The sequence below is a fragment of the Allorhizobium undicola ORS 992 = ATCC 700741 genome (assembly GCF_000621665.1).
GTDB classification, from domain to species: Bacteria; Pseudomonadota; Alphaproteobacteria; order Rhizobiales; family Rhizobiaceae; genus Allorhizobium; species Allorhizobium undicola.
The window spans coordinates 1-162,034 of sequence record NZ_JHXQ01000008.1 but is presented as its reverse complement, the minus strand read 5'-3'; the positions used below and the strand labels follow the sequence as shown (position 1 = coordinate 162,034).

Here is a 162,034-nt window from a genome sequence, read left to right as displayed (position 1 = left end):
GCCGGAGGTGACGGCATAGCTATAGGGCGATGTGCCGCTGCTGGCCGCAACCGTCTGGCTGTAGGACGTGCCCACCGTTGCCCCCGTCAAAGCCCCAGCCGTGGGGCTGAAGGTAATGGTCGGGGTGACATAGGTGTAGGCGCTGGTTAGCGTGCCGGACCCGGAGGAGGTTGTCACGGAGACGTTCTTTGCACCTGCGGTGCCAGCCGGTGTTACCGCAGTGATTTGCGTTGCGGAGTTGACCGTGTAGCTGGTGGCGGCTTGACCGCCGATCGTCACAGCCGTCGCGCCGGTAAAATCCGTTCCCGTAATGGTGAGCGTCGTGCCTCCGGCTGTCGTGCCCGATGTGGGCGATACCGCAGTCACGGTGGGTAAGGAGGCCGATGTTGAAGCGGCGCAGGTGGCGCTGAATGTCAGGGTATTGTAATCCGACGCTGCGGCACTGTTACCCTGGGTGACATCGAGAATGATATGGAGGTCATTGACCGATGCCGACGCGGTGAAGCTGTCGCTTATGCTTTTATTGCCATCCAGATTGCTTTCATCAACAAGCATGTCATTATCGTTATTGCTATAGATAACCACGGCCGAAGAAGACCCTTCATTTGCCGTTCCGGTTGTCGAGAATGTCCACGTGACGACCTCTCCCGCGCTGAGCCCTTGGTATTGATACTCCTCATGTGCCGTATTTGTCAGGTTAAGCGCCGAGCCGAGGTCGGAATTGATAAGCGCACAGGTGTCTGACAGGGCGGCTTGGGCGGCCTGAGGGGCGGAAAAAAGGCCCATCATGGTCAGAGAAAGCGCAATACCTGCCCGGCGCAACACAGCGGCGGATCTTTTCCTGGATGATGCTGGAGAACTTTCCCAAAAGGTGGAGACATAATTTTCTCCGCCCGGCGCCTTGGAGCATAATCCGGCCGGAGTGAAACGAGGATCGACAAGATCATGCTTCGAAAAGAAAATCCTGGAGCGCCGATCTGATTTGATCAGATCAAAAAATGCGCTAACGTGAGAAGCCTTGTTGCCAAACATCCTGCTGAACTGCATTCCCGGTATTGCCCCTGATCGCTGCAAGGCGGCGGCGCGCGGGTGCTTATCCAACACCCACAGAACTCCACCCCTAAAGCGGGCACTGCCCACGAAGCGCCCGTTAATCGAGCATTATTCCAGTATCGATTGAATGGCAATATTCTCATGTTCCGATAGTCTGCACTACTCAAGGTTTTCCCCCGCGTGTGACCAAAACACCTCGCCTTGATGCACCACACGACGAAAAAGGCGGAGCCTGAGCAACATTATATCGTAGAAACAATATCTTGATTTGAAACGCGCCACATCATCATACGATGATCCGCATTTGCAACAGCAGACGGCATCACCGTTGCCAGCAAAAAATTGTCGAAACTGGCCTTGCGAACACCTCTTTTGATTGTAATATTACTAATTACTACTCAATAATTGCAACTCGAGCCTGCCGCATCAACCTGACGGGTTGCGAATGTCCGGTGCGCCTGTTTTCCAAATGGAGGAGTTTTGGATGGATGCTTTTCTCGCGACAATTTTGCCGGTCGGTTTCAATTTTGCACCCGAAGGCTGGCAAATGTGCTGGGGCCAGCAATTGGCGATCAGTCAATATACAGCCGTTTTCTCCTTGATTTCAAATATATACGGGGGAAACACCACAACCGCCTTCAATCTTCCCGATCTGCGCGGCACCATGCCCGTCGGATATGGGCAGAGGCCGACCTCCCCTGTCGTTTACGGCATTGGCGCCAAGGGCGGCCAGGATTCGGTGACGTTGACCCAAAGCCAGATGCCCGCACACACGCATGGAGCCGACTTTACCCCCACGGGTCATGCAACCATCAACATACCGGGACAGACAGGAACACAAACTGCAACTTTGAAGGCAAGCCCGGCGCCGGGAACGGCGCAGGTTCCTGCAACCGGAATGAGCCTTGCAGCAGGCGGCAGCGCCGCAACGAAAATCTATGGCGCTCCTTCAAGCACTCCCGTCACTCTGGATGGCAGCAGCGTCTCGATCTCCGGGAATGCCCCCACGCCGGCGCAGACGATTACCACCAATGCAATCACCGGCGGAGCGGTGACAATTCAGCAGGCCGGCGGCAATGCCGCCATCGATACGAGGCCGCCCTTCCTCGCCATCAATTTTATTTTCTGCGTTCAGGGCCTTTATCCGGTGCGGTCATGAGTATCGCGGTTCTCGATGCAGACCGTTTCAGGCCTTTCGTCGGGGCGTCATTCACGCTGACCAATGAAAGCGGCAGCAGCAGGGTCAGGCTTGACAGGATTGTCGAACATCCAGCCAGCACCATGCCGGGGTCGGCAAGAACGGCGTTCAGCCTGTTCTTCAGCGCGCCGGAACGTGAGACATGCCGGATCGAAAGCGGACATTTTACAATCGAACATGCCGATCTCAAGGCGATTGCAGGGGTTTATATCGAGCGGGTCCTTGGCTCTCGGCCCGATGAAATCCGCCTTGAAGCGGCTTTCAACTGAGACTGGACAAACGGCGATGAGCGGATTTACCGGCTCTTTCATGCTGGGCGCAGGCTTGAACCTGCGGCTCGCCAGCCAAAACGATCAGGAGCTGATCTTCCAGCTCTTCATGGAAAGCCGTCCGTGGCTGGCATGGGCGGATGCCAGCTCGGATTTCATTCGCGATCTCTATGAACAGCAGTTCCGGGCGATGCGGGCTGGCGTTGAAAGCGTCTATCCGGATCATCTCGACTTCATCATCGAGAATTGCGGCACAGCGGCAGGCCGGATCATCGTGGATCTCGGATATGCGGACTGGCGAATATCCGAAATCCAGGTTCTCAAGAAGGCGCGCGGGATAGGAATAGGGTCAAACGTCATCAAAGGCCTTCAGGCAGCGGCGGCAAGAGGCAATATGCCCTTGACGCTCTCTACGCCCATATTCGGCTCCACCAGCTTTCCGCTCTACCAGCGGCTGGGATTTCAGGTGATTCGCGAACAGATGCCGATGCTTCACCTCGCCTGGTTTCCACCCGGCCATCCGGCGGCCCTTCTCTCGAACCCGGCGCCACAATATGGATGAACAGGCTCCGTCACAGGCCCTGTCGATGTTGCAACATTGTGCATCGGATTGACGTCACCCTTCGAACGACCGGAGAAACTTTTTCAGCAATTCATCCAGCCGCGCCCGCTCTTCCGGCAAAAGCGGATCCGCCAGCCGGGCCAGATTGTCATTATGGGCATTCACAGCCCTATCGGCGACGGCAAGCCCCTTTTGCGTCAAGGCAATCAGCAGGCTGCGGCGGTCTTCGGGGTTGGCGACACGTGCCACCAGACCCTGTTTTTCAAGCTGATCGATGCGGTTGGTCATCGTGCCGGACGTGACCATCATCGTCGCCAGCAAGGCGGACGGCGACAGACGATAAGGCGCACCCGCCCGGCGCAACGTCGCGAGAACGTCGAAACTGGAACTATTGACCCCGCAGGATGTCAGGACTGTTTCGATCTCGCGGGCGACATGGCTGCCGACACGCCCAAGCCTGCCGAACAGGCCCATGGCCGCGACATCGAGTTCCGGGCGTTCCCTTCCCCATTGGGCAAGAATGCGATCTATGGCATCTTCGCCGTCTGCATCCATCGTGACATGTCCCGTCTTCACTCCGGCCGCACGGGACCGGGGCTATAAAGCATGTCGCGCAAAATTGTGCAGCGGTTTTGCGATAACGACATGCAACAAAACAATGAGGTAAAGCGTCGGGAGCGAATCTGAAAGATCGCGAGACGCTTTAGCTGTAATACGGACGCTTTCCGGCCCGCAGCGGAGAGAGGTGTTCAGGCCCATTCGCCCTTGCGCATGACGGGCACGCGCGCGCCATCAGCGCCGATGCCGTCGATATCCACCTGATCGGAGCCGATCATCCAGTCGATATGGATCATGCTGGAATTGCCGCCCTGCGCCTTGATCTGGTCGGCACTCAGCGAGGCCCCGTCGAGGAAGCACTTGGAATAGCACTGGCCAAGCGCGATATGGCAGGAGGCGTTTTCATCGAAGAGGGTATTGTAAAACAGAATACCGGATGCCGAAATGGGCGAGGAATGCGGCACCAGCGCCACCTCGCCAAGGCGTCTTGCACCTTCATCCGTGTCCAGCACCTTGTTCAAGACCTCCTCGCCCTTCGAAGCACGCGCCTCGACGATACGCCCCGCTTCGAAGCGAACCTGAATATTATCGATCAGCGTGCCCTGATGCGACAGCGGCTTGGTGGAGGAAACCGTGCCCTCCACCTTCAGCGCGTGCGGCGTGGTGAAGACCTCTTCGGTGGGAATATTCGGATTGCAGGTAATGCCGTTCTTGGCGGTGGACGCCCCGCCATGCCATTCGTGGCCATCGGCAAGGCCCACTGTCAGGTCAGTGCCGGGACCTGTAAAATGCAGGGCGGCGAAGCGCTGTCCATTCAGCCAGGCAGAACGCTTGGCGAGTTCCGCGTTGTGGCTGGCCCAGGCGGCAACAGGATCGTCGCGATCGACGCGGGAGGCCGCAAAAATAGCATCCGCCAGCTTGCGCACAGCTTCCTCCACCGGCAGATCCGGGAAGACCAGCCGCGCCCAGGAAGGATTGGGATAGGAGCAGATGTTCCAGTTGATGTCGAAATTCGAAATCGGCTCCAGCGCGGGCTTGTAAGCGAAGGAATTGGCCTTGTTGGCGCGCGCCACCCTGGCGGGATCCTGGCCGGACAGAAGCATGGGATTGTCGCCTGAAATCGCCAGACGCGCCGCACCTCCGGCATAGGCCTTGGCCATGCCCTCGTAAAGCCAGCCGGAGGCGCGATCGAAACTCACATCCGGACCATGGGCATAACGCGCAAGCGTCGTCTCCTCGTCGGAATAAAAGGTGGTCACAAGACCCGCCCCGGCCTGATAGGCATGTCTGGTGATGAGGCGCACCAGCGGCAAGGCCAGAACCGGCGCGGTGATCACCAGCTCCTGATTGCCCGAAAGACCGAGGCCGACCTTCACAGCAACTTCGGCCAGCTTGTCGAGCTTTACCGGATCGATGGCGGCGGAGAAATCAGGCAGGGTCATCGACAAAATCCTCTTTTCAGAATCACTACTGACACATGGGTACAAAAAGCGGCGGCATCAAGCCACAATGGCGGCCGCAACAGCGTTCAGGGCCTCGCGTGCGGCAAGCGGCGAAAGCCTTATCTGCAATCCCCGCTGGCCGCCATTCATATAGACATAATCCTCATCCATCGCAGAAAGCTCGATCACCGTCGGCACCGGCTTTTTCTGACCGAAGGGGCTGATGCCACCCACCACGAAGCCGGTCAGCTTCTCCGCCGCGGCAGGCTTCATCATCTCGGCGTGCTTGCCGCCAAGGGCAGCGGCCAGTTTTTTCATGCTGACCTCGCGATCCGACGGCAGCACGACGCAGACCGGCTTGCCATCGAGTTCGGCCATCAGGGTCTTCAGCACGCGATGCGGCGGCTCGCCAATGGCCTGTGCCGCCTGCAAGCCGATGCGTTCGGCATTGGGGTCGTAATCATAGGTAACGGTGGTGAAGGCCACGCCCAGCTTGTCCAGCATCTGCGTGGCGCGGGTGGATCTGGACATGGCTCAACCCTTGAAAAAGGCGGCATAGCTCTCTGGCTTGAAGCCCACGAGAACCTTGCCGTCGCGCACCAGAACCGGACGTTTGATCATGGAAGGCTGCGCTTCCATCAATTGCAGCGCCCTTGCGGCGTCCACGCCTGCCCGCTCTTGTTCGGGCAGCTTCTTGAAGGTCGTTCCGGCGCGGTTCAGCAAAACCTCCCAGCCAACCTTGGCCTGCCAATCCTCAAGGCTGGCGCGATCGATGCCCTTGGCCTTGTAATCGTGAAAGTCATGCGCAATGCCCTGCTCATCCAGCCAGAGGCGGGCCTTCTTCATCGTGTCGCAATTCTTGATGCCGTAAATCACCGTGGTCATCGCCATCTCCCTGATCGCTCCCGATGCTCTACCAAAAACACCAGCGCACGCAAGGCATCTTGCCGCAGCGGGTTCAGGCGAGATCGGCAATGCGCCAGTAAAGCTGTTCCGGCTGGGAAAGATCGACCATGGCGGCGATTGCCGGAGGCCCGGAAACAGGCGTTCCCATGGCCGCAATCTCCAGCCGGGTGATCTGCTCCCCGCTTGCCGCCTGTTCCAGCGCCACGGTGGAGAGGAAGGCATTGTCCTGTGCGATTTCGTCGCCTTCTTCGGACCGTTCATCCTCAGCGTCGCGGTCTGCCGCCTCGTCATCGTCCCGTCCGCCATGGCGGGAACGACCACGGCCCTTCTCCTCATCCGAAAGCGATTCGACCGCTTCAATGCCGTCCTCGCTCTCCTCGAAGCCGAATTCCTCCTGCATCGAAAGATAGCTGACCACCGGCAATGGCACCGCCTGCGGCAAGGTTGCGGGCATCATATGGGCCATGCCCTGCATCAAGGCCTGCGACAGCATGGTGGATGCGGCTGCCTGGGTGGCGTTGCGCGGCGATGCGTCAACACGCCCTTCCGCCTGCGCGGGCGAAGACGCCGACCGCGACAGTTCCGCGCCCGCAGCGTCGCGCGCAACCGCGCTCTCTGCAAAAAGCTCGCCCAAGCGGGCCGCTTGCGATGAAGGGCCCGATGGCGTGGCCTCGTCCCGCTGGCCCGCGCTGAAGAGCATTTGCCGCAGCAGCGCCTCATCCCCTTCTTCCGTCACCGCCATCACCAGCGCCGAGGGCTGGTGAGCGGCCTCTGTCCAACCCTTCATCGCAAAAATGCCGGTAAAATCAGCGTTCTCTTCCTGTGCCCTTGCCGCTTCCGTTTGCCGCATGGCTTCGGCAAGCCGGCGGGCGGCATCGGGCGAAAGCTCCTGTTGCAGGAAGGTCTGAAGCGCGCGGGCATCGCCGGATCGTGGCTGCGCGGCAGATGTCTGGCCTTGCCCCGCTTCACCGTCAACGCTTGCGGCCAGAACCGTCGGAGCGTTGAGCGGCACGCTGCCCGACCCAGACGAGGCCGACGAGACGGACTGCGCAAGCTGATGGGTATAAAGTCCCGCTTCGTCCTGGAAACTGCTTGCCGCAGGATCGGCGGACCTTGCAACCTGCTGTGCAAAGAGGGGCGCTTTTTCACCTTGGGCCGTCTGCGCCAGCGGCAGGGCATTCGCCCCATCGCTCATGCCAGCGGAAACAGCCTTTACGGGAAGCGCTTGCGTGGTTTCCGCTTCGCCGACGGTTGCGGCTGCGGCCAGCGATTGCGGAAGCGCTGCGCCAGCGCCTCGCTCCAATGTCTCTTCCATGGGGGCGGCAAGGAGCGCCGTGGCGCCAGCGGATGGGCCTTGTAAAGCGACATCGCCCTCCCAGCTTGTGCCGATGGTTTGCACGGCAGGAGCAGCAGGTGGCGTTGTAACCCCGGTTCTGGCGGCTTCCAGTCCATCTCCGGCGCGTTGGGCGGTGGCCGCCATTGCCTCAGTTGCGAGGGCGGGCTGACTTGCAACAGAGCCCTGGGCGCCTTGCTGCCCTTCAGCAGCAACCGGTTGACTGACAGTGAGCGTGGTTTGCTGCGGCTGCGAGGCCTCATTCTGGCTATAAGAAGAGACCGCCGAAAGCGCATTCAGATCCTGCTGGTTGGCGCGGCGAATTTCCATATAGGCCGTCAGCAATGCAGCTTCCGGGCCGCTTGACTCGGAAAGGGCGTTCAACAGCGTCTGGAGTTGCAGCCCCTTGAACAGATCGGACAATTGCGATTGCAGAGCCTGCTGTTGTCCCTCGCTCATCCGGCTCAAGGCCGTGACGAAACGCTGAACAAGCGATGCGTCGCCCTCCCCCGGCTGTCTTTCGATCCCGATGGCGGCCCCGATGAGGGTGACAATAGCCACCAGATCCGCCTGCAACGAATCCCGCCCGCTCATCAACATGTTGATCCGGCCCGCTATGGCGGCACTTGCATCCTCATCGACACGGATATTCGGCTCGACTGCCCCCGCCATTCCGGCGCTTGCGGCCGAAGCGTCGAGGGAGGCATCCTGAAAACCGGCCAGGGAACGGGAAAAAGCTTGTACGGGAGGCAGCATTGGCAACCCCTTCATCACGGCAGCTTACGGGCAGAGGGCATTTCAACCGCTCATGCGGCCGCTGACACCGAGATGCACATGTGTTTCACATCTCGTCTTGAACCGGAAGCGGCATGATGGAACGGGAATTTGCTGGTGCATCACCGGGAACCGAAAGGGTCTTAACCTCACCCCGATGCTGAACGCAACCCGTCATCTGCGAATCGCTGCCTTCCCGCCAGTCTTGCCGAGTATAGTTAATAAAAAGTTAACATAGCCGGTATGCGCTTAACAAAAAACCGCCGGGCGTTGCCACCCGGCGGTCTTCCATTCACAGATCAGGCGAATTATTCGCCCGAACGGTTCTTCAGGGCTGCACCCAGAATGTCGCCGAGCGAGGCGCCAGAGTCGGACGAACCGAACTGGGCAACGGCTTCCTTCTCTTCTGCGATCTCGAGAGCCTTGATCGACAGCATGACCTTGCGGTCCTTCTTGGAGAAGTTGACGACGCGGGCGTCGAAGACCTGACCGACGGCAAAACGCTCAGGGCGCTGTTCGTCGCGGTCGCGGGCCAGATCGGCACGGCGGATGAAGGAGGTGATGTCTTCGTGAGCAACGAGCTTCACTTCGACGCCGCCATCGTTCACACCGATGACTTCGCAAGAAACGACAGCGTTCTTGCGAAGATCGCCGGACTGGGCAGCTTCACCGACGGTGTCGCGGCCGAGCTGCTTGATGCCGAGCGAGATGCGCTCCTTCTCGACGTCAACGTCCAGAACGACAGCCTTGACGACATCGCCCTTGTTGAACTCTTCGATGACCTGCTCGCCCGGACGGTTCCAGTCGAGATCCGACAGGTGAACCATGCCGTCAACATCGCCTTCGAGGCCAATGAACAGGCCGAATTCGGTCTTGTTCTTGACTTCGCCTTCAACTTCGGTGCCAGCCGGATGGCTGTAGGCAAAGGCCTGCCACGGGTTTTCGAGGGTCTGCTTCAGGCCAAGCGAGATACGACGCTTGGACGGATCGACTTCGAGAACGACCACGTCAACTTCCTGGCTCGTGGACAGGATCTTGCCGGGGTGAACGTTCTTCTTCGTCCAGGACATTTCGGAGATGTGGATGAGGCCTTCGATGCCCGGCTCCAGCTCAACGAATGCACCGTAGTCGGTGATGTTGGTGACGGTACCGGAGATCTTCTTGCCAACCGGATACTTGGCGGCAATGCCGTCCCACGGATCGGACTCGAGCTGCTTCATGCCGAGCGAGATGCGGTGGGTTTCCTGGTTGATGCGGATGATCTGAACCTTGACCTGCTGGCCAATGGACAGGATTTCCGACGGATGATTGACGCGGCGCCATGCCATGTCGGTCACGTGCAGCAGGCCGTCAATGCCGCCGAGGTCAACGAACGCACCGTAATCGGTGATGTTCTTGACGACGCCGTCAACAACCTGGCCTTCTTCGAGGTTCTGAACGATTTCAGAACGCTGCTCGGCGCGGGACTCTTCCAGAACCGTACGGCGCGAAACCACGATGTTGCCGCGACGCTTGTCCATCTTGAGGATTTCGAAGGGCTGCGGGTTGTGCATCAGCGGCGTGACGTCGCGGATCGGACGAATGTCCACCTGCGAACGCGGCAGGAAGGCAACGGCGCCGTCGAGATCGACCGTGAAGCCACCCTTGACCTGGTTGAAGATAACGCCTTCAACGCGCTCGCCAGCTTCGAACTTGGCTTCGAGCTTGATCCAGCTTTCTTCGCGGCGGGCCTTCTCGCGCGACAGAACGGCTTCGCCGAGGGCGTTTTCGATACGCTCGACGTAAACTTCGACTTCGTCGCCAACCTTGAGCGAGCCGTCCTTGGCGCGGGCGCCGAATTCCTTCAGCGGAACGCGGCCTTCGACCTTGAGGCCGACGTCAACAATTGCGACGTCCTTCTCGATGGCCGTGATGATGCCCTTGGCAACATAGCCTTCTGCCAGGTCGGACTTGGCAAAGGACTCTTCGAGCAGGGCAGCAAAATCGTCCCGCGTGGGAGTAGAAACAGACATGAAATCTCCTGAAACACGCTCCCTCAGGGAGCGCCATCGCGCCGGTGGGTTAGAGTTGACAATGCCGATCGGGCTGCCCGCCCTACAAAAAGGGCATTCCGGCGCAAGGACAGGGGATCGGCAGGTTCGGAACCGGAAGACCGGGACCGAGAGCAGTTCATATGGTTTTCAAAGCCGCATCGATCAAGGATCGCGCAGCCTGAAACGCCGCCTCTATACTCATTTCCGAGGTATCTAGCAAGTGCGCGTCTTCAGCAGGCTTCAGGGGGCTGTCCGCCCTGCCCATGTCACGCTCATCGCGGCGTTTCACGTCGTCGAACACGACCGCATAATCGGCGCTGCCGCCCCGTTGCAGGATTTCGTCGAAGCGGCGGCGGGCGCGTACCTCTGGAGAGGCCGTCACATAGAGTTTGACGGGCGCATCGGGGCAGACGACGGTGCCGATGTCGCGGCCATCCAGCACGGTTCCCGGCCGCTTCCCGGCAAAACGCCGCTGCGCCACCACAAGCGCCCGGCGAACGGCAGGCATGGCGGCGACCCTTGAGGCGGCATCGCCGATCTCATGGCTGGAAAGCACCTCGCGGTCGAGCCCGGAAAGATCGAGCGCAAGCGCCACCTTCTCGGCCAGGGCTTCATCGTCGAGCGGCAGGCCCTGCTTTAGAAGCGCATGAGCGGTGGCGCGATAGGTCAGGCCGGTATCGAGGTGATGAAAACCGTATTCCGCGGCAATCCTGCGCGAAAGCGTTCCTTTTCCGGCTGCGGCAGGCCCGTCGATCGCAATCGTAAAGCTCTTTTTGCCCTCTTTCACCACGGCCTGCTCCCTGTTTGCCTCCGGCATTGCTCATCCGGCTTGCGCTTTCAGGCCCGCCCCTATCATAGTGTCACGGTCAGGTCATCCCCGCACAGGCGCTGAAAGCCCAGTTTGCCTTTGACAGCGCCCTGCATTGCGATTAAGGGACCGACTACAGTTGGACCGGCCGCAAAGGCCGGATCGTTGGCACATGCCCATTTATCTTCACGCATTCAAGAGGCTTTGACAGTGGCGAAGGCAGAACTTGGAACAAAACGCACTTGCCCCGACACCGGCAAGAAATTCTACGACCTGAACAAGGACCCGATCGTCTCCCCCTACACGAACAAGTCCTGGCCGCTTTCCTATTTCGAGGAAACCTCGGCAGCATCGGTCATGGAGAAGGCTGAGGAGGACGATGTCGCCGAAGTCGATACCGAAAACACCGACATCGAGCTGGTCTCGCTCGAAGACGCCGATGACGGCGCCGCTGGCGACGACATTCCCGACATGGGCGACGACGACGTGGAAATCGGCGACGATGACGACGACACCTTCCTGGAAGCCGACGAAGACGACGGCGACGACGACATGTCCGGCATCATCGGCGTGACGGGCGACGAAGACGAAGTCTGAACCTGAGACCAGCCCAATCCAAAAGCCGTGGCACCCCGTGCCACGGCTTTTCTTTTTGCTGGTAAATCAACACTTTGGCGCGCGATTGACAAAATAATTTCATCATGCCGCTTTTTTCTCTTGTCATCCCGCCAAGGCCGCAGTAATAAGCCGCCACACCAACGGAAGCACTGCTTCACACGGTGCCCGGGCCGAAAAAATCGGCACCCTTATGGGGCTATAGCTCAGCTGGGAGAGCGCTTGCATGGCATGCAAGAGGTCAGCGGTTCGATCCCGCTTAGCTCCACCAATTTTCCCTGATGGTTATTTTGAGTTCTTTTGCTTCATCTGTTTTCCTGTGCTTGGCTTTGATCCGCACGACATTGATGAGGCCTTGAGGCATGTTCGTTTTATCCAAGCTCTTCTGGTTGCTGGCGCAGCCGCTGTCGCTGGCTTTCGTTCTTGGCGTATCTGCCCTGCTGGCGGGCCTGTTTCGGCTGGCGCGGGTTCAGGGGCTGGCGGGTGGCCTTGGTTGTCTCGTGCTGTTTGTCACGCTTTACACCACAGCGGGGCCGGTGGCGTTGCAGGTGCTGGAGGCTCGTTTTCCCAAACCCTCACAGGATCCTGCCAATCCGGCCTGCGCGATCGTGCTGGGCGGTGCATTCGATACGGACGTCACCACCACGCGCGGCGGCATTGAGCTTAATCAGGCCGCGGACCGTTTCGTGGAGGCGCTGCGGCTTGCGCGCGCCTTTCCGGGCATGAAAATTCTTGTGTCCGGCGGCGATGGTTCCCTCAGCGGCCAGCGTGAGGGCGATGCCGTGGTATCGCGACGCTTTTTTGAAAGTTTCGGCATAGGGGCCGATCGGCTGATCGAGGAAGCGGCTTCCCGCAACACCTTCGAGAATATTCGCAACAGCAAAAGCCTGCTGGAGCAAGCGGGCCTTCGCGACTGCCTGCTGATTACCTCGGCCTTTCACATGCCGCGCGCCATGGGGTTGATGCGCAAGGCTGGGTTGGCGGTCACGGCCTGGCCGACGGATTATCGCACGAGCGGCACGCAAGCGCTCAGACTGGACTTCACGCAGCCCACCCTCAATGCGCAGCAGACCTCTACTGCCCTACGTGAATGGCTTGGTCTGCTCGGATATTATTTCGGCGGCAGGATCTCTGCGCTTTTTCCCGCGCCCTGACTACTTTTTGGAGATGGTAACGAAGGTGACACCGCGCACGCGCACGGTCATCTCGCAGGGCGCCGAATCGGTGCGGTCGCAGAAGCGGGGATGCATTTTCAGCACGAAAACCATATTGCCGAAGCGCTTGATGAAATCATAGCCGTAGATGCGGGCCGTGGCGATCAGCAGGTAGCCGCCTTCCTTCACCTGCACATAGAAGTTATAGGGGCAGCCATCGGCATCGCAATCGGGGCCACGCTGACCGTCGCAATCCAGGGCACCTTCATTGACGACGGCATCGATAATGCCGTCATTGTTGATGTCGATCCGGTTGATGAAGTCGGCGTTGAACTGGGCAATGGTGCAGCGTTTGCGAAAATGATCCTTTTCATAGATTTCCGGATCGCTGACGAGCTGCTGCTGGGCAAAGGCAACGGGCGCCGAGAAGGCAAGCATCAGGGCACAAAGCAGGGAAAGGATCGGCTTCACGGGCTGCATCCACGGTAAATAAACGGATAATCCCTTATAGTGCCGATCCGTTGCAGCTTTCTTACTTCACAACGCAAACAGGCGCGGAAACTCATGTCGCTTCTTCTCTATCTCGATTATGCCGGCGTGGCGCTTTTTGCCGCAACAGGAGCGCTCGCAGCGTCCCGCAAGCAGCTCGACCTCATCGGTTTTCTGTTTTTCGCCATTATCACGGGAACGGGCGGCGGCACGGTGCGCGACATCATTCTGGGACGCCTGCCGGTGTTTTGGGTTCTCAATCCCGGCTATATCGTCGTCTGCTGCGTCATGGGTGTCGTGGTGTTCTTCACCGCGCATCTGGTGGAATCGCGCTACAGATTGCTGATCTGGCTGGATGCCGTCGGGCTTGCCGCCTATTGCGTCATGGGAGCGGCCAAGGGTTTGGCGGCCACGGGCTCTGCCACCATTGCCATCGTCACCGGAACCATGACCGCAACCCTTGGCGGCGTGCTGCGCGACCTCATCGCCAACGAACCTTCCGTCCTGCTGCGGCCGGAAGTCTACATCACCGCAGCGCTGATTGGCGCCAGCATTTTTACCGCCGCCACCCTTCTCGGCGCGCCGCTTTATTGGGCCTCAGCGGGAGGAGCGCTTGCCGCCTTTGCCGTTCGCGGCGGCGCGCTCTATTTCGGCTGGACCTTCCCGACCTACAGGCACAAGCCCGGGCGGCATCCGGACGACGTGCTGTAGAGCGTTTCATTGTTTTGTCGCATGTCGTTTATCGCAAAACCGTTTCACACTTTTGCGCGACATGCTGTAGGCCCGACGGCCAAGACTTACTTCTTGGCCCACAGCACCTTGAAGCGGGCATTGCGGCAGGTTTCGCCGTGCTGGCGGAAATGCGTGGCCAGTACCGTCTCATAGGGAAGACCGCGATTGGCCACCAGCAGCAGTTCGCCGCCCTGGCTCAAGGCCGCCGCAGCGGTCTTGATCATCGCCTCGCCGATGGAGGGCTCGGCGGCATGTCCTTCATGGAAGGGCGGGTTCATGACGATCAGGTCGTATTTTTCCTTCGGCGCCTCCGCCGTCAGATCCTGCCAGAAGAACCTCGCCGTCAGATCCGGGCAGTTGCGGGCGACGTTGATCTTCGCCTGCTCAAGCGCCTCGTAATTGGCCTCGAAAAGATCGATGCGGTTGGTGCGCGGCGCCTTTTCCTTCAGCATCACCGAGAGATAGCCCCAGCCAGCGCCGAAATCGGCTGCATTGCCATCGAAACCCTGCGGCAGGCGGCTTGCCAGAAGCTCGGAGCCGGGATCGACATGCGCGTGGGAAAACTGACCGGCAAAGGTTTCGAACCTGTCTTCGATCATCACCGGCCTGGACGCAAGCGCAGCGATGGCAGACGCGGTTTCTTCCGGTACGGCAAACCACACGGCCACGCCGTGATATTTCGGCATGGACTCCGGCTGAAGTCCCAGACGGTCAAGCTGCTTGCGCAGCGACTGGATGCCATCTTCCTTGGAGCCGGCGATTACCACCATGCCGCCGGTTCTGACGCGCTTCAGCGCCTCGGCGATGCGGGTTTCGTTCAGGCCCTTGTGCTTGGTGGCCAGAATCAGCGCGGCGTCGTACTCATCGCCTTCCACCACGGCAAGCGGCGCATGACGGGCATTTTCGAGGCGCCGGAAATCCGGTCGGAAGCCCTGAACCAGAACCAGATCCGCTCCGAAGCCTTCCGGCGTCACAAAGCCCGCTTCCGCGCCAAGAAACAGGATACGCTCTCCCGCCTGCGGCAAGGCGATGGTTTCGGTCACATAGGGATGAAACAGGGTCTTCAGCGTTTCACGGCTCATGGTCTTGATCTTTCTCGAGCATTGTCCGCGGGAAATTGCGCGGCACTTTTCTCTGGACGATGCGTAAATGCAAAGGCGATATAAAAAAGGCGCGGAATGACTTCCGCGCCCTGTCGCGAGACGAAACGCAGCTTATTCAGCGGCAGCTTCGCCTTCCTGCTTCTTTTCCAGCTCCTTGCCGGTTGCCTGATCGACAACCTTCATGGAGAGGCGAACCTTGCCGCGCTCGTCGAAGCCCATGAGCTTGACCCAGACCTTGTCGCCTTCCTTGACCACATCGGTGGTCTTGGCAACGCGCTCGGAGGCAAGCTGGGAAATGTGGACGAGGCCGTCACGCGAACCGAAGAAGTTGACGAAAGCGCCGAAGTCGGCAGTCTTCACCACGGTGCCTTCGTAGATCGCGCCGACTTCCGGCTCTGCCACGATGGAGTGGATCCACTTGCGGGCGGCTTCGATTTCCTTGCCGGACGAAGAGGCGATCTTCACGGTGCCGTCGTCTTCGATGTTGATCTTGGCGCCGGTCTTTTCGACGATTTCGCGAATGACCTTGCCGCCGGAGCCGATGACTTCCCGGATCTTATCGACCGGGATGTTCATGACTTCGATGCGCGGTGCAAATTCGCCGAGCTGCGAGCGGCTCTCGGTGATGGCCTTGGACATTTCGCCGAGAATATGCTTGCGCCCACCCTGCGCCTGGCTGAGCGCGACCTTCATGATCTCCTCGGTGATACCGGCGATCTTGATGTCCATCTGAAGCGAGGTGATGCCTGCATCCGTTCCGGCAACCTTGAAGTCCATGTCGCCGAGATGGTCTTCGTCACCGAGAATGTCGGAGAGAACCGCAAAACGCTCACCCTCGAGGATCAGACCCATGGCGATACCGGCAACCGGCTTGGCCAGCGGCACACCGGCATCCATCAGCGCCAGCGAGGTGCCGCAGACTGTAGCCATGGAGGACGAACCGTTGGACTCGGTGATTTCCGACACGACGCGCAGCGTGTAGGGGAACTGTTCGGCCGTCGGCAGCATCGGGTGGATGGCGCGCCATGCCAGCTTGCCATGGCCGATTTCACGGCGGCCCGGAGAGCCCATGCGGCCCGTCTCACCGACCGAGTAGGGCGGGAAGTTGTAGTGCAGCATGAAGTTTTCCTTGTACATGCCCGTCAAGGAATCGACATACTGCTCGTCTTCGCCGGTGCCGAGCGTGGCAACCACGATGGCCTGGGTTTCGCCGCGGGTGAAGAGAGCCGAACCGTGCGTGCGCGGCAGAAGGCCAACTTCGGCAACGATCGGGCGAACCGTTTCCAGATCACGGCCGTCGATGCGGCTCTTGGTGTCGAGAATGTTCCAGCGAACGATCTTGGCCTGGAGGTGCTTGAACACCGCGCCAACAACCTCTGCCGTATACTTCGCCTCGCCTTCTGCGGGCAGGAAATGTGCCTTGACCTTGGCCTTGACGGCATCGACGGCGGCGTAGCGATCAGCCTTCTGGGTGATCTTGTAGGCAGCGCGCAGTTCGGTTTCGGCGATCTTCAGCATTTCGGCTTCGAGTTCGGAATGATCTTCCGGCTCGAATTCGCGTGGCTCCTTGGCAGCAACTTCCGCCAGCTTGATGATGGCGTCGATGACCGGCTGGAAGCCCTTGTGACCGAACATCACGGCGCCGAGCATCACGTCTTCATTGAGTTCCTTGGCTTCGGACTCAACCATCAGAACGGCATCGGTGGTGCCGGCAACGACGAGGTCGAGGCTGGATTCGTCCATTTCGTCGAGATGCGGGTTCAGCACATATTCGCCGTTGATATAGCCAACGCGCGCGCCGCCGATCGGGCCCATGAAGGGAATGCCCGAAAGCGTCAGCGCAGCAGAGGTGGCCACCATGGACAGAATGTCCGGATTGTTTTCCAGATCATGCTGGATGACAGTGACGACAACCTGCGTGTCGTTCTTGTAGCCTTCCGGGAAGAGCGGGCGGATCGGGCGATCGATCAGGCGGGAAACGAGGGTTTCGTTTTCGCTCGGACGGCCTTCACGCTTGAAATAACCGCCCGGAATCTTGCCGGCGGCATAGGTCTTCTCCTGGTAATTGACGGTCAGCGGGAAGAAATCCTGGCCGGGCTTGGGCTCCTTGGCGGAAACCACGGTGGCGAGAACGACGGTTTCGCCATAGGTGGCGATGACGGCGCCGTCTGCCTGACGGGCAACCTTGCCGGTTTCCAGCTTGAGCGGGCGGCCTGCCCACTCGATTTCGACGCTATGCGTATCGAACATGTCTTGTTCCTTTATGGACAGCACCTCCGCGCCCGGCGACGGGCGAAGCGCAAGATGCTGATCCTGATGCTGACACATCACGGGCAAGACAGCAGGAGACTTCCTCAACGGACGCTTGGCCGGAAGTCTCCGACAATCCTGCCCCATGACAGGTCATCGGTTTCATTCGGCAGATCCGGCCCATCCGGCCTGCCGGGATGTTTGCGCCCTCCGGCGAAAACAGGGTCCGGACCGAACCTGGCCCGGAAAGCCGACCGGCGGACCTTCCCTTCGGAAAGTCCGCCGGAAGGAAATTAGCGGCGAATGCCCAGACGGCCGATCAGCGTGGTGTAACGGCCTTCGTCCTTCTTCTTCAGATAGTCGAGAAGCGAACGGCGGCTGGAAACCAGCGTCAGCAGGCCACGGCGGGAATGGTTATCCTTCTTGTGGCCCTTGAAGTGTTCCGTCAGGTTGTTGATCCGCTCGGTCAGAATGGCAACCTGAACTTCCGGCGAACCCGTGTCGCCCTGCTTGGTTGCATATTCCTGGATGAGGGCGGCCTTACGCTCTGCGGTGATCGACATCGGATGATCCTTTCTATCGAATGGAGAAATGGGACGCCGCAAGCCGGGATGTCGTCCAGCATCGGCCATGAAAGCACCAAAATACCTTGAATGCTGGCGCTGCTATACAGGATTGCCGAATGGAAGGGAAGCCGATTCTGCCGTGCGGGCCGCGGGGATGTGCAAGCATTAAGATTGATATGGCGAAGAACAATTTGCCCGTATAGTTTGTCTCGAGACAAAGACGACAGGGACCGGGAACCAGGCATTGCGCATTCTGCTGGCTGAAGACGACGAAAACATCGGCGCGCACGTGGCCGCGACCCTCAAGGAGGACGGTTATCAGGTGACTGTCCTCACGGATGGTCCCGCCGTGTGGGAGGCTGGCGAAGAGGAAGGCTACGACGCCATCATTCTCGATCTCGGCCTGCCGGGGCTCGATGGCCTTTCCATTCTGCGCCGCTGGCGCAAGGAGAATATCGATACGCCCGTTCTCGTTCTCACCGCACGCGGCTCCTGGATGGAGCGGGTGGACGGTTTCGACGCCGGCGCCGATGATTACCTTCCCAAGCCGTTTCGCGCCGAGGAATTGCTGGCAAGGCTGCGCGCGCTTCTCAGACGCGCGGGAAAACGCGGCGAGGCCCCGCGCCAGGCCGGGCGCTTTCAGGTGGACGAAGCCGGTTTCCGCGTGACATTCGACGGCCAGCCGCTGGAGGTGAGCCCATCCGAATTCCGGCTGATCCAGCTTCTGGTGGAAAACCGCGGCCGCGTGCTTTCTCCTTATGAAATTGCCTCCTATGTTCAGGGGCGCGATGACGACGCCTCCAAGAATGCCGTGGAGGCCATGATCGCCCGCATTCGCAAGAAGACGTGCAGCGACGCCATCGAGACACGGCGCGGTTTCGGCTACCGCCTTTCCGATTGAAGCGATTTCGCCGGTAAACCGGCATGGGAGTGTTCATGGCGCGACTGACCGATCTCAGGCTGATGCTGTCTTCCCTGAGATTGCGCCTTGCCGTCGGCTCGGTCATCGCCATTGCCCTTGCGCTGCTGGTTCTCTGGCTCTCCACCGGCTATCTGTTCATCGATTACGTGGAGCAGCAATACCGCACCGAAATGACCCGAATCGCCGATGCCATCGCGGCAAGGCTGAAAGTTCGCGAAAACAGGCTGGAGCTGGTCTCCTGGCCCTCGGATCCAAGCTTTGCCTCGCCCAGCGGTGGCCGTTACTGGCAGGTGATGACGCCGGACGGGCGCGTCTTTCGCTCCCGCTCCCTGTGGGATGTGGAAGTGCCCGCCGACCTGCCCGTCATTCCGCCGCTTGGTTTTGCCCGCACCGACGGCCCGGATGGCAAGGCGCTGCTGTTTCTTCAGTCAAGCATGGAGGTCAGCGAAGATGGCAGGACCTACCCCGTCACCATTCTCAGCGGCTTTCCCGAAGAGGAACTGCTTCTGGCGCTCGACCAGCATCGCGACCGGTCGCAACTCGTGATGGCGGTGGCGGCCATCCTGCTGTTCGGTTCGGCCCTGCTGCAAACGGGCGTCGGCCTCAGCCCGCTCTCCCGCTTGCGTGACCAGGTGGCACGGGTGCGGGGCGGAACGGTGCAGCACCTCAACGAGAATGTGCCTTCGGAAGTGCGACCGCTGGTCAAGGAGATTAATCTTCTCCTTGCCGAGCGGGAAGCCGCCCTTGAAAAGGCCCGCGCCCGCGCAAGCGATCTGGCGCACGGACTGAAGACACCGCTGACCGTCTTGTCGCAACTCGTGCCCAACCTGCCCGCCTCCGACCGGCGAACGGCCTTCGAGCAGATTGATCTCATCCGCCAGCGCGCCGACCGGCAATTGCAGGCAGCCCGGCTGGGCGTGGAGCAGATGCAGACCACCGATGCCGATCAGCTGATCCGAAAGCTCGTCGGCGTCCTCGATCCCGTCGCCCAGAGCCGCAACATCTCCTGGAGCGTTACGGTGGAGGAGGCGCTGACGGTGGAGGCCGACCCCGCCGATCTGGCGGAAGCCATTGGCAACCTGCTGGACAATGCCGTGAAATGGGCAAAGGCTGAAATTGCCGTCAAAGCCGCAGGGCGTGACGGCTGCGCCATCATCACCATCGCCGATGACGGACCGGGCGTCGATCCCGCCAACCGGGAAAAGGTTTTGCGCCGCGGCGAGCATCTGGGTTCGGAGCAGGCGGGCTCGGGCCTCGGGCTTGCCATCTGCTCCGATATCGTCACCGCCTATGGCGGCAGCATCGGCCTGTCGAAGGCCAGCCTCGGCGGGCTGGCCGTGACGCTGGAGCTGCCGCGTCAGGGCGGGCGGCGCATCCCGCCCCACCCCGTTTGAAGCCACCGCAAGATTCCCGCCCTTGCCACGGCTTTGCCCGTTGCACTTTTCTGCCTTCGCGGTTATAAGCGCGCGTCCGAACGGTCCGGCAGGGCATGCCGTGGCCGTTTCTATGCTTGAGGCTGATCTCGTCAATTGGCCTCGATACAAGAATAATGGAGTAGCAAAATGCCCAAGATGAAGACGAAGTCTGCCGCCAAGAAGCGGTTCAAGGTTACGGCAACCGGCAAGGTTGTCGCAGCTGCCGCCGGCAAGCGCCATGGCATGATCAAGCGGTCCAACAAGTTCATCCGCGATGCACGCGGCACGATGATCCTCGCCGAAGCTGACGGCAAGAAGGTCATCAAGAACTACCTGCCGAACGGTCTCTGAGACCTGAAGCCCCTCGGATCATTTTAAGGAGATCATGACATGTCTCGCGTAAAACGCGGCGTTGCCGCTCACGCCAAGCACAAGAAGGTTCTGAAGCAGGCCAAGGGTTTCTACGGCCGCCGCAAGAACACCATCCGCGCTGCCAAGGCTGCGGTTGACCGCTCCAAGCAGTACGCCTATCGCGACCGCAAGGTAAACAAGCGCAACTTCCGCGCCCTCTGGATCCAGCGTATCAATGCTGCCGTCCGCGAATTCGGCCTGACCTATGGCCGCTTCATCGATGGCCTGAACAAGGCTGGCATCGAAGTGGACCGCAAGGTTCTGTCCGACATGGCCATCCATGAGCCGGCGGCCTTCGCAAAGCTGGTTGACGCTTCCAAGAAGGCTCTCGAATACCTCAAGGAAGCCGGTACGGCCAACGAGTTTGAAAGCGCGGTTAACTAACCAGCGCTTCCCAGACTGAATTTGGTATTGGGAAACCCGCGCTGGCAGGGCTGGCGCGGGTTTTTCTTTGACAATCATGCGGTGCGGCTACTGCATAATTCCTGAAATCGGAATCGATTTAAGGTCAGAATTATGCAGCAGCTTTAAAGTGTTACAGCGTCCTTTGTGCGTTTGATAAAACGCACGGCGCTGTAAGGTTCGCCGACATTTAGGCAGGAAAACGGAAGATGTCCGATCTCGACAGTTTGAAAACCACGCTTCTGGCCGATATTGCCGCCGCAGGCGACGAGGCCTCTATCGAAGCGGTGCGCGTGGCCGCCATGGGCAAGAAGGGCTCGGTTTCCGAGCTGTTGAAAACGCTGGGCGCCATGAGCCCGGAAGAGCGCCAGACGCGGGGCGCAGCCATCAATGCGCTCAAAAACGAGATCACCGAGGCGCTGAATACCAGGAAGACGGCGCTCAAGGATGCCGCCATCAACGCCCGCCTTGCGGCGGAAACACTGGACGTATCGCTGCCGGTGCGCTCCTCTCCTGCCGAGCGTGGCCGCATTCACCCCATCAGCCAGATCATTGACGAGATCACCGCGATCTTTGCCGATATGGGTTTTTCCATTGCCGAAGGCCCGGATATCGAAACCGACTATTATAACTTCACGGCGCTGAATTTCCCGGAAGGACACCCGGCACGGGAAATGCACGATACCTTCTTCCTGCAACCTGACGAAAACGGCGAGCGCAAGGTGCTGCGCACCCACACCTCGCCGGTACAGGTGCGCACCATGGAAGCGCAAAAGCCGCCGATCCGCATCGTCATTCCCGGCAAAACCTATCGCCAGGACTCCGATGCCACGCACTCGCCGATGTTCCATCAGGTCGAGGGCCTCGTGATCGACAAGACCGCCAATGTCGGCCATATGCGCTGGATTCTGGAAGAATTCTGCAAGGCCTTCTTCGAGGTCGATAACGTCACCATGCGCTTCCGCCCGTCCTTCTTCCCCTTCACGGAGCCGAGCTTCGAGGTGGATATCCAATGCGACCGCTCCTCCGGCCCGATCGTCAAGTTCGGCGAAGGCAAGGACTGGATGGAAATCCTCGGCTGCGGCATGGTCCACCCCAACGTGCTGCGCGCCGGCGGGCTCGATCCCGATGAATATCAGGGCTTTGCCTGGGGCATGGGCCTCGACCGCATCGCCATGCTGAAATACGGCATGCCGGACCTGCGCGACTTCTTCAACGCCGATGTGCGCTGGATGAGCCATTACGGCTTCCGCCCGCTGGACGTACCGACGCTGTTCGGCGGTCTGAGCGTTTGATTTATTTGTGGCCACAAATAAATATATGTGGTATGCATGGATCTGGAATGGGACGAGGAAAAACGTCAGCGAAATCTGAAGCAGCGTGGATTGGATTTCGCTGACGTTGCGTGGTTCGAACCGGAAAGTGTGATTACGCTTCGGGATGAGAGAGCGGATTACGGTGAGCCGCGCTTCAACTCCTATGGCTTACTGCGTGGTGTGCCATGCTGCTTTTGCTGGACACCCAGAAACGGACGCATTCGGATTATTTCGCTGAGGAAAATCAATGACCGCGAAAGAAAAATCTACGAAGAACGCAGGAAAGCGACGGAATGATCTTCCCACGCTTGAGGACGTGGACAAGGGCTTGATCTCGTTGGACGATTACGAGATTGCCCATGGCGAAGACGGTGCCGAACTGACCGAAGCCGCAGCAAAGAACGCCGTATTTGTGTCGGACGTCCCCGAATTGAAAGCCATGTTTGAACGCGCCCGTGGCCAGCGGGGCCAGCAGAAAGCCCCGGTGAAAGAACGCATCGGCCTTCGGCTCGACCACGACATTGTCGAGCATTTTCGCAAGATGGGCCCGGGCTGGCAAAGCCGGATCAATGATGTGCTGGCGGGGTATGTGAAGGCGGATGGGAAGTGACCATTGCTGAATTGACGCCGTGGATGCCTTTGGTCGTAGCATGTCTGACTGCACTTGCTGCGTTTACAGGATACGCATGGAACAAGAAAATTGACCGAAAACATGCTTTGATAGAAACACGGCGAACTGCATATCGGAATTACCTCAGTGCCTTTATGGCAATGTCTGATAGCCCAGAAAGGGTAGAAGAGATCCTCCGTAGCTTCTATCAAAGTGAAGTTGAGCTTCTTGTCGTTGGATCAGATGCCGTAATACAGAAGATAGGAAAGCTCTCCAGCTTTTATGCTGCCACTAATTCAGATCGCTGGAATCGCGATGCATCCGAGGTTCGGCGGCTAGTAGCGGAGATTTGTAAAGCCATGCGTGCGGATTGCTTTGAAGCATCCCGTTTGTCGATCGATGAAATCCAGGCACTCGTGCCGATAGCGTAATATGAGAATAGCACGATGAAATTCACACTCTCCTGGCTGAAGGATCATCTGGAAACAGATGCGACTCTAGACGAAATCTGCGAGCGCTTGACCGCCATCGGCCTTGAGGTCGAGGATGTCGATGACCGTGCGGCCTATAAGCCCTTCACTATCGCGAAAATCCTGACGGCCGAAAAGCACCCGGAAGCGGACCGTTTGAAGGTTCTGAGCGTCGATGCTGGCGATGGCAAACCAGTCCAGATCGTCTGCGGCGCGCCGAATGCGCGTGCGGGGCTGGTCGGGGCGCTTGCCCGGCCCGGCACCTATGTTCCGGGCATCGATGTGACGCTTTCGGTCGGTAAGATCCGGGGCGTTGAGAGCCATGGCATGATGTGCTCTGAAAAAGAGCTGAACATCTCCGAGGATCATAACGGCATCATCGACCTGCCGGAGGATGCGCCGGTCGGGACATCGTTTGCCTCCTATATCGGCCTGGATGACCCGGTCATCGAGATCAACCTGACGCCGAACCGCCCGGATTGCACCAGCATTTACGGCATTGCCCGCGATCTTGCCGCCTCCGGTCTCGGCAAGCTGAAAGCGCCGAAGGCGCCGTCCTTCGCCGTGGAAGGCGAGACAGCGCAGGATGTCCGCATCGAGCTGGACGATGCCCGCCTCTGCCCCGGCTTTGCCTACCGTCTCGTGCGCGGCGTGAAGAATGGGCCCAGCCCGAAATGGATGCAGCAGCGGCTGAAATCCATCGGCCTGCGCCCGATTTCGGTGCTTGTGGATGTGACCAATTACATGACCTTCGATCAGGGCCGCCCGATGCATGTCTTCGATGCGGACAAGGTGAAGGGCACGCTCACCGTGCGCCGCGCAACGCAAGGCGAAGAAATTCTGGCGCTCGATACCCGCACCTACAAGCTCAGCCCCAATACGGTGGTGATTGCCGATGACAATGGCGTCGAATCCATCGGGGGCATCATGGGCGGCGAGCATTCCGGCTGCGATGAAAACACCGTCAACGTGCTGGTGGAATCGGCGCTGTGGGACCCGATCAACATTGCCAAAAGCGGCCGCAGCCTCGGCATCATCACCGATGCGCGCTACCGTTTCGAGCGTGGCGTGGACCCGGAATACATGATTCCCGGACTGGACCGCACCACGCAACTGATCGTCGAAATGTGCGGCGGCACCGCGGCGGCTTCCAGGGTGGTGGGCTATAAGGGCCATGAGAAGAAGCTTGTCAGCTTCCCCTTCTCGGAAGTGAAGCGCCTGACCGGCCTCACCGTCTCCAATGCGGAAGCCCGCGCCATCCTGACCGGCCTCGGCTTCGAGGTTGAGGGCGATGGCGAGGTGGTGACTGTTGCCGTTCCCTCCTGGCGGCCGGACGTGGATGGCAAGGCCGATCTCGTGGAAGAGGTCATGCGCATTCACGGCGTGGACAAGATCAAGCCCGAGCCGCTGCCGCCAACCGGTAGTGTCAATGGCCGCATCCTCACCACCTTGCAAATCCGCACCCGCACCGCACGCCGTGCGCTGGCCTCGCGCGGAATGCTGGAGGCCGTCACCTGGTCCTTCATTCCGGAAGATCAGGCGAAGCTGTTCGGCGGCGGCAGCGCGGCACTCAAGCTTGCTAACCCGATTGCCGCCGATATGTCGGACATGCGCCCATCGCTATTGCCGGGCCTGCTGGCCGCTGCCCAGCGTAATGCCGATCGTGGTTTTGGCGATGTGGCGATCTTCGAGGTGTCCGGCACCTATGAGGGCGACACGCCGGAAGGCCAGCGTCGCGTGGCAGGCGGCATTCGCCGCGGCACGGCTTCGGTGGCCGGGTCTGGCCGCATGTGGTCCAACACCGCCAAGGGCGGCGGCAAGCCTGTGGATGTCTACGACGCCAAGGCCGATGCGCTTGCCGTGCTGGAGGCCTGCGGATTGCCGATGGCCAATGTGCAGATCGAACAGGGTGGACCGGACTGGTATCATCCCGGTCGTTCCGGCACGATCAAGATGGGGCCGAAGGTGGTGCTGGGTCATTTCGGAGAATTCCATCCCAAGACGCTTTCGGCGCTGGATGTTTCAGGCGCACTTTGCGGCTTCGAGATCTATCTCGATGCCATGCAGGAGCCGAAGAAGAAGGCCACCCGCACCAAGCCGGCGCTGGAACTTTCGCCCTTCCAGATGGTGAAGCGCGACTTTGCTTTCGTCGTCGATAGCAAGGTGGAGGCAGGCAGTCTGATCAAGGCCGCCAGCAGCGCCGACCGCAAGCTGATTACCGGCGTGAATGTCTTCGACGTGTTCGAGGGCGCAAGCCTTGGCGAGGGCAAGAAGTCCATCGCCATCGAAGTGCTGATCCAGCCGGTAGACAAAACCCTGACGGACGAGGATTTCGATGCGCTGACGAAAAAGATCGTCGGCAATGTCGAGAAAACCACAGGCGGCGCTCTGAGAGCCTGACGCCGTTTCGCCGTCGAAGAGGCGGCGAGATATTCTTGAAAGCGGGGCCATTGCAAATGGTCCCGCTTTTTCCCTGCATCCGTCAGAGCGCTTTATTTTACGTATTTGCGGACAGAAAACCGGTATCCCCTTTTTTCGGGACAAGGGTCCGTCGGCACATTATTCAAAGGCTCGAAAATGCCAAAGCATCCTCGCCTGGATGCGGTCAGGCTGCCTTGCGAGACCGGAAGGCCGCCACGACAAGCAGGCAATTGATAAGGCCGACATTGTAACCTGCCAGCGCCAGAAGAAGATCGATGATCGCGACCGACCCGACACTGAAAACAGCGGCGGCCGAGAATGAGGCCACCAGCAAAAGCGACACCGTGATGAGTGCCATAAGGCTTCTGGTTGCGCCCGTGGCAACGCCAATCATCATCGCTATCAGAAAGGTCATCGGCTTGATCCGCTCTACGCAACACTATTCAACACTCTTAGCGGAAGAGTCTTAACGAACATTGTCGGCGGGAAGTGTTGTGAGAGTAGAACTACAGCGCCGTGCGTTTTATCAAACGCACAAAGGACGCTGTAAAACTTTAAATCTGCTGCATAATTTTCACCTTAAATCGATTCCGATTTAAGGAATTATGCAGTAGAGCATTTCCAGCAAAAGTGTTGTCGGTTTTGCGTCCGGAAATGCGCCGAAACAAGACGTTAGAGCAATGCAGGTGAACTCGTGTTCACCGGAATTGCTTTAAAACCTTGGTCGTAGACGTTGCTTCACGCTGTCCAGTCAATTTTCGTGCAGCATCCATGACCTTTCAGGCCATTTCGGCCACGAACATGCGATAAAGCCCGTTATCGTCCGGGTTGAAGACGGTGGAGGCTTCGGCAGTGCCGCGATTGGCGGCGTCCCCCGCAAGGGCGTCCAGCCAGTTTGCAGGCGGATAGGATGCGGCTTGTTCTTCGTCCATTGCTTGCGGCAGAGTCTCTGCAAAGGGTTCACGCATTTCAATGCGCGGACGGGAGAAAAAGGAGCCGATGAGCTGGCCGTCGTCATGGGCGGCACCGAGGCGGAGAGTACGCTCGGCTGCATTGGCACCGATTGGGGATGTAGGCATGTCTGAACTCACGCTGAAATCCGTCATGGTTACTCTTTATCCTGCGGATCAACATTGCGCAGGCACATCGTTTCCGTTCGCAAAGGCATATAAAAGACACAGCAATACCACTCCAGACCGTGCAAAGCGGCCGGGGATACATGCTGAGCAAGTCTATGCCGTTGATTACAAATCGAAATTCACATTTTCGACTGACGTCCCTCAACAGATGTCAGGCAATTTCGCAGGGCACACCTTCCGCTGTCATTGCGGAAAAAAGCGCCCTTTCGCTCCGTGAGGCTAGGCTCAAATCTTTAATAAAGGCCTTCCAAAATTACTTCCAACCGAGGAAATTCGGCAAGTATCAACCTTAACGATGCCCCATCACGAAGGTCAGCCGCAACATGGCGCGGCCCGACGGGTAGCTTCACGGCAGGAGGCGCGATCCGGCCATCGGTTGATGCCTGTTTGCGGCGATCGCAACTGCCTGCCATGGTTGGCGCGGCCTGCTTTTCAGCCGTAGAGCCGATGCCTCTGGCGTGCGCGGGCGCGTACCTCATCAAAGCTCCATTCCTTCAAAAGGCGGCCATTTTCCCAGACGGGCTGAAGAAAATTTTGACGGCCACCCAATTCTTCCCGGCGAATGGCGACCAACTCAGCCTCCTCCTCCACCACCGCCTGACGTCCCGCGCGGGGCAGTTTTTCATGCATGTTTACGGGACGCCGCGACATGTCGCGCCAACTGCCGTCACCATCCTGAATCGCGCTGCCCTTCATGGTGAAGGAATAGGTGTCGCGGCTTACCTTCTGCAATTGCGATGCCCCGATGCCGAAGGAAATGTTTTCGGCGGAAAAGCCCATGCCCTCCAATCGCCCCAGGATCATGGTAATGTCACGCAGGGAAACGCCATCGGCCTGAAGGACGCGAACCTTGTCGTCCAGCACCTTGTAACCCTTGCCGTTGAGCCTTGTCCCGAAATGATAGGCAAGCTGCGAAACGGCCTGAACGGGCGTATCGATGGGGTCGCCGCTATCGGGCCGCACGATCAGCAGGCCGGGCTTGGCGCGCACGCGCGGCTGCAACAGCTTGCCCCACAGTTCCGAAAGGGCGTGGTGAATGTCGTAACTGTCCGAAACGACGGAATAGGCCGGATAATCGCCAAACTGATCGATCATATGGGCAAAGGATTGCGCCTCGCGCTCCTGTCCCCAGGCAATCATGGTGGTATGTTCGGAAGCGGGCATGGAAAAACCCGCCATCTTCGCCCCGTAATAGCGCCGCGCGCACATGACCGCCGCCAGCGTATCGGTGTTTTCAAACAGCAGAAGATTGGCCGCCCCGCCAATACCGGCCTGTTCGAGGCTGGTGGCGCCCCGCGCGCCATATTCGGCAAGCCGCGTTGGCATGAGTTCTTCGGGATCGTCGCAGCTCTTTTCCAGAAAAGGCATCAAAGTGCGCTTCACATGGCGAAGTGCGCTTGCCACCGTGGACGGATACCAGACCGCCCGCAATAGCGCGGTTTCCACATAGCCCGGCAGCCAAAAGCAGGCGGGATCGGTGTTTACCACCTGCACCAGCGGCAGGCCGCGCCGCACCACCATGCCCTCCGGCAGGGCTTCGATGCTGAGCGGCAGGAAGCCGCCATGCTTGCTGAGAATATGCTGCCATCCGGCCTTGTCGAAAGGTTGGCCATGCAGCGCCGCCACCTCCTCCGCCTCGTCAATATCGGCTGCCGTCACCGGCTGGCTCAGATAATCCTTCAGAAAGATCTGCAAGCCGAAAAACACGATTTCCGGCATCACGGAGGTTCCGCGCGTGGTGATATAGGCGCTGACGGCCTGCACGCCTGGCGGATATTGCAGAAAATGCCCCAGCTTGTAACTGTCGGTGTTGAGAATGGGATTGACTCGGCTCATGCTGGCTCACCGGCTGTTTGAGGCAATACCGGCACCGCGCCGGTCTGGAATGATTTGAACTCTCAAGGCCATAGGATAACATAAATCCTTAAATCCGGATTTATTTCGCCAGAGCTTCCCGGATCGGCAAAGCGCGCGGCAGAACGAAAAGCCGGGTTCCGTGCTTCCTGTCCATGCTCTATTGCCCTGTCTTGACCGCATAGAGTTTTAATCCCTCGGCCGATGGCAGGGGCTGGAGGTAGTCGGGCACATTCCCCTTCGTCAGTTGCGCATAGAGCCCGTCGGGCTTGAGGGCAGCCAGATCCTCTGTCAGAACGGATGTGTGACAGAAGGCGATGATCCCCACGTCAGCGCCCCGCAACAACGCTCTGGCATCGTCGGGCGTCGAAAGGCCGATATAGAGTTCGGTGAGCATTCCGCGCTGGTTGCGATGATAGGGCGCGGCCAGCACCCTGTGAGGGGTGAAGCGGAGGATCGGCGAGCCGCCATCTATATCGGCAACCACCGTCGTTGGCGCAAGTGCGGCCAGCGGTGCCAGCGCTTCGCGGCTGAAACAGCTTTCGCGGGAGGCGGCGGGGCTGGCATTTTCGGCGGCCCGGAAGCTTTGCAATGTGGGCCAGCCATTGCTCCACAGGCTGCCCATCATGGCCCAGCCTGCCGAAGGGGCTGTCAGCGTCGCCAGCACGAAGGCAAGTGCCGGTCCCGGCCTTTGCGGAGCCAGCCGGTGACGTTGGCGCAGATCGGCAATCAGCATACCGAGCGGCAAAATGGCGAGAAGGTTGGAAAACATCGTGCCGCGCACCTGAACCAGGGCCACGGCAAAACTGGCAAGCACCAGAAGCCCCATCGTGGCCTGCCGCTCCCGGTCCCCGCCCCGCCAAAGGTTGAACGCTGTGGCGCAAAGGGCCAGCAGACCGGAGGCATAAAAGGCCGCCAGCGCTTCGGGCTCGCTTTGGGCAACCACCCAGAACGAGCGGGCCTCGCCCACCTTGTCCAGCCACAGCTTCACCAGCATGGGATCAAGCTCTGCCAGCGGATTGCCGAGGCATTGCGGCGCAATCAGCTTCGCAGCAGCGGCACAGGCAAGCCCGATCAATGCCAGCACGGCAAGCCGCAGGCCGCGCGACAGGCCGCTTGTGGCAAGAACGCCAAGAAAAAGCAGGCCCGCCCCCAGCGTGGCCAGACCATAAAAGCCGAAGGACAAGGCATCGCAGGTCACGGTCATGTAGCGCTCTGCCGGGATGGTGCCGATAAAGACTGCCGTAACGCCAAGGCTGAGCGCCAGCGAAAATGCCATGGCCTGCCCCTGCATTGCCCGTCCCGCCAGCGCCCATTGCAGCGCCACCAGCGCGCAGACAACGGCAACAAGGGGCGTTGTTTCCGCACCGATGCCCAGCGCCAGTGCCGCCGCCACGCCCGCCACGCCATAGGCCATCCAGCCCGGCCTCGTCACCACTACGGCTGCCATGATCGCCACCAGACCGATCTGTGCATTGTGATGGTCGATTGCCCCCGGCAGGAAACGGTTGGAGCTGACAAGGTAGAGCAAGGTCAATAGCAGCATGACATGGCTCGTCACCCGCCCGCCCAGCCGCTCTCCGGCATAGGCGAAGGTCGCCAGCACCGGCAGGGTCAAAAGCAGGGGCCAGAGGGCAAGCGCCACGGCTTCTGCCTGCTCACCGCGAAAGAACAGGCCGCAAAGCCGGATCAGCGTGGCAATCGGCCAGTCGATCAGCCGCGACCAATGCATCAGGATCCCCGGCGGCAGCCCAAGCCTATATTGCATGAGGTCGAACCAGCCCTGCCCGGCAAGATAATCGCGCACCTCCACAAGCCGCATGGCGTCGTCATTGTCGCCGCCCACATAGTCCCGTTGCGAAGGCAGGGTCACGAGGCAGATAAGCCCGATGGTCAGCAGGGCGTAAACCAAGACCCGCCGGGTCAGGCTTGAAAACAGGGGGCGAGGAGCGTGGCTGGTCATCGCGGCATCCGGAAAGGGAGCGGCGCGGAGGCGCCCCTTTCATGGCAGGGGTTTCAACGGATTTCTCAAGCTTGAGGCAAAAAGCCGCAAACGCCGAAACCTAGCCTTAACTTTCTCTAGAAATAGTAAAGCGTGGCTGCCGGCGTGGCAGCCTCTCCTCTTTGTGTATCGAGTAAAACCATGAGTGATAGTGCCGGTCATCGCGTTGCGGTGCTGCTTCCCTGCTATAACGAAGCGGCAACGATTGCCGGCGTGGTGCGCGGCTTTCGCGAGGCGCTGCCGGACGCCACGATTTACGTCTACGACAACAACTCCACCGACGGTACCGCCCTTCAGGCCATGCTGGCAGGGGCACAGGTGCAGCGGGAAAGACGCCAGGGCAAGGGGCATGTGGTGCGCCGCATGTTTGCCGATGTCGATGCCGACATCTACATCATGGCCGATGGCGACGGAACCTATGCCCCCGAAGATGCCGAGGAGCTGATCCGCACCCTGCTGAGCGAGCGCGCCGACATGGTGGTGGGCACGCGCCGCGGCGTGCACCACGATGCCGGGCGAAACGGCCACGCCTTCGGCAACCGGCTGTTCAACGCGCTTTACCGCTTTCTCTTCGGCACCGGCTTTACCGATATTTTCTCCGGCTACCGCGCCTTTTCGCGCCGTTTCGCCAAGAGTTTTCCCGCCGTTTCTCCCGGCTTCGAGATCGAGACGGAAATGTCGGTTCATGCTGCCCGGCTGAAGCTGCCGGTGGCGGAGCTGGAACTGCATTACGGACGCAGGCCGGAAGGTTCGGTTTCAAAACTTTCCACCTTTCGTGACGGCGCCAGAATTCTCTGGATGTTCGCGATGCTGGCCAAGGAAACGCGGCCCTTTGCCGTGTTCGGGGTTTTTGCAAGCCTCATGCTGGCGGCAAGCCTGGGCTTCATGACCCCGGTGCTGCTGGAATATTTCCAGACCGGCCTCGTAAGCCGGCTACCGACCTGGATTTTCTCCCTGGCCCTGTTGATGATTGGACTGCTGCTTTTGACCGCCGGGCTCATTCTGGATTCCCTTGCCCGCGCAAGGGCGGAACATTTGCGGCTGCATTACATGAACCTGCCGCTTGGCCCCGCCGAAGTTCAGCCCCGCAAGGCGGCGAGCGCCAGACCCGGACATGCGGATGCAGCATGAAAAAGCTCATCCGTTTTGCCCTCGTGGGGAGCCTCGGCTTTGCCGTGGATGCGGCGGGGCTCTTGCTTCTTCTGGCGCTGACACCCCTTGGCCCCTTGAGCGCCCGCGCCATTGCCATGGCCGTGGCTATGCTCGTTACCTGGCAATGCAACCGGCTTTTCACGTTCGGCGCCTCGCGCCGCTCCATGCTGGTTGAAGGTTTCCGCTATGGCTCGGTCGGATTGGTTTCGGCCGTGGTCAATTATGCCGTTTACTGCGGATTGCTTCTGACCATGCCATTGCTGAAACCGCTGGCGGCGCTGGTGCTGGCCTCGATGGCCGCCATGGCCTTCAGCTTTTTCGGCTATTCGCGCTTCGTGTTCCGCAGGTAAAGGCAGGAAGCAAGCCGTTTCGCGTCATACCGCCTCCCAGCGGTCATGCCCGGCGGCACGGAAAATGGCATCCATGAAGCGCTGGTTGGCCCTGGAATTCTCCAGCGTCACGATTTCCACCGCCTCGCCTGCGGCTGCCCGCGCAAAGGCCTCCACCTCCAGACGGTATTGGCGGCTGTCCTGAAAACGGAAAATCCGGGATTCCGTGTGAGCCCGGTTGCTCCATTCCACCTCCTCCGCACCCCAGCGATCGGCGTTGAAAGGTGACTTCACCTCGATAAAGCCCTCCGTTCCATGAAACACCATGGATTGCCGGTTGGCCATCTGGGTGGAGACGTAAAAGCTCAATTCGAACGCGCCGAAATCGGCCTTGACGCTGGAATAAATATCCGTGCCGAAATCCGGGTCCCGTTCCACGACGGCCTGCACGCGCTCCGGTTCCATGCCGGTGACGAAGCGGGTGGTCATGGTGGGATAAACGCCGATGTCCGGCAGGACGCCGCCGCCGAGTTCGGGAATATTGCGCATATTGGCCGGATCGCGGTTGAAATAGGCAAAACTGCCCTGCACATGCCGCAGCCTCCCGATTGCGCCTTCGGCGACGAGCGCCCGGACCTTTTGCCAGACAGGCGTATATGTGACCATGTAGGCTTCCGACACCAGAACGCCATTCCGGTCACGCGCCTCCATCACCGCATCGATTGCGTCGGCGCGCAGCGCCAGCGGCTTTTCGCACAACACATGCTTGCCCGCATCCGCCGCCTTGATCGCCCACTCCACATGCTGGGCCGTGGGCAGGGGAATGTAAACGGCGTCGATCAGGTCGGAGGCCAGCAATTCCTCGTAGGAGCCAAAGGCATGGGGCACGGAAAACCGATCCGCCAAGGCCCGCGCCTTTGCCGCATCCCGGCTGGCAATGGCCGTGACGACGGCATGTTCGGCATCCTGAATGGCGGGAATAACCAGCTCGCGCCCGATTCGCGCCGTTGAAAGAATTCCAAATCGAAGCATATCTTACCTCTTGTCCGCGTGGCAGGGCGGATCGGTTTTCGAGGCCGAGCGGTCCCGCGACAGAAGACCCGGAGTCATTTTCCCTGACGTCCGGCATAGGCCTTCAAGATGGCGCCCGCGGTCATCAGATCCAGATGCGCGCCGCCGCCATTCTTGAAAACCGTTATATCATCCGGGCCCGTCCGGCCATTGGCGCCGGCTTCCAGATCGTAGAGATCGCCCAGAATATCCTCTCGCCGCAAGATGCCTTCGGCCAGCGGGGTCTTCAATTCGCCGATATGGTCCAGCGTGGTTTCCCGGCAATCGACGAAGATCCGCGCCTTCAGCAGCACTTCGTCATCGGCCTCGCGCATGTCGGGGCGGAAGGCGCCGATCAGGTCCACATGGGTTCCGGGCCGCAACCATTCCCCTTTCAGAATCGGGCTGTGGGACATGGTGGCGCTGGAAACAATGTCGGCCTCGGCCACCGCCTGCGGCAAATCCTGCACGCAGTCGGCGCGAATGCCATCCGTGGCCAGCCGGTCCACGAGTTTTTGCGCATTGGCGGCGGTCCGGTTCCAGATCATCACGCGGTCAATGCCGGGAAAAAGGGCGCTATAGGCAAGCGCCAGCGAATAGGACACCTCGCCTGCCCCGAGAATGAGCAGCTTGCGGCTGTCGGGACGCGCGAGTTTCAGCGCCCCCAACAGCGAATCAGCGGCGGTCTTCCATTTCGTCACCAGCTGGCTATCGATCAGCGCGGCGGGCGTGCCGGTCACAGCATCGAAAACGATCATCAAGCCCTGCACCGTGGGCAGGCCCTGCGCCGGATTTGCGGACATGACCGTCACCGTCTTCAACCCGATGCCGAGCCCGTCGATCCAGGCGGCGCGATTGAGCAGCGTATCGGCCTCGCGCGTCAGAAAAAGATCGCCGATACGCGCCCGCGCCTGCCGGTGGCCCAGGGAAATCGCCTCGACCACCTGCTGCCAGGACAAGTGGGCTTCAACATCGCATTCCTGAATAAAAGGCAAACCGGCCATGAGCAACATCATCCATCCTGAAGGGCGAAGCGAACCTGCCGCGCCGTGCGCATCATGTCCCAGCCCGCGACAACAGCCAAGGGCCAGTCGTGCCGGAGAGATACAACCTGAAATTTATTTCGCGAAAATTATTTATCGATGACGCAATTTGGCATTGCATCATATCAGAATATAAGCTACCGATAATGCCGTCCTGCAACGGACACATAATGAATCCTACAAGTATATTACGGATAATTTTTGCACAACGTGTGTAAATATCCGTATAGTTTTCCTTCCAGAATTAAAACTATTGATTCCCGCAGACAAAGTCAGAGGAATTGAACATCATGGAGATGCGAATCCGAAGATAAATTCATACCATCACCTCTCCCGAAGATGATGGTTCTATGAATTATTTTTGACGCAGCAAAATCTCTTCGGACCCTCGGAGAGATCGAAACAGTCAGAACATTTCCAGGTTGCAATTGCATCCTGCCTGATTATCCCGATTCGAAACCAGATTCCCGCTCGCTCTCATCACGAATGACATGCGAGAGGCCGACCTTTGCCAATCCGGGCCGGGTTGCTCCCGGCTCCCCTCATCAATATCCGGAGTTCCATCCATGTCCGACAGCAACCTGGCCCCGACGGGTCCGGCGACCGGCACCGCTGTGCCGCAACTTGCTCCCAATCATGCGACCGGCCAGACCGATCTGGTCTCATTGGCGCGCTATATGACAATGTTGATGCTGCGCAATGTCACCAGCGACGGCTACGTCATCGAAGATCCTGTCTCGCCGGGACAGTTTTCCCGTCCCGGCTGCGTCTTGGCGGCACCCTCCTACCCCGCCAATACGCCCGGCGTGGATCAGGATTACGTTTTCAACTGGGTGCGCGACGGGGCAATTACCGCCATCGAGATCGCTCTTGCCGATCTCCCGGCCTATCCGGGCGGGGCAGTGCCCACGCTTGCCGATTACGTAAGCTTTGCGGCCCTCTGTCAAAAAAACGCCGAGGCTTCGAACGATGTGACGCTGGGCCATGCCTGCTTCACCATTGGCGGGGCGGTGCGGCCGTGGTCTGAGCAGAATGACGGCCCCGCCATTCAGTCCATTGCGCTGATGACCCTGTTCAGCCAGCTCGATCAGCCGACACAGGCACTGGCCCGCCAGGTGATCGAGACGAACCTCTCCTACCTGCTCGACGTCTACCAGAACAAGACCACCAATCTCTGGGAGGAATATGCGGGCTATTCCTTCTTTGCCCGCGCCGTACAACTGCGTTTTTTCAAGGAAATTTCCACCAACAGTCTGGGGATTGCCGTGCCCGCTGGCGTGGCGGATGCCATTTCCTGGCTCACGCAGGCGCTGGAGCAGCACTGGAACGGCGAACTTTACGTCAGCGTTCTCGATGCCCCGGTCCAGCCGGGCTACGATGCCAATATCGATATTGTCTCGTCGGTCTGCTACGGCGCCGTCGATCCCATGGATACGCGGCTTCTGGCAACGGCTGCCATTTTGCGCCGCCAATGGGCCGATCCGGCTTCGCCAAGCTACTACCCCATCAACGGAGCCGATAAGGAAAAGGGGTACGGCCCGCTTTTCGGCCGCTATCCCGGCGATCATTATGACGGCGATGTCGCAGCCCCCGTGGAGGGCGGCCACCCCTGGGCGCTTTGCACCGCAAATTACGCGGAATTCCAGTATCGCCTCGCAACCGCCATCGAAGCGGCCGGAAAACTTCCCTATGACGATCTTTCCGCGCCCTTCTTCGCCGCGCTCGGGCTTGGCGCATCCAGCGACGTTGTCACGGCGGCAGCAGCCTTGCGGGCCTCGTCCGATGCCATGCTGCGCGCCGTGATCTATCACAGCGACCATTATGAGCTGAGCGAACAGTTCGACGGCGCGAGCGGCTATGAGAAAAGCGTCAGCAATCTCACCTGGAGCTATGCGGCTTTCCTTTCCGCCGTGCGAGCCCGCGGTACGGCAAGCCCCGCAGCGTCCGCCGCAAGCGCAAAGCGCACCGCCGCCCGCAAGGCCTGAAACACCCGCACCCTTCCCCTTTTTCCGCCTGCCGGGCGCACCAGCGCCGCAGGCCCATGGAGGTTCATTGTGCTTTTTCCCCACGAATCGGCGCTGAAGGCCGATGCCCACAAGGCTGCCGCAGCCAGGGATTACGACGTCGTTATTGTCGGCACCGGCATTTCCGGCGCCATCATCGCCCGCGAGGCGGTGGAGGCGGGCAAGCGTGTTCTGGTTCTCGAAGCCGGAAGCGGCGCCAACCGCAGCCTTGCCGGCTATGACGATCTTCTCACCAATTTCTACGCCGCCGCCAGCAAGGACAACCAGTCGCCCTTCCCGATCAATGCCAATGCCGCCATGCCCCGCAGCCCGCTGCTACGCAAGCTGGCGCCGGGCGAAACCGACAGTTCCACCTATATCGTCCAGTCCGGCCCCTATGTGAGCGACACCACCTATACCCGCATTTTCGGCGGCACCACCATGCATTGGGAGGCCAAGACGCCGCGAATGCTGGAATCGGATTTCGACACCAGAACCCGCTTCGGACAGGGACTGGACTGGCCCCTGACCCTTGCCGATTTGCAGGAAGACTATGAGCGCGCCGAGCGGGAAATCGGCGTTTCAGCCGATGTCGAGGACCAGCAATATCTCAACCAGACCTTCCCGGAAGGCTATGTCTTTCCCATGCGCGGCCTGCCGCTCTCCTATCTCGACCAGCAGGTTGACAAGGGCATTGCCGGCTCGAGCGTGGAGCTGGACGGAGCCTCCTATCCGCTGAAGGTGCGGCCCTATCCGCAGGGACGCAACGGCATTCCCAACCCCGCCTATGATGACGGCAAGGGCTTTCGCCCGGTGGGTGCGGTGGATACGCATCAGGTGGAGGAAGGCGGGCGCTGCCAGGGCAACACCAATTGCGTGCCGCTCTGTCCCGTGCAGGCCCGCTATCATTCCGGCAAGACCTTAGCCAAGGCCTTTCAGGTCAATGCGCGGCCCGGCGGCCACGGTCATATCGAGCTTCTGTCGCAGGCGGTGGCGTCTAAGGTCAATATCGATCCCAACAGCGGCAAGGTCGCCTCGCTGGAGGTGAAGATCTACAAAAGCCCCGGCTCGCCCGAACATGAAACCGTCACGGTGCGCGGCAAGGTCTTTGTTCTGGCGGCAGGCGCCATCGAAACCGCAAGGCTGATGCTGGCCTCCGGCCTGCGCAGCACCAGCGGTCTGATGGGCCGCAACCTCATGGACCACGCCTATCTGCTGAACTGGGCGCTGATGCCTGAGATTTGCGGCACCATGCGCGGCACAAGCTCCACCGGCGGCATCGTCGATCTGCGCGACGGCTCCTTCCGCCGCAATCAGGCCGCCTTCGCCATCGACATCCACAATGACGGCTGGGGCTGGGCCACCGGCGCACCGACCTCCGACCTTCTGGAGCTGGTGGACGACAAAAACCTGCACGGCCCGGCGCTGCGGCGCGGCGTGATCGACCGTGTGTCCCGGCAATTGCTGCTGGCCTTCATGATCGAGGTGATGCCGGAGGAAAGCAACCGCATCACCGTGGAGCCGAACTACACCGATCCGCTTGGCAATATGCGCCCGATCCTGTCCTTCACCGTGCCGGATTACACCATGCGCGGCGCAGCTTACGGGCGGCAATTCGCCCGCACCGTGTTCCAGCGGCTGGGCGCGGAGGATTACACCACTTACGACCCCGCCGATTTCGGCTATGTCGCCTATGAGGGCCAGGGCTATGCCATTCGCGGCGGCAACCATCTGGCAGGCACGCATATCATGGGCACGTCGAAGAGCAATTCGGTCGTGGACCGCAACCAGCGGAGCTGGGATCACGAGAACCTCTACCTCGTGGGCGGCGGCAGTATGCCGACCATCGGCACCGCCAATGTGACGCTGACGCTTGCCGCACTCTGCTACCGCACCAGCCGCGACATTCTGCGCAGCCTGCACTGACGGCGGCATCTCCCAAATTCCATTTCACGGAGCATCACCATGCCATCCTACAAGATTGAGAGCCTGCACGACCTGCGGGACATGCTGCAACGGGCCATGCAGCTCGAACATGCCACCATACCGCCCTATCTGACGGCGCTTTACTCGATCAAGCCGGGCACAAATGCCGATGCGGTGCAGATCCTGCGCGTCATCGCGGTGGAGGAAATGCTGCATCTGACGCTGGCGGCCAACATCCTGAACGCAGTTGGCGGAAAACCCGATCTGACACAGCCCGGCTTTGTGCCAACCTATCCGAGCGCCCTGCCGGATGGGGAAACGGATTTCCTCGTTTCCATCCAGCCCTTCAGCCGGGAAGCGGTGGAAAGCTTTCTCAAGATCGAGCGGCCCGCCCGCCGGCCGCATCACCTGATCGGCAAGGGGCTGATCCGGCGCAAGACGGAACCTGGCAAACAGCGGCTTGCCACGCCGCCCGGCCAGCCGGACCTGCATTTCTACAGCATCGGCGAATTCTATACCGTGATTTCCGAGGGCATCCGCTTTCTGGAGGAAGAGGCCCGCAAGGCAAAGACCACGATCTTTACCGGCGATCCCGCCCTGCAAATCACGCCGGAATATTATTATTCCGGCGGCGGCAACCTCATCGCCGTGACGGATCTGGACAGCGCGCTTGAGGCCATCGACCTGATTATCGAACAGGGTGAAGGCGATGGCGGCGGCATCTATGACGATGACGAGCATGAGCTGGCCCATTACTATCGCTTTCAGGAACTGTTTCTGGGCCGCTACTACCGCAAGGGCGACCGCCCCGGTCATCCCAGCGGTCCGCATTTGCAGGTGGACTGGCAGGGCGCCTATCCCATGCAGCCCAATGTGAAGCTGGCCGACATTCAGCAGGGAAGCGAGCTTTACGATGCAACGCGCGCTTTCAACGACCGTTACGGCGCGTTTCTGGCCCTTTTGACGCGGGCCTATAATGGCGAGCCGCAATTGCTGACGGATGCCGCCGTGCCGCTGATGTTCGAATTCCGCAACATCATGCAGGAGCTGATCCGCAATCCCCTGCCGGGAAAACCGGGGCGCAATGGCGGGCCGACCTATGAAATCGGAACGGCGAGCCAAAAGACCGCGCCAAGCCCGAAGGAGGCCGTGGCATGAGTGCCCGTTTCGAACTCTTCCTTTCCCTTTCGGCCGAACTCACCGCCTTTACCCGCTTCGATCTCCTCGGAACCGGGCTTGCGGAGCTTTATTTCGCCACGCTGGAAAAGGTCGTGGGGCAGACAATCACCGACCGTCTGCTCGGTGCCTTTGAAGGCCTGCCGCCATCCCCGGCGCAGGAGCGGGTCCGGGCCCTGCGTCTCGCCATTCTCGGCGACGAGCTTCTGGGCGATGTGGCGCGCGCGCTGATCAAGCTCTGGTATTCCGGCACCTGGTTCCAGCTTCCCACCGATTGGAGCGAACGCTTTGGCCCCCACCCGAACGACACGACCTTCGTGGTGTCTCCCGAAGCCTATGTGGAAGGCCTGTTGTGGAAGGCCATCGGCGCCCATCCGGCGGGCGCCAAGGCGCCCGGCTACGGCTCATGGAAACTTCCGCCGTCAATACCGCCCATTCCGGCGTGAGCGCTGCCGCGCTTTGCTTTGGAAGGCCCGCCGACGGGAAGCCGCCCTGCGGCTTTCTCCAGAAATGCTCCAGCCACTCTTCCTTTTGAAACGGATTCTGTCATGACCTCACATCTTTCCCGCCTCACCCCCGACAAGGTCTGGATCGGCGTCATTCCGACGCTGTGGTGGAACGACGACTTCATCAATATCGATATCGGCATTCCCTATGAGCAGGCGCTCAGCGAAATGGCGCTGGCCGGCTATGTCGGCTGCGGTGTCGGCCACAAATACCCCACCGATCCTGCCGTGCTGCGTCCGCAGCTCGAACTGCGCAACCTGCGCATTTCCGAGCCCTGGGTCAGCACCTATTTCACCATCAAGGCCATGAAGCAGCAGACGCTGGCCAATGTGGACAAGCAGCTCGATTTTCTGGAAGCCATGGAAGGCGGCAGCGACGACCCGCGCCGCGCCGATCTGGTGGTGTCGGAATTCGGCGGTGCGGTCAATCCGCTGCCCGTGGCGCTTTTTCCCAATTGCCCGGAATTTTCCGGGGAGCAGTGGAAACATCTTATCGAAGGTCTGCATCTGGCCGGGGAAAAGGCCAAGGCCCGCAATCGCCGCCTTTGCTATCACCCGCATCTGGGCACCGGCGTCATGAAGACCGAGGCCATCCACCGGCTGATGGACGAAACCGATCCCACGCTCGTGCACATGCTGCTGGATACGGCCCATCAGGCGGCGGCAGGCGTCGATCCGCTGGCGCTTGCCAAGGCCTATGCGCCCCGCATCAAGCATGTTCACCTGAAGGACATTCGCGCCGATGTGGTGAAAACCATCCATGAGAAGGGCCTGTCCTTCCAGCAGGGCATTGAGGCAGGCATTTTTACCGTTCCCGGCAATGGCTCGATCAGCACCTTCCCGCAAATCCTCGATACGCTGGCGGCAGCGGACTTTGCAGGCTGGATCTGCGTCGAGGCCGAACAGGATCCGGCCAAGGCCGATCCGCTGGAATACGCGCTGATGGGCCGCGCTTACATACGCCAGCTCCTTGGCTGGTAGGCCCTGCACCCTTTTTCCGCACAATCCACCCTCAAGACGCTGGCCCGGCCAGCGGGAGTGACGATCATGCCTCATTCCGGCACGCGAAAGATCTATTTCAGCTTCTTCATGTTCACGGCGGACCTGCGCCCCACCGACAGCGCCTATACCGCCATTCTGGTAAGCCATCTCAAGGCCCTGACGGCCATGGGCTATCATGGCTTCGACGCTCACATCGCACCGGGCGATCCGGGCGGCGATCTTCAGGCGCAAGTGGAAAGTTACCGGCGGCTGCGCCACGCCTTCGATGCGGCGGGCTTTGCCGAAATTCCCTTCACAACCAATGTCGGCACCACCCGCACTTTCGATCCGACCTCGCCTTATGCCGAACAGCGCCATCAGGCGCTGCGCTATCTGAAATCGCGGGTGGACATTACCTCGATCCTCGGCGGCGAAAACACCATCATGTCCGGCCCCTTCCTCTATCCCTACGGCGTCTTTCCCACCACCGACGACGGGCAGGGAATCTGGAGCGACGCGCTTCACGCCTGGATGCAGCCACGCTATGCGGCGGCGCGCGACATTTTTCGCGAACTGGCCGACTATGCCGCCACAAAGAAGGTGAAGCTGGCCATCGAGCCGGTGAAAAACTGGGAGACCCCCGGCCCGACCATGGTGTCTGAGGCGCTCGACTTTCTGGACGGGGCGCAAGCTGGCGCCTGCGGCGTAACCATCGACAGTGCGCAGGTGGTGATGGAAAGTCAGGGCCCGGCGGTATTCCGGCAGAATGTGGCGCGCGCCGTCGCGCAGAACCGGCTCCATTACTTCCACGTTTCCGCACCCGACCGCGGCGCGATCGCCGATTGCTGGATCCCCTGGGACATCATGCTGGGCGAGATCGAGCCGGTTTATTCCGGCCCATATCTGGTGGAGGTGTTCAATGCCATCGAACCCTTCGAAAGCTCCATGCGCATGACCCGGCGGCGCTTCTGGCGTCCGGGCGAGGATGCGCCGGTGGCAGGCGTCGAAAGTGCCTATCAGGTGGCCGAGGCAGCGCTGAAAACGCTTCGCCGCGAACTGGACGCCCATGCCTCAAAGGCCCGCCAGCGCGCCTGACGTCAGGCAGAGCCTGCCATCAGACCTGTCCAACGCCTCTTCACGTTTCAGGAGACCCCCATGGTTTTGCAATTACCGCCGCCCATCGTTACCGTCCGGCATCTGGACAAGGTGCGGATTCACACCTTCATCTCGGCCTATACCGAAGACAATATCGCCAATGCCACGCATATCATCGAAAGCGAAAAGGAACTGGTGCTGATCGACGGGCAATTCCTCGTTCCCTATGCCGAACAGTTTCGCGCCTATGCCAACGGATTGAAAAAGCCCATCAACCGCCTCTACCTTTCCCATCGCCATCCCGATCACTGGTTCGGTCTTTACGCAGCCTTTGCCAATGTGCCGGTCTATGCTCTTCAGGAAACCATCGATTTCCTGAAAACCGATGGCCAGACTTCCCTTCAGGACCACTGGAAAATGGGCAACCTGGCGCCGAACGACGTTCTGATCCCCCAACACGCCGTGGAGGCTGGCACGACGGAGGTCATCGACGGCGTGACCTATGTGTTCGACAAGATAGTCGATACGGAAATCGACTATCTCCTGACCATTCGCCTGCCGGACCAGCGCGTCTTCATCGCGCAGGACCTCATCTATAGCGGCACGCATCTTTACCTCACCAAATACATGAACCACTGGATCGATATTCTGGGCAGGATGCTGGCTTCGGAAGACGAGTTGTTTCTGCCCGGCCACGGCCTGCCTGCCGACAAGGACGAGGTGGCCCGCAACATCCAGTATCTGACCATTGCCATGGAAGCGGTGGAACGCGGCCTGACCAACGATGCCTTCCAGCGCTTCATGATGGAAAGCTTTCCCGAACGCAAATGCGCGGGGATTTTCAAAATCTATATGCCCCGCCTCTTCGACAATGCCAGCGAGTTCTGAGCCTCTGCCGCTCGCTTTCCTCCCAACCCGACGTGACGAGCCTGCGCCGCAAGACCGGCAGCAGCCATGAAAGGACCATGCCATGACCGATAGCTATACCGTTGGCCGCTACCTTGTGGACCGGCTGAAGCAGCTTGGCCTCAAGCACCTGTTTTCCATTGCCGGAGACTATTCGATCGACTGGGTCACGAATTACGTTGCCCCCGGCGGCATTCAGGTTATGCAAGAAGTCAACGAGCTGAACGCCGGCTATGCCGCGGACGGATATGCGCGCATCAACCGCATCGGCGCACTTTGCACCACCTATTCCGCAGGCGCGCTTTCGGCCACCAATGCCATTGCGGGCGCTTTTGTGGAGCGCGTTCCCGTCGTGCTGGTCAATGGCGCGCCGAGCATTCAGCGCACGCTGAATTTCGAGCAGACGGGCTATAGCTCGCACCACTTCATCAGCAGCAAGCAGACCGACCTTCAAGTCTTTCAGTATATCACCGCAGCAGCCGTGCGCATCGACAGCCCGCATATGGCGCCCATGCTGATCGATTATGCCCTGACCCAATGCATCAGCGCGCGCCAGCCGGTCTACATCGAATTGCTGGAAGACATGGTGGACATGCCCTGTGCCGCCCCCGTGGGCCTGCTTTCACCCGCGCCCTGCCTTTCCAATGCCGCCAGCCTGCAACAGGCCATAGACACGATCGGCCAGAGATTGCAGTGCGCCCAGCATCCGTTGATCTGGCTTGGACCGGAAATCGACCGCTACGGCCTGCATGACAAGGCAACAGCCCTGCTGCACCAGCTCAAGCTTCCCTTTGTTACCGAATTGATGAGCAAATCCGTCCTGCCGGAAAGCGATGGCCAGTTCGTCGGGGTTTTCGATGGGCAATCCTCCTCCGCACAGGTGCAAAAGCAGATGAGGGACGCCGATTTCGTGCTGGCGCTCGGGGTCTGGCTCACCGACATCAACGATCTTGGCTGGGCGCTCGATGAAAACAACACCGCCTTCGCCTCATGGCAGACGCTGAAATTCGGCACGAACTTCGATACCGAAGTGGCGTTGAGCGACCTCATCGATGGCCTGCTGGCAGCACAGCTCATGCCGAAAATCCCGGATTTCACCCCAGCCGCCCCGCTGCCATCGCCAGCGGCCAGCGACGCCGACAAAGTGACCTATCAGGGCTTTTATCAGAGCATTCAAAACCATATCGACGAAAATACACTGGTGGGCGCCGATGCCAGCCTCAATTATTTCGGCGGCATGGCGCTCAAGGTCAGCGCGCCGTCCGGCTTCATCATCCAGTCCTCTTATTCCTCCATCGGCTATATGACCGCCGCCGCCACCGGCGTTTGCCTCGCCAAGGCTGAAAACCAGCGTCTCATGGTGTTTTCCGGCGATGGCGGCTTCCAGATGACCGCACAGGCGCTGTCCACCCAGACCCGCTTCGGCCTCGACCCCATCATCTTCATCATCGACAATGGCATTTACGGCGTGGAACAATGGCTGGCCGATGCATCCGTGTTCAATACGAAGAAGCCGGTCTTCGATGCCTGCGTGCTGCATCGCTGGAACTACAGCAAGCTTGCCGACGTCTTCGGTTGCAAAGGCTGGAAGGTGGAAACCTATGGCGAGCTGAAACAGGCCGTGGAGGAGGCAAAAGCCAATCGCGGCGCTCCATCGATCATTCAGGTCGTGGTGGACCGCTATTCCATTCCAGACAATGCCGCCTGGAAGGAGTGAGGCCTGCGGCAAGGCAACCTTAACCCTTTATCGGAGCCTTGTCCGACATGGCTTACAGGAAAGGCGACAGACATCGCCTTTCGGGTCCTGCCCATCTTTCAAAACAGGTAAAGTCGGCCAGAATGATCAAAACCCAAAATGCAAAAAAGCCCGGCAATGCCGGGCTTTTTTTGATGTTCCACAAACCTTGTGCAAGGTTCGGAAACCGGAATTTGGTGCCCAGAAGAGGACTCGAACCTCCACGTCTTGCGACACAGGTACCTGAAACCTGCGCGTCTACCAATTCCGCCATCTGGGCGACGAGGAGCCGTTTAAAGGGCCTCCCCATTTCTGTCAACTCGGTTTTTGAAGCTTTCGTGTCAAAGCGTGCCGAGAACCCTCGAAAAAGCCCGGATTTGCCGGGTATGTTGATGCATGAATGAAGTTAAAATATAACATATTCAGGTGCTTGGCGGTAAATTGAAAAATTGCGCCCGCGAGCCTCAAAACGGCGATTTCAAAGGCGCTAAAACCAGAGCCTTGTTTTTTTTCGGGGGATGACGGAAAAGGCAGGATCGATTCAGGAACCTTTTATCGAGGATTTCCGTTGCTTGCGCATTTTCGAGGAGGCCAGGATGTTTGCAATTCGTAATGCCCTTCTGGGATTGGCCATGACGGCGTCGGTTATCGTGCCGGATGTTGCGCTGGCCGCCATGCCCTTCAGCCCTGCCACGGCCCAGCCGCTGGCAGGCCAGAACGGGGATACCGCGCCCGTCACCGATATTCGCTATGTCTGCGATGCCTATGGCTGCTATGACCGCCCGGACTTTCCGCCGCCACGCGCCTACAGGCCGCCGCCGCCGCCGGATTATTACCGCCCGGCCCCGCCGCCGCCCGGTTATTATCGTCCGGCGCCCCCGCCTCCCGGTCGCGGCTGGCGCCGCCACGTGGAATGGTGCCTGGACCGCTATCGCTCCTATAACCCGGATACCAACCGCTACATCGATGCATATGGGCGTCCGCGCATTTGCCGTTCCCCCTTCGACTGACAGGATCTCAAGGCCCGCCACCAGCGGGCCTTTCAGCTTTCAGGTTTTCCAGCGCGATCCACATGGCCGAGATCGCGCTCCGGATCGATGACGTCGCGAACACGCTGCTTCAACTCCTTGGGTCCGGGAAAGCCCCCATCGCGCTTGCGTTCCCAGATGAGGTCGCCATTCAACCGGATTTCGAAATTTCCCCCGGTTCCGGGAACAAGGCCAACCTCCCCAAGGCTCTCGCCAAAGGTCTGCAACAATTCCTGGGCCATCCAGCCCGCCCGCAAAAGCCAGTTGCACTGTGTGCAATAAACAATCGTGATTTTGGGCTTGTCGCTCATCAGGTGCTTCCTTTCTCAGGTCTGGGATCGTCACGGCATTCATTGAGGCTAGAGCATTTTCAGGAAAAGTGGAAACCGGTTTTCCGTCCGGAAATGCGTAAAAACAAACAGTTAGAGCCTTTCACCGTTTCCGTGAAACAGTGAAAGGCTCTAGTTTGCGCTTTTCGATCTGATTGAATCAGATCACCTCACTGTTTTCGTGACTCAACGAACCGATCTACCGTCTTGTAAAAGATTGTGGTCGAGCAGAAGCGTCCATCGGGAAACAGGGCGTCATCCGGCACCACTCCGGCACGATGCCAGCCCCAGTGGTCATAAAGAGCCTCGGCGGGCTCGCCGGTGGCCGTGTCCAGCACCAGCAGGCGTTTGCCTGCCTGCATGGCCGCCGCTTCCACCGCAGCCATCAATCGGCCCGCCACGCCCTTTCCGCGTGCGGCCCCGTGGACCAGCAGTTTCTTGACATCGGCCCGATGCGGCTGGTTGGGCGGCGTGGACAGGCCGAGTTGCACCGTGCCGACGACCTCATCCCGCAGCCTCGCCACAAGCAGGATGCTCTCGCCGCAGGCCACGGCCCGCTGCACCGTCCGCCAGTAAGCCCCTGCCTCCTCCAGGGTGAAGGGCTGCATGAAGCCGACCGATGCCCCGCCCGTGACGCAATCATGCAGGATCGCGGCAAGCGCCGGCAAATGGCTCTCCAATTCTTCTGCGCCGAGCGTCATGATTTCAATGTCATGTTGCATTGCCAACTCCACCAAGATCGATCACCACTGCATAGCGCGCCACCTGCGCACCGGGATTATGAAAGCGCCGAACATCGGCGACATTCATGTAAAGACAATCTCCGGCCTCCAGGCGAAACAGGTCGTCTGCCACCTGCAACTCCATGCAGCCCTCGAACAGCCAGAGATATTGCCATTGTCCGCGGCCGGGATTGGGCGGCGGGAAGGATACGGTCGCACCGGGCGGAAACTCCACTTCCACAAGGTCCATGCGGGCGCGGCAGTGGCCGGGCGAGACAGCACGGCGCAGATAGCCGCTTTCAGGATCGCGCCACACCGGCTGCTCGGCGCGCCGCGTCAAGGGCGGGGCCTCTCCGGTATCGGCAAAGAACACAGACAGAGACTGGCCGAGTGCCGAGCAAAGGCGTGCCAGCAGCGCGGCCGTCGGGCTTGCCTCGCCCCGCTCGATCCGGGAAATCATCGCGCGACTGACGCCTGACTGTTCAGCCAGCGCCTCCAGCGTCAGCCGCCTGGCCTTTCGCAGCCGCTTCAGCCGAAGGGCGATGTCATGATCAAGCGAATTTTCCATTATAAGATCATTTCATTGATCCTATCGTGGAGTCAAGGCTCCGGAAAGTCACCTTCGCTCAAGGCAAAAGCGCTTTTATCAACAACGCTCTTGAAACTTGCCCCACTCACGGCCTTTTTCCCGTGGCAAGAGAAAGTGTGATTCGCGCCGCCGGTTCGTGGCGCCAGAACCCCAAGGAGACAGACGTGATCGAAATCAGAAAACCGCAAATCGAGGAAATGCGGCCGAAGATTACCGTGATCGGGGTGGGCGGCGGCGGCGGCAATGCCGTCAACAACATGATTACGCAGGGCCTTGAAGGCGTGGACTTCATTGCCGCCAATACCGATGCACAGGCGCTGACCATGTCCAAGGCGCCGCGCCTCATTCAGCTTGGCGCGGAGATGACGCAGGGCCTAGGCGCCGGCTCCATTCCCGAAACCGGCCGCATGGCGGCAGAGGAAAGCCTGCACGAGGTGATGGATCATCTTGCGGGCACCCATATGTGCTTCGTCACCGCGGGCATGGGCGGCGGCACCGGCACGGGTGCGGCCCCCGTTATTGCGCGGGCGGCGCGCGAAGCGGGCATTCTGACGGTTGGCGTTGTCACCAAGCCTTTCAGCTTCGAGGGCCGCCGCCGGATGATGTCGGCGGAAGAGGGCATTGAAAAGCTGCGCGAGGCCGCCGATACGGTTATCGTCATTCCCAACCAGAACCTTTTCCGCATTGCCGATGCCAAGACGACCTTCTCCGACGCTTTCGTCATCGCTGACAAGGTGCTGTTCTCGGGCGTGTCCTGCATCACCGACCTGATCGTCAAGGAAGGCCTCATCAATCTCGATTTCGCCGACGTGAAATCGGTGATGAAGGGCATGGGCCGCGCCATGATGGGAACGGGCGAAGCCACCGGCGACGGCCGCGCCATGAAGGCGGCGGAAGCAGCCATCGCCAACCCGCTCCTGGACGAAGTTTCCATGCGCGGCGCCCGCGGTGTGCTGATCTCCATTTCCGGCGGCATGGACATGACGCTCTTCGAAGTGGACGAGGCTGCGACGCGCATTCGCGATGAAGTCTATGATGAAGCCGACATTGTGGTGGGCGCCATCTTCGACCAGGAACTCGACGGCACTTTCCGCGTCTCGGTCGTCGCCACGGGATTGGGTGAAAACCCGCAAGGGTGATCTTGAGCGAAGCCGCAAGAAATCTCCGAACGGCACGAACACCACGTGCCGTTTTTGCTTTGCAGAGACATGCGTAAGGCAGATATGCAGGGCTCTGCCGCATTTCAGCACGGAAAGAATCGCCTCAGGGACGACACCTTTTCAAACCCGCAAAAAATATCTGATTTCCCGGCAATGAGCGGGGTAGGCGGTCAGTTCCGCTTTTCACGCAGGCGGATCACCACGTCCACATGGGCGATTTCCATGCCTTCCGGCGGCTCCGGCAGGTTGCCGATGGAGATATTGTTGACCGGAATGTCCAGCACCTCGTTCTTGCCTTCCACGAAGAAATGATGGTGGTCGGAGACGTTGGTGTCGAAATAGGTGCGCGAACCTTCCACCGCCAGAACGCGGATCATGCCCGCTTCCGTGAACTGATGAAGGGTATTGTAGACCGTGGCGAGAGAGACTGGAAAATCAGCCTCGAGCGCTTCTTCGTGCAGCTCTTCAACCGTAAGGTGCCGGTCTCCCTTGGCAAAGAGCAGGCTGGCAAGCGCAATTCTCTGCCGTGTCGGGCGAAGACCCGAACGTCTGAGCTTGTCTTCCACATCCCTGCCGGCTTGCGCCATCATTTGCCACGATCTCCGTGCTTACTCTTGAAAACCTGATACCACACAACCGATATATCTGTTGCGCAATCGAGTTTCAATAGGCCCCGAGGGCATATGACCTAGAGAAAGCCTCTGGATTTGATGTTTGAGACCATTTTGCCTCTGGTGATGGCGGTATGGTTCCTGTAATGCGACGAACAGCGCGTGGCGAAAGTGGCGCGCCCGCATTCAGCGGGTGCAGACAGGTTTAAGACTGTCGGCTTCTCTTTGCCGCGATATTGATTTAAGTCTCCTTTACCCACGAGCCTGATGGGGAGAATTGAAAGTTCGATGAGCCAAAGACAGTCCAGCTACAACTACGAGGAAATCCTCACCTGCGCACGCGGCGAGATGTTCGGGCAAGGCAATGCCCAGCTGCCCATGCCGCCCATGCTGATGTTCGATCGCATCACCGAGATTTCCGAAACCGGCGGCCCGCATGACAAGGGCTTCATTCGCGCCGAATTCGACATCAAGCCGGACCTGTGGTTCTTTCCCTGCCACTTCCTCGGCGATCCCGTCATGCCGGGCTGCCTTGGTCTCGACGCCATGTGGCAGCTGACGGGCTTTTTCCTCGGCTGGCTGGGTGAGCCCGGCAAGGGCCGCGCCATCTCCACCGGTGAGGTGAAGTTTACCGGCATGGTCACGCCCTCCACCAAGCTTGTCGAATATGGCATCGATTTCAAGCGCGTCATGCGCGGCCGTCTGGTGCTGGGCATTGCCGATGGCTGGATGAAGGCGGATGGCGAAGTTATTTACAAGGCAAGCGATCTGCGCGTCGGGCTTTTCCAGCAAAAGCCAGAGTAAAACGCTTATTCCAGGTCAGAACAAAGGTCGATTACTATGAGACGGGTTGTCGTAACAGGTCTTGGCATCGTGTCCTCCATTGGCAGCGACGCGGCTGAAGTCACTGAATCGCTGCGTCATGCCAAATCCGGCATCACCGCGTCGCCGGATTTCGCCGAACACGGCTTCAAATGCCAGGTCTGGGGCCGGCCCTCGCTCGACCCGACGGAACTGGTCGATCGCCGCGCCATGCGTTTCCTTTCCGAAGGCGGCGCCTGGAACCACGTGGCCATGAAGCAGGCCATCGCCGATGCCGGACTTGAAGAGAAGGATTATGCCGCCAACGAGCGTGTCGGCATCATCATGGGATCGGGCGGTGCTTCCACAAAGCAGATCGTCGAGGCCGCCGACATCGTGCGCCAGAACAATAGCCCGAAGCGCATTGGCCCCTTTGCCGTACCGAAGGCCATGTCGTCCACGGCGTCCGCCACGCTGGCCACCTGGTTCAAGCTGCACGGCGTCAACTATTCCATCTCGTCGGCCTGCTCCACCTCTGCCCATTGCATCGGCAATGCCGTGGAAATGATCCAGTGGGGCAAGCAGGACATGATGTTTGCAGGCGGTCACGAGGATCTCGACTGGACCATGTCCGACCTCTTCGACGCCATGGGCGCGATGAGCACCAAGTATAACGACACGCCCTCTTCGGCGTCGCGCGCCTATGATGTAAATCGCGACGGCTTCGTGATTGCCGGTGGCGCAGGGGTTCTGGTTCTGGAAGAGCTGGAACATGCCAAGGCGCGCGGGGCGAAAATCTATGCCGAAGTCGTCGGCTATGGCGCGACGTCCGACGGCTATGACATGGTTGCCCCGTCCGGCGAAGGTGCCATCCGCTGTATGCGCCAGGCGCTTTCGACCGTAAAGGGCGACGTGGACTACATCAACACGCATGGCACATCGACGCCCGTTGGCGATAGCAAGGAAATCGGCGCGATCCGCGCGGTTTTCGGCGACAGGATCCCGCATATCCAGTCTACCAAGTCGCTCACGGGTCACTCGCTCGGTGCGGCCGGCGTGCAGGAATCGATCTACGGTCTGCTGATGATGCAGGCGGGCTTTATCGGTGAAAGCGCGCATATCACGGAACTCGATCCCGAATTCGAGGGCGTTCCGGTCGTGCGCAGCCGCATCGACAATGCCAGGATCGATACCGTCCTGTCCAATTCCTTCGGCTTTGGCGGTACGAACGCCACGCTGGTTTTCCAGCGCTACAACGGATAAAATTCCATGGTCGTTTCCATGCAAGGAAAGCGCGGCCTCATCATGGGGGTCGCGAACAATCACTCCATCGCCTGGGGAATTTCAAAGGCCCTTGCCGATGCGGGCGCTGAACTCGCCTTCACCTATCAGGGCGAAGCGCTGGGCAAGCGGGTAAAGCCGCTTGCGGCCGAGGTCGGGTCTGATTTCGTGGTGCCCTGTGACGTCGAGGATCTGGCTTCGGTAGACGCTACCTTTGCTGCGATCAAGGAGCGGTGGGGCTCTCTGGATTTCGTGGTCCACGCCATTGGCTTTTCCGACAAGAACGAGCTGAAGGGCCTTTATGCCGAGACCACGCGGGACAATTTCACCCGTACCATGGTCATTTCCTGCTTCTCGTTCACGGAAATCACCAAGCGCGCGGCAGAGCTGATGAATGACGGCGGCTCGGTGCTGACGCTGACCTATGGCGGCTCCATGCGGGTCATTCCGAATTACAACGTCATGGGTGTCGCCAAGGCTGCGCTCGAATCCTCCATGCGCTATCTCGCAGCCGATTACGGTCCGCGCGGTATCCGGGTCAATGCGATTTCGGCTGGACCGGTGCGGACGCTGGCGGGAGCCGGAATTTCCGATGCCCGCGCCATCTTCACCTGGAACCAGAAGAACGCACCGCTGCGTCGCACGCCGACCATCAGCGACATTGGCGGCTCCGCGCTCTATCTGCTGTCCGACCTTTCGGCAGGCGTGACGGGCGAGGTGCATTACGTCGATGGCGGCTACAACATCACCTCGCTGCCGACGCTCGAGGTCTTGCTGAATTCGGATGCGGACTGACCTCTTCTCGCCCTGAGTGACTCGAACCGTGCCGCGTGGTTTAAGAGCGCATTTCGATCTGATTGAATCAGATCAGCGCTCTAAAACTTTCTTTTTGAAGTATAATCTTGCCGATCCTCGTTTCACTCCGGTCGGATTATGCTCTGGAAATCGCGCGGCATTTCAAGTTTTGTATTGTGGGTTTGAAGCTTTGTCCGCTCTCCGGAAACACGGATGCACGATCGCTGTCCTCCAACAGAATGCGCATCCGTGTTTCACGGGCCAACTGAAGCTTTCACAGACAAGTTAGCGAAACTATTCCGCCACGCAATCCCGGAAAAAGTCCGGGTCTACTGCATAATTTCTGACAGCGTCGTGTGCTTGATAGAATCACGCAAAAGCATGTTCAGTAAACGTGGAGACCGGTTTTTGGTCAGGAATTGCGTAAAAGCAAACGCGATGCGTATCCACCGGACATGTCTGTCTTTACAGGCGGCGGGCTGTGAAGAGTGAAGCTTACTCTCTGTGCTTACTCCGATCGTTCAGACTTTCCCGATAGCGGTTTGCAATTTCTCATCACATGGGATGTATAAGCCGGTAAACCCGCTTTGAATTCCCGGAAAGGATGGCAGATGGACCGCGCTCATGACCCCAGCCAGCTCGAAATGGTGGTGTTGATGACACCTGACATGGCGAATTTCTCCGGGAAGGTTCATGGCGGCGCGCTGTTGAACATATTGGACCGCGTGGCCTATTCCTGCGCCTCCCGATTTTCGCAGCATTACGCCGTAACGCTTTCCGTCGATCAGGTGATGTTCCGGCAGCCGATCCATGTGGGTGAACTTGTCACCTTCCGCGCCAGCGTCAACCATGCCGGACGGACGTCAATGGAAATTGGCATTCGCGTCGAGGCGGAAGATATTCGCACCGGCGCAAGGCGCCACACCAATAGCTGTTATTTCACCATGGTGGCGGTGGATGAGGCGGGCAAGCCCATCGCCGTTCCGGAATTGATTCTGGACACCGCCGCCAAGCAGCGACGCGCCCAGGCAGCGCAGGCAAGACGCGCATTGCGTCAGGAGATCGAAGCGCGCCATGCCGAACTCAAGAGCCCGAGCGCGGCAGACTGAGATCTGCTGCATAATTCCTTAAATCGGAATCGATTTAAGGTGAAAATTATGCAGCAGATTTAAAGTGTTACAGCGTCCTTTGTGCGTTTGATAAAACGCACGGCGCTGTAGAGCAATCGAGGGGCTTTCAGAGCCTGTCCGGTGAAGTGCTTCACGGGACAGGCTCCAAGCTTTTAGGTTCCCGCATTTCCGAACGTGGATCACGCTGACTGGATCGTCATCGCGGCGGATTATACCAAGGCTCGAAGATGCGAACGCATCCTCACCTTGAAGGAATGAATATCTCACCTGCCGCAGAGGCTTGAGTTATTCGAAGGGGGATTACCAGGGGTTATTTTCAATGACCCTTGGTGTTATTCGTCGTTCATCTTCAATGCGGCGATGAAGGCTTCCTGCGGGATCTCCACCTTGCCGAATTGACGCATCCGCTTCTTGCCTTCCTTCTGCTTGTCCAGCAGCTTGCGCTTGCGGGTGGCGTCACCGCCATAGCACTTGGCGGTCACGTCCTTGCGCAGGGCGCGCACGGTTTCGCGCGCAATGACCTTGCCGCCGATGGCCGCCTGGATCGGGATCTGGAACATGTGCGGCGGAATCAGTTCCTTCAGCTTTTCGCACATGCCACGGCCACGGCGGTCGGCTGCGGAGCGGTGAACAAGCATGGACAGCGCATCCACCGGATCGCCGTTGACGAGGATCGACATCTTGACGAGATCGCCCTCGCGGTAATCCATGATGTTGTAGTCGAAGGAGGCATAGCCCTTGGAAATCGACTTCAGGCGGTCATAAAAGTCGAAGACCACCTCGTTGAGCGGCAGCTCATAGGTAATCATCGCGCGATTGCCGACATAGGTCAGTTCCGTCTGGATGCCGCGGCGGTCCTGGCAGAGCTTGAGAATGCCACCGAGATATTCATCCGGCGTCATGATCGTGGCCTTGATCCAGGGCTCGCGGATTTCCTCGATCTTCACCACGTCGGGCATGTCGGCGGGGTTGTGCAGTTCTTTTTCCGTGCCGTCGGTGAGGGTCATCTGATAGACGACGGAGGGCGCGGTGGCGACGAGATCGAGATTGAACTCCCGCTCCAGCCGCTCCTGAATGATTTCCAGATGCAGAAGACCAAGGAAGCCGCAACGGAAGCCGAAGCCGAGCGCGGCAGACGATTCCATCTCGAAGGAGAAGCTGGCGTCGTTGAGGCGCAGCTTGCCCATGGCGGCGCGCAAATCCTCGAAATCGGCGGCATCGACGGGGAACAGGCCGCAGAACACCACGGGCTGGGCAGGCTTGAAGCCGGGCAGCGCCTTTTCCGTCGGGCGCTTGTCATCGGTAATGGTATCGCCGACGCGCGTATCGGCCACTTCCTTGATGGAGGCGGTGATGAAACCGATTTCGCCGGGGCCCAGGCTATCGACATTGACCATTTTCGGCGTGAGAATGCCGACGCGCTCCACACCGTAACGGGCGCCGGTGCCCATCATGCGGATCTGCTGGCCCTTGGACAGCACGCCGTCGATGACGCGCACCAGAACCATGACGCCGAGATAGGTATCGTACCAGCTATCGACGAGAAGGGCCTTCAAGGGGGCTTTCTCATCGCCGGTCTTCGGAGCGGGCAACTTCTGCACGATGGCTTCCAGCACATCCGGGATGCCGAGGCCGGTCTTGGCCGAAATCAGCACCGCGTCCGAGGCATCGATGCCGATGACCTCTTCGATCTGCTCCTTGATCCGGTCCGGTTCGGCGGCGGGCAAATCCACCTTGTTGAGGACCGTCACCAACTCGTGATTGTTGTCGATAGCCTGATAGACATTAGCCAGCGTCTGCGCTTCCACGCCCTGCGAGGCATCCACCACCAGAAGCGAGCCTTCGCAAGCTGAAAGCGAGCGCGACACTTCATAGGCAAAGTCAACATGGCCGGGCGTATCGATGAGGTTCAGCACATAAGTGTCGCCATCATTGGCCTTATAGTGCAGACGCACGGTCTGGGCCTTGATGGTGATGCCGCGCTCGCGCTCGATATCCATGCTATCAAGCACCTGCTCGCTCATCTCACGCTCGGCCAGGCCGCCGCATGTCTGAATCAGGCGATCGGCCAGCGTCGATTTCCCGTGGTCGATATGGGCCACGATGGAAAAATTGCGGATATGGTCAAGCGGCGTGCGATTTTGTGTGCTCATGATTGGGCATATAGAGCATTTCCAGGAAAAGTGTGAAGCGGTTTTCCGTAGGAAAGCGAAAAAAGAAAGCCCGCATTTCCAGGAAAAGTGTGAAGCGGTTTTCCGTGGGAAAGCGAAAAAGGAAAGCCCGCATTTGCGGGCAAACCGTGCAAATATCATTCCGTCTGAAAAGCCGTCAGACGCAAGACAATTGGCTTACCGGCCCACATCGTCACGAGGGTTGATGCCGGGGATCCATTCGCCGGTCACATTGGGCGTGGCCGTGCCGCTGAAGGTCACGCCGTCCTCGGTGGTGCAGCTATAGACGGTGCGCGGCATACCGGAGCCGAGATAGTGAAAATCCCGCGTACCCCTGCCTTGCATAAGCTGTGTCTCGCTGCTGCAATTATAGCTGGATCGCAGCTTTTGCCGGTTGACCTCATCCTGCGAGCGCACGCCCGGCAAGTCCTGATAGGGCGTGGAGGGCACGGCCCAGCTTTTTACCTTCGGTGTGGCGGCGTCCGTTGCGCTTGCGGCAAGCGGCATTCCGGCACCAAGCAGCAGAACGGTCAGGGTCAGGATTGTTTTTTGCATCGTCAATCTCCTCACTCCCATATGGGGATTGAAAAGGTGAAGCGGAAGGGCAGGGCTTATGCGAAAGGCGACACTATGATGCCCGAAGCCTGCGATAGCCGGTCGGCTGATCGTAAAGCCAGCCTATGCGGCTAACGGCGTCTTCAAAACCCTCGCGGGCGACCGTCATGGTGTGGCCATTGGCATGAAGAATGGTGTCCTCATCTTCCATGATCGCCACATGACCCTTCCAGAATACAAGGTCTCCCCGGCAAAGAGCCTCGCGGGCGATGGGCTCTCCGAGGCTCGCATATTGCATGTCGGTGTCGCGTGGCGCGTGTTTGCCGGTCATCAGCAGACAAAGCTGGACGAGGCCGGAACAATCGATGCCAAAGCCGGAACGCCCGCCCCAGAGATAAGGCGTTTCCAGAAACCGTGCGGCAAGCGCCACGAAATCGGTTTCCACCGGCTGGTCCACTGGCTGGCAATGGGCGGCAATGACGAATGAGCCATCGGATAGCGCAAAATAGCGCGTGCCGCGCGTTTCTGCCTCGCCGACCACGGCAAAACGGCTGCCCATGGAGATTGCAGTGGAATTGGGAAAGCGAAGATCCGGCCCGGTATAAAGAAAACTGCGCGGCACGGCGAGAATATGGGTGGGGGCGCTTTCCGCCGCCAGTGGGGCCGCCGCCAGTGGGGCCGCCGAAATTGTGGCCTCCGGCACATAGCCGACATAGCCGTCCGATGCTGCCTTGACCCAGGCCCAGCCATCGGCGCGGTCAAGCACCGTCACAGCCTCCCCCATCAGGATTTCGGTATCGATCCCGGCATCGCGGTCTGGCCGGCGGCGCAGGGGTGTTACGGGCGCAGCCATCCGCGCCGCCGTTCCCGCCGTGAATTGCTTGGCCTCGACCAGACCCTCAAGGGCACATTCGGCAAGGTCCGGGCGAAAGGCATTCAGCCGCCGGTCTAGGGTTATCGTCATCTCAGCCTCTCATCATCCGGGCCTGCTGGATAATCAGATCGCCCAGCTTTTCAAGATATAATGCACCGGCAACCGTGCGCTTGACCAGTACATTGCGGCGATCCAGATCGTCACGAACCCGGTCCACCAGCCCCATCTCGCCCATGGTGTTGAGGGCGCGGGTAATGACCGGCTTGGTGACGTTCAGCGTGCCCGCAAGGCCGCGCACCGTATGCGGTGGTGGCACGAGGTAAACATGCAGCAGAATAGCGAGCTGGCGCAGCGTCAGGTCGCGTGCATCGTCCTTGACCTGCAACAGCGTCACATGGTGCCATAGCCCAAGTGCTGCCGTAGGGGTGGGATCAAGAGGCATGATCTGACCGGATCATCGCAACGCTTTCGTCGTTTCGTATCCGTTTCATAGTGACCCACGCAAGGCCGCGGCGCAAGGGTTTTGCGCAGCAGCAAGCAAGCGGCAATATCAAGGGTTATTGAACATGACCCTTGGTATAAGAGGCCCGCATCATCAACCGGCGCGCTCGGCCTCGACGGTAATGCTCACATCGATCAGCTTCGACACCCATTCGGCGGCGGGGTCGGAGAACATGCCCAGATTGAGCGCCTCTCGCGAAAGCTGGAGCCTGCCTTCCATATGCGCCTTCCCACCGGTCATGCGCAAACTGAACGGCAGCAGCACCGGCACGGGCTTGTTCTTCACGCTCAGCGTTCCCTCGGCCTCATAGCGGTCCTGACCGAGGGAGCGAATGGCAGTGGTGGTGAAGACCGCATCCGGGAAGCGGGCGGAATTGAACCATTCGCCATTTTTGAGAGAACCTTCCTGCGTCGGATCGCCCGTCCTGGCCGAGAGGGTCTTCACCGTCACCGTAGCGCCGGAGGCATCGAGGCGGGCGGGGTCGAAATGGATTTCAGCGCTCCAGTCGTCGAAGCGGCCGGTAAAGGCCTTGCCTGCATGAGTGCCGCTGAAACCGATGCTGGATTGCGCCTTGACCACGGTCCAGAGCGGAGCGGTCGCCGAAGCATGAGAGGCAGAAACCGGCGTTGCCGGTGCATTGACGGGAGCGTCCGTGGTGGCAGGCGCCAATGCTTCGCTTTCAAGCAGCGACAGGGGGCCGGGACGATTGCTCAGGCCGCCGGCAAGCCCCAGACAGAGAATGGCGGCGAAACCGGCAATGACCGCAGGGCGGCCGTGCTGACCAGCGCTGCTGGCTATCATTTTTTGCCGCAGCAATGGCAGCATCTGCGCCAGCACACCGTCGCGCTCGATGAAATGATGCTTGAGCGCGGCACCGGCATGAAGACAGATCAGCACCGTCCCGCCATAGGCCATCCAGGCATGGGCGCCCATGGCGCCAAAGGCCACGGCGCGATTGCCCTCAAGGCCGGGCAGGTGCGGAATGGTGAAGAGGCCAAACCAGGATGTGGCGACCTCCAGAGGCTTGTCGGTGGCAATTGCCCAGCCTGAGGAGACATAAAGCCAGCCCGTCAGCGGCAAGGCCAGCATGAAGGCATAAAAGGCCATATGCGTGGCATGGGCCAGAAAGCGTTCCCATGGTTTCATGCCGTCGGGCATGGGCGGTGGACGGTGGGTAAGCCGCCACAGGATGCGCAGCAGTGTCAGCGCCAGAATTGCGAAGCCGATGGATTTGTGCAGCTGGAAAAGCTGGTAGGCAAGCTGCTGGCTTTCAGGGCGGGAAATGGCCCGGACCATCCACCATCCCATCGGGATCATGGAAACGATCAGGAGCGCAATGGTCCAGTGCAGGGCAATGGCCACCAGGCTGTAGCGGGTGGCGCGGTCCGGACGGGAAAGTGCGGGGCGATGCTGCATGTTCATGATCGGGCCTTCCGGGGCAGCGTTTCAGGTGGGGGCATTGCGGCAGGAACGACTGCGCGCCCCCGAAACGGGAGTGCTTCGGGGGCGCGCGCTCAAGCCGCCGCATTTTTCAAGGGAGTAGAAAATGCAACTGCATTCGCAATGAAGAAGAAGAGCGGAAGAAATTGCCGCCGCTTCCCTTTTCGAGTGGCTCGGTCAGGATATTACTTGGCCTGCGGATCCTGAATGAATTCACCGTCGAAGCGGATCGTGACATCCTTTCCGACAAAGCCCACCGGCTGACCGAAGGTGGTCCGGTCGAAGGTTCCTTCGGCTGCGAAGGCCACGGCCGGCACGCCGGCGAAGGGGTGGCTGTCCAGCGCGCCTTCCAGCTTTGCCTTCAGTGTGACGGGCTTGGTGACACCCAGAAAGGTCAGGTCGCCCGTGACATCGGCGGTGTTGTCGCCGGTGCGCTTCACGGACGTGGAGGTGAAGGTGATCTTGGGAAATTTGTCGCTATTCAGCATTTTTTCGTTGCGGCTGATTTCCTCGGGCCAGCTGGCATAGGGCGAATTGGCATGGCTGCCCTTGTAGTCAGCCGGATAAGGCACATCGACGGAGGTCGGATCGATGCTGACCTCGATCTTCGAGCTTTCAATGCGGGCGGGGTCGAGCTTCAAGGTGGCCTCGACCTTGCCGAAGCGGGCCGTGTAATTCGATATGCCATTATGCCGGACCGACCACAAAAGGGCGGTATGCGTCGGATCCAGCTTGTAAACGCCTGCGGCGGCCTTGGCATCCTCGGCCATGGCGGCAGAAGGTAATGTCAATCCGCAAACGCCAACAAGGGCGGCGCAGGAGAGGACAATATTTCGAATATTACGCATAAATATATCGCTCCAATTGCTGTTGCTCGAAATAGATTGGAAATGAAAAGCTCACTGTAAACTGAAGAAAAATTGAACGGGAACCCCTCGCGGCGTCGAAGGTGAAACGATTGATAATTATAACATTTATAGTGGTCTTGAAATTGACGCGCGCAAAAGGAGAATGGTCAGAATTTCTATTATTCAATGTCTTCTCATCTACCCTGCATTATAAGGGTTTTGCGCCATGCTCCGGCAACCGGAGCCGTATGCGAAGCCGGCTATAGTCCCGGAGGCGGTTGCAAGCCGGATGCTGCGCCGCACCGCGGAGAGACCACTGTCAATAATCAGAGAACAGACTGTCAAAGCCGGTTTCGAAGCCGCACCCCTTGGAAATGCCGTTCTGCCCCACCAAGGAAAAAGGCGGCTCCAGACATTTGGAACCGCCTCTCATTTTCATCGGCTGACGCAGCACGGGCATTTTCGAACGGAAAACCGGCAACCACTTTTCCTGGAAATGCATTTCCTTCACGCATTTCCGGACGGAAAACCGGCGGCCACTTTTCCTGAAAATGCATTTCCTTCACGCATTTCCGGACGGAAAACCGGCGGCCACTTTTCCTGAAAATGCTTTTACCCCAAATTCGAAATATGCCGGTAAAGGGCGCGGATGGCCTGGGCCTCGCCACCGACCGGGGCGTGCGGACGCTCCTGCGATGACCAGCCGAAAATATCGAAATGCGCCCAGTTGGTGGTATTGGTCACGAAGCGCTTGAGGAACAGCGCTGCCGTGATCGCCCCCGCCATGCCGCCGGATGGGGCGTTGGTGAGGTCGGCAATCTGGGTTTTCAGCATTTTTTCATAGCCAGCGAACAAAGGCAGCCGCCAGACCGGGTCGTCGGTTTCAAGGCTTGCCTCGGAAATCTCGTAGGCCAGTTCGTCGTCATTGCTGAAGAAGGCGGGCAGATCCGGGCCAAGCGCCACGCGCGCCGCCCCGGTCAATGTGGCCATGTCGATGAGGAGGTCCGGCTGGTCTTCGTCGGCATAGGTCAGGGCATCGGCCAGAATCAGGCGTCCCTCCGCATCGGTATTGTCGATCTGCACCGTCAGCCCCTTGCGGCTGGGGTAAATGTCACCGGGACGGAAAGCATTGCCAGCGATGGAATTCTCCACCGTGGGGATGATGACCCGCAGATCCACCTTCAGCTTGGCGTCCATGATCATCAGCGCAAGCCCCATGACATTGGCGGCGCCCCCCATGTCCTTTTTCATCAGCGCCATGGAGGAAGATGGCTTGATGTCCAGTCCGCCGGTATCGAAGCACACGCCCTTGCCGACCAGCGTTACCTTTTTATGGCCTTTCTTGCCCCAGCGCAGCTCCATCAGGCGCGGCGCCTGGCTGCTGGCGCGGCCAACCGTATGCACGAGCGGGAAATTATGGGTCAACAGGTTTTCGCCCGTTATGACCGAGACCTCTGCCTTGTAGTGGTCGGCCAGCGCCCGGAAGGCCTTTTCCAGATTGTCCGGTCCCATGTCGTTGGTCGGGGTGTTGATGAGGTCGCGGGCCAGAAAAACCCCGGCCAGTTGCCGCTTCATCTCGTTTGCATCGGCATCAGCGGGAATGAGCAGGCGAGGCATGTCGCCCTTGTCGCTCTTGTAACGGTCGAACCGATAACTTCCCAGACCAAAGCCCAGGATGAGACGGTTGGCCGTCAGCGGCGCCGTCTCAATGTGCCAGTCGCCCGCGGGCAGGCTGCGGGCAAGCTTGCCCGTCAGGAAGGGATTTTCCGCCGGATGCGCGCCAAGCCCGAAAAGCGCACCGCCAAGATGGCCGTCGCTGGTGGGGATGAGCAGCATCGATCCGGTTTCGGCCTTGTATCCCGCCTTGCGCGCCCAATCCAGCGCGACGGGATCGATGGTGGCCGTTTCGATATGGGCAGGCGTTACGGCAAAGATAGGCAGGCTCTTGCCGCCCTTGGTGAAAAAGGGAGAGGATCTCTGGAAATATTCATACTGCGCCATGATCGTCTTTTGTCCTGACCTCGGAAGTCCGGCAGATGCCGGTTGTGGAAAGTGTTTGAGCGCACTTTACCTTCTGTTCCTGAAGGAAGTCCAAACCGTGGAGCAGGCGTGCTGAAATAGATCGTTAACGATCCGTTAGGGTTAACAGAATATTGCTGAGTCATACGGATTGCGCGCGCAATCCCGGCGATTCGGGGATCGGCATGGCAGGCATTTCTTTTCTCGGGCATTCAGGGCCTAATTCGACCGCTTTGCGACTGTGGCCGGGAGCATGGCTCAAGAAGAGCCCCCTCGAGCGCCGGTTTCATTCAACGGGATCGAAAGGCGCTCAGCGGTGCGGTGCCGCGTTGCGACCGTCCCGGACCACGGGGCATCGCCTGCTTGGCGCTGCCTTGCTGGCGGCAGCCGCGCTTACGCTTGCCGGCTGCAATACCACCGCCCGCACCGACCGCATGGCCACCGGCTCCATTCCCTCGGCAGGCACACGGCCGCTGGAGCAGATGAGTGCTGCCGAGCTTTCCGCCAGCATGGAAAGCATGGGCCGCGCCTATGAGAAAAGCCCGAAAAATCCCGCCATCGGCATGGCCTATGCCAATGTGCTGCAAATGAACGGTCGAAGCAGTCAGGCACTGGCGGTCATGCAGCAGATCGCCATTGCCAATCCCACCGACCGGCAGGTCCTTGCCGCCTATGGCAAGGCCCAGGCCGCAGCCGGGCAGCTCGATCAGGCCCTCACCACCATTACACGGGCGCAAACGCCCGACCGGCCGGACTGGAAACTCTATTCCGCGCAGGGCGCCGTGCTGGACCAGATGGGCCGCAGCGGCGAGGCCCGCGCCGCCTACCAGCAGGCGCTGCAATTGCAGCCTAACGAGCCTTCCGTCCTGTCCAATCTCGGCATGTCCTATGTGCTGACGGGCGACCTGAAGACGGCTGAAACCTATCTGCGCAGCGCCCTTGCGCAACCTGCTGCCGAAAGCCGCGTACGGCAGAATCTGGCGCTGGTGGTGGGCCTTCAGGGCCGGTATGACGAGGCCGAACGCATTGCCGCACAAGAGCTTTCGCCGCAGCAGGCCGCCGCAAACCTCGCCTATCTGCGCGCCATGATGGGCCAGCAGAATAGCTGGAAGCAATTGGCCGCCCGCGACAGCGCCAAGCCTGCCGCCAATTGATAGCGGAGGTCCGGACACTCATGTCGCTGGCGCTGTTTGCGATTTTTCCCCTCTGCCTCGTGGTGGCGGCTTTCACCGATCTTGCCGGGATGAAAATTCCCAACACCATTCCCGCCATCGTGCTGGCGGGCTTCTTCGCAGCCGCTCTTTATCAGGGGCTCGGACTTTCGCAGATCGGCCTTGCGCTCGCCGCGGGCCTTGCCGTGCTGGCCGGGTGTTTTCTCCTGTTCATTCTCAATGCCATGGGCGGCGGAGATGCGAAGCTGCTTGCCGCGGCCGCCCCCTGGTTTGGCTTTGGCGCGGGTCTTTTCGCCTTTCTGATAAATGTTGCGCTGTGCGGCGGCGTGCTGACGCTGCTTCTTCTCGTGCTGCGCAGCCAGAAGGCGCGTATTGCTGCATCCGGCCTGCGCCTGCCGCATTCGCTGCTGCATGAAAACAAGGTTCCCTATGGCATTGCCATCGCCGCCGCCGGGCTTTTAAGCCTGCGACACATCAGCGTGATCGACGCGCTTCCGGTGTGAACATACAGCGCCGTGCGTTTTAACAAACGCACAAAGGACGCTGTAACACTCCGAATCTGCCGCATAATTTTCACCTTAAATCGATTCCGATGTAAGGAATTATGCAGTAGCACGTTCAGGCCTACGCGAAGAGCAAGGCCCGCGCACCATGCCGGTCTTCGGCTTTTACGAATCTTGTGCCATCTCAAGGAATCCATTCTCAGGCAAGGCTGCGAGCTTTCGCCGGAATTTCAGCATGTTAGTCTTTGTTAACCAAACTCGTAAGCGCCACGTTAACTATAATTACACCAATTTCTGTTCTTCTTCGCGGACGAATCCTGTTCATCCGGGGAAGAAGAATGAAACCCGCGCGAGTCCTTGTTCTCGTCGTTGCCGTGGCTGCTGCCGGTCTTGCCGGTCTTCTGGCCACGAGTATGCGCACGCCTTCGCAGGTCGTGGTGCAGCAAAGCGAGCCCGTGGTGGAAAAAGCCCCATCGGTCAAGGTTCTGGTGGCGGGCTCAAGCCTGCCGGTGGGCTCAAGACTCAATGAAAAGACCGTGCGCTGGATGGAATGGCCCAAGAGCGATCTTGTCCAGGGCCTGATTACCGAACCCGACCGCCCCGATGCGATCAAGGAGCTTGACGGCGCCATCGTCAGAATGCCGATTTTCGAAGGCGAGCCGCTGCGGCTTGAGAAGATCGCCGATTCTTCCAGCCGTATTCTTTCCGCTCTTCTGCCTTCGGGCAAGCGGGCGGTTTCGACCGAAATCACCGTGGCCACAGGTGCGGGCGGCTTCATCCTGCCCAATGACCGGGTGGATGTCATCATGGTGCGCAAGGGCGGCAACAGCAGCGATATTCACCAGACCGACACGATCCTCGCCAATATCCGCGTGCTGGCAATCGACCAGCAGATCGAGGAAAAGAACGACGGGACCAAGACGGTGCTTGGCACCACTGCCACGCTGGAACTCACCCCCGAACAGGCCAAGGTGCTGGCTGCGGCCCAGCAGGTGGCGGAACGTCTTTCGCTGGCGCTGAGATCGGTGGCGGACGCCCAGGAACAGGATACCCGCGCCGCCGAACACCTGCTGTCCGGCGAGGTGGGTGGCGCTCAGGTCCAGGTTATCAAGGCCGGTCAGATCGTCAAAGCCTCCGGAGAAAGCAAGCAATGAAAACGGAGCCTGCCATGCCCGCGCCCCAATCCGCCAGCCAGTCTGCCACCGGCCGCCATCCTGCCGGGATCGGACGGACCGTGGCGCGCCTGCTCTTGTCGGTCTGCCTTGCCGCCGCCGGGATTCCCGGTGCAAATCCCGCCTTTTCGCCGGAAGCGGGCCGGGCCGAGGCCGCCAGCGAAAGCCTTATCCGCATCAGCCAAAGCGGGCCGGGCGCCCGCCGCTCCGTCAAGCTCGGCCTCAACAAGGCCGTGGTGGTAGACCTGCCGCAGGACGCCCACGACATTCTGGTGGCCGATCCCGAAATTGCCGATGGCGTTACCCGTACATCGCGCCGGATCTATCTCTTCGGCAAGAAGGTGGGGCAGACGAATATTTTCATCTTCGGCGAAGATGGCCGCGAGATCGTCAGCCTCGACCTTCAGATCGAACGCGACATCGAAGGCTTGCAGGACAATCTCAAGCGTTTCATTCCCGATAGCGACATCAAGGTGGAAATCATCTCGGATAACGTGGTGCTGAGCGGCACCGTGCGCACCCCGCAGGATTCCTCCCGCGCCGTCAGCCTTGCCAAGGCCTTCCTGCAAGGCGGTGAAGCCACCACGCGCGGCGAAACCGCCACCAGTTCCAGCAGCGGCGACGGTGCCGTCGCCATCTATGCCGAAACCCGCCAGACCTCGCAGATCGTCAACATGCTGACCATCGAGGGCGAGGATCAGGTGACGCTGAAGGTCACTGTGGCCGAAGTCAGCCGTCAGGTGCTGAAACAGCTTGGCTTTTCCGCCTCCGCCAGCGATGGCACAAGCGGTATTTCCTACGCCAACCCTTCCAATCTCGGCAATGCCGTGGATGTGGGCGGCACGGCGGCGATTTCCAAATCCTTCGGCAATTTCGGCATTTCCGCCTATGTCAACGCCATGGAACAGGCGGGCGTGATGCGCACGCTGGCCGAACCGAGCCTGACGGCCATTTCCGGCGAACAGGCAAAATTCTATGTCGGAGGCGAATACCGGCTGGCGGCTGGCCAGGAAATATCCACGGACAGCACCACCGGCGAAACCACCGTGAACCGCACCACCTCCACGGTGGATTACGGCATCCAGCTCAATTTCCGCCCTGTGGTCCTTTCGCCGGGCCGCATCAGCCTTGCCATTGAAACCGATGTCTCGGAGCCGACCTATGAGGGGTCCGTCGTCACCGGCAATACCAAGGCCTCCATTCCCGGCCAGACCTATATGTCGATCCGCAAGCGCGAAGCCTCCACGACGGTAGAGCTTCCCTCCGGCGGGTCCATCGTGATTGCCGGTCTGGTGCAGGACAATGTTCGCCAGGCCATGTCCGGCCTGCCGGGGATTTCGAAAATCCCGATCTTCGGCACGCTGTTCCGCAGCAAGGACTTCGTGCGCAACGAGACCGAACTGGTCATCATCGCCACGCCCTATCTGGTGCGCCCGGTGGCGCGCAACCAGCTTGCCAAGCCGGATGACAATTTCAGCCCGACGAATGACGGCGCCCTTTATTTTCTCAACCGCGTCAACAAGGTCTACGGCCGCAAGGATACCCCTGCCACGGGGGCCTATCACGGCACGGTCGGCTTTATCTACAAGTGAGGCCCGCGATGCGTATTCTGCCGCTTCCTGAACAGCTCTTCAAAACCGCCGCCCTTGCCGGCCTTGCCGGGCTGACATTTGCCCTTGCCGGCTGCGCCAACCGCGACACCATGGCAACCGGCTCGATTTCGGATGATTACCGTGCCCGCCACCCCATCGTGGTGACGGATGTGGAGCATAATCTCGACCTGCCGGTGGCGCCGGGCGAATCGAAGCTCACCATCGGCATGGCCGACACGCTGACCGGCTTTGCCCAGGATTACCGCAACGCCTCCACCGGCTATGTACAGATGATGCTGCCGCGCGGCGCGCCAAACACCCAGGCCGCAGCCACGCTTGCGCGTCAGATCCGCAGCCATCTGGCTGCCAAGGGCGTGCCCTCGCCCAAGATCATCGAACGTTATTATCAGGCAGGCCCCTCGGGCGATGCCGCCCCCATCCGGCTGAGCTATACCGCCACGACAGCCGTTGCAGGCCCGTGCGGGCAATGGCCGGAAGATCTGTCCAACGACACGAGCGACAACCGCAACTGGCATAATTTCGGCTGCTCCAGCCAGGCCAATCTGGCCGCGCAGGTGGCAAGCCCCACCGACCTCATCCGCCCGCGCGGCATGACCCCCATCGATGCCGAGCGCCGCTCGACGGTAATCAGCGATTATCGCTCCGGCACGGATACCTCCACCACCAGTTCGTCCAGTTCGAGCGATTGAGGAGGGTGTCATGAGTACTGTTTCCTACGATATTCCCGGTGGAGACGAGCCGCTGTCTGGGACCGAAGACAAGGTCACGCCCGGCGACCTCGACCATTTCCGTCCGCTTCCTCGCATTTCGATCCACGCCTTCTGCATCAGCGACAGCCTGCTGGCGGTGATGGACGATTGCAGCCACGACCGGCGCATGACCAAGGCCAGCCTGCGCATCACGCAAGGGGGGGTCTCGGCAGCCATCAACATGTTTGCCGCCGCGCCGACGCCCAATCTCATCATTCTGGAAACGGACGCGCGCCCGCAGGAGCTTCTGGTCGAGCTTCAGCCTTTGGCGGAAGTCTGCGATCCCTCCACGCGGGTGGTGATTATCGGGCGTTACAACGATATTGCCCTTTATCGCGAACTGATCCGCAACGGGATTTCGGAATATATCGTCGCGCCCGTCTCGATGGTCGAGGTCATTTCGGCCATTGCCGGTATTTTCGTGGATCCCGACGCCGAGCCGCTTGGCCGCTCCATCGCCTTCATCGGCGCCAAGGGCGGGGCGGGTTCCTCGACCATCGCCCACAATGCCGCCTTTTCCATCGCCAGCCTGTTTTCCTCGCAGACCATTCTGGCCGATCTGGATCTGCCTTACGGCACCGCCAATATCGATTTCGATCAGGATCCGGCCCAGGGCATCGCCGAGGCGGTGTTTGCGCCGGAGCGTCTGGACGAGGTGTTTCTCGACCGCCTGCTGACCTCGTGCTCGCAGAACCTTTCACTGCTGGCCGCCCCCTCCATTCTGGATCGCGCCTATGATTTCGAGCGCGGCGCCTTCCTGCCGGTGCTGGAAGTGCTGCAACGGTCTGCCCCTGTGACCGTGCTGGATGTGCCGCATGGCTGGGGCGACTGGACACGCGCCCTGCTGGCCGAGGTGGATGAGATCGTGCTGACGGCGGTTCCCGATCTTGCCAATCTGCGCAACGTCAAGAACCTGCTGGATGCCTTGAAGAAGCTGCGGCCCAACGACAAGCCGCCGCATCTCATTCTCAATCAGGTCGGAATGCCGAAACGGCCGGAAATCACGCCCGCCGATTTTCTGGAGCCGCTGGAGATGACGCCGCTGGCGATCATACCCTTCGACGCGCAGCTTTTCGGCAATGCCGCCAATAGCGGCCGGATGATTGCCGAAATCGATGGCAAGGGGCCTGCGGCGGAAAGCTTCTCGCAGATTGCCCATGCCATCACGGGCCGCACGTCTATCAGGAAGAACAGAAAGAACGGACTGGACAGGCTGCTTGGCCTGCTGGGCCGGGGGTGAGGACAGGCGATGTTCGGTAAACGCGGCGGCGATGCATCAGGAAAGGGTAGCGGACAGGCCACCCCGCCGCAGGCGCGTGGTATGCCGACGGTCCAGCCCGTTCTGGCGGAGGCCGGGGTTGATGGCGCCCGCAGCGCGCCCGCCTTCGTGCCGCAGGCCTCTCCCATGGGCCAGCCAGGCGCGGCCGAGCCCGCCCGCCGCCGCACCACCCGCACCGAAGAATATTACGATACGAAAAGCCAGGTCTTTTCGGCGCTGATCGACACTATCGATCTTTCCCAGCTTGCCAAGCTCGACCAGGAAAGCGCGCGCGAGGAAATTCGCGATATCGTCAACGACATCATCTCCATCAAGAATTTCGCGATGTCGATTTCCGAGCAGGAGGAACTGCTCGACGACATCTGCAACGACGTTCTGGGCTACGGCCCGCTGGAGCCGCTTCTGGCGCGTGACGACATTGCCGACATCATGGTCAACGGTTCAGGCCAGACCTTCATCGAAGTCGGCGGCAAGACGATCGAATCCGACATCCGTTTTCGCGACAACGCACAGCTCCTGTCCATCTGCCAGCGCATCGTCGGGCAGGTCGGCCGCCGCGTCGATGAATCGAGCCCCATTTGCGACGCCCGCCTGCCGGACGGCTCGCGCGTCAACGTCATCGCCCCGCCGCTGTCCATCGACGGCCCGGCGCTGACCATCCGCAAATTCAAGAAGGACAAGCTGACCCTCGAGCAACTCGTGCGCTTCGGGGCCATCACGCCCGAAGGCGCGCAGGTGCTGCAAATCATTGGCCGCGTGCGTTGCAATGTGGTGATTTCCGGCGGCACCGGCTCGGGCAAGACCACGCTTCTCAACTGCCTGACGCGCTATATCGATACCGACGAGCGCATCATCACCTGCGAGGATACGGCCGAGCTGCAATTGCAGCAGCCGCATGTGGTGCGCCTTGAAACCCGCCCGCCGAATATCGAAGGCGAGGGCGAAATCACCATGCGCGACCTCGTCAAGAACTGCCTGCGTATGCGCCCTGAACGCATCATCGTCGGCGAAGTGCGCGGACCGGAGGTTTTCGACCTGTTGCAGGCGATGAATACCGGCCATGACGGCTCCATGGGCACGATCCACGCCAACAGCCCGCGTGAATGCCTGAACCGCATGGAATCGATGATCGCCATGGGCGGCTATACGCTGCCGGCCAAGACGGTGCGGGAAATCATCGCCGGATCGGTGGATGTCATCGTGCAGGCCGCCCGCCTGCGCGACGGTTCGCGCCGCATCACCCACATTACCGAAGTGGTGGGCATGGAAGGCGACGTCATCATCACGCAGGATCTCGTACGCTACGAAATCGAGGGCGAGGATCTGACCGGCCGCATTATCGGGCGGCATATGTCCACGGGCATCGGCAAGCCGCAATTCTGGGATCGCGCCCGCTATTACAACGAGGAAAGACGGCTGGCGGCAGCGCTCGATGCCATGGAACAGCAAGGCGGGGGGCTCTGATGGATCTGAGAGTGGTTGCCGTCGTCGCGCTTGCCGCCATCGCTGCGGCATCGGTGGCTTATGTCTTTCTCTTCGGGCGGATAGAGACCGAGAAGAAGGCCACCTCGCGGCTCACCCGCATCAAATCCGCCGATGCCGATAGCGGGGCGGCCAAAGCCTCGCGCGACCGTGTTCAGGAAATGTCCAAGCGCCGCAAATCGGTGCAGGACACGCTCAAGGATATGGAGCGCAAGCAGAGCGAGAAATCGAAGAAGACCAGCAGCCAGACCCTCAGGCAAAGGCTGGGCCAGACCGGCTTCAACATCACCATGGGCCGTTTTGTGGCGGTCAGTGCGGGATTGGGCGCCATGGTGCTGTTTCTGACTTTTCTGACCGGTATGGCGCCGCTTCCTTCCTTCGGGCTGGCCTTTGCGGCGGGGGCGGGCCTGCCGCGCTGGATCGTCGGCTTTCTGATCAAGCGCCGCCAGAACAAGTTTCTCAACGAATTTCCCAATGCGCTCGACGTGATGGTGCGCTCCATCAAATCCGGCCTGCCGCTCAACGATGCATTGCGCCTCATTGCCAATGATTCGCAAGAGCCGGTGAGAGGCGAGTTTCGCCGGGTGGTGGATTCGCAGCAGCTTGGCATCAGCGTGCCGGAGGCCTGCGCCCGCATGGTCAACACCATGCCGCTTCAGGAAGTCAGCTTCTTCGCCATCGTCATCGCCATCCAGTCGCAGGCGGGCGGCAACCTCTCGGAAGCCCTCTCCAATCTTTCGAAGGTCTTGCGTGACCGGCGCAAGATGAAGGCAAAGGTGAGCGCGCTTTCCATGGAAGCCAAGGCTTCAGCCGTGATCATCGGCTCGCTGCCCTTCGTGGTGGCCTTTCTGGTCTACCTGACCTCGCCCGATTACATCATGGTGCTGTTCCACGATCCGCGCGGCCATCTCATTCTCGGTGTCTCCGGCTTCTGGATGTCGATCGGCATCTTCATCATGCGCAACATGATCAACTTCGACATCTGAGGCTCAGACATGGACCTGGCAACCCGCCTCACCAATCCCGACCTGTTGATCGGCCTTCTTGTCGGGCTTGCGGTTTTCGCGACGCTTTATACCATTCTCATGCCGTTGCTCGAACGCAAGGATCTCGGCAAGCGGATGAAGGCGGTATCGACGGAGCGCGACATGATCCGTGCCCGCGAGCGCGCGCGCCTGAATGCGGAAACCAGCCGTGGCAGCCTGAAGAACAAGAACAACCAGTCCGCCAGCCGCATCGTGGAGCGCTTCAACCTGAAGCAGGCCCTGGTGGACGACAAGACGCAGGACAGGTTGAAGGCGGCGGGCCTGCGGTCGCAAAATGCGCTCAACATATTTCTGGCGGCGCGCTTTATCCTGCCTTTCATTTTTCTGGCACTGGCAACGATCTGGATCTTCGTACTGGGCAATCTTCAGAACAAGCCTTTCGGCATCCGTCTGCTCGCTGCCATCGTGGCAGGTTATATCGGCTTCTACCTGCCGAATATCTATGTCTCCAACCGCGTGCAGAAGCGCCAGCATTCCATTCGCCGCGCCTGGCCGGATGCGCTGGACCTGATGCTGATCTGCGTGGAATCCGGCATGTCCATGGAAGCGGCCATGCGCCGCGTGGCTGACGAAATGGGCGCGCAATCGCCGGAACTGGCCGAGGAAATGGTGCTGACCACCGCCGAGCTTTCCTTCTTGCAGGATCGCCGCGTGGCCTATGAAAATCTGGGCAACCGCACCCAGCTCGATATCGTAAGGTCTGTGTGCCAGGCGCTCATTCAGGCGGAACGCTACGGTACGCCGATCGGTCAGGCCCTGCGGGTGCTGGCGCAGGAAGGCCGCGACGAGCGGATGAATGCCGCCGAGAAAAAGGCCGCCGCCCTGCCGCCAAAGCTGACCGTGCCGATGATCCTGTTTTTCCTGCCCGTGCTGGTGGCGGTTATCCTGGGGCCGGCGGGCATTCGTGTCTCGGACCGGTTTTAGAGCATAATCCGACCGTAGTGAAACGAGGATCGATAAGATTACGCTTCAAAAATAATATGTTAGAGCGATTTTCAGGAAAAGTGGAAACCGGTTTTCCGTTCGAAAATGCGTAAAACAGTAAGAGCATTTCCAGGAAAAGTGGGGACCGGTTTTCCGTCCGGAAATGCGTAAAACAGTAAGAGCATTTCCAGGAAAAGTGGGGACCGGTTTTCCGTCCGGAAATGCGTAAAACAGTAAGAGAAATGAGGCAGAAAAGAAGAAAGCCGCCCTGGGAGGCGGCTTTCTTCGCGAAGCGTCGCAACGCAGATTACTTGGTGTTGTTGGACACCTTGGTGGCGATATTGCCGAAGGCGGTATTCAGGTTGGTGCCGAGGGTCTGGGCACCCGTGATGAGGGCCACGGAAATCAGCGCGGCGATCAGGCCGTATTCGATTGCCGTTGCACCGGATTCGTTCTTGAAGAAACGTGCGAAAAGCTTGGTCATTTTCTATCCTGCTCCTAAGGTTGATCAGTGTCCGTCAACTGTTCCCGTTGCTCGGCTTGACTGCAAGCTACAGGGCCGCAGATTGCCATCGGCTTAATATTTCCCCTTAATAAATGATGAATGGCCCAGGAGTTTTTCCATGGTAAATGCTTTGAATGCGCAGTAATTAAAATGCCAGATACACGTTTCACGCCGGAAATTCTGAACTTTTCTTAACGTTCTGTTTTAGGTCGTGCGAATTATTTAACGCTTTTTGCCCTCTTTGCGCCATAATCCTGCCGCGTCCTGAGACAGTTCTTTAAATAATCATTCACCAATTTCGTCCATCATTCGAATGTTTCGATGAAGGAAGTTCACCCGTTATGGCGATGCTTGACCTGTTCCGTTTCGGCTCGGCCGTTACCGCGCTCATTCTGGGCCTTGCATCGGGCGCCCATGCCGATGACGGCCTGCTGCGCGTTTTCATGAATCAGGCTCGCGTGCTGAAGCTCGATCGCCCCGTCAGCAAGGTCATTATCGGCAATGACAAGGTTGCCGACGCCACGGTCGCCGATTCCAGAACCATCGTGCTGACAGGGCGCAGCTTCGGCACCACCAATCTCATTCTGCTGGATGAAAGCGGTCACGCCATTGTCGATGAGCGAATTCTCGTGTCCATCGACGAGGGCAACACCGTGCGCATGTACAAGCAGACCTCCCGCACCGTGCTGTCCTGCACGCCCAATTGCGAACAGCACGCAACGGCGGGAACGGAAGCCTCCTCTTCCGCCTCGTCCACGACAGCGGGTCAGTAAGCGCCTTGCACATGGCATTGTGTCTGACCTTGCCTGCGACCTGTCGCGAGATTGTTCAAAACACCGCAAACAGCGAAACGAAAATTAAACAGATCGAGCCTTAGTGTCGGATCATTGTTTCAATGATTGCGTTTCCCATGACCAGCCCTTACCTGCAAAACAGGGCCAGCGGCCCTTCAGAAGTGCTCGAAAGTGCCCCTCATGCATCCAGGGGGTCATGCGGGCCGCAGACGCGACTGGCCGAGCGGAAGACCCGCTCCCGCTTTTCCTGGAATTATCTTTCACGAAGGTTGCGTCTGTTCAGGCGGTCGAGAGATGGGGCGGCGGCCATCGAGTTTGCCATTCTGGCCATTCCCTATCTGATGATCGTTTTCGCGATTCTCGAAACCTTCGTCGCCTTCATCGCCGAACAGGTCGTGTATGCGGCGGTGGACAAGCTGGGCCGCGAGATCCGCACCGGCAACATCACCTATAACCTCAGCCGCAGCACCGACCAGACCGCCGCAGGCTTCCGGCAGCTGGTATGCGATGAAATTTCCATTCTGCTGAGCTGCAACGCCACCGAGGTTTCAACGCCGACCCGTCTTTGGATCGACGTGCGCAGTTTTTCCGCCTTCAGCGCCATTCCCACCACCATATCCACCTCGTCCGGCAGTCTCGACACGTCCTCCTTCGCCTTCACGCCGGGCGGCGCCAGCACCATCAATATGGTGCGCTTCTATTACTACTGGCCCGTCACGGTTGATCTGGTGCGGCCCTACATTTCCAACATCAAGCTGCCCGGCACGACCACCACATCCGATTACCTGATCATTGCAACGACGGCTTTTCAGAACGAGGATTACCCGTGAGCTTTCATAGGTTCAAAACCCGGAGGAGCAAATTCGGCGGATCTTTCCGCCTGCTGCGGCTTTTCTGGCAGGACCGGCGCGGCATGGGCGCGGTGGAATTCGCCATTCTGGTGCCTTTGCTGCTGGTTCTTTATCTTTCCGCCTTCGAACTCACCATGGCGCTCAGCGTGTCCAAGCGCACGACGGTCAGCGCGGGTGCAATTGCCGATATGGTGGCGCGTCAATCCACGGTCACGAAGTCCTACCTCGCCACATCGGCGGATTTGCTGGGCGCGCTCTTCGTTCCCTACAAAACCACGGGCTATTCCATAAAGCTCACTGGCATCACACTGGATTCGAACGCAAAGGCCACCGTGGCCTGGTCATGGGCGCAGGACGGAAGCCGTCCCTACACGGTCGGCAACACCGTGACCATGCCCAGCGGTCTTGCCGTGGCAAGTTCCTTCTTCGTCCATGCGGAAGTGACTGTCCCGCACGAGCTTGTCACCTATCTGCCCGGTCTTGCCGGTTCGACCACCACCACGATTTCAATCAGCGACGATTATTACTACCGCCAGCGCCAGAATGACTCCATAACCTGTTCAGATTGCTGAGTGGATTGGACAGAAGTGCGCGACATCGAAGCCGGCATCCGGACAGGATCTGCCACCGCGATCCTGCCATGTGGTTTGCCAAGCCTTTCCTGAAGGGCTATTCATCCTGATTAAACCGGACGACGTGTGTTTCGGTATCGACTGGACATGGATCGGACATGGCGCGCGCATTTCTCTTCGTTCTCGACTCCTTCGGCGTAGGCGGCGCACCGGATGCGGCCATTTATGGTGACGAAGGGGCCGATACGCTCGGTCATATTGCCGAATTCTGCGCCGCAGGTGCTGCCGACAGGCCCGGCCTGCGGCAGGGGCCGCTGAACCTGCCCAATATGTCGGCGCTTGGCCTCTTGGAAATCGCCCGCATGGCAAATGGCGCCTATCCCGCCGGAATGCCGCTGCCGCAAAAGCTGTTCGGCCTTTATGGTACGGCAACGGAGAAATCGCGCGGCAAGGACACGCCCTCCGGTCACTGGGAAATTGCTGGCGTGCCGGTTTCCTTCGATTGGGGCTATTTTCCCAGGGAGGGCGAGGCTTTCCCCGCGCAACTGATCGAGACCATGCTGGCAAGAACCGGCCTTCCCGGCATTCTCGGCAATTGCCATGCCTCCGGCACCGAAATTATCGACCGGCTGGGCGAGGATCATATCCGCACCGGCAAACCAATTTGCTACACCTCTTCCGATTCCGTTTTTCAAGTGGCTGCCCATGAAACCCATTTTGGTCTCGGCAGGCTTTACGCGCTTTGTGAAATTCTGCGGGAGCTGCTCGATCCCCTCAATATCGGCCGGGTCATTGCGCGGCCCTTCACGGGGGAGAGGCCGGGGGGCTTCCAGCGCACCGGCAATCGCCGTGATTACGCCGTGCCGCCACCAGAGCCTACGCTGCTGGACCGGCTCAAAAGCGCTGGCCGTGGCATCCATGCCGTCGGCAAGATCGGCGATATTTTCGCCCATCAGGGCACGACACGCGAATTGAAGGCCAGCGGCAATGCCGCATTGATGGCAACCACCCTTGCCGCCATGGCAGATGTGGCAGAGGGCGATCTGCTCTTCACCAACTTCGTTGACTTCGACATGGAATATGGCCATCGCCGCGATGTGGCAGGCTATGCCGCGGCGCTGGAGCGCTTCGACATGTTCCTGCCGGATGTCTATCGCAGGCTTGCGCCCGACGATCTGGTCATTCTCACTGCCGACCACGGCTGCGACCCCACCTGGCGCGGCACGGACCACACGCGCGAGCGCGTGCCGGTCATGGCCTTCGGCCCATCTATTGGCTCCCGCACCATCGGCATTCGCGAGACCTTTGCCGATATTGGCGAAACCATCGCCGCTCATCTCGGCATCGAACCTGGCCGTCACGGCAGGAGTTTTCTGTGACCCGTCATCTGCCAAAGGCTGAACTGCATTGCCATATCGAAGGTGCGGCGCCACCTGCCCTCACCGCCCGTCAGGCGGCACGCTACGGGCTTTCAACAGAAGGCTTCATCAGGGATGGCGCCTATGTCTGGGAAGACTTCACCAGTTTCATCCGGGCCTATGATTTCGTGGCGTCGGTCTTCCGCACAGAGGAGGATTATGCCGCACTGGCCCACGCCTATCTGAGCGAACTTGCAGGCATGAACACCCTTTATGCCGAACTCTTCGTATCTCCCGACCATGGCGAGGCGGTGGGGCTTTCGGCAGAGGCCTATATCGACGGACTGGCCGCGGGCATGATGGCGGCAAAGGAAGAAACCGGCATCGAATCGCGCATGGTCATCATCGGCGAGCGCCATTTGGGGCCGGAAAACGTTCTGGCCCGCGCCCGCTGGCTGGAGCGCTTTCATCATCCGCTGGTTACGGGCTTCAACATGGCGGGCGACGAGCGCATGAACCGCGTGGAGGATTATGCGCCTGCCTTCGAGATCGCCCGCGGCGCGGGCTATGGCATCACCATTCATGCCGGTGAGCTTTGCGGCACATTCAGCGTGGCCGATGCGCTGGATCATGTGCAGCCAAGCCGCATTGGCCACGGAGTGCGCGCCGTGGAGGATGAGGATCTGCTGCGCCGTCTGGCGCAAGAGGGCGTGGTTCTGGAGGTCTGCCCGGCCTCCAATATCGCCCTCAAGGTGTTTCCCGATTACGAAAGCCACGCCCTGCCCGCCCTTGTGAAGGCAGGCGTCAAGGTCTGCATCAATTCCGACGATCCGCCATTCTTCCACACCTCGCTGGCCAAGGATTACGCCTTGGCTGCCGCCATGGGCTTCGACGATGCCGCCATCAATCGCATGACCGAGACGGCACTCGAAGCTGCTTTCGTGGACGAGGATAGCCGTAGCGCGTTGCTGGCACGGTTCAAAACGCTTTGCGAGGCCACCAGAGCGTCCGGCCCACGCGAAGATCCATGAAAAAAGTGGAACGTTTCGCTTGCCGTCAGGGTGGTTTCAGTGAAAGAAACGCCATGAAGCAAAACAAGAAGAGAAGGCTATCATGAACGGCGTTACAGTCATCGATCATCCGCTCGTGCAGCACAAGCTTACCATCATGCGCCGCAAGGAGACCTCCACGGCCAGCTTCCGGCGTTTGCTGCGGGAAATTTCCACCCTGCTCTGTTACGAAGTCACACGCGATCTCGAACTGACGATGGAAACCATCGAAACGCCGCTCACCGAAATGCAGGCCCCCGTGCTTGAGGGAAAGAAACTGGTATTCGCGTCCATCCTGCGCGCAGGTAACGGACTTTTGGAAGGAATGCTGGATCTGGTGCCTTCGGCGCGCGTTTCGCATGTCGGCGTCTACCGCGATCACGACACGTTGCAGGCGGTGGAATATTACTTCAAAGCACCCGAAAGCCTCGACGAACGCCTGGTGATCGTTGTCGATCCCATGCTTGCCACCGGCAACTCCTCCATTGCCGCCGTGGACAAGCTGAAGGAGCGCGGCGCCCGCAATATCCGCTTCGTCTGCCTGCTGGCCGCACCGGAAGGCGTGAAAAACTTCGTGGAAGCGCATCCGGATGTGCAGGTCTACACCGCCTCGCTGGATAGCCACCTGAACGAGAAGGGCTATATCGTGCCGGGCCTTGGCGATGCGGGCGACCGCATGTACGGCACCAAGTAATACCAGGGCGCGAAGATGCCGACGCATTCCCGCCTACAGCGCCGTGCGTTTTAACAAACGCACAAAGGACGCTGTAACACGTTAAATCTGCTGCATAATTTTCACCTTAAATCAATTCCGATTTAAGGAATTATGCAGTAGAAAAAATTGCAAATATCGCAAAATCTTCAATGGCCTGAGATATTCGAAAACAAATCTCGGGAGTCATTTTCAATGACTCTCGATGAATGCTGGGCCAGTTTGAAGGGGCGCACGAGAAAGACGGGGCTGACGGATGTTGATGCGCGTTGCGATCTTTGCAAGTCTCGCTGTCGTGGCGGCCACGCAGGTTCCGCAGCTGATCGAGACCCCGGACAGGTCCGCCAGCCCGCCGCCACCGCAAACGCTCTCCGTTGCGCCTGCCGCCCCCACGCCGTCCGCCGGCTACGGGCAGGCGGTCATCGATGCGGACGAGCGCGGACACTTCGTCGCGAACTTCCGGCTGAATGGCAAGACCGTGGAGGCGATGGTGGATACCGGCGCCTCGAGCGTGGCAATCAATGAAAGCACGGCGAGGCGTCTGGGCTTCACCGCCGCCACGCTTGATTTCAAATATCGGGTTAATACGGCAAATGGCCAGACCGATGCCGCAGCAGTCACCCTTGATCGCGTGGAACTTGGCAGTCTGAGGGTGACAGATGTCAAGGCCCTCGTTCTACGGGACAATGCCCTGTCCGGCACGCTGATCGGCATGAGTTTTCTTGGCAAACTGGGCAGCTACAAGGCAGAAGGCGGGCGGCTGAAACTCGCTCAGAAATAAGGCCACGGCAGCCCCCCCATCTCCTTACAGCGCCGTGCGTTTTATCGCACGGCGCTGTAACACTTTAAATCTGCTGCATAATTTTCACCTTAAATCGATTCCGATTTAAGGAATTATGCAGTAACGGCAACAGGCGGAAAACAATGCTGTATCGGGGGCGTCAAGCGCTCCGCTTCCCCTCTCCTCATCAGGCCTGCCAGTTGGCCAGCTTGGCAAGTCCGGCCGCAAGCAGGCCTGCTGCCTTCTGTTCACCCTTTGCTTCCACATAGCAGCGCATTTCCGGCGCATTCCCCGATGGGCGGAAATGGATGATGCTGTCATCGTCGAGCCTTATCCGCAGGCCATCGAGATCGCTCTTGTCACGGATGGCGCCCAGCGGAGCGAGAAAGGCGGCGAGTTGGCTATCACCCGCCCTGAGATGAGCCATGAGGCTGGCGCTGCGCTCCAGCGCGTAATGCTCAAGCCGGTCGGAAAGCGCAATCGGCAGATCCATGCCCGCCGCCATCTCCGAAAGGCTGGCGCCCACGCCCGCCGCGAGCCCCAGCGCCGCGAGAATGGGCAGAACACAGTCACGGGTCGGCAGTGCGGCAAGCCGGATATTGGCGAGGGTGAAATCGGAGGCCAGCATCACCCCGCCATTCGCTTCGAACCCCATGACCCGCTGCCGTCCTTGGGCAAGAGCCTCCTGCATGGCGGCGATGACAAAGGGCGAGCCCACCCGCGTGCGCACCACCGGCACGCCGATTGCAGCCTCAATGCCCGAATTCGACGTAACCGGCGTTGCAATGACCTCGGCCTTGAGAAATTGCGCTGTCAGCAGCCCCAGAAGATCCCCCCGCAACGGCTGGCCCTTCTCGTCGGCCACCAGCGGCCTATCGGCATCGCCATCCGTTGACACGATGGCAAACAGCTTTTCAGCCGCCGCCCACCCCGCCAGACTGGCGCGCGTTTGCGCCGAGACCGCTTCGGTATCGACGGGAATGAAGTGTTCGGAGCGACCGAGGGGCACGACTTGCGCACCAAAACCCTCCAGAATGTCCACCAGCAGGTCACGAGCCACGCTGCTGTGCTGGTAAAGGCCAATGCAAAGCCCGTTGAGGATATTGCCGGGCAACAGCTGGCGATAACGGTCCAGAAACAGACGTTCCACCTGCATCTGCCGGTTCTCGCCGCTGGCCCGCGCCACCAGCCCTGCCTGTTCATCCTGCGCCAGTTCGGTGACGAGCGCCACGATTGCCGCCTCGTCCTGCTTGTCGATTTCACCGTCGGGGCGGTAAAACTTGATGCCATTGCGATCGGCGGGGATATGCGAGCCGGTAATCATGATGGAAGCGGCGCTGATGCTTTGGCCATAAAAGGCAAGGGCCGGCGTTGGCACCGCCCCGCAATCGACAGGACGAAAGCCCGCCCTTTGCGCCGCGGCCATGGCCGTTGCCGCAATTTCCGGGCTGGAAGGCCTGAAATCCTGCCCCACAAGCAAAAGATCGCCCGGAGCGGCACATCCTTTCTGCACCAGCATTCTCAAAAAAGCCGTGACATGCAGCGCAGAAACGCTGCCGACCAGTTCCGTGGAAAGGCCACGCAGGCCACTTGTTCCGAATTTTGCCGCCACGCACCTACCCTTGACCTTTGCCGTGCCGGCCCAGTCGCCTGACACGAATATCCCACAAAGACGTGCGCCAGAAACGGCGCAGGCAATGGCCTGTGAGACGGCGGATATTTCCCATAATGCGAAGGAGATGGAAAGACGGCAAAGGCCGAAATGTAAAAGAGCCCGACGCGGGAGGAGGTGCGTCGGGCTCTTGAACTTGATCGGCAATTGGGAGGAGGAGGAGTGTTGCCGATCCTATCCAAGCGACACTGGGAGGAGGAGTGCGTCGCTTCGATGATTTGTAATATAAACGATTTGACGCTTGTGAATAGCGCCATTACCGCATCGCAGCAATGCAATCCCTGCATATCATGGGGGTAAAGCCCCCCTTTCCTGCGGCAGTCTGCCGCAGTTATCGCAACTGGAGAGACAGGCTGACCTTTTTTGCTCCTATTATGATTAATCCTTATGCAGGTTTTGACTTTTGACATGCGAAGTCGTGATAGTTGCCACGGGGTGATTTGGAACGGGAAAAGACAGATGCGGCCGAATATTTTGCTGGTGACTGCCGATCAATGGCGGGGAGATTGCCTTTCGGCGGCTGGCCACGGACTGGTGAAGACACCCAATATCGATAGTCTTGCGCAAGAGGGGGTCTTGTTCCGCCGTCATTATGCCGGTGCCGCCCCTTGCTCTCCGGCGCGCGCCTCGATCTATACGGGGCTTTACCAGATGAACCATCGCGTTTGCCGCAATGGTTCGCCGCTCGATGCGCGCTTCGATACGATTGCGCTTGCGGCACGTCGGGCCGGTTACGATCCCACGCTGTTCGGCTACACCGATGTTTCGCCCGATCCTCGCCGCCACGACCCGCAGGATCCGCACCTCAAGAGCTATGAGGGCGTGTTGCCAGGCTTCACAACCGGGCAATTGCTGCTGGAAGACGACCGGCAATGGCTAAGCTGGCTCCAGGAAAGGCGCGGCGGCACGCGGCCTTCGCGCGACATTCACTTCACCGGCTCACGTCCCGGCCAAACCGCGCCCGCCTATACGGCAGATGAAACACCAACGGCCTTTCTGGTGGACCGCTTTCTTTCATGGCGGCAGGAGCAGACGGCCCCTTGGTTTGCGCATATTTCCTTCCTGCGACCGCATCCGCCTTTTTCCGTGCCCGAGCCGTTCAACCGGCTCTATGATCCTGCGGCCACCGCAAGGCCCCTGCGCCATGCAACGCTGGAAGAGGAAATGGCGGTGCATCCGCTGCTGGCGCTTTTCCTGCCGCTTCTGCCGCAATCGGCCTTCCTGCATGGCGCGGAGGGGAAGGTAAAGGATTGGAACGAAGCCGACATCGCCCTGCTGCGCGCCACCTATTACGGCATGATCTCGGAAGTGGATGCGCAGTTCGGCCGCATCCTGCAAGCCCTGAAGGCGGCGGGCGACTGGGATGATACAGTGATTATTTTCACTTCCGACCATGCGGAAATGCTGGGCGATCACTGGATGTTCGGCAAGGGCGGGTTCCACGACGGATCCTATCACATTCCGCTGGTCATCCGCGATCCCGCAGAGCGGGGCGGGAAGACCGTCGATGCCTTCACCTCTGCCGCAGATCTCATGCCGACGCTGATCGAGCGCATGGGGGTGAGCGCCCGCAATCATCAGGACGGACGCTCGCTCCGGCCGTTTCTGGCGGGCCGCGCACCACAGGGCTGGCGGGATCATGCCTTCTTCGAATTCGATTTCCGCGACGTCGTATCAAACCGCATCGAAGAGGCGATGGGCCTGCAATCGGCACAATGCAATATGGCCGTTATCCGCGACCATGACTTCAAATATGTGCATTTTCCCGCACTGCCGCCCCTGCTTTTCGATCTTGCCGCAGATCCCGGCGAGTTGACCAATGTGGCTGAGGATCCGGCCTATCTTGCCATACGCCTGCGCTATGCCGAAAAGCTGCTGGCCCTTCGCGCCGAGCATCTCGACCAGACGCTGGCCTTTAGCGAATTGACACCCGAAGGCCCGCTCAGCCGCCCCCGGCACGAGAGATGAAAAGAGTTGCCGCAGGCGGCATAAGAGCATAATCGGAGGAAAACCCGGCTGACCGGAAGCCGCGGCCCACCTGATATTCGGAGTGACACCATGCCGCCCATCATCCGCACCCATGAGGGAGACATCAGCGCCGAAGACGCGGCGCGTTACACTGGCGCCATTGCCATCGATACGGAAACGCTGGGGCTGGTGCCGCGCCGGGACCGGCTCTGCGTGGTGCAGCTTTCGCCAGGCGATGGGTCCGCCGATGTCATTCGCATCGCCGCAGGGCAGAGGCAAGCGCCCAATCTCATTGCCATGTTATCCGACCCGGCGCGGGAGAAGATTTTCCACTATGGCCGTTTCGACATTGCCGTGCTGTTTCACACCTTTGGCGTGGTGACGAACCCGGTTTTCTGTACCAAGATCGCTTCAAGGCTTTCCCGCACCTATACCGACCGGCACGGGTTGAAGGACAATCTCAAGGAAATGCTGGAAGTGGATATTTCCAAGGCGCAGCAATCCTCCGATTGGGCAGCGGAAACGCTGTCGCAGGCGCAGCTCGAATATGCCGCTTCCGATGTGCTGCATCTCCATGCCCTGCGTGACAAGCTCACCCAACGCCTGCTGCGCGATGGCCGCATGGACCACGCCCGTGCCTGCTTCGAATTCCTGCCGACGCGCGCCCGCCTCGATCTTCTCGGCTGGGAAGAGACCGATATTTTCGCCCATAGCTGATCCGGCTTTGCGTCCGGCTACAGCCTGGTTTAAAACCCGCGCATGAGCAATTTTTTCAGCGATTCCGCTTCGCCGTCCAATCTGTCGGAATTTACCGTCTCCGAGCTTTCGGGGTCGATCAAGCGCACCATCGAAACCGCCTTCGACCATGTGCGGGTGCGCGGCGAAATATCCGGCTATCGCGGCCCGCATTCCTCGGGCCATGCCTATTTCGCCCTGAAGGACGACAAGGCCCGGATCGATGCCGTGGTATGGAAAGGCTCCTTTTCCAAGCTCAAATACCGGCCGGAAGAGGGCATGGAAGTGATTGCCACCGGCCGCATCACCACCTTTCCCGGCTCATCGAAATACCAGATCGTCATCGAGCAGATGGAGCCGGCCGGTGCGGGCGCGCTCATGGCCATGCTGGAGGAGCGCAAGCGCCGGTTTGCGGCGGAGGGCCTGTTCGATCCCGCCGCCAAGCAGTTGCTGCCCTTCATGCCGAAGGTAATCGGCGTGGTGACATCGCCGACCGGCGCCGTCATTCGCGATATTCTGCACCGCATTTCCGATCGTTTTCCCGTGCATGTGCTGGTCTGGCCGGTCAAGGTGCAGGGGGAAGGGTCCGGCGACGACGTGGCCAATGCCATTCGCGGCTTCAATGCCCTGCCCCTGGCGGGCAATATTCCACGTCCGGACGTGCTGATCGTCGCCCGTGGCGGCGGCAGCCTCGAAGACCTGTGGAGTTTCAACGACGAGGCCGTGGTACGCGCCGCCGCCGAAAGCGACATTCCGCTGATCTCCGCCGTCGGCCATGAAACGGACTGGACGCTGATCGATTACGCCGCCGATATGCGCGCACCCACGCCCACCGGGGCTGCCGAAATGGCCGTGCCGGTCAAGGCCGAGTTGCAGGCGCAGGTGGCGGGCCTGTCTGCCCGCCTGCAAGGCGCCATCAGCCGCCAGATGGACAATCGCCGTCAGGGCTTGCGCGCCCTGACACGGGCACTCCCTTCGCTGGACCAGCTTCTTGCCCTGCCGCGCCGCCGGTTCGACGAGGCCGCCGCAGGTCTCGGTCGTGGCCTTGAAATGAACACCATGGCCAAGCGCCGCCACTTCGAGCGGGCAGCAGCGCGGCTTTCACCGGATATGCTGGCAAGACGCCTGATGGAGCGCCGCCAGCGCATCGGCGAACGTATGATGCTCGCCGAACGGATCGTGGAGCGGTTGCTGGAGCGGCAAAAAGCCCGTCTTGGCCGTTTCGATGCAAGCCTCACCGCCATTCCCGCCCGCCTCAAGGGCCAGACCGAACGCGCCCGCGACAGGCTGGAAAGCCTCGGTCGCCGCGCCGACGGCGCTGTTGTCAGCGACCTGCGCCGCGCCCGCGCCGCCATTGCCGCACAGGACCGCGTGCTGCAATCGCTTTCCTACATGAATGTTCTCAAACGCGGCTATGCCGTGATCCGCGACGGGCAGGACCGTCCCGTTTCACGGGCCGAAGGTCTGGGCACAGGCGAGGCAATTGCCATCCAGTTCGCCGATGGCCGCGTGCAGGCCGTCACCGGCGACACCGCCACGACCGCGCCGGCAAAGCCCTCGCCAAAGGCCGCAGCCCGCAAGACAGAGCAGGACCCCGACAATCAGGGACGGCTGTTTTAAGACGTGCGTAAAAACAAATAGTTAGAGCGGTTCAATGTTTCCGTGAAACAATGAACCGCTCTAGCCAGGCGCATCCCGTGCCGGATCGTAAAAAAGCGCCAGTGTCAGGCTGCGGGCAATGCGTTCTGCTGTCGCCATGAACCAGGCCTTCGCCTCGTTTGAGAGTTCGAGGTCGTCAAGTGTCTCGGCAAAAAGCCCGAGCCATTGCGGGAAAAGCTCCGGGCTCATTCCCTCGACACCCATATGCGCCTGCACCGGCTTACCGCCATAGGCGCCAGTCTTGAAGGCGATGGCAGACCAGAAGCTCTTCATTTTTGCCAGATGCGCGTCCCAGCCACCTGCGGCGGCGGTGGCATTGAAATCTGCGGCATCCGGGTGTTGGGAATGTAATCGCTGCGCAAAGACCGGTCCCAGAGCGGCATGACCAGCAATGCGAGCGTAAAACTCATCCACCAGCCGTGAAATGATCCCGGCATCGATACCAAGGGCCTGCATCTCCTGGCGTGCCCTTTCCTGAATCGCCTCAGTATGGGCGGCGCGTGCAATCAGTCTTTCATCAGGCATGGCAGTTTCCAGAGGTGTTTTCGCTTCCGAGTTGATGGTCATTATTCTCTTTCGGGCATTGAGCGTTTTTGCGCGACAAAAGCGCAACCCTGTTTGCGTCCATTAATGAAACTCTACTGCATAATTCCTTAAATCGGAATCGATTTAAGGTGAGAATTATGCAGCATTTTTAAAGTGTTACAGCGTCCTTTGTGCGTTTGAGAAAACGCACGGCGCTGTAGCATGATTCCGGAGCGGGCGCTTTGAAATCGCAGCTCCGGATGACCGCGCGGACCGTGGCCCTTCACCGCAGATCGGCTTTCTTGCCTGCGGCCACATCTTGCCAGGAATGAGAAAAAGGCATATTATTAGAATAATTCTAAACTGGAGCAGCTTCAATGGTTTCTCTTTTTGCCCTTCCTGCCCGGCGCAGGCTTGACAGCCTGAATGAGCAGGAAATTCTGGCGCTTGCCATTTCGAGCGAGGAGGACGATGCCCGGATTTATGCCAGCTATGCTGCACGTCTCAAATCGGACTTTCCCCATTCCGCCAGCCTGTTTGCCGATATGGCGCAAGTGGAACAGGCCCACCGCAACATGCTGATAGACATGCACAGGCAACGCTTTGGCGACACCATACCCTTGATCCGCCGCGAACATGTGCGCGGCTTTCTGCCCCGAAAACCTTTATGGCTTAGCCAGACACTGTCACTGGAGGACCTTCGTGCGGAGGCGGCCAGCATGGAAAAAAGTGCCGCCGAATTTTATCTTCAGGCGCAAAAGCTGGTGACAGATGCCGCCACGCGGCGCCTGCTGGGCGATCTTGCGCTTGCCGAACAGGGGCATGAAGATGTGGTGAAGCAATTGACCGAAAAGCATCTTTCCTCGCAAGAGCGGGAGGAGGAGGACGCAACCGCCCGGCGGCAGTTCATTCTGACCTATGTTCAACCCGGTCTTGCCGGGTTGATGGACGGATCCGTTTCAACGCTTGCGCCAATTTTTGCTGCCGCCTTTGCCACCGGTGACACCTGGCAAACCTTTCTGGTTGGGCTCTCGGCCTCGGTGGGAGCTGGCATTTCCATGGGCTTTACCGAAGCCTCGCATGATGACGGCAAGATTTCAGGGAGAGGCTCCCCCCTCAAGCGTGGCCTCGCCTGTGGCATCATGACCACGCTGGGTGGTCTGGGTCACGCCCTGCCCTATCTCATTCCGCATTTCTGGACAGCAACGGTCACGGCGGCAATCATTGTCTTTGTGGAATTGTGGGCCATCGCCTTCATCCAGAACCGCTTCATGGAAACGCCGTTCTTCCGCGCCGTCTTGCAGGTGGTGCTGGGCGGCTCACTGGTCCTGGCGGCAGGCATTCTCATCGGAAGTGGCTGAGCATTTCCAGACGCAAAACCGGATAGATTCTTGCTGGAAATGCTCTACCGCAGAGCCGCGACCGGAAGATCCTTGCCATTCTCGATCGTGACCCAACGGCCCGTATCGAAGCTCGCCTGACGCTTCAGATAGGTATAGGGCGTATCGGTCCAGAGCTTGACCTCGTCATTGAGGTTATCAAGTATGAAATCGCCTTCTGCACTGCGCAGGGTCAGCACGGCGTGCCCCTCGCCATCCGGCTTGCGCACCACGGTGATCAGCAGGTCGGAAACATTGAACCCGGCTTCGATCAGGCGCTTGCGCTTCAACAGCACAAAATCTTCGCAATCGCCTGCATCCACCGGATAATCCCACCACTCCTCGCGGCCATAGACTTCCATATCCGTCATGGGGGTGATTGCCTTGTTGACGGCAGCGTTCACATCGCGAACCACGTCCCAGCCATGCGCCGTGACCTGCATGGCCGGCGCGGGGCGGCTGCGGATTTGGCATTCGGCCCTGTAACGCTGACAGAATTCATAATGCCCGATGGGCTGGGACGTGACCGCGCCTGTCACCATGGACGCAGAAGAACGCGGCGCATCGACGGCGCCAGCCTTGGCAGCGAACACAATGGGGAGCGTCAGAAACAATGCCGACGCAAGCAACCTGATGGTCATGACCCGTCCCTTAAATTCTTAACAAAACGTTAAGATCCCAGGCGACAAGAGTCAATTACAGGCTGGTATCACGACAAGCGATTCGCCGTTTATGGTTAAAATCCGTTAGTAATTGTGGAATGACTGCCGCAATATGGCACAGTCGCGCCCGGCGAATGCCAACTAAACGCCATAGAGCGGCTCAATGTTTAACAGAAACATTGAGCCGCATTACAGCGCCGTGCGTTTTATCAAACGCACAAAGGACGCTGTAACGCTTTAAATTTGCTGCATAATTTTCACCTTAAATCGATTCCGATTTAAGGAATTATGCAGTAAATATTTGTTTTTGCTCATTTCCAGACGGAAAACCAGCGCGGCACTGTTCTCGGGACAATGCTTTGGGCAAGCAATATCCTGCCAAAATGAAAACCGGTTTCCCCAAAATGGCGAGAAACGTGCCTTACGACGCAGAACTGCTGCAAGCGCCGAAACTTCGCTTGCAGCCTTTTCAAAGGCGAAGGTTCGCGCCCTGCGAAACCTCAGTTGAAGACACGCTTGGGGCGGAACTCACCTTCGCCAACCTCACCGATGGCAACCAGCCGTCCGGCGGCAAAGGCGACGGCCTCCGGCTCGCTCACCGGGGCATCCCTGCCACGCAGGATGATGGGATTGCCCATGCGAAGCCGGTGGGCCTGATCCTCACTGATGCGGATTTGCGGCAAGGAGGAAAGCGCCTCGCCCGTATCGACCAGAAACACATCAAGCGCAGCCAAGCGCTCATCGCGATCCTCGATCTTTTCCAGCTCCACCAGCTCTTCCAGCGGCACCATCATATCTTCGGCAAAGGGGGCCACGAAGGAGCGGCGCAGGTCGGAAATATGGCCGTAGCAGCCCAGCTCCCGGCCAAAATCGCGCGCCAGCGAGCGGACATAGGTGCCCTTGCCGCACTCCACCTCAAAGAAAGCACGATCTTCTTCGGCCTTGAGCAGGGTAAGTCGGTGAATCTCGACCTCGCGGGATGGAATCTCCACCGTCTCGCCATCGCGGGCAAGATCATAGGCGCGCTCTCCAGCAATCTTGATGGCGGAGAATTGCGGCGGAATCTGCTGTATAATGCCGGTATAGGCAGGCAGAAGCGCTCGGATCGCCTCTTCCCCCGGACGGTTGGCGGAGGTTTGCGTCACCTCGCCTTCGAGATCGTCGGTCGAGCGTTCTTCGCCCCAGGTCACGGTAAATTCATAGATCTTGCGGCCATCCATCACGTAAGGCACGGTCTTGGTGGCATCGCCCAATGCAATAGGCAACATGCCGGAGGCCAACGGATCGAGCGTTCCGGCGTGACCGGCTTTCTGCGCATTGAACAGCCACTTGATCTTGCCAACAGCTTCCGTGGAGCCGAAATCCACCGGCTTGTCGAGGATCAGCCAGCCGGAAATCGGGCGGCCCTTGGGTTTTCTCGGTTTGGACATGGGGCTTAGTCTTCCTGGCTATCGTCAGTGGCAAGATCGCGGGCGACTTCCGGCGAACGGAGAAGTTCGTCGATCTTCTTGTAATTGTCGAAGCTGGTATCGTCGCGGAAGCGGACTTCCGGCATATATTTCATCTGCCGCAGATGCCCGGCCAGGCGGCCACGAATAAATTTCGCGTGGCGGTTCAGCGCTGCAATCACCACGTCGTGATCTTTCATGCCAAGCGGCGTCACATAGGCAGTGGCAATCTTCAGATCCGGCGACATCCGCACTTCACTGATGGAAATCACGGTTTTTTCGATGAGGTCGTCCCGCACCTCGCCCCTTTGCAGGATCTGGGTAACAGCGGCGCGGACCTGTTCGCCAACGCGCAACATGCGCTGCGAAGGCGCAGAGGAAGTAGCTTTGCTCATATCTCGTCTCGTTCAAGGCCTCTGGCAGGCGAGTGTCATACCGCTCAACCCTGCAAGGCGGATGGGAATCGGACCCAGGAAGGCAGATTTGCCCTCGTCCACATAAACGAAAACCGCCGCTTTCGCGGCGATTTTCCCTGTTTCTGCACAACCGATCAGAGCGTGCGGGTAACGTGTTCGACGCGGAAGCACTCGATGGTGTCGCCAGCGCGAATGTCTTCGTAGTTTTCGAAGGCCATGCCGCATTCCTGACCGACCGGCACTTCCGAGACTTCGTCCTTGAAGCGCTTGAGCGTCTTGAGCTTGCCTTCGTGGATAACCACGTTGTCGCGCACCAGACGCACGCCAGCGCCTCTTTCGACCTTGCCTTCGATGACGCGGCAACCGGCCACCTTGCCGACCTTCGTGATGTTGAACACCTCGAGGATCTCGGCATTGCCGAGGAAGGTCTCGCGGCGCTCCGGCGACAGCAGGCCCGACATCGCTGCCTTCACGTCATCCACCAGATCGTAGATGATGTTGTAGTAGCGGATCTCGATACCTTCGCGTTCAGCCAGCGTACGGGCCTGGGCATTGGCGCGAACGTTGAAGCCGATGATGGCGGCATTCGAGGCTTCGGCCAGCGAAATATCCGATTCCGTCACGCCACCCACGCCGGAGTGAACGATCCGGGCGCGCACTTCGTCGGTGCCAAGCTTTTCCAGCGCCCCGGCAATGGCTTCGATGGAGCCCTGCACGTCGCCCTTGATGACCAGCGGGAACTCCTTCATGCCGGAGGTCTGGAGCTGGCTCATCATCTGTTCCAGCGAACCGCGCGAACCGGATTGGCGGGCGGCTGCCTTGTCACGGGCCAGACGCTGGCGATATTCGGAAATTTCGCGGGCGCGGGCTTCGTTTTCGACGACGGCGAACTTGTCACCGGCAGCCGGCGTACCGGAGAGGCCCAGCACTTCGACCGGCATGGCCGGACCAGCTTCCTTGACGTGTTCGCCCTTGTCGTTGACCAGCGCGCGCACACGTCCCCACTGGTCGCCAGCCACGATGATCTGGCCGGGGCGCAGCGTACCCTTCTGGATCAGCACGGTGGCAACCGCACCGCGACCACGGTCGAGCTGAGCTTCGATGACCGAGCCTTCCGCCGTACGGTTCGGGTTGGCCTTGAGGTCGAGAACTTCGGCCTGCAACAGAATGGCTTCGAGCAGCTTGTCGAGGTTCAGGCCGTTCTTGGCCGAAACTTCCACGTCCAGCGTTTCACCGCCCATGGATTCCACGAAAACTTCGTGCTGGAGAAGCGCCGTGCGCACACGCTGCGGATCGGCCGTGGGCTTGTCGATCTTGTTGATCGCCACGATGATCGGCACACCTGCCGCCTTGGCATGGTTGATGGATTCGATGGTCTGCGGCATGACGCTGTCGTCGGCGGCCACGACCAGAATGGCAATATCCGTTACCTGCGCACCACGGGCACGCATGGCGGTAAAGGCTGCGTGGCCGGGCGTGTCGATGAAGGTGATCTTCTGACCGCTCTGCTCAACCTGATAGGCGCCGATATGCTGGGTAATGCCGCCGGCTTCGCCAGCCACGACATTGGCCTTGCGGATGGCGTCGAGCAGCGAGGTCTTGCCGTGGTCTACGTGACCCATGATGGTGACGACCGGCGGACGCGGCAGGAGTTCGCCAGCCTCGTCGGCAACGTCGAAGATGCCGTCTTCAACGTCGGATTCCGATACGCGCTTGACGGTGTGGCCGAATTCCGTGGCAATGATTTCCGCCAGATCGGCGTCGATCACGTCGCCGGGCTTCATCATCTGGCCTTCCTTCATCAGGTACTTGATGACATCCACGGCGCGTTCGGACATGCGCTGCGACAGTTCCTGAATGGTGATGGTTTCCGGCAGGACGACTTCGCGGGAAATCTTTTCGCGGGTTTCCTGCATCTGGCTGCGGCGGAATTTTTCCTGGCGGCGGCGCATGGAGGCGAGCGAACGGCCGCGTGCGGTGCCGTCATCGTCCACGGCAGCGCTCGTCACGGTCAGCTTGCCGCGGCGACGGTCATCCTCGCCCTTGGTGCGGGCGGGAACCTTCGCGGGTTCCGGACGCACAACCTTGCCACGCGCGGGGCTGCCACGGTTGGCGCCACGATCGTCTTCGTCTTCGTCTGCCCTGCGGCCGCGGGCAAAGCCCGGTGCGGCCGGAGCAGGAGCCGGGGCTGCCGGCGCCGGACGGGCCGGAGCGGAATTTGCCGGACGGGCAGAGGGTGCCGGACGCCCGGCAGGTGCGGCAGTGCGCACCGGAGCGGCGGCAGCCGGTTCGGCAGGCGCGACTGGCTGCGGCGCGGCAGCTTCCGCCACGGCGCGGGCCTTTTCCTCTTCTGCGGCACGGCGTGCCTCTTCTTCGGCCTGGCGCTGACGCTCAGCCGCTTCAGCGGCGCGGCGCACCTCTTCCTCGGCGCGGCGCTTGGCGTCCTCGACCTCGCGGGCCTGGGCTTCCATCAGCGCGCGGCGGCGGGCTTCCATTTCGCCAGCGGAGAGATCGTGCAGCACGGCACCGCGCGGACGATCATTGTTGCGATCGTTATTGCGGTTCTGCCCGTAGGAGGGCTGCTGGCGCGAAGGCTGGCCCGAATGGCGATGCTGGTTGTTGTTATGATTGCCGGAAGGCTGCTGCGGGGCGCGCGCAGGCTGCTGCGGGGCGCGCGCAGGCTGCTGCGGCGCCGGGCGGGGTGCCGGCGGCTGCACGGGCGCAGGTGCGGCGGCAACGGGCTGCGGAGCAGCCGGCTGTTCCGGCGCACGCGGAGCTGCGGGCGTGATCGGCGGGCGCTCGTCTTCGGGACGGGCCGGGCGACGCTTGCGCGTCTCGACCACAACGGCCTTCGTTCGACCGCGACCCATATCCTGGCGCACGGTACCCTGGTTCACTCCCGTCGGCTTGAGCGTGAGTGTCTTCTTGCCCGTTACGCTGAGTGTCTTGTCGTCTTTGCTGTCGGTCATTCCGTTCCCGTTCCTTCGAGCGGGGCCGGATGAAAGCATCAGACCGCGCCGTTCACATACTGTCTCAAACCACGATGGCCGGCCTGCGCCGGTGCCCGCGTCATTGCTGCGTGCGACCAGCGCCGCCCTGAGGGCGAGGCATCTGGCCACGATAGGTTTCGAGCAAAGTTGCGCGTTTCACTACACCCTCACCGGCCTGCCCTGCAAGCGCGCAAGCATGGATAAACGCATTCTCGCTCATCAACTCGTCCATTTCACCTTCGGAAAAGGGCCGAAGCGCCGGAATCTCGGCCTCCGTTTCCATTCCAAGGTGCCAGGCCTTGCGGGCCTGGTCCAATTTCCTGACGCCATCGGCAGCGGCCTGGGCCGCATGAAACACCATCAGCGCCTCGCCCGAACGAATGGCGATGTCCACCTTGGCGGATCCGGTGACGAACTGCCCGGCCTTGCGCGCCAGATGCATCATTCCGGCAAGCTGCTCAACCAGCAGCCTGTCCACCAGGGCACCAAGCTCCCCGTCGGGCTTCACCCCCGCCTTGAGGGCGCGGGCAAAAAGATTCTTGGCCACCGCCTTGTCCACGGCCTGGCGCGACAAGGACACCCAGCAGCCTCGTCCCGGCAATTGCCGCTTGAGGTCGGGAACGACGGACCCATCGGGACCCGCCACGAAGCGGATCAACGTTTCCGGCGTGCCCTCCTCGCGGGTGACGATGCAGGTACGATCACTCTGACCACCCTTGCCCTTTTCCCGCGGGGGACGTTCGGCAGCTTCAGCCGGTGAGGGCGAAGCGGAATCGGAAGGCTGTTGCGAGGCCATCACGCCTCGTCAGCCTCACCGGCCTCCTCCTGCTCGCCTTCTTCGGTCTCGGCGGTCGCCAGATCCTCTTCGGTGATCCAGCCAGCCAGCAGGCGGGCCTGAACGACCATCTGCTCGGCATCCGCCCGTGAAACGTCAAACTTCGAGAACAGGCCTTCGAACTTCTTGGTTTCGCCGTTCTTACGCTCGCTCCAGCCAACCAGATCGTCGGCGGCGCAACCGGCAAAGTCCTCGACCGTCTTGATGCCGTCTTCACCCAGCGCAACCAGCATCCGCGAATTCAGGCCTTCGATCTGGCGCAGGTCGTCGGACACGCCGAGCGTCTTGCGCTTGGCATCCATTTCCGCCTCGATCTTGTCCAGATAATCGCGGGCACGGTTCTGGATTTCCTCGGCCGTGTCGGAATCGAAACCGTCGATAGAGGCGATTTCGTCGAGATCGACATAGGCCAGCTCTTCCACCTGGGCAAAGCCCTCGGAAGCCAGCACCTGACCGACCATTTCGTCCACGTCGAGAGCATCCATGAACAGGTTGGTGCGCTCGTTGAATTCCTTCTGACGGCGCTCGGATTCCTCCTGCTCCGTCATGATGTCGATGTCCCAGCCGGTGAGCTGCGAGGCGAGGCGAACGTTCTGGCCGCGGCGGCCGATGGCCAGCGAAAGCTGCTCGTCCGGAACGACCACTTCGATGCGCTCCGCATCTTCATCGAGAACGACCTTGGCCACTTCGGCGGGCTGGAGGGCGTTGACGATGAAGGATGCCGGATCAGCCGACCACGGAATGATGTCGATTTTTTCGCCCTGAAGCTCCGCCACGACGGCCTGAACGCGGGAGCCGCGCATACCGACGCAGGCACCGACCGGATCGATCGAGCTGTCATTGGAGATCACGGCGATCTTGGCGCGGGAACCCGGATCGCGGGCTACGGACTTGATCTGGATGATGCCGTCATAGATTTCCGGCACTTCCATGGTGAAGAGCTTCACCATGAACTGCGGATGGGTACGCGACAGGAAAATCTGCGGACCGCGCTGCTCGCGGCGCACGTCGTAAACGAAGGCGCGCACGCGGTCGCCGTAGCGCATGGTTTCGCGCGGGATCATCTCGTCGCGGCGGATAATGCCTTCGCCACGGCCGAGATCGACGATGACATTGCCATATTCGACGCGCTTGACCGTGCCGTTGATGATTTCGCCGACGCGATCCTTGAATTCATCGAACTGCCGGTCGCGCTCGGCCTCGCGCACCTTCTGCACGATGACCTGCTTGGCGGACTGGGCGGCAATGCGGCCAAAATCCATGGGTGGCAGCGGATCGGCGATGAAATCGCCGAGCTTGGCGTCAACATTGCGGTCACGAGCCAGTTCCAGCGCGATCTGGGTGGAATAATCCTCGACCTTCTCGACAACTTCCAGCAGGCGCTGGAGGCGGATTTCACCGGTCTTGGAATTGATGTCGGCGCGGATATTCGTCTCTGTGCCGTAACGCGAACGGGCGGCCTTCTGGATCGCATCCGCCATGGCGGCAAGCACGATCTCGCGGTCGATGACCTTTTCGCGCGCGACCGCATCCGCGATCTGCAACAGCTCAAGCCGGTTAGCACTGACTGCCATTGTCTTACTGTCTCCGTCTTCCTGCCACGGGAACCCTCCCGGCTGGCGCGTTTTCGGTTGTCTGAGAAGTCCGGCAGACGCCTGACCTCAATCCCTCTTGCTTATTCTTCGTCGTCGCCGTCTTCGGCGTCGTTCTGGTTGGCGGCCTCGGCCTTGGCCAGCTTGTCGGCGCGCAGGGCATCGCGAATAAGGTCATCCGTCAGGATCAGCTTTGCCTCGGCAAGGGCGCTGAACGGCACGCTCACGCGCAACTCCTCGCCATAGCCCACCTGGTCACGCTCCAGCGTGAAGCCATCCTGCGAAACCTCGACGAGCTTGCCGCGGAAGCGCTTGCGACCATCGAGCAGGACCGACGTTTCACACTTCAGGAGATGCCCGTTCCAGCGCTGGAAATCGGACTTGCGCACCATGGGCCGATCGATCCCCGGCGACGACACTTCCAGATGATACGCCTTATCGACGGGATCTTCCACATCCAGAACGGGAGAAACAGCCATGGAAACCGTCTCGCAGTCTTCCACGGTCATGGTTCCATCGGCGCGCTCGGCCATGATCTGCATGGTCAGGCCGTTCTGGTTCATCATGCGCACGCGCACCAACTTGTAGCCAAGATCGGTCATCACCGGCTCGATGATCTCGGCAATGCGGCGGTCAAGGCCGGTTTCCGTGATCAGGCGTGGTTCTGAAAGGGCTTCGGCGAGCAAATCTTCGGACAAAACTGTCCTCCCGGGTGTCAGCAAGCAAGCAACCGCCAAATAAAAAAGAGCGGGTCCTTGCGGCCCACTCTTCATCTGACGATCAAGAATTTGAGCCGTACATACGCCCTTTGCCGCGCAAATGCAAGCTTTTTGGCATGAAGGGAAATTCGCCGTCACGTCAGCCTTTCGTCCGTCACCATGCACGTAAAACGCCACAATCTTCTGTTTTGGCTGTTCTTCATGGTGGCAGGGCCTTTGACCCGCCCTATACTGATGGTCTCTCCTTCGAATCACATCACCGGATCTCCCGTGCCCGAGAAAAAATCGCCGCTGGCGCCCTTCAAGAACCAGGTTTTCCTGACGATCTGGTGCGCCAGCATCGCCTCCAATTTCGGCGGGCTCATCCAGGATGTCGGCGCGGCATGGATGATGACCTCGATTTCCACCTCCAAGGATATGGTTGCGCTGGTGCAGGCATCGAACACCGCGCCCATCATGCTGTTTTCGCTGGTGGCGGGCGCCATGGCCGACAGTTTCGACCGGCGCAAGCTCATGCTCACCGCGCAGATCTTTCTGCTCCTGGTGTCGGCGCTCCTTTCCGTCTTCACCTATCTGGGGCTGCTCACGCCGTGGTCGCTTCTGGCGTTCACCTTTCTCATCGGCTGCGGCACGGCCATGAACAGCCCCTCCTGGCAGGCTTCGGTCGGCGATATTGTCTCGCGGGAGGACCTTCCCTCGGCCGTTTCGCTCAACAGCATGGGCTTCAACATCACCCGCAGCGTCGGGCCTGCCATTGGCGGCATCATCGTGGCGCTGGCGGGGGCGGCCATGGCCTTCCTCGTCAACGCCTTCAGCTATCTTGCCATGATCTACGCGCTGTTCCGGTGGAAACCGGCTTACCCGAAGGCCGCATTGCCGCGCGAAAACCTTGGCACCGCCATTGCCGCTGGCCTGCGCTACATGTCCATGTCGCCCAATCTGATGAAGGTTCTGTTTCGCGGCTTCTTCTTCGGTTTTTCGGCAACGGCGATCCTGTCGCTTCTTCCCCTCATTGCCCGCGATCATCTGGGCGGCGGGCCACTGGTCTATGGCGGTCTGCTGGGTGCCTTCGGGGTCGGTGCGATCGGTGGGGCGCTTTCCAATGCCCGTATTCGCGAGAAACTGTCCAGCGAAGATATTGTGCGCTGCTCCTTCGCGGGTTTTGCCTTTGCCTCGGCGGTGACAGGCATCAGCCATCATTTCTGGCTCACCGCGCCGGCGCTGGCGCTGGCGGGAATGTGCTGGGTTCTGTCGCTGTCGTTGTTCAACACGGTCGTGCAGCTCTCCACGCCGCGCTGGGTGGTGGGCCGCGCCCTTTCACTTTACCAGACCGCCACCTTTGGCGGCATGGCGGGCGGCAGCTGGGTATGGGGTCTGGTTGCTGAGAACAGTTCTTCCGGCCATGCGCTTGCCATGTCAGGTCTGGTCATGGTTCTGGGCGTGGGCATCGGCTTTCTTCTGCCCATGCCAGCCTTCGCCACGCTCGATCTCAACCCCTTGAACCGCTTCAACGAACCGCCGCTCAGCCTTGAAATCCGCCCCCGCAGCGGTCCTATCGTGGTGCAGATCGATTTCGAGATCGACGATCGCGACGTACCGGAGTTTTTGCGGGTCATGGTGGAAAGACGGCGTATCCGCATTCGCGACGGCGCGCAGAACTGGGCGCTGATGCGCGATCTGGAAAACCCGGACTTCTGGACGGAAACGTATCATACCCCGACCTGGGTCGATTACGTGCGCCACAACCACCGCCGCACAAGAGCCGACGCCGAAATCACCGACCGCCTGCTGGAACTGCACAAGGGCACAAACCCGCCCCGCGTGCACCGCATGATCGAACGCCAGACAATTCCGCCCGCCGACGACGTGTTTCACAAACCGCATATCGACCATCATTGAAACAATGGGCGGCGTAGGGCTATTTTCCGAGCCTTGCCTTCAGGCTCTCATCCGGAAAGCAGGTGGGGGCGAGACCGTTTTTCGCCTGCCATTCCCCCAGTGAGCGGCGGGTCTTGAAGCCTGCGAGACCGTCGGCCTTGCCGATGTCGTAGCCCTGAGCCTCAAGGCTTTTCTGCATGGCCAGCACGTCCGAGCGCAGCATGTGACCGACATTGCCCCAGGCAGATACGAAAGCCCCGCCCGTGCCTGCGATGCGGTCGGCAAGATTGCCGATGAACAGCGCATAAAGGTCGGAATTGTTATATTCCTTCAGCACATAGAAGTTCGGCGTTACCAGAAATTCCGGGCCGTGGCGGCCCGCTGGCACAAGCATCATGGCGGAAGCGGAAAGCTCGTCCTTCGGAAATGGCTTGTTCGAGATGCGGGTAATGCCGCTGGCAGCCCATGCCGAAAGCGGCCGGGCGCGGTCCGGCCCTTCCTGCGCGCAGGAAAGCTTTTCCGGTATCGTCACCTCGAAACCCCAGTCGCGCCCGCGCTGCCAGCCTTTTTCGGCAAGGAAGCGCGCCATGGAGGCGAGGCTGTCGGGCACGGAGGTCCAGATGTCGCGGTGGCCGTCGCCGTCGAAATCCACCGCATATTTCAGAAAGCTCGATGGCATGAATTGGGGCTGGCCAAGGGCGCCGGCACTCGAACCGGCCATGGAGCTTGCGGCAATATCGCCGCCATCGATAATATGCAGCGCGTCGATCAATTCGCGCGTGAACAGCTCCTTGCGCGTGGACATGAAAGCGCTGGTAGCCAGAACATCGATTGCCGGATAGGGAAGTTTCGCCTTGCCATAGCCGGTTTCCCGCGCCCAGATGGCCAGAAGAATGGGCCCCGGCACGCCATAGGTCGCCTCGATTTTCCTGAGTGTTGCGGCATGTTGGACGGCCAGCGCGCGGCCGCTGGCCGCCAGCGCCGAAAGCCGCGCCTCGTTGAAATAGGGACCGGGCGAGGAAAACTCGGCCTGCGTTTGCGGCCGTTCCCGAACCGGCGGAAAACCAGGCGGCGCAAGATCGGGCAGTGACCAGACAAGCCTTGCCTGTGCCATGACGGTCTTGAAGGTTGCCGCCGAAATGCCGGCCTTTTCGGCCTGCGGCCAAAGGGCGGTGTTCACCCAGTTTCTGAACTGCCCTTCAACCTCGGCTCGCGACGGCTCGGCCCGCGCCTGCGGCAGGGATATGAGGAGGCCGAAAAGCAGGGCCGTTGCCAATCGGATCAATGTGCCAGACATGGTCTCTTTCGTCATCGGCGAGGCCTCCTATGGTTTTTCAGATGGTGGTGCGGGCGCGCAAGGCTGCCGACAACGTGCCCTCGTCCAGATAATCCAGCTCCCCCCCCACCGGCACGCCATGGGCCAGACGGGTAATTTTCACCTCCAGACCGGCAAGGTGATCGGTGATATAATGCGCCGTGGTCTGGCCTTCCACCGTGGCATTGACCGCCAGAATGACTTCACGAATGCCGCCACGCGCCACGCGGTCGATAAGGCCTTTGATATTGAGGTCATCCGGCCCCACCCCGTTCAGCGGCGACAAAACGCCCCCAAGCACATGATAGGCCGTATTCATGGCCGCGGCCCGCTCCAGCGCCCAGAGGTCGGAAACGTCCTCGACCACGATGATGACAGCGTGATCGCGGCGCTCATCCGTGCAAACGGTGCAAGGGTCGGCCGTGTCGATATTGCCGCAACAGGAGCAAATCTTGACCTTCTGATGCGCTTCGGCCATGGCGGTCGCCAGGGGGCCCATCAATTGGTCACGTTTCTTGATTAGGTGCAGTGCAGCGCGCCGGGCCGAGCGCGGTCCCAGACCCGGCACCTTGGCGAGAAGTTGAATGAGTTTTTCGATTTCGTGACCGGTGACTCGTTTTGCCATGCGCGCTTCTACCCCAAATCGGGGAAGGACGGAATCTCAGCAAGGAGCGGAATTCATGAAAATTCTCAGCATCGCGATTGGACAGCCCCGCGCTGTCCCTGGGAGATCCAGATTGACCGGCTTTTTCAAGCAGGAGGTGTCGGGTGAGATCGCAATCGACCAGAACGGCTTGCCCGGAGACGCCGTATTGAACCAAAAATACCATGGTGGAGTGGATCAGGCCATCTGCCTTGAGGGCGAAATCAGCCTCGATTGGTGGCGCCAGGAGTTGGACATGCCGCTGCCCCCCGGAAGCTTCGGAGAAAATCTCGTGATCGGTGGGCTCGACAACAGCCTGCTGGCCATTGGAGACCGGCTGGTGGTCAATGGTATTGCGCTGGAAATCACGGCACCGCGCGAGCCCTGCTCGACTTTCGCCGCCGCGCTCGGGCAACCGCATCTCGTCAGCCGATACCGGCGGGCAGCACGCCCCGGCGCCTATGCCCGCGTGCTGGGAGGGGGAACGGTGCGGCAGGGCGATGAGGTCAGCTTCATTCCCTTTCCCGGCGAGCGCAGAACGCTTGCAAGCCTCATGCAGACAGAAACCAGGTCATTGAGTGAAGCCGAAATCGAAACACTGCTGTTGCTGCCCCTTGCCGCGCGCCTGCGCAACTCCCTTGAGACGAGGAAGGCCGCACTCGACTGAGATCAAGGCCCGAAGATGCGAACGCATCCACTCCTTGAAAAGGGGCAGGACGGCTTTCTCCTGCCTTTTCGTCAAAGGGAACAAAAGAACGATTTTTTGATTATCCGATACCAACTTCTTGCCGCGTTTGACGCGCTTAAGTGCGGTGTGATCCAGCGAGGGAGGAAGGTCCGAGACCGTTTGCCCGGACTGCAAAGGTAACAAGAAAGAGGCCATTCTGCCGCTGGCAGATCTGCGCTTTGGAAATACAGGGAGAGGGCATCGCCTCACCAGGAAAGATGGGAAGCGCCACTGCCCTGCTCAACCGATGATAAGGAGTATTCAATGTCATCATTCGCCCGATGGACTGCCGTAGCCCTGGCTGCTGCCGCGGCTCTGCCTTTTGCCACCAGTGCCGCCAATGCAGGCAGCGTGCAGGTCGGTATGCTGACGTGTGAGATGAGCCCGGGCATCAGTGCCGTCGTCGGCTCAAGCCGCGATTTGAGCTGCGAATTCAAGCCGACAAGCTCCGCCCCGGCGGAAGTCTATCAGGGTCGCCTCAACAAATTCGGCATCGATCTTGGCTATGTGCAGGGTGGCAAGCTGGCATGGGCCGTCTATGCGCCAAGCAGGCTGATGGAAGGTGCGCTGGAAGGCAATTATGGCGGCACCAGCGCCAATGCAGCCCTTGGCTTCGGCGGCGCGGTCAACGTGCTGGCCGGCGGCTTCAAGGACTCCGTTGCCTTGCAGCCCATTGCCCTGGAAAGCACGCTGGGCATTAATCTTGGCGCCACGATTGCATCCATGAATCTGAGCTATGTCCCGCCATCCACGCCAAAATCGCTGGATAATGGCCCGCCGCTCAAGCATCATCACAAGCCGCACCAATATTGATACAACAAAATGGCCGGGATCTCTCCCGGCCATTTTGTTTCTATTCAACATAGTATTTATTGTATTGCTTACGGAATTTTTCCGAACCGCCGAAGTCGCTATAGCGCGTCAGCATCTGCATGTCGGTCTTGTTCAGCAGCACACCCAGAACCTTGTTGGAAATGTGAGGTTCGGCATCCAGCAGGTCGGCCACGAGCTTGGTGGGCGTCTTGCCCCATTCCACCACGAAGACGAAACCGTCGGCCAGCGGCGCAAACGCCTTGGCATCGACCACAGGCCCGAGCGGCGCCAGATCCACCACCACATAATCGAAAGACTGCTTGGCAGCCTCGATCAGCGAAACCATGCCGGGCGAGGCAATCAGCTCGTTCGTATGCGCCAGCGACCGGGCCGCAGCACCGGGCACAATGGGCAAAATGGCCAGCTTGGTTTCCTGATCCACCTTGATGCATTCCTGCCACGGCGTTTCGCCAAGCACGGCCTGCACCAGACCGACGCGCGGCGCGGGCTGCAATTGACGGCTGAGGCTGGGGTTACGCAAGTCGGCGTCGATCAGCAAAGTCCGCTTGCCGCTTGAGGCAAGCAGAACGGCGAAATTCGCCGCCACCGTGGATTTTCCCTCTCCCGGCAGAGCCGAAAGCACGCCAATGACCCGGCTGCTCTTGCCTTGCAGAATAATATCGGCCGCAAGCTTGGTGTTGCGCAACGTCTCGGCAAAGGCCGAACGCGGCGCCTCCATGACGGTTCTCATCATCCGGTCAAGTCCCGGTCCCTGTGGAGCAGGGGCGGCGGGGCGCTTCTGCTTGTTGAAGAAGCCGCGCTTGAGCGGGGTCTTGGTCTTTGGCCCCATGCGCGGCAGATAGCCGAGCGATTTCTGGCCAAGCACGGTCCTGACATCGCTTTCCAGACGGAAGAAACGTTCCAGCATTTCCTGAAGGAAAGCCAGACCGGCACCGGCCATCAGGCCAAGGACCGCCGACAGCGCCAGCACCATGGTTTTCTTCGGGCTGGAGGGCTGGGTCGGCACACCCGCTTCGGAAATGACACGAGCCTTGGCGATCGGCAGCGACTGGCTTTGGCTTGCCACTTCGAAGCGGTTCAGGAAGGACTCGTAAAGCCCCTTGAGTGCCGTTGCCTTCTGCTCAAGCTCGCGCAGATGCACGAGAGAGCGGTTGGCCTCGGAATTCTTGCCGGTCAACCTGTCGATACTGTCGGTCAGCGATTTTTCGCGCGAGCGGGCGACATCGAATTCGTTGCGGAAGCTCGACGTCAACTGTTGCAGTTCCTGATAGATCTGGTCGCCGATGCGCTCTTTTTCGGCCTTCAGCGCCACCGCCTGCGGATGCGTGGCTCCGAAACTTGCCGTCACATCCTGCTCGCGCTTTTCGACCGTCAGATATTTGGTTCTGAGGTCCTGAAGAACGGGATTGCCGCCAGCCTGTACCGAAACCACGGCATTCTTCACCGCATTCTGCGGCCCCTGATCGGTAATCGACTTGTATTGCTGGTAGCGGGCCGAGGCGCTGGCGCTATCGGCCTGCGCAACGATCAACTGCTTGTTGAGATCGCTGAGCTGCTGTTCCGACATCAACTCGCCGCCCATCTGCGTCAGACCGTTCTCGGCCTTGTAATGCTCGGCTTCGAGAGCGGCCTGCTGGGCGCGCTTTGCCAGATCGTCAAGACGGCCCTGCAACCAGAGGCTGGCGCGTTCGCTGGCGTCGAAATTGGCATTGAGCTGATCGGTGAGGAAAGCATCGGCATAGGCGCGCGTGACCTGCGCGGAAAGTTGCGGATCGGGCGACTTGAAAGAAACCATAATCACGGAGCTGCGCAGCACGCGCTCGACATCAACCGCCTGCTGCAAGCGGGCGGCTGCCAGTTTGCGACGCGCATTGCGGATCTGCTCTTCCGTCAATTGGGGCGCACTGGAAAAGATCGACTTCAGCGACGAGACGAACCCCTTTGCGAGCGCCAGAGGCGATTGTGGCGGATCGACGATAAGATCGTTATCGGCAAGCTTGGCGTCATCCACCACCCGCAGCGCCATGCTGTTGGATTTCAGAATTTCCACCGCGCTGGCGATCTGCGTATCGGCTTCCTGGCGCAGTTGCACGCCAGCCTTTTCATCTTCGGCGTAACGCGACAGGTCGTTATCCAGCAGGATCTGCGTGGCCGATGTGTAAAAAGGCGTTGCGAAGACCAGATAGCTGATGCCCAGCATGATAAACAGGGCAACCGAAAGCGTCACGATGCGGATACGGCGCGCCGCAGCCGCAAAGAGTTTGTCGAGATCGATGAAGGAGTCAGAATCGGACTGCTCCCGGTGCAAAACAGCTTTCAAGGGCAAGCTTCTTTCATTCATGACGGCAGCTCTTCGGTTCCGTGAAACAAGAGGGCCTGATCGGATGGGACGGCATGGAGCCGCGCAGCGCTCGCAGGCGCAAGGCAAGCAAATTTCGCCCTGCCCCTCGTCTTGCCATGTCTGGTCCGTTCTTCCATACGCCTCGTCCTGTTTCTACGGATACCCTCGATAAAGCCGGCATGAGCGGCGACATCGGGGTCCGTGGTGAGATTGCGGCCCCATCAAAACGCGGCAGCAAATGAAAAAGTCTATAATCAAGCCCGCCTTCCCGCCACCCACATTTCAGGGAGGAAGGAACGGCAGCAAGGCCCGATACCGGGCCTTGCGATCCTCTGGCTCAGGCAGCCCGGCTTGCCGTATCGTGCTTGCGGATCAGGTCCGCGACGGAAGCGTAGACAGCCTCTCCCAGATCGGCACGGACCAGCGCAAAAGCCACATTGGCCTCGATGAAGCCGAGCTTGGAGCCGCAATCGAAGGTGCGGCCCTCATAAGGATGGGCATGGAAGGGCTGGCGGCCCGAAAGGGTCAGCATGGCATCCGTCAGCTGGATCTCGTTGCCCGCGCCGCGCGGCTGGGTGGCGAGAATGTCGAAAATCTCCGGCTGGAGGATGTAACGGCCATTGAGGTAGAAATTGGAAGGCGCCTCGGCGGGCTTGGGCTTTTCCACCATGCCGGTCACGGCAAAGCCGTGCGCGACATTTTCGCCCCGCGCCACGATGCCGTAGCTCGAAACCTCTTCCGGCTCACATTGCTCGACACCCAGAACATTGCCGCCTGCTGCCGTATAGAGATCAATCAACCCGGCAACACAACCGCGCGCGCCGTAGCACAGCATGTCCGGCAAGAGGAGGGCGAAGGGCTCATCGCCAATGAGGTCGCGGGCGCACCACACCGCATGGCCAAGGCCCAACGGTGCCTGCTGGCGCGTGAAGCTCACGGAACCGGCCGGCGGCAGAAGCTCCCGCAATTCGTCGGCCATCCGAGTCTTGCCAGCCCGTTCCAGCGAGGCCAGCAGTTCCGGCGTGTCGTCGAAATGGTCTTCGATGGAATGCTTGTTCCGGCTGGTGACGAAGACGATATGCTCGATACCCGCCTGACGGGCTTCATCCACCGCATATTGCACCACGGGGCGATCCACGACGGTCAGCATTTCCTTGGGCATGGCCTTTGTGGCGGGCAGGAAGCGGGTGCCGTTGCCTGCAACGGGAATAACGGCTTTCCTGACGGGCTTGCGAAGATCCATGTCATTATCCTTCTCGATGAAAATTGGCCTCTGAACTTTTCACGTCTTGCAGGCCCGCAGAAAAACCCGGCGAGCGGGCTTCTCCGGCTGAGCCTGACCCGGATGCAACCACCGGAAGGTCCGGGAACTTTTTCCTCCGGCGCAGGCGGGCGGCAAGCCTTTGCAGGCGCGCCGCAATCGGCATTTTCAGGTGGCGAAGGGCCGCAGGCCGGGACAAAGCCGCCCGCAATGCGCCCGAAGGCGAGCGCGCCTTCAGCGCGTCGATGAGCGCAATGAAGGCAAGCGCTTCCTTGAGGCTTGCGGTACGGCGGCGCTGCGCCCTTTCTGCCGCACCAGACAGGCGATAACGCGCGATAAAGCCGCGATCGGCCTCCAGCATGGCCTCGACATGGTGGCCTTGCAGCACCCGTGAAATAGAGCCCTGACGGATGAGGTAGACATAGCCCGGCTCCGGCTCCACCGCGCATTTTCCGCCTTCGGCCAATGCGCGGGCGAGCAGCAGGTAGTCCTCGCCGATCTTCAGCTTTTCATCGAAGCTCAATCCCTTTTCCAGCAGGAAGCTGCGGGAAAAAACCGGCTTGAGATAGCCAAAATTGTGCCGGGAGGCAAAAAGCACGTTGGAGGCGATAAAGCCTGCCAGATCAAGCTCCGGCATGGCGTGAAGCATGGCGCGGTCGAACATCACCCGCCTTGGCTGCTCCGGCTCCAGCACTTCGAGATTATCGACGACGATTTCGGCAGCGACCGCTTCCCCGCGGGCAATCATCCGGAAAAGGCGGTCGGGGCTTATGGTGTCATCGGCATCCACCATGGCCAGCCATTTGCCGCTTGCCGCAGCGATTGCCGCATTGCGGGCGCCACCGGGACCGCGATTTGACGCAAGAGCAACGAGCCTCACGCGCTGATCGGGGTTTGCCGCCACGATTTCGCGTGTCCGGTCCTGCGAGCAATCGTCTGCAACGATGACTTCAAGACTGACATTGCGCGAGGCCAGCACGCTTTCAAGCGTTTCAGCAATCGTGTCCTCGGCGTTATAGGCGGCGATGATGACGGAAACATCGATCATGACGCGGCGGCTCCCAGCGTGCCATATTGATCGATCTCACGAAAGCCGAGAAGGCCCGACATGGCTCCCACATGCAGCAGGCCGCGCAGGACGAAGCGGTTGCGCCGGATTGGAGCAAAGGCGCCAGCAGCCGCCCCCGCAAAACAGACGCCAGCCTTGGCAAGCGCAAGAAAAAATGCGCCGAACCTGCCCGCCATTCCCCTGCCCTCGGCCAAAAGCCGCCCATGGGTCTGGCCCATGCGATAGCGGCGCTTGGCAAGCCAGGCAAAGCTGGCGCGCTGCGGCGTGACCGGCTCCTCCAGCCAGGCATTTTCGGCATAGGCAATCATCCCGCCCTGCCGGTGGATGTGGGTGAAGAACTCCGTATCCTCCCCACCCGTCTTGCCGAGCGCCAGATTGAAGCGGCGGCCGATCAGGCGCGAGGATTTCAGGTCGAGCAAGACGTTACACGTATAGCCGGTGATGATTTCACCGCGCACGAACACCGGAAAAGTTGAATGAAAGTCGCCTTGCTGCATCCAGCCGGGAGCGGCATCGCCATAGGTGGCGCGAACCGGCCCCAGAACGGCGTCCGCGTCGGTCTTTCGCGCCACGGCGAAAAGTTCGCTCAGCCAGGTCTGCGTTGCAATTTCATCGTCATCGATAAAGGCGAGATAATCGGCATCGCTGGCATCGAGAACCGCATTGCGGGCAATGGAGATATTGCCCGCCGGGCAATGAACATAGCGCAAGCCGCAGGCAAGGCGTGGCCGAAGCCGATCCACCAGCGCCGCGGCGGTGGGGGTTTCGTCATTATCCGCCACGATGATTCGCAACGATACGCCCTCGGGCGCATCCACGCCGGTCAACGACAGAAGCGTTGCCTCCAGCGCCGGACGGCGAAAGGTGCAAATCCCAATGTCGATCCTCAGCGGGGCAGAGGTCACGATGCCACCTCCTGACCGGGGCCAAGCGGAAGCGTCCGACGGCGGTTGCCGCCCAGAACCTCCCGCCAGAAGCCTGCCGACCACGCAAAATGCATGATCATGGCTGAAATGGCCGCCAGAAGACCGAGAGACTCGCCCTGGCGCACCGTCATCCATGCACCGTAGCCAAGGCAGGCGGCCATCCAGATCAGAAGCGGCACCACCGCCAGCCAGTGAATGGCGGCAAGCAGAGCCAGCACGGCAACCGGCGCAACGGAGAGCGGTATCAACTGGCGCAGGCTTGGACGTGAGCGATGCTTGAGGAAATTCTGGGCACGGCCCCGGCCATAGCCGTAATATTGCCGGAACAGCGGACCCGCACTGGAGCGGGGATAATAGATCATGCTGGTATCGGCCGTCATCCACACGCGAAACCCGGAGAGGTGCAGACGATAATCGAATTCGGCATCCTCGTTGTGGCGAAAGGCCTCGTCATAGCCGCCCACCGCCCGGAAGGCGGAAATACGCATGAGCGCGTGGTGGCCGTGATCGGTCCAATGGCTTTCGGCACCGGTCCGGTGCTTGGAGCCGCCATTGCCGAGCTTGGAGTTCTGGGCGAGCGCGGTGGCCTTCTGGAACATGCCGAAGCCGACCGTCTGCATTCCAACCACCACGGAGTCTGCGCCGGTCCGCAGGGCTTCCGCCACCAGGGCCTGGCAATAATCCTCTGGATAGGTGCCATGCGCATCAATGCGGATCATATAATCGTAATCGCCGCCAAAGCGCGCTACCGCCAGATTGACCGCCGCACTCTGGATGCGCTTGGGATTGTCCAGCAGCTTGACGCGGGAATTGTCCAGCAGAATGCGCGCCATGATGTCCTTGGTGGCATCGGTGCTGCCGCCATCGGCAACCACGATTTCCGCGTCGAGGTCTTCGAGCGCGCGGGACAGATTGGCAATAACGCCCTCGATGTGCTTTTCCTCGTTGAGGCAGGGAATGACGATCAGGCAGCGCACGGATTTCAGGTTTTCAGCCATCTTGGGCATCCACTTCAAGTGAGGAGCGGTAAGGGGTCATGCTGCCTTGCAGGCCTGCCGCAGGCGTGGGCAGGCCCTGGGCCAGATTACGCAATCGCTGAACCAGCGCCTCGCAATCGCGCCGGCCAGCCGTGAAATCCTCCGGCTTTGCAGCCGCAAGCGCCGCAAGGGCTGCGTCATAGGCCGGGCCGGTCATGGCATCGAAAAGCTGCACCAGCGCATCCGGATCGGCACGTTCCAGCGCAAAGCCCAGTCCCTTGCCACCCAAGGTCCGGGCTGTCTGCGTGCCGGCAAAGGCAATGGGCACCGCGCCATGGCGGCAGCTTTCATACAGGCGGTTTGGCAGGAGCCAGCTCGAATTCTGGCCTTCCTCGTAAAAATCGATAGCCCAGGCAAAATGCGCCTGCCCGTAGATCCTCTCCAGATCCTCGGGATTTTTGTAAGCCCCGTGAAAGTGCATGTAGGGTTCGGCAGCAATGCGGGCATCGAAATCCGGCAGCACCGCATAGGAGGGACGGCCACGCAAATCCACCTGTACCCGACCCTGCATGGCGCGGGAAAAGGCCGCCAGAAGCTCCAGCGATTTGGCGCAGCGCAAGGCGCCGAACCAGCCGATCCGCCAGGGTTCGTCCGGCGCCGGACGCCGTTGCGGCGGCGGCGCAACCTGTCTGTCGGACAGGTCGAGAACCTTGTTTTCCATCAGCATGACAGGAAGATCGACCGAGGAGAGGGGCTTGAAGTAATGCTCGACGAAAGCAGGCGAACTGGTCATCAGCAAACGCGCATCCCGCGCCAGCCAGCCTTCCAGGCCGCGAAGCATACGCCCTGCCGCATTCTGCTTGAGAAGCAGCCGGTGGATGTCGAGACACTCATAGACAATGGGCACGGGCGGGCCAAAAAGCGCCGAGGCCCGCCGCGCCACGGCAAGCATTTCCAGATTGCGGGCGAGAATCACATCTGGACGCGGCAGGAGACCGAGGGTTCTGCCAGCGCCCGCCACGGCCTTGACCACGGCAGCGATCCGTTGTGCGAAGCGTCCATCGGCAGTCGTGCCCAGCTCGATCGGCATGACGCCTTCAACCGCCGCCAGATCGTTACTGTCACGCCTGAAACCGGCGAGCATCACCTCCGCTCCCCCGGCCACAAGCATCAGAACGCGCCGGCGGATGGCCGGATCGGCAAGATCATGCGCCAGATAAAGCACACGAAGGCTCATGAATTCCCTCTCTCTTACTTATCCCCGTGGCCGGAACGTCCCTTGTTCCGGGTCTCTCATCCCTATGGCGGGAACGTCCCTTGTTCCGGTGGGGGCCAGGCCAGCGCTCAGTTCAATTTACAGGCTACCGATTCCGGAAACTGGCACTTGTCGCCCTCCGCCGTGAAAGCAACGCGATCCACCCGCATGGTTTGCGGGCCGTCATAGTGAAAGCGGCCCATCCAGTCGTTCAGCTTTTCCGTGCCCCAGAGACTGAAAAAAATCTTCTGCGGGTTTTGCGGCAGTTTTGCCGGGTCCGTCACGTCATTCACCAGTGCGCCGTTTACGTAAAAGCGCAGCCTGTCCTTTTGCCATACAAAGGCATAGTCATTGAATTTCGTCTGGGCTCCGCCCGGCACATCGGCCATCTTTTCGTTGCCGCCCTTGGCGGAAACATATTGATTGACCTGGACTTCGTTGAGATTCTTGCCAAGCACTTCAAAGTCGATCTCGTCATGGGGCTTTTTGTCCCGCGGACCGATGAAGGTGAAAAAGGCTGAATTCAAGCCGGATCCCTGGGCAGATTGCACCCGCGCCTCATAGGTGCCGTATCCGAAGGTTTTGCGGGTTTGCAGCTCCGCGCACGCATATTCGCGGTCCTTGATCAGCCGTTGATCGAACACCATCTCCAATTCGCCATTGGAAGCCTTCAGGTTTCGCTTGGACCAAATGCAGTTCTGATGGTCGCCATTGCTCCAGCCATCCGAAATATACCAGCGTTTGAGGTCCAGCCCATCGAAATTATCGACGAAAGAGCCGCCGGTTTCTCCTTCGCGTGGCGGCTTTGCCTCCTGCGCGATGGCAGCGGAGACAAAGGAAAGGCTGGCCACGACAAGACCGGCAGCAACAAGGGGGATGGCGATCTGCAATGATTTCATCGTCTGTCTCCCTGGACTTTTGCAGCGTCGGATACGGAGCACGGCAAAGCTCTCAGCCGCCGCATATGTTCCGTTTCTTACCTTCACCTTATGGGAATGTGCCTCGAAAAATATGGCAGTGCAGCAAAAAAATTTACGTTTTGTTTGCCTATTTGCCCGGACGCTGCGCGACCGCACGCCCCACAGCTCCCGAACATTCCAAGGAATTTGAACCTTTTCAATCGGTTATATTCATTGCAAAATCCCTATGGGTTGTTTTAACCATGAGATGATTTTCCGTGGACCCTTGCCTTTTGCTCGGGCCATAAGCCGCATTCCATGCGGCTCCCATCTCACACTCTGCCATTTTTGGGCTGCCGCCCGGCCGTTGACAACCGGCCATGATCGGCGTCGCAACCAGCCTCAGGCCTGGTCGCCCTCGGCCCTGGCTGGCAAAAGAAAGCGCAAAGCATTGGCAGGCGCCGTAGCCGCCTGGCGCTTTTGCCCCATTAGCGCCTCCTGTTTGTCGCGCAGAATGCCGCCGACAATGGCCGGAAGGGCTTGCGGCTTGCCAAGTGCATAGAAAAGGGCGGAGAAAGGCCCGCTATTGTTCTTGAGATCGAGAAAATGGCGCAATTCATAGCGCCCGCGGATATGCTGCTCATGCTGTTGCAGCAGCGCCGTCTGCCGCTCGTCCAATCCACCGGATCGCAGGATCGCCTGATCGGCCTCGTAAAGCCGCCGAAGGTCTTCCGTCCTGTGCTGACCGCTGAGCGAATCATGCCGCACGACGGCACCGTAACCGCAGCTGTGAATGATCTTGTAGCGAGCACCTGCCACCAGCGCACGAACATAGAGGTCGTAATCCTCACCAAGGCGCAGGGCTTCATGGTATCGCAACCCGTGACGGAGCAGGAAATCGCGCCGCATGACAGGCTTCAGAAAGCCGATTTCACCGCGCTCAGCACCCCGCCGGGAAATATTGCCTTCGATAAAGGCCGCAAGTTCCAGCATTCGTGCATCGCGGCGGAAGCGGCCCACGCCCGAATGCACTTCGCCGATATTCTGCTCTTTCACGAAAACGATATTGTCGGCGATGAAGTCCCATCCATCTTCGGCCAACATCTGTGAAAAGCGCCCCGGCAGGAAAAAATCATCGGCATCGAGAATGGCAAGAAGTGGCGCCGTCGATGCCTCAATGGCGTGATTGCGGGCGGCTGCGGGCCCTTGATTCACATCGAAGCGCAAGATCTGCAATCGTCCGCTGCCATCGTCGGCCGCCAGCGCTTCCGCTCCTGTTCCGTCCGTCGAACCGTCATCCACCACGACCACTTCGGCCGTTTCGGGCTCGGCCAGCGCCGAGCGAACGGCGCGCCCGATGGTGGCCGAAGCATTCTTGGCGGCAATGATGACACATACCTTGGAGTTAATGGCCGAGGCGTTAATGGCCGTCGATTGATTGGCGTTGGAAAAATCGGACATCACGGTCTCCGTGCTGCAACGAGCGGCCAGAGTGACCGCCAGCTTTCATGCGTGGAGAGGGCGCAACCTTCAGAGGGCGAACCAAAAGCAACGCCAAAAGTTACGGATCACCACGCACACATAAGCGAGCAGGAACGCATCCCACTCGCCGCTCAGGCCCGGAGTGTGTCTGAAAACCTTTCATTAGGAAAGGGCAGAAGATCAATGATTGCGAAGCGCACCCTGCGAATGCTTCGGCAAAGCGGTGACGCCGAGGCTTTCGCTGCGGGCATCTTCCCGCCGCTGACCGGCGGACTGAGCGGCACGTTCCCTCGCTTCTTTCGCGACCAGCAGGACAACTGCGCAAAAATAACCAAGCTGAAGAATGACCGCACACAAAATCGTCTGGACCACCGTCGATCCTACAGACCCGGTCAGACAGTAGATACAGGTTGCGAATAGTATCAACACCCCACACATACTGAAAAAGACTTTAGGCGCCTTCATCATATCAGCCTCCTCCCGGATGACGATTGTATCGAGCATGTCCGTCGCCTTCTCCCCAGAGGCTGCAACCAATATATGGTGCAATGCCCGAGCTTTCAATCTTTACCGCGGGACGATCTGCGCGCCGCTGCCGTGACCTGTCTTATAACGGGTAAGACTTTCGGCTCCGTTACGCCAATAGGCGGGATTTTCTCTGGCGAATTAAGAAATTCCTAAGCAATTCCATTGCTTGAGACCCCAGGCCGATTCCCGGCGGACTTCTGGCTTTCTCGAATGAAATCGATTTAATTCGGCGCCGAAAATGGCTCGAAGTCTCACTTTTGCCTTACCGGAACGCTGAGGATTTTAGTTAATCCGATCACGAATTGTTACAATATCAGCACATATTAATAAACACATATGCAGTGCAGTATAATGTTGCGATGCAATATCCCCTGTCTAAGGCTTCCAGAGTTTTACGGATATTTTGCCAAATTGGGGCATTTCTGTGTTAGCTATGTTGTGCAGCTCTAAATCTCGAATAGAAAAGATTCCTGACTTGGGAAGGTTCGCAACCTCTACACAAATATACCCAAATATGGAGGGAATCGCTTTCGCGTTAACCGGAATATATACTTAGGATATATTAACGATAAAACATATCTCAAAAACGCTATCATTCCAATCGACGGAAGGTTTTGCGCAGGGTGACTTGCTAAGGACGCAATCTCACCACACACTATGCGCAACAAAGCAGGTGTCCGCTCCGGACCCGAGCAATCGCCCACGTAAATGGAGTCACCTCTATGAAGTCCGCGACCAGATCGGCGAGCACGCCGTTGTTCACATCGATTTCGGCTGACGCACAGCCGGTCGGCGGCATCTCGAAGAGAAGCCTCGACATTTTCATTGCCTCCGTTGCGCTGCTCCTGTTCAGCCCCCTCTTCCTGCTGATCGCAGCGCTGGTGAAGTTTACCGATGGCGGTTCCGTTTTCTACGGCCATCGCCGGGTGGGCCATAACGGCCAGCAGTTTCGCTGCCTGAAGTTCCGCACCATGGTGCCCAATGGCGACAAGGTCTTGCAGGAACATCTCCGCAACAATCCGGAAGCCTATGAGGAATGGCGCGCCACGCGCAAGCTCCAGAACGATCCGCGCGTCACCGTTGTCGGCTCGGTTCTGCGCAAGCTCAGCCTTGACGAACTTCCCCAGCTCTTCAACATTCTGCGCGGCGAGATGAGCATTGTCGGCCCGCGCCCCGTCGTGGAAGACGAGCTGGAAATGTATGACGCCGCCGCACATTACTATCTCCAGACCCGCCCCGGCCTCACCGGCCTCTGGCAGGTCAGTGGCCGCAACGACGTATCCTACGATACCCGCATCGCCATGGACACGCAGTATGTGAAGACATGGTCGCTGTTTCAGGATATGCTGATCATCATCAAGACCGTTCCGGCTGTGTGCTTGTCTCGCGGCAGCTATTGAGCAATGGTCGATTGACGGATCCCTTCTGGCAGGCGGCGCTTTTCCCACCGGAAGCGCCGCGGGACGCCCCGCAGAACGCATTTGTCCGTCTTGCGAAGATATTGTGCCTGAAGGCCCGTTGCGGCCTTTTCGAGTATCATGACAGGAGTAGCCATGAAGGCTGACCGTAACGCCTTTAAACCCTCCATGTCCACCGCCCGCAGCCGCCTCTTGCCGGCAGCGCTTCTGGTCGTCATGGGGCTGCAATGGCCAGCTGGCGCCCAGGCCGACGAATACCATCTCGGCGTCATGGACAAGCTGAAGGTGCGCGTGGCTGAATGGCAAACCGCCGAAGGCACCGTGCGTGACTGGGTTGCCATCAGCGGTGATTACGCCATCGGCACATCAGGAACCGTGTCCCTGCCATTCCTCGGCGAACTTCCCGCCTCCGGCCGCACCACTGCCGAGGTTTCCGAAGACATCGGCAAGCGGCTTCAGCAATTGTTCGGCCTGAGAGACCGCCCGTCAGCCTCGGTCGAAATTTCCGAATACCGTCCCGTCTTCATGACCGGCTCGGTCCAGAATCCTGGACAGTTTCCCTTCGCGCCCGGCATGACCGTGCTGAAGGCCGTTAGTGTTGCCGGCGGATTGCGGCGCATCGATGCGGGCCAGCGTTTCGCGCGGGATTTTCTTCAGGCCCAGGGTGACGGCGCCGTCCTCGTGGCGGATCGAAACCGCCTCCTCGTGAAGCGCGCCCGCATTCTCTCCGAAATGCAGGGCAAGGCCAGCCTCGAAGTGCCTGACGAGTTGAAAAACATTCCCGACCTGAAATCGATCGTCGAGTCCGAACAGGCGCTGATGAACTCACGCGGCACGAAGCTGCGGGTGCAATTGTCATCGCTATCCGACCTGAAGACCCTGCTGAAAAACGAGATCGATGCGCTCGCCAAAAAGGCGGAAACGCAAAATCGCCAGCTTGGCCTCGTGCAGGAAGATCGGGAAAAGGTCAACAATCTGAGCGAACAGGGCCTTGCCCTCAGCTCACGGCGGCTGGCCGTCGAGCAGCAGGTTTCCGATCTTGAAACCCGGCTTCTCGACATCGATACGTCCAGCCTGAAGGCCAAGCAGGATCTGAACCAGGCAACCCAGGACGAAACGACAACCCGCAGCGACTGGGATGCGCAGCTTGCCCAGGATCTGCAATCCACCGAAGCCGAACTGGACGAAATTGCCCTGAAACTTTCCACCAGCCGCAGCCTGATGGCGGAAGCATTGCTGCAATCCACCGAAAGCGCGGCGGCCAAGGGAAATGGCGATCAGTCCAACGTGGTCTATTCCATCGTGCGCGAAAAGGACGGCAAGCCGGTGGAAATGCCCGCCGAGGAAAACGCCCGCGTCCTGCCGGGAGATGTCATCAAGGTCACGGTGAAGCTCGACCAGCCCGCCATGCGCTGAGGCTGTGATGCGCATTCCCAAGGCGATCATTCTCGATAGCAACCGAAACGAACCCTATGCCATGGTGGCGACAGGGCTCTCCCTGTTCGTCTTCGCCTATTCCTCTATTTTCGGCCAGGTCAGTATTCTTGCCTATTACGGGCTTTGGTTCCTGCCGGTTCTGGTGAATTATCGCAAGGCGCTGGGAGATTACCGGCGATTTCTCTGGATCTACGCCTTTGCCGTGCTCGCTTTTCTATCGACCTTCTGGTCGGCAGCGCCCGGCACGTCGCTGCGCGCCTCCTTGCAATATCTCAGCCACATTTTCTGTGCGCTCGTTGCGGTGCGGGTGGTAGGGTTGCGCAGCTTCACACGCGGCACGATTTTCGGTACCGGGCTGGTGCTGCTTTATTCGCTTGCCTTCGGGCGCTACCAGTCCGATGCGCTGGACGGTTCCTTCAGCTTCGTGGGCGCCTTCGAATCGAAAAACCAGCTGGGTTTCTATGCCTCGCTCAGCTTTTATTTCGCTTTCGCTGCCGTCGTGATCCAGGCAGAGCGCAATCCGCTGCTCCTGTCTTGTTATGCCGTGATTTCCGCCATTGCGGGATATTGTCTGATTGCCTCGCAATCCGCGACGTCGGTGCTGACCGTGATCGTGATCATCATGGCGTCCCTCATCATGAAGGCGGTTTCCTGGCTCACGCCGCGCCATAGAACCGTGCTGTTCACCGCAGGCGCCATTTTCGGCACGGTAGCCGTTCTCGCCTTCATCTATGGGGGCGGCTTCGCGCTCATTCTCGGCGCTTTCGGCAAGGACACCACGCTGACAGGCCGAACCTATCTCTGGGGTCAGGGAATCGAAGCCATCAAGCTCAATCCCCTTCTCGGGACCGGCTATCAGGCCTATTGGGTGCAGGGATTTGCCGAGGCGGAACGGCTTTGGTTCGAATTCTACATCGCCACCCGCACCGGCTTCCATTTCCACAATACCTATATTGAGACAACCGTCGAGTTGGGTTTGACAGGCCTTCTGCTGCTCTGCCTCCTGATGCTGAACGCCCTGATCAGCACGCTACGGCAGATGCTGACCAATGCCCGCGATCCGGAAGCTGCGACACTTTTCGGGCTGACGCTGATGCTGCTGATCCGCTCCTTCGTGGAAATCGATACGCTCAATCCCTATCAGGTCGGCTCTTTCCTCCTGTATTTCGTCGTAGGACGCATGGCCTTGCGCCGCAGCGTCTCAAAAAGGCGGCGCAGCCCGCGAAACGATGATGCCTCAGACCACGCCGACACCGCATCTCCTGTCGCCATCAGGGGCAGCAGCACGGGTTGACGGCCCCAACACCATAAAAACCGGAAAGCCGGGGACCACTTTTCGGTCCGATGCTTTTTCCACGCATCGGATTAACCGAAAACCGGAGGCCACTTTTCGGTCCGATGCTTTTTCCACGCATCGGATTAACCGAAAACCGGAGGCCACTTTTCGGTCCGATGCTTTTTCCACGCATCGGATTAACCGAAAACCGGAGGCCACTTTTCGGTCCGATGCTGTATTCAAAGCATACCGCGCAGCGCCGCCTCAAGGCGGGCCAGGTCTTCCGCGCGGGACAGGCGGTGATCGCCGTCGCGGATCAGCGTCAACACCACATCGTCGGCAGGCAAGTGCTCCATCAGCGTCAGCGCGTGCTGGTAGGGCACATCCGGGTCCGCCATGCCTTGCAGGATATGCACGGGGCACCCGGTCTCGATCATGCCGTTCAGCACGCGATTGAGGCGGCCATCCTCGATGAGTGCGCGCGTGAAGATATTGGGCTGCGGACTATAGTCGGACATCTCCTCGAAAAAGCCCTTCTCTTCGAGATCACGCCTCTCCTTCTCGCCCAGATGCGGCTCTATCAGCGCGCTGGTGAAATCCGGCGCGGGAGCAATCAGAACGAGCCCCGCGACATCCACCGGATTCTGCCGTCTGGAAAGCTCCTGAAGCGCACGCAAGGCGATCCATCCCCCCATGGAAGACCCCACGAGCACAACCCGCCGGGGGCCGAAATGATCGATCACCGCCAGCGCCTCTTCCAGCCAGCGGGAAATGGTGCCATCCGTGAAGGCACCGCCAGACTGGCCGTGGCCGGAATAATCGAACCGGATGGCGGCGGCGCCCGTCTCGTCCGCAACGCGGTCCATTTCCAGCGCCTTGGTTCCACTCATGTCGGAACGGTAGCCACCAAGCCAGACGAATGCCGGCAAAGCCTCATTACGAGGCGCTCTGTAAAGCGCTGCAATGTCGCGCTCGAACCCCGAATGGCCCACCGTAACGCGCAAAGGGCGCAGCATCCTGTCAGACACCTGTGTCTCTTCTGTCATAACGCCTCCAAAAACAGCCAGCGCGCCATAAAACGGAATTGCAAGGGCGCAACGGCTGGTGATTTTCTCAATACTACATGCTAGAGTGCGCGCCGCAATGAAAGGGCCAGACAGGAATTTAACCGCTTCCCGGTAAGAGCCTGTTGGAGTAGAGTGGACCAGAAATGCAGGCTTGCGCATTCGCCGCAGGCCTCCTGGGCTATTCGGGTCCGTTCGATGCCCGCTGATTTTTCACACAAAGTCTGAAACGACTGAGGAGAATACGACCATTCGCAGACCGTTCAAAGCCGATGCCCCCGTCAAGGATGGGCCGCGCGCCAACCGGGAAATTCGCGTTCCCCGCGTCCAGTTGATCAACGAAGAAGGCCAGAATCTCGGCGTCTTGCAGACCGATCAGGCCCTTCGCATGGCAGAAGAGGCAGGGCTGGATCTCGTGGAGATCTCGCCGAATGCAGAACCGCCCGTCTGCAAGATCCTGGATCTTGGCAAGCTGAAATACGCCAACCAGAAAAAGGCGGCTGAAGCGCGCAAGAAGCAGAAGATCGTCGAAGTCAAAGAAATAAAGATGCGCCCGAACATCGACACCCACGACTATGAGGTGAAGATGAAGGCCATGAACCGTTTCTTCGAGGAAGGCGACAAGGTAAAGGTCACGCTGAAATTCCGGGGCCGCGAGATGGCCCACCAGGAACTGGGCATGAAGCTCTTGTTGCAGGTCAAGGAAGACACGCTCAGCATCGCCAAGGTGGAAGCCGAGCCCAAGCTCGAAGGCCGCCAGATGATGATGGTGCTGGCGCCGAAGTGACGGCCTTGCGCCCGGCGGACCGGTGAAGCTTGCGGCAGACGGCCAGGCCCGATGCGCCATAGCTCCCCCTACCCGCACAGGCCAGTAACGCAGCCAGGCGTGAATGCATCACCCGAAACCAGCGATTCCAAGAGACGAAAAAGGGAGCAAACGCTCCCTTTTTTCTTGTGAATCAATGCATTGACGCCAATCTGACGAAATGCTGACGGCCTTGTCAGCTTGCCGTCAGGGCGCATGGCCCATAAGTCTTCTCACAGGACAGGCACCCACGTCCCCACAACGTTCCCTGTCCTGATACCGACCCTATGCCCCTGGGTTGGACATCAGGTTATGATTGCCTGAGTGAAACTCCGCCGACTGCCACCGCATCGGCGGAGTTTCGTTATGGGGACACACACCCTTCGGCATGGCCCGGTCTGATGGATTCTGTGGGGTTTCGGGCGATTGAGGCGTCACCGGCGATTTCGGGAATCGGCAGCATGTTCTATCGTCCAGCAATGCGATTGACTGATTCGTTCCCGGTACGGCTTCTTGCACCCGCCCTTCTGGCGGTTTTCTGCGTCATGACCGTTGCCTCCGGCCCTCTCCAGGCCCGCGATCTTGCGCCGGGCATGAGGGGCGGCGGCCCGGTTGGCGGCGGCGGCCCGGCAGGCCCCAACGGTCCCAACGGCCCCGGCGGCGGCGGCAGCGACAGGCCCGATCCGTCGGCAGGCAATGGCGGCCCGGCACCGCTGTTCGGCAACCACCCGGATGATGACGACGACGATATTCATGAAAAAGCCCTTGAACGGGTTAGAAGTGGCGAATATCAGCCTCTCAGCTCGGTGATGCGCAAACTCCGCCTTCCCGAAGACACGATGATTATTGACGTTAACCTGCAAACGCTTGGCAACAACGACGTTTATGTGATGACGATCAAGGATACATCCGGCCACATACGCTCCGTCAGAGCCAATGCCCGAACCGGCGAGGCCTTTCCCTGATTTCCAGCTTATGATTGCCCCAGCCGGAGCCATATGCCGAAGAGTAGCTTTACAGCGCCGTGCGTTTTATCAAACGCACGGCGCTGTAACACTTTAAATCTGCTGCATAATTTTCACCTTAAATCGATTCCGATTTAAGGGATTATGCAGTAGCCTGCCGCACAAACCTTGCCTTTCTCGCTCCCGCCCGAATAGCGCGTTCTGCGGCCCGTCATCCATTGCAAAGCATGGCCTCGCTTCACCGCCAGAATGCCGGCTGACATTCTGTTTGGAATATACATTCCATTTTGCTAGAATGAATTTGCGGTGATGGCGGACCATGCCCCGAAGGGCGCCGCAATGAAGACGACGTGGCGCTCGCCAACACGCCTTCGGGGTCGCAGCTCAAGGACATTAGCTTCATATGCAGACAAGCCAGGCACCTGACACCATCAAGGCCTTTGAAGACCGGCTGGCGGATGTCACCGACCGCCTTCCGAAACGATTGAAGCAATGCGCCGATTATGTCGCGGCCAACCGGGACCGGATCGCCGTATCGACGGTTGCCGAAATGGCGGAGGGTGCGGGCGTGCAGCCATCCGCCTTCATGCGTTTCTGCCAGATCCTCGGCTTTTCGGGATTTTCGGAAATGCAGCGCCTTTTTCGCGATTCTTTCGTGGGCGGCTGGCCGGATTACACCACCCGCCTTCATCATCTCAGGGAGAGCGATGCCGGCAGCCCGTCAGCCCTTCTGGCCGAATTCGTAGAGGCTGGCCGCGTTTCGCTGGAAACCCTGCTGCAAGGCATAGACCCGGTAACGCTGGATCAAGCCGTGCGCGTTCTGGCCAAGGCGCGGCTCATCCACATCATGGGTCTGCGCCGTTCGCTGCCGGTTGCCAGCTACATGGCCTATGCACTGGAAAAGATGCAGGTGCCGGCCATGCTGCACGCAGCCGTCGGCAAGCTGGAGAGCCACCACGCCCTGCGCGAAGGCGATGCGCTTTTGGCCATAACCTTTGCCCCCTATTCCTCCGAAACGGTCGAACTGGTGGAATATGCGGAAACCCGTGGAATCCCCGTGGTGGCCATCACGGATACCGTCATCAGTCCGTTGCGCAAGCGCGACACCGTGACGCTGACCGTGCAGGAGGTTGATTTCGGGGCTTTTCGCTCGCTTTCAGCCACGCTCTGTCTGGCCATAGCGCTTTCGGTGGCCGTCGGCACGGCGCGGCAGGAAGATTGAATATTTGGATTGAAATGCGGAAAAATAGAATATAAAGTCCATTTTCATCCGAGACATTCCATTCAGTCTTTTGGCCGCTGGGCCTCGGGACCATTCGGTTATCAGGAGTAAGGAAGCCGTAACGCCACCGCGGCGGCTTTCAAGGGAAGCAGCATAACAACGGGGCGATGGAAAACCGCCCTGGCAATTGGTGGGGAGGAAACAGGTGTCTAAACTCGATCTGATCACGATCGGCCGGTCTTCCGTGGACCTTTACGGTGCGCAGGTTGGCGGACGACTGGAGGATATGGCCTCCTTCAACAAATATATCGGTGGTTCGCCCACCAATATCGCGGCAGGCACGGCCCGTCTCGGGCTGAAATCGGCCCTGATTACCCGCGTGGGCGATGAACACATGGGACGCTTCATCCGCGAGCAGCTTGCGCGCGAGGGCGTGGACGTGCGCGGCGTCAAGACGGATCCAAAGCGCCTGACGGCGCTGGTTTTGCTCGGCATCCGCGACGAAGAACAATTTCCGCTGATTTTCTATCGCGAAAACTGCGCCGACATGGCGCTGTGCGAGGACGACATCGACCCGGCCTTCATCGCCGAGTCCCGCTCGATCTGTGTCACCGGCACGCATTTGTCGCATCCCAATACGGAAGCAGCCGTTTTGAAGGCGCTGAAGCTTGCCCGCGAGAGCGGCGCAAAGACGGCCCTCGACATCGACTACCGCCCCAATCTCTGGGGCCTTGCCGGACATGGCGACGGCGAAAGCCGCTTCATCGAGTCGGCCGCCGTGACCGCCAAGCTGCAATCGACCCTGCATTGGTTCGACCTGATCGTCGGTACGGAAGAGGAATTCCACATCGCTGGCGGCTCCACCAATACGGTGGAAGCGCTAAAGGCGGTGCGCAAGGTTTCCAAGGCAACGCTGGTTTGCAAGCGCGGCGCCATGGGCGCGGTCGTTTTCGAAGGTGAGATCGGCGAAAGCCTGGACGAAGGTCAGACCGGACCGGGCTTCCCCATCGAGGTCTTCAATGTTCTCGGCGCTGGCGATGGCTTCATGTCCGGCCTGCTCAAGGGCTGGCTGACCGGCGAAGACTGGCCGACGGCTTTGAAATACGCCAATGCCTGCGGCGCCTTCGCGGTGTCCCGCCACGGCTGCACCCCGGCCTATCCGAGCCTGGAAGAGCTGCAATATTTCTACAAGACCGGCATCCGCAACAAGGCGCTGCGCAAGGATGAAGCGCTGGAACAGGTGCACTGGTCTACCAATCGCGATCGCGAATGGCCGCAGATGCGGGTTTTCGCCTTCGATCACCGGATGCAGCTCGAAGCCATGTGCGATGAGGCAGGCGTTTCCCATGACCGGATCGGCGCCTTCAAGAAGCTTTGCCTCAAGGCCGCGCTGAATGTTTCGGCAGGCCGCGAAGGCTACGGCATTCTCTGCGACAGCCGCCTTGGCCGCGAAGCCCTCTATCAGGCCTCCGCGACGGGCCTGTGGATCGGCCGTCCGGTCGAGTGGCCCGGTTCCCGCCCGCTGACGCTCGAGCCTGAGCTTGGCATCGATTACGGCGGTCTTTCCGAATGGCCGCTGGAAAACGTGGTGAAGGTGCTGTGCTTCTATCACCCCGACGACACGCCGGAAATGAAGGCCGAGCAGGAAGAAACGGTAAAGCGCCTTTTTGCCGCCTCCCGCCGCAACCGTCTGGAAATGCTGCTGGAAATCATTCCGTCCAAGGTCGGCCCGACCAATGACGACACGGCTGCGGTCATCATCCAGCGCTTCTACGACATCGGCGTTTACCCCGACTGGTGGAAGCTGGAGCCGATGAAGACGCGCGCGGCCTGGGCCAATGCCTGCGACACCATATCCCGCAACGATCCTTATACACGTGGTATTGTGGTTCTGGGCCTCGATGCACCGGCCGCCGAACTGGAGGAAAGCTTCAAGACGGCCGCCAGCTTCGATCTGGTCAAGGGCTTTGCGGTTGGCCGCACCATCTTCGGTGACGCCGCACGCCAATGGCTGGCTGGCAAGCTCAGCGACGAGGACGCCGTGGCCGACATGATGCGCCGTTACACGGACCTGTGCCAGGTCTGGGATCGGGCACGCGGCGGCGCGCAGGAACTGAAAAGCGCCTGAGAGCAAAGGCAGTTGCACGAAAGCGCAATCCGGTTTTGCGTCCGGAATTGCGGAAAAACTGAGAGCGAGAGCATTTCCGTGTGTTCAGTGAGGCGCGGAAATGTTCAACAGGCAGCCGGTAGAGAAACATGAGGTGGGAGGCTCACGCGAGCCGCCCAAAGGGAGAGAAACATGAAGACGGTGCGTTTGACCGCCGCGCAGGCGATGATGCGTTATCTCGCCAATCAGCTTACCCCGGAGGGCGTGCCCTTCATTTCCGGCGTCTGGGCCATTTTCGGACATGGCAACGTGGCAGGCATCGGTGAGGCCCTGCACAGCAACCGTGACATCGTCACGACCTGGCGCGGACAGAACGAGCAGTCCATGGCTCATGCCGCGATTGCCTATGCCAAGCAGCTCGGCCGCCGCCGTGCCATGGCCGTCACCTCCTCCATCGGGCCGGGTGCGGCCAACATGGTGACGGCTGCCGCGCTGGCGCATGTCAACCGCCTGCCGGTGCTGTTCATTCCCGGCGACGTCTTCGCCAATCGCGGTCCCGATCCCGTTCTCCAGCAGATCGAGGATTTCAACGACGGCATCATGACCGTCAATGACTGCTTCCGGCCCGTCAGCCGCTATTTCGACCGGATTTCCCGGCCCGAACATCTGCTGACCGCCCTGCCGCGCGCCTTCCGCACCATGACGGATCCGGCTGATTGCGGCCCGGTCACGCTGGCTTTCTGCCAGGACACGCAGGCCGAAGCCTATGATTATCCGGAAAGCTTCTTCGAGCCGAAGGTGTGGTATACCCGCCGTCCGCGTCCCGACGAGGAAGAACTGGCCCGCGCCATCGCCGCCATCAAGGCCGCCAAGAACCCTGTGATCGTTGCAGGCGGCGGCGTGCATTTCGCGGGTGCCTGCGACACGCTGCGTGCCTTTGCCGAAAAACATCAGATCCCCGTCGTCGAATCGCAGGCAGGCAAATCCGCCCTGCCCTGGGATGCGCCGATGAATTTTGGCGCCGTCGGCGTGACCGGCACGGCCTGCGCCAATGCGCTTTGCGAAAAGACCGATCTCGTCATTGGTGTGGGTACGCGCTTCCAGGATTTCACCACCGGCTCCTGGGCACTCTTCAAGAATCCCGGCCGCAAGCTGATGTCGCTCAACATCCAGCCCTATGACAGCACCAAGCATGAGGCGTTGCCGCTGGTTTGCGATGCAAAGATCGGCCTGGAAATGCTGTCCGAAGGGCTGGGCGACCTGCGCTTCCCGACCCCGGATGCCAAGCTGAAGTCGGACTGGTTCGCCATTGCCGATGCGGCGACGGCCGCTCCCGCCGATGCCAACAACCTGCCGACCGACATGCAGGTCATCGGCGCCGTGCAGCGTCAGTCCCGCGACAACACCGTGGTCATGTGCGCCGCCGGCACCATGCCGGGCGAACTGCACCAGCTGTGGAAGTCCAATCTGCCGCTTTCCTACCACATGGAATACGGCTTCTCCTGCATGGGCTACGAAGTTGCCGGTGGCCTTGGCATCAAGATGGCCGAGCCGCATCGCGACGTGATCGTCATGGTGGGCGACGGTTCCTACATGATGATGAACTCCGAGCTTGTGACGGCCGTGGCGCTGAACCACAAGATCACCCTCGTCATCACCGACAACCGTGGCTATGGCTGCATCAACCGCCTGCAAATGGGCGCCGGTGGCGCAGAGTTCAACAATATGTATGCCCATACGACCCATGTGGTCCCGCCGGAAATCGACTTCGTTGCCCATACGGCGGCAATGGGTGCCGATTCCCGCAAGGTTGCAAACATTGCCGAGCTGGAAGAGGCGCTGGCAGCCGCCCGCGAATCGACCAGAACCACAGTCATCGTCATCGACACCGACCCCTATCCGGCCATGGAAGAAGGCGGCTTCTGGTGGGATGTCGTCGTGCCGGAAGTTTCGGTACGTCAGGAAGTCAAGGACGCCCGTGTTCAATACGAGGCAAACCGCAAGGAAAGACAGTAAGATGATCCTCTACGGAACCAACCCTATCGCCTGGTCCAATGACGACGACCTCACGCTGGGCGCCCATATCACGCTCGAGCAATGCCTTGACGAAACCTCGCAGATCGGTTTCGACGGCATCGAGAAGGGTCACAAAATGCCCAGCGAGCCGAACGGCCTGAAGGGCGTTCTGGAGCCGCGCGGCCTGAAATTCGTCTCCGGCTGGCATTCGCTGAACGTGCTGACCAACACCATCGAGCAGGAAAAGGCGGCCATGCAGCCCTTCCTCGACCTGCTGAAGGCCATGGGCAGCAAGGTCATCATCACCTGCGAAACCTCGAACTGCATTCATGGCGACAATTCCAAGGCCCTGAACGACCGTCCGGTGCTTTCCGAGGACGAGTGGGCCAGGTTCGGCGCAGGCGTCGAAGAACTTGCCAAATTCGCTGCCGACCAGGGCATCACGCTCGTATACCATCACCACATGGGCACGATCGTCGAAAGCGAAGAGGAAATCGACAAGTTCATGGCCAATACCGGCCCGCACACCAAGCTGCTGCTGGATACCGGCCATTGCTTCTTTGGCGGCGGCAATCCCGAGCGCGTGGCGCAGAAATACATGGACCGCGTCGGCCATATCCATTGCAAGAACGTTCGTCCGATCATTGCAAAGCAGGTTCGTGACGAGCGCCTTTCCTTCCTCGAAGGCGTGCGCCGTGGCGTATTCACCGTTCCCGGCGACAGCGAAGGCGGCGTTAACTTCCCGCCGGTGCTGAAAATCGCCGCCGAGCACGGCTATGAAGGCTGGCTGGTCATCGAAGCCGAGCAGGACCCGGACGTGCGCAAGCCCTATGACTACCAGAGCCTGGGCCTTGCTTCGCTGAAGGCGATGGCCAAGGCAGCCGGTCTCGACAAGTCGGCCTGAGCCCTATCCTTCCCTCATGCCTGAGGGATAGATTGCACGAGAAGCGGGCAGAACTGCCCTGCCCGCTTCCTATGCCCGTGGTTTTTCGGTAAAACATGCGCCGAGCGCTTCATGAGTGCCTCATGGCATGTGCGAATCGGCCGAGGCGCTTGCCGTGAGAGCAGCTCGGGCCGAAAACTTTTACGCGAGAAGCCCGCGCTTCTTCCCCAACACAGGCAGGCCCATGACATTTCTCGACCCGCATCACCCCTTCTTCAAGCCGCTTTGGGTCCGTGTTCTCACGGTTCTGGTGCCGCTGGTCTGGACCGGGGTCGAGCTTTACAGCGGCGAGGCCGGCTGGGCGATCATTTCCTTCGCGCTCGCCTTTTATGCCGGCTTGCAGCTTTTCTGGGTGTTTTACAAAACGCCCCCGAAGAATACGGACAAGGGAGAGACACAATGAGCAAACTGCTGCGAAAGCCGGTTGCCAGCCATGGCAAGGTGCATGACATCACCCCGGCAAGTGCGGAATGGGGCTATGTCGGCTTTGGCCTTTACAAGCTGAAGGCAGGCGAAAAGGCCGCCGAACAGACCGGTGAGACGGAGGTGATCCTGGTTCTCGTCGAGGGCAAGGCGGAAATTTCCGCAAGCGGCAAGAGCTTTGGCGAACTGGGTGACCGCATGAACGTCTTCGAAAAGAAGCCGCCGCATTGCGTATACGTCCCCGCTGGCAGCGATTGGTCCGCCATTGCCACCACCGATGTGACGCTTGCCATCTGCACCGCTCCGGGCAAGCCGGGCCGCGAGGCGCAGGTCATCGGCCCCACCGGCCTTTCGCTGGTCGAGCGCGGCAAGGGCGCCAATACCCGCTACATCTTCCCGATTGCCATGGAAGAGCGCGACGTGGCAGACAGCCTGCTCGTCACGGAAGTGTTCACGCCGCAGGGCAACTGGTCTTCCTACCCGCCACATCGGCATGACGAGGACAATTTCCCCGACATGACCTATCTGGAAGAAACCTATTATCACCGGCTCAACCCCGCGCAGGGTTTCGGCTTCCAGCGGGTTTTCACCGAAGACGGATCGCTGGATGAGAGCATGGCCGTATCGGATGGCGATGTCGTGCTGGTTCCCAAGGGCCACCACCCCTGCGGCGCACCCTACGGCTATGAAATGTATTACCTCAACGTCATGGCCGGCCCGATGCGCAAGTGGCGCTTCAAGAACCATCCCGACCATGACTGGATTTTCAAGCGCGACAATCCGTAAAGCAGTCTTAAAGCGTGTCGCGATCTTCCAGATTCGCTCTTGACGCTTTAAGTCATTGTTTTGTCGCATGTCGTTATCGCAAAACCGCTGTACACTTTTGCGCGACATGCATTAACTCCGGGACGCTTTTGCGTTTTCTGAAGATTTTCGATGGCGGTGGATGGCAACATCCGCCGCCAATGCGTTTCCGGAAAGGGGATGATCCCGCTCACTGCGGGAAATCCTGCAACCGCGCAGCAAAAGCTGCTTTGTCTTCCCGCCCAGGTTATGCTCGCGCTATCAAATTATAGCGCAAAGCTTTGGCTACGGCCTGAGCCATGGTGTTGCAGGCAAGCTTGCGGCGGGCGGATTTCATATAGCTGCGGGCCGTGTGCGGGGTTATCAGCAGCGTTTCGGCAATATCACGGTGGTCCTTGCCCTGGGCCACCAGATAGAGACATTCCAGCTCTCGCGCCGTCATGGACCGGGCAGGGTCGCTATCGCCATAAACTTCCGCCAGGGCCTTTTCATGCAGCAAGGTCGCCATTTGCTGCCAGCCCGAACCGTAACGCTCGAAGCAGGACTTTACCTCATGGATGGCATTGCGCGTGGTGATGGAGACAAGCCCGCGCCGTCCGGCGCCATCCCAGGCGGGAATGGAAAAGCCAAGCCCGCCAACGCCATACATCTCCGCCTCCTGCACGATGCGGATGAAGTCCGGCGTCAGCGCCAGATCGGCCCAGAAAAACGGCTCGGTCGCGACCATACCGTGCTGAACGACCTGATCTTTCTGAATATAATCGCAGAGCAGATAGCGGCCAAGCCATTCTGCCGGATAGGTGCTGCGCACGAAAGGCGCATCGACGGTCCGGGAAAAACCGAAGGCCATATGATAGGTCACATGATCCACCGGATAGAAAGTCTTGATCAACGGCAGCGCAGCCGCCACGTCAGCCGCGTTTGCGATTGCTGACAAAGCTGCCGACATGGCTGAGCGAGATGTCGATAACGAGTTCATGGCGCACTCCTCGCAACGATGCCTATACATCGTTGCCATAAGAAGCGACGTTAAGAAACGTTTGTGAAGGAATTTCTGCGTGAATGAAAAAATTTCTACCTTTAGGAGAAATTCATACAATCACTTCCTCATTGGCGTAACGCCGGACACGAGGTCCGGCGCATATCTCACCCCGCTCAGAACGGCAGCTTGAAACCGGGGGGAATCGGCAGGCCCGCGGTCATGGCCTTGGTCTTTTCGGCAGCGACGGCCTCGACCTTGTCCTTGGCATCCTTGTGAGCCGCCACCAGCAGGTCTTCGAGGATTTCCACATCGTCATCCTTGAAAAGCGCAGGATCGATCTTGACGCTCTTCAATTCGCCCTTGCCGGTCATGACGACAGTGACGAGGCCCCCGCCGGATTTGCCCTCGACTTCCAATGCAGCAATCTCTTCCTGCATTTTCTCCATCTTGGCCTGCATTTCCTTGACCTTGCCCATCATGCCCATGATGTCGCGCATGTTTTTCTCCTGTTCATTGAAATAGGTGGGATCAGAACTCGATGTCGTCGCCGGGCAGAATGTCGCCTTCGGCAGATTCGGCGACCGCTGGCGGCGCCAGTTCCTCTTCCTCCTGCTGCGCGGCACGGATACGCACATCCATGATTTTTGCGCCGGGGAAACGCGCCATGATGGCCATGACATCGGGATCGGCTGCCGCATCGGTCATGCGGGCCTCATGATCGGTCTTTTCCTGCTCGGAAAGCGTGGGGCCGCCGGGTTCGCGGCTGAGAATGACCATCCAGCGGATTTCGGTCCATTCTTCCAGCCGCCGCTGCAAATCACCGACAATGGCCTTGGGCGCCTCTGGCGGGAGATTGATTTCCAGCCGCCCGGCCTCGATATTGACCAGCCGCACATAGGCGCGCAGCAAGGCCTTCAGACGCGGATCACGATTTTTGGTGCAGAGATCGGAAATGTCTTCCAGCGATTTGACCGCGACCTTCGGCTGAGGCTGGACCTCGGTTTCCGGCCTTGCAAGCCTTTGCGCCTCCGGAGAGCTGGGCACAGCCTGCAAATGGGCGCTCGCCTGCGGCTGGCCCTGCGGGCGCAGCACGGTATCGGCCCGCGCCACGGCCTGCGTTGCATAGGCCATGGAGGCGCCACCCGATGGTCCACCACGCGGCGCGGGCGCGCCCTGACCACCGCCATCGCGGCTCATCTCCAGAAGCCGCCTTGCGGCATCTTCCGGTGATGGCAGATGGGCCGCATGTGCAAGGCGAATCAACACCATTTCCGCAGCCCCCATGGGCCGGGAAGCATTTTCCACCTCCGGAATGCCCTTGAGCAGCATCTGCCAGATCCGCGACAGCGTCGTAACCGCCACGCTTTCGGCATATTCGCCCCCACGCAGGCGCTCCACTTCGCTCAGCGAAGGATCGTTCGCGCCGTTCGGCACATATTTGAGCCGTGTGACGAGATGGGTGAAATCGGCAAGATCGGTCAGCACCACGGTCGGGTTGGCGCCTGCCTCGTACTGGCTGGCAAATTCGCCAAGCGCTGCCGCAACATCGCCCTTTACCACATGGCCGAAGAGATCGACGATACGGGCGCGATCGGCAAGGCCAAGCATGGCCCGCACGGCATCGCCCTCCACCCGGCCACCGCCATGGGCAATCGCCTGATCGAGCAGCGACAGGCCATCGCGGGCCGAGCCTTCCGCGGCTCGCGCAATCATCGACAGGGCTTCAGCCTCGGCCTCGATGCCTTCCTTGGACAGGATCGTGGAAAACAGGCCCACAAGGTCGCCCGCACTGATGCGGCGCAGGTCGAAGCGCTGGCAGCGCGACAGAACCGTGATCGGAACCTTGCGGATTTCGGTGGTGGCGAAGATGAATTTCACGTGTTCCGGCGGCTCTTCCAACGTCTTCAGCAGACCGTTGAAAGCCGCCGTGGAAAGCATGTGAACTTCGTCGATGATATAGACCTTGTAACGCGCCGAGACCGGGCGGTAGCGCACCTGTTCGATAATCTCGCGAATATCGTCGATGCCGGTATGGGAGGCCGCGTCCATCTCGATCACATCGACATGGCGGCCTTCCATGATCGCCTGACAATGTTCGCCCGGAATTTTCAGGTCGATGGTCGGGCGGTCGATTTCAGCGGTCTTGTAATTGAGCGCGCGCGCCAGAATGCGGGCCGTGGTGGTCTTGCCCACCCCGCGCACACCCGTCAGCATATAGGCCTGGGCAATGCGTCCGGTCTCAAAGGCGTTGGTCAGCGTGCGGACCATCGGCTCCTGGCCAACCATCAGATCGGTAAAATCGCGGGGGCGGTATTTTCGCGCCAGAACCCGGTATCCACCGGGGGCGGCGTCGGCCTTTGCTGTTGGCTCCAATTCGCTCATCGCGCTGCCAGCGTCCCCGTGGTTTGAAAATGGCTCTCGCAATACAGCGCCGTGCGTTTTATCAACCGCACAAAGGACGCTGTAACACTTTAAATATGCTGCATAATTTTCACCTTAAATCGATTCCGATTTAAGGAATTATGCAGTAGGGAGAGAGGTGGGAGGCTGGAACGATGACCCAAGCCGGGCTCGTTAGGGCTGCTTCCTTCCGGACCTGACCCGGTTGGCGAGTGGCTCGTCCACCACCAACCTCCCACCGCTCATATCGTCAATCTTCCGGGCAAATGCAAGCCACGGCTTGAAAAAACTGCTCTCGTGCAATGAATTTGGCATCTGACACTCATTTGCGGCGATCTCGACGATCAAATGCCTGATTCAGACCACACATGCTCCGCTTTCGAGATTTGCCAGCCTTCATCGCAGGAGGAAACGGAAAGGCCGGTACCTTTTCAGCGCGAATTATGAAACAACAAAGAAAACGGGAGAAGCAGCCTTGGCACATTTCATTCTGGACGAGAGACTGGAGCGCGACAGCGTTTCCATTGCCAGGCTCGGACTTTCCGATGTCCGGCTGGCAAAGGACAGCCGCTGGCCGTGGATCATCCTTGTTCCGCAAAGGGCAAATGTCAGCGAGATTTTCGACCTCGAAGCCGATGACCAGGCAGAACTGGCGCGTGAACAGGCTCGCATTGGCCATCTGCTCAAGGACATGACCGGCGCCAGCAAAATCAATATTGCCGCCATCGGCAATATGGTGCGGCAACTGCACGTCCACGTCGTTGCCCGCTTCGAGGGGGATGCAAACTGGCCCGGACCCATCTGGGGCCATGGCCAGCCCGCAGCCTATGATGAGCAGGCCTTCGAGACTCTGAAGGCAAAGTTACAGAAGGCACTTGCAGCATGAAGACATCGCTTTTCGACAGCCGCGCCCCCCATGGCGAGGCCAGCGCCCTGACCGCCTTTGCCGGCAACGGTCTGGAACGCTATGCCGAGCACCGCTCGGAAGCCAGTCTTTCAGAGGCGTTTCAGGTGGAAGGTATGCATGTGCTGGCCTATGTGGGCAGCAAAATCCTGCTTAAGCACGAGGAGCAGGTGCTGGATCCGCTGTTTGCCACCTATGAACTGGCCGGGCTGGAGCCCGATCTCGATGCTGCCGTGCTTCTTGGCCGCCGTCCCAGCGGCGAGCCACGCATTGCCCTGCCATTGCGGGTCGGCGAGGAGGCGATCGGCGAAGGCTACAAGCTGCTTTCCGGCCGCGACCTTTACAGGGAGGCGGGCCTCGACCCGGAATTGTTGGGGGAAGCCGCGCAAGGCTTCAGCCTTCTGCACTGGAATGGTGAAAACCGCTTTTGCGGCAGTTGCGGCCAGCCCATGGAAGCCCGCCTTGGCGGTTACAAGCGCGAATGCCCGGCCTGTGGCCGCATGTCCTTTCCGCGAACCGATCCGGTCGTCATCATGATGACGATCGACGAGGCCAATGATCGCTGCCTTCTGGGGCGGGGGGCGCATTTCCCGGAGGGCATGTATTCCTGTCTGGCAGGCTTCATGGAACCGGCGGAAACCATCGAAAACGCCGTGCGCCGGGAAACCCGCGAGGAATCCGGCATAACCATCGGGCGGGTGCGCTACCACGCCTCGCAACCATGGCCCATGCCGCACCAGCTGATGATCGGCTGTTATGCGCAGGCGTTGAGCGTTGAGATCGAGCGGGATGAAAACGAACTGGCCGATTGCCGCTGGTTTAGCCGTGAGGAGCTGCGCGCCATGATCGACCTTCGCAGTGAAGGCGCCAAGGCGCCAGCGCGGGGCACGATTGCCCACCGGCTTATGACGGACTGGCTGGACTGGCCTGAAGCTGAGGCAGAAGGCTGACGGTGGCATTGCGCCGCGCCTTCGGATATGAAGCGGGACGGCAGGCACTCACCTGCCGCTCCCTGTTCCAGAATGAAAGCCCGCCATGACGCCTGCCTTCTACGCCGACTATATCGCAGAGCTTCGTGCGCTATTTTCTGAACTCGATCAGACGCCGGAGCTGTTCCAGACCTTTGACCTGCATATCGAGCTTCTGGCATCCGGCAGCATGGTTGTTTATGAGACCCGCCGTAAAAAGGGTGTGACGGATAGCCTCTATTACGGTCGCTCGGGCAGGACCGGCGCAAGCCGGCAGCTTTCCCGGCAGGTGGCCTTTACCGCTATCGACCGTTTCTTTTCCTTTGGCGAATTTCTGGCGCTGGCCGGTAGCGCTGCGGATGGGCAGGTTCTGGACGAAAACTTCCCCTCCTGCGCCGTAAAACTGTCCTATCGCAAAAAGGGCCATCCAAAGGCGCGCTCCATGCTGATGGTCTTCATCGGCTTCAACGATCAGGCCGATGCCCTGTCCTTTGCGGAAATTGCAGGCACGAGACTGCCTTTGATCGCCACCCGGCCCTTTTCCACCGATAAGGCCTTCGAGTGGCGGTAGACGATAGCCGCTAGAGCATTTTCAGGAAAATTGGAAGCCGGCTTACCGCCTGAAAATGCGTAAATACAAATAGTTAGAGCATTTCCAGTCCTTCCAGCAAGGACGCCGCTTTTTGCCGGAGGGCATCGCGCCGGTCCGTTGCCATGCGGTTGTAGCTGGCATAGATGGTGGACATGCGCGGATTGCCCTTCAGGACTGCCTCATTGCGTGCAATGAAATCCCAATAGAGGGCGTTGAACGGACAGGCGCCTTCGCCCGTCGCATCCTTCACGTCGTAATGGCAGGAGGAGCAGAAATTGCTCATCCGGTCGATATATTTGCCGCTGGCGGCATAGGGCTTGCTGGCCATCAGCCCGCCATCGCCATAAAGCGCCATGCCCAGCGTATTGGGCAGCTCCACCCATTCATAGGCATCGGCATAAACCAGAAGATACCAGTCGCAGACCTGTTTTGGCTCGACGCCCGCAAGAAGCGCGAAATTACCCGTCACCATCAGGCGTTGGATGTGATGGGAATAGGCATGTTGCATGGTATCCGCCACGGCTGATGTCATGCAGGCCATTTTCGTCTTGCCGTTCCAGTAATAGGCTGGAAGATCGCGGCTGGCATTCAGGTGATTGCGGGTGGCGTAATCGGGCATTTCCCGCCAGTAGAGACCGCGCACATATTCGCGCCAGCCAAGGATTTGCCGGATAAAGCCTTCCACGGCATTCAAGGGCGCCTTGCCATCGGCATAGGCCTTTTCCGCCCGGCGGATGACCTGCATGGGCAAAAGCAGGCCTGCATTGAGATAGGCCGAAATCAGCGAATGATAGAGATAGGGTTCCCCCCGGACCATGGCGTCCTGATAGTCGCCGAAATTTGCCAGAACCTCCTCCATGAAATGATCCAGCTCGCGTCTTGCCTGTTCTGCCGTCAGCGCGAAATGAAAAGGCCGCAGCGTTCCGAAATGCCCTGCAAACCGCGCCTCGACCAGCTCCAGAACCTCGGTGAGGATGGGGTCGCGGCGGTGACGGATACGCTTTGGGCCTTTCAGACCCTTGGGCGGCGATTTCCGATTGTCATGGTCGAAATTCCATTGGCCGCCCACGGGCTCGCCGTCCTCCATCAACACATCGTGGCGGCGGCGCATGTCGCGATAGAAAAACTCCATGCGCAATTGCTTGCGGCCTTTTGCCCAGGTTTCGAAATCCTGCCGGGAACAGAGAAAGCGGTCGTCGGGAAGGATGTCCACCGGCAGGTTCAGCCTGCGCTGCCAATCCTGCATGGCCGCAGCCAACCGGTATTCTCCCGGCTCCGTCACGACGATCCGATCGGGCTGAAGCGCGTTGACGGCGCGGCGTAGTTCGCCAAACAGGCTCTGGCTGTTATCCGCATCGTCCAGCTTCACATAGCGGACGGCAAAGCCTTTCTGCTCAAGCGCTTTGGCAAAATGACGCATGGCCGAAAACAGGAAAGCGATCTTCTTCTTGTGATGCGGCACATAGGTTGCCTCGTCCATGACCTCGGCCATCAGCACCGTGGTCGAGGCAGGATCGGCATCCCGAAGCGACGACAAGGATGCGCTCAACTGGTCGCCCAGCACCAGAACCAGCGCGGTCACAGGGTCTGGCCGATCCGGGCCGTGCCTTTCTGGCCGTTATCGCGGATCCAGCGAAGGCTTTTGTCACCTGTCCGATAAAGCTCGAAACACATGGGGGCGCCCTTGTACCAGGTGGTGAAGCGCTGGCAGAGGCGGTCGCCGGAAATCCACCACTTGCCCGTATCGTCCGGCTTGACGAAGCGGCCAAGGCCGAGGGCCTCGCCGTCGCCATCCACCACGCCGCCCTTGCGATAGTTCAGCGGAAACTCCCCACCCATGGGAGTGGCCAGAAAAACGCGCCTGCCGATAATGTCGCTTTGAATATCACGGGCCGAAAAGCGGGTCTCGGCGGCCTGAGCCGGTGCGCCGAGCGCCAGACCGGCGATCGTCATGCCCACCATCATCGCGGCTGTCGCTATCTTCATCGTTCCCTCTCCCTGATCCAGACCATGGTTTGGTTGCGTAATGTGATGACATACGCACACAGCCGGCGCCTGGATCGATTTCCGGAAAAAGAACCCGCGAGGAGGAAGATATGACCAGCATGTTATCGCTTGAACCGGGCTATACCGCCCTTGTCATCGGTGCGTCCGGCGGGATCGGCGCAGCCGTTGCCACCATGCTGGAAGAGGATCCACGCTGTGGCGATGTCATTCGCCTGTCACGCAGCGGCGATGGACTGGACGTGACGCAGGAGGCCAGCATCGCGCATCATGCCGGAAGACTGGGCGAAAAGGCGGTCGATCTGCTGTTCTGCGCCACGGGCGCGCTGACCATAGACGGCATCGGGCCGGAAAAAACCATACGCGCCATCACCTCCGAGGCCATGGCGGCGCAATTCGCACTCAATGCGATTGGTCCCGCGCTGGTCCTGAAGCATTTCGCACCCCTGCTGCGCAGGGACCGCCGCGCCATTGCCGGCTTTCTCTCCGCGAAAGTGGGTTCGATTGGCGATAACCGGCTGGGCGGCTGGATTTCCTATCGCGCCTCCAAGGCCGCGCTGAACCAGATCCTGCGCACAGCGTCCATCGAAATTGCCCGCACGCGACCGCAGGCGCTTGTGGCCGCGCTGCATCCCGGCACCGTCGCCACCGGCCTTTCGGCCTCCTATTCCGTCAATCATGAACGTTTTGAACCTCTCCGCAGCGCCGGAATGCTGCTTTCGGTGCTGGATGGCCTCAGCGCCTCCGGGAGCGGTGGTTTCTATGGATATGACGGCAAGGTGATCGAATGGTAGGCAATCCGGTTTGCCTGCTACGGCGTAAAATGATTGCAACATCGTCATGGAGAGCTTGAGATGCAGCGTTTCAAATATGCCTTGATGGGACTTGGAGCGGGATTGCTGGCGTCTTCGGCTCCGGCGGCCGCGCAGGATTTTACCTTCGAAGACTATTTTCACGGCAGGACCGTGGCCGAAGGCAGTTTTACTGCCATCAATGGCGTGAAACGGCGCTTTACCGTGGAGCTCACGGGAAAATGGGACGGCCGCCTGCTGACATTGCGTGAAAACTTCCACTTCGATGACGGCAGCCGCGACACCAAGACCTGGCGCTTCGTGAAAACCGGCCCGCATAGCTATAGCGGAACCCGCGAAGACGTGATTGGCGCGGCACCCGTGCGCCTTTCCGGCAATACGGCCCGTTTCAGCTATCTGGTCTATCTTTCTCCTGAAACCGAAACCAACAAGGTGCGTTTTCATGACAAGATGGTGCTGCGGCAGGATGGTAGCGTCCTGAACACGGCACTCGTCACCAAATTCGGCCTGCCCGTGGCCTGGACACGGGTGGAATTCCGCAAACCGGGCCACGGCTCGACAGGCAAGCGAGACATGCGATGATGACAATGACCTCCACACGCCCGGCGAAACTGGCATGGATTACGGGCGCAAGCTCTGGCATCGGGCGGGCACTGGCCCTGAAACTGGTGCGGGAGGGTTATCGCGTTGCTGCCAGCGCCCGCGGTCAGGAGGCTTTGCAAGCGCTGGCCGCCGAGGCCAATGGCGCCATCATCCCTTTTCCGCTCGACATTACCGATAGCAATGCCGTTCTTTCCACCGTGGCCCGCATCGAGGCGGAACTTGGCCCCATCGACATGGCGGTGTTTTCGGCAGGAAGCTATGTGCGGGAGCGGCCAACGCAATTCAAGGCGGCGAAACTCCGGCAAATGGTGGAGCTGAACATCATCGGCACCGGAAATTGTCTGGAAGGGGTCATCCCCTCCATGGTGGCGCGCGGAGCGGGGAAGATCGGCATTCTGGCCTCGGTTTCCGGCTATACCGGCCTTCCGGGCGGCGGCCTCTATGGCGGCAGCAAGTCCATGCTGATTACCCTTGCCGAGGCCATGCATCCTGAGCTTGCCGAAAAAGGCGTGACACTGTCCATCATCAATCCCGGCTTCGTAAAAACCCCGCTCACCGACAAGAATGATTTTCCAATGCCGTTCCTGATAACGGCCGAAGAGGCGGCCGATCATATCTATACCGGCATGGAAAAGGGCAGGTTCGAAATCGCCTTCCCCTGGAAGATGGTGGTTTCGCTCAAACTGCTGAGACTGCTTCCCTACAGCCTCTATTTCGCCATCACCCGCAAGATGCTGCGCAATGATCGGTGAGAAGAGGCCCGCGCCTTGCCCGGCAAGGCGCGGCCGTTCCGCTACATTTCTCTTCCAAGCTCGAACTGCACCACGTCCAGCCGTCCGGTTCTGAAGCCTGCGGCGCAATAATGCAGGTAATAGCGCCACATGCGAAAGAAGCGCTCATCGAAACCAAGCGGCGCGATGTGGCTCCACTGGGCCGTGAAGCTGCGATCCCACATCAGCAGTGTCCGTTCGTAATCCCGGCCAAAGCGGAATGTATCGAGAAGCCGAAGTCCGGACTCTCCGGCGCTGGCGGCGAATTTTTCCACGCTCGGCAACATGCCACCGGGAAAAATATAGGTCTGGATGAAATCCGCCCCGCGCCGGTATTGCTCGAAACGGCTCTCGTCAATGGTGATGACCTGCACCATGGCGCGGCCACCTTCGCTCAGAAGCTCCCGGATGCGGTCGAAATAAAGCGGCCAATGCTCCTCCCCCACCGCCTCGAACATTTCGATGGAGACGATCCGGCTGAAACGGCCCTGTACATCGCGGTAATCTTCCAGCCGGATCTCGGCACGCTCCGCAAGACCGGCCTTTTGCAGCCGCTCGCGCGCATAGGCCGCCTGCTCGCGCGAAAGCGTCAGGCCCGTGACGCGGCAGCCAGTCTGGCGAATGGCATATTCGGCAAAGCCGCCCCAGCCGCAGCCAATTTCCAGCACGTGATCCTCTGGCCCGATCTGCAATTTTTCGACAATACGCGCATATTTGGCATTTTGCGCCGCTGCGAGCGCCTGATTGGGATGGGCGAAAAGCGCCGACGAATAGGTCATGGTTTCATCCAGCCACAGCCGGTAGAAATCATTGCCGAGATCGTAGTGGAAGGCGATATTGCGGCGGCTTCCCGCGCGCGAATTGGCCCGCAGGCGATGTTTCAGCCAGGCCAGGCGTCGGAACAGGCTGGACGGCGACATGACCTGTTCCCAGCCCTGCTGGTTGGCGATGGCAAGCTCCAGAAATCCGGCAATATCGGGGCTGTCCCAGTCACCGTCGAGATAGGAGCGGGAAAAGCCGAGACCGCCGCCCGTCAGCAAATGCCATACGGGGCGGGCATTGTTCAGCTTCAACACCGCAGCGGGACCGGCCTCCCGGCCCTGCACAGCCAGTTCGCGGCCATCTGGAAAAATCACCGTCAGGCGTCCATGGCTGAGACGTCCGGCCCAACGGCCGATCACCCTTTGCCACAAGGGGGCTCCGGCAAGGCTCACGGTCGGCAGATGCTGATCGGCATGGGTCATGATGGACTCCCTGGGGACATGGATTTCGGGCGGATGACAGAGCTTGCCACAGGATTTTCCGCCTTGCGGTGGCGAAAGACCGGCACGCCCTTCAGCCACAGGCGCAGCGCTTCCCAATGGATCGCCCCCATGACCTTGAGCGTCATCAGCGGATAGGACAGAAAGGCCTTGAGAAGGCTCCTGTCGGTGAGTTCGTGGCGCCGCCCGGCAAAGGCGGCGTAAAGCAAAGGCCCTTCGGCATCGCTTTCATGGATGGCGATCAGCACCCCTTCAGCGGGCGGGCGAATGCGAAACCGGTAGATGCAATCCATCGGCACGAAGGGCGAGACATACATTTCCTTGGCGCAGGCGTGGCGAACATCGCCACCTTGCTCGGCCTGCGCCGGAATGATGTAGGTGTGGCGCTCGTGAAAAGTGTTGCAGACCTCATAAAGAACCGCCACCAGCCCGTCTTTATCGTCGTGGCAGAAATAGACGGTGAGCGGATTGAAGACATAGCCGAGGATCCGCGGATAGCAGAGCATGGAAATGCGAGCTGCGCCAGACGCAAGCCCCGCCTCCTTCAGCCTTTCTTCCGCCCAGGCCCGCAGGCCTCCCTCTTCCCCGTGGCCGTGATCCTTGTCATGCACGCTGAAGACGGCACGGCGGTTATGTCCGAAAAGCCGGAGGCGACGGTCCAGCAGCGGCAGCTCATCGAGATCGATGAGCAGCGAAAACACGCGGTATCGCAGGCCGTGCTTGCGGGGTTTGAACCGTTCATGCACGACATCGCCGCGATAGATGGCGCTTGAGATCCTCATGATGCAGCCAGCGGCGCGGTGTGAACGAAGATCCGGCCCGATGGCGCATCGACCTGCCAGGGGCGTTTGACGCCGCCCAGTTGCTCGGCAACCGCAAGGCCCGCCTGTAGGCCGTCCTCGTGAAAGCCGCTTCCGAAATGCGCACCGCAGAACCAGGTGCGCCTGCGGCCCTGCAATTGCCAGATCTGCTTTTGCGCGGCAATCGCCTTCGGATCGAAAAGCGGATGGGCATAATCGAAACTGGCATGAATGCGGGCCGGATCGATCTCCCGGTTCGGGTTGAGCGTCACGAAAAGCGGCAGCGCCGGATCAAGCCCTTGCAGCCGGTTCATCCAATAGGTCACGCAAAGCGGCGCATGGCCGCCCTCATCCTTGTTGCCGATATAATTCCAGCTTGACCACACAGCAGGCCGCTTCGGCATCAGGGCCGGGTCCGAATGCAGGACGGCCCGGTTCGGCGTATAATCGAAAGCACCGAGATGGGCTCGCTCCAGACCATCGGCGTCGCTCAGAAGCGCCAGCGCCTGATCGGCATGGGTGGCAATCACCACGTCGTCGAAGCGTTCGCGCTGGCCATCGGCCGTGACCACATCCGCGCCCGTCTCGTGCCGTTCCACGCTGACGACGGCCTTGCCCAGCCGGACTTCGCCATTGAAAGCAGCAAGAAGGCGGCGCACATATTCCCGACTGCCGCCATCGACGGTGCGCCATTGCGGACGGTTGCGGATTTCCACCAGCCCGTGATTGATGAAGAAGCGCAGGAAGGCGTGCAGCGGATAGGCCCGCATGTCAGCCGCTGTCGTTGACCAGATTGCCGCCCCCATTGGCAGGAGATGATCGGTCACGAAGGCATCGCTGTAGTTTTCCAGCGCCAGAAAATCGCCAAGCGTCGCGGAAACCAGATCGCCACGCTCCAGCAAAAGCGGAGCGCTTTTGTAAAACCGCATTATATCGCTGACCATGCGCCAGAAACGCGGTCTCAGCGCATTGCGCTTCTGCCCCAGCAGGCCGGAAATGCCCGAACCGGAATATTCGAACCCGCCGCTGCCGAGCGATACCGCAAAGGACATGTTGGAGGGCTTCGTTGGAACTTTCAGATGCTCGAAAAGCGCCACGAGATTGGGGTAATTGCGCTCGTTGTAAACGATGAAGCCGGTATCGACCGGCACGGCACCCTTGCCTGCCGCCACCTCCACGGTGTTGGAATGGCCGCCCGCGCGGCTTTCGGCTTCGAAAAGAACCACAGGCCGGGAATGCGAAAGCAGCCATGCGGCGGAAAGACCCGAAATTCCGGAGCCGATAACGGCGACCCTTTCTTCGCCGCGAGGCGGAAACCTGTCTTCCCTCAGTGCCATGCCGTCTCCCCCGGCTGGTCTCCAGCCTGCCACAACTTCAGTTTGCCTTTAATTACGCCGGGGGAAAGAACATGGATTGCAGACGCGGGAACTTTTTTGCCGGTGGCGGCACTTATCCACGTGATCCAGCCGGAATGACAGCGCGTAGAGGGGAACATGACAATAGCCATTTCCCAATCGGCGCTTGAATGCCACAATAGCCAGCGATCCTTTAATCGTCCGAAAAGGCGGCAGGAAGCAACGGCACAACACGCGCCTGCAAGCGCCAACGGAATGGTTATGGACCCAGAAACCGATGACATGTCTCACTTGCTTGCGGCTGTGGCGCAACACAGGGATTACGAGGCATTCGAAAAATTGTTCCGCCACTATGCCCCGCGTGTGAAGGCCTATATGGCCCGTCAGGCGCGAGACAATCAGGCGGCCGAGGAGCTGATGCAGGAAACCATGATGGCCGTCTGGAACAAGGCGGCCCTGTTCGATCCGTCGCGCGGCAATGTCTCCGGCTGGATTTTCACGATTGCCCGCAATCTGCGCATTTCCGCCTATCGCAAGGACAGGCGGCCCGAATTCGACCCCACCGATCCCGCCTTCGTGCCGGATGACGTGCCAGCCGCCGACGAGGAGTTCGAGGCCCGGCAGGAGGCCGACCGGCTGAAACGCGCGATGCAGGATTTGCCTCGCGAACAGCGCGAATTGCTGCAACTTTCCTTTTTCAACGAAATATCCCATAGCACCATCGCAAAGGACCTGAACCTGCCGCTCGGCACGGTCAAATCCCGCATCCGCATGGCCTTTGCAAAGCTTCGCGCGGCTCTGGACGACCGGCTGCTGGAGGAAGGACGATGACTGTTCGCCATCATGTCAGCGATGAATTGCTGATGGATTATGCCAGTGGCAGCCTGACGGAAGGCTGGAGCATTGCGGTCGCCACCCATCTGGCGCTTTGCCCGGAATGTCGCGTGCGACTTTTCCGCATGGAAGCTGCGGCAGGCGTTCTGATGGAGTGCGCCGCCGTGGAAACTTCGGATGTGGATATGTCCTGGGCGCAGATGCAAAAACGCATGGCAGGCGCCGGACAAGCCCTTGCGTCACACAAGAAGAGCCAGGAACCGGTTCGTGCGAAAACTGCCGTCCTGCCAGAACCGCTCCGCTCCTACCTCGGCACGGACGTCGATAAGCTCAAATGGAAGCCGCTTGGCCGGGGCGCCTATCATATTCCGATCCGCACGGGGGATTCGGAAACCAGCGTAAGGCTGTTGCGCATTCCCGCTGGCAAGCCGGTACCGGAACACAGCCATGGCGGCCGTGAACTGACGCTTGTTCTCTCCGGCAGCTTTCATGATGAAACCGGCGAGTTCCGTCGTGGCGATCTCGAGGATGCCGACGATACGCTGGAACATCAGCCCGTCGCCGGCAAGGACGAAGACTGCATCTGCCTTGCCGTGACCGACGCGCCACTCAGGTTCAAAAGCCGGCTTTTGCGATTGATCCAGCCGGTGCTGGGTATCTGATCCAAAACGCCGGGTCCCTATCCCTTCATCAACGGCCGCGCCTTGATTGCGGCGCGTAAGGAGTTGTCATGCTCAAATACGCTCTCGCCTATCTGTCCACGGCCGTTGTGTTCTTCGGTCTGGACTTCGTCTGGCTCGGCAAGGTGGCCACGGGCTTTTACAAGTCGCGGCTCGGCGACATCATGCTTGAAAGGCCGAATTTTACGGCGGCGGCCGTGTTCTATCTGTTCTACATCGCCGGGATCGTCTATTTCGCCGTCGCACCCGCCCTTCAGGGCAACAGCCTTGCAACGGCGCTGATCAGCGGCGCGCTTCTCGGGCTGCTGGCCTATGGCACCTACGACATGACGAACCTCGCGACATTGAAGAACTGGTCGCTTTCGCTCAGCCTCGTGGACATGGCCTGGGGAACCTTCCTGACCGCCATTGCCGCCGGTGCGGGCTATGCCGTAACAAGCCGTTTCATGGCGGGATGATCCCGGCATGGTTCCACGTGAAACCTGCGGCAAGCCGGGAAGGCTTTCCAAAGTATTAGAGTGGTTCATGCGCTTTTCCCTTGCATAATCCGCCGGTTGCGGCAGTCTCCCGAAAAATTCTCCAGGGAGGCCTTATGCCGTCAATTCTCGACCAGCTTGAAGCACGCCGCGCACAAGCCCGGCTGGGTGGCGGACAAAAGCGCATCGCCGCCCAGCACGCCAAGGGCAAGCTGACTGCGCGCGAACGTCTGGACGTGCTTCTGGATGAAGGCTCTTTCGAAGAATACGACATGTATGTCACCCACCGCTCGGTGGATTTCGGCATGGAAAACCAGAAGGTCGCAGGCGATGGCGTCGTAACCGGCTGGGGCACGATCAATGGGCGGCAGGTCTATGTGTTCTCGCAGGATTTCACCGTTCTCGGCGGCTCCCTGTCGGAAACCCACGCGCAGAAGATCTGCAAGATCATGGATATGGCCGTCCGTGTCGGCGCGCCGGTGATTGGCCTCAACGACAGCGGCGGGGCGCGCATCCAGGAAGGGGTTGCCTCGCTTGCCGGTTACGCGGAAGTGTTTCGCCGCAATGCCGAGGTTTCGGGCGTCATTCCGCAAATCTCCGTCATCATGGGGCCTTGCGCGGGCGGGGCGGTCTATTCCCCGGCCATGACGGATTTCATCTTCATGGTTCGCGACAGCTCCTACATGTTCGTGACCGGCCCGGACGTCGTGAAAACCGTGACGAATGAAATTGTCACCGCCGAAGAGCTGGGGGGAGCGGGAACGCATACGAAAAAATCCTCCGTGGCCGATGGCGCGTTCGAAAACGATGTGGAGGCGCTGGAACAGGTGCGCCAGCTCTTCGACTTCCTGCCGCTGAACAACCGTGAAAAGCCGCCGGTGCGACCGTTTTTCGACGATCCGGCCCGCATCGAAATGCGTCTGGATACGCTGATCCCGGATAGCTCCACCAAGCCCTATGACATGAAGGAACTCATTGACGCGCTGGCGGATGAGGGCGACTTCTTCGAGCTTCAGGCGGAATTTGCCAAAAACATCATCATCGGCTTCATCCGTATGGAAGGCCGAACGGTGGGCGTCGTCGCCAATCAGCCCATGGTGCTGGCAGGCTGCCTCGATATTGACAGTTCGCGCAAGGCTGCCCGTTTCGTGCGCTTCTGCGATGCCTTTTCCATTCCGATCCTGACGCTCGTCGATGTTCCCGGTTTTCTTCCCGGCACCGCCCAGGAATATGGCGGCGTCATCAAGCATGGCGCCAAGCTGCTGTTTGCCTATTCGCAGGCAACCGTTCCCATGGTCACGCTGATTACCCGCAAGGCCTATGGCGGCGCCTATGACGTGATGGCCTCCAAACATATCGGCGCGGACGTAAACTATGCCTGGCCCAGCGCCGAGATTGCCGTAATGGGCGCCAAGGGCGCGGCGGAAATCCTCTACCGGTCGGAGCTTTCCGATCCGGACAGGATTGCCGCCCGCACGAAAGACTATGAGGAACGTTTCGCCAACCCCTTCGTGGCCGCCGAACGTGGCTTCATCGATGAGGTGATTATGCCGCATTCCTCGCGTAAACGAATTGCCCGTGCCTTTGCCTCCCTTGCCAACAAGACGCAGACGACGCACTGGAAAAAACACGATACGATACCGCTGTGAGCCCGTGGCGCGCTTACATCTCCCGCCAAGCCGCTGCTCACCGCCCCAAACCCATTCTGATCTGACAAGGATTGCCCGATGACCGAGACGAAATTTCCTCCGGAAAACAACCTGCCCGCCGGCTATGAACCGCCCCGTGTCTGGACGTGGGATGCGGGCAATGGCGGACAATTCGCCAGCATCAACCGCCCTGTCGCAGGCCCCACCCATGACAAGGACCTGCCCGTCGGCGAGCATGACCTGCAACTTTATTCTCTGGCGACGCCGAACGGCCAGAAGGTGACGATCCTTCTGGAGGAACTGCTGGAAGCAGGCATCAAAGCGGCGGATTACGACGCATGGCTGATCACCATCGGCAAGGGCGAGCAGTTCGGCTCGGGCTTTGTGGATGTGAACCCCAATTCGAAGATCCCGGCCCTTCTGGACCGCAAACCTCGCGATGGCGGCGAGCCGGTGCGGCTTTTCGAATCCGGCTCGATCCTCGTCTACCTCGCCGACAAGTTCGGCGCCTTCCTGCCCAAGGATGCCCGCGCCCGCGCCGAGGTGATGAACTGGCTGTTCTGGCAAATGGGCTCGGCCCCCTTTGTCGGCGGCGGTTTCGGCCATTTCTTCGCCTATGCGCCCGTGAAAATTCAATATGCCATCGACCGCTACGCCATGGAGGCCAAGCGCCAGATGGATGTGCTGAACCGTCAGCTCGCCAACAACGAATTCGTGGCTGGCAGTGACTATTCCATCGCCGATATGGCCATCTGGCCGTGGTATGGCCGCCTTGCGCTGGACCAGTCCTATCCCGATGCCGGAACCTTCCTTGCAACGCATGAATATGAACATGTGCAGCGCTGGGCAAAGCAGCTTGCCGCCCGTGCCGGATTAAAGCGCGGCATTGTCGTCAACAAGGCCTCCGGCGAGCCCGGCACTTTCCTGCCGGAACGCCATAATGCGGCGGATTTCGACGGCCTGACGCTCTGAAGAACCTCTCTGCCCCTCAGCAAATGGGAGGGGCAGAGCCCGGAGGCATGGCCTCCACCAACAGATTTCACGACATGACAGACTGGAGACGACCGTGGCCAACCTTCCCGAAATGACGAAACACCGGGGCTTTCCCGGCGGAATGCCGGGAACTGGCATTCAGTTCACCATCCGCCGCGCCAATCCCAAGGGGGTGACGCCGCTGAAGAATATTCCGCGCCGCGCCCGCCCCGGCACCAAGGAACACCGCATCGACGCCGCCTTCCTCCATGCGCTCTGGCACCATTTCGGGGCCGAGCCCTTCGAGCGCGGCAATCTGGATGCCGCCCGGCTCTGCCTGCTTTTCGGGCGCGAGGTCGTTCCCGCCGACAAGAATTTCGATCCCCTCTCCTATGAGGCCATGCTGGTCATCAACGAAAAGGTGGCGCGGCAGAATTTTCCCGAATCCTTCGAAGACGAATTCGAGGTGTAGCCATCATGACAATCCGGAAGATCCTCATAGCCAATCGCGGTGAAATTGCCTGCCGGGTCATCAGGACCGCCCGGAAAATGGGGATCTCGACGGTTGCGGTCTATTCAGACGCCGACAAGGACGCAGCCCATGTGAGACTGGCCGATGAGGCGGTGCATATCGGCCCGGCACCGTCCAGCCAGTCCTATATCGTCATCGACCGGATTCTCGAGGCAATCAGCCAGACGGGCGCGGACGCCGTTCACCCCGGCTATGGCTTTCTTTCTGAAAATGCCGCCTTTGCCGAGGCCCTGGAAAAGGCGGGCGTGACCTTTATCGGGCCGCCGGTCGGGGCCATCCGCGCCATGGGCGACAAGATCACCTCCAAGAAGATCGCGGCGGAAGCGGGCGTTTCCACGGTTCCCGGCCATATGGGCCTGATCGCCGATGCCGAGGAAGCCGTCAGGATCTCCGGTGAAATCGGCTATCCGGTGATGATCAAGGCCTCCGCTGGCGGCGGGGGCAAGGGTATGCGCATCGCCTGGAATGCCGAGGAGGCCCGTGAAGGTTTTCAATCCTCGAAAAACGAGGCGAAGAATGCCTTTGGCGATGACCGGATTTTCATCGAGAAATTCGTCACCGAGCCGCGCCATATCGAAATTCAGGTTCTGGGCGACCAGCACGGCACCTGCCTTTATCTCGGGGAGCGCGAATGCTCCATCCAACGGCGAAACCAGAAGGTCATCGAAGAGGCGCCATCGCCCTTTCTGGATGAGGCGACGCGAAAGGCCATGGGCGAACAGGCCGTGGCGCTGGCAAGGGCGGTTGGCTACCATTCCGCCGGAACGGTGGAATTCATCGTCGATGGCAAGGCAAACAGCTTCTACTTTCTCGAGATGAATACCCGCCTTCAGGTGGAACATCCGGTGACGGAACTCGTGACCGGACTTGATCTCGTGGAACAGATGATCCGCATTGCCAATGGCGAAAAACTGGCGCTTGCCCAGAGTGACGTGACACTCACAGGCTGGGCAATCGAAAGCCGGCTTTATGCCGAGGATCCCTACCGCAATTTCCTGCCCTCGATTGGCCGCCTGACCCGCTACCGCCCGCCACGGGAGGGCATTCAGGCGGATGACAGCGTGATCCGCAACGATACCGGCGTTTTCGAGGGTGGCGAGATCTCCATGTATTACGATCCGATGATCGCCAAGCTCTGCACCTGGGCAAAAACCCGCGAGGGCGCGGTGGCGGCCATGTCGCAGGCGCTGGACGCCTTCGAGGTCGAGGGTATTGGCCATAACCTTCCCTTTCTTTCCGCTGTCATGCAGCAGGAGCGGTTTCGGCAGGGCAGGTTGACCACGGCCTATATTGCCGAGGAATTTGCCGAAGGATTTTCCGGCGTGATCCCGGATACGCAAAGCGCCCTGCATCTTGCTGCCTTCGCGGCAATCGCGCATCTCATTCGCGAGAGCCGGGCCATCCGCATTTCCGGAACGCTTGGCCATCATCCACGCAAGCTGGGCGCGGAATGGATGGTGACACTGGGAGACAGGACTTTCCCCGTCACGGTCGAAGAAAACCGGGTGCATTTCCAGACCGGGGAGAGCATTACCGTCGAAACCGGCTGGACGCCCGGACAGACGCTGGCAAGAGTGCAATTCGACGGCGCCGCCGCCGCAATCAAGGTGGAGGGCAAGGGCACTGCACTTCGCCTGCGGTGGAAGGGAATGGATGTTATTGCCCATGTGCGCAGCCCCCGCGTAGCGAAACTGGCAGGCCTGATGCCGAAGAAAACGCCGCCGGACACCTCCAATATGCTGCTTTGCCCCATGCCGGGCGTCGTAACGGCGATTTCGGTGGCCGTTGGCGATGCGGTGGAGGCGGGACAGGCGCTGGCGACGGTGGAAGCCATGAAGATGGAAAACATTCTGAAAGCCGAAAGGCGCGGCATCGTGAAACATATTTCCGCCAGCCCCGGCCAGAGCCTTGCCGTGGATGAACTCATCATGGAGTTTGAATAAATCGGCAGGATCGGGCGCGAATTCATGTGGCCGAATGACCAGTGTGTCAAAATGGCAATGCAACTCAATATGGTATTTTACACAGGTTCAACCTTAACATATCAAGGGATAGCCTTGCTGCAAACGACACCGTAACACCGCAAGTGCCCTCGCCCCCGGCCATTGCTTTACACTGGCACCAGCAAATCCGGTTCCCTGCCTGCCGGGCAGGAAGCGATGCCGAGACACGATGCGACGAAACATATGGAGCCTGCGCTTTGCAGCTCCAGCACGCAGACCAACGCCTTGAGGGATCCGCAGGAGGAATTTCCATGTCAGACAAGAGCCTTCAGGATTGGCAAAGGCTGGCCGAGAAAGAGCTGAAAGCCCCGGCCGAAAGCCTCACATGGAATACGCCGGAAGGAATTTCCGTCAAACCGCTCTATACTGAGGACGATCTGGCGGCTGCGGGTCATCTCGGTTCGCTGCCGGGCTTTGCGCCTTTCACGCGGGGTCCGCGGGCCACAATGTATGCAGGGCGCCCCTGGACGATCCGCCAATATGCCGGGTTTTCGACGGCTGAGGAAAGCAACGCCTTTTACAAGCGCAACCTTGCAGCAGGGCAGAAGGGGCTTTCCGTTGCCTTCGATCTTGCCACGCATCGCGGTTATGACAGCGACCACCCCCGCGTCGTGGGTGATGTGGGCAAGGCAGGCGTTGCCATCGATTCCGTCGAAGACATGAAGATCCTGTTCGACGGCATTCCGCTCGACGACATGTCCGTCTCCATGACCATGAACGGTGCGGTCATTCCCATTCTGGCGAATTTCATTGTGGCGGGCGAGGAGCAGGGCGTATCGCGTGCCGCCCTTTCCGGCACCATTCAGAATGATATTCTGAAGGAATTCATGGTTCGCAACACCTATATCTATCCGCCAGAGCCTTCGATGCGGATCGTTGCGGACATTATCGAATACACGGCCCGCGAGATGCCGAAATTCAACTCCATTTCCATTTCCGGCTATCACATGCAGGAAGCGGGCGCGACACTGGTGCAGGAACTGGCCTTCACGCTGGCCGATGGCCGTGAATATGTGCGTGCCGCGCTGGCCAAGGGGCTGGACATCGATGAATTTGCCGGACGCCTCTCCTTCTTCTTCGCCATCGGCATGAATTTCTTCATGGAGGCGGCCAAGCTGCGCGCCGCCCGCCTGTTATGGACAAGGATCATGCAGGAGTTCCAGCCGAAGAAGCCCGCCTCGCTGATGCTGCGCACCCACTGTCAAACCTCCGGTGTCTCGCTTCAGGAGCAGGATCCCTATAACAACATTATCCGCACCGCCTTCGAAGCCATGTCGGCGGTTCTTGGCGGCACGCAATCGCTGCACACCAATTCCTTTGACGAGGCCATTGCCCTGCCGACCGAGTTTTCGGCCCGCATTGCCCGCAATACGCAATTGATCCTTCAGCATGAAACCGGCGTGACGAAGGTGGTCGATCCGTTGGCAGGCTCCTATTACGTGGAAAGCCTCACCAGCGAACTGGCCGAGAAGGCCTGGGCGCTGATCGAAGAGGTGGAAGCCCTGGGCGGCATGACGAAGGCCGTTGCCGATGGCCTGCCGAAACGCCTGATCGAGGAAGCCGCCACCCGCCGCCAGGCTGCCGTGGATCGCGGTGACGAGGTCATTGTCGGGGTCAACAAGTACCGGCTGGAAAACGAAGCTGAAATCGAAATTCTGGAAATCGACAATTCCGCCGTGCGCACCGCGCAAATCCGGCGCCTTGACGAAACCCGCCGCAGGCGCGACCAGAAGGCCGTGGAAGCCGCACTGGCCGGATTGAGACAGGTGGCCGAAACCGGCAAGGGCAATCTTCTGGCCGCCGCCGTCGAAGCTGCCCGCGCCCGTGCGACCGTGGGCGAGATTTCCGATGTCATGCGCGAGGTCTTTGGTGATCACGCCGCAACGCCCAGGGTGGTGCAGGATGTTTACGGTGAAAGCTACGAGGACGATCCCGAATACAAGATGATCGTTAGCCGGCTTTCCGACTTTGCGACGAACCTCGGCGCCCGCCCGAAAATCCTGATCGCCAAGCTGGGGCAGGATGGGCATGATCGGGGCGCGAAGGTGATTTCCTCCGCCTTTGGCGACATCGGCTTCGACGTGGTGGCTGGCCCGCTGTTTCAGACGCCGGAGGAAGCGGCGCGTCTTGCCATTACGGAAAAGGTACATGTCGTGGGCATGTCCTCGCTTGCCGCCGGACACAAGACGCTTGCCCCCCAACTGGTCGAAGCGCTGAAGGCGCAAGGGGCCGATCACGTCATCGTCGTCGTCGGCGGCGTCATTCCCCGCCAGGATTACGCCTATCTGCTCGATCACGGCGTATCGGCCATTTTCGGCCCCGGCACCAATGTGCTGGAAGCGGCGCGCGCCGTGATCGATCTCATGCAAGGCAAGCTCAGAAACCAGTAATTGCGAAGGCCTTGGGCTGCGAGCTGTCAGGCCATCAATTGCCCGCCATTGATCTCCAGCACCTGGCCGGTGATATAGCCGGAAAGGCTGGGGGCGGCGAGAAACAGGTAGGACGGCGCGCAATCCTCAGCAGTTCCCAGTCTTTGCAGGGGAATGGACTTTCGCGTCGCTTCCAGTTTTTCCGCACTGGAATAGCGCTGATGAAAATCAGTATCGATCGTGCCCGGAGAGACGCAATTGACCCGGATGCCATCCGGCGCAAGCTCACGCGCCAGCGCTCGCGACCACGTGGATATGAAGGCCTTGCTGGCCGAATAGATCGATGAGCCCGGACTGCCGCCGGTTCGGGCAGAAATCGACACGGTATTGATGATTGCCGCAGACTTTGCCTGCTTCAAATCCGGCAGCAATGCCGTGGTCAGCGCCACCACGGAAGTCTGGTTGAGTTGCACCACGCTTTCATATTGCTGCGACGTCAGCCCTTCGGCGGGAAAGCGGCCCTGCATCGTACCGGCATTGTTGATGAGAATGTCGATATGGTCCGTCTGCTGCCTCACGGCCTCGGAAAACGCCGCAACCCCGCCCTGCTCCAGAAAATCCGCCGCAATCAACCGGCAACGGCCCTGGCGTTCGGCCTCGACAAGCGCCCCCTCCTTTGGCAGGCTTCGCCCGGCATGGGCGATAACATCTGCCCCATGCGCCAGAAAAGCCTGTGCCGTTGCCAATCCTATGCCGCGCCCCGCCCCGGTGACGACCACCGTTTTGCCCTTGAACAACGCTTTATCAAACACGGCATCCTCCCTTTCGTTTTCTTTCGCTTTTTCCCAACCTATTCCCTTCGCGAAAAATCGCCATGCCTGCCACTCGTATTTCTTCACGGAAAACCGCTGACACTTTTCCTGAGCGTGGGTTTCTTTCACGCACGCTCCCACGGAAAACCGCTGACACTTTTCCTGAGCGTGCTTTCTTTCACGCACGCTTCAACGGAAAACCGCTGACACTTTTCCTGAGCGTGCTTTAAGATGAAAGAAAAACGAACCACGGAAACACCCATGTTTCTCTCTCCGCGCCAGACCCAGATATTGGAGATTGCCAAGGCCGAGGGCCGCGTGCTGGTCGAGGAACTGGCAAGCCGCTTTTCTGTCACGCCGCAAACGATACGCAAGGATCTGAACGATCTGTGCGAATCGCGCCAGCTTACCCGCGTGCATGGCGGTGCGATCTTCCCCAGCGGCGCGGAAAATGTGCGCTACGAGGCCCGCCGCTCCATTGCCGCCCCGGAAAAACAGGGGATAGGCCGGGCTGCCGCCAGCCTCATTCCCGATAATTCCTCGCTCTTCATCAATATCGGCACCACCACCGAAGCCGTCGGCGAGGCATTGCTAGACCACCGCGACCTGATGGTCATTACCAATAACATCAATGTTGCCAATCGCTTGAGGGTGTTCCCCGCCATTGAGGTGGTGATTGCTGGCGGCGTGGTTCGCGGCTCGGATGGCGGCATTGTCGGCGAGGCGGCCGTGGATTTCATTCGCCAGTTCAAGGTGGATTACGCCGTCATCGGCGTTTCAGCCATCGACCATGACGGCGCGCTGCTTGATTACGATTATCGCGAAGTGAAAGTGGCACAGGCGATCATGGCCAATGCCCGCCACGTGATTCTCGTGGCCGATTCCTCCAAATTCGACCGCGCCGCCCCCGTGCGCATCGGCCATCTTTCGCAGGTCCACACCTTCATCACCGACACCTGCTCCATTCCCGCCCTGAAAACCATATGCCGGGAACATGGCGTGCGCCTGATCGAAGCGCAGGACCGGGGATCTTAGCTGTTCCGAAACTTTCATTTGACATTCACTATACCTTCGCTTTAGCTACACGAACTTTCGTAATTTGCTGTTTTGCTGCATTGCGAAACAGGAGGGGTTCGTGTCCGACGGTCAGCTTTTCGACATTTTCGTTGTGGGTGGCGGCATTAATGGCTGCGGTATTGCCCGTGATGCCGTGGGCCGCGGCTATAGCGTTGCCCTTGCGGAAATGAATGATTTTGCCTCCGGCACCTCGTCCGGCGCCACCAAGCTTATCCATGGCGGGCTGCGCTATCTGGAACATTACGAATTTCGCCTGGTGCGCGAAGCGCTGATGGAGCGCGAAGTGCTGTGGGCCATGGCGCCGCATATCATCTGGCCCATGCGTTTCGTCCTGCCCTTTCACAAGGGTGGCATCCGTCCGGCCTGGTTGATCCGGCTGGGGCTTTTCCTTTACGACCATCTGGGCGGGCGCAAGCTCCTTCCTGCCACGCGCACCCTCAACATGCGCCGTGATCCGGCGGGCAAGCCGCTGAAGCCGCTTTTCACCCGCGCCTTTGAATATTCCGATGGCTGGGTGGACGACGCCAGACTGGTGGTGCTGAATGCGCGGGACGCCGCCGACAAGGGCGCTACCATTCTGAGCCGCCACCGCGTGATCGGCGCACGGCGCGAAGACGGCATCTGGTTGATCGAGGTGGAAGACCGCGCCAGCCGTGCCCGCAAGACCTTCAAGGCAAAAATGCTGGTGAACGCCGCCGGTCCATGGGTGGATCAAGTTCTTTCCGGCGCCATGGGAAGAAATCAGGCGCATAATGTGCGTCTCGTTCAGGGCAGCCATATCGTCGTGAAAAAGAAGTTCGACGATCCCCGCGCCTATTTCTTCCAGAATCCGGATAATCGCATCATCTTCGCCATTCCCTATGAAACGGATTTCACGCTGATCGGCACCACCGACCGCGATTACAAGGGCGACCCCAAGGATGTGGCGATTTCCGACGAGGAAACCGACTATCTCTGCGCCTGCGCCAGCGAATATTTCGCCGAGCCCGTAACGCGCGACGATATTGTCTGGACCTATTCCGCCGTGCGGCCCCTCTTCAACGACGGAGCCTCGAAGGCGCAGGAAGCAACCCGTGACTACGTTTTGAAGATCGATCAGCCGGAGGGCGGCGCACCGCTTCTCAATGTCTTCGGCGGCAAGCTCACCACCTATCGCCGTCTTGGCGAACACGCGCTGGAAAAGATTGGCGAGAGCATCGGCATCAAGGGTGCGCCCTGGACCGGCGGCAGCCATCTGCCGGGAGGAGAGTTTGCGGCGACGGGTTATGAGAGTGAAGTCGGCAGGTTGAAGGGCGCATTTCCCTTCCTGTCCGAGCGTCACGCAAAGCGTCTTGTCCGCTGCTATGGCACGCTGGCGCATACCATGCTGGGCAGCGCCAGAAGCGAAAATGAGCTTGGCCAGCATTTTGGCGGCACGCTTTATCAGGCGGAAGTCGATTGGCTGATCGCCCGCGAATGGGCAACGACCGCTGAAGACATTCTCTGGCGGCGCACCAAGCAAGGCCTGTTCCTGAGCCGTGAGGAGGCGAAGGGGCTGGAGGACTACATGGATACGGCCCGGGCGGCCTGACAAGCGGAGCCCCTAGAGCATTTCCAGCAAAAGTGTAGTCGGTTTTGCGTCCGGAAATGCGCCGAAACAAGAAGTTGGAGCATTGCAGGTGAACCCGTGTCACCGGAAGTGCTCTAGGCAGCCGCACATAACAACATGTCGCCGGGTTGGAGGAGGCCTGACGCATATGCTGGAATTACGCGACCTTTCCAAGGTTGTCGCGGGGGATATTCATCTCCACCCGACAACGCTGACACTGCAACGCGGCTCGCTCAACGTGCTGCTGGGGCCGACGCTTGCCGGCAAGACATCCCTGATGCGGCTGATGGCCGGGCTGGACAAGCCCAGTTCCGGACAGATTTTCTTCGATGGTAAGGATGTAACAGGCGTGCGGGTGCAAGATCGCTCCGTTGCCATGGTTTACCAGCAATTCATCAATTATCCGGCGCTCACCGTTTATGAAAACATTGCCTCGCCTCTGCGCATCCGCAAGGTGGAGAGGGCCGAGATCGACCGGCAGGTACGCCGCGCTGCCGATTTGCTGAAACTCACGCCCTATCTGGAGCGCACGCCGCTGAACCTGTCGGGCGGTCAGCAGCAGCGCACCGCACTGGCACGGGCCATCGTCAAGCAGGCAAGCCTTGTTCTGCTCGATGAGCCGCTGGCCAATCTGGATTACAAGCTGCGCGAGGAATTGCGCGAGGAATTGCCGAAAATCTTTGCCGAATCCGGCGCGATTTTCGTTTACGCCACCACCGAACCGTCTGAAGCCCTGCTGCTCGGCGGCAATACGGCAACGCTGTCCCAAGGCCGCATCACCCAGTTCGGCCCGACCATCGATGTTTACCGCCGCCCGCAGGATCTGCTCACGGCCAGGATCTTCGCCGATCCGCCGCTCAACACCGTGGAGGCCGAACGGCGCGGCGGCGCCTTCATGATCGGCGGCGGACAGAGCATCGAGGTGCCGCCGCATCTTCGCGCCGTGCCGGAGGGCGCAATCACGCTGGCATTCCAGCCCCATCATCTTTCCCCAAGGCCGCAAAGCTCGACCGCAAGCCCTTTGACGGCGCGCTCGATGATTTCGGAAATCTCGGGATCGGAAAGCTTCGTGCATCTGGCCTTTGCCGAGGCCCGCTGGGTGATGCTCACCCACGGCATATATGAGGTGGAGGCAGAGCAGGAAATGACCGTCTATCTCGACCGCCGGCACCTTTTGGCCTTCGACGCCACGGGCCGCGCCCTCGGCAACAGCGCCGCGGCGCAAACCGGTATGGAGGCTTGAATGGCGCGCATTTCCCTTGAGCATCTTCGTCATGCCTACGGTCCGAAGGGCCTCGCCAACCCCGTCTATGCGCTGAAGGAAGTGCATCACGATTTCGAAGATGGCGGCGCTTATGCCCTGCTTGGCCCTTCCGGTTGCGGCAAGACCACGCTTCTCAACATTATTTCCGGCCTGTTGCAGCCCTCGGAGGGGCGCATCCTGTTCGGGCAAACGGATGTCACCAACCTGCCGACGGAAGCCCGCAATATCGCGCAGGTCTTCCAGTTTCCGGTGGTTTACGACACCATGACCGTTTACGACAATCTCGCCTTTCCGCTCAGAAACCGGCAAGTGCCGGAGGCCGAGATCGATAGCCGGGTGCGCGGCATCCTGAAAATGATCGATCTGGAAAGCTGGGCCAGACGCAAGGCGCGCGGCCTGACCGCCGACCAGAAGCAGAAGATCTCACTCGGACGCGGGCTGGTGCGCTCCGACGTCAACGCCATCCTGTTCGACGAACCGCTCACCGTCATCGATCCGCATATGAAATGGGTGTTGCGCACGCAGTTGAAGCAGCTTCACCGGCAATTCGGCTTCACCATGGTCTATGTCACCCATGACCAGACCGAGGCGCTGACCTTCGCAGACAAGGTGGTGGTGATGTATGACGGGCAGATCGTGCAGATCGGCACACCCGCCGAACTGTTCGACCGGCCCAAGCACACCTTCGTCGGCTATTTCATTGGCTCGCCGGGCATGAATGTCATGGCGGCTGGCATTGACGGGGCGGAAGCCATTATTGGCGGTTCGCGCATTACGCTGCCCGGCAGGCCGGTCATTCCGGGTGCCGCCAAGACCGAGCTTGGCATTCGTCCGGAATTCCTGTCGCTTTCCCGCGAGGGCCTACCCGTCACCATCCGCAAGGTGGAAGATATTGGCCGGCAAAAGATCGTGCGCGCCGCCTTTGCCGATCAGCCCGTTTCGCTGGTGTTGCGCGAGGATCAGGACATCCCGGCCGACGCGAAACTTCGTTTCGACCCGGCCGCCATCCATATCTATGCCGATAGCTGGCGGGCCGATTACGCCACGAGCGGGAGGTCCTGACCATGGAAAAGACGTGGAACAACAAGGCCTGGTTTCTCGTGTTGCCGGTGTTGCTGCTGGTGGCCTTTTCCGCCGTCATTCCGCTGATGACAGTGGTGAATTATTCGGTGCAGGACACTTTCGGCAATAATGAATTCTTCTGGGCGGGCACAGACTGGTTTACCCAGACCCTGCATTCCGACAGATTCTGGGATGCGCTGTGGCGCAACCTCACCTTCTCGATGATTATTCTGGCCATTGAAATTCCGCTTGGCATTTTCATTGCGCTCAACATGCCGAAAAAGGGCCTGGGCGTGCCGGTCTGTCTTGTGCTGATGGCGCTGCCGCTGCTCATACCGTGGAATGTGGTGGGCACCATCTGGCAGGTGTTCGGGCGCGTCGATATTGGCCTGCTCGGCCACACGCTGGCCGCCATGGGCATTGATTATAACTATGTGCAGAACGCCACCCATGCCTGGATCACCATCATCGTCATGGATGTCTGGCACTGGACGAGCCTTGTGGTGCTGCTCTGCTATGCCGGTCTCGTCTCCATTCCGGATGCCTATTATCAGGCCGCCCGCATCGATGGCGCATCGCGCTTCTCGGTCTTCCGCTATATCCAGCTTCCGAAGATGAAGCGGGTGCTGCTGATTGCCGTGCTGCTGCGCTTCATGGACAGTTTCATGATCTACACCGAGCCTTTCGTGGTGACGGGCGGCGGTCCGGGCAATGCCACCACCTTCCTCTCCATCGATCTCGTGAAGATGGCTGTCGGCCAGTTCGACCTTGGACCCGCAGCCGCCATGTCGATCATCTACTTCCTGATCATCCTTTTGCTTTCCTGGGTCTTCTACACGGTGATGACCCAGAGCGACGCCGCCGATGCTGGCGTATCGAAGGGAGAATGAGTCATGCATGACACCCGTTCGCTTCGTTCCGGCCTGATCCTGACGCTCTATATCGTTTTCCTGCTCCTGCCGATCTACTGGCTCGTCAACATGAGCTTCAAGGAAAACAGCGAGATTCTCGGCGCTTTCTCGCTCTGGCCGACCCAGCCGACCCTGCGCAATTACGGGGTGATCTTTTCCGATCCTTCCTGGTATGGCGGCTATATCAACTCCATCACCTATGTGGCGATGAACACGGTGATTTCCGTTTTGGTGGCGCTGCCTGCCGCCTATGCCTTCTCGCGCTACCGCTTTTTGGGCGACAGCCACCTGTTCTTCTGGCTTTTGACCAACCGCATGGCCCCGCCCGCCGTCTTCGCCCTGCCCTTCTTCCAGCTCTATTCCGCCTTCGGCTTGATCGATACCCATATCGCGGTGGCCATTGCCCACTGCCTGTTCAACGTGCCGCTGGCGGTGTGGATTCTCGAAGGCTTCATGTCGGGCGTGCCGAAGGAAATCGATGAGACGGCCTATATCGACGGCTATTCCTTTCCGAAATTCTTCGTGAAGATCTTCATGCCGCTGATCGCCTCGGGCATCGGGGTCGCCGCCTTCTTCTGCTTCATGTTTTCCTGGGTGGAGCTGCTGATTGCCCGCACGCTGACCACCACGGATGCCAAGCCCATTGCCGCCACCATGACCCGCACGGTTTCGGCCTCCGGCATGGATTGGGGCGTGCTGGCGGCAGCGGGCGTGCTAACCATCATTCCCGGCGCGCTCGTCATCTATTTCGTCCGCAATTACATCGCCAAGGGCTTTGCGCTCGGCCGGGTTTGAGAGGAGATCGCATCATGGATTTTTCATGGATGGCCTGGACGCTGCCCACAGCGCTGTTCTTCATCGGCATTGCCGTGCTGATCGCCCTGATGGCGATCTGGGAGTTCTTCTCCCCCGGCGGGCATCCCCGCATGGGTGTGCTGCGCTTTCAAACGACGCGCGGCGACCGGCTGTTCATCTCGCTTCTGGGGGCAGCCTTCATTCATCTTGGCTGGCTGGGTCTGGCCGGTTCCAATCTCTGGTGGGCGCTCGCGCTCTCAGCAGTCTATGCCGTGGGGGTTTTTCGCTTCGTGTGAGGAGGAAGGTGCGCTCACGGCACATCATCATGCAATCGCTAATCGGGAGGATATTATGCGACGGCAGTTTCTATTTTCGACAACAGCGGCCCTGCTTCTGGCCGCAGCCGGTGTGGCCCATGCCGGCATGGACGAGGCCAAGCAATTCCTGGACAAGGAAATCGGTCCACTGTCCACCCTGAGCCGTGCGGAACAGGAAAAGGAAATGCAGTGGTTCGTAGATGCCGCCAAGCCCTTCAAGGGCATGGAAATCAAGGTGGTTTCCGAGACGCTGACCACGCATGAATATGAATCCAAGGTATTGGCGCCCGCCTTTACCGCCATCACCGGCATCAAGATCACCCATGACCTGATCGGCGAAGGCGACGTCATCGAAAAGCTCCAGACGCAGATGCAGTCCAAGGAGAATATCTATGACGCCTATGTCAACGATTCCGACCTGATCGGCACCCATTGGCGCTACCAGCAGGCCCGTAACCTTACCGACTGGATGGCCGCCGAGGGCAAGGATGCCACCAATCCGGGGCTCGATGTGGATGACTTCATCGGCAAATCCTTTACCACTGCGCCGGATGGCAAGCTCTACCAGCTGCCGGACCAGCAATTCGCCAACCTTTACTGGTTCCGGTATGACTGGTTCAACGATCCGAAAAACAAGGCCGACTTCAAAGCCAAATACGGCTATGAGCTGGGCGTTCCGGTGAACTGGTCAGCCTATGAGGACATCGCCGAATTCTTCACGGGGCGCGATGTCGATGGCAAGAAGGTCTACGGCCATATGGATTATGGCAAGAAAGACCCCTCGCTTGGCTGGCGCTTCACCGATGCCTGGCTTTCCATGGCTGGCAATGGCGACAAGGGCATTCCGAACGGTCTGCCGGTCGATGAATGGGGCATCAAGGTGGACGACAAGTCGCGCCCCGTCGGCTCCTGCGTCGCTCGCGGTGGTGACACCAATGGCCCGGCTGCCGTCTACTCCATCGAGAAATATCTCGTCTGGTTGAAGAAATACGCCCCGCCGGAAGCCCAGGGCATGACCTTCTCGGAATCCGGTCCGGTCCCGGCACAGGGTCACGTCGCCCAGCAGATCTTCTGGTACACCGCCTTTACCGCCGATATGGTCAAGGACGGGCTGCCGGTGGTGAATGCGGACGGCACGCCGAAATGGCGCATGGCTCCCAGCCCGCACGGGGTTTACTGGAAGGATGGCATGAAGCTCGGCTATCAGGACGCTGGCTCCTGGACGCTGCTGAAGTCCACGCCGGTCGATCGCGCCAAGGCTGCATGGCTCTATGCGCAGTTCGTCACCTCCAAGACCGTAGACGTGAAGAAAAGCCATGTTGGCCTGACCTTCATTCGTCAATCGACCATCAACGACAAGAGCTTCACCGAGCGCGCACCGAAGCTGGGCGGTCTCGTCGAATTCTATCGCTCACCCGCCCGCCTGCAATGGTCGCCAACCGGCACCAACGTTCCAGATTATCCGAAGCTGGCGCAGCTCTGGTGGCAGGCCATCGGCGACGCCGCTTCAGGCGCAAAGACGGCTCAAGCCGCAATGGATTCGCTGTGCTCGGAGCAGGAAAAGGTGATGCAGCGCCTCGAACGCGCCAAGGTTCAGGGTGACATCGGCCCGAAACTCGCCGAAGAGCATGACATCAACTACTGGAACGCGGATGCCGTAAAGAAGGGCAATCTCGCCCCGCAGCTCAAAATCGCCAATGAGAAGGAGAAGCCGGTAACGGTCAACTACGACGAACTGGTGAAAAGCTGGCAGAAGAAATAGTCTACTTAGAGCGCCGATCTGATTGAATCAGATCGGCGCTCTAAGATTTTCTTTTCGAAGCATAATCTTGTCGATCCTCGTTTCACTCCGGTCGGATTATGCTCTAAAGAAATTTCAGGCGCCCGCCGAAATGCGGGTGCCATTTCATTCGCGACGAGTTGTAATACCAAGGGTCATTTTCAATGATCCCTGGTATCATGTCCCCTGCCCTACCTCGCGGACAATATCGGCGATTTGCGAAAGCTGCGCGGTCAAGGGGTTGCTTCTACGCCAGACCATGCCAATGGTCCGGCAAGGCTGAGGACTGGGAAAGCGCGAAATGGACACTGCTGATGAGCGGGTTTCCAAACCCACCGCCATTTGTGGAAGAAGCGTGATGCCAATGCCTGCCCCCACCATCTGCACTAAGGTAGAGAGCGAACTGCCCTCCATCAAATCACGAGACTGAAAGCCGGTGATATTGCAAAAGGACAAAGCCTGGTCCCGAAAGCAATGCCCCTCTTCTAGCAGCAGCAAGCGCATTTCCCGCAACATTTCAGCGCTTGGCACAGGCTTTTCTGCATCGGCCTTCGAGCGGACCAGCACGAATTCCTCCCGGAAAAGCGGCACCTCCTGCAAGGATGGCTCCGACACCGGCAGCGCAACGATTGCCGTATCCAGCTTGCCATCCAGAAGGTCGGCAATCAGGCTTTGCGTCACCGCCTCTCGCGGTCGCGGATCAAGGCCCGGATAGCGTTTTGTCAGCGAGGTGATCACCTGCGGCAACAGATAGGGAGCAACGGTCGGTATGACACCGATCCGCAGGCGGCCCGTAAGCGGGCCATGCAGCGCACGCCCCAGATCCTGCAATTCATCCACAGACCTTAAAATAGCCTGGGCCCGCACGGCAAAGGCCTCGCCAAGACTGGTCAGCCTGATCTGCCTGCCGCCACGCTCGACGAGCGGTGCGCCCAAAAGTTCCTCAAGCTCGCGGATTTGCAGCGAAAGTGCCGGTTGCGAAATGGCGCAGGCCTCCGCAGCACGGCCAAAATGGCCAAGCCTTGCCAGTGCATCGAAATAGCGCAAATGTTTCATGGAAAGCGACGTCATAAGAAAATCATATCGCAGACTTTAGAATATACAATTGGAATTTATGGAACTCATTTGATACCCCAATGGTCGGACGCGGAAAATCACCGTTGGCGAAGGCTCTGTCATAGAGCTGCCACCTCGCGGGGCTTTCCTGCCGCTGTAAGGATTTGACATTAAATTTTGTCGGAGGACGACATGGACGCGAAAACGAAACCGGCTGGAAAGTGTCCGGTCATGCATGGCGCAAACACGGCTTCGGGCAAGTCCGTCACCGAATGGTGGCCGAATGCTTTGAACCTGGATATTCTGCACCAGCACGACAGCAAGACCAACCCGCTCGGCAAGACCTTCAACTACCGTGAAGAGCTTAAGAAGCTGGACGTTGAGGCGCTGAAGAACGACCTGCGCGCATTGATGAATGAAAGCCAGGACTGGTGGCCTGCGGATTGGGGCTCTTATGTCGGCATGATGGCGCGCGTCACCTGGCACGCTGCCGGCTCCTACCGCGTCACGGACGGCCGTGGCGGCGCAAACACCGGCAACCAACGATTTGCTCCGCTCAACAGCTGGCCGGACAACGTCAATACCGACAAGGGCCGCCGCCTGCTGTGGCCAATCAAGAAGAAATACGGCAACCGCATTTCCTGGGCCGATCTTATCGCTCTTGCCGGCACCATTGCCTATGAAGTGGCTGGCCTGAAGACCTTTGGTTTTGCCTTTGGCCGCGAAGACATCTGGCATCCTGAAAAGGACATTTATTGGGGCGACGAAAAGGAATGGCTTGCCCCCAGCGACACCCGTTATGGTGACGTCACCAGGCCGGAAACGCTGGAAAACCCGCTCGCAGCCGTGCAGATGGGCCTCATCTACGTCAACCCGGAAGGCGTGAATGGCAAGTCCGATCCGCTGGCAACGGCTGCGCAGATGCGCGAAACCTTCGCCCGTATGGGAATGAACGACGAGGAAACCGTCGCCCTCACGGCTGGCGGCCACACGATCGGCAAGACCCATGGCAATGGCAGCGCCGCTGACCTCAGCGCCGATCCGGAAGCCGCAGGTCCGGAATTCCAGGGTCTGGGCTGGATGAACACCAAGGGTCGCGGCATTGGCCGCAATACCGTGGTTTCCGGTCTTGAAGGCGCTTGGACCACCGAGCCCACCAAATGGGACAACGGCTTCTTCAAAATGCTGTTCGGCCATGAATGGCATCTGGTCAAGACGCCTGCCGGTGCAACCCAGTGGGAGCCGATCTCGATCGCCGAAGCCGACAAGCCGGTTGACGTGGAAGATCCCTCGATCCGCCTGATGCCCATGATGACGGATGCAGACATGGCTCTGCGCGTCGATCCGATCTATCGGGAAATCTCGCTGAAGTTCAAGGACGATCAGGCCTACTTCTCCGACGTCTTCGCCCGCGCATGGTTCAAGCTGACCCACCGCGACATGGGACCGAAGACCCGCTATCTTGGTCCGGACGCTCCCGCCGAAGACCTCATCTGGCAGGACCCCATCCCCGCTGGCAAAACCGGCTACGATGTAAACGCCGTCAAGGCACGCATCGCCGCAACCGGCCTTTCGCTTGCCGAACTGGTCGCGACCGCTTGGGATAGCGCCCGCACCTATCGCGGTTCCGACATGCGTGGCGGTGCCAATGGCGCACGCATTCGCCTTGCCCCGCAAAAGGACTGGGAGGGCAACGAACCTGCACGCCTTCAGCGTGTTCTTTCCGCGCTGGAGCCGATTGCCGCCGAGACCGGCGCAAGCCTTGCCGACGTCATCGTTCTGGCCGGCAATTATGGTGTGGAACAGGCTGCGAAGGCTGCCGGCTTCGACATTCAGGTGCCCTTTGCTCCCGGTCGTGGCGATGCTACGGCGGAACAAACCGATGTGGACAGCTTTGCCGTGCTCGAGCCGCAGGCCGACGGTTTCCGCAACTTCCAGAAAAAGGATTTTGTGGTCAGCCCCGAGGAAATGCTGCTCGATCGCGCCCAGCTCATGGGCCTGACCGCGCCGGAAATGACCGTGCTGATCGGCGGCTTGCGCGTAATTGGCGCCAATTACGGCGGCAGCGCGCATGGGGTCTTCACCGACCGCGTCGGCGCATTGACCAACGACTTCTTCGCGACTCTGACGGACATGGCCTATAGCTGGGTTCCGACCGGCGCCAATTCCTACGACATCCGCGACCGCAAGAGTGGCGCCACCCGGTACACGGCAAGCCGTGTTGATCTGGTGTTCGGCTCCAACTCTATCCTGCGTGCCTATGCCGAAGTTTACGCTCAGGACGACAACAAGGAGAAGTTCGTCTCCGATTTCGTTGCCGCCTGGACCAAGGTCATGAACGCCGACCGCTTCGATCTCGTCTAAGGCGCCGAGCTGAAGCATATTTGGATTAGAGCATTTCCAGGAAAAGTGTACTCACGGTTTTCCGTCCGGAAATGCAGAAAAACAAAAACATGGAACGCGCCCGGTGAACACAGGTTCACCGGGCGCGTTCTTTTGAATATCGGTTTTCCGTCAAAGGATTCGAGACCCGCGAAAACGCTACAGCGCCGTGCGTTTTATCAAACGTCACAGTACACGACGCTGAGGAATTTGGCGTGGCCTACCCCCCTCTGCCTTGCCAGGCATCTCCCCCTCAAGGGGGGAGATTGCAATACGGAAAAAGCGCCATTCTTCAAAGAATAGGTGTGATGACGGCCTTTTCAGGAATTTAGGCAGGGCCTTGATCTTGCCGATCTCCCCCCTTGAGGGCAGGGGAATCGCATATGGGTTTCAAGCTATTGAATGATTGAGGCAAATCGCTTCATCTTCCTCCGACTGATTCGGAGGGTTTGATGAAAGGATTTGCCTCTTTGTTTGGATCTGTTCCTGATCCTCGTGCTGCCAATGTGCGCCATCCGTTGAACAGTATTTTGTTCATTGCGCTTGCGGCGGTGCTGTGTGGTGCAGAGACGTGTCAGGACATGGCTGATTTCGGCGTTTCCAAGCGCAAGCTCTTAAAAGAGATCATACCCCTGCCTTATGGCGTCCCAAGCCATGATGTGTTTTCCAATGTGTTCAGGCA

General features: G+C 59.8%; 150 protein-coding genes, 2 tRNA genes and 1 other RNA gene. 90 read left to right on the top strand and 63 right to left on the bottom strand.

Features of this window, described 5'->3' with window-relative positions:
• A partial coding sequence (locus tag T424_RS0110990) for an IPT/TIG domain-containing protein (protein WP_245269519.1) occupies positions 1 to 825 on the bottom strand: 825 nt, incomplete at its 3' end.
• Positions 826 to 1,537: 712 nt separating this feature from the next.
• On the opposite strand from T424_RS0110990, the gene T424_RS0110985 reads away from it, so the two are divergent.
• From T424_RS0110985 to T424_RS0110975, 3 genes are read left to right on the top strand one after another with little or no spacing between them, the layout of a single operon-like run.
• Positions 1,538 to 2,212 carry a phage tail protein gene (locus T424_RS0110985; protein ID WP_027487774.1) on the top strand — a complete coding sequence of 225 codons (675 nt, stop codon included), beginning with the start codon at positions 1,538 to 1,540 and terminating at the stop codon, positions 2,210 to 2,212.
• Positions 2,209 to 2,520, top strand: coding sequence for a DUF6916 family protein (locus T424_RS22770; protein WP_027487773.1), 312 nt, complete (start codon positions 2,209 to 2,211; stop codon positions 2,518 to 2,520). The genes T424_RS0110985 and T424_RS22770 overlap by 4 nt, the downstream gene beginning before the upstream one ends.
• Before the next feature lie 16 nt (positions 2,521 to 2,536).
• Positions 2,537 to 3,082, top strand: coding sequence for a GNAT family N-acetyltransferase (locus T424_RS0110975; RefSeq protein WP_027487772.1), 546 nt, complete (start codon positions 2,537 to 2,539; stop codon positions 3,080 to 3,082).
• Between the two features lie 54 nt (positions 3,083 to 3,136).
• Here T424_RS0110975 and T424_RS0110970 read toward each other — a convergent pair whose 3' ends face one another.
• The 7 genes from T424_RS0110970 to cmk form a co-directional block, all read right to left on the bottom strand.
• On the bottom strand, positions 3,137 to 3,637 hold the full coding sequence (locus T424_RS0110970) for a MarR family winged helix-turn-helix transcriptional regulator (RefSeq protein ID WP_027487771.1): 501 nt from the start codon (positions 3,635 to 3,637) through the stop codon (positions 3,137 to 3,139).
• 194 nt (positions 3,638 to 3,831) lie between these two features.
• Positions 3,832 to 5,082 (bottom strand): aminopeptidase, encoded by a 1,251-nt coding sequence (locus T424_RS0110965; protein ID WP_027487770.1) that lies wholly within the window; start codon positions 5,080 to 5,082, stop codon positions 3,832 to 3,834.
• 57 nt (positions 5,083 to 5,139) lie between these two features.
• Entirely contained in the window at positions 5,140 to 5,613 is a 474-nt protein-coding gene (gene ybaK, locus T424_RS0110960) for a Cys-tRNA(Pro) deacylase (protein ID WP_027487769.1), read from the bottom strand.
• A gap of 3 nt (positions 5,614 to 5,616) precedes the next feature.
• Positions 5,617 to 5,967 carry an ArsC family reductase gene (locus T424_RS0110955; protein ID WP_027487768.1) on the bottom strand — a complete coding sequence of 117 codons (351 nt, stop codon included), beginning with the start codon at positions 5,965 to 5,967 and terminating at the stop codon, positions 5,617 to 5,619.
• A gap of 73 nt (positions 5,968 to 6,040) precedes the next feature.
• Positions 6,041 to 8,077 (bottom strand): hypothetical protein, encoded by a 2,037-nt coding sequence (locus T424_RS0110950; protein WP_027487767.1) that lies wholly within the window; start codon positions 8,075 to 8,077, stop codon positions 6,041 to 6,043.
• Positions 8,078 to 8,403: 326 nt separating this feature from the next.
• Complete coding sequence (gene rpsA, locus T424_RS0110945; protein WP_027487766.1) at positions 8,404 to 10,107, bottom strand: 30S ribosomal protein S1; 1,704 nt, start codon at positions 10,105 to 10,107, stop codon at positions 8,404 to 8,406.
• A gap of 157 nt (positions 10,108 to 10,264) precedes the next feature.
• Positions 10,265 to 10,945: a (d)CMP kinase gene (gene cmk, locus T424_RS0110940; RefSeq protein WP_051558926.1), complete on the bottom strand. Its 681-nt coding sequence runs from the start codon at positions 10,943 to 10,945 to the stop codon at positions 10,265 to 10,267.
• A gap of 201 nt (positions 10,946 to 11,146) precedes the next feature.
• On the opposite strand from cmk, the gene T424_RS0110930 reads away from it, so the two are divergent.
• The 3 genes from T424_RS0110930 (at position 11,147) to T424_RS0110915 (ending at position 12,705) form a co-directional block, all read left to right on the top strand.
• Positions 11,147 to 11,533, top strand: coding sequence for a TIGR02300 family protein (locus tag T424_RS0110930; protein WP_027487764.1), 387 nt, complete (start codon positions 11,147 to 11,149; stop codon positions 11,531 to 11,533).
• A gap of 213 nt (positions 11,534 to 11,746) precedes the next feature.
• Positions 11,747 to 11,822 (top strand) — tRNA-Ala (locus T424_RS0110925).
• A 91-nt stretch (positions 11,823 to 11,913) separates the two neighbouring features.
• Positions 11,914 to 12,705 carry a YdcF family protein gene (locus T424_RS0110915; protein ID WP_027487763.1) on the top strand — a complete coding sequence of 264 codons (792 nt, stop codon included), beginning with the start codon at positions 11,914 to 11,916 and terminating at the stop codon, positions 12,703 to 12,705.
• On the opposite strand, the gene T424_RS0110910 is transcribed toward T424_RS0110915, so the two are convergent.
• Positions 12,706 to 13,143 carry a hypothetical protein gene (locus T424_RS0110910; RefSeq protein ID WP_210164391.1) on the bottom strand — a complete coding sequence of 146 codons (438 nt, stop codon included), beginning with the start codon at positions 13,141 to 13,143 and terminating at the stop codon, positions 12,706 to 12,708.
• 126 nt (positions 13,144 to 13,269) lie between these two features.
• On the opposite strand from T424_RS0110910, the gene T424_RS0110905 reads away from it, so the two are divergent.
• Complete coding sequence (locus T424_RS0110905; RefSeq protein WP_027487761.1) at positions 13,270 to 13,905, top strand: trimeric intracellular cation channel family protein; 636 nt, start codon at positions 13,270 to 13,272, stop codon at positions 13,903 to 13,905.
• 86 nt (positions 13,906 to 13,991) lie between these two features.
• Here T424_RS0110905 and T424_RS0110900 read toward each other — a convergent pair whose 3' ends face one another.
• The 3 genes from T424_RS0110900 to rpsO form a co-directional block, all read right to left on the bottom strand.
• Entirely contained in the window at positions 13,992 to 15,008 is a 1,017-nt protein-coding gene (locus T424_RS0110900) for a class I SAM-dependent methyltransferase (protein WP_027487760.1), read from the bottom strand.
• A gap of 132 nt (positions 15,009 to 15,140) precedes the next feature.
• Positions 15,141 to 17,279, bottom strand: coding sequence for a polyribonucleotide nucleotidyltransferase (gene pnp / locus T424_RS0110895; protein WP_027487759.1), 2,139 nt, complete (start codon positions 17,277 to 17,279; stop codon positions 15,141 to 15,143).
• Between the two features lie 293 nt (positions 17,280 to 17,572).
• Positions 17,573 to 17,842, bottom strand: a complete 270-nt coding sequence (gene rpsO / locus T424_RS0110890) for a 30S ribosomal protein S15 (RefSeq protein WP_027487758.1) — start codon at positions 17,840 to 17,842, stop codon at positions 17,573 to 17,575.
• A 247-nt stretch (positions 17,843 to 18,089) separates the two neighbouring features.
• Between rpsO and T424_RS0110885 the strand changes: the two genes are divergently transcribed.
• The 9 genes from T424_RS0110885 (at position 18,090) to pheT (ending at position 25,791) form a co-directional block, all read left to right on the top strand.
• Positions 18,090 to 18,746: a response regulator transcription factor gene (locus tag T424_RS0110885; RefSeq protein ID WP_027487757.1), complete on the top strand. Its 657-nt coding sequence runs from the start codon at positions 18,090 to 18,092 to the stop codon at positions 18,744 to 18,746.
• A 35-nt stretch (positions 18,747 to 18,781) separates the two neighbouring features.
• Positions 18,782 to 20,161 carry a sensor histidine kinase gene (locus T424_RS0110880; RefSeq protein WP_245269518.1) on the top strand — a complete coding sequence of 460 codons (1,380 nt, stop codon included), beginning with the start codon at positions 18,782 to 18,784 and terminating at the stop codon, positions 20,159 to 20,161.
• A gap of 168 nt (positions 20,162 to 20,329) precedes the next feature.
• Positions 20,330 to 20,533 carry a 50S ribosomal protein L35 gene (rpmI, locus tag T424_RS0110875; protein ID WP_027487755.1) on the top strand — a complete coding sequence of 68 codons (204 nt, stop codon included), beginning with the start codon at positions 20,330 to 20,332 and terminating at the stop codon, positions 20,531 to 20,533.
• A 39-nt stretch (positions 20,534 to 20,572) separates the two neighbouring features.
• Positions 20,573 to 20,977: a 50S ribosomal protein L20 gene (gene rplT, locus T424_RS0110870; RefSeq protein WP_027487754.1), complete on the top strand. Its 405-nt coding sequence runs from the start codon at positions 20,573 to 20,575 to the stop codon at positions 20,975 to 20,977.
• Positions 20,978 to 21,204: 227 nt separating this feature from the next.
• On the top strand, positions 21,205 to 22,290 hold the full coding sequence (gene pheS, locus T424_RS0110865; RefSeq protein WP_027487753.1) for a phenylalanine--tRNA ligase subunit alpha: 1,086 nt from the start codon (positions 21,205 to 21,207) through the stop codon (positions 22,288 to 22,290).
• Positions 22,291 to 22,326: 36 nt separating this feature from the next.
• Complete coding sequence (locus T424_RS22065) at positions 22,327 to 22,608, top strand: BrnT family toxin (RefSeq protein WP_084268475.1); 282 nt, start codon at positions 22,327 to 22,329, stop codon at positions 22,606 to 22,608.
• Positions 22,559 to 22,921, top strand: a complete 363-nt coding sequence (locus tag T424_RS20780; RefSeq protein WP_051558924.1) for a BrnA antitoxin family protein — start codon at positions 22,559 to 22,561, stop codon at positions 22,919 to 22,921. The genes T424_RS22065 and T424_RS20780 overlap by 50 nt, the downstream gene beginning before the upstream one ends.
• Positions 22,918 to 23,352 carry a hypothetical protein gene (locus T424_RS0110855; protein WP_027487751.1) on the top strand — a complete coding sequence of 145 codons (435 nt, stop codon included), beginning with the start codon at positions 22,918 to 22,920 and terminating at the stop codon, positions 23,350 to 23,352. The genes T424_RS20780 and T424_RS0110855 overlap by 4 nt, the downstream gene beginning before the upstream one ends.
• Positions 23,353 to 23,367: 15 nt before the next feature.
• Positions 23,368 to 25,791, top strand: a complete 2,424-nt coding sequence (gene pheT / locus T424_RS0110850) for a phenylalanine--tRNA ligase subunit beta (RefSeq protein ID WP_027487750.1) — start codon at positions 23,368 to 23,370, stop codon at positions 25,789 to 25,791.
• A 205-nt stretch (positions 25,792 to 25,996) separates the two neighbouring features.
• On the opposite strand, the gene T424_RS0110845 is transcribed toward pheT, so the two are convergent.
• From T424_RS0110845 to T424_RS0110830, 4 genes are all read right to left on the bottom strand, one after another.
• On the bottom strand, positions 25,997 to 26,227 hold the full coding sequence (locus tag T424_RS0110845) for a hypothetical protein (protein WP_027487749.1): 231 nt from the start codon (positions 26,225 to 26,227) through the stop codon (positions 25,997 to 25,999).
• A gap of 364 nt (positions 26,228 to 26,591) precedes the next feature.
• Positions 26,592 to 26,891, bottom strand: a complete 300-nt coding sequence (locus T424_RS20775; RefSeq protein ID WP_154664877.1) for a hypothetical protein — start codon at positions 26,889 to 26,891, stop codon at positions 26,592 to 26,594.
• Between the two features lie 492 nt (positions 26,892 to 27,383).
• A complete protein-coding gene (locus tag T424_RS0110835) occupies positions 27,384 to 28,787 on the bottom strand; it encodes a nicotinate phosphoribosyltransferase (RefSeq protein ID WP_027487748.1) in 1,404 nt (467 codons plus the stop codon).
• A gap of 178 nt (positions 28,788 to 28,965) precedes the next feature.
• A complete protein-coding gene (locus T424_RS0110830) occupies positions 28,966 to 30,768 on the bottom strand; it encodes a hypothetical protein (RefSeq protein WP_027487747.1) in 1,803 nt (600 codons plus the stop codon).
• 180 nt (positions 30,769 to 30,948) lie between these two features.
• Here T424_RS0110830 and T424_RS0110825 point away from each other — a divergent pair, with 180 nt between their 5' ends.
• Positions 30,949 to 31,938: a glycosyltransferase gene (locus T424_RS0110825; RefSeq protein ID WP_027487746.1), complete on the top strand. Its 990-nt coding sequence runs from the start codon at positions 30,949 to 30,951 to the stop codon at positions 31,936 to 31,938.
• Positions 31,935 to 32,309, top strand: coding sequence for a GtrA family protein (locus T424_RS0110820; RefSeq protein ID WP_027487745.1), 375 nt, complete (start codon positions 31,935 to 31,937; stop codon positions 32,307 to 32,309). Before T424_RS0110825 ends, T424_RS0110820 begins: the two co-directional genes overlap by 4 nt.
• A gap of 24 nt (positions 32,310 to 32,333) precedes the next feature.
• Here the strand turns inward: T424_RS0110820 and T424_RS0110815 are convergent, their stop codons facing one another.
• Positions 32,334 to 33,320 (bottom strand): Gfo/Idh/MocA family protein, encoded by a 987-nt coding sequence (locus T424_RS0110815; RefSeq protein WP_027487744.1) that lies wholly within the window; start codon positions 33,318 to 33,320, stop codon positions 32,334 to 32,336.
• Between the two features lie 74 nt (positions 33,321 to 33,394).
• Complete coding sequence (locus tag T424_RS0110810; RefSeq protein ID WP_154664876.1) at positions 33,395 to 34,342, bottom strand: ornithine cyclodeaminase family protein; 948 nt, start codon at positions 34,340 to 34,342, stop codon at positions 33,395 to 33,397.
• A 605-nt stretch (positions 34,343 to 34,947) separates the two neighbouring features.
• On the opposite strand from T424_RS0110810, the gene T424_RS20770 reads away from it, so the two are divergent.
• From T424_RS20770 to T424_RS0110770, 8 genes are all read left to right on the top strand, one after another.
• Positions 34,948 to 36,366 (top strand): glycoside hydrolase family 15 protein, encoded by a 1,419-nt coding sequence (locus tag T424_RS20770; RefSeq protein WP_051558923.1) that lies wholly within the window; start codon positions 34,948 to 34,950, stop codon positions 36,364 to 36,366.
• Between the two features lie 69 nt (positions 36,367 to 36,435).
• Positions 36,436 to 38,310 (top strand): GMC oxidoreductase, encoded by a 1,875-nt coding sequence (locus T424_RS0110800; protein WP_027487742.1) that lies wholly within the window; start codon positions 36,436 to 36,438, stop codon positions 38,308 to 38,310.
• A gap of 39 nt (positions 38,311 to 38,349) precedes the next feature.
• Positions 38,350 to 39,468 (top strand): ferritin-like domain-containing protein, encoded by a 1,119-nt coding sequence (locus tag T424_RS0110795; protein ID WP_027487741.1) that lies wholly within the window; start codon positions 38,350 to 38,352, stop codon positions 39,466 to 39,468.
• Complete coding sequence (locus T424_RS0110790; RefSeq protein WP_027487740.1) at positions 39,465 to 39,932, top strand: hypothetical protein; 468 nt, start codon at positions 39,465 to 39,467, stop codon at positions 39,930 to 39,932. The genes T424_RS0110795 and T424_RS0110790 overlap by 4 nt, the downstream gene beginning before the upstream one ends.
• A 102-nt stretch (positions 39,933 to 40,034) precedes the next feature.
• On the top strand, positions 40,035 to 40,973 hold the full coding sequence (gene iolE, locus T424_RS0110785; protein WP_027487739.1) for a myo-inosose-2 dehydratase: 939 nt from the start codon (positions 40,035 to 40,037) through the stop codon (positions 40,971 to 40,973).
• 66 nt (positions 40,974 to 41,039) lie between these two features.
• Entirely contained in the window at positions 41,040 to 42,068 is a 1,029-nt protein-coding gene (locus T424_RS0110780; RefSeq protein ID WP_027487738.1) for a sugar phosphate isomerase/epimerase family protein, read from the top strand.
• Positions 42,069 to 42,128: 60 nt separating this feature from the next.
• Positions 42,129 to 42,956 (top strand): MBL fold metallo-hydrolase, encoded by an 828-nt coding sequence (locus T424_RS0110775; protein ID WP_027487737.1) that lies wholly within the window; start codon positions 42,129 to 42,131, stop codon positions 42,954 to 42,956.
• 82 nt (positions 42,957 to 43,038) lie between these two features.
• Positions 43,039 to 44,691 carry an alpha-keto acid decarboxylase family protein gene (locus T424_RS0110770; RefSeq protein WP_027487736.1) on the top strand — a complete coding sequence of 551 codons (1,653 nt, stop codon included), beginning with the start codon at positions 43,039 to 43,041 and terminating at the stop codon, positions 44,689 to 44,691.
• A 213-nt stretch (positions 44,692 to 44,904) separates the two neighbouring features.
• Here the strand turns inward: T424_RS0110770 and T424_RS0110765 are convergent.
• Positions 44,905 to 44,989 (bottom strand) — tRNA-Leu (locus tag T424_RS0110765).
• Positions 44,990 to 45,305: 316 nt separating this feature from the next.
• On the opposite strand from T424_RS0110765, the gene T424_RS20765 reads away from it, so the two are divergent.
• Positions 45,306 to 45,719: a BA14K family protein gene (locus T424_RS20765; RefSeq protein ID WP_037067429.1), complete on the top strand. Its 414-nt coding sequence runs from the start codon at positions 45,306 to 45,308 to the stop codon at positions 45,717 to 45,719.
• Between the two features lie 32 nt (positions 45,720 to 45,751).
• Here T424_RS20765 and T424_RS0110755 read toward each other — a convergent pair whose 3' ends face one another.
• From T424_RS0110755 to T424_RS0110745, 3 genes are all read right to left on the bottom strand, one after another.
• Positions 45,752 to 46,048, bottom strand: coding sequence for a SelT/SelW/SelH family protein (locus tag T424_RS0110755; protein ID WP_027487735.1), 297 nt, complete (start codon positions 46,046 to 46,048; stop codon positions 45,752 to 45,754).
• Positions 46,049 to 46,236: 188 nt separating this feature from the next.
• Positions 46,237 to 46,788: a GNAT family N-acetyltransferase gene (locus tag T424_RS0110750; protein ID WP_037067397.1), complete on the bottom strand. Its 552-nt coding sequence runs from the start codon at positions 46,786 to 46,788 to the stop codon at positions 46,237 to 46,239.
• Complete coding sequence (locus tag T424_RS0110745; RefSeq protein ID WP_027487733.1) at positions 46,778 to 47,356, bottom strand: helix-turn-helix domain-containing protein; 579 nt, start codon at positions 47,354 to 47,356, stop codon at positions 46,778 to 46,780. Before T424_RS0110745 ends, T424_RS0110750 begins: the two co-directional genes overlap by 11 nt.
• Before the next feature lie 185 nt (positions 47,357 to 47,541).
• On the opposite strand from T424_RS0110745, the gene ftsZ reads away from it, so the two are divergent.
• On the top strand, positions 47,542 to 48,516 hold the full coding sequence (gene ftsZ / locus T424_RS20760) for a cell division protein FtsZ (RefSeq protein ID WP_051558933.1): 975 nt from the start codon (positions 47,542 to 47,544) through the stop codon (positions 48,514 to 48,516).
• A 191-nt stretch (positions 48,517 to 48,707) separates the two neighbouring features.
• On the opposite strand, the gene irrA is transcribed toward ftsZ, so the two are convergent.
• Positions 48,708 to 49,127 (bottom strand): iron response transcriptional regulator IrrA, encoded by a 420-nt coding sequence (gene irrA / locus T424_RS0110735; RefSeq protein WP_027487732.1) that lies wholly within the window; start codon positions 49,125 to 49,127, stop codon positions 48,708 to 48,710.
• A gap of 309 nt (positions 49,128 to 49,436) precedes the next feature.
• On the opposite strand from irrA, the gene fabA reads away from it, so the two are divergent.
• From fabA to T424_RS0110715, 4 genes are all read left to right on the top strand, one after another.
• Entirely contained in the window at positions 49,437 to 49,952 is a 516-nt protein-coding gene (gene fabA, locus T424_RS0110730) for a 3-hydroxyacyl-[acyl-carrier-protein] dehydratase FabA (protein ID WP_027487731.1), read from the top strand.
• A 36-nt stretch (positions 49,953 to 49,988) separates the two neighbouring features.
• A complete protein-coding gene (fabB, locus tag T424_RS0110725) occupies positions 49,989 to 51,212 on the top strand; it encodes a beta-ketoacyl-ACP synthase I (RefSeq protein WP_027487730.1) in 1,224 nt (407 codons plus the stop codon).
• Positions 51,213 to 51,218: 6 nt separating this feature from the next.
• Positions 51,219 to 52,025: an enoyl-ACP reductase FabI gene (gene fabI, locus T424_RS0110720; protein WP_027487729.1), complete on the top strand. Its 807-nt coding sequence runs from the start codon at positions 51,219 to 51,221 to the stop codon at positions 52,023 to 52,025.
• 611 nt (positions 52,026 to 52,636) lie between these two features.
• On the top strand, positions 52,637 to 53,134 hold the full coding sequence (locus T424_RS0110715; protein ID WP_027487728.1) for an acyl-CoA thioesterase: 498 nt from the start codon (positions 52,637 to 52,639) through the stop codon (positions 53,132 to 53,134).
• A 353-nt stretch (positions 53,135 to 53,487) separates the two neighbouring features.
• On the opposite strand, the gene lepA is transcribed toward T424_RS0110715, so the two are convergent.
• The 7 genes from lepA to T424_RS0110665 form a co-directional block, all read right to left on the bottom strand.
• Positions 53,488 to 55,308, bottom strand: a complete 1,821-nt coding sequence (gene lepA / locus T424_RS0110710) for a translation elongation factor 4 (protein ID WP_027487727.1) — start codon at positions 55,306 to 55,308, stop codon at positions 53,488 to 53,490.
• A 195-nt stretch (positions 55,309 to 55,503) separates the two neighbouring features.
• Positions 55,504 to 55,881, bottom strand: a complete 378-nt coding sequence (locus T424_RS20755) for a hypothetical protein (RefSeq protein WP_037067395.1) — start codon at positions 55,879 to 55,881, stop codon at positions 55,504 to 55,506.
• A 73-nt stretch (positions 55,882 to 55,954) separates the two neighbouring features.
• Entirely contained in the window at positions 55,955 to 56,845 is an 891-nt protein-coding gene (locus T424_RS0110695; protein ID WP_027487726.1) for a C40 family peptidase, read from the bottom strand.
• 1 nt (position 56,846) lies between these two features.
• A complete protein-coding gene (locus T424_RS0110690) occupies positions 56,847 to 57,197 on the bottom strand; it encodes a MarR family transcriptional regulator (protein ID WP_027487725.1) in 351 nt (116 codons plus the stop codon).
• Between the two features lie 153 nt (positions 57,198 to 57,350).
• Entirely contained in the window at positions 57,351 to 58,679 is a 1,329-nt protein-coding gene (locus tag T424_RS0110685) for a cytochrome b/b6 domain-containing protein (RefSeq protein ID WP_027487724.1), read from the bottom strand.
• A 203-nt stretch (positions 58,680 to 58,882) separates the two neighbouring features.
• Positions 58,883 to 59,545, bottom strand: a complete 663-nt coding sequence (locus tag T424_RS0110680) for a YceI family protein (RefSeq protein WP_027487723.1) — start codon at positions 59,543 to 59,545, stop codon at positions 58,883 to 58,885.
• Between the two features lie 612 nt (positions 59,546 to 60,157).
• Positions 60,158 to 61,546 (bottom strand): leucyl aminopeptidase family protein, encoded by a 1,389-nt coding sequence (locus T424_RS0110665; protein ID WP_027487721.1) that lies wholly within the window; start codon positions 61,544 to 61,546, stop codon positions 60,158 to 60,160.
• A gap of 347 nt (positions 61,547 to 61,893) precedes the next feature.
• Between T424_RS0110665 and T424_RS0110660 the strand changes: the two genes are divergently transcribed.
• The 9 genes from T424_RS0110660 (at position 61,894) to T424_RS0110620 (ending at position 71,504) form a co-directional block, all read left to right on the top strand.
• A complete protein-coding gene (locus T424_RS0110660) occupies positions 61,894 to 62,718 on the top strand; it encodes a tetratricopeptide repeat protein (RefSeq protein WP_027487720.1) in 825 nt (274 codons plus the stop codon).
• Between the two features lie 20 nt (positions 62,719 to 62,738).
• Positions 62,739 to 63,239 (top strand): A24 family peptidase, encoded by a 501-nt coding sequence (locus T424_RS0110655; RefSeq protein WP_027487719.1) that lies wholly within the window; start codon positions 62,739 to 62,741, stop codon positions 63,237 to 63,239.
• 338 nt (positions 63,240 to 63,577) lie between these two features.
• Positions 63,578 to 64,393 (top strand): Flp pilus assembly protein CpaB, encoded by an 816-nt coding sequence (gene cpaB / locus T424_RS0110650; RefSeq protein ID WP_027487718.1) that lies wholly within the window; start codon positions 63,578 to 63,580, stop codon positions 64,391 to 64,393.
• Positions 64,390 to 66,003 (top strand): type II and III secretion system protein family protein, encoded by a 1,614-nt coding sequence (locus T424_RS0110645; RefSeq protein WP_245269517.1) that lies wholly within the window; start codon positions 64,390 to 64,392, stop codon positions 66,001 to 66,003. Before cpaB ends, T424_RS0110645 begins: the two co-directional genes overlap by 4 nt.
• An 8-nt stretch (positions 66,004 to 66,011) precedes the next feature.
• The gene (locus T424_RS0110640) at positions 66,012 to 66,713 is read left to right on the top strand and encodes a CpaD family pilus assembly protein (RefSeq protein ID WP_051558921.1); all 702 of its coding nucleotides are present in this window, start codon (positions 66,012 to 66,014) and stop codon (positions 66,711 to 66,713) included.
• A 10-nt stretch (positions 66,714 to 66,723) separates the two neighbouring features.
• Complete coding sequence (locus T424_RS0110635; RefSeq protein ID WP_027487715.1) at positions 66,724 to 68,013, top strand: AAA family ATPase; 1,290 nt, start codon at positions 66,724 to 66,726, stop codon at positions 68,011 to 68,013.
• A gap of 9 nt (positions 68,014 to 68,022) precedes the next feature.
• Positions 68,023 to 69,516, top strand: coding sequence for a CpaF family protein (locus tag T424_RS0110630; protein ID WP_027487714.1), 1,494 nt, complete (start codon positions 68,023 to 68,025; stop codon positions 69,514 to 69,516).
• Complete coding sequence (locus T424_RS0110625) at positions 69,516 to 70,520, top strand: type II secretion system F family protein (protein ID WP_027487713.1); 1,005 nt, start codon at positions 69,516 to 69,518, stop codon at positions 70,518 to 70,520. Before T424_RS0110630 ends, T424_RS0110625 begins: the two co-directional genes overlap by 1 nt.
• Before the next feature lie 9 nt (positions 70,521 to 70,529).
• Positions 70,530 to 71,504: a type II secretion system F family protein gene (locus T424_RS0110620; RefSeq protein ID WP_027487712.1), complete on the top strand. Its 975-nt coding sequence runs from the start codon at positions 70,530 to 70,532 to the stop codon at positions 71,502 to 71,504.
• Positions 71,505 to 71,811: 307 nt separating this feature from the next.
• Here the strand turns inward: T424_RS0110620 and T424_RS0110615 are convergent, their stop codons facing one another.
• Entirely contained in the window at positions 71,812 to 71,988 is a 177-nt protein-coding gene (locus T424_RS0110615; protein WP_027487711.1) for a Flp family type IVb pilin, read from the bottom strand.
• Positions 71,989 to 72,356: 368 nt separating this feature from the next.
• Between T424_RS0110615 and T424_RS0110610 the strand changes: the two genes are divergently transcribed.
• The 7 genes from T424_RS0110610 (at position 72,357) to T424_RS0110580 (ending at position 78,126) form a co-directional block, all read left to right on the top strand.
• The gene (locus T424_RS0110610) at positions 72,357 to 72,782 is read left to right on the top strand and encodes a pilus assembly protein N-terminal domain-containing protein (RefSeq protein WP_210164390.1); all 426 of its coding nucleotides are present in this window, start codon (positions 72,357 to 72,359) and stop codon (positions 72,780 to 72,782) included.
• Between the two features lie 137 nt (positions 72,783 to 72,919).
• Positions 72,920 to 73,633 (top strand): TadE/TadG family type IV pilus assembly protein, encoded by a 714-nt coding sequence (locus T424_RS0110605; RefSeq protein ID WP_154664875.1) that lies wholly within the window; start codon positions 72,920 to 72,922, stop codon positions 73,631 to 73,633.
• Positions 73,630 to 74,226, top strand: coding sequence for a TadE/TadG family type IV pilus assembly protein (locus tag T424_RS0110600; protein ID WP_027487708.1), 597 nt, complete (start codon positions 73,630 to 73,632; stop codon positions 74,224 to 74,226). The genes T424_RS0110605 and T424_RS0110600 overlap by 4 nt, the downstream gene beginning before the upstream one ends.
• A 158-nt stretch (positions 74,227 to 74,384) precedes the next feature.
• On the top strand, positions 74,385 to 75,605 hold the full coding sequence (locus T424_RS0110595) for a phosphopentomutase (protein ID WP_027487707.1): 1,221 nt from the start codon (positions 74,385 to 74,387) through the stop codon (positions 75,603 to 75,605).
• On the top strand, positions 75,602 to 76,615 hold the full coding sequence (locus T424_RS0110590) for an adenosine deaminase (RefSeq protein WP_027487706.1): 1,014 nt from the start codon (positions 75,602 to 75,604) through the stop codon (positions 76,613 to 76,615). Before T424_RS0110595 ends, T424_RS0110590 begins: the two co-directional genes overlap by 4 nt.
• Positions 76,616 to 76,697: 82 nt before the next feature.
• Positions 76,698 to 77,327, top strand: a complete 630-nt coding sequence (gene upp, locus T424_RS0110585) for a uracil phosphoribosyltransferase (RefSeq protein ID WP_027487705.1) — start codon at positions 76,698 to 76,700, stop codon at positions 77,325 to 77,327.
• 274 nt (positions 77,328 to 77,601) lie between these two features.
• Entirely contained in the window at positions 77,602 to 78,126 is a 525-nt protein-coding gene (locus tag T424_RS0110580; RefSeq protein WP_027487704.1) for a TIGR02281 family clan AA aspartic protease, read from the top strand.
• Positions 78,127 to 78,313: 187 nt separating this feature from the next.
• Here T424_RS0110580 and T424_RS0110575 read toward each other — a convergent pair whose 3' ends face one another.
• Complete coding sequence (locus T424_RS0110575) at positions 78,314 to 79,738, bottom strand: phosphomannomutase (protein ID WP_027487703.1); 1,425 nt, start codon at positions 79,736 to 79,738, stop codon at positions 78,314 to 78,316.
• Positions 79,739 to 80,257: 519 nt separating this feature from the next.
• Between T424_RS0110575 and T424_RS0110570 the strand changes: the two genes are divergently transcribed.
• From T424_RS0110570 to xseA, 3 genes are all read left to right on the top strand, one after another.
• Complete coding sequence (locus T424_RS0110570; protein WP_245269516.1) at positions 80,258 to 81,766, top strand: alkaline phosphatase family protein; 1,509 nt, start codon at positions 80,258 to 80,260, stop codon at positions 81,764 to 81,766.
• 90 nt (positions 81,767 to 81,856) lie between these two features.
• Positions 81,857 to 82,483, top strand: coding sequence for a ribonuclease D (locus T424_RS0110565; protein WP_027487701.1), 627 nt, complete (start codon positions 81,857 to 81,859; stop codon positions 82,481 to 82,483).
• A 42-nt stretch (positions 82,484 to 82,525) separates the two neighbouring features.
• Positions 82,526 to 84,121, top strand: coding sequence for an exodeoxyribonuclease VII large subunit (gene xseA / locus T424_RS0110560; RefSeq protein ID WP_027487700.1), 1,596 nt, complete (start codon positions 82,526 to 82,528; stop codon positions 84,119 to 84,121).
• Positions 84,122 to 84,181: 60 nt separating this feature from the next.
• Here xseA and T424_RS0110555 read toward each other — a convergent pair whose 3' ends face one another.
• Positions 84,182 to 84,685, bottom strand: a complete 504-nt coding sequence (locus T424_RS0110555) for a group III truncated hemoglobin (RefSeq protein WP_027487699.1) — start codon at positions 84,683 to 84,685, stop codon at positions 84,182 to 84,184.
• A gap of 377 nt (positions 84,686 to 85,062) precedes the next feature.
• On the opposite strand from T424_RS0110555, the gene mbfA reads away from it, so the two are divergent.
• Entirely contained in the window at positions 85,063 to 86,046 is a 984-nt protein-coding gene (gene mbfA, locus T424_RS0110550) for an iron exporter MbfA (protein WP_027487698.1), read from the top strand.
• A 44-nt stretch (positions 86,047 to 86,090) separates the two neighbouring features.
• Here the strand turns inward: mbfA and T424_RS0110545 are convergent, their stop codons facing one another.
• The 7 genes from T424_RS0110545 to rimP form a co-directional block, all read right to left on the bottom strand.
• A complete protein-coding gene (locus T424_RS0110545; RefSeq protein ID WP_051558920.1) occupies positions 86,091 to 86,705 on the bottom strand; it encodes a transglutaminase-like cysteine peptidase in 615 nt (204 codons plus the stop codon).
• Positions 86,706 to 87,226: 521 nt separating this feature from the next.
• On the bottom strand, positions 87,227 to 88,156 hold the full coding sequence (gene truB / locus T424_RS0110540) for a tRNA pseudouridine(55) synthase TruB (protein WP_027487696.1): 930 nt from the start codon (positions 88,154 to 88,156) through the stop codon (positions 87,227 to 87,229).
• Positions 88,157 to 88,161: 5 nt separating this feature from the next.
• The gene (gene rbfA / locus T424_RS0110535; protein WP_027487695.1) at positions 88,162 to 88,569 is read right to left on the bottom strand and encodes a 30S ribosome-binding factor RbfA; all 408 of its coding nucleotides are present in this window, start codon (positions 88,567 to 88,569) and stop codon (positions 88,162 to 88,164) included.
• Between the two features lie 155 nt (positions 88,570 to 88,724).
• A complete protein-coding gene (gene infB / locus T424_RS0110530) occupies positions 88,725 to 91,559 on the bottom strand; it encodes a translation initiation factor IF-2 (protein ID WP_027487694.1) in 2,835 nt (944 codons plus the stop codon).
• A gap of 100 nt (positions 91,560 to 91,659) precedes the next feature.
• Positions 91,660 to 92,376: an RNA-binding protein gene (locus tag T424_RS20750; RefSeq protein WP_084268474.1), complete on the bottom strand. Its 717-nt coding sequence runs from the start codon at positions 92,374 to 92,376 to the stop codon at positions 91,660 to 91,662.
• Complete coding sequence (nusA, locus tag T424_RS0110520) at positions 92,376 to 93,989, bottom strand: transcription termination factor NusA (protein WP_027487693.1); 1,614 nt, start codon at positions 93,987 to 93,989, stop codon at positions 92,376 to 92,378. Before nusA ends, T424_RS20750 begins: the two co-directional genes overlap by 1 nt.
• A 101-nt stretch (positions 93,990 to 94,090) precedes the next feature.
• Positions 94,091 to 94,705 carry a ribosome maturation factor RimP gene (rimP, locus tag T424_RS0110515; protein ID WP_027487692.1) on the bottom strand — a complete coding sequence of 205 codons (615 nt, stop codon included), beginning with the start codon at positions 94,703 to 94,705 and terminating at the stop codon, positions 94,091 to 94,093.
• A gap of 255 nt (positions 94,706 to 94,960) precedes the next feature.
• Between rimP and T424_RS0110510 the strand changes: the two genes are divergently transcribed.
• Positions 94,961 to 96,625, top strand: coding sequence for an MFS transporter (locus T424_RS0110510; protein ID WP_051558928.1), 1,665 nt, complete (start codon positions 94,961 to 94,963; stop codon positions 96,623 to 96,625).
• Between the two features lie 19 nt (positions 96,626 to 96,644).
• On the opposite strand, the gene T424_RS0110505 is transcribed toward T424_RS0110510, so the two are convergent.
• Together T424_RS0110505 and recR are read right to left on the bottom strand one after the other, a co-directional pair.
• Complete coding sequence (locus T424_RS0110505; RefSeq protein WP_027487690.1) at positions 96,645 to 97,916, bottom strand: lytic murein transglycosylase; 1,272 nt, start codon at positions 97,914 to 97,916, stop codon at positions 96,645 to 96,647.
• A 22-nt stretch (positions 97,917 to 97,938) separates the two neighbouring features.
• Positions 97,939 to 98,544, bottom strand: a complete 606-nt coding sequence (recR, locus tag T424_RS0110500; protein WP_027487689.1) for a recombination mediator RecR — start codon at positions 98,542 to 98,544, stop codon at positions 97,939 to 97,941.
• A gap of 112 nt (positions 98,545 to 98,656) precedes the next feature.
• Between recR and T424_RS0110495 the strand changes: the two genes are divergently transcribed.
• Together T424_RS0110495 and T424_RS0110485 are read left to right on the top strand one after the other, a co-directional pair.
• The gene (locus tag T424_RS0110495; protein WP_245269515.1) at positions 98,657 to 99,229 is read left to right on the top strand and encodes an MOSC domain-containing protein; all 573 of its coding nucleotides are present in this window, start codon (positions 98,657 to 98,659) and stop codon (positions 99,227 to 99,229) included.
• A 324-nt stretch (positions 99,230 to 99,553) separates the two neighbouring features.
• Positions 99,554 to 100,102, top strand: a complete 549-nt coding sequence (locus T424_RS0110485; RefSeq protein WP_027487686.1) for a DUF992 domain-containing protein — start codon at positions 99,554 to 99,556, stop codon at positions 100,100 to 100,102.
• 40 nt (positions 100,103 to 100,142) lie between these two features.
• On the opposite strand, the gene T424_RS0110480 is transcribed toward T424_RS0110485, so the two are convergent.
• The 9 genes from T424_RS0110480 to T424_RS0110440 form a co-directional block, all read right to left on the bottom strand.
• On the bottom strand, positions 100,143 to 102,464 hold the full coding sequence (locus T424_RS0110480) for a polysaccharide biosynthesis tyrosine autokinase (RefSeq protein WP_027487685.1): 2,322 nt from the start codon (positions 102,462 to 102,464) through the stop codon (positions 100,143 to 100,145).
• A 337-nt stretch (positions 102,465 to 102,801) separates the two neighbouring features.
• On the bottom strand, positions 102,802 to 103,707 hold the full coding sequence (locus T424_RS0110475; RefSeq protein ID WP_027487684.1) for a UTP--glucose-1-phosphate uridylyltransferase: 906 nt from the start codon (positions 103,705 to 103,707) through the stop codon (positions 102,802 to 102,804).
• Positions 103,708 to 103,711: 4 nt separating this feature from the next.
• Positions 103,712 to 104,773: a glycosyltransferase family 2 protein gene (locus tag T424_RS20745; protein WP_084268473.1), complete on the bottom strand. Its 1,062-nt coding sequence runs from the start codon at positions 104,771 to 104,773 to the stop codon at positions 103,712 to 103,714.
• On the bottom strand, positions 104,770 to 105,699 hold the full coding sequence (locus T424_RS0110465; protein WP_051558919.1) for a glycosyltransferase: 930 nt from the start codon (positions 105,697 to 105,699) through the stop codon (positions 104,770 to 104,772). The genes T424_RS20745 and T424_RS0110465 overlap by 4 nt, the downstream gene beginning before the upstream one ends.
• A complete protein-coding gene (locus T424_RS0110460; RefSeq protein ID WP_037067415.1) occupies positions 105,696 to 106,718 on the bottom strand; it encodes a glycosyltransferase family 2 protein in 1,023 nt (340 codons plus the stop codon). The genes T424_RS0110465 and T424_RS0110460 overlap by 4 nt, the downstream gene beginning before the upstream one ends.
• On the bottom strand, positions 106,711 to 107,934 hold the full coding sequence (locus T424_RS20740) for a glycosyltransferase (RefSeq protein ID WP_051558918.1): 1,224 nt from the start codon (positions 107,932 to 107,934) through the stop codon (positions 106,711 to 106,713). The genes T424_RS0110460 and T424_RS20740 overlap by 8 nt, the downstream gene beginning before the upstream one ends.
• A gap of 107 nt (positions 107,935 to 108,041) precedes the next feature.
• Entirely contained in the window at positions 108,042 to 108,851 is an 810-nt protein-coding gene (gene exoK, locus T424_RS0110450) for an endo-1,3-1,4-beta-glycanase ExoK (protein ID WP_037067391.1), read from the bottom strand.
• Between the two features lie 402 nt (positions 108,852 to 109,253).
• Positions 109,254 to 110,312, bottom strand: coding sequence for a glycosyltransferase family 2 protein (locus T424_RS0110445; RefSeq protein ID WP_051558917.1), 1,059 nt, complete (start codon positions 110,310 to 110,312; stop codon positions 109,254 to 109,256).
• Positions 110,313 to 110,513: 201 nt separating this feature from the next.
• The gene (locus tag T424_RS0110440) at positions 110,514 to 110,837 is read right to left on the bottom strand and encodes an exopolysaccharide production repressor protein (protein ID WP_245269514.1); all 324 of its coding nucleotides are present in this window, start codon (positions 110,835 to 110,837) and stop codon (positions 110,514 to 110,516) included.
• A 746-nt stretch (positions 110,838 to 111,583) separates the two neighbouring features.
• Here T424_RS0110440 and T424_RS0110435 point away from each other — a divergent pair.
• From T424_RS0110435 to T424_RS20735, 3 genes are all read left to right on the top strand, one after another.
• The gene (locus tag T424_RS0110435) at positions 111,584 to 112,261 is read left to right on the top strand and encodes a sugar transferase (RefSeq protein WP_027487678.1); all 678 of its coding nucleotides are present in this window, start codon (positions 111,584 to 111,586) and stop codon (positions 112,259 to 112,261) included.
• A gap of 153 nt (positions 112,262 to 112,414) precedes the next feature.
• On the top strand, positions 112,415 to 113,695 hold the full coding sequence (locus T424_RS0110425; protein ID WP_154664873.1) for a polysaccharide biosynthesis/export family protein: 1,281 nt from the start codon (positions 112,415 to 112,417) through the stop codon (positions 113,693 to 113,695).
• A gap of 7 nt (positions 113,696 to 113,702) precedes the next feature.
• Positions 113,703 to 115,010: an O-antigen ligase family protein gene (locus T424_RS20735; RefSeq protein WP_084268472.1), complete on the top strand. Its 1,308-nt coding sequence runs from the start codon at positions 113,703 to 113,705 to the stop codon at positions 115,008 to 115,010.
• Between the two features lie 221 nt (positions 115,011 to 115,231).
• Here the strand turns inward: T424_RS20735 and T424_RS0110415 are convergent, their stop codons facing one another.
• Positions 115,232 to 116,038: an alpha/beta hydrolase gene (locus T424_RS0110415; protein ID WP_084268471.1), complete on the bottom strand. Its 807-nt coding sequence runs from the start codon at positions 116,036 to 116,038 to the stop codon at positions 115,232 to 115,234.
• A 268-nt stretch (positions 116,039 to 116,306) separates the two neighbouring features.
• Here T424_RS0110415 and infC point away from each other — a divergent pair, with 268 nt between their 5' ends.
• The 8 genes from infC to iolB all read left to right on the top strand — a co-directional run bounded on the left by infC (position 116,307) and on the right by iolB (position 125,323).
• The gene (gene infC, locus T424_RS0110410; protein WP_027487674.1) at positions 116,307 to 116,843 is read left to right on the top strand and encodes a translation initiation factor IF-3; all 537 of its coding nucleotides are present in this window, start codon (positions 116,307 to 116,309) and stop codon (positions 116,841 to 116,843) included.
• Positions 116,844 to 117,346: 503 nt separating this feature from the next.
• Positions 117,347 to 117,826 carry a hypothetical protein gene (locus T424_RS22860; RefSeq protein WP_154664872.1) on the top strand — a complete coding sequence of 160 codons (480 nt, stop codon included), beginning with the start codon at positions 117,347 to 117,349 and terminating at the stop codon, positions 117,824 to 117,826.
• A gap of 403 nt (positions 117,827 to 118,229) precedes the next feature.
• Positions 118,230 to 119,048 carry a MurR/RpiR family transcriptional regulator gene (locus T424_RS0110400; RefSeq protein WP_027487672.1) on the top strand — a complete coding sequence of 273 codons (819 nt, stop codon included), beginning with the start codon at positions 118,230 to 118,232 and terminating at the stop codon, positions 119,046 to 119,048.
• Positions 119,049 to 119,253: 205 nt separating this feature from the next.
• Positions 119,254 to 121,176 carry a bifunctional 5-dehydro-2-deoxygluconokinase/5-dehydro-2-deoxyphosphogluconate aldolase gene (locus tag T424_RS0110395; RefSeq protein ID WP_027487671.1) on the top strand — a complete coding sequence of 641 codons (1,923 nt, stop codon included), beginning with the start codon at positions 119,254 to 119,256 and terminating at the stop codon, positions 121,174 to 121,176.
• A 171-nt stretch (positions 121,177 to 121,347) separates the two neighbouring features.
• Positions 121,348 to 123,171 carry a 3D-(3,5/4)-trihydroxycyclohexane-1,2-dione acylhydrolase (decyclizing) gene (gene iolD / locus T424_RS0110390; RefSeq protein WP_027487670.1) on the top strand — a complete coding sequence of 608 codons (1,824 nt, stop codon included), beginning with the start codon at positions 121,348 to 121,350 and terminating at the stop codon, positions 123,169 to 123,171.
• A gap of 1 nt (position 123,172) precedes the next feature.
• A complete protein-coding gene (gene iolE, locus T424_RS0110385; protein ID WP_027487669.1) occupies positions 123,173 to 124,075 on the top strand; it encodes a myo-inosose-2 dehydratase in 903 nt (300 codons plus the stop codon).
• A gap of 223 nt (positions 124,076 to 124,298) precedes the next feature.
• Complete coding sequence (locus T424_RS0110380) at positions 124,299 to 124,517, top strand: hypothetical protein (RefSeq protein WP_027487668.1); 219 nt, start codon at positions 124,299 to 124,301, stop codon at positions 124,515 to 124,517.
• Positions 124,514 to 125,323, top strand: a complete 810-nt coding sequence (gene iolB, locus T424_RS0110375; protein WP_027487667.1) for a 5-deoxy-glucuronate isomerase — start codon at positions 124,514 to 124,516, stop codon at positions 125,321 to 125,323. Before T424_RS0110380 ends, iolB begins: the two co-directional genes overlap by 4 nt.
• A gap of 265 nt (positions 125,324 to 125,588) precedes the next feature.
• Here iolB and T424_RS0110370 read toward each other — a convergent pair whose 3' ends face one another.
• The 4 genes from T424_RS0110370 to ffs form a co-directional block, all read right to left on the bottom strand.
• Positions 125,589 to 126,320: a helix-turn-helix transcriptional regulator gene (locus T424_RS0110370; RefSeq protein ID WP_027487666.1), complete on the bottom strand. Its 732-nt coding sequence runs from the start codon at positions 126,318 to 126,320 to the stop codon at positions 125,589 to 125,591.
• 176 nt (positions 126,321 to 126,496) lie between these two features.
• On the bottom strand, positions 126,497 to 126,820 hold the full coding sequence (locus tag T424_RS0110365) for a YbaB/EbfC family nucleoid-associated protein (RefSeq protein ID WP_027487665.1): 324 nt from the start codon (positions 126,818 to 126,820) through the stop codon (positions 126,497 to 126,499).
• Between the two features lie 31 nt (positions 126,821 to 126,851).
• Positions 126,852 to 128,705 (bottom strand): DNA polymerase III subunit gamma/tau, encoded by a 1,854-nt coding sequence (locus tag T424_RS0110360; RefSeq protein ID WP_027487664.1) that lies wholly within the window; start codon positions 128,703 to 128,705, stop codon positions 126,852 to 126,854.
• A 157-nt stretch (positions 128,706 to 128,862) separates the two neighbouring features.
• Positions 128,863 to 128,959, bottom strand: an RNA gene (gene ffs, locus T424_RS22055) — signal recognition particle sRNA small type.
• A gap of 239 nt (positions 128,960 to 129,198) precedes the next feature.
• Between ffs and T424_RS20730 the strand changes: the two genes are divergently transcribed.
• The 3 genes from T424_RS20730 (at position 129,199) to T424_RS22855 (ending at position 131,166) form a co-directional block, all read left to right on the top strand.
• On the top strand, positions 129,199 to 129,609 hold the full coding sequence (locus T424_RS20730; protein WP_037067382.1) for an HIT family protein: 411 nt from the start codon (positions 129,199 to 129,201) through the stop codon (positions 129,607 to 129,609).
• The gene (nudC, locus tag T424_RS0110345; RefSeq protein WP_027487663.1) at positions 129,606 to 130,577 is read left to right on the top strand and encodes an NAD(+) diphosphatase; all 972 of its coding nucleotides are present in this window, start codon (positions 129,606 to 129,608) and stop codon (positions 130,575 to 130,577) included. Before T424_RS20730 ends, nudC begins: the two co-directional genes overlap by 4 nt.
• An 85-nt stretch (positions 130,578 to 130,662) precedes the next feature.
• On the top strand, positions 130,663 to 131,166 hold the full coding sequence (locus T424_RS22855; protein ID WP_027487662.1) for a hypothetical protein: 504 nt from the start codon (positions 130,663 to 130,665) through the stop codon (positions 131,164 to 131,166).
• A 73-nt stretch (positions 131,167 to 131,239) separates the two neighbouring features.
• On the opposite strand, the gene T424_RS0110335 is transcribed toward T424_RS22855, so the two are convergent.
• Together T424_RS0110335 and T424_RS0110330 are read right to left on the bottom strand one after the other, a co-directional pair.
• Positions 131,240 to 132,769 (bottom strand): cryptochrome/photolyase family protein, encoded by a 1,530-nt coding sequence (locus T424_RS0110335; protein ID WP_027487661.1) that lies wholly within the window; start codon positions 132,767 to 132,769, stop codon positions 131,240 to 131,242.
• On the bottom strand, positions 132,766 to 133,173 hold the full coding sequence (locus T424_RS0110330) for a hypothetical protein (RefSeq protein WP_245269513.1): 408 nt from the start codon (positions 133,171 to 133,173) through the stop codon (positions 132,766 to 132,768). The genes T424_RS0110335 and T424_RS0110330 overlap by 4 nt, the downstream gene beginning before the upstream one ends.
• A 119-nt stretch (positions 133,174 to 133,292) precedes the next feature.
• On the opposite strand from T424_RS0110330, the gene T424_RS0110325 reads away from it, so the two are divergent.
• The 3 genes from T424_RS0110325 to T424_RS0110315 are packed head-to-tail and all read left to right on the top strand — an operon-like array spanning position 133,293 to position 135,358.
• A complete protein-coding gene (locus T424_RS0110325; RefSeq protein WP_027487659.1) occupies positions 133,293 to 133,985 on the top strand; it encodes an SDR family NAD(P)-dependent oxidoreductase in 693 nt (230 codons plus the stop codon).
• A gap of 60 nt (positions 133,986 to 134,045) precedes the next feature.
• Positions 134,046 to 134,585: a DUF3833 family protein gene (locus T424_RS0110320; RefSeq protein WP_027487658.1), complete on the top strand. Its 540-nt coding sequence runs from the start codon at positions 134,046 to 134,048 to the stop codon at positions 134,583 to 134,585.
• Positions 134,582 to 135,358 (top strand): SDR family NAD(P)-dependent oxidoreductase, encoded by a 777-nt coding sequence (locus tag T424_RS0110315; protein WP_330217731.1) that lies wholly within the window; start codon positions 134,582 to 134,584, stop codon positions 135,356 to 135,358. Before T424_RS0110320 ends, T424_RS0110315 begins: the two co-directional genes overlap by 4 nt.
• 41 nt (positions 135,359 to 135,399) lie before the next feature.
• Here T424_RS0110315 and T424_RS0110310 read toward each other — a convergent pair whose 3' ends face one another.
• The 3 genes from T424_RS0110310 to T424_RS0110300 are packed head-to-tail and all read right to left on the bottom strand — an operon-like array spanning position 135,400 to position 138,775.
• On the bottom strand, positions 135,400 to 136,620 hold the full coding sequence (locus T424_RS0110310) for an SAM-dependent methyltransferase (protein WP_037067379.1): 1,221 nt from the start codon (positions 136,618 to 136,620) through the stop codon (positions 135,400 to 135,402).
• Positions 136,617 to 137,420 carry a DUF1365 domain-containing protein gene (locus T424_RS0110305; protein WP_027487655.1) on the bottom strand — a complete coding sequence of 268 codons (804 nt, stop codon included), beginning with the start codon at positions 137,418 to 137,420 and terminating at the stop codon, positions 136,617 to 136,619. Before T424_RS0110305 ends, T424_RS0110310 begins: the two co-directional genes overlap by 4 nt.
• A complete protein-coding gene (locus tag T424_RS0110300) occupies positions 137,417 to 138,775 on the bottom strand; it encodes an NAD(P)/FAD-dependent oxidoreductase (protein WP_027487654.1) in 1,359 nt (452 codons plus the stop codon). Before T424_RS0110300 ends, T424_RS0110305 begins: the two co-directional genes overlap by 4 nt.
• Positions 138,776 to 139,054: 279 nt before the next feature.
• Between T424_RS0110300 and T424_RS0110295 the strand changes: the two genes are divergently transcribed.
• The 8 genes from T424_RS0110295 to scpA all read left to right on the top strand — a co-directional run bounded on the left by T424_RS0110295 (position 139,055) and on the right by scpA (position 148,329).
• Complete coding sequence (locus tag T424_RS0110295) at positions 139,055 to 139,624, top strand: sigma-70 family RNA polymerase sigma factor (RefSeq protein ID WP_027487653.1); 570 nt, start codon at positions 139,055 to 139,057, stop codon at positions 139,622 to 139,624.
• The gene (locus T424_RS0110290; protein ID WP_027487652.1) at positions 139,621 to 140,289 is read left to right on the top strand and encodes a ChrR family anti-sigma-E factor; all 669 of its coding nucleotides are present in this window, start codon (positions 139,621 to 139,623) and stop codon (positions 140,287 to 140,289) included. The genes T424_RS0110295 and T424_RS0110290 overlap by 4 nt, the downstream gene beginning before the upstream one ends.
• A 68-nt stretch (positions 140,290 to 140,357) precedes the next feature.
• A complete protein-coding gene (locus T424_RS0110285) occupies positions 140,358 to 140,765 on the top strand; it encodes a DUF2177 family protein (protein WP_027487651.1) in 408 nt (135 codons plus the stop codon).
• Between the two features lie 134 nt (positions 140,766 to 140,899).
• Entirely contained in the window at positions 140,900 to 142,432 is a 1,533-nt protein-coding gene (locus T424_RS0110280; protein WP_027487650.1) for an acyl-CoA carboxylase subunit beta, read from the top strand.
• 78 nt (positions 142,433 to 142,510) lie between these two features.
• Positions 142,511 to 143,404: a glutathione-dependent disulfide-bond oxidoreductase gene (gene yghU, locus T424_RS0110275; RefSeq protein WP_027487649.1), complete on the top strand. Its 894-nt coding sequence runs from the start codon at positions 142,511 to 142,513 to the stop codon at positions 143,402 to 143,404.
• Positions 143,405 to 143,498: 94 nt separating this feature from the next.
• On the top strand, positions 143,499 to 143,876 hold the full coding sequence (locus T424_RS0110270; protein WP_027487648.1) for a hypothetical protein: 378 nt from the start codon (positions 143,499 to 143,501) through the stop codon (positions 143,874 to 143,876).
• Positions 143,877 to 143,881: 5 nt separating this feature from the next.
• On the top strand, positions 143,882 to 145,879 hold the full coding sequence (locus T424_RS0110265) for an acetyl-CoA carboxylase biotin carboxylase subunit (RefSeq protein WP_027487647.1): 1,998 nt from the start codon (positions 143,882 to 143,884) through the stop codon (positions 145,877 to 145,879).
• Positions 145,880 to 146,190: 311 nt separating this feature from the next.
• Positions 146,191 to 148,329 (top strand): methylmalonyl-CoA mutase, encoded by a 2,139-nt coding sequence (scpA, locus tag T424_RS0110260; RefSeq protein WP_027487646.1) that lies wholly within the window; start codon positions 146,191 to 146,193, stop codon positions 148,327 to 148,329.
• A gap of 26 nt (positions 148,330 to 148,355) precedes the next feature.
• Here scpA and T424_RS0110255 read toward each other — a convergent pair whose 3' ends face one another.
• Positions 148,356 to 149,120 carry an SDR family NAD(P)-dependent oxidoreductase gene (locus T424_RS0110255; RefSeq protein ID WP_027487645.1) on the bottom strand — a complete coding sequence of 255 codons (765 nt, stop codon included), beginning with the start codon at positions 149,118 to 149,120 and terminating at the stop codon, positions 148,356 to 148,358.
• Positions 149,121 to 149,381: 261 nt separating this feature from the next.
• Between T424_RS0110255 and T424_RS0110250 the strand changes: the two genes are divergently transcribed.
• From T424_RS0110250 to T424_RS0110215, 8 genes are all read left to right on the top strand, one after another.
• Positions 149,382 to 150,155 (top strand): DeoR/GlpR family DNA-binding transcription regulator, encoded by a 774-nt coding sequence (locus tag T424_RS0110250; RefSeq protein WP_027487644.1) that lies wholly within the window; start codon positions 149,382 to 149,384, stop codon positions 150,153 to 150,155.
• 100 nt (positions 150,156 to 150,255) lie between these two features.
• Entirely contained in the window at positions 150,256 to 151,767 is a 1,512-nt protein-coding gene (gene glpD / locus T424_RS0110245) for a glycerol-3-phosphate dehydrogenase (RefSeq protein ID WP_027487643.1), read from the top strand.
• Positions 151,768 to 151,933: 166 nt separating this feature from the next.
• Positions 151,934 to 153,028, top strand: a complete 1,095-nt coding sequence (locus T424_RS0110240) for an ABC transporter ATP-binding protein (protein ID WP_027487642.1) — start codon at positions 151,934 to 151,936, stop codon at positions 153,026 to 153,028.
• Positions 153,029 to 154,111, top strand: a complete 1,083-nt coding sequence (locus T424_RS0110235; protein WP_027487641.1) for an ABC transporter ATP-binding protein — start codon at positions 153,029 to 153,031, stop codon at positions 154,109 to 154,111.
• A gap of 2 nt (positions 154,112 to 154,113) precedes the next feature.
• Positions 154,114 to 155,001: a carbohydrate ABC transporter permease gene (locus T424_RS0110230; RefSeq protein ID WP_027487640.1), complete on the top strand. Its 888-nt coding sequence runs from the start codon at positions 154,114 to 154,116 to the stop codon at positions 154,999 to 155,001.
• A gap of 3 nt (positions 155,002 to 155,004) precedes the next feature.
• Positions 155,005 to 155,817 (top strand): carbohydrate ABC transporter permease, encoded by an 813-nt coding sequence (locus T424_RS0110225; protein WP_027487639.1) that lies wholly within the window; start codon positions 155,005 to 155,007, stop codon positions 155,815 to 155,817.
• Between the two features lie 14 nt (positions 155,818 to 155,831).
• A complete protein-coding gene (locus T424_RS0110220) occupies positions 155,832 to 156,113 on the top strand; it encodes a DUF2160 domain-containing protein (RefSeq protein ID WP_027487638.1) in 282 nt (93 codons plus the stop codon).
• A 55-nt stretch (positions 156,114 to 156,168) separates the two neighbouring features.
• Positions 156,169 to 157,896, top strand: coding sequence for an ABC transporter substrate-binding protein (locus tag T424_RS0110215; protein WP_037067375.1), 1,728 nt, complete (start codon positions 156,169 to 156,171; stop codon positions 157,894 to 157,896).
• 195 nt (positions 157,897 to 158,091) lie between these two features.
• Here T424_RS0110215 and T424_RS0110210 read toward each other — a convergent pair whose 3' ends face one another.
• On the bottom strand, positions 158,092 to 158,985 hold the full coding sequence (locus tag T424_RS0110210; RefSeq protein ID WP_027487636.1) for a hydrogen peroxide-inducible genes activator: 894 nt from the start codon (positions 158,983 to 158,985) through the stop codon (positions 158,092 to 158,094).
• A gap of 177 nt (positions 158,986 to 159,162) precedes the next feature.
• Between T424_RS0110210 and katG the strand changes: the two genes are divergently transcribed.
• On the top strand, positions 159,163 to 161,334 hold the full coding sequence (gene katG, locus T424_RS0110205) for a catalase/peroxidase HPI (protein ID WP_027487635.1): 2,172 nt from the start codon (positions 159,163 to 159,165) through the stop codon (positions 161,332 to 161,334).
• A gap of 470 nt (positions 161,335 to 161,804) precedes the next feature.
• The coding region (locus tag T424_RS0110200; RefSeq protein WP_027487634.1) for a transposase family protein at positions 161,805 to 162,034 on the top strand (230 nt) is incomplete at its 3' end.

Excerpts from the sequence above, each read along its gene's own strand:
- T424_RS0110985 (WP_027487774.1), top strand. The coding sequence starts at position 1,538 with ATGGATGCTTTTCTCGCGACAATTTTGCCGGTCGGTTTCAATTTTGCA.
- T424_RS22770 (WP_027487773.1), top strand. The coding sequence starts at position 2,209 with ATGAGTATCGCGGTTCTCGATGCAGACCGTTTCAGGCCTTTCGTCGGG.
- T424_RS0110975 (WP_027487772.1), top strand. The coding sequence starts at position 2,537 with ATGAGCGGATTTACCGGCTCTTTCATGCTGGGCGCAGGCTTGAACCTG.
- T424_RS0110970 (WP_027487771.1), bottom strand. The coding sequence starts at position 3,637 with ATGGATGCAGACGGCGAAGATGCCATAGATCGCATTCTTGCCCAATGG.
- T424_RS0110965 (WP_027487770.1), bottom strand. The coding sequence starts at position 5,082 with ATGACCCTGCCTGATTTCTCCGCCGCCATCGATCCGGTAAAGCTCGAC.
- ybaK (WP_027487769.1), bottom strand. The coding sequence starts at position 5,613 with ATGTCCAGATCCACCCGCGCCACGCAGATGCTGGACAAGCTGGGCGTG.
- T424_RS0110955 (WP_027487768.1), bottom strand. The coding sequence starts at position 5,967 with ATGACCACGGTGATTTACGGCATCAAGAATTGCGACACGATGAAGAAG.
- T424_RS0110950 (WP_027487767.1), bottom strand. The coding sequence starts at position 8,077 with ATGCTGCCTCCCGTACAAGCTTTTTCCCGTTCCCTGGCCGGTTTTCAG.
- rpsA (WP_027487766.1), bottom strand. The coding sequence starts at position 10,107 with ATGTCTGTTTCTACTCCCACGCGGGACGATTTTGCTGCCCTGCTCGAA.
- cmk (WP_051558926.1), bottom strand. The coding sequence starts at position 10,945 with ATGCCGGAGGCAAACAGGGAGCAGGCCGTGGTGAAAGAGGGCAAAAAG.
- T424_RS0110915 (WP_027487763.1), top strand. The coding sequence starts at position 11,914 with ATGTTCGTTTTATCCAAGCTCTTCTGGTTGCTGGCGCAGCCGCTGTCG.
- T424_RS0110910 (WP_210164391.1), bottom strand. The coding sequence starts at position 13,143 with ATGCTTGCCTTCTCGGCGCCCGTTGCCTTTGCCCAGCAGCAGCTCGTC.
- T424_RS0110905 (WP_027487761.1), top strand. The coding sequence starts at position 13,270 with ATGTCGCTTCTTCTCTATCTCGATTATGCCGGCGTGGCGCTTTTTGCC.
- T424_RS0110900 (WP_027487760.1), bottom strand. The coding sequence starts at position 15,008 with ATGAGCCGTGAAACGCTGAAGACCCTGTTTCATCCCTATGTGACCGAA.
- pnp (WP_027487759.1), bottom strand. The coding sequence starts at position 17,279 with ATGTTCGATACGCATAGCGTCGAAATCGAGTGGGCAGGCCGCCCGCTC.
- rpsO (WP_027487758.1), bottom strand. The coding sequence starts at position 17,842 with ATGTCGATCACCGCAGAGCGTAAGGCCGCCCTCATCCAGGAATATGCA.
- T424_RS0110880 (WP_245269518.1), top strand. The coding sequence starts at position 18,782 with ATGGCGCGACTGACCGATCTCAGGCTGATGCTGTCTTCCCTGAGATTG.
- rpmI (WP_027487755.1), top strand. The coding sequence starts at position 20,330 with ATGCCCAAGATGAAGACGAAGTCTGCCGCCAAGAAGCGGTTCAAGGTT.
- rplT (WP_027487754.1), top strand. The coding sequence starts at position 20,573 with ATGTCTCGCGTAAAACGCGGCGTTGCCGCTCACGCCAAGCACAAGAAG.
- pheS (WP_027487753.1), top strand. The coding sequence starts at position 21,205 with ATGTCCGATCTCGACAGTTTGAAAACCACGCTTCTGGCCGATATTGCC.
- T424_RS22065 (WP_084268475.1), top strand. The coding sequence starts at position 22,327 with ATGGATCTGGAATGGGACGAGGAAAAACGTCAGCGAAATCTGAAGCAG.
- T424_RS20780 (WP_051558924.1), top strand. The coding sequence starts at position 22,559 with ATGACCGCGAAAGAAAAATCTACGAAGAACGCAGGAAAGCGACGGAAT.
- pheT (WP_027487750.1), top strand. The coding sequence starts at position 23,368 with ATGAAATTCACACTCTCCTGGCTGAAGGATCATCTGGAAACAGATGCG.
- T424_RS0110845 (WP_027487749.1), bottom strand. The coding sequence starts at position 26,227 with ATGACCTTTCTGATAGCGATGATGATTGGCGTTGCCACGGGCGCAACC.
- T424_RS20775 (WP_154664877.1), bottom strand. The coding sequence starts at position 26,891 with ATGCCTACATCCCCAATCGGTGCCAATGCAGCCGAGCGTACTCTCCGC.
- T424_RS0110835 (WP_027487748.1), bottom strand. The coding sequence starts at position 28,787 with ATGAGCCGAGTCAATCCCATTCTCAACACCGACAGTTACAAGCTGGGG.
- T424_RS0110830 (WP_027487747.1), bottom strand. The coding sequence starts at position 30,768 with ATGACCAGCCACGCTCCTCGCCCCCTGTTTTCAAGCCTGACCCGGCGG.
- T424_RS0110825 (WP_027487746.1), top strand. The coding sequence starts at position 30,949 with ATGAGTGATAGTGCCGGTCATCGCGTTGCGGTGCTGCTTCCCTGCTAT.
- T424_RS0110820 (WP_027487745.1), top strand. The coding sequence starts at position 31,935 with ATGAAAAAGCTCATCCGTTTTGCCCTCGTGGGGAGCCTCGGCTTTGCC.
- T424_RS0110815 (WP_027487744.1), bottom strand. The coding sequence starts at position 33,320 with ATGCTTCGATTTGGAATTCTTTCAACGGCGCGAATCGGGCGCGAGCTG.
- T424_RS0110810 (WP_154664876.1), bottom strand. The coding sequence starts at position 34,342 with ATGGCCGGTTTGCCTTTTATTCAGGAATGCGATGTTGAAGCCCACTTG.
- T424_RS20770 (WP_051558923.1), top strand. The coding sequence starts at position 34,948 with ATGTCCGACAGCAACCTGGCCCCGACGGGTCCGGCGACCGGCACCGCT.
- T424_RS0110795 (WP_027487741.1), top strand. The coding sequence starts at position 38,350 with ATGCCATCCTACAAGATTGAGAGCCTGCACGACCTGCGGGACATGCTG.
- T424_RS0110790 (WP_027487740.1), top strand. The coding sequence starts at position 39,465 with ATGAGTGCCCGTTTCGAACTCTTCCTTTCCCTTTCGGCCGAACTCACC.
- iolE (WP_027487739.1), top strand. The coding sequence starts at position 40,035 with ATGACCTCACATCTTTCCCGCCTCACCCCCGACAAGGTCTGGATCGGC.
- T424_RS0110780 (WP_027487738.1), top strand. The coding sequence starts at position 41,040 with ATGCCTCATTCCGGCACGCGAAAGATCTATTTCAGCTTCTTCATGTTC.
- T424_RS0110775 (WP_027487737.1), top strand. The coding sequence starts at position 42,129 with ATGGTTTTGCAATTACCGCCGCCCATCGTTACCGTCCGGCATCTGGAC.
- T424_RS0110770 (WP_027487736.1), top strand. The coding sequence starts at position 43,039 with ATGACCGATAGCTATACCGTTGGCCGCTACCTTGTGGACCGGCTGAAG.
- T424_RS20765 (WP_037067429.1), top strand. The coding sequence starts at position 45,306 with ATGTTTGCAATTCGTAATGCCCTTCTGGGATTGGCCATGACGGCGTCG.
- T424_RS0110755 (WP_027487735.1), bottom strand. The coding sequence starts at position 46,048 with ATGAGCGACAAGCCCAAAATCACGATTGTTTATTGCACACAGTGCAAC.
- T424_RS0110750 (WP_037067397.1), bottom strand. The coding sequence starts at position 46,788 with ATGCAACATGACATTGAAATCATGACGCTCGGCGCAGAAGAATTGGAG.
- T424_RS0110745 (WP_027487733.1), bottom strand. The coding sequence starts at position 47,356 with ATGGAAAATTCGCTTGATCATGACATCGCCCTTCGGCTGAAGCGGCTG.
- irrA (WP_027487732.1), bottom strand. The coding sequence starts at position 49,127 with ATGATGGCGCAAGCCGGCAGGGATGTGGAAGACAAGCTCAGACGTTCG.
- fabA (WP_027487731.1), top strand. The coding sequence starts at position 49,437 with ATGAGCCAAAGACAGTCCAGCTACAACTACGAGGAAATCCTCACCTGC.
- fabB (WP_027487730.1), top strand. The coding sequence starts at position 49,989 with ATGAGACGGGTTGTCGTAACAGGTCTTGGCATCGTGTCCTCCATTGGC.
- fabI (WP_027487729.1), top strand. The coding sequence starts at position 51,219 with ATGGTCGTTTCCATGCAAGGAAAGCGCGGCCTCATCATGGGGGTCGCG.
- T424_RS0110715 (WP_027487728.1), top strand. The coding sequence starts at position 52,637 with ATGGACCGCGCTCATGACCCCAGCCAGCTCGAAATGGTGGTGTTGATG.
- lepA (WP_027487727.1), bottom strand. The coding sequence starts at position 55,308 with ATGAGCACACAAAATCGCACGCCGCTTGACCATATCCGCAATTTTTCC.
- T424_RS20755 (WP_037067395.1), bottom strand. The coding sequence starts at position 55,881 with ATGCAAAAAACAATCCTGACCCTGACCGTTCTGCTGCTTGGTGCCGGA.
- T424_RS0110695 (WP_027487726.1), bottom strand. The coding sequence starts at position 56,845 with ATGACGATAACCCTAGACCGGCGGCTGAATGCCTTTCGCCCGGACCTT.
- T424_RS0110690 (WP_027487725.1), bottom strand. The coding sequence starts at position 57,197 with ATGCCTCTTGATCCCACCCCTACGGCAGCACTTGGGCTATGGCACCAT.
- T424_RS0110685 (WP_027487724.1), bottom strand. The coding sequence starts at position 58,679 with ATGAACATGCAGCATCGCCCCGCACTTTCCCGTCCGGACCGCGCCACC.
- T424_RS0110680 (WP_027487723.1), bottom strand. The coding sequence starts at position 59,545 with ATGCGTAATATTCGAAATATTGTCCTCTCCTGCGCCGCCCTTGTTGGC.
- T424_RS0110665 (WP_027487721.1), bottom strand. The coding sequence starts at position 61,546 with ATGGCGCAGTATGAATATTTCCAGAGATCCTCTCCCTTTTTCACCAAG.
- T424_RS0110655 (WP_027487719.1), top strand. The coding sequence starts at position 62,739 with ATGTCGCTGGCGCTGTTTGCGATTTTTCCCCTCTGCCTCGTGGTGGCG.
- cpaB (WP_027487718.1), top strand. The coding sequence starts at position 63,578 with ATGAAACCCGCGCGAGTCCTTGTTCTCGTCGTTGCCGTGGCTGCTGCC.
- T424_RS0110645 (WP_245269517.1), top strand. The coding sequence starts at position 64,390 with ATGAAAACGGAGCCTGCCATGCCCGCGCCCCAATCCGCCAGCCAGTCT.
- T424_RS0110640 (WP_051558921.1), top strand. The coding sequence starts at position 66,012 with ATGCGTATTCTGCCGCTTCCTGAACAGCTCTTCAAAACCGCCGCCCTT.
- T424_RS0110635 (WP_027487715.1), top strand. The coding sequence starts at position 66,724 with ATGAGTACTGTTTCCTACGATATTCCCGGTGGAGACGAGCCGCTGTCT.
- T424_RS0110630 (WP_027487714.1), top strand. The coding sequence starts at position 68,023 with ATGTTCGGTAAACGCGGCGGCGATGCATCAGGAAAGGGTAGCGGACAG.
- T424_RS0110625 (WP_027487713.1), top strand. The coding sequence starts at position 69,516 with ATGGATCTGAGAGTGGTTGCCGTCGTCGCGCTTGCCGCCATCGCTGCG.
- T424_RS0110620 (WP_027487712.1), top strand. The coding sequence starts at position 70,530 with ATGGACCTGGCAACCCGCCTCACCAATCCCGACCTGTTGATCGGCCTT.
- T424_RS0110615 (WP_027487711.1), bottom strand. The coding sequence starts at position 71,988 with ATGACCAAGCTTTTCGCACGTTTCTTCAAGAACGAATCCGGTGCAACG.
- T424_RS0110610 (WP_210164390.1), top strand. The coding sequence starts at position 72,357 with ATGCTTGACCTGTTCCGTTTCGGCTCGGCCGTTACCGCGCTCATTCTG.
- T424_RS0110605 (WP_154664875.1), top strand. The coding sequence starts at position 72,920 with ATGACCAGCCCTTACCTGCAAAACAGGGCCAGCGGCCCTTCAGAAGTG.
- T424_RS0110595 (WP_027487707.1), top strand. The coding sequence starts at position 74,385 with ATGGCGCGCGCATTTCTCTTCGTTCTCGACTCCTTCGGCGTAGGCGGC.
- upp (WP_027487705.1), top strand. The coding sequence starts at position 76,698 with ATGAACGGCGTTACAGTCATCGATCATCCGCTCGTGCAGCACAAGCTT.
- T424_RS0110580 (WP_027487704.1), top strand. The coding sequence starts at position 77,602 with ATGTTGATGCGCGTTGCGATCTTTGCAAGTCTCGCTGTCGTGGCGGCC.
- T424_RS0110570 (WP_245269516.1), top strand. The coding sequence starts at position 80,258 with ATGCGGCCGAATATTTTGCTGGTGACTGCCGATCAATGGCGGGGAGAT.
- T424_RS0110565 (WP_027487701.1), top strand. The coding sequence starts at position 81,857 with ATGCCGCCCATCATCCGCACCCATGAGGGAGACATCAGCGCCGAAGAC.
- xseA (WP_027487700.1), top strand. The coding sequence starts at position 82,526 with ATGAGCAATTTTTTCAGCGATTCCGCTTCGCCGTCCAATCTGTCGGAA.
- T424_RS0110555 (WP_027487699.1), bottom strand. The coding sequence starts at position 84,685 with ATGCCTGATGAAAGACTGATTGCACGCGCCGCCCATACTGAGGCGATT.
- mbfA (WP_027487698.1), top strand. The coding sequence starts at position 85,063 with ATGGTTTCTCTTTTTGCCCTTCCTGCCCGGCGCAGGCTTGACAGCCTG.
- T424_RS0110545 (WP_051558920.1), bottom strand. The coding sequence starts at position 86,705 with ATGACCATCAGGTTGCTTGCGTCGGCATTGTTTCTGACGCTCCCCATT.
- truB (WP_027487696.1), bottom strand. The coding sequence starts at position 88,156 with ATGTCCAAACCGAGAAAACCCAAGGGCCGCCCGATTTCCGGCTGGCTG.
- rbfA (WP_027487695.1), bottom strand. The coding sequence starts at position 88,569 with ATGAGCAAAGCTACTTCCTCTGCGCCTTCGCAGCGCATGTTGCGCGTT.
- infB (WP_027487694.1), bottom strand. The coding sequence starts at position 91,559 with ATGACCGACAGCAAAGACGACAAGACACTCAGCGTAACGGGCAAGAAG.
- T424_RS20750 (WP_084268474.1), bottom strand. The coding sequence starts at position 92,376 with ATGGCCTCGCAACAGCCTTCCGATTCCGCTTCGCCCTCACCGGCTGAA.
- nusA (WP_027487693.1), bottom strand. The coding sequence starts at position 93,989 with ATGGCAGTCAGTGCTAACCGGCTTGAGCTGTTGCAGATCGCGGATGCG.
- T424_RS0110510 (WP_051558928.1), top strand. The coding sequence starts at position 94,961 with ATGGTCTCTCCTTCGAATCACATCACCGGATCTCCCGTGCCCGAGAAA.
- T424_RS0110505 (WP_027487690.1), bottom strand. The coding sequence starts at position 97,916 with ATGACGAAAGAGACCATGTCTGGCACATTGATCCGATTGGCAACGGCC.
- recR (WP_027487689.1), bottom strand. The coding sequence starts at position 98,544 with ATGGCAAAACGAGTCACCGGTCACGAAATCGAAAAACTCATTCAACTT.
- T424_RS0110485 (WP_027487686.1), top strand. The coding sequence starts at position 99,554 with ATGTCATCATTCGCCCGATGGACTGCCGTAGCCCTGGCTGCTGCCGCG.
- T424_RS0110480 (WP_027487685.1), bottom strand. The coding sequence starts at position 102,464 with ATGAATGAAAGAAGCTTGCCCTTGAAAGCTGTTTTGCACCGGGAGCAG.
- T424_RS0110475 (WP_027487684.1), bottom strand. The coding sequence starts at position 103,707 with ATGGATCTTCGCAAGCCCGTCAGGAAAGCCGTTATTCCCGTTGCAGGC.
- T424_RS20745 (WP_084268473.1), bottom strand. The coding sequence starts at position 104,773 with ATGATCGATGTTTCCGTCATCATCGCCGCCTATAACGCCGAGGACACG.
- T424_RS0110460 (WP_037067415.1), bottom strand. The coding sequence starts at position 106,718 with ATGGCTGAAAACCTGAAATCCGTGCGCTGCCTGATCGTCATTCCCTGC.
- T424_RS20740 (WP_051558918.1), bottom strand. The coding sequence starts at position 107,934 with ATGAGCCTTCGTGTGCTTTATCTGGCGCATGATCTTGCCGATCCGGCC.
- exoK (WP_037067391.1), bottom strand. The coding sequence starts at position 108,851 with ATGAAATCATTGCAGATCGCCATCCCCCTTGTTGCTGCCGGTCTTGTC.
- T424_RS0110445 (WP_051558917.1), bottom strand. The coding sequence starts at position 110,312 with ATGTCCGATTTTTCCAACGCCAATCAATCGACGGCCATTAACGCCTCG.
- T424_RS0110440 (WP_245269514.1), bottom strand. The coding sequence starts at position 110,837 with ATGCTCGATACAATCGTCATCCGGGAGGAGGCTGATATGATGAAGGCG.
- T424_RS0110435 (WP_027487678.1), top strand. The coding sequence starts at position 111,584 with ATGAAGTCCGCGACCAGATCGGCGAGCACGCCGTTGTTCACATCGATT.
- T424_RS0110425 (WP_154664873.1), top strand. The coding sequence starts at position 112,415 with ATGAAGGCTGACCGTAACGCCTTTAAACCCTCCATGTCCACCGCCCGC.
- T424_RS20735 (WP_084268472.1), top strand. The coding sequence starts at position 113,703 with ATGCGCATTCCCAAGGCGATCATTCTCGATAGCAACCGAAACGAACCC.
- T424_RS0110415 (WP_084268471.1), bottom strand. The coding sequence starts at position 116,038 with ATGACAGAAGAGACACAGGTGTCTGACAGGATGCTGCGCCCTTTGCGC.
- T424_RS0110400 (WP_027487672.1), top strand. The coding sequence starts at position 118,230 with ATGCAGACAAGCCAGGCACCTGACACCATCAAGGCCTTTGAAGACCGG.
- iolD (WP_027487670.1), top strand. The coding sequence starts at position 121,348 with ATGAAGACGGTGCGTTTGACCGCCGCGCAGGCGATGATGCGTTATCTC.
- iolE (WP_027487669.1), top strand. The coding sequence starts at position 123,173 with ATGATCCTCTACGGAACCAACCCTATCGCCTGGTCCAATGACGACGAC.
- T424_RS0110380 (WP_027487668.1), top strand. The coding sequence starts at position 124,299 with ATGACATTTCTCGACCCGCATCACCCCTTCTTCAAGCCGCTTTGGGTC.
- iolB (WP_027487667.1), top strand. The coding sequence starts at position 124,514 with ATGAGCAAACTGCTGCGAAAGCCGGTTGCCAGCCATGGCAAGGTGCAT.
- T424_RS0110370 (WP_027487666.1), bottom strand. The coding sequence starts at position 126,320 with ATGAACTCGTTATCGACATCTCGCTCAGCCATGTCGGCAGCTTTGTCA.
- T424_RS0110365 (WP_027487665.1), bottom strand. The coding sequence starts at position 126,820 with ATGCGCGACATCATGGGCATGATGGGCAAGGTCAAGGAAATGCAGGCC.
- T424_RS0110360 (WP_027487664.1), bottom strand. The coding sequence starts at position 128,705 with ATGAGCGAATTGGAGCCAACAGCAAAGGCCGACGCCGCCCCCGGTGGA.
- nudC (WP_027487663.1), top strand. The coding sequence starts at position 129,606 with ATGAAGACATCGCTTTTCGACAGCCGCGCCCCCCATGGCGAGGCCAGC.
- T424_RS22855 (WP_027487662.1), top strand. The coding sequence starts at position 130,663 with ATGACGCCTGCCTTCTACGCCGACTATATCGCAGAGCTTCGTGCGCTA.
- T424_RS0110330 (WP_245269513.1), bottom strand. The coding sequence starts at position 133,173 with ATGAAGATAGCGACAGCCGCGATGATGGTGGGCATGACGATCGCCGGT.
- T424_RS0110325 (WP_027487659.1), top strand. The coding sequence starts at position 133,293 with ATGTTATCGCTTGAACCGGGCTATACCGCCCTTGTCATCGGTGCGTCC.
- T424_RS0110320 (WP_027487658.1), top strand. The coding sequence starts at position 134,046 with ATGCAGCGTTTCAAATATGCCTTGATGGGACTTGGAGCGGGATTGCTG.
- T424_RS0110315 (WP_330217731.1), top strand. The coding sequence starts at position 134,582 with ATGATGACAATGACCTCCACACGCCCGGCGAAACTGGCATGGATTACG.
- T424_RS0110310 (WP_037067379.1), bottom strand. The coding sequence starts at position 136,620 with ATGACCCATGCCGATCAGCATCTGCCGACCGTGAGCCTTGCCGGAGCC.
- T424_RS0110305 (WP_027487655.1), bottom strand. The coding sequence starts at position 137,420 with ATGAGGATCTCAAGCGCCATCTATCGCGGCGATGTCGTGCATGAACGG.
- T424_RS0110300 (WP_027487654.1), bottom strand. The coding sequence starts at position 138,775 with ATGGCACTGAGGGAAGACAGGTTTCCGCCTCGCGGCGAAGAAAGGGTC.
- T424_RS0110295 (WP_027487653.1), top strand. The coding sequence starts at position 139,055 with ATGGACCCAGAAACCGATGACATGTCTCACTTGCTTGCGGCTGTGGCG.
- T424_RS0110290 (WP_027487652.1), top strand. The coding sequence starts at position 139,621 with ATGACTGTTCGCCATCATGTCAGCGATGAATTGCTGATGGATTATGCC.
- T424_RS0110285 (WP_027487651.1), top strand. The coding sequence starts at position 140,358 with ATGCTCAAATACGCTCTCGCCTATCTGTCCACGGCCGTTGTGTTCTTC.
- T424_RS0110280 (WP_027487650.1), top strand. The coding sequence starts at position 140,900 with ATGCCGTCAATTCTCGACCAGCTTGAAGCACGCCGCGCACAAGCCCGG.
- yghU (WP_027487649.1), top strand. The coding sequence starts at position 142,511 with ATGACCGAGACGAAATTTCCTCCGGAAAACAACCTGCCCGCCGGCTAT.
- T424_RS0110265 (WP_027487647.1), top strand. The coding sequence starts at position 143,882 with ATGACAATCCGGAAGATCCTCATAGCCAATCGCGGTGAAATTGCCTGC.
- scpA (WP_027487646.1), top strand. The coding sequence starts at position 146,191 with ATGTCAGACAAGAGCCTTCAGGATTGGCAAAGGCTGGCCGAGAAAGAG.
- T424_RS0110250 (WP_027487644.1), top strand. The coding sequence starts at position 149,382 with ATGTTTCTCTCTCCGCGCCAGACCCAGATATTGGAGATTGCCAAGGCC.
- T424_RS0110240 (WP_027487642.1), top strand. The coding sequence starts at position 151,934 with ATGCTGGAATTACGCGACCTTTCCAAGGTTGTCGCGGGGGATATTCAT.
- T424_RS0110235 (WP_027487641.1), top strand. The coding sequence starts at position 153,029 with ATGGCGCGCATTTCCCTTGAGCATCTTCGTCATGCCTACGGTCCGAAG.
- T424_RS0110230 (WP_027487640.1), top strand. The coding sequence starts at position 154,114 with ATGGAAAAGACGTGGAACAACAAGGCCTGGTTTCTCGTGTTGCCGGTG.
- T424_RS0110225 (WP_027487639.1), top strand. The coding sequence starts at position 155,005 with ATGCATGACACCCGTTCGCTTCGTTCCGGCCTGATCCTGACGCTCTAT.
- T424_RS0110220 (WP_027487638.1), top strand. The coding sequence starts at position 155,832 with ATGGATTTTTCATGGATGGCCTGGACGCTGCCCACAGCGCTGTTCTTC.
- T424_RS0110215 (WP_037067375.1), top strand. The coding sequence starts at position 156,169 with ATGCGACGGCAGTTTCTATTTTCGACAACAGCGGCCCTGCTTCTGGCC.
- T424_RS0110210 (WP_027487636.1), bottom strand. The coding sequence starts at position 158,985 with ATGACGTCGCTTTCCATGAAACATTTGCGCTATTTCGATGCACTGGCA.
- katG (WP_027487635.1), top strand. The coding sequence starts at position 159,163 with ATGGACGCGAAAACGAAACCGGCTGGAAAGTGTCCGGTCATGCATGGC.